The sequence below is a fragment of the Mucilaginibacter xinganensis genome (genome assembly GCF_002257585.1).
In the GTDB taxonomy this organism is placed as follows: Bacteria; Bacteroidota; Bacteroidia; order Sphingobacteriales; family Sphingobacteriaceae; genus Mucilaginibacter; species Mucilaginibacter xinganensis.
This window is the reverse complement of sequence record NZ_CP022743.1, coordinates 2,703,489-2,934,174: the sequence shown is the minus strand read 5'-3', so window position 1 is coordinate 2,934,174 and position 230,686 is coordinate 2,703,489. Positions and strand designations below refer to the sequence as shown.

At 41.2% G+C, this 230,686-nt stretch carries 211 protein-coding genes, 1 tRNA gene, 1 other RNA gene and 1 riboswitch (2 of these 214 only partly in view); of the genes, 92 read left to right on the top strand and 121 right to left on the bottom strand.

Annotated features, from left to right (window positions below):
* The 3 genes from MuYL_RS12900 to MuYL_RS12890 form a co-directional block, all read right to left on the bottom strand.
* Positions 1–1,309, bottom strand: partial view of an MATE family efflux transporter gene (locus MuYL_RS12900; RefSeq protein ID WP_094570972.1) — the 5' portion only. The gene continues 71 nt to the left of window position 1, outside the view; the window shows 1,309 of its 1,380 coding nt (coding positions 1–1,309); it begins with the start codon at positions 1,307–1,309; its stop codon lies off the left edge, out of view.
* A 113-nt stretch (positions 1,310–1,422) separates the two neighbouring features.
* Complete coding sequence (locus MuYL_RS12895) at positions 1,423–2,046, bottom strand: AlbA family DNA-binding domain-containing protein (protein WP_094570971.1); 624 nt, start codon at positions 2,044–2,046, stop codon at positions 1,423–1,425.
* Between the two features lie 18 nt (positions 2,047–2,064).
* Positions 2,065–2,517 carry a GNAT family N-acetyltransferase gene (locus MuYL_RS12890; protein WP_094570970.1) on the bottom strand — a complete coding sequence of 151 codons (453 nt, stop codon included), beginning with the start codon at positions 2,515–2,517 and terminating at the stop codon, positions 2,065–2,067.
* Positions 2,518–2,770: 253 nt separating this feature from the next.
* On the opposite strand from MuYL_RS12890, the gene MuYL_RS12885 reads away from it, so the two are divergent.
* Positions 2,771–2,950, top strand: a complete 180-nt coding sequence (locus MuYL_RS12885) for a hypothetical protein (RefSeq protein WP_094570969.1) — start codon at positions 2,771–2,773, stop codon at positions 2,948–2,950.
* A 54-nt stretch (positions 2,951–3,004) separates the two neighbouring features.
* On the opposite strand, the gene MuYL_RS12880 is transcribed toward MuYL_RS12885, so the two are convergent.
* The 9 genes from MuYL_RS12880 to MuYL_RS12840 all read right to left on the bottom strand — a co-directional run bounded on the left by MuYL_RS12880 (position 3,005) and on the right by MuYL_RS12840 (position 13,527).
* Entirely contained in the window at positions 3,005–3,799 is a 795-nt protein-coding gene (locus MuYL_RS12880) for an SDR family NAD(P)-dependent oxidoreductase (RefSeq protein ID WP_094570968.1), read from the bottom strand.
* A gap of 257 nt (positions 3,800–4,056) precedes the next feature.
* Positions 4,057–5,370 (bottom strand): tetratricopeptide repeat protein, encoded by a 1,314-nt coding sequence (locus tag MuYL_RS12875; protein WP_094570967.1) that lies wholly within the window; start codon positions 5,368–5,370, stop codon positions 4,057–4,059.
* A gap of 6 nt (positions 5,371–5,376) precedes the next feature.
* On the bottom strand, positions 5,377–6,459 hold the full coding sequence (locus MuYL_RS12870) for a tetratricopeptide repeat protein (protein WP_094570966.1): 1,083 nt from the start codon (positions 6,457–6,459) through the stop codon (positions 5,377–5,379).
* A gap of 39 nt (positions 6,460–6,498) precedes the next feature.
* Positions 6,499–9,042 (bottom strand): DNA gyrase subunit A, encoded by a 2,544-nt coding sequence (gene gyrA, locus MuYL_RS12865; RefSeq protein ID WP_094570965.1) that lies wholly within the window; start codon positions 9,040–9,042, stop codon positions 6,499–6,501.
* Between the two features lie 256 nt (positions 9,043–9,298).
* Complete coding sequence (locus MuYL_RS12860; protein WP_094570964.1) at positions 9,299–9,724, bottom strand: hypothetical protein; 426 nt, start codon at positions 9,722–9,724, stop codon at positions 9,299–9,301.
* A gap of 50 nt (positions 9,725–9,774) precedes the next feature.
* The gene (gene hemF, locus MuYL_RS12855) at positions 9,775–10,689 is read right to left on the bottom strand and encodes an oxygen-dependent coproporphyrinogen oxidase (protein ID WP_094570963.1); all 915 of its coding nucleotides are present in this window, start codon (positions 10,687–10,689) and stop codon (positions 9,775–9,777) included.
* A gap of 520 nt (positions 10,690–11,209) precedes the next feature.
* Complete coding sequence (locus MuYL_RS12850) at positions 11,210–12,442, bottom strand: MFS transporter (RefSeq protein ID WP_094570962.1); 1,233 nt, start codon at positions 12,440–12,442, stop codon at positions 11,210–11,212.
* 112 nt (positions 12,443–12,554) lie between these two features.
* Entirely contained in the window at positions 12,555–12,752 is a 198-nt protein-coding gene (locus tag MuYL_RS12845; RefSeq protein WP_091142652.1) for a cold-shock protein, read from the bottom strand.
* A gap of 139 nt (positions 12,753–12,891) precedes the next feature.
* Entirely contained in the window at positions 12,892–13,527 is a 636-nt protein-coding gene (locus MuYL_RS12840; protein WP_094570961.1) for a peroxiredoxin, read from the bottom strand.
* Between the two features lie 228 nt (positions 13,528–13,755).
* Between MuYL_RS12840 and MuYL_RS12835 the strand changes: the two genes are divergently transcribed.
* Positions 13,756–15,540, top strand: a complete 1,785-nt coding sequence (locus tag MuYL_RS12835) for a glycoside hydrolase family 15 protein (RefSeq protein ID WP_094570960.1) — start codon at positions 13,756–13,758, stop codon at positions 15,538–15,540.
* 50 nt (positions 15,541–15,590) lie between these two features.
* Here MuYL_RS12835 and MuYL_RS12830 read toward each other — a convergent pair whose 3' ends face one another.
* The 7 genes from MuYL_RS12830 to MuYL_RS23240 all read right to left on the bottom strand — a co-directional run bounded on the left by MuYL_RS12830 (position 15,591) and on the right by MuYL_RS23240 (position 23,448).
* The gene (locus MuYL_RS12830; protein ID WP_094570959.1) at positions 15,591–17,783 is read right to left on the bottom strand and encodes a bifunctional alpha,alpha-trehalose-phosphate synthase (UDP-forming)/trehalose-phosphatase; all 2,193 of its coding nucleotides are present in this window, start codon (positions 17,781–17,783) and stop codon (positions 15,591–15,593) included.
* A gap of 281 nt (positions 17,784–18,064) precedes the next feature.
* Entirely contained in the window at positions 18,065–18,541 is a 477-nt protein-coding gene (locus MuYL_RS12825) for a YajG family lipoprotein (protein ID WP_094570958.1), read from the bottom strand.
* A 342-nt stretch (positions 18,542–18,883) separates the two neighbouring features.
* Entirely contained in the window at positions 18,884–19,693 is an 810-nt protein-coding gene (locus MuYL_RS12820; protein ID WP_094570957.1) for an SDR family oxidoreductase, read from the bottom strand.
* A 64-nt stretch (positions 19,694–19,757) separates the two neighbouring features.
* Positions 19,758–20,504, bottom strand: a complete 747-nt coding sequence (locus MuYL_RS12815; RefSeq protein ID WP_094570956.1) for a menaquinone biosynthetic enzyme MqnA/MqnD family protein — start codon at positions 20,502–20,504, stop codon at positions 19,758–19,760.
* A 7-nt stretch (positions 20,505–20,511) separates the two neighbouring features.
* The gene (locus tag MuYL_RS12810; RefSeq protein WP_094572931.1) at positions 20,512–21,129 is read right to left on the bottom strand and encodes a histidine phosphatase family protein; all 618 of its coding nucleotides are present in this window, start codon (positions 21,127–21,129) and stop codon (positions 20,512–20,514) included.
* 71 nt (positions 21,130–21,200) lie between these two features.
* A complete protein-coding gene (gene mqnE, locus MuYL_RS12805; protein ID WP_094570955.1) occupies positions 21,201–22,394 on the bottom strand; it encodes an aminofutalosine synthase MqnE in 1,194 nt (397 codons plus the stop codon).
* A gap of 358 nt (positions 22,395–22,752) precedes the next feature.
* Complete coding sequence (locus tag MuYL_RS23240; protein WP_157740834.1) at positions 22,753–23,448, bottom strand: hypothetical protein; 696 nt, start codon at positions 23,446–23,448, stop codon at positions 22,753–22,755.
* 314 nt (positions 23,449–23,762) lie between these two features.
* Between MuYL_RS23240 and MuYL_RS12795 the strand changes: the two genes are divergently transcribed.
* Positions 23,763–25,199, top strand: coding sequence for a S41 family peptidase (locus tag MuYL_RS12795; protein ID WP_157740832.1), 1,437 nt, complete (start codon positions 23,763–23,765; stop codon positions 25,197–25,199).
* Positions 25,200–25,201: 2 nt separating this feature from the next.
* On the opposite strand, the gene MuYL_RS12790 is transcribed toward MuYL_RS12795, so the two are convergent.
* On the bottom strand, positions 25,202–25,435 hold the full coding sequence (locus MuYL_RS12790; RefSeq protein WP_094570952.1) for a hypothetical protein: 234 nt from the start codon (positions 25,433–25,435) through the stop codon (positions 25,202–25,204).
* Positions 25,436–25,511: 76 nt separating this feature from the next.
* Between MuYL_RS12790 and MuYL_RS12785 the strand changes: the two genes are divergently transcribed.
* The 4 genes from MuYL_RS12785 to MuYL_RS12770 all read left to right on the top strand — a co-directional run bounded on the left by MuYL_RS12785 (position 25,512) and on the right by MuYL_RS12770 (position 30,880).
* On the top strand, positions 25,512–26,627 hold the full coding sequence (locus MuYL_RS12785) for a trans-sulfuration enzyme family protein (protein ID WP_094570951.1): 1,116 nt from the start codon (positions 25,512–25,514) through the stop codon (positions 26,625–26,627).
* Positions 26,628–26,837: 210 nt separating this feature from the next.
* A riboswitch (SAM riboswitch) is annotated at positions 26,838–26,947 on the top strand.
* A gap of 240 nt (positions 26,948–27,187) precedes the next feature.
* Complete coding sequence (locus tag MuYL_RS12780; protein ID WP_094570950.1) at positions 27,188–28,495, top strand: O-acetylhomoserine aminocarboxypropyltransferase/cysteine synthase family protein; 1,308 nt, start codon at positions 27,188–27,190, stop codon at positions 28,493–28,495.
* Positions 28,496–28,589: 94 nt separating this feature from the next.
* The gene (locus MuYL_RS12775; RefSeq protein ID WP_094570949.1) at positions 28,590–29,645 is read left to right on the top strand and encodes a homoserine O-acetyltransferase family protein; all 1,056 of its coding nucleotides are present in this window, start codon (positions 28,590–28,592) and stop codon (positions 29,643–29,645) included.
* Positions 29,645–30,880 (top strand): homoserine dehydrogenase, encoded by a 1,236-nt coding sequence (locus tag MuYL_RS12770; protein ID WP_094570948.1) that lies wholly within the window; start codon positions 29,645–29,647, stop codon positions 30,878–30,880. The genes MuYL_RS12775 and MuYL_RS12770 overlap by 1 nt, the downstream gene beginning before the upstream one ends.
* A gap of 152 nt (positions 30,881–31,032) precedes the next feature.
* On the opposite strand, the gene MuYL_RS12765 is transcribed toward MuYL_RS12770, so the two are convergent.
* From MuYL_RS12765 to MuYL_RS12755, 3 genes are read right to left on the bottom strand one after another with little or no spacing between them, the layout of a single operon-like run.
* Positions 31,033–32,622, bottom strand: coding sequence for a dihydrolipoamide acetyltransferase family protein (locus MuYL_RS12765; protein WP_157740830.1), 1,590 nt, complete (start codon positions 32,620–32,622; stop codon positions 31,033–31,035).
* Positions 32,623–32,665: 43 nt separating this feature from the next.
* Positions 32,666–33,913, bottom strand: coding sequence for a competence/damage-inducible protein A (locus MuYL_RS12760; RefSeq protein ID WP_094570947.1), 1,248 nt, complete (start codon positions 33,911–33,913; stop codon positions 32,666–32,668).
* 2 nt (positions 33,914–33,915) lie between these two features.
* Positions 33,916–36,600, bottom strand: a complete 2,685-nt coding sequence (locus tag MuYL_RS12755; RefSeq protein ID WP_245845520.1) for a putative LPS assembly protein LptD — start codon at positions 36,598–36,600, stop codon at positions 33,916–33,918.
* Between the two features lie 106 nt (positions 36,601–36,706).
* Between MuYL_RS12755 and MuYL_RS12750 the strand changes: the two genes are divergently transcribed.
* Both MuYL_RS12750 and MuYL_RS12745 read left to right on the top strand, forming a co-directional pair.
* Positions 36,707–37,612 carry an N-acetylmuramoyl-L-alanine amidase family protein gene (locus tag MuYL_RS12750; protein ID WP_094570945.1) on the top strand — a complete coding sequence of 302 codons (906 nt, stop codon included), beginning with the start codon at positions 36,707–36,709 and terminating at the stop codon, positions 37,610–37,612.
* A gap of 147 nt (positions 37,613–37,759) precedes the next feature.
* Entirely contained in the window at positions 37,760–38,704 is a 945-nt protein-coding gene (locus MuYL_RS12745) for an MlaD family protein (RefSeq protein ID WP_094570944.1), read from the top strand.
* A gap of 410 nt (positions 38,705–39,114) precedes the next feature.
* Here MuYL_RS12745 and MuYL_RS12740 read toward each other — a convergent pair whose 3' ends face one another.
* From MuYL_RS12740 to MuYL_RS12725, 4 genes are all read right to left on the bottom strand, one after another.
* A complete protein-coding gene (locus MuYL_RS12740) occupies positions 39,115–42,552 on the bottom strand; it encodes an efflux RND transporter permease subunit (protein WP_094570943.1) in 3,438 nt (1,145 codons plus the stop codon).
* A 26-nt stretch (positions 42,553–42,578) separates the two neighbouring features.
* The gene (locus tag MuYL_RS12735) at positions 42,579–43,682 is read right to left on the bottom strand and encodes an efflux RND transporter periplasmic adaptor subunit (protein ID WP_094570942.1); all 1,104 of its coding nucleotides are present in this window, start codon (positions 43,680–43,682) and stop codon (positions 42,579–42,581) included.
* A gap of 31 nt (positions 43,683–43,713) precedes the next feature.
* Positions 43,714–45,063 (bottom strand): TolC family protein, encoded by a 1,350-nt coding sequence (locus tag MuYL_RS12730; RefSeq protein ID WP_094570941.1) that lies wholly within the window; start codon positions 45,061–45,063, stop codon positions 43,714–43,716.
* Positions 45,064–45,138: 75 nt separating this feature from the next.
* Entirely contained in the window at positions 45,139–45,750 is a 612-nt protein-coding gene (locus MuYL_RS12725) for a TetR/AcrR family transcriptional regulator (RefSeq protein WP_094570940.1), read from the bottom strand.
* Between the two features lie 132 nt (positions 45,751–45,882).
* Here MuYL_RS12725 and purB point away from each other — a divergent pair, with 132 nt between their 5' ends.
* Positions 45,883–47,226 carry an adenylosuccinate lyase gene (gene purB, locus MuYL_RS12720; RefSeq protein ID WP_094570939.1) on the top strand — a complete coding sequence of 448 codons (1,344 nt, stop codon included), beginning with the start codon at positions 45,883–45,885 and terminating at the stop codon, positions 47,224–47,226.
* Between the two features lie 143 nt (positions 47,227–47,369).
* Positions 47,370–47,921: a NifU family protein gene (locus tag MuYL_RS12715; RefSeq protein WP_094570938.1), complete on the top strand. Its 552-nt coding sequence runs from the start codon at positions 47,370–47,372 to the stop codon at positions 47,919–47,921.
* Positions 47,922–47,989: 68 nt separating this feature from the next.
* Here the strand turns inward: MuYL_RS12715 and MuYL_RS12710 are convergent, their stop codons facing one another.
* From MuYL_RS12710 to mtaB, 4 genes are all read right to left on the bottom strand, one after another.
* Positions 47,990–48,781 (bottom strand): inositol monophosphatase family protein, encoded by a 792-nt coding sequence (locus tag MuYL_RS12710; RefSeq protein ID WP_094570937.1) that lies wholly within the window; start codon positions 48,779–48,781, stop codon positions 47,990–47,992.
* Between the two features lie 64 nt (positions 48,782–48,845).
* On the bottom strand, positions 48,846–49,313 hold the full coding sequence (locus MuYL_RS12705; protein ID WP_094570936.1) for a GtrA family protein: 468 nt from the start codon (positions 49,311–49,313) through the stop codon (positions 48,846–48,848).
* Positions 49,306–50,469, bottom strand: coding sequence for a prolipoprotein diacylglyceryl transferase (locus MuYL_RS12700; protein WP_094570935.1), 1,164 nt, complete (start codon positions 50,467–50,469; stop codon positions 49,306–49,308). Before MuYL_RS12700 ends, MuYL_RS12705 begins: the two co-directional genes overlap by 8 nt.
* Positions 50,470–50,496: 27 nt before the next feature.
* Positions 50,497–51,816, bottom strand: coding sequence for a tRNA (N(6)-L-threonylcarbamoyladenosine(37)-C(2))-methylthiotransferase MtaB (mtaB, locus tag MuYL_RS12695; protein WP_094570934.1), 1,320 nt, complete (start codon positions 51,814–51,816; stop codon positions 50,497–50,499).
* Between the two features lie 192 nt (positions 51,817–52,008).
* Between mtaB and MuYL_RS12690 the strand changes: the two genes are divergently transcribed.
* The 8 genes from MuYL_RS12690 (at position 52,009) to MuYL_RS12655 (ending at position 59,171) form a co-directional block, all read left to right on the top strand.
* Complete coding sequence (locus MuYL_RS12690; protein WP_094570933.1) at positions 52,009–53,559, top strand: HAL/PAL/TAL family ammonia-lyase; 1,551 nt, start codon at positions 52,009–52,011, stop codon at positions 53,557–53,559.
* Positions 53,556–54,284 (top strand): 3-oxoacyl-ACP reductase FabG, encoded by a 729-nt coding sequence (gene fabG, locus MuYL_RS12685; protein ID WP_094570932.1) that lies wholly within the window; start codon positions 53,556–53,558, stop codon positions 54,282–54,284. The genes MuYL_RS12690 and fabG overlap by 4 nt, the downstream gene beginning before the upstream one ends.
* 3 nt (positions 54,285–54,287) lie before the next feature.
* A complete protein-coding gene (locus MuYL_RS12680) occupies positions 54,288–54,710 on the top strand; it encodes a 3-hydroxyacyl-ACP dehydratase (protein ID WP_094570931.1) in 423 nt (140 codons plus the stop codon).
* Positions 54,703–55,860, top strand: a complete 1,158-nt coding sequence (locus MuYL_RS12675; protein ID WP_245845517.1) for a beta-ketoacyl synthase N-terminal-like domain-containing protein — start codon at positions 54,703–54,705, stop codon at positions 55,858–55,860. Before MuYL_RS12680 ends, MuYL_RS12675 begins: the two co-directional genes overlap by 8 nt.
* Before the next feature lie 87 nt (positions 55,861–55,947).
* A complete protein-coding gene (locus MuYL_RS12670) occupies positions 55,948–56,514 on the top strand; it encodes a hypothetical protein (protein WP_157740828.1) in 567 nt (188 codons plus the stop codon).
* Position 56,515: 1 nt separating this feature from the next.
* Entirely contained in the window at positions 56,516–57,715 is a 1,200-nt protein-coding gene (locus MuYL_RS12665) for a beta-ketoacyl-[acyl-carrier-protein] synthase family protein (RefSeq protein WP_094570929.1), read from the top strand.
* Between the two features lies 1 nt (position 57,716).
* Positions 57,717–58,781, top strand: coding sequence for a beta-ketoacyl synthase chain length factor (locus MuYL_RS12660; protein ID WP_094570928.1), 1,065 nt, complete (start codon positions 57,717–57,719; stop codon positions 58,779–58,781).
* Positions 58,782–58,790: 9 nt separating this feature from the next.
* Complete coding sequence (locus tag MuYL_RS12655; RefSeq protein ID WP_094570927.1) at positions 58,791–59,171, top strand: hypothetical protein; 381 nt, start codon at positions 58,791–58,793, stop codon at positions 59,169–59,171.
* Between the two features lie 357 nt (positions 59,172–59,528).
* On the opposite strand, the gene MuYL_RS12650 is transcribed toward MuYL_RS12655, so the two are convergent.
* From MuYL_RS12650 to MuYL_RS12615, 8 genes are read right to left on the bottom strand one after another with little or no spacing between them, the layout of a single operon-like run.
* On the bottom strand, positions 59,529–59,792 hold the full coding sequence (locus tag MuYL_RS12650; RefSeq protein ID WP_094570926.1) for a phosphopantetheine-binding protein: 264 nt from the start codon (positions 59,790–59,792) through the stop codon (positions 59,529–59,531).
* Positions 59,793–59,800: 8 nt separating this feature from the next.
* A complete protein-coding gene (locus MuYL_RS12645) occupies positions 59,801–61,078 on the bottom strand; it encodes an ABC transporter permease (protein ID WP_094570925.1) in 1,278 nt (425 codons plus the stop codon).
* A complete protein-coding gene (locus tag MuYL_RS12640; RefSeq protein WP_094570924.1) occupies positions 61,078–61,833 on the bottom strand; it encodes an ABC transporter ATP-binding protein in 756 nt (251 codons plus the stop codon). Before MuYL_RS12640 ends, MuYL_RS12645 begins: the two co-directional genes overlap by 1 nt.
* Entirely contained in the window at positions 61,824–62,837 is a 1,014-nt protein-coding gene (locus tag MuYL_RS12635) for a BtrH N-terminal domain-containing protein (RefSeq protein ID WP_094570923.1), read from the bottom strand. The genes MuYL_RS12640 and MuYL_RS12635 overlap by 10 nt, the downstream gene beginning before the upstream one ends.
* The gene (locus MuYL_RS12630; RefSeq protein WP_094570922.1) at positions 62,827–63,234 is read right to left on the bottom strand and encodes a hypothetical protein; all 408 of its coding nucleotides are present in this window, start codon (positions 63,232–63,234) and stop codon (positions 62,827–62,829) included. The genes MuYL_RS12635 and MuYL_RS12630 overlap by 11 nt, the downstream gene beginning before the upstream one ends.
* Positions 63,235–63,240: 6 nt before the next feature.
* Positions 63,241–64,389 carry a beta-ketoacyl-ACP synthase III gene (locus tag MuYL_RS12625; RefSeq protein WP_094570921.1) on the bottom strand — a complete coding sequence of 383 codons (1,149 nt, stop codon included), beginning with the start codon at positions 64,387–64,389 and terminating at the stop codon, positions 63,241–63,243.
* A 10-nt stretch (positions 64,390–64,399) separates the two neighbouring features.
* Positions 64,400–65,302: a hypothetical protein gene (locus tag MuYL_RS12620; RefSeq protein WP_094570920.1), complete on the bottom strand. Its 903-nt coding sequence runs from the start codon at positions 65,300–65,302 to the stop codon at positions 64,400–64,402.
* Between the two features lie 36 nt (positions 65,303–65,338).
* The gene (locus MuYL_RS12615; RefSeq protein ID WP_094570919.1) at positions 65,339–65,833 is read right to left on the bottom strand and encodes a hypothetical protein; all 495 of its coding nucleotides are present in this window, start codon (positions 65,831–65,833) and stop codon (positions 65,339–65,341) included.
* A 255-nt stretch (positions 65,834–66,088) separates the two neighbouring features.
* On the opposite strand from MuYL_RS12615, the gene MuYL_RS12610 reads away from it, so the two are divergent.
* Genes MuYL_RS12610 through MuYL_RS12590 form a run of 5 tightly spaced genes read left to right on the top strand, consistent with a single transcriptional unit; the run spans position 66,089 to position 69,571 of the window.
* Positions 66,089–66,904 carry an SDR family oxidoreductase gene (locus MuYL_RS12610; protein ID WP_094570918.1) on the top strand — a complete coding sequence of 272 codons (816 nt, stop codon included), beginning with the start codon at positions 66,089–66,091 and terminating at the stop codon, positions 66,902–66,904.
* A gap of 19 nt (positions 66,905–66,923) precedes the next feature.
* Complete coding sequence (locus MuYL_RS12605; protein ID WP_094570917.1) at positions 66,924–67,385, top strand: 3-hydroxyacyl-ACP dehydratase FabZ family protein; 462 nt, start codon at positions 66,924–66,926, stop codon at positions 67,383–67,385.
* Positions 67,382–68,653 carry a beta-ketoacyl-[acyl-carrier-protein] synthase family protein gene (locus tag MuYL_RS12600; RefSeq protein WP_094570916.1) on the top strand — a complete coding sequence of 424 codons (1,272 nt, stop codon included), beginning with the start codon at positions 67,382–67,384 and terminating at the stop codon, positions 68,651–68,653. Before MuYL_RS12605 ends, MuYL_RS12600 begins: the two co-directional genes overlap by 4 nt.
* Position 68,654: 1 nt before the next feature.
* Positions 68,655–68,912, top strand: a complete 258-nt coding sequence (locus MuYL_RS12595; protein ID WP_094570915.1) for an acyl carrier protein — start codon at positions 68,655–68,657, stop codon at positions 68,910–68,912.
* Positions 68,912–69,571, top strand: a complete 660-nt coding sequence (locus MuYL_RS12590) for a holo-ACP synthase (protein ID WP_094570914.1) — start codon at positions 68,912–68,914, stop codon at positions 69,569–69,571. The genes MuYL_RS12595 and MuYL_RS12590 overlap by 1 nt, the downstream gene beginning before the upstream one ends.
* A 32-nt stretch (positions 69,572–69,603) precedes the next feature.
* Here the strand turns inward: MuYL_RS12590 and MuYL_RS12585 are convergent, their stop codons facing one another.
* From MuYL_RS12585 to MuYL_RS12550, 8 genes are all read right to left on the bottom strand, one after another.
* Complete coding sequence (locus tag MuYL_RS12585) at positions 69,604–71,934, bottom strand: PAS domain S-box protein (RefSeq protein WP_094570913.1); 2,331 nt, start codon at positions 71,932–71,934, stop codon at positions 69,604–69,606.
* A 29-nt stretch (positions 71,935–71,963) separates the two neighbouring features.
* The gene (locus tag MuYL_RS12580; RefSeq protein WP_211710136.1) at positions 71,964–72,416 is read right to left on the bottom strand and encodes a response regulator; all 453 of its coding nucleotides are present in this window, start codon (positions 72,414–72,416) and stop codon (positions 71,964–71,966) included.
* 8 nt (positions 72,417–72,424) lie between these two features.
* Positions 72,425–74,365, bottom strand: coding sequence for a PAS domain-containing sensor histidine kinase (locus tag MuYL_RS12575; RefSeq protein ID WP_094570912.1), 1,941 nt, complete (start codon positions 74,363–74,365; stop codon positions 72,425–72,427).
* Positions 74,366–74,975: 610 nt separating this feature from the next.
* Entirely contained in the window at positions 74,976–76,238 is a 1,263-nt protein-coding gene (locus MuYL_RS12570; protein WP_245845513.1) for a CehA/McbA family metallohydrolase, read from the bottom strand.
* Between the two features lie 505 nt (positions 76,239–76,743).
* Complete coding sequence (locus tag MuYL_RS12565; RefSeq protein WP_094570911.1) at positions 76,744–77,829, bottom strand: Vgb family protein; 1,086 nt, start codon at positions 77,827–77,829, stop codon at positions 76,744–76,746.
* Positions 77,822–79,651 (bottom strand): GMC family oxidoreductase, encoded by a 1,830-nt coding sequence (locus MuYL_RS12560; RefSeq protein ID WP_094570910.1) that lies wholly within the window; start codon positions 79,649–79,651, stop codon positions 77,822–77,824. Before MuYL_RS12560 ends, MuYL_RS12565 begins: the two co-directional genes overlap by 8 nt.
* Before the next feature lie 21 nt (positions 79,652–79,672).
* Positions 79,673–80,143 (bottom strand): hypothetical protein, encoded by a 471-nt coding sequence (locus MuYL_RS12555; RefSeq protein WP_094570909.1) that lies wholly within the window; start codon positions 80,141–80,143, stop codon positions 79,673–79,675.
* Between the two features lie 21 nt (positions 80,144–80,164).
* Entirely contained in the window at positions 80,165–81,493 is a 1,329-nt protein-coding gene (locus tag MuYL_RS12550) for a hypothetical protein (protein WP_094570908.1), read from the bottom strand.
* A gap of 382 nt (positions 81,494–81,875) precedes the next feature.
* Between MuYL_RS12550 and efp the strand changes: the two genes are divergently transcribed.
* Positions 81,876–82,436: an elongation factor P gene (efp, locus tag MuYL_RS12545; protein ID WP_094570907.1), complete on the top strand. Its 561-nt coding sequence runs from the start codon at positions 81,876–81,878 to the stop codon at positions 82,434–82,436.
* A 115-nt stretch (positions 82,437–82,551) separates the two neighbouring features.
* On the opposite strand, the gene MuYL_RS12540 is transcribed toward efp, so the two are convergent.
* On the bottom strand, positions 82,552–84,192 hold the full coding sequence (locus MuYL_RS12540; RefSeq protein WP_094570906.1) for an alpha-L-fucosidase: 1,641 nt from the start codon (positions 84,190–84,192) through the stop codon (positions 82,552–82,554).
* A gap of 261 nt (positions 84,193–84,453) precedes the next feature.
* On the opposite strand from MuYL_RS12540, the gene MuYL_RS12535 reads away from it, so the two are divergent.
* On the top strand, positions 84,454–85,335 hold the full coding sequence (locus tag MuYL_RS12535; protein ID WP_094570905.1) for a helix-turn-helix domain-containing protein: 882 nt from the start codon (positions 84,454–84,456) through the stop codon (positions 85,333–85,335).
* Between the two features lie 248 nt (positions 85,336–85,583).
* Here the strand turns inward: MuYL_RS12535 and MuYL_RS12530 are convergent.
* A tRNA-Ser gene (locus MuYL_RS12530) sits at positions 85,584–85,670 on the bottom strand.
* A 101-nt stretch (positions 85,671–85,771) separates the two neighbouring features.
* A complete protein-coding gene (locus tag MuYL_RS12525) occupies positions 85,772–87,838 on the bottom strand; it encodes an HD family phosphohydrolase (protein ID WP_094570904.1) in 2,067 nt (688 codons plus the stop codon).
* A gap of 128 nt (positions 87,839–87,966) precedes the next feature.
* Between MuYL_RS12525 and MuYL_RS12520 the strand changes: the two genes are divergently transcribed.
* From MuYL_RS12520 to MuYL_RS12510, 3 genes are read left to right on the top strand one after another with little or no spacing between them, the layout of a single operon-like run.
* Positions 87,967–88,134 carry an Arc family DNA binding domain-containing protein gene (locus MuYL_RS12520; RefSeq protein ID WP_094570903.1) on the top strand — a complete coding sequence of 56 codons (168 nt, stop codon included), beginning with the start codon at positions 87,967–87,969 and terminating at the stop codon, positions 88,132–88,134.
* A gap of 57 nt (positions 88,135–88,191) precedes the next feature.
* The gene (locus tag MuYL_RS12515) at positions 88,192–89,370 is read left to right on the top strand and encodes an acetyl-CoA C-acyltransferase (protein WP_094570902.1); all 1,179 of its coding nucleotides are present in this window, start codon (positions 88,192–88,194) and stop codon (positions 89,368–89,370) included.
* 9 nt (positions 89,371–89,379) lie between these two features.
* On the top strand, positions 89,380–90,294 hold the full coding sequence (locus MuYL_RS12510) for a hypothetical protein (RefSeq protein WP_094570901.1): 915 nt from the start codon (positions 89,380–89,382) through the stop codon (positions 90,292–90,294).
* Positions 90,295–90,369: 75 nt separating this feature from the next.
* On the opposite strand, the gene MuYL_RS12505 is transcribed toward MuYL_RS12510, so the two are convergent.
* From MuYL_RS12505 to MuYL_RS12495, 3 genes are all read right to left on the bottom strand, one after another.
* On the bottom strand, positions 90,370–90,843 hold the full coding sequence (locus tag MuYL_RS12505; protein WP_094570900.1) for a DUF1801 domain-containing protein: 474 nt from the start codon (positions 90,841–90,843) through the stop codon (positions 90,370–90,372).
* A gap of 415 nt (positions 90,844–91,258) precedes the next feature.
* Positions 91,259–91,798 carry a DinB family protein gene (locus MuYL_RS12500; RefSeq protein ID WP_094570899.1) on the bottom strand — a complete coding sequence of 180 codons (540 nt, stop codon included), beginning with the start codon at positions 91,796–91,798 and terminating at the stop codon, positions 91,259–91,261.
* A gap of 8 nt (positions 91,799–91,806) precedes the next feature.
* Positions 91,807–92,820 (bottom strand): glycosyl hydrolase, encoded by a 1,014-nt coding sequence (locus MuYL_RS12495; protein ID WP_157740826.1) that lies wholly within the window; start codon positions 92,818–92,820, stop codon positions 91,807–91,809.
* Positions 92,821–92,959: 139 nt separating this feature from the next.
* Between MuYL_RS12495 and MuYL_RS12490 the strand changes: the two genes are divergently transcribed.
* Positions 92,960–94,531: a L,D-transpeptidase family protein gene (locus MuYL_RS12490; RefSeq protein WP_094570897.1), complete on the top strand. Its 1,572-nt coding sequence runs from the start codon at positions 92,960–92,962 to the stop codon at positions 94,529–94,531.
* A 29-nt stretch (positions 94,532–94,560) separates the two neighbouring features.
* Here the strand turns inward: MuYL_RS12490 and MuYL_RS12485 are convergent, their stop codons facing one another.
* From MuYL_RS12485 to MuYL_RS12475, 3 genes are all read right to left on the bottom strand, one after another.
* Entirely contained in the window at positions 94,561–95,349 is a 789-nt protein-coding gene (locus tag MuYL_RS12485) for a murein L,D-transpeptidase catalytic domain family protein (protein ID WP_094570896.1), read from the bottom strand.
* Positions 95,350–95,571: 222 nt separating this feature from the next.
* A complete protein-coding gene (locus MuYL_RS12480; RefSeq protein ID WP_094570895.1) occupies positions 95,572–96,150 on the bottom strand; it encodes a nitroreductase family protein in 579 nt (192 codons plus the stop codon).
* 110 nt (positions 96,151–96,260) lie between these two features.
* Positions 96,261–98,693, bottom strand: coding sequence for an alpha-ketoacid dehydrogenase subunit alpha/beta (locus MuYL_RS12475; RefSeq protein ID WP_094570894.1), 2,433 nt, complete (start codon positions 98,691–98,693; stop codon positions 96,261–96,263).
* Positions 98,694–98,907: 214 nt separating this feature from the next.
* Here MuYL_RS12475 and MuYL_RS12470 point away from each other — a divergent pair, with 214 nt between their 5' ends.
* The 13 genes from MuYL_RS12470 (at position 98,908) to MuYL_RS12410 (ending at position 111,474) form a co-directional block, all read left to right on the top strand.
* The gene (locus MuYL_RS12470; protein WP_094570893.1) at positions 98,908–99,306 is read left to right on the top strand and encodes a DUF1573 domain-containing protein; all 399 of its coding nucleotides are present in this window, start codon (positions 98,908–98,910) and stop codon (positions 99,304–99,306) included.
* A 157-nt stretch (positions 99,307–99,463) separates the two neighbouring features.
* Positions 99,464–99,955 carry a D-glycero-alpha-D-manno-heptose-1,7-bisphosphate 7-phosphatase gene (locus tag MuYL_RS12465; protein ID WP_094570892.1) on the top strand — a complete coding sequence of 164 codons (492 nt, stop codon included), beginning with the start codon at positions 99,464–99,466 and terminating at the stop codon, positions 99,953–99,955.
* A gap of 120 nt (positions 99,956–100,075) precedes the next feature.
* On the top strand, positions 100,076–101,578 hold the full coding sequence (locus tag MuYL_RS12460; RefSeq protein ID WP_094570891.1) for a hypothetical protein: 1,503 nt from the start codon (positions 100,076–100,078) through the stop codon (positions 101,576–101,578).
* 9 nt (positions 101,579–101,587) lie between these two features.
* Positions 101,588–102,832: a DUF2264 domain-containing protein gene (locus MuYL_RS12455; protein ID WP_094570890.1), complete on the top strand. Its 1,245-nt coding sequence runs from the start codon at positions 101,588–101,590 to the stop codon at positions 102,830–102,832.
* A gap of 265 nt (positions 102,833–103,097) precedes the next feature.
* Entirely contained in the window at positions 103,098–103,949 is an 852-nt protein-coding gene (hisG, locus tag MuYL_RS12450) for an ATP phosphoribosyltransferase (RefSeq protein WP_094570889.1), read from the top strand.
* Positions 103,950–104,021: 72 nt separating this feature from the next.
* A complete protein-coding gene (gene hisD, locus MuYL_RS12445) occupies positions 104,022–105,308 on the top strand; it encodes a histidinol dehydrogenase (protein WP_094570888.1) in 1,287 nt (428 codons plus the stop codon).
* 52 nt (positions 105,309–105,360) lie between these two features.
* The gene (gene hisC / locus MuYL_RS12440; RefSeq protein WP_094570887.1) at positions 105,361–106,407 is read left to right on the top strand and encodes a histidinol-phosphate transaminase; all 1,047 of its coding nucleotides are present in this window, start codon (positions 105,361–105,363) and stop codon (positions 106,405–106,407) included.
* Positions 106,404–107,555 carry a bifunctional histidinol-phosphatase/imidazoleglycerol-phosphate dehydratase HisB gene (hisB, locus tag MuYL_RS12435; RefSeq protein ID WP_094570886.1) on the top strand — a complete coding sequence of 384 codons (1,152 nt, stop codon included), beginning with the start codon at positions 106,404–106,406 and terminating at the stop codon, positions 107,553–107,555. Before hisC ends, hisB begins: the two co-directional genes overlap by 4 nt.
* Before the next feature lie 58 nt (positions 107,556–107,613).
* Positions 107,614–108,204 (top strand): imidazole glycerol phosphate synthase subunit HisH, encoded by a 591-nt coding sequence (hisH, locus tag MuYL_RS12430; RefSeq protein ID WP_094570885.1) that lies wholly within the window; start codon positions 107,614–107,616, stop codon positions 108,202–108,204.
* A 4-nt stretch (positions 108,205–108,208) separates the two neighbouring features.
* Complete coding sequence (locus tag MuYL_RS12425) at positions 108,209–108,958, top strand: 1-(5-phosphoribosyl)-5-[(5-phosphoribosylamino)methylideneamino]imidazole-4-carboxamide isomerase (RefSeq protein ID WP_094570884.1); 750 nt, start codon at positions 108,209–108,211, stop codon at positions 108,956–108,958.
* Between the two features lie 43 nt (positions 108,959–109,001).
* Complete coding sequence (hisF, locus tag MuYL_RS12420; RefSeq protein WP_094570883.1) at positions 109,002–109,769, top strand: imidazole glycerol phosphate synthase subunit HisF; 768 nt, start codon at positions 109,002–109,004, stop codon at positions 109,767–109,769.
* Positions 109,770–109,898: 129 nt separating this feature from the next.
* A complete protein-coding gene (gene hisIE, locus MuYL_RS12415) occupies positions 109,899–110,486 on the top strand; it encodes a bifunctional phosphoribosyl-AMP cyclohydrolase/phosphoribosyl-ATP diphosphatase HisIE (RefSeq protein ID WP_094570882.1) in 588 nt (195 codons plus the stop codon).
* 79 nt (positions 110,487–110,565) lie between these two features.
* Entirely contained in the window at positions 110,566–111,474 is a 909-nt protein-coding gene (locus tag MuYL_RS12410) for a WD40 repeat domain-containing protein (protein WP_094570881.1), read from the top strand.
* Here MuYL_RS12410 and MuYL_RS12405 read toward each other — a convergent pair.
* Together MuYL_RS12405 and MuYL_RS12400 are read right to left on the bottom strand one after the other, a co-directional pair.
* Positions 111,471–112,232, bottom strand: coding sequence for a C40 family peptidase (locus tag MuYL_RS12405; RefSeq protein ID WP_094570880.1), 762 nt, complete (start codon positions 112,230–112,232; stop codon positions 111,471–111,473). The genes MuYL_RS12410 and MuYL_RS12405 overlap by 4 nt on opposite strands.
* A gap of 101 nt (positions 112,233–112,333) precedes the next feature.
* Positions 112,334–112,687: a 4Fe-4S dicluster domain-containing protein gene (locus MuYL_RS12400; protein WP_094570879.1), complete on the bottom strand. Its 354-nt coding sequence runs from the start codon at positions 112,685–112,687 to the stop codon at positions 112,334–112,336.
* Positions 112,688–112,788: 101 nt separating this feature from the next.
* On the opposite strand from MuYL_RS12400, the gene MuYL_RS12395 reads away from it, so the two are divergent.
* The gene (locus tag MuYL_RS12395; RefSeq protein ID WP_094570878.1) at positions 112,789–113,814 is read left to right on the top strand and encodes an acyl-CoA reductase; all 1,026 of its coding nucleotides are present in this window, start codon (positions 112,789–112,791) and stop codon (positions 113,812–113,814) included.
* 106 nt (positions 113,815–113,920) lie between these two features.
* Here the strand turns inward: MuYL_RS12395 and MuYL_RS12390 are convergent, their stop codons facing one another.
* The 7 genes from MuYL_RS12390 to MuYL_RS12360 form a co-directional block, all read right to left on the bottom strand.
* On the bottom strand, positions 113,921–114,508 hold the full coding sequence (locus MuYL_RS12390; RefSeq protein ID WP_157740824.1) for a DUF6992 family protein: 588 nt from the start codon (positions 114,506–114,508) through the stop codon (positions 113,921–113,923).
* Positions 114,509–114,542: 34 nt separating this feature from the next.
* Positions 114,543–114,986 (bottom strand): secondary thiamine-phosphate synthase enzyme YjbQ, encoded by a 444-nt coding sequence (locus tag MuYL_RS12385; RefSeq protein ID WP_094570876.1) that lies wholly within the window; start codon positions 114,984–114,986, stop codon positions 114,543–114,545.
* Positions 114,987–115,298: 312 nt separating this feature from the next.
* Complete coding sequence (locus tag MuYL_RS12380) at positions 115,299–116,108, bottom strand: SDR family oxidoreductase (protein ID WP_094570875.1); 810 nt, start codon at positions 116,106–116,108, stop codon at positions 115,299–115,301.
* A gap of 97 nt (positions 116,109–116,205) precedes the next feature.
* Entirely contained in the window at positions 116,206–118,815 is a 2,610-nt protein-coding gene (locus MuYL_RS12375) for a M1 family metallopeptidase (RefSeq protein ID WP_170309750.1), read from the bottom strand.
* A gap of 202 nt (positions 118,816–119,017) precedes the next feature.
* Positions 119,018–119,767 carry an ABC transporter ATP-binding protein gene (locus tag MuYL_RS12370; RefSeq protein ID WP_094570874.1) on the bottom strand — a complete coding sequence of 250 codons (750 nt, stop codon included), beginning with the start codon at positions 119,765–119,767 and terminating at the stop codon, positions 119,018–119,020.
* 31 nt (positions 119,768–119,798) lie between these two features.
* Positions 119,799–120,665 (bottom strand): ABC transporter permease, encoded by an 867-nt coding sequence (locus MuYL_RS12365; RefSeq protein WP_094570873.1) that lies wholly within the window; start codon positions 120,663–120,665, stop codon positions 119,799–119,801.
* Positions 120,665–121,630 (bottom strand): ABC transporter substrate-binding protein, encoded by a 966-nt coding sequence (locus tag MuYL_RS12360; RefSeq protein WP_094570872.1) that lies wholly within the window; start codon positions 121,628–121,630, stop codon positions 120,665–120,667. The genes MuYL_RS12365 and MuYL_RS12360 overlap by 1 nt, the downstream gene beginning before the upstream one ends.
* 135 nt (positions 121,631–121,765) lie before the next feature.
* Here MuYL_RS12360 and MuYL_RS12355 point away from each other — a divergent pair, with 135 nt between their 5' ends.
* The 3 genes from MuYL_RS12355 (at position 121,766) to MuYL_RS12345 (ending at position 127,048) form a co-directional block, all read left to right on the top strand.
* Complete coding sequence (locus tag MuYL_RS12355) at positions 121,766–122,911, top strand: methionine aminotransferase (protein ID WP_094570871.1); 1,146 nt, start codon at positions 121,766–121,768, stop codon at positions 122,909–122,911.
* Between the two features lie 113 nt (positions 122,912–123,024).
* On the top strand, positions 123,025–123,801 hold the full coding sequence (locus MuYL_RS12350) for an amidohydrolase (protein WP_094570870.1): 777 nt from the start codon (positions 123,025–123,027) through the stop codon (positions 123,799–123,801).
* 190 nt (positions 123,802–123,991) lie between these two features.
* Positions 123,992–127,048 carry a GH92 family glycosyl hydrolase gene (locus MuYL_RS12345; protein ID WP_094570869.1) on the top strand — a complete coding sequence of 1,019 codons (3,057 nt, stop codon included), beginning with the start codon at positions 123,992–123,994 and terminating at the stop codon, positions 127,046–127,048.
* Positions 127,049–127,212: 164 nt separating this feature from the next.
* Here the strand turns inward: MuYL_RS12345 and MuYL_RS12340 are convergent, their stop codons facing one another.
* From MuYL_RS12340 to MuYL_RS12330, 3 genes are all read right to left on the bottom strand, one after another.
* Entirely contained in the window at positions 127,213–128,592 is a 1,380-nt protein-coding gene (locus tag MuYL_RS12340) for a DUF6089 family protein (RefSeq protein ID WP_094570868.1), read from the bottom strand.
* Between the two features lie 364 nt (positions 128,593–128,956).
* A complete protein-coding gene (locus MuYL_RS12335) occupies positions 128,957–129,793 on the bottom strand; it encodes a maleylpyruvate isomerase N-terminal domain-containing protein (RefSeq protein WP_094570867.1) in 837 nt (278 codons plus the stop codon).
* A 26-nt stretch (positions 129,794–129,819) separates the two neighbouring features.
* Positions 129,820–130,245, bottom strand: coding sequence for an OsmC family protein (locus MuYL_RS12330; RefSeq protein ID WP_094570866.1), 426 nt, complete (start codon positions 130,243–130,245; stop codon positions 129,820–129,822).
* An 81-nt stretch (positions 130,246–130,326) separates the two neighbouring features.
* On the opposite strand from MuYL_RS12330, the gene MuYL_RS12325 reads away from it, so the two are divergent.
* On the top strand, positions 130,327–130,800 hold the full coding sequence (locus MuYL_RS12325; protein ID WP_157740822.1) for a hypothetical protein: 474 nt from the start codon (positions 130,327–130,329) through the stop codon (positions 130,798–130,800).
* 22 nt (positions 130,801–130,822) lie between these two features.
* On the opposite strand, the gene MuYL_RS12320 is transcribed toward MuYL_RS12325, so the two are convergent.
* Both MuYL_RS12320 and MuYL_RS12315 read right to left on the bottom strand, forming a co-directional pair.
* Positions 130,823–131,263 carry a DUF3052 family protein gene (locus MuYL_RS12320; protein WP_094570864.1) on the bottom strand — a complete coding sequence of 147 codons (441 nt, stop codon included), beginning with the start codon at positions 131,261–131,263 and terminating at the stop codon, positions 130,823–130,825.
* A gap of 13 nt (positions 131,264–131,276) precedes the next feature.
* Positions 131,277–131,723 carry a DinB family protein gene (locus MuYL_RS12315; protein WP_094570863.1) on the bottom strand — a complete coding sequence of 149 codons (447 nt, stop codon included), beginning with the start codon at positions 131,721–131,723 and terminating at the stop codon, positions 131,277–131,279.
* Positions 131,724–131,837: 114 nt separating this feature from the next.
* Between MuYL_RS12315 and MuYL_RS12310 the strand changes: the two genes are divergently transcribed.
* A complete protein-coding gene (locus tag MuYL_RS12310; RefSeq protein WP_094570862.1) occupies positions 131,838–133,076 on the top strand; it encodes a nucleoside recognition domain-containing protein in 1,239 nt (412 codons plus the stop codon).
* A gap of 209 nt (positions 133,077–133,285) precedes the next feature.
* Here MuYL_RS12310 and MuYL_RS12305 read toward each other — a convergent pair whose 3' ends face one another.
* Positions 133,286–133,903, bottom strand: coding sequence for a TetR/AcrR family transcriptional regulator (locus tag MuYL_RS12305; protein WP_094570861.1), 618 nt, complete (start codon positions 133,901–133,903; stop codon positions 133,286–133,288).
* Between the two features lie 139 nt (positions 133,904–134,042).
* Positions 134,043–134,549: a DUF4126 family protein gene (locus MuYL_RS12300; protein ID WP_094570860.1), complete on the bottom strand. Its 507-nt coding sequence runs from the start codon at positions 134,547–134,549 to the stop codon at positions 134,043–134,045.
* A gap of 136 nt (positions 134,550–134,685) precedes the next feature.
* Here MuYL_RS12300 and MuYL_RS12295 point away from each other — a divergent pair, with 136 nt between their 5' ends.
* Complete coding sequence (locus MuYL_RS12295; RefSeq protein WP_094570859.1) at positions 134,686–135,237, top strand: hypothetical protein; 552 nt, start codon at positions 134,686–134,688, stop codon at positions 135,235–135,237.
* A 60-nt stretch (positions 135,238–135,297) separates the two neighbouring features.
* On the opposite strand, the gene rpmA is transcribed toward MuYL_RS12295, so the two are convergent.
* From rpmA to MuYL_RS12260, 7 genes are all read right to left on the bottom strand, one after another.
* The gene (gene rpmA, locus MuYL_RS12290; protein WP_094570858.1) at positions 135,298–135,744 is read right to left on the bottom strand and encodes a 50S ribosomal protein L27; all 447 of its coding nucleotides are present in this window, start codon (positions 135,742–135,744) and stop codon (positions 135,298–135,300) included.
* Positions 135,745–135,791: 47 nt separating this feature from the next.
* Complete coding sequence (gene rplU, locus MuYL_RS12285; RefSeq protein WP_073400446.1) at positions 135,792–136,100, bottom strand: 50S ribosomal protein L21; 309 nt, start codon at positions 136,098–136,100, stop codon at positions 135,792–135,794.
* 75 nt (positions 136,101–136,175) lie between these two features.
* Positions 136,176–136,862: a tetratricopeptide repeat protein gene (locus MuYL_RS12280; protein WP_094570857.1), complete on the bottom strand. Its 687-nt coding sequence runs from the start codon at positions 136,860–136,862 to the stop codon at positions 136,176–136,178.
* Between the two features lie 5 nt (positions 136,863–136,867).
* The gene (locus MuYL_RS12275; protein ID WP_170309749.1) at positions 136,868–137,374 is read right to left on the bottom strand and encodes a hypothetical protein; all 507 of its coding nucleotides are present in this window, start codon (positions 137,372–137,374) and stop codon (positions 136,868–136,870) included.
* Positions 137,375–137,410: 36 nt separating this feature from the next.
* The gene (locus tag MuYL_RS12270; protein WP_094570856.1) at positions 137,411–138,799 is read right to left on the bottom strand and encodes a dicarboxylate/amino acid:cation symporter; all 1,389 of its coding nucleotides are present in this window, start codon (positions 138,797–138,799) and stop codon (positions 137,411–137,413) included.
* A gap of 151 nt (positions 138,800–138,950) precedes the next feature.
* Positions 138,951–139,271, bottom strand: a complete 321-nt coding sequence (locus MuYL_RS12265) for a YbjQ family protein (RefSeq protein ID WP_094570855.1) — start codon at positions 139,269–139,271, stop codon at positions 138,951–138,953.
* A 43-nt stretch (positions 139,272–139,314) separates the two neighbouring features.
* Positions 139,315–141,036 carry a GMC oxidoreductase gene (locus MuYL_RS12260; RefSeq protein WP_094570854.1) on the bottom strand — a complete coding sequence of 574 codons (1,722 nt, stop codon included), beginning with the start codon at positions 141,034–141,036 and terminating at the stop codon, positions 139,315–139,317.
* A 119-nt stretch (positions 141,037–141,155) separates the two neighbouring features.
* Here MuYL_RS12260 and MuYL_RS12255 point away from each other — a divergent pair, with 119 nt between their 5' ends.
* The 3 genes from MuYL_RS12255 to MuYL_RS12245 all read left to right on the top strand — a co-directional run bounded on the left by MuYL_RS12255 (position 141,156) and on the right by MuYL_RS12245 (position 142,946).
* A complete protein-coding gene (locus MuYL_RS12255; protein ID WP_094570853.1) occupies positions 141,156–141,986 on the top strand; it encodes an MOSC domain-containing protein in 831 nt (276 codons plus the stop codon).
* Between the two features lie 3 nt (positions 141,987–141,989).
* Positions 141,990–142,382 carry a VOC family protein gene (locus tag MuYL_RS12250; protein WP_094570852.1) on the top strand — a complete coding sequence of 131 codons (393 nt, stop codon included), beginning with the start codon at positions 141,990–141,992 and terminating at the stop codon, positions 142,380–142,382.
* 126 nt (positions 142,383–142,508) lie between these two features.
* Positions 142,509–142,946, top strand: coding sequence for an RrF2 family transcriptional regulator (locus tag MuYL_RS12245; protein WP_094572925.1), 438 nt, complete (start codon positions 142,509–142,511; stop codon positions 142,944–142,946).
* Positions 142,947–143,052: 106 nt separating this feature from the next.
* Here the strand turns inward: MuYL_RS12245 and MuYL_RS12240 are convergent, their stop codons facing one another.
* The gene (locus tag MuYL_RS12240; RefSeq protein ID WP_211710135.1) at positions 143,053–145,950 is read right to left on the bottom strand and encodes a TonB-dependent receptor; all 2,898 of its coding nucleotides are present in this window, start codon (positions 145,948–145,950) and stop codon (positions 143,053–143,055) included.
* Between the two features lie 665 nt (positions 145,951–146,615).
* Here MuYL_RS12240 and MuYL_RS12235 point away from each other — a divergent pair.
* The 6 genes from MuYL_RS12235 (at position 146,616) to MuYL_RS12210 (ending at position 154,001) form a co-directional block, all read left to right on the top strand.
* Positions 146,616–148,709 carry a HEPN domain-containing protein gene (locus MuYL_RS12235; protein WP_094570850.1) on the top strand — a complete coding sequence of 698 codons (2,094 nt, stop codon included), beginning with the start codon at positions 146,616–146,618 and terminating at the stop codon, positions 148,707–148,709.
* On the top strand, positions 148,706–149,497 hold the full coding sequence (cobA, locus tag MuYL_RS12230) for a uroporphyrinogen-III C-methyltransferase (protein WP_094570849.1): 792 nt from the start codon (positions 148,706–148,708) through the stop codon (positions 149,495–149,497). Before MuYL_RS12235 ends, cobA begins: the two co-directional genes overlap by 4 nt.
* Positions 149,475–150,980 carry a TSUP family transporter gene (locus tag MuYL_RS12225; RefSeq protein WP_094570848.1) on the top strand — a complete coding sequence of 502 codons (1,506 nt, stop codon included), beginning with the start codon at positions 149,475–149,477 and terminating at the stop codon, positions 150,978–150,980. The genes cobA and MuYL_RS12225 overlap by 23 nt, the downstream gene beginning before the upstream one ends.
* A 1-nt stretch (position 150,981) precedes the next feature.
* Positions 150,982–151,701 (top strand): phosphoadenylyl-sulfate reductase, encoded by a 720-nt coding sequence (locus MuYL_RS12220; protein ID WP_094570847.1) that lies wholly within the window; start codon positions 150,982–150,984, stop codon positions 151,699–151,701.
* On the top strand, positions 151,698–152,603 hold the full coding sequence (cysD, locus tag MuYL_RS12215) for a sulfate adenylyltransferase subunit CysD (RefSeq protein WP_094570846.1): 906 nt from the start codon (positions 151,698–151,700) through the stop codon (positions 152,601–152,603). Before MuYL_RS12220 ends, cysD begins: the two co-directional genes overlap by 4 nt.
* Before the next feature lie 144 nt (positions 152,604–152,747).
* Positions 152,748–154,001 carry a sulfate adenylyltransferase subunit 1 gene (locus tag MuYL_RS12210; RefSeq protein ID WP_094570845.1) on the top strand — a complete coding sequence of 418 codons (1,254 nt, stop codon included), beginning with the start codon at positions 152,748–152,750 and terminating at the stop codon, positions 153,999–154,001.
* A gap of 81 nt (positions 154,002–154,082) precedes the next feature.
* Here the strand turns inward: MuYL_RS12210 and msrA are convergent, their stop codons facing one another.
* A complete protein-coding gene (gene msrA, locus MuYL_RS12205) occupies positions 154,083–154,739 on the bottom strand; it encodes a peptide-methionine (S)-S-oxide reductase MsrA (RefSeq protein WP_094570844.1) in 657 nt (218 codons plus the stop codon).
* 188 nt (positions 154,740–154,927) lie between these two features.
* Positions 154,928–155,158, bottom strand: coding sequence for a DUF3820 family protein (locus MuYL_RS12200; RefSeq protein WP_094570843.1), 231 nt, complete (start codon positions 155,156–155,158; stop codon positions 154,928–154,930).
* A gap of 168 nt (positions 155,159–155,326) precedes the next feature.
* Between MuYL_RS12200 and MuYL_RS12195 the strand changes: the two genes are divergently transcribed.
* On the top strand, positions 155,327–155,554 hold the full coding sequence (locus MuYL_RS12195; RefSeq protein ID WP_094570842.1) for a hypothetical protein: 228 nt from the start codon (positions 155,327–155,329) through the stop codon (positions 155,552–155,554).
* A 15-nt stretch (positions 155,555–155,569) separates the two neighbouring features.
* A complete protein-coding gene (locus MuYL_RS12190; protein ID WP_094570841.1) occupies positions 155,570–156,526 on the top strand; it encodes an aldo/keto reductase in 957 nt (318 codons plus the stop codon).
* 104 nt (positions 156,527–156,630) lie between these two features.
* Here the strand turns inward: MuYL_RS12190 and MuYL_RS12185 are convergent, their stop codons facing one another.
* Both MuYL_RS12185 and MuYL_RS12180 read right to left on the bottom strand, forming a co-directional pair.
* Positions 156,631–157,380, bottom strand: coding sequence for a hypothetical protein (locus MuYL_RS12185; RefSeq protein WP_094570840.1), 750 nt, complete (start codon positions 157,378–157,380; stop codon positions 156,631–156,633).
* Between the two features lie 548 nt (positions 157,381–157,928).
* On the bottom strand, positions 157,929–158,450 hold the full coding sequence (locus MuYL_RS12180; protein ID WP_094570839.1) for a tetratricopeptide repeat protein: 522 nt from the start codon (positions 158,448–158,450) through the stop codon (positions 157,929–157,931).
* A 362-nt stretch (positions 158,451–158,812) separates the two neighbouring features.
* On the opposite strand from MuYL_RS12180, the gene MuYL_RS12170 reads away from it, so the two are divergent.
* From MuYL_RS12170 to rseP, 6 genes are all read left to right on the top strand, one after another.
* A complete protein-coding gene (locus tag MuYL_RS12170) occupies positions 158,813–159,763 on the top strand; it encodes a glycosyltransferase family 2 protein (RefSeq protein WP_094570837.1) in 951 nt (316 codons plus the stop codon).
* A gap of 102 nt (positions 159,764–159,865) precedes the next feature.
* Positions 159,866–160,834: a glycosyltransferase gene (locus tag MuYL_RS12165; RefSeq protein ID WP_094570836.1), complete on the top strand. Its 969-nt coding sequence runs from the start codon at positions 159,866–159,868 to the stop codon at positions 160,832–160,834.
* Between the two features lie 6 nt (positions 160,835–160,840).
* Entirely contained in the window at positions 160,841–161,542 is a 702-nt protein-coding gene (locus tag MuYL_RS12160; RefSeq protein WP_094570835.1) for a hypothetical protein, read from the top strand.
* A 2-nt stretch (positions 161,543–161,544) separates the two neighbouring features.
* On the top strand, positions 161,545–163,044 hold the full coding sequence (locus MuYL_RS12155) for a GH3 auxin-responsive promoter family protein (RefSeq protein WP_094570834.1): 1,500 nt from the start codon (positions 161,545–161,547) through the stop codon (positions 163,042–163,044).
* A 24-nt stretch (positions 163,045–163,068) separates the two neighbouring features.
* Complete coding sequence (locus MuYL_RS12150) at positions 163,069–164,277, top strand: 1-deoxy-D-xylulose-5-phosphate reductoisomerase (protein WP_245845511.1); 1,209 nt, start codon at positions 163,069–163,071, stop codon at positions 164,275–164,277.
* A 12-nt stretch (positions 164,278–164,289) separates the two neighbouring features.
* Entirely contained in the window at positions 164,290–165,642 is a 1,353-nt protein-coding gene (gene rseP, locus MuYL_RS12145; protein WP_094570833.1) for an RIP metalloprotease RseP, read from the top strand.
* Positions 165,643–165,740: 98 nt separating this feature from the next.
* Here rseP and MuYL_RS12140 read toward each other — a convergent pair whose 3' ends face one another.
* The 13 genes from MuYL_RS12140 to MuYL_RS12080 form a co-directional block, all read right to left on the bottom strand.
* The gene (locus tag MuYL_RS12140) at positions 165,741–166,301 is read right to left on the bottom strand and encodes a DUF4199 domain-containing protein (protein ID WP_094570832.1); all 561 of its coding nucleotides are present in this window, start codon (positions 166,299–166,301) and stop codon (positions 165,741–165,743) included.
* 123 nt (positions 166,302–166,424) lie between these two features.
* Positions 166,425–167,006 carry a DUF4199 domain-containing protein gene (locus MuYL_RS12135; RefSeq protein WP_094570831.1) on the bottom strand — a complete coding sequence of 194 codons (582 nt, stop codon included), beginning with the start codon at positions 167,004–167,006 and terminating at the stop codon, positions 166,425–166,427.
* Between the two features lie 8 nt (positions 167,007–167,014).
* Complete coding sequence (locus MuYL_RS12130) at positions 167,015–167,683, bottom strand: hypothetical protein (protein WP_094570830.1); 669 nt, start codon at positions 167,681–167,683, stop codon at positions 167,015–167,017.
* Between the two features lie 4 nt (positions 167,684–167,687).
* Entirely contained in the window at positions 167,688–168,941 is a 1,254-nt protein-coding gene (locus tag MuYL_RS12125) for a dihydroorotase (protein WP_094570829.1), read from the bottom strand.
* Between the two features lie 32 nt (positions 168,942–168,973).
* Positions 168,974–171,028, bottom strand: a complete 2,055-nt coding sequence (locus tag MuYL_RS12120) for a BatA domain-containing protein (protein WP_094570828.1) — start codon at positions 171,026–171,028, stop codon at positions 168,974–168,976.
* A gap of 366 nt (positions 171,029–171,394) precedes the next feature.
* Positions 171,395–172,153 (bottom strand): hypothetical protein, encoded by a 759-nt coding sequence (locus MuYL_RS12115; RefSeq protein WP_157740820.1) that lies wholly within the window; start codon positions 172,151–172,153, stop codon positions 171,395–171,397.
* 7 nt (positions 172,154–172,160) lie between these two features.
* The gene (locus MuYL_RS12110; protein WP_094570826.1) at positions 172,161–174,485 is read right to left on the bottom strand and encodes a family 20 glycosylhydrolase; all 2,325 of its coding nucleotides are present in this window, start codon (positions 174,483–174,485) and stop codon (positions 172,161–172,163) included.
* A 132-nt stretch (positions 174,486–174,617) separates the two neighbouring features.
* Positions 174,618–174,743, bottom strand: a complete 126-nt coding sequence (locus MuYL_RS12105; RefSeq protein WP_094570825.1) for a 30S ribosomal protein THX — start codon at positions 174,741–174,743, stop codon at positions 174,618–174,620.
* Between the two features lie 193 nt (positions 174,744–174,936).
* Positions 174,937–175,893 carry a thioredoxin-disulfide reductase gene (trxB, locus tag MuYL_RS12100; protein ID WP_094570824.1) on the bottom strand — a complete coding sequence of 319 codons (957 nt, stop codon included), beginning with the start codon at positions 175,891–175,893 and terminating at the stop codon, positions 174,937–174,939.
* Positions 175,894–175,985: 92 nt separating this feature from the next.
* Positions 175,986–176,984 carry a toxin-antitoxin system YwqK family antitoxin gene (locus MuYL_RS12095; RefSeq protein ID WP_157740818.1) on the bottom strand — a complete coding sequence of 333 codons (999 nt, stop codon included), beginning with the start codon at positions 176,982–176,984 and terminating at the stop codon, positions 175,986–175,988.
* A gap of 27 nt (positions 176,985–177,011) precedes the next feature.
* Entirely contained in the window at positions 177,012–178,187 is a 1,176-nt protein-coding gene (locus MuYL_RS12090) for a dipeptidase (protein ID WP_094570822.1), read from the bottom strand.
* 49 nt (positions 178,188–178,236) lie between these two features.
* Positions 178,237–178,668 carry a DUF3592 domain-containing protein gene (locus MuYL_RS12085; protein ID WP_094570821.1) on the bottom strand — a complete coding sequence of 144 codons (432 nt, stop codon included), beginning with the start codon at positions 178,666–178,668 and terminating at the stop codon, positions 178,237–178,239.
* A gap of 87 nt (positions 178,669–178,755) precedes the next feature.
* Entirely contained in the window at positions 178,756–180,384 is a 1,629-nt protein-coding gene (locus tag MuYL_RS12080; protein WP_094570820.1) for an acyl-CoA carboxylase subunit beta, read from the bottom strand.
* A 262-nt stretch (positions 180,385–180,646) separates the two neighbouring features.
* Here MuYL_RS12080 and MuYL_RS12075 point away from each other — a divergent pair, with 262 nt between their 5' ends.
* The 10 genes from MuYL_RS12075 to MuYL_RS12030 all read left to right on the top strand — a co-directional run bounded on the left by MuYL_RS12075 (position 180,647) and on the right by MuYL_RS12030 (position 195,658).
* Positions 180,647–182,134 (top strand): POT-type proton-dependent oligopeptide transporter, encoded by a 1,488-nt coding sequence (locus MuYL_RS12075; protein WP_094570819.1) that lies wholly within the window; start codon positions 180,647–180,649, stop codon positions 182,132–182,134.
* 112 nt (positions 182,135–182,246) lie between these two features.
* Positions 182,247–182,978: a polyprenol monophosphomannose synthase gene (locus MuYL_RS12070; RefSeq protein ID WP_094570818.1), complete on the top strand. Its 732-nt coding sequence runs from the start codon at positions 182,247–182,249 to the stop codon at positions 182,976–182,978.
* A 111-nt stretch (positions 182,979–183,089) separates the two neighbouring features.
* Entirely contained in the window at positions 183,090–184,112 is a 1,023-nt protein-coding gene (gene ruvB / locus MuYL_RS12065) for a Holliday junction branch migration DNA helicase RuvB (protein WP_094570817.1), read from the top strand.
* A 144-nt stretch (positions 184,113–184,256) separates the two neighbouring features.
* Positions 184,257–184,814: an RNA polymerase sigma-70 factor gene (locus MuYL_RS12060; protein ID WP_094570816.1), complete on the top strand. Its 558-nt coding sequence runs from the start codon at positions 184,257–184,259 to the stop codon at positions 184,812–184,814.
* Positions 184,815–184,905: 91 nt separating this feature from the next.
* Positions 184,906–186,063: a FecR family protein gene (locus MuYL_RS12055; protein ID WP_094570815.1), complete on the top strand. Its 1,158-nt coding sequence runs from the start codon at positions 184,906–184,908 to the stop codon at positions 186,061–186,063.
* Positions 186,064–186,383: 320 nt separating this feature from the next.
* On the top strand, positions 186,384–189,785 hold the full coding sequence (locus MuYL_RS12050; protein ID WP_094570814.1) for a TonB-dependent receptor: 3,402 nt from the start codon (positions 186,384–186,386) through the stop codon (positions 189,783–189,785).
* 22 nt (positions 189,786–189,807) lie between these two features.
* Positions 189,808–191,304, top strand: a complete 1,497-nt coding sequence (locus MuYL_RS12045; RefSeq protein ID WP_211710133.1) for a RagB/SusD family nutrient uptake outer membrane protein — start codon at positions 189,808–189,810, stop codon at positions 191,302–191,304.
* A 72-nt stretch (positions 191,305–191,376) separates the two neighbouring features.
* A complete protein-coding gene (locus MuYL_RS12040) occupies positions 191,377–193,653 on the top strand; it encodes a GH92 family glycosyl hydrolase (RefSeq protein WP_094570813.1) in 2,277 nt (758 codons plus the stop codon).
* A 5-nt stretch (positions 193,654–193,658) separates the two neighbouring features.
* Positions 193,659–194,759, top strand: a complete 1,101-nt coding sequence (locus tag MuYL_RS12035; protein ID WP_211710131.1) for a Gfo/Idh/MocA family protein — start codon at positions 193,659–193,661, stop codon at positions 194,757–194,759.
* Between the two features lie 116 nt (positions 194,760–194,875).
* Positions 194,876–195,658 carry a polysaccharide deacetylase family protein gene (locus tag MuYL_RS12030; RefSeq protein WP_094570812.1) on the top strand — a complete coding sequence of 261 codons (783 nt, stop codon included), beginning with the start codon at positions 194,876–194,878 and terminating at the stop codon, positions 195,656–195,658.
* A gap of 90 nt (positions 195,659–195,748) precedes the next feature.
* Here the strand turns inward: MuYL_RS12030 and MuYL_RS12025 are convergent, their stop codons facing one another.
* A complete protein-coding gene (locus MuYL_RS12025; RefSeq protein WP_094570811.1) occupies positions 195,749–196,120 on the bottom strand; it encodes a SpoIIAA family protein in 372 nt (123 codons plus the stop codon).
* Positions 196,121–196,267: 147 nt separating this feature from the next.
* Here MuYL_RS12025 and queG point away from each other — a divergent pair, with 147 nt between their 5' ends.
* A complete protein-coding gene (gene queG, locus MuYL_RS12020) occupies positions 196,268–197,200 on the top strand; it encodes a tRNA epoxyqueuosine(34) reductase QueG (RefSeq protein ID WP_094570810.1) in 933 nt (310 codons plus the stop codon).
* Between the two features lie 106 nt (positions 197,201–197,306).
* Here the strand turns inward: queG and MuYL_RS12015 are convergent, their stop codons facing one another.
* Positions 197,307–198,359 (bottom strand): 3'-5' exonuclease, encoded by a 1,053-nt coding sequence (locus tag MuYL_RS12015; RefSeq protein ID WP_094570809.1) that lies wholly within the window; start codon positions 198,357–198,359, stop codon positions 197,307–197,309.
* A 165-nt stretch (positions 198,360–198,524) separates the two neighbouring features.
* On the opposite strand from MuYL_RS12015, the gene MuYL_RS12010 reads away from it, so the two are divergent.
* Positions 198,525–200,507, top strand: a complete 1,983-nt coding sequence (locus MuYL_RS12010) for a DUF3857 domain-containing protein (RefSeq protein WP_094570808.1) — start codon at positions 198,525–198,527, stop codon at positions 200,505–200,507.
* Positions 200,507–202,411, top strand: a complete 1,905-nt coding sequence (locus MuYL_RS12005; RefSeq protein WP_094570807.1) for a DUF3857 domain-containing protein — start codon at positions 200,507–200,509, stop codon at positions 202,409–202,411. The genes MuYL_RS12010 and MuYL_RS12005 overlap by 1 nt, the downstream gene beginning before the upstream one ends.
* Here MuYL_RS12005 and MuYL_RS23765 read toward each other — a convergent pair.
* The 5 genes from MuYL_RS23765 to MuYL_RS11985 form a co-directional block, all read right to left on the bottom strand.
* A complete protein-coding gene (locus MuYL_RS23765) occupies positions 202,408–202,530 on the bottom strand; it encodes a hypothetical protein (protein ID WP_262493638.1) in 123 nt (40 codons plus the stop codon). The genes MuYL_RS12005 and MuYL_RS23765 overlap by 4 nt on opposite strands.
* An 89-nt stretch (positions 202,531–202,619) precedes the next feature.
* Entirely contained in the window at positions 202,620–203,195 is a 576-nt protein-coding gene (locus MuYL_RS12000; protein ID WP_094570806.1) for a C40 family peptidase, read from the bottom strand.
* A gap of 151 nt (positions 203,196–203,346) precedes the next feature.
* A complete protein-coding gene (gene mutS, locus MuYL_RS11995; RefSeq protein ID WP_094570805.1) occupies positions 203,347–205,956 on the bottom strand; it encodes a DNA mismatch repair protein MutS in 2,610 nt (869 codons plus the stop codon).
* A gap of 123 nt (positions 205,957–206,079) precedes the next feature.
* On the bottom strand, positions 206,080–206,310 hold the full coding sequence (locus MuYL_RS11990; protein WP_094570804.1) for a 4a-hydroxytetrahydrobiopterin dehydratase: 231 nt from the start codon (positions 206,308–206,310) through the stop codon (positions 206,080–206,082).
* 63 nt (positions 206,311–206,373) lie between these two features.
* Entirely contained in the window at positions 206,374–206,760 is a 387-nt protein-coding gene (locus MuYL_RS11985; RefSeq protein WP_094570803.1) for a hypothetical protein, read from the bottom strand.
* Positions 206,761–206,941: 181 nt separating this feature from the next.
* Between MuYL_RS11985 and MuYL_RS11980 the strand changes: the two genes are divergently transcribed.
* Both MuYL_RS11980 and MuYL_RS11975 read left to right on the top strand, forming a co-directional pair.
* The gene (locus MuYL_RS11980; protein WP_094570802.1) at positions 206,942–207,313 is read left to right on the top strand and encodes a BlaI/MecI/CopY family transcriptional regulator; all 372 of its coding nucleotides are present in this window, start codon (positions 206,942–206,944) and stop codon (positions 207,311–207,313) included.
* Complete coding sequence (locus MuYL_RS11975) at positions 207,310–208,818, top strand: M56 family metallopeptidase (RefSeq protein WP_094570801.1); 1,509 nt, start codon at positions 207,310–207,312, stop codon at positions 208,816–208,818. Before MuYL_RS11980 ends, MuYL_RS11975 begins: the two co-directional genes overlap by 4 nt.
* Before the next feature lie 242 nt (positions 208,819–209,060).
* Here the strand turns inward: MuYL_RS11975 and MuYL_RS23235 are convergent, their stop codons facing one another.
* On the bottom strand, positions 209,061–209,231 hold the full coding sequence (locus tag MuYL_RS23235; RefSeq protein WP_157740816.1) for a hypothetical protein: 171 nt from the start codon (positions 209,229–209,231) through the stop codon (positions 209,061–209,063).
* Between the two features lie 127 nt (positions 209,232–209,358).
* Between MuYL_RS23235 and MuYL_RS23230 the strand changes: the two genes are divergently transcribed.
* The gene (locus MuYL_RS23230; protein ID WP_157740814.1) at positions 209,359–210,318 is read left to right on the top strand and encodes a collagen-like protein; all 960 of its coding nucleotides are present in this window, start codon (positions 209,359–209,361) and stop codon (positions 210,316–210,318) included.
* A 79-nt stretch (positions 210,319–210,397) separates the two neighbouring features.
* Here MuYL_RS23230 and MuYL_RS11965 read toward each other — a convergent pair whose 3' ends face one another.
* Positions 210,398–211,642 (bottom strand): alpha/beta hydrolase, encoded by a 1,245-nt coding sequence (locus tag MuYL_RS11965; RefSeq protein ID WP_094570799.1) that lies wholly within the window; start codon positions 211,640–211,642, stop codon positions 210,398–210,400.
* 49 nt (positions 211,643–211,691) lie between these two features.
* A complete protein-coding gene (locus MuYL_RS11960; protein ID WP_073401659.1) occupies positions 211,692–211,889 on the bottom strand; it encodes a hypothetical protein in 198 nt (65 codons plus the stop codon).
* Positions 211,890–212,117: 228 nt separating this feature from the next.
* Between MuYL_RS11960 and MuYL_RS11955 the strand changes: the two genes are divergently transcribed.
* From MuYL_RS11955 to MuYL_RS11945, 3 genes are read left to right on the top strand one after another with little or no spacing between them, the layout of a single operon-like run.
* Positions 212,118–212,507 carry a ribosomal maturation YjgA family protein gene (locus MuYL_RS11955; protein WP_094570798.1) on the top strand — a complete coding sequence of 130 codons (390 nt, stop codon included), beginning with the start codon at positions 212,118–212,120 and terminating at the stop codon, positions 212,505–212,507.
* 3 nt (positions 212,508–212,510) lie between these two features.
* On the top strand, positions 212,511–213,275 hold the full coding sequence (locus MuYL_RS11950) for an oxygenase MpaB family protein (protein ID WP_094570797.1): 765 nt from the start codon (positions 212,511–212,513) through the stop codon (positions 213,273–213,275).
* A gap of 17 nt (positions 213,276–213,292) precedes the next feature.
* Positions 213,293–214,075 carry a DUF817 domain-containing protein gene (locus tag MuYL_RS11945; RefSeq protein WP_094570796.1) on the top strand — a complete coding sequence of 261 codons (783 nt, stop codon included), beginning with the start codon at positions 213,293–213,295 and terminating at the stop codon, positions 214,073–214,075.
* Between the two features lie 106 nt (positions 214,076–214,181).
* Here the strand turns inward: MuYL_RS11945 and MuYL_RS11940 are convergent, their stop codons facing one another.
* Positions 214,182–214,391, bottom strand: a complete 210-nt coding sequence (locus tag MuYL_RS11940) for a hypothetical protein (RefSeq protein WP_094572921.1) — start codon at positions 214,389–214,391, stop codon at positions 214,182–214,184.
* 279 nt (positions 214,392–214,670) lie between these two features.
* Here MuYL_RS11940 and MuYL_RS11935 point away from each other — a divergent pair, with 279 nt between their 5' ends.
* From MuYL_RS11935 to MuYL_RS11910, 6 genes are all read left to right on the top strand, one after another.
* On the top strand, positions 214,671–214,868 hold the full coding sequence (locus MuYL_RS11935; protein WP_094570795.1) for a hypothetical protein: 198 nt from the start codon (positions 214,671–214,673) through the stop codon (positions 214,866–214,868).
* A 143-nt stretch (positions 214,869–215,011) separates the two neighbouring features.
* Positions 215,012–215,575 carry a hypothetical protein gene (locus tag MuYL_RS11930; RefSeq protein WP_094570794.1) on the top strand — a complete coding sequence of 188 codons (564 nt, stop codon included), beginning with the start codon at positions 215,012–215,014 and terminating at the stop codon, positions 215,573–215,575.
* 132 nt (positions 215,576–215,707) lie between these two features.
* Positions 215,708–216,934, top strand: a complete 1,227-nt coding sequence (locus MuYL_RS11925) for a pyridoxal phosphate-dependent aminotransferase (RefSeq protein WP_094570793.1) — start codon at positions 215,708–215,710, stop codon at positions 216,932–216,934.
* A 126-nt stretch (positions 216,935–217,060) separates the two neighbouring features.
* Positions 217,061–217,429: a transfer-messenger RNA gene (gene ssrA / locus MuYL_RS11920) on the top strand.
* A gap of 102 nt (positions 217,430–217,531) precedes the next feature.
* Positions 217,532–218,707 (top strand): tyrosine-type recombinase/integrase, encoded by a 1,176-nt coding sequence (locus MuYL_RS23225; protein WP_157740812.1) that lies wholly within the window; start codon positions 217,532–217,534, stop codon positions 218,705–218,707.
* A 21-nt stretch (positions 218,708–218,728) separates the two neighbouring features.
* Positions 218,729–218,956 carry a hypothetical protein gene (locus MuYL_RS11910; protein WP_094570792.1) on the top strand — a complete coding sequence of 76 codons (228 nt, stop codon included), beginning with the start codon at positions 218,729–218,731 and terminating at the stop codon, positions 218,954–218,956.
* A 37-nt stretch (positions 218,957–218,993) separates the two neighbouring features.
* On the opposite strand, the gene MuYL_RS11905 is transcribed toward MuYL_RS11910, so the two are convergent.
* The 13 genes from MuYL_RS11905 to MuYL_RS11850 all read right to left on the bottom strand — a co-directional run.
* A complete protein-coding gene (locus MuYL_RS11905; RefSeq protein WP_094570791.1) occupies positions 218,994–219,650 on the bottom strand; it encodes a DNA/RNA non-specific endonuclease in 657 nt (218 codons plus the stop codon).
* A gap of 11 nt (positions 219,651–219,661) precedes the next feature.
* A complete protein-coding gene (locus MuYL_RS11900; RefSeq protein WP_094570790.1) occupies positions 219,662–220,111 on the bottom strand; it encodes a hypothetical protein in 450 nt (149 codons plus the stop codon).
* A 31-nt stretch (positions 220,112–220,142) separates the two neighbouring features.
* Positions 220,143–220,409 carry a hypothetical protein gene (locus MuYL_RS11895; RefSeq protein WP_094570789.1) on the bottom strand — a complete coding sequence of 89 codons (267 nt, stop codon included), beginning with the start codon at positions 220,407–220,409 and terminating at the stop codon, positions 220,143–220,145.
* Complete coding sequence (locus MuYL_RS11890; RefSeq protein ID WP_094570788.1) at positions 220,406–220,927, bottom strand: hypothetical protein; 522 nt, start codon at positions 220,925–220,927, stop codon at positions 220,406–220,408. Before MuYL_RS11890 ends, MuYL_RS11895 begins: the two co-directional genes overlap by 4 nt.
* Before the next feature lies 1 nt (position 220,928).
* A complete protein-coding gene (locus MuYL_RS11885) occupies positions 220,929–221,345 on the bottom strand; it encodes a hypothetical protein (RefSeq protein ID WP_094570787.1) in 417 nt (138 codons plus the stop codon).
* Between the two features lie 8 nt (positions 221,346–221,353).
* Entirely contained in the window at positions 221,354–221,524 is a 171-nt protein-coding gene (locus MuYL_RS23220; RefSeq protein ID WP_157740810.1) for a hypothetical protein, read from the bottom strand.
* 2 nt (positions 221,525–221,526) lie between these two features.
* Complete coding sequence (locus MuYL_RS11880; RefSeq protein ID WP_094570786.1) at positions 221,527–221,898, bottom strand: hypothetical protein; 372 nt, start codon at positions 221,896–221,898, stop codon at positions 221,527–221,529.
* A gap of 17 nt (positions 221,899–221,915) precedes the next feature.
* Positions 221,916–224,747 (bottom strand): SGNH/GDSL hydrolase family protein, encoded by a 2,832-nt coding sequence (locus MuYL_RS11875; protein ID WP_157740808.1) that lies wholly within the window; start codon positions 224,745–224,747, stop codon positions 221,916–221,918.
* A gap of 83 nt (positions 224,748–224,830) precedes the next feature.
* A complete protein-coding gene (locus tag MuYL_RS23870) occupies positions 224,831–224,980 on the bottom strand; it encodes a Com family DNA-binding transcriptional regulator (RefSeq protein ID WP_157740806.1) in 150 nt (49 codons plus the stop codon).
* A gap of 12 nt (positions 224,981–224,992) precedes the next feature.
* Positions 224,993–225,679 (bottom strand): hypothetical protein, encoded by a 687-nt coding sequence (locus MuYL_RS11865; RefSeq protein WP_094570783.1) that lies wholly within the window; start codon positions 225,677–225,679, stop codon positions 224,993–224,995.
* A complete protein-coding gene (locus MuYL_RS11860) occupies positions 225,679–226,668 on the bottom strand; it encodes a hypothetical protein (protein ID WP_094570782.1) in 990 nt (329 codons plus the stop codon). Before MuYL_RS11860 ends, MuYL_RS11865 begins: the two co-directional genes overlap by 1 nt.
* A 5-nt stretch (positions 226,669–226,673) precedes the next feature.
* Positions 226,674–228,656, bottom strand: coding sequence for a hypothetical protein (locus MuYL_RS11855; RefSeq protein ID WP_157740804.1), 1,983 nt, complete (start codon positions 228,654–228,656; stop codon positions 226,674–226,676).
* Positions 228,657–228,678: 22 nt separating this feature from the next.
* Positions 228,679–230,686, bottom strand: partial view of a coiled-coil domain-containing protein gene (locus tag MuYL_RS11850; RefSeq protein WP_094570780.1) — the 3' portion only. Its footprint extends 2,006 nt past the window's final position; only the last 2,008 of its 4,014 coding nucleotides appear in the window; the start codon falls outside the window, past its right edge; it ends in the stop codon at positions 228,679–228,681.

Here is a 230,686-nt window from a genome sequence, read left to right as displayed (position 1 = left end):
ACAATAGGATTGCTGAAGTCATTAAGCCTAAAGTTAACCCATACCAAATACCGTTAACACCAAGGTGAAAAATGATCCCCAGGATATAACCGACCGGCAACCCAATAACCCAGTAGGCTATAAAAGTGATAACCGTAGGAATATTAACATCGCCCATGCCACGCAATATCCCAAGGCCCACTACCTGTGTTCCATCAAATAACTGAAACAATGCAGCTATAATAAGTAGCTGTGCTGCAATGCTTATAACTATTTTATCTGAAGTGTACATCCATGGAAGAATATGATTCCCCAACATAAAAACACAAGCTGTTGCGAACATAAATACCAAAACGATGTGGTAGCTTGATATAGCTGAATACCTGAGGTTTTCGTGTTCTTTCGCGCCAAAATGATTTCCTGACTTTATTGCTGCCGCGGCTGACAACCCGCTTGACATCATGTAAGTGATTGATGCAAGATTGATAGCTACCTGGTGGGCAGCCTGTTCATTGTACCCTATAGTGCCAATCAAAATTGCAGCACCGCTAAATGCGCCAATTTCAAATGTATATTGCAGGGCAACCGGGGCACCTATTTTTAAAATTTGAAAGCAGCGTGAACGGCTGATACGGCTTAGTACAAAACTTTTTATATATTTTTCAAACCGCGCTGATTTAAAAAGATATACGCCCATAACAATTGCCATTACGCAACGGTCAATAAGAGTGCTGTAACCAACACCCTGGATTCCCATAGGGGTAATACCGAAGAAGCCTTTCACAAAAGTTATTCCCAGGCAAATATTTAAAAGGTTGCCCCATATGGAAATTAACATAGCTTGTTTTGTAAAACCCAGGCCCTCGGCAAATTGCTTAAATGTGTTAAAAATCAGCATAGGGATAATTGATAAGCCAAGTAATATTAAAAACGGCCTGGCTTGCCTGGCAACCTCGGGTGTTTGATCCAGATGACCCAATACCAATGTCGAGGCCAGAATGGTAAGTAAAAAAAGTACAATTCCTGTAACTACATTTAAAAAAAGACTGTTTGAAAGCAGTTTTCCGCATTCATCATAATCATTTCGCCCGTTAAGTTGGGCTATCAGCGGTGTGGAACCGTATGAAATCCCGATACCTATCACCAATACAATAATAAATACACTGTTTGCTAAGGACACAGCTGCCAATGATACGGTACCTGCAAAATGCCCTACGATGATACTATCCGAAGTTTGAACCAGGGTATGTCCAACCTGTGAAATAACGACAGGAATGGCAAGGTGCAGGTTGTCGCGGTAATGATTTTTATATTTTTGATAGATGGTCATATTGGCGCTACGGCATTAACTTCGCTATTATCCATAAATTGGTAAATTGGATCATTTGTATTTTATTGTAAGCCTTGCAGCCAATTAAACACTTAGAACAGTTTGTAAATGGACTATATAGCGGTATAAAACTCTTCTTTTTCTGTTGTATTAATCCTGATGATACCGGATAGAATAAGGTCAACCAATAATTTTTGCGCTTTACGCCGGCCAATTTTCAGGAGGTCACAGCACTCGTTAATATTAATACGCGCTGTTTTTTCCAAATATTCAAGCAATGCTTTTTCGTTATTTGAATATTCAATTAATACTCCCTCATTACCGGATGAACGCTTAAGCACATCAACCACAATTTTACTAGCAAGAATGCTTTTGTCCTTTACCCGCACATACACCCACCATTTTCCATCTTCCGCAAGTGCATAATGTGGCTTTAAGGCGCTTTCTTCTATATCAACAATCAGCACCAGCTTATCATCAACATAAACCTCCTCAAATATGGGCTCCAGTGCCGGCCTGGAGTACAAATGAGCTGCTTTTGTTATCATATAACGCTCCTCATCCTCCGATTTTACACCCTTTATGGTACCGTCATCAGCAACACCTATTAAAAGTTTGCCGCCTTTATTATTTGCATACGATACCATTGTGCGGGCTATTTTTTCGCAGCTGGTAATGGTTTTCTTAAAGTCAAGCGTAACACCTTCTCCCTCAAAAATCAGCCTTTTCAAATTCATTGTTGATCCTTCTCTGTTTTACGGTCGGTAAGGTGTAAATATCTCCATCCATCTTTCAGGTTTATTAATTTGTTTAAACCCAAACTGGGTGTATAAGCCTTGTGCATCAGCAGTAGCCAGCGACCAACGTCTTAACCCTTGTAAATCATTGTGTTTGAGAATAGTTTGCACCAGCCATTTAGATAAACCAATTCTTTTGTATTCTGTTAACACAAAGACGTCGCAAATGTATGCAAATGTAGCCTTATCAGTTATTACACGGGCGAAGCCCGCTTGTTCATTTCTAAAATAGATACCAAAGCATAAAGAGTTTTCAATAGCTCTCCTCAGCGTATTTTCAGGGATCCCACCTGCCCAATAGGATTCCTGGTCAAGGTATTTAAAGATCATTTCAAAATTAAGCAGGCTTTTATCGGTAGAAATATGGAAGCCTTTCTTAATAAAAGCACTGTCGTTCATTATCACACTCATAATTTATTAAAGATTTGAGGTAAAGCGGGTAGGGGAAGTGCTTAAAATTTCAATAACACCCCTTATTGCTAAATATCTGAAAATTCCCCGTAAAAGCAACTGAAGCAGAAAAGATTTACTACTTAGTTCCTCTTCTGACACCATAAAATTAAATTTGTATTTCTTGAAATATTGTATTTATTTAACTATTAAGTAAATAAAGCAAACAGTTAGGAAGTGTTCCCGTTATAGGTTATACAAACACGTAACACCTATGAAAAAGCAAATTTTAAATTTTGCGCTGATCGCAGCGATGATCGGCTCAATAGCATCAGGCTGCAGCTCTTCAAAAAATGCAGGTACAAGTGATACTACTAAAAAAGATACTGCAAAGATGACCGTACCACCGGCAGCCAAGCCTGATACAATGAAAAAGGATACAACGCATCACTAATTTGTAGCTGTTGCATTGCTAACGCCCGGATTCAGAAGCCCGGGCGTTGTTTCATTAAAATGGACTTTTTACCAACCCGCCATCAGCACGTACAGCAGCGCCATTGGTCGCAATTGATAAATCACTGGCTAAGTAAGCTACCGTACTTGCAATTTCGTCAGGATCAATAAACCGCTGCAGAATTGACGTTGGTCTTGCCGTTTTAAAAAACTCCTTTTCCATTCCCTCAATTGTCAAGCCTTTTTGAACCGCCAGATCCTTCACAAATGTACCGGCACCTTCAGACCAGGTTGGGCCAGGCAAAACGGCATTTACAGTTACCTTAGTGCCTTTTGTTAATTCAGCTAAACCGCGTGCAACAGCTATTTGAGCGGTTTTTGTCATACCATAATGGATCATTTCTTCAGGAATTTGTAAAGCAGACTCACTTGAGATAAAGATAATGCGGCCCCAATTTTTTTGGAGCATTTTATCAAAGTAAGCTCTTGATAAACGAACGCCGCTTAGAACATTTACCTCATAAAATTTCAACCAATCTTCATCTGTAATATTTCTAAATTCTTTTGGTTCAAAAATCCCTACATTGTTTATTAATATATCTACTTCCGGTAATGCTGTAATAAGCTTCTCTATTTGGTCTTTATCTGAAAAGTCTGCGGCAATTCCCCGGATGTTCGCATTACTGGTTTCATTAATTAAATTTCTAACAGCATGTTCGACACGCGCATTAGTGCGTCCGTTTATAACTACTTTAACGCCTTCAATAGCCAGGGCTTTTGCAATAGCATATCCAATACCAGCAGTTGAACCGGTAACCAGCGCTATTTTATTTTTTATTTTAAGATCCATGATAACTATTAATTTTCACAAACAAGTTTAAGTATGTTTTTTGGATAGTAAAGTTATTTTGAAAAAGATTGTTTGAGAGTGACAATTGGAGTTATTGGAAATATCTTTTATTTATCACATAATTAACATTATGTTAAGTAATAAATTCGGTTAGTGGAAGCTAGTCCGCGTAAATTACTATATATAAGAAAACGGGAGGCTTATACCCTCCCGTTTTCTTTTTACAAAGCGACTACCGCTACATTTACTTTTCTAAATTATTTAACCGGGGCGCCTGTACCAAGCGCATCAATCTGTTGCTTTAGTTCATTAGCTTTCGCTTTATTTTCGGCAGCATGTGGAGGGTCTAGTTTTGCTCGGTAATAATTTCTAAGGTTTGTCAAAGCGTCTATCGATTTCGCGTTCAAATCCACTGCTTTTTGCAAGTATGGTTTTGCTAAATCAAGCTGTGCATTTGATTTTGCAATAGCAACATCATATTCCTTTTGTTTACTTGCAGGCAATTTGTTTGCAGCATTAAATATATCAAGTGCCGGGCGCATTAAAACATAACCCAGGTTCATGTTTGCTTCAAAATAAGCAGGGTCAATTTCAATTGCTTTTTTATAGGCGTCGGCAGCTTTACCATAATTTTCAAGTGCCACAGCATGTTCCTTGGTTTTAGTCGCATCGTCTTTGGCTTTCTCTGCTCTTGAATTCGCAGCATCAGCCACTTGTGAATAAGTCAAAGCAAGGTAATACTGAAGTTCTTTATTCTTAGGATCATTTGCAATTGCGCTTTGTATTTTACCTAAAACTTCAGTTTGTTTGCCGCTTTGCAAAGCCATTTCAATTTCCCTTTTACGAAGATCGGAAAATGCGGGATATTTGGCTACACCCTCGCCTGCTATTTTAAGCGCATTAGTAGTATCTTTTGCAAGTAAATAAATACTGGTCATATCAAGATATACCCTTGCATTTCCTGAGTATTTTGTTGTTAACAGCTTGGTGTAGTTTGAGATAGCTAAAGGATAATATTTAGGATCCTTATCGCCCGCATTTGCCGCAGATAGTGCTGTGTAGTAGATAGCGTTGGTATCTTCAGGTAAAACTGTCCGATAATAATCAAATTCCTTATAGGCGTCTTCGTACTTTTTGTTCTGATAATCCTTAACACCAGCAGTCAGTTTATATTGGGCTAAATTAAGATTTGCGGCCTCTATTAGTTTTTTATTTTCGCCTTTGATGTCAAGTTCTTTCGCTTTTTTGACAGCATCATCAGCTGCTGCAAATAACGGTGCAGATGTTGTAGCTACCGTATCATCAACAGCTAACGATGAATAAATGGCTGCTTTTAGAGCTGATGTAGCAGGCAGGTTAGCCGTTTTCTCGTTTGTGGATGCCTTGTCAATAGATGTTTTGGCATTTTGGATACTAGCATTAGCCTTAGAAGCAAGCGCAGCTACCTTTTGCCCCCTTAAAGATGCATAGGTGTCATATTCGCTTTGCGCATTATTTAATTCTCCTTTTTGTGCAAAGGTGGCTGCCGAAGCCAGGCCTAAAAGGCATGTCATCAAAATTTTGATTTTCATGGTTTATTATTGATTAGTTAACTGTTTTAGTTTATTGTTTATCCTGTTTATTTGGTCTTCGTTTCCTGATTGTGCATAAACCAGTTGCAATGCTTTAAGACAATTTGCATTATTTGGCGATATTTCATTTGCTTTTTCAAGCCATTGCGCCGCCCGGCTATTATCGGGAGAATCGCCCTTCTCCTGTTTGATAACACTTTCCTTTAAATATAATAACCCAAGGTTATATATCGGATCGTAAGATGAACTATTCAACTCTATCGAACGCAGATACAGTGATTCTGCTTTCTCAGTTTGGTTTAGATGATCATAACATACCGCTGCCACAAATGCAATATCTGCGTTATTTGAATTAACATCCAATAGCGCTGGTAATAATGGTGCCAATGACCGGTAATCCTTCCTATTACTATAGATATTTGCCTCATCAAGCAGCAATGTCTTATCATTTGGTAAATGTTTACGACCTTTCTTTATAACGTTCAGAGCGCTTAACGTATCACCAAGTAACTTGTAATTATTTGACGCAGCCTGCACATACTCCGCCTTAACACTGTCGCTATTGATCAAATCTGAATAGTATTTTGCGGCAGTTTGCATGTTACCCAATTTATTATTTGAATAAGCTATGTACGCATCAAGCTGTTTAAATGACGGTGCGTACTTTTTTGCACTTTCAAACAGTTGCAAAGCATTATGAAAATCAGATTTATTCATATATGCAAAAGCCTTACGCATGTAAACATTAGCCAGACATCGTCTTGAATAATCCAACTCAGCTGGATATTTGTAAGATTTTCTTTTTAATGATAACTTATCGAGCAGGTCTGTTGTCTGTAAAAAAAAGTTGGCAGGTTGGTTGAGCTTATTTAACGTATCTATATACAAAATGCTCGAATTTACAACAATTCGATAAACGGTCTTCTGTACGTCCATCGAGTCGGCCCGGGTAGTTATCAGGCTATCCACAGACTTTTTGGCATTTGCTAAATACTTAAGGTCCTTTTTTTGTTTGTAAAAGGCCAAACTGTTAACCACGCCTTTAAGTACTTCTGTTTGGCAAAATGCTACAGAAGCACTAAAAGACATAATTAAAACTGGTAATATAATTTTACGGCAAATCATTCATTATTCATTTATATCATCAGCAGCAGGCGCTATACCCGGGTTTTCAGCATTTTCATCTAACTCTTTATCCTCCTCGTCATCATGCTCAATTTTAGCCACCGATGCTATCTCGTCATTTCCTTTCAGTGTAATGAGCCTCACGCCCTGGGTAGCTCTACCCATGGTTCTTAACTCACTTACTGCTATCCTTATGATAACACCCGACTTATTGATGATCATCAAATCCTCATTATCTGTAACGCCTTTTATGGCAACAAGTTTTCCTGTTTTTTCAGTAATGCTTAAAGTTTTCACGCCTTTACCACCGCGGTTGGTTACCCTGTAATCGTCAATATCAGTACGCTTTCCATAACCTTTTTCTGAAACTACCAATACAGTTGTTTCAGGGTTATCAATACTAATCATGCCAACAACTTCATCTTCGGCATTTTCAAGCGATATCCCGCGCACACCGGTTGCGGTACGCCCCATCGGCCTAACTGTCGATTCATTAAATCGAATTGCACGGCCTGATCTTAATGCCATTACAATTTCGCTGGTACCTGTAGTTAACGTTGCTTCCAACAATGAATCGCCTTCATTAATATTAATGGCATTTATACCATTAGCACGCGGACGTGAATATGCTTCGAGCGAGGTCTTTTTAATGGTACCTTTTTTGGTACACATAATGATGAAGTTATTCTCCAGGTATTCTGTATCCTTTAGGCTTATCAGCTTAATGTACGCCTTAATGTTTTGTTCTTTAGGGATATTAATGATATTCTGAATCGCCCTGCCTTTTGAGGTACGTGTCCCTTCCGGAATTTCAAATACCCGTAACCAGAAACACTGACCTGATTCGGTAAAGAACAGCATGTAATTGTGATTTGATGCAATCAATAGATGCTCAATAAAATCGGCATCACGGCTGTTGCTGCCAATAGCACCTTTACCGCCCCTGCCCTGCCTGCGATATTCAGTTAAAGGTGTGCGTTTAATATACCCCTCGCGTGATATGGTAATCACAACATCTTCATCCTCAATAAAATCTTCGGTATTCATCTCCGCAGATGAATGAACCATTTGTGTTCTGCGCTCATCGCCGTATTTATCGCGGATCTCGATCAGCTCATCTTTAATTATCTGCATCCGCAGGCCTTCATCAGCCAAAATAGATTTCAAATAATCAATCAGTTTCATCAGGCCTTCATACTCATCTTTAATCTTATCACGCTCAAGTCCGGTTAAACGCCTTAACGTCATATCCAATATAGCGCGTGCCTGTAAATCGCTCAGGCCAAACTGGGTTATTAATCCTTCCCTTGCATCGTCAGGCGTATTTGATGCTCTGATCAGCTTAATTACCTCGTCTAAATGATCTAACGCAATCAGTAATCCTTCCAGTATATGCGCGCGTTTCTCGGCTTCTGAAAGTTCAAATTTAGCACGACGGATGACCACCTCGTGCCTGTGCTCAACAAAATGATGAATCAGGTCTTTTAGCGTCAGCAGCATAGGCCTGCCGTGTACCAAAGCAATATTGTTTATACTGAATGATGTTTGAAGGGCAGTGTGTTTGTACAGGTTATTCAATACAATAGCCGCATTAGCATCCCGTTTTATTTCGTAAACAACGCGGATACCCTCCCTGTTAGACTCGTCCCTGATGGCTGAAATGCCATCAATCTTCTTTTCATTCACCAGTTCGGCGGTGCGCTCAATCATGAGCGCCTTGTTGATCTGGTAAGGAATTTCAGATACGATAATACGTTCACGATCCCCGTTATATACTTCAATTTCGGCTCTTGAGCGAATCACTATCCTGCCGCGGCCTGTTTCAAAAGCCTGGCGTGCCCCTTCAAATCCATATATGATGGCCCCTGTTGGAAAGTCAGGCCCCTTAATATGCACCATTAATTCATCAATAGTAATGTCGCGGTTATCAATTAGCGCTAACGTTGCATTTACTACTTCTGTTAAATTGTGTGGCGCCATGTTAGTGGCCATACCAACCGCAATGCCTGATGCCCCGTTAACAAGCAAATTAGGAAATTTGGCCGGTAAAACAGTTGGTTCCTGTAACGAGTCGTCAAAGTTTAGTTGGAAATCAATAGTATCTTTGTTGATATCGGCGAGCATTTCTTCAGCTATCTTTTCAAGCCTAGCTTCTGTGTAACGCATTGCCGCAGGCTGGTCACCATCAATTGACCCATAGTTGCCCTGCCCTTCAACAAAAGGGTAACGAAGGCTCCACTCCTGGGCCATACGCACCATGGCGTCATATACCGAGGTATCGCCATGCGGGTGATATTTACCCAATACCTCCCCTACAATACGGGCCGATTTTTTATAAGGTTTATTGTTAGCTAAACCCAAATCAAGCATCCCGTATAAAACGCGCCTGTGTACCGGTTTTAAACCGTCACGCACATCAGGCAGAGCCCGTGATACGATAACCGACATTGAATAATCAATGTAGGCTGCACGCATCTCTTCATCAATATTTATCGAAATTATTCTATCTTCTGGTGGTGTACTTCCGTTTTCTGTTTCTTCGGCCATTTTTTATTTCTGTGTAGATTCTTCTCTGTTTGGTTTGTTTAAAAAAAGGTTTCTAAACCACCCGCGAAGTTAAGAAAATTAATGGTTTAACCATGTCAATTTTAGTAACAAATATACATGTGGACGGTATAAAACTTTGGAAATTCAGTTGAAAGATAATGCAAAAAAATAAGATTCGAAAATTGCTGGAGTCTTCTGAAAAGACATCCGCTGATGCTTTTTTCACTGCAAAATGTTCGCCTTTTTTTTAATTTAATTATCTATCAGATTTTACGCGCCTCTTCCAATATTCCTTTATTTTATTGCCATTTGGCAAGGTTCCGGAAAGTGTCAGAGTGTCATTCCGTATGCTGTAAATATACCTAAGCCCCACTCCTATTAATTTTGATTCCTGTTCGCTAAAGGTTTGTGTTTCAATGCAGGTATCGGCGCTTAAACTGTAGTCCCCCGCTTCATATTTCCGCGGCTTCTCACCTTTCTCCAATAAAAACGACTCGTATTTTTTTGACGAATATATCCGCTGTAAACTATAATCTGTTGGAGCGCCCTCAACCTTCCCGTTAAATTCATCACCGCAATATTCCCAACTCCCCTTTAACGGGTTTGAATAACTGAAGGAAGTGATAATAAACCCGAAAACGATCAGCCACCCGGGTAGCCATTTGCTAAAAAAATTACTCATAAAGTATAAAACCCATTTTTCGGTCAAATATTATCAATCATTACATTCGGTTAAACCCAGTTAATGCCTTTTTTCAATAGCGATAGCGTTTTTTCCTCCTCGCTACCGGGTACAGGCTGGTAATTATAAACCCATTTGGCAGTTGGCGGCAAGCTCATTAAAATAGATTCGATTCGGCCATTGGTTTCAAGGCCAAACTTGGTTCCGGCGTCATAAACAAGGTTAAATTCGGTGTAGCGGCTGCGTCGCTGGTATTGCCAAAACTGTTGCGCTTCGTTAAACGTTGAATTGCGGTTTCTGTTAACCAGCTCTGTGTAAATCGGGATGAAAGAACGCCCCACGCCCTTTGAAAACTCGAAAATATTTTCCCAGGTTAGCTCACTGTTAGCCGTTAGCCGATCATAAAAGATCCCTCCAACCCCGCGCGTTTCATTCCGGTGTTTAATAAAAAAGTAATCATCGGCCCATGTTTTAAAACGATGATAAAAATCATGGTTGAATTTATCGCAAACGGATTTTAGATAAGCATGAAAGTATTGCGCGTCGGCATCAATCACATAATGCGGTGTAAGATCAATTCCGCCACCAAACCAGCGTATAGGCTCGCGCCCATCGGCAAATGACGATGGTATTTCAAAATACCTGATATTCATGTGAATGATAGGTACCATCGGATGATTGGGGTGGATAACGATAGATACGCCCGTTGCAAAAAAGTCATCATGGTCAATATTTAATGCCTTTTGCATGGTATGCGGTAGCTGGCCGTGTACTGCGGAGAAATTAACACCGCCCTTTTCAAATATGTTCCCATTTTGAATTACCCGTGTACGCCCGCCGCCCCCGCCGTCACGCTCCCATTTTTCCTCTTCAAAATACGCCAGGCCATCACATTGTTCAAGCGCTGCACAAATTTCGTCCTGTATCAGCTGGTATTCAGCCGCTATCTGTTCCTTGCTTATCATGGGGGTAAAGTTGGTGATTTTTTTGGGACACACGCAATAATTTACATCTCACATATTAGATAAACTGGTCCTTGAAATTACCAGAATCAACCCTGGCTATGAAAAAAATGCGTTTAGGTCGTGTCTAAAACACCCCGGAAACGGGCAAAACGCATTTTGGTCATGTCTCAAAATGGCCAAAAACGGGCAAAGTGCATTTAGGTCATTTTCTATAGACGTCACAAAACGGGCAAAAACCATTTAGGTCATTTGGTATGAAAACCGCCAGCAGCAAATACAGGGCGATAAACCCCACTGTTTAAAGCCTTAAATCATTATTTTAAAGCAATCACTTTGTATCAAATTTATCCATTACAAAAAATTAACCTATTCGATTGCTAAGTCGATTTGCGAGATGCTTTTGGTGTCAACCAAAGAAAATGGTAAGGCCGTCGAAAACTTAGTTTCAACGTACTACAAATATACAAAATATCGGTTGAAATAATTAGTATCAGAAAAGGAAAGGCATGAAAAATCGTCGCTAAGAAATTTCCAGGTAATCCAAATCTTTTCCAAAGGTTTCCTTTAACTGGCTTAATGAAAACAAGGCAATTACAGTTAGAATCCCCATCATGATATACCCGCTCGTTATCATCCCGTAATGTGTAACCAACGCGGTAAAAGCTAAGTTAATTGGAATTAAAGAGCCTCTTACAAAGTTTGGAACGGTAGTAGTTACCGTTGAACGAATGTTTGTGCCGAATTGCTCGGAAGCAATGGTTACAAATGTAGCCCAGTAACCTACGGAGCATCCCATAAAGAAACAAATCCACACAAAATGCCCTGCTGTCAATCCTTTGGAGCTTAAATAAACCACAACACTTACCACTGATATTAACAGAAAAACAGCCATCGTTAGCTTCCTTGATTTGGTAACCTGCGCCAGGAGGCCTGCAAAAATATCGCCCACGGCAATACCAATATAGGTGTATAAAACGCCATCTGCTGCGCTTAATACATCTTTAGCGCCCATAGCTTTACCGAACTCCGGAGAAAGCGTAACCAGTACGCCAACAACGTACCACAATGGCGCACCTATTAAAATACAGTAAATGTATTTTTTAAATCTATCCCAGTTAGTAAAAAGCATCAGGAAATTCCCTTTCGAAATATTGGTTTGTTCAATATTTTTAAACATTCCTGATTCAAAGGTTCCTATCCTTAACAGTAGTAAAAGTATGCCTAAGCCTCCGCCTACTTTATAGGCATTTTGCCAGCCATGTTTTGCTACCATTACCGCTGCGGCTGCCCCAAAAAGGCCAATAACAGCAACTATCATGGTACCGTATCCCCTGTTCTCTTTGCTCAGCGTTTCACTAACCAGTGTAATACCGGCGCCTAACTCGCCGGCAAGGCCCACACCGGCAATAAAACGTATAATCGCGTAGGTGTTTACATCGTGCACGTAAGCATTTGCAAAGTTGGCTAACGAATAAAGCAGGATAGAGCCAAACAGCACTTTGATGCGACCGAGTTTATCGCCAACAACTCCCCACAATATACCGCCTAATAATAAGCCAAACATTTGTACATTAATAATGAAAACACCTTTAGGTAGCACCTCGGCCGGACTAACACCAATATCTAAAAGACTGGCTTTCCGTACTATCGAAAAGGTTAAAAGGTCGTAGATATCAACAAAATAGCCCAGGGAGGCTACAAGTACTAAAAAAATAATATTTCTTTTTGCTTTGGCAGCAGTCAGATCGGTCATAATTGCAACAGTTGGTTTAGCTAAAGTAACAGAAATATTAACAATTTCTTAAAAATTTAAGCACAAAAAAAACCCCTGTGGAGCAGAGGCTTTTGGTACATCAGTTTGATAATTATGCTTTCTTTACATTTACTGCCTGTAATCCTTTTCGTCCTTCTTCCACCTCGTATGTAACACTATCATTATCTTTAATGGCGTTTACGCCGCCCTGTACATCTTTAAAGTGAACAAAAAGATCTTTACCGTCATCAGTAACAATAAAACCATAACCTTTTTGTGTGTTAAACCATTTTACTTTTCCAGTTTTCATAAATAATATAATTGTGTATTAAAAAATTGTGTTAAAGACTTAAAAACCAGACCCAAACTTAATAAAATGGTATTTATTAATAGAAGGGTATAGAAAAACCGTCCCTTCAAATATATAAATTATTAATAACCAAATAAAATTATTTATTAGGTTGCGGAGTCAGCCTTAAATAAGGTTTAACCTGTGTAAAACCTTTCGGAAATTTGGCAGGAATGTCTTCTGTTTTAATTGCAGGCACTACAACAACGTCTTCACCGTCTTTCCAGTCGGCAGGCGTTGCCACACTGTATTTTGCTGTTAATTGTAATGAATCTATTACCCTCAAAATTTCCTGGAAGTTTCTGCCCGTTGATGCCGGGTAGGTAATAATCAGTTTTATGGTTTTATCCGGTGCAATAATAAATAACGACCGTACGGTTGCCGTTAAAGAAGCATTGGGGTGGATCATATCGTAAGCTAGTGAAATTTCGCGGCTCTCATCCCCTATTATCGGGAAATTAACCTCAACACCCTGCGTTTCATTGATATCATTTATCCAGCCTGTATGTGATTCAACCGAATCAACGCTTAATGCAACTACCTTAACATTACGTTTATCAAACTCGCCTTTTAACGAAGCTGTTTTGCCCAGTTCAGTGGTACATACCGGCGTATAATCTGCTGGATGCGAAAAAAGAACGCCCCAGCTATCGCCCAGGTATTCGTAAAAATCAATGTCTCCTTTTGAAGTTTTTGCCTTGAAGTTTGGAGCTAAATCTCCCAATCGTAAACTCATAATATGCTATTTTATCTGTTTTAAAATAATGTACTAAGATAAGCTGATTGTTCAATTAATCAATAGCGTTTTTAAAATAATCTACTATTAACATAGGGATTATAGTTTTTTTAGATCATCCGCTACGCCTGCTGCTCAAGTTAAACTATTTTGGATGAGATGATATGGTTGTATGCCTTATCACAAATCCTGCTAAACTTATTTTACATACGATTGTTAGGGTTAAACATGGAGAGACACACCTATAACACCGGAATAATTGGTAACTGCGCTTACCTTGCACACGTTAATAAAAATACAAATATCGATTGGCTTTGCTGGCCCCGTTTTGACAGCACTTTCATTTTTGGAGGGCTGCTTGATAAAAAGCGCGGGGGAACTTTTTCTATTTTACCCACCGAGGAATATACATCGCACCAATATTACCTTGAGAATACCAATGTGCTTATTACTGAAATTACGACGGTAAAGGGCGCTAGTTACCGGATCACGGATTTCGCACCACGGTTTTATGAGCATCAGCGTTACTATAAACCATTAATGCTTATCCGTAAAATTGAAGCACTTGAGGGTACCTCGCAGATAGTTGTAAAATGCGAGCCTGTTTCTGATTATGGCAAAGTAAAGCTTGATGTTAACCGGGGCAGCAACCATATCCAGTTTTTAGGTGGCGATGAAAACATCCGGCTTACTACAAATATCCCTATAAGTTATGTGTTTGACGAGCAGCCTTTTGTTATTAATGAAAGTAAATACCTGGTGCTAACATACGGTGAACCGCTCGAGGCCCCGCTGATTAGCACAGCCGAACGCTTTTTGCGCGAGACTACCCAATATTGGCGCACCTGGATCAAACATTCATCAATAGCCACTTATTTTCAACCCTTCGTCATCCGATCCGCACTGGCTTTAAAAATTCACCAATATGAAGACACCGGGGCAATTATTGCAGCAAGCACCACCAGCTTACCCGAATCTCCCGGCAGCGGGCGTAATTGGGACTACCGGTATTGCTGGCTTCGCGACACATATTACGTGCTTACCTCGCTTAACCACATAGGGCATTTCGAGGAAATGGAAAAGTATTTTAGCTATGTTACAGATATATCATTTAATGAAGATGAACGCTATCAGCCATTGTACGGCATTACCGGCAGAAAAGACCTTGTTGAAGAAATAATGACCGGTCTTGACGGATATATGGGTAACCAGCCCGTAAGAGTAGGTAACCAGGCGTCAGAACATATTCAAAACGATATTTATGGACAGGTAATGATCTCGCTGCTCCCGCTTTATACCGATCACCGTTTTGTATTTTCTGAGCGTAAAGACTCCGTTAGGTGGATAGAGTTTTTATTAAGCAAGATAGAACGCACTATTGACGAAAAGGACGCCGGGATCTGGGAATTCAGGAATATGGCCAACATCCATTGCTACAGTAATCTTTTTCAATGGGCCGGCGCTTCTGCTGCCGAAAAAATGGCGCGAACAATAGATAACCAGGATCTTGTGGACAGAGCCCTTAAAGTTAAAGCGCGCGCCGCCGAGCATATTGAAAGCTGTTATGACCCGGTGAGGAAAGTTTATACCAACTCCGCCGGCAGCTCAAACCTTGACGCAAGTACATTGCAGCTGATCATGATGAACTATCTTGACCCTGCCTCAGATCGTGCTAAAGACCACCTAATTGCATTGGAGAAAGAGCTAAAAGCCTCTAACGGTTTATTTTACAGGTATTTATATAAAGATGATTTTGGCAAACCAAAAACTACCTTCCTGATTTGTGCATTTTGGTATGTGGAGGCACTTGCCAGCGTAGGAAGGATTGAAGATGCGATGCGTGAATTTGAAAGTCTGCTTAAATATTCAAATCACCTGTTGCTGTTTAGTGAAGATGTTGATGAAACAGACGGCAGCCAATGGGGAAATTTCCCCCAGGCTTACAGCCATGTGGGCTTAATGAATGCCGCTTATCGCATTGCTATGAAATTAGACAGGCCGATATTCCTGTAACTACCGGCAAATAAAAAGACCAAAGCTGTCTAGCTTTGGTCTTTTTATTTTTATTGAACCGGAATTTGCTCGGTTAAACTTAACAGGAAATTTCTCACTTCTGTTGGGTTACGAAGGTAAAACTTGGCTGCAGATACATTACTACCCACTTTTATAGTAACGGCCGACTCCGGTAAGGCTTTAAAAATGTCTTCATCTGTATAATCATCGCCAAAGGCAATCACAAAATCATAATCAAATTTCTCAACCAGCATCAAGGCCGCTCTCCCCTTATTTATTTCTATGTTTTTCACTTCCAGTACCTTATCACCAGGCAACAACTGGAGGCCTTTGTCGCTTGCTAAATATTTCAAATTATTTATCAGTTCATTGGCGCGGAGCTCCCCTAATCCCCCCTGGGTATTGCGGTAATGCCACACCAGCGAATAGGTCTTCTCCTCAATAAATGACCCCGGGGTACGGTCAACGTAAGTTTCCAATATTGGATAAATATCATGCTTCCAGCTGTCAGATAACCCTGAAATTTTATGCCATGAAGTATTTTGCTGCTTAAACCATGAACCATGCTCAGCAATCAGGTAAACATCTTTATCACCAAACCATTCACCCAGGTTTTCGTGCTTGCGGCCGCTTATTATTACCAGCATATTAGCCGGGTCTTCACTCAATTTCTCAATAATGCTATAAAGCTGCTTGTCTGGTGAGGCCTGGTTAATGTTCGGTTTAAAATCAACCAGCGTGCCATCATAATCCAAAAATATGATTCGCTTTTTTGTTTTATGGTAGCGGTTTATTATTGACTGCTCTGTTGATAAGCTTACATGCCGCGTTTGCATAGAACGCTGCATTTGCTTCACCTCCTTTAACCTGTCCATAAATATTTTCACCCAGTGCGTGATATTAAATTTTGCAACCAGCTGCCTCATTTGCTTCATCCGCCTTTTCTGTTCGCTTAACGGCATATTGATAGCCGTTATAATTGCATTGCAGACCTCCCGCGTGTCGTTTGGATTTACAATCAGTGCGTCAATCAACTCTTTAGATGCGCCTGCCATTTCGCTTAGTATCAGCACACCATCGTTGTTGATACGGCTGGCAACATATTCTTTGCTCACCAGGTTCATGCCATCGCGCATGGGGCTAACCAAACATACATCAGCGGCATAGTATAATGCAGACAGTGTTTCTACCGGGAACGAACGGTAGTAATAATGAATCGGTGTCCATTCCATGTTTCGGTACATGGCATTGATATTTCCTACGCGTTTATCAATTTCGTCACGCAGGTGTGCATACTGCGGCACTGTGTCGCGGGACGGCACTACGATCATGTGCATAGTTACTTTTTCGCAATATTCAGGATACAGTTGCAGCAACAGTTCAAAAGCCTGTAAACGCTGCAGAATCCCCTTACTGTAATCAAGCCTGTCGACAGACAGGATCAGTTTGGTATTTTTAAATGTTTCTTTTATTAAAGCAACCTGTTCAATAACTTCTTTTTCAAGGGGTAGTGATGAATATTTTTTCTCATCAATACCCATTGGGAAGGATTCTACAACTACCGATCTGTCACCGGTTGTGATAACATTTGCAGACGAAGATACAGGCAGGATCCGGGTTGACGCATCTAAAAAGTGCCTCACATCATCAAAAGTGTGAAAGCCAATTAAATCGGCACCCAGCATTCCCTGCAATAATTCCTTTCGCCAGGGAATAAGCCTGAACATTTCATGCGACGGGAATGGGATGTGCAGAAAAAAACCGATAGAAACATCGGGCATTTCGTTCCTGATCAGCTGTGCTAAAAGCAATAGCTGGTAATCATGGATCCATATCACATCGCCTGGTTCGGCAATGGCTAAAACAGCATCTTTAAATTTATGGTTTACGGCATTATAGTAATCCCAGTTCGACTGGCGATAAACCGCGTAAGTTGATGTGTAGTAATGAAATATGGGCCACAGCACCTCGTTACTAAAACCTTCATAATATTGATTGATTTCTTCCTGTTCTAAAAATATAGGCACCAGGCTAAGATCGGCCAGTTGCCCGGTTATTGCCTGACGGTCACCATCGTCAGTTATTTCAACTCCGGGCCATCCTATCCATTTATTATCCCCTTTTTTATAAATCGAACCCAAGCCTGTGGCCAGCCCACCTTCGCTTGGAGACAGGGTATATTCCTCCCCTGTTTTTGAAATTTTAACCGGTAACCTGTTTGAAACTATTATTGTTTTTGACATAGAACATAAACCTAATTCGCAGTATCAAATAACTGAAGTAAATTGTTGCCAATTACAAACTCCGGTTACATGCTGCTTTAATAAGGTTTATAGCCTCAAGTTGTTTTAAAAAAATGCTTTTTTTGTGCTATTTAGGCGGTTTTTGACTGAAATGAGATATTGGGATCAATGAAATAACCTGCTAAAAGGTTGAAGCCTTAGTTAATCGGATCAGGGGTTTAAGAACACAAAAAAGCCACCTGCAAATGGCAGGCGGCTTTATAATAATAGTTAATTTGGAATTACTTTACCTGTTTAAAAAACTCAACGTTTCCTGAGTTTGCAACCCTAACCAATATTTCGTGGTTGGCACTTTTTAAATCAACAAAATATGATGTTGCTTCGATATCGTTGTTTAAGGCTTCGTTAGCCTGGTAAACAATAACTTCGCTTGCAGTATAACCTTTATAGTTATCAGCAATCATTTTTTGTGATTTTGCAGGGATAGCTTTATAAACAGTAGTTTGTGTGGTACCTAAAAAATCACCTGATAAATTGTAGAAAGCAGTTTTCTTAACGCCATCGATAAAGAAATCAGCTTTTTGGCAATTTTTAGTTACAGTCCATACTGTGTTGGTTGCATTTGCAAAATCCGCAGTAAATGCCTGTTGTACAGAATAAGAAACTGTAGCACCTTCAATTTTTTTACCGCCATCAGCAGCAAATACACTAACGCTGAACAAAGCAGCAGTTGCGATAGTTAAAAATATTTTTTTCATGATATGTTAAATTTTAAATCCGCAACAAAAATAACTTAAAATTGCTAATTATATAACTATAATTGAATTTTTATGAATATTTAATAATTAATGTCCTTTTAACACTATTAATTTAAATTATCGTAAACTACTTAGTGTATTTTTTACAATATGTCAATCAAAAAAGCAATAAAAAAAGCCCTTCCTAAAGAGGTAACGGCTTTTTTACACAAAATTAACGTGAAATTTATGGTTTTGAGGAAGTTGTAGCGGTCATAGTTGTCGCAAACGGTATAATAGCTAAAAAGAACTGCCTGCTAACTTCTGCAGCCCTTTCAACTTTTACAACAAAAAAGCTAATCCTTAGCCATTATCGGCAAAACCCGGGTACAGGGTCATACCGCCATCCATAAAAATAGTTGTGCCGGTAATATAATCGGCATCGTCTGATACAAGCCAGGCAGCCAGCTTGCCGATGTCTTCCGGTTTACCTATGCGGTTGTAGGGTATTAGTGTCAATAGTTTATCCAACGCTTCAGGTGTATCCCATGCCGCTTTGTTAATAGGTGTTTGAATAGCACCCGGCCCTATCCCAACCACCCGTATTTTATGCGGGGCAAGTTCCTGCGCTATGCTTTTCATAAACATACTGATTCCGCCTTTACTGGCGGCATAATTTACATGTCCCGCCCAGGGGATAACTTCATGTACACTGCTCATGCAAATAATTTTACCGGCAGCCCTGCTCCTGTCTTCAACCACACCCCTGCGGATGAATTCCCGGGCCGCCTCGCGCGAGCATAAAAACTGCCCGGTAAGGTTTATGCTGATTACCGTATTCCACTGGTCGAGCGTCATATCCACAAACTTTGAATCCTTTTGCAGACCGGCGTTATTCACTAATATATCAATGGTACCATATTGCTTAAACATTTCGGCAAACATGGCCTGTACCTCCTCTTCATGGCTCACATCGGCCTGGTAAGCAAATGCCATGCCTCCAGCGGCTTTAATTTCATTTACGGTTTCTTCGGCGGCATCGTGGTTGTGGGCGAAGTTAATAACCACACTTGCGCCTGCATGTGCCAGCGCCAATGCCACACCTTTGCCAATGCCGCTATCGGCACCGGTAACTAATGCCGCTTGTCCTTTTAATGATGGAGATGAATTCATAGCTGTAAATTAAGAATTTTAATATAAAGCTAATGTGAATTTGGAGATAATGTTTGACTAAGAACTACAAAGCCTTTATATAGTCATGAAATAAATGCAAGGCTTTCTTCTTATCTTCAGTAAGGTCAAAATCAAGCTTATGCATCAAATAATCTTCCAGGTCAAAGTCTGCTCTTTGCGGTAGTGTTTTTAATAGTTCGGCGCGGCTGTCAAGGCCCAGTTTCAGCGCTTTATTGAACTCCTGCATAAAATTGGCGGGAACAGGTTTGTTAGCAACCCAGGCAGCAAACACAAATGGTAACCCTGTGAATTTTTGCCACTCTTCGGCCAGGTCATATACATAGGTGTGTTTTTCCTTCTTGCCAAAAGTACGGTCGCCTATTTGCACAAATGCTGTGTTGGGATCGGTTGAGGTAGTATAGTCAGGCGCTTCTGTAACCATCTGGTAGTCTGCCTTCCAGTAATTCTTCAATAACACCCGTGCTAAATTGTTTGATGAGCGCGACTGCGGGTCGAGCTGCAATGTCTTAATATCCTTTATTTCGCAATTACTAAAAATGAATACAGAATTTACAGCACCTGTTGCTCCAATGCAATAATCAGATACAATCTCCCATTTAGGCAGGCTCAAAATAGCCGCAACGGGAATCAGGCCAATATCTACCTGGTTATCAATCAACTTTTGGGCACAGTCTGATGGCATGTCAAGGCTAAGATCAATTTTGTTGATGATTTCGCTGTGTTCAATGCCGTATAAAAATGGTTTGGTATTGGTATAACTAACTGCGGATATTCTTATTTTAGTATTCAAGGTTGTTCTAGCTATTTTTTAAATGTTCGGCGTTATTAAAATCAACGATCTCGTATTTATCGCCATCATAATAAACTTTATATAAAACCAGGTTTTGGTGTGGAAAGCTGTCCATTTCGGTCAGCGGCTTTCCGGTTAACAGGCACAATAACAACCGCATGGCGCGGCCGTGCATGCAAATAAGTACCGTTTCTTCTTCCGGATGGCTCATAATAACCTTCAGGGCGTCCAGTTGTCTTGCTTTTACTTCGTTGGGGCTCTCGCCGCCTTCAAATTTTTCATCCAGTTTCCCATCCAGCCAATCGCGCATGATCTGTAAAAATTCGGCTTTGTTCTCGGGTGTTGCAGCCTGCCCTTCGTGAATTCCCCAGCCAAGCTCATCCAACCCGGCCAGCTTTTCGTAAGGTATGCCCAGGTCTATAAACGGCTGGACACTTTGCTGTGTGCGCTTAAGTTCAGAAATATAGATCTTGTCGAAAGGGACGTTGTTGTAAGCATCGTAGAACAATACAGCCTGGCGGCGGCCTTCATCGTTCAGGTCGGTATTCATGCCCCTGCCCTGTATAATACCCCGCTTGTTCAGATCTGTTTGTCCGTGACGGACGATATATAATGTTTTATTCATTTCGCTTTTCAAGTAATTGGCCATTAGTTTTTGGATGATCGTTTACATTTTATCCCCAAAATGACCAATGACTAATTAATAACCGGCAGCCTGTAAAACTGAGGTTTTGCTTCCTGCGGGAATTCAAAATTTGTGTAGTCGGTAACCACGTTGTATAAGGTATCACGTTCAATAGGTTCCCTGCCCACATTTTTTATCAATTCAACCAGTTGTTTTGTGCTCATACCCGGATGTTGCTCTTCCGCACCGGCCATTGAATAAATTTTAGTGGTGTCATCAAGCGTGCCGTCAATGTCATCCACACCAAAATTTAATGATAACTGTGCCGTGGTGCGGCTGATCATGGCCCAGTATGCCTTGATGTGGTCAAAGTTGTCCAGGTAGATCCTTGCTATAGCGTAATTGCGCAGATCCTCAACCACGGTAGATTCCGGTACGTGCGACATCTGGTTATCCTGGTTACGGAATTTTAGCGGTATAAACGTCTGGAACCCCCCCGTTCTGTCCTGCAGTTCACGCAGGCGTTCCATGTGGTCAACCCGGTGCCAATATTTTTCAATATGTCCGTAAAGCATGGTAGCGTTTGAACGGGCACCCAGCTTATGCCATTCTTCGTGGATAGCCAGCCATTGGTCGCCTGTACATTTATCTTTGGCAATTTGTTCCCTTATTTCAGGATGAAAGATCTCGGCGCCGCCACCTGGAATTGATTCAAGCCCGGCATCCAGCATTAGTTTCATGCCGGTTGCGTAGTCTATCTTAGCTTTTTTAAAGATGTAATGGTATTCGACCGGCGTTAAGGCCTTTACATGTAATTCGGGCCGATGCGCCTTTATTTTACTGAACAGTTCGCTGTAAAAAGCAACATCGTATTGGGGCAGCACGCCGCCAACAATATGCACCTCTGTAACCGGCTCATGGTCGTATTTTTTTACGATGTCCATCATTTCGTCCATCGTGTACTCCCACCCTTCTGATTTTTGTTTCAGTAACCGCGAGTACGAACAAAATTTGCAATCGTAAACACACAGATTGGTTGGCTCGATATGAAAGTTGCGGTTAAAATAGGTTTTGTTGCCATGCCGCTTTTCGCGGATGTAGTTGGCTAAAACCCCAAGGTAACCCAGTTCACCCTCTTCATAAAGCAACACACCCTCATCAAAGGTAATGCGCTCCCCGTTAAGTACCTTTTCAGCTATTTGTTTTAACCCGGCAGGTAAATGCGGATTCTGTAATAATATAAGCAGATTGCTTTCAGCTTCCATTCAAAAAACTTTTTGCAAAAATAGCAAATGTTAGTGTAATCATGGTGCAACATTTAATCACGGCAATGTTTCTTTTTACTTAGCAGAACAGTGGCCACTGTTTCATACAAGCTACCCCTTTCAGTAATGACCAAACAGATTCAAAAAAATGGCCGCAAGCGTTCCACTTTGCAGGCGGAACACTTGGAACAAAGTGAAACACGCTGATTATCAGGGATTTTTGTTTTTTAAAAGCAAAACATCAATATAAGTTACTGATTGTCAGACATCATTGAATTTCCGTGTGAATATATTGCCTTAAATTAGCAAACTAAGGGCATGGCAGTTGGCATATAAAATCAACAGATTGCGAAAAAAATCATCTGAACAGCATATCATAGAGGGTGCCTGGTTTTATCTTAATTGCCGCATCTTTAGCAGAAAGAACTAACAGATAAAGTTTGTTGTTCCTCTTAAATAACATAATTTCCAAAGGTATTTCGCTTGTTTTTTCACTATGAGATTCGCCATATATATCCATAGGTTTTTGAGGATCAAGTTTTAAAGAAAAATTTACACATTTAGAATAATAATAGACCATGGTGTCATTTTTTCTAATCACCTTAGTACTGTCACCAAACAAATCAAGATACACGTTTTTCGATTTAAGTGGCTTAGTCTCTTTATACAAAAATTCCATTTTTGTTCTGTTGTCAACAACATAAGGAGAATATGTCCATGAATGCGCATTTGAAAAATTCTCTTTAACCGCCTTTTTTAACGAATAATTAAAGACAGCATCCATTTTGTAAAGTTGCAGGTAATAGCTATTAGAAACATAAAAAAAAGAAATCGGATTTCTGTATTTCCATGTCCAGGTTTCTATAAAAACAATACTGTCGTTTGGTTTATTACAACAGCCGTCATGTAGCTTTAGTAATTGTAAATATTCGGAAGGTATTTCATTGGATGATGCACTTGAGTCTTCAATCTCGCCTTGATCGGAACAAGAATACAACTGACAAATTAATGATATCGATAAAAGAAATAGAAAAAGCCGTATATACGTTTTCATTATTTGATATTTAAATTTTAAAATCGAAATGGACCGGCGTTTGAACCATGATCCATCGGGATAGTTTTGCTGAAGATGCACGATACTTATTTAAAAATTTATCGCCGTGATCTCCATTCACAAAAAGTAAATATGACGAAATAATTGTAGCGGCGAAATATTTTACCTATCTCTATTGCGTTTCCATTAAACGTTTCCCACATTTAAAATTTAAAAATCACTTAAATTATTTATTTAAAAAAAGTATGAGCAGCCTTTTATTTCCCAATAAGCTTTTTTTTATAAAAAACCTGTTAATTACCTGCTGTTCAATTATGGCGTGCACAAACGCGGCCGCCCAAATAAAAAATCCCGGATTTGAATTAAAGAGTGATTCGTTAAATTCACTACCTGCAAACTGGATAATTAAACACCCTGATGGATTTGCAACTTCAATTGATGAAAATATAAAATTTGCAGGTGCAAGCTCATTTAGTATAAAAAGTATACAAAATGTTAATCCTGCTGAATACAGCATCTTTTCACAAACATTTGATATAAATATTGATCAGCTAAAGATCATCACATTTTCCGCCTATGTTAAAACTGAAAATATTAAGGGAACGGCAACTTTGTATTGCCAGGTAAAAGACGAGGATAACCGTGTTATAGGTACGCAAAATATTGATTCAAAAAGCGTAACCTCAACTAATAATGAATGGAATAAATACAGCATATCAATAGCTGTAAATAGTAATGCTAAAAAAATATTGGTTGGTGGTTATTTAATTGGTGAAGGTGCAGTTTGGTATGATGAATTCAGTATGGAGAATCTACAACTTCAAACCACACCGGCATCAAACGATGTTAAGCGATATATAAAAGAGTTTGCAGGCATTGTTAAAAAATACTCGATCTATACCAAAAAACTAAATTGGGCAGGTATTGATACTGACATTGACAAGCTCTCCGGCGGGATAAAAACCGTCGATGACGCTCAACTCTTAACCGCATATCTCATCAGCCAACTGCGGCTTGCGGGCGATAACCATTCTTTTGTTCAGTCAAAAGCAAGCGCGGTTAATTACGCAAAACAAAATGTAGATACAAGGCAGCCGTATGCAAAATTATTGCCCGGTAATATTGGTTACATATGGATGCCAGGCTTTGCGTCAACCAGCGATACTGCATCTGTCGCTTTCGCCGGAAAGATCCAGAAAATGATCAGTCACCTTGATACTGAGAATTACATTTCGGGTTGGATTGTTGATCTGCGACATGATAATGGAGGCAATATGCACCCCATGATTGCAGGACTTGGCCCAATAATTGGCCATGGCATATTAGGTTATTTTATTTCACCTGAAACCAATAAAAGTACACCATGGATGTATAAAGATGGAAAAGTAACCAATGGCGCTGCAACCACAGCAAACGTTTCAGATGCATACACTATTAAAAATTCCGGTGCTAAAGTAGCTGTTTTAACGGGGCCGGAAACAGCAAGCAGCGGAGAAATGACTGCCATTTGTTTTATCGGCAAGACCAATGCAAAGCTGTTTGGACAACCAACCGCCGGATATACAACCGCTAACCGGGGATTTAAATTGTCGACAGGTGCTTATCTTTATTTGGCAAGCAGTTATGCGGCAGATAGAAATAAAAAGGAGTATTTGGGTAAAATAGAGCCCGATGTGATTATAAAAGAAACCAAAGAAAATGGTGACGATGCAACCATAAGGGCGGCTAAAGAATGGATTGAAAGCAAATAGTGTCAGGAACCCGGTTCTTCGGTCGCGCCCGATGCTTCCTTCCGGTTGTTTAACCATGCGCTCACGTAAATATTAGCATAATATAAGCCAAAAACCAGCATGGCTCCTACTAGGGCGCCATCAAAATAAGGCTTCAGCGAAAGATAGGCTGATGAGAAAAAGTATTTACTTACAAAGTTTATTACTGATATAACAAGCAGTACTACAGATGCCAGGGGGATGCGTCCTATTTTCATTTTTAACTATTGTTTAATCAAATTTATGATTTTATACCTAAATGTAAAACATTAAGTTTGTCAAAATTTATTCCTAATGAAGATCGAAACTATCGCCATCCACGCCGGTAACCATGTTGACGAATCGTCTAAAGCAGTAATTCAGCCCATTGTTTTATCTACCACCTTTGAGCGGGCGGCTGACGGCACTTACCCCGGCGGGCATATCTACAGCCGGTCGAGCAATCCCAATCGTACGCTGCTGGAAAATGTGCTGGCCAAATTGGAAGGTGGTGCCGATGCTGCTTCATTTTCATCCGGCAATGCTGCTGGTATGGCGGTTTTTCAATCCTTAACACCGGGAACCCATATTATAGCGCCCGACGATATGTATCATGGTTTGCGCAATCAGCTCAAAACGCTTTTTGCGGGGATCCTGACCTTTGATTTTATAGATGTAAATAACCCTGAAACATTACAAAGCCACATCAGGCCCGAAACAGGTTTAATCTGGATTGAAACGCCATCAAATCCCTTGCTGAAAATAACTGATATAAGAAAAGTGGTTGCCATAGCAAAGGCAAAAGGCATAAAAGTTGCCTGCGACAATACCTTTGCAACCCCCATCTGCCAGCAGCCACTGGCATTGGGTGCTGACCTGGTAATGCACTCCGCCACCAAATATTTTGGCGGGCACAGCGACCTGATGGGCGGCGCACTGGTAACCAAAGAAAACAGCGACTGGTGGTCAAAGATCCGCCAGGTGCAGGGAATGGGCGGCGCTATCCCTTCGCCGATGGATTGTTACATGCTCACCCGCAGCATAAAAACATTGCCTTACCGCATGCGCGGGCATGTACATAATGCACAATTGCTGGCTGAATTTTTAGAAAAACATCCTAAAGTGGAAGCGGTAATGTATCCGGGTTTACCTTCCCATCCGCAACATGCAATAGCAAAAGAACAGATGTCTGCCTTTGGCGGCATGCTTTCATTCACCTTAAAGGGCGGCGAAGCTGAAGCCCGCAGCGTAATAAACGGGTTGAAGATCTTTACCCGTGCAACCAGCCTGGGCGGTGTTGAAAGTTTAATAGAACACCGCGCCACCGTTGAAGGCCCTGATACTAAGACGCCTTTTAATTTATTAAGGGTATCTGTTGGATTAGAGCACATTGATGATTTAATTGCTGATCTGGAACAGGCGCTGGCTTAGTTAATTAGCGTTTGGTGATTAGAGATCAGATAAGAAAAAGAGGCGGGTATTTGCCCTGGTTTTCTATCCAAAACCTTTCGCCTTTTACCTTTTGCGCTTCACCTCTCACTCCAAAAGAAAATTAAATTTGGAAAACTCATTTTTATCGTCTTATATTTGCAATAATATTTGGTAGTAATACCATTGATCATTACCTCCGCAAAGGGTTTTGATTTATAAAGAAGCGGCGAGAGATCAGGCTCAATTACCCGCTGGCAACCCTTCAAAATTGAAGAAGGTGCCAATTCCTGCCCCGGTAAATACCCCGGGAAATATAAATTAACAACCATGAAAAGTTTGATTTACACCATTTTCCAAAACATCTTTAAGGCTCCCGAAACTACAGCTATACTATATATTTATAGTCCGTCAAAAGGCTATATGTGTATGTGTTGCTGCTGCTAAGCCCTAACACGTTTTATTTTTCTTATCCCTGAAAATGGACGTGACTCACAAGGCGATTTGTATCCCGTTGTGAACCAACAATCAACAAATTTCATAAAAATTTAAATCTTAAAAACATGTCATCTGCCAATTTAAAATTTGAAACTTTGCAACTGCACGCAGGCCAGGAAGTTGATCCTACAACAGGTTCACGCGCTGTGCCGCTTTATCAAACTACTTCTTACGTATTTAAAAATGCGGAACACGGTGCCAACCTGTTTGCTTTGAAAGAGTTTGGCAACATCTACACCCGCCTAATGAACCCTACTACCGATGTTTTTGAAAAGCGGATAGCGGCGCTTGAAGGTGGTGTTGCAGCTTTGGCAACCGCATCTGGCCAGGCCGCCCAATTTATTGCGCTGAATAATATCCTGCAGGCAGGTGATAATTTTGTAACCTCACCATTTCTTTACGGCGGCACTTACAACCAGTTTAAGGTTGCTTTTAAACGCCTGGGTATTGATGCGCGCTTTGCAAAAGATGATACCGCTGAAAGTTTTGAGCCTTTAATTGACAGCAAAACGAAAGCCATTTACCTGGAGAGCATTGGCAACCCGGGATTTAATATTGCTGATTTTGACAAAGTATCGGCCTTAGCGCAAAAACACGACCTGCCTTTAATAGTTGACAATACTTTTGGTGCGGGCGGCTACCTGTTTCGCCCTTTGGAACACGGCGCCCATGTAGTGGTTGAATCAACCACAAAATGGATTGGCGGGCATGGCACCAGCATTGGCGGTGTTATTGTTGATGGCGGTAACTATAACTGGGGCAACGGCAAGTACCCGCAGTTTACTGAACCGTCCGAAGGCTATCATGGGTTGATTTTTGCCGATGTGTTTGGCATTGGCGGTCCTTTTGGCAATATCCAGTTTATTATCCGTGCCAGAGTTGAAGGCTTGCGCGACTTTGGCCCTTCGCAATCACCATTTAACTCATGGCTGAATATCCAGGGATTGGAAACACTTTCATTACGTGTTCAGCGCCATGTGGATAACACGCTGGAACTGGCGAAATGGCTGGAGGCCCACCCACAGGTTGAAAAAGTCAACTACCCGGGCCTTCCCTCATCTCCGCACCATGCCCTTGCAAAAAAATATTTAAAGAACGGATTCGGTGCCGTATTAACTTTTGATGTTAAAGGCAGTAAAGAAAAGGCAAGCCAACTGATTGACAGTTTGCAACTGGTAAGCCACCTTGCAAACGTGGGCGACGCTAAAACACTGATCATTCAGCCTTCAGCAACCACGCATCAGCAGTTGTCTGACGAGGAGCAGCTATCAGCCGGCGTTTTACCAAATTCTTTACGTGTAGCTGTAGGATTGGAACATATTGATGATATAAAAGCAGATTTTGAACAAGCCTTCGCAAAAATAAAGGCTTAGTAATTAGTATAGTTTTTTTTAAAGTGATATAGTACGTTATTAAGGGATTAGCTGCGCTAAACAGTGCGGCTAGCCCATAATAACAAAAGCAAAAATGAGCGTAGAAATATTTAAATACAATAAGCCCTTTGAACTCGAATCGGGCAAACAGCTAAACGAACTTGAAATAGGTTTTAACACCTATGGAACGCTTAATAAAAACGCGGATAATGTGGTTTGGGTATGCCATGCCCTTACTGCAAATTCCGACGTTTTTGACTGGTGGAAAGGCTTATTTGGTGCCGGCAGCTACTTTAATCCCGATGAATATTTTGTGGTATGCGCAAATATCCTGGGTTCACCTTATGGTACAGTTAATCCTTTAAGTATAAACCCTGTAACAGGCCAGCCTTATTACCTTTCATTTCCCGAATTTACCGTTCGCGATATTGTTAAAGCACACAGCCTGCTTGCGGAATACCTGGGAATTAAAGACATTAACATCCTGATAGGTGGATCGTTAGGCGGCCAGCAAGCTGTTGAGTGGGCAATTAGTGAGCCCGCTAAAATTAAAAACCTCATCATTATTGCGTCAAATGCTAAACATTCGCCATGGGGCATTGCATTTAACGAGTCGCAGCGTTTGGCCATCAGCGCCGACCGCACTTTTTATTCAAACACGCCGGATGGCGGAAGCAAAGGATTGAAGGCCGCAAGGAGTATTGCCCTGCTGTCTTACCGTAATTATAAAACTTATGGCATAACGCAGCAGGAAGATGACGATCATATCACCGGCAACCACAAGGCCGCATCATACCAGAATTACCAGGGCGAAAAACTGGTTAACCGCTATAACGCCTACAGTTACTGGTATCTTTCAAAATGTATGGATTCGCACAACGTTGGCCGCAACCGGCATGGCGTTGAAAAAGCATTGAGCCTTATCAAAGCCCGCACCCTGGTTATCGGTATAAAATCAGATGTTTTGTTCCCGATTGAGGAGCAGCAATACCTGTTCAGGCATATTCCCAAATCGGCCTTAGCCGAACTAGATTCATTTTACGGACACGATGGATTTTTAATAGAAACAGAAGCATTAACAAATATTATTACATCGTTTTTTAAAACAGATGTAAAAGGAAAAATTATTGAATTACAACGCACAGCGTAATGAGTAAAAAATTAAACATAGGGCTATTTGGCTTTGGCGTGGTTGGCCAGGGATTGTACGATATTATAAAAACCAAGCATTTGAACCTGGAGATTGTAAAGATCGCCATAAAAGACGCGCATAAACAGCGCTCGCTTCCATCACAGTTATTTACAACAGACAAAGATGAGCTGCTGAACAACCCGGAGATCAACACCATTGTTGAGCTCATAAACGATACAGAAGCTGCATTCGAAATTGTTTCAAGAGCTTTAAGTTCCGGTAAAAATGTAGTGTCGGCCAGTAAAAAAATGATCGCGCTTCATTTGGAAGAACTGATTGAACTGCAGCATAAACATGGAACATCGCTGCTTTATGAAGGGTCTGTTTGCGGGAGTATCCCGATCATCCGCAACCTGGAGGAATACTACGATAACGAACTGCTCCATTCTGTAAGCGGAATTTTTAACGGTTCGTCAAATTACATCTTATCAAAGGGCTTTAATGAGGGATTGGATTACGATTCAGCTTTAAAGCAGGCACAAGACCTCGGCTTTGCTGAAACAGACCCAACCAGCGATGTAGGTGGGTTTGATGCCAAGTATAAGCTGGTTATTGCCGCAGCTCATGCTTATGGCGTAATTGTAAAACCGGATGATGTATTTAACCTGGGCATTCAAAACCTTTCAGCCCACGATCTGCAATACGCACGGGAGAAAAATCTGAAGATAAAGCTGGTTCCGGTAGCAAAAGAACTGGACGATAAACACGTTGCTTTATTTGTGCTGCCTAAATTTGTTAACGATAAAGAGTTTTTATACAACGTTGAATACGAATACAATGGTGTAATTGTACAGGCTGCATTTGCCGATCAGCAATTCTTTTTTGGAAAAGGCGCAGGCGGGCATCCTACCGGCTCTGCGGTACTGTCTGACATTGCCGCTTTGAGGTATGATTACCAGTACGAATATAAAAAAGCAAAAGAGCGTAAAGGGTTAAACTTCACCAATAATATTGAACTGAATGTGTACCTGAGATATGAGGACGAAGCACTTGTTGAGGCATTGGATTTCATCCACATACATGAACGCTATTACTCCGGAAGCTATAAGTTTGTAATTGGCAAAGTAAATCTGCAAAGCCTGGTAAATAACCAGCAGCTTATTGCAGATAACAAAGCATTTGTTGCATTTGCCGACCAGCTTGCCGGTGTAAACTTAGCTGCTGAGGTTAAGGAAACCGCTGAAGCGTTATAAGATTTTTTTGTAGATTTTTATAGTTTTAAAAATGGGTCGTTTCGGCCCTTTTTTTATGGCTTGTAGTTACCGGTTCATCTCAACAAAAATCCCGCGGGGTAAACCTCGCGGGATCAATAATATCAAATCGAAAAATACTTTAAACGCTTATTTTAAAACTCGCGGTCTGTTTCCCAGTTCTCAAGGTAATCGGCTACCCTTCTTACAAATGAGCCGCCCAAAGCACCGTCAACAACCCTGTGGTCGTATGACAATGACAGGAACATCATATGGCGGATGCCGATCATGTCTCCTTGTAAGGTTTCAATTACCGCCGGTTTTTTCTTGATTGCACCAACTGCTAAAATAGCTACCTGTGGCTGGTTTATTATAGGCGTTCCCATAACGTTGCCGAATGAGCCCACGTTAGTGATGGTAAATGTACCGCCCTGCACATCATCGGGTTTAAGTTTATTGGTACGTGCACGGTTAGCCAGGTCGTTAACAGCTTTGGTTAAGCCTATCAGGTTTAATTCGTCTGCACGCTTTATTACCGGAACAATCAGGTTACCGCTTGGCAGTGCCGTTGCCATGCTGATATTGATATCCTTCTTCTTAATGATCTGCGTTCCATTTACCTGGATGTTGATCATCGGCATATCTTTAATTGCCCTTACAACAGCTTCAATAAATATTGGCGTAAACGTAATTTTTTCACCCTCACGTTTTTCAAAGTTCGCTTTTATTCTTTCGCGCCATAACACCAGGTTGGTTACATCCGCTTCAACAAACGAGGTAACATGCGGCGAGGTATGCTTGCTCATCACCATGTGGTCAGCAATAAGCCGGCGCATCCTGTCCATTTCAATAATTTCATCGCCGCCTGACATTGAAACGCTTTTCGGAGCCTTTGTTTCGGCTGGTTCAGCTGCAGGCGGTTCAGGTTGCGGCGCCTGTGCAACAGGTTCCGGTGATGGAGCCTGGGCAGCGGGTTCGGGGCTTGGAGCTACAGGCAGCGGTGCAGGTACTTCAGCCGGTGCGGCAGCTACCGGTTCACTTGCCCTTTCAGGTTCAGCCTGCACAGGGGCTGTGCCTTGTTGTGTCGTTTTAGGCTGGTATTTCTCCTGTATATAAAGTAACAGATCATCCTTAGTTAAGCGGCCTTCTGCCCCGGTTCCCGGAATAGCGTCCAGCTCAGCATTGCTGATTCCTTCCTGTGCGGCGATATTTTTAACCAAAGGCGAATAAAAACGGGCATCGTTTCTATTCGTATCAACCTGAACTTCTGCAGGCTTTTGTTGCAATTGTTCAACGTAAGGTATAGTTACCGGCTCTGCATAAACTTGTTGTTTAGGCTCTTCAGGTTGTTTAACTTCCGGCTGTGGGGCAACTTCGACGGCAACGGGTGCCGGTGCGGCTTCCTGTACTGGTGGCACAGGTGTTGCAACAAAAGGTTTTACTTCTTCAACTGGTGCGGCAGTAACCTGCTCGGCAATGGGCTCAGCCTTAACTTCTTCCGGCCCGCTGGTTTCAATTATCGCAATAACTGCTCCCACCTTAACCACGTCATTATCTTTGTATAGTTGTTCAACAAGTTTACCTGATACCGGCGATGGAACATCCGAGTCAACTTTATCGGTGGCAATTTCCATTACTGTTTCATCAGCGTCAATAAAATCGCCAGGTTTTTTACTCCATTTGATTATGGTTGCCTCTTCAACACTTTCACCCATTTTCGGCAGCAACAGTTTATATTTGGCCATAGTCAGTATATAGATTATTGGCCAAAATTAGCTGATTTTATCATTATTTTCCAGAATTGTGCAGTAAAGTATTCAACATATTTAAAGCTGAAATTGCAGTCCTTTCGATGTTTTGGCGGCGTTTATTCCCAAATGTTAATTTCTTTACCACGGTTTTGTCAGCAGAAGCGACAGCAACCCAAACCGTACCCACTGGTTTATCAGCCGTGCCGCCGTCCGGGCCGGCAATTCCTGTAACCGCTACGGCGTAATCTGATTTAAAATTGCGCAGCGCCCCTTCAACCATTTCAGTAGCTGTTTCTTCGCTTACCGCTCCAAACCGGGCTAAAGTTTCCTTTTTAACACCCAGCAAACTTTCCTTTAATTCATACGAATAAGAAACAGCCCCGCCGAAAAATACTTTGGATGAGCCGGCATGCTGCGTAATCAGGTGCGAGATATATCCGCCGGTGCAGCTTTCGGCAACAGATAATGTAAGGTTGTTATCAGCCATGTAATTCAATATGGCCTTTTCTATCGGAATATCTTCTTGTGCTGCTACTACGTTACCAACCCGCTCCACTATTTTAGCGGCAAATTCCTCTATTTTTTCTTTTAAAACTGCTTCATCTTCACCATACCCGCTTAGCCGCAACCTTACCTGCCCAAGTTTTGGGAGGTAAGCAAGTTTAATAAATGGCGGTAACGCATCCTCAATATCAGCTATCCTGTCCGCCAGGTAAGATTCCCCCTCACCTACAGTTAAAATAGTTTTATGAATAATTACCGGAAGCTTCAATGATGATTTTAGTTTTGGGATCACCTCATCTTCCATCATGTACATCATCTCGTGTGGCACCCCAGGCATTGACACGTAGATCTTCCCCTCTTCATTGAACCACATGCCCGGTGCTGTACCGTTCTTATTTAAAATCACTTCGCAATTTTCGGGTACCTGGGCCTGTAAGCGGTTCACATCCAGCATCGGCCTGTTATAGCGCGAAAAAATATGCTCTACATTAGCTAATGCGTCTTTATTTTCCACCAGCTCCGCCTTAAAATATTCGGCAAGTGTTTTTTTGGTGATATCATCTTTTGTGGGGCCAAGGCCGCCGGTAATTAAAATAATATCGGCCCTGCCGGCAGCTTCGGCAAGCGCAGTTAAAATATGTTGCCGGTCATCAGATACAGAAGAGATTTGTTTTATCCTGATCCCAATATTATTGAGTTCGCCCGCCATCCAGGCTGAATTTGTATCAACAATTTGCCCTATAAGAATTTCGTCTCCAATGGTAATTATTTCCGCAAGCATTATTAGTTTCCGTTAAAATATGAGTTGCTGGTGTAGTCGCTCCTTTTGCTCAGCTTCAGATCCTGCAAAATGGCTGCTTTTACTTTCAATGTAACGTTGTATGATTTATATAAGCCAAATGGTACCCATTGCACGTTAAAGTCCCAGCAATGCAAATCCCGGTAAATTCCAAATGAACTGATGGCCAACTTGTGCGCACGTATATCGTAGTTGGTATTATACTGAACTTTCCATTTCGAGGTTAAGTTAACATCGCCGCTCAGCATAATGGTGTTGGTTGTATTTGTATTAATGATGTTGTTGTTATAGCTGAAATTATAATTGAACGATAAGTTCCACGGCACATTAAAATCTACATAGGCACTTGGATCACTATTGATGAAAGCGAGTTTTTGCGCCTGCTGGGGGTTTATGGTTTGCAATGTACTGTTAGGCAGTACAGGCGCATGCGGTTTAAATGATGTTGAATTTAAACTGCCGCTCATTGAAAAACTGATGGTGGTAAGCGTCGGAAACCTGCCATCCTGGAAAGTGTACCTGTTTATTGGCCGGGTGTACCGCTGAATTGACCCGTTCGAAATGGTATCAAGTACCAGTGTTTCGTACGGATTGAGTGAGCCATATAAGCTCAGGTTAACCTTCTGGTTTAATATAGCGGTATGCGCAGAGAACGAAATAGGTGAAAGCTTAATTGAATCCGCCGCGAAATTATAAAATGTGGAAATTGAAAAACCATCCAGTAAATTAACTTTCCTGGCTTTGCCCGATGTATCGGTAGTTTTTGGCTTAAGTTTCATCTGGATAGTGTTATCCAGGCTTAAACTAATACCTGCCTGCTTACCCGGCGACGGGAAATTATCCGGAAAAATAGAGTAAACAGTGCTTTTAACAGGAAAAGGAACCGCCGCATTACTTACTATGGTTTGATAGTAACCATAACTTGGGTCAGAAAAATCAGGATTATAATTAAAACTGATGTTAGGTGTCATTACGTGCCTGATGGCTATAATATTACCTTTTTTAAAGTTGATGGTGCTGTACAATTTGGTAGAGATCCCGGTACTTAAATTATAAGATCCCGCCCTTTTAAAACCCGCTATGGTATCGCGAACGGGAATAGTTGGATCAGTAACAGTACCATCTGTATTAACACCGCCGCGCACAAACCGTTCTCTTATGGTTTGCAGGTACCAGTGCTCCGTATAATTAACCGAACTGCTAAACTGGAAATATTTCAGCACGTTTAAACTTAACCCAACAGGAATTTGATGTACCGCACGGGTCTGTAACCTTTTTGACAGCACACTGCTTTTAAATAATTGCGACTCTGGTATATTGTCAACCTCATTGGTTGCCTGCAGGCTGTAGCTTACACTTATTTTTTGGTACCACTTGGCGTCTCCTACCCTGTCTTTTGAATCAAAAGGGCTGATTGATGCCATGGTAAAGCTTAAAGTTGGCAATTGCAGGGTTACCGTTTTATTGGTAAGATCCTGGCTGTGCGATAGGCCCAAACTTAAGTTAAATGGCGTACCCTCCCAGGTTTTGCTATAATTTATTGATGAGCGCAAGTTATTTTGGGTAAGTGAATTAATGTTACCGTTGTTTTGCGCGAAGTTGTTTTTATAATAGGTTGAAGTACCTGCGTTTACCGAAGCACTGAACGTACTGCCGGGATGTGCGCTTGGGTCCTGGCTGTGCGACCAGGTAATGTTAAAATCTTTTTGCGGCGGATCGCCTTCCAACCCGTAATTATGGGAGCCATAGCTTAAGGATACCGTTCCACCATATTTATATCGCTGTAAATAGTGCGCGGTGGTGTTTAATTCGTACGATCCCTTGGAATACACCGTTCCCGTATTGGTTAGGTCCAGGTAATCGCTGATGCCAATATAGTAGCCGAAGTTCCGGAGATAAAACCCAAGTTTCTGATCCTCACCAAAAGTTGGAATAATCACGCCCGATGACCGCGTATCAGGCTTCGGAAAAAAGCCAAAGGGAATAGCAAGCGGAAGCGGGATCCCTTCAATTTCCAGGTATGCCGGGCCCGATATGATCCGGTTTTTTTCGCCGATCCCCTTTGTAATCACAATCCCGAAATGGGTATCAGGTTGCGGAAGATCACACGTGCTAAAGGTAACGTTACGGTAGGCAGCCTCGGTTTCATTCAGTTTTTTGATTTCGCCGCCAGATAGGTAATTGCCTCCTTGCTCCGACGCCGGGTTAAAAACGCGGCCTTTTTTTGTCTTATAATCAAAAAGTAATGAATCTGATTCAACCGGCTTATCGTTCTTCTGTTTGGAGATGGGCCTGCCAATATACCGTTTGGTAACAGGGTCAATGCTGCCTTTTGCAAAAATCAAGTGATTTTTTTGGTCAAGCCTGATATAATCGGCATCAAGCTCAAAATCTTCATAAGTTACACGGGCTCTTCCGTATAAATAGGTAATATCATGAACCTTATCTGTAATTACCGAGTCTTCTGCGTGTGAGGTTACCTGCGACTGCAAACCACCATTGGCGTTCTTTTTGCTGGTGTCATTTTTTGCAACTACACTTTTTGTGCCCGCGTTTGCCTTAGATTTTTTACCTTTAGTAACTTTTGTGTTCTTTGTTGTATCAGATTTTTTAATTGTATCCGTTTGTAATACGTATTTATAAGTACTGCCATAACGTGATGAAGCCATCACATTTGCCATTAAAACGACCGCAATAAGAAAAAAAAGACTTGTGAATTTCAAAATTGATTATGAATAGTATTTTTGCAGATATAGTTAACAGCGTTCAAAAATAATGAAAAATAAGGCATTGAAAAGATTGATTTACGGTTTATTGATTTTACTTCCATCACTACCTCTTTTTTCCTTTGCAACAGGCGCTCCGGGAAATAAGGATACTGTTATCAATAATGGCTATAAGATTAAAACCATTATTGTTGATCCCGGGCACGGTGGCCGGCCATCAGGCACTTCAGGTAATTACTCCCATGGTGCGTCAGGCTCATTTTCCTCAGAGAGAAATGTAACGCTTGCCATTGCATTTAAATTGCAAAAGGCAATAGAAAAAGAATTGGCTGGTGTAAACGTAGTTTTAACCCGCACAACAGACGACGATGTGGCCTGGCAAAAACGCGCAGATATTGCCAATGCGAACAAAGGCGACCTTTTTATTTCCCTGCACTGTAACTCCTTACCTGGCAGGCGCGTTCGCGAGGTTGTAGGCCATAAACACGGCAAGGCCGTTTACAGGACATCCGAGGTTGCTGATCGCTCTGGCAAAGGTGTTTTGCTGCTTGTATACGGTTTTCACCGCACCAAAGAAGAGGAAAAGGCCATTAAAGAAAACCTGATAGAGGATGATACCGAGATGAATACCAATCCGGACCCTAATGATCCGGAATCAATCATTCTTATGAATGAATATAAACGTAAATACAGGAAGCAAAGCATTCATTTAGCAGAGTTACTTAATACCGAATTTACAGAAACCGATGGCCGCCACAGCGACGGCATCAGGGAGCAGGGCATATTGGTATTGTGCCATAGCGCAATGCCTGCTGTACTGGTTGAAACCGGCTACATTAACAACCCTGACGATGAAGCGTACCTGAATTCAGAAGACGGCCAGAATGAGATCGTTGCTTCAATAGTAAGAGCTATATCAAATTATAAGGCTGGAGTAGAACAAGTATCACAATAATTAGTTATAGAGGTTAGTGATTGGAGATTAGTGAATAGAGACTAGTCCGATCGCTTTCAATAATTAAGTAATAAAATCAAACATCAAAAAATTTTAACAACATCCTTTTAACTAATCTTAACCGCTGGTCTCTAATCACTACATCTAATGAAAATATCAAACGAAACTAAAATAGGCGCATTAACGGCCATTGCAATTACAGTTCTGATCCTCGGTTATAGTTTTTTAAAAGGAAATGACGTTTTTTCGGGCTCTAACAAATTTTACGCTATTTATAAGAGCGTCGACGGGTTGTCAGTATCGAAGCCCGTATTGGTGAATGGTTTCCCTATTGGCAACGTTGCGAAAATGAAACTGCTTCCAAATGGACATACCATTGTGGAATTTAAGGTAGATAAGCAATATAATGTACCTTCAAACACGCTGGCGAAACTGGTAAGCACCGATCTTTTAGGGGGTAAAGCCATTGTATTTGAGTATGGCAACAGCAACACTTATGCTGATGACAATGACACCTTACGCGCAGACATCCAGGGCAGTCTTGCAGAAAGCTTGCAGCCTATTCAAACAAAGGCCGAAAATTTGATCACCAAACTTGATTCTTCGCTGGCTGCCATCAATAAAATATTGAACCCTAATTTCCAAAAAAATGTTGACAGAAGTTTCACCAGTATCGCTAACTCTTTGCAAACACTGGAAGGCACAACCAAAAAAATTGATGCTTTGGTAGGCGGTCAAACAGCTCACATAAACGGCATAATGTCAAATGCCGAGATCGTATCAGCTAACTTAAAAACCAGTACTGCCAACATAAACGGCATTACCAGTAATTTTGAAAAAGTGAGTAATGATATAGCTAACGCTAATATCAGGCAAACATTGGATAATGCAAATAAGGCTATGACCGACCTGCAGGAAACCATCAGTAAAATAAATACCAGCAAAGGCACACTTGGGCTGTTGTTGAATGACGATAAAATGTATAACAACCTGAAAGACGCATCTGCAAATCTGAACAGTTTGTTTATTGACCTGAAAGCTCATCCAAAGCGCTATGTTAGCTTCTCTGTATTCGGCGGTAAGAAAGATTGATCTTAATGATCGGATTATTAGCAGACTAATAGGAAATATTCCACGAACGGTGTCATGAATTAAATGTACTGATGTAGTGTTGTCCAGGTGTGGAGAATTTTGAAAACCATTGCATGTTTTTCTGCGCCGGCCAGTTTCGGCTATGTTCCCGTTTTTTTAATCCAATATCACCAAAATACCTTACCAGTCCCATTATCCCCGGCCATTCTATCTTGTATCGTTTAATCCAAAGCACGTTATCACAATTTAAAAGGTCAAAATGAATTATGAACGACGGGAAAAATTCATTCTGATGCCATTGATAAATTGCGTGTTACGCACCAGAATAATATCTAAAGAAATCACCCAAAAACAAAGAGGCTGCACGAAATCAAATTCGAACAGCCTCTCTTGTAATGTAGCGGAGTTATTTAAACTGCACTTGCATCAGCCAGTTTTTCATGGCCTGCAGTTTCCTTTTTTCCAAACAACTTATTTTTGATATTAACCCTTATAATATACATACAAGGTACAAGTATCAGGGTTATAATAGTTGCAAAGCCCAACCCAAAAATCATGGTCCATGCTAATGGCCCCCAGAAAGCAACGTTGTCACCGCCAAAGTGAATATGTGGCTCAAAGTGAGTGAACATTCCGACAAAGTCAATATTGAAGCCTACAGCAAGAGGTATCAGGCCTAATATAGCTGCAGTTGCTGTTAATAACACCGGGGTCATACGGGTATGCCCTGCCTCTACAACCGCATCATGCAAACTTGCACCCTGTTCAATCAACATGTCCGTAAACTCAACCAACAAGATTCCGTTTCGAACTACTACCCCTGCCAGCGCAATAATCCCTACACCGGTCATTACAATGGCCATTGTCATACCAAAAATTGTAACCCCTAGCAATACGCCTATAATACTGAAGAAAATCTCGCTGATAATGATTAGTGTTTTCCCAATGGAATTAAACTGGATCATCAATATGATTAGTATCAAGCCAAAGGAAGTTGCCAATGCCCCCCCTAAAAAGGTAACTGCTTCTAACTGATCTTCCTGTCCACCACCCTGCCTTATTATAATATCATCCGGCTTTTTAAAATTGTCTATGGCTTTCAAGATACTGGCATTTACATCATTTGCATTGAAAGGTTTTATAACGCTTGAACCAAGTGTTAAAACGCGCCGCTGCTGCTTACGCTTAATATTACTGTAAGTATTGGTGTAACGTACATCAGTAAAAGCGGATATAGGCACCTGCCGGATAGCACCACCTGTAGCCAGATCCCGGTACGTGATCTTTAAATTACGCAGTTCGTCAATGTTCCCGCGCTGGCTTTCCAATGCCCTTACCTGTATTTTATAATCATCTTCTTTTGTATTCCTAAAGTTGGCAGCCGGCGCACCAAAAACAGCTGTTTGAAGCGCGTCATTGATAGTTTTGGTAGTAATACCTTCGCGGTTGGCGCGTTCACGGTCAATATCAAAAACAATTTCAGGCTTATCATTTTGCACGTCAGCCACAAGGTTCTCAATACCGGCGATATTTTGTTTGGCAATGTAATTTTTTAACCGGTCGCCTGTTTTAACCAGGGAGTCGAGGTTATCACCAATAAGCTCAATACTAATATCCTTTTGAACCGGCGGGCCGCTGTTTTCCTGGGCAACAGAAATTTTTGCACCCGGCACTCCTTGTACGGCATCCCTTATCTTCTTCAAAATTACTTTGGTATCCTTACCATTTCGTTTACCAAATTCAACAAAAGCTACAGTGATTTTTCCTTTGTTCTCATAATCACCCTGGTCTTCATCAGTGGGATCGGACACTCCCTTTGTAACGTTTGAAATAATGGAGGTAACTACATCTTTATCGGGTTCAACAATTTTCGCAACACGCTGTTCGAGTGTTTTTGTCACCTCGTTGGTTGTTGCCTGGTCTGTACCTATAGGCATGGTTAGGTAAACGTAAGCAAAGTTTGGGTCGCCTGACGGGAAAAACTCAGGTGTTTTACCCATTACAGATGTTAATATGATAGCAAAAACAAACAACACAAATGTACCGAACAATATGGTAAGCGGCCTTTTAACAGCTTTTTCCAACAATCTGGCATACCAGTTTTGAAACCGCGGCCACGCATTGGTTTGAAACCTGTCAATCAGTTTTAAAAGAACAAAGTGATTTAGCAGATAAAGTATAATAGCCAGAACCATGAAGTTACCCATACCCATGGTCCACAGGCCGGTGAAAAACATGATATAACTCAAACCCGCCAACACAGATAGCACTATCAATACACGAACAGTTTTTTTATCGAATTTTTGATTGTCATGTTCGCCCTGGATATGTGGTTTCATAAAATCAACCGCAAATACCGGGTTCATTATATAAGCCACCACTAAAGATGCCAACAAAGTAATGATCAAGGTTATTGGAAGGAAGAACATAAAATGCCCGATCAGGCTATTCCAGAATGCCAACGGTATAAATGGTGCCAATGTAGTCATCGTGCCGGAAAATACCGGTAAAAACACCTCTCCTGCCGCAATCTTAGCAGCCTCTTTAATGGGCACTTTTCCGTTGGCGAAGATCCGGTGTGTATTTTCAATAACTACAATCGCGTCATCCACCACAATGCCTAACGCCAGCAGAAATGAGAACAACACGATCATATTCAGCGTAAACCCGATTGCCGGCATTATCAAAAACGCGATAAAACAGGACAAGGGAACTGATAACGCTACGAATATCGCATTGGTGGTACCCATAAAAAACATCAGAATAACGGTTACCAGTAGAAAACCTATAACGATAGTGTTGATCAGGTCATTAAGGGTTGTCCGGGTTTTGTCAGACTGATCGCCGGTAACGGTAATAGCTAAACCTTTTGGAAAAACAGTTTTCTGCTTCAGTTTGATCAGGTTGTTTATTTTATCAGAAGCTTCGATAAGATTTTCACCTGCCCGTTTACTCACATTTAGCGTAATTACGTTTTTAAAATTGGGATTGCTGTTCGTTTTTAAACGCGCATAACTCTCCTGCTCTAAAAATGAATCTTTTACTTCAGCAATATCCCGAAGATATACGGCCTGCCCTTTAGGATTTCTAATCGCCATCGCTGCAACCTCGTCGGCATTTTTAAAGTCCTGCTTAATATCTATGCTCCGCCTTACCCCATCACTTTTAATGCTGCCTGCTGATGATAAAATATTTTCGTTTCCTACTGCCTGAATAATATCTCCAAAGCTTACCTGTGCCGCCGTCATCTTATTCATATCTACGTTGATCTGTATCTCGGGCGTTAAAGCGCCAACTTCGTCAACTTTCGAAATTTCTTTGTAACCTTCTATTTCATCCTTTAATATATCAGCATATTCCTTAAGACGTTTCAGATCATAATCACCGGATATGTTGATATACAAAATAGGCAAATCGGCCACGTTGATATCCGATATTACTGATTCTTTAAGGTTTACGTCGTTTTGGGGCAAATCCTGTTTGGCTTTATCAACCGCATCTTTTACATCAATTTTAGCATCCTTGATTTTAATATTAGCCTGGAATTCCGCTGTAATTATAGATACATTTTGAACAGAATTGGAAGTAACCTTCTTTAATCCCTTTAGTGATTTTAATTGCTTTTCAATTTGCCTCGTAACCAGATTCTCCACATTTTGCGGCGACTGACCCAAAAATTGAGTTGTCACAAACACTTTTGATTGCGCTATGTCAGGAAAATTCTCTTTAGGCAGATTATTGTAGCTGACCAATCCTAAAACAGTTATCAGGAATATCAGCACATAAATTGCTGTTTTGTTTTCAATGGCCCAGCTTGAGGGCGCAAATTCTTTTCTAATATCTTTCATAATTAACAGATCAATTGTTTAATAAATTAATTTGCACTACGTAAAACCTTGATCTTGTCTCCATCTTCTATATCAGATGCGCCTTCGGTAACTAACTCGTCACCGGTTTTTAAACCCGAAATTATTTCAGTTTGGCCGCCATAAGTATTTCCAGCTTTCACATTAACTCTTTTTGCAGCTCCATTTTGATTAATAAATACGTAATCTCCAGCTTCAGACTTTTGAATGGCCTTTACCGGTACTACTATTGTATTAGCTTTGAAGTAATTGGCAATTTGCAGCACAGCCGTCATATTGGGGCGTAAAGTTTTGCGAACCGGTAATTTAATTTCAACACCGAAACTGCGTGAAGTGGGGTCAATTACTTTAGCAGCAAACGTTACTTTGGTAGTTAATGAATCATTAGCATCGGGTATCAATATTTTAACTGCGTTGCCGGTACTTACGCTACCTGCATACGATTCAGGCACATCAGCTTTAACTTTCAAAACATCAGCATTTACCACGCGGATGCCTGTTTGGCCCGGTGCGGCAACCTGGCCCAACTTAAGGTCCATTTGGTCAACAGTGCCGCTAATTGGCGATACAATGCGGTATTGACTCGCCTGCTGCCGAAGCGCATTCAATGCCTTCTGGCTGCTTTGTAAAGTTGTTTGGGCCTGTAAAAACTGAACTTCAGTTCCTATTTTTTGATCCCAAAGATTTTTTTGGCGCTGAAACAAGGTTTGGTTTAAGGAAACCTGTGATTCAGACTGTGCAATATTCTGTTGCAACACGCTGTTATCCAATTGCACAAGCGTTTGCCCTTTACTTACATGCTGGCCGGGTTTTACATAAATTGCAGTGATCGTAGCCTGGGCCTGCGGATAAGCGGTAACATTGTCCTGGGCATCAATTTTACCCTGGATTTGCACGTAGTTAGTAAAATCAGCTGGCTTTAATACAACCGTACTAACATCGGTAGTTTTTGATGAATCGGTTGTGCCGACTTCTGACTGTAATTTTATGATTTTCGCTCCTAAATCCGCCTGTTGTTTTTTTAGGTCAGCGAGTTGCGCTTTTTTATCTTTTGGCTTATTGGAACAAGCGGCAAGTAAAATTAAAGCTGGTATGTATAATAATTTTTTCATGTGCTATAATATGTTGTGATTGTTTGATTGATTATTTTATTCGTCCGTATGCTTTATCCAAATCAACTTTGCTGATTAAGGCGTCATATAAACCTTGTATATATTTGTTATCCGCGTCTTCAAGTGCAGTTTGCGCCGTTGTAACTTCCAGACTTGATCCTACCCCCTGCTGATATTTTATTTTTGATACCCTAAGTACCTCTTCCGCAAGTGCACGGTTTCTCTTTTGGTTGTTGAGCGTTTGTAATCCGTTTACATAAGTAACATTTGCCTGACTGGCTTGTAATTTGAGCCCATTTTTTGAATTTTCTAAATCATTTTGTGATTTTAAGACAGCGATTTGTGATTGCTTTACCTGATTTAGCCTTTGAAAGCCATTAAATATGGGAACGTTTAGTGAAAGGCCTATATAACTTGAGGGAAAGTTCATTTTATACAAATTGCCAAAAGAGTTGTTTTGGTATGATGAAGTGTAACTAGCATCAAACTTTAGCGTAGGCAAATACTGCGACTTTTGACGTTTTAAATCTAACTTTTTAAGTTCGATTCCGGTTTCAGCCAAATTATACTCAATCCTGTTCTTATAAAATGTAGTATCATTTCCAAGGTCGGCTATATCATCAAGTTTAATATCGTTCAGTTTATCCCTTAAAATTAAAGGATATTCTATTGGCATTCCCATCTGGAATTTTAAAACCTGGTAGTTTAATGCCAATGAGCGGATGGTGTTTTCCCTGCTGGTGATCAGGTTATTGTACTGTACAGAGATACGATCGACATCAATTTTTTCAACAACACCTTGCTTATTTTGCTGAACGGTTTCGTCCATTTGCTGTTTTAGCTGGTTAATATTTGCATTTAACAACGTTAATTGCTCGTTACTAACCAAAACCTGGTAATAAGCTTTTGTCACACCTACATTTACCTCTATTTTCGACCGTACCTGGTTCCTTATCGATAACTCTTTGTAAGTCCTGGATGCTTTTAATCCAACAAGATAACTTCCATCAAATAATATCTGGTTTGCGTTAATGCCAAAGCTTGACTGGTATTTTACACCAAACTGAACAGGGATAAAAGTTCCGGCAGGCTGGCCAAAAAACTGCCCTGGCAACAAAGTTGTCGGTATTTTAAGATAATCCTGGAAAGATGCACTTCCACTTACCTGTGGTAAGCCAATACCCGTTGTTTCTTTAACTTTATACTCCGCGCTTTTAATATCAAGTTTAGCGTTTACAATTGAATCCTGGTGTTCATAAGCATAGTTTATACAATCCTGGATACTAAAATTGTATTTCTGAGTGTCGGGCACTGCTTTCTGCGAAAAGCCTTTTAGGGCAATTCCGCTCAACAGGCACATTATTATTAAAGTTTGTTTCATTTTATATAGTTGTGATTGTTCGCTATTATTCAAAATTAGCAGCTGTAAATGACAGCCCTATGTCAGCAATATTTTTTATTCTTCGTTTATATTTTTGTACTGGTTTAACAGCTTGTAACCTTTAAGTGTGCAAATACCATAGTTAAAATGTTCCAGAAATTGTACCTGCACTTTCCATGGATTAAAATCGGATATAGGAAAAATAGCCGTGTTAAAACCCATCTCTACCTGGCTAACCCGCATCCTTGCTATTATCTTTACGTCTATATCCGGTCGGATGTAACCTTGTTTTATACCTTTTGTTAAAAGTTCTTCAAGCGTCCTAATGAGAACCTCAGATTTGAATTTTTGAAACTCAGCCCATGCATCGGGATGATATTTTTGCATATCATGAATTACTATAGGGTTAATTCTTGAAAAAATATCTTCTGAACATTTCATCATATTTATCATTTCTTCAATTACATTGGCCGAACGGCTTATAATTTCTGAGATCTGCTCTTCGTCTTCCTTTAGTTTTTTCTTAACCAAAGCTATTACCAGTTCATTTTTATCTTTAAAAAACTGGTAAATCGTTTTTTTCGACATACCCAGGTGCCTGGCTATATCATCCATCGTTACGCTCTTGATACCTGCTTGTAAAAACAGCTCCTCGCCACCTTGAATTATTCTCTCTATTTGACTCATTGACTTACAAAGTCAAAACTAAGGAAACATTTTTAGATTTCAAAGTTTCCATTATTAATTACGTGTACGTGACAAAACCTAATACTTCAAAAAACTTACTGTAATTGTTACCTTTGCAAAAAATAACAAAATATGACGCTTACTCCTCTTTCAGCAATTTCACCTATTGATGGCCGCTATCGTAATACAACAGCAGAACTTGCCGGTTACTTCTCTGAATATGCGCTTATTAAATACCGGGTATTTGTTGAAATAGAATATTTCATAGCGCTCTGTGAACACCCTTTGCCGCAATTACTACAGTTTGATAAAAATGTAGCACAAAAGTTACGTGATATTTATAGAAACTTTAGCGAAGATGATGCTTTAAGTATAAAAGAGATAGAAAAAACAACTAATCACGATGTTAAAGCAGTAGAATATTTTATTAAAAAAGAGTTTGATAAACTTGGACTTGAAGTTTATAAAGAATTTATCCACTTTGGCTTAACCTCGCAGGATATCAATAATACGGCTATACCCTATTCGTTTAAGGAAGCTTTAACTAATACTTATTACCCTGCTATTAATGAACTGGTTGCCGTGTTACGAAAATATGCTGCCGACTGGGATCAGGTTTCCATGCTGGCGCATACACATGGGCAGCCTGCTTCGCCAAGCCGCCTGGGAAAAGAAATAATGGTTTTTGTTGAGCGTATTGAAAACCAGCTTAACCTTTTAAAGCCAATTCCATATTCCGCTAAGTTTGGAGGAGCTACCGGCAACTACAATGCGCATAATATCGGGTATCCCCAGATCAACTGGAAAGCATTCGGCAATCATTTTGTAAACGATATTCTGGGTTTAAACCGTTCGCAGTTTACTACCCAGATAGAACATTACGATAATTTTGCTGCCCAATGCGATGCTTTAAAAAGGATCAATAATATTCTGATAGACCTGGACAGGGACATGTGGGCCTATATTTCAATGAACTATTTTAAACAAAAAATCAAAGAGGGCGAAATCGGATCATCGGCCATGCCGCACAAGGTAAATCCTATTGATTTTGAGAACTCCGAAGGTAACCTTGGTATTGCCAATGCGCTATTTGAGCATTTTGCAGCCAAATTGCCGATATCAAGATTACAGCGCGACCTAACTGATTCTACAGTTTTGCGTAATATCGGAGTGCCTGTGGGTCATACAATCATAGCTATTAAATCAACTATAAAAGGCTTAAACAAGCTGCTGCTAAACAATGAAGCCATTGATGCAGACCTGGAAGCGAACTGGGCCGTAGTTGCCGAAGCGATTCAAACCATATTACGTCGGGAAGCTTACCCGAATCCATACGAAGCCTTAAAAGAACTCACCCGTACCAACACCAGGGTTAATGCGCAAACTATCGCTGTGTTTGTTGATGGCTTACAGGTAAGTGATAAAATTAAGGAGGAACTGAAGAAGATAACACCGGGTAATTATACAGGAATTTAAGTTTAGCGAAAGGTTAAAGGCGAAAAGACCAAAGTTTTTCTGCATTTGTTCTAAAAGTCACCAACGGGTCATAACAATTTAATAAGTACGCATAAATCAAAAAGCTGCTTAAATTTGTTTACTTAAGACTAATTAAAAATAAGATGAATATCAACGTATATACAGAATCAACACCCAATCCGGCAACCACAAAGTTTATTGTGAACAAGTTGCTGATAAACGGCAGCGTTGACTTTGCAACAAAACAAAGTGCTGAAAAATCACCTTTTGCAAAAGAGCTTTTCAAGTTCTCTTTTGTTAACGGTGTATTTTTCGCCAGTAATTTTGTTACCATAACCAAATTTGAAAACGACAACTGGGAAGATATTTTACCGATACTGAAAGAGTTTGTAAAAGGTGCAGTTGAATCAGAACTTAAAGTCCAGGATGAAGAACAGGCAGAAGCAGGTGATTTTGAAGGCTCGGAAACTGAGGTGAAAATCCAGCAAATATTACACGACTACGTTCGCCCGGCAGTTGAACAGGATGGCGGTGCAATAACCTATAAATCTTTTGACGGGGGTGTAGTAACGGTTGAATTGCGTGGGTCATGCAGCGGCTGTCCGTCGTCTACCGTAACCCTAAAAGCCGGCATCGAAAACTTATTGAAACGTATGGTTCCGGAAGTTACTGAAGTGGTTTCTGAAGCATTATAATAAATCTATTCCTGGATTACATCCAAGTTTACACCATTTTAACCGGATGTAATTCAGGAAAATAGCGCCTACTTAAAATATTTGTCGATAGTACTCAGCATCTCCGCAGTTATTTTCCCATTGGTAGCCAGTAACTCGCGTGAGTCCAGTACTTCTTCTCCCCCTTTAAAATTCTTGACATCGCCACCTGCCTGCCTCACAATCACCACGCCGGCGGCAACATCCCATGGGTTGAGATTGTATTCGTAAAAAGCGTCAAACCTGCCGCACGCAGTGTAAGCAAGATCAACCGCCGCCGATCCTAACCGCCTTAAACCGTGACAACTTTTCATTAATTCGGAAAAAAGACTAATGTAAGCCCCCTGCTTTGTAAAATCATGGTAAGGGAACCCTGTAGCCAATAAACTTTCGCTAATTGTAGCAGATTTACTTACATGAATTTCAACACCATTTAAATAGGCAGGTGAGTCTTTCCATGCGTAAAAGCATTCATCCTGGTTAACTTCATAAACCACACCCAAGACCAGCTCATCAAATTCCCGGAGCGCAATACTTACCGAATAAACCGGCAGACCGTGTATAAAATTTGTAGTGCCATCCAGCGGATCAATGATCCAATTATAGCGTTCACCAATTTTATTAATTGTTTTTTCTTCTGTTATAAAACCTGCTTCCGGCAGCACCAATTGCAGCCCGGCTACAATTTTCTCTTCGGCAGTTTTGTCAACGTACGACACCAGGTCGTTCAGGCCTTTAAATTCAATTTTATCAGGACTAAAGGTTTTTCTTTGCTCCCTTATAAAACTACCTGCTTCTTTTGAAATTTCAATTACGCTTTTTACGATATGATCTAATTCCATATACTTATTAAAACAATGGCATCACCTTTAAACGAAAAGGTTAAAATCAGCTTGAATATTTGATTTATTTAGCGTTTGATTGATGCCTTAATGATAAACTAAAAGAAAAAAACTTATGAATAAAATAGCTTGCAAAAAATAAACTTAAAGCAGCCAGGGGCCTGGCAACCGGTGGATACATCCGGAGGTCCTGGATAAATAGTTTCAGGATCACAAGGTTTGCAAAAAAACCAACAAAAGCAACCAATATAAACCTGAAAAATTGCTGGTATGCGGACGATTTTGATTGCGCAAATACAAAATATTTGGTTATTATAAAGTTAACCACTACCCCCATAAAGAATGATATCGCCAACGACAGCGTAGAGTTACGGACTGTCAGTGAAAATATATTGTATGTTTTTTGTACCAGAAAATTATGGTAAAACAAATAAAAAGCTGAAATATCAACCAAAAAACCAACCCCTGCAGAACATACAAACCTTATAACATGGTTATCTAACAGTTTATTACCGAGGTTTATTTCAGCCATTTATCTTAAGTGTCTTATTGTTTTTAAAACCGTTAAAGATTAAAGCACTGCCACCCAGCACCATCAAAACCGAAATCATTTCTGCTTGTGTAAAACTGATGCCTGCAACATGGTACAATGTATTTACCCGGATCAACTCAATAAAAAAGCGCTCAGCACCCGCCAATATCATATAAATGCCGAACATAACCCCCGGCATCTTTATTTTATCGCGGATGCTCCATAAAAAGAAGAACAAAAGGATACAGATAACGGATTCATAAAACGAGGTCGGAGACACCGGAACGGGCAGCTCGTGATTAAATTTACCGATGTAGCCAGGAATAACAATCCCTTCGTTGTTAACGTTGTGAGGAAATTTAAATCCCCACATCCAGTCGGGCATCCAGCTGAGCAAGTGAGGTTTTGGTTCTATAATGGGACGGCCCCAATCGCCATCGCCAGACATATGGCAGCCAATTCTGCCCAATCCATAGGCCAGCATCATTCCCGGTCCGCCAATATCAAGCATATCCAATGGCTTAATCCCATTTTTACGGGCAATATATAGTACTGCAGCTCCGCCACAAATTAATCCACCATAAAACGTAAGTCCGCTAAAGCCTATCAGCATACCAACCGGATCTTTCATAAACTCGCCCCAGTTTTCCAGCGCGTTAAATAGTTTGGCGCCGGCAAAACCGCAAATAGCTGCCCACAGTAACATACTACCCATTAATTCACTTGGGTGTACAGTAACTTGCTGTTTCTTAGGTTCGGGTAGCTCTTGTTTTTTACTTTCGTAATATGCCCAATAGGCAAAGCTGGCAGCTCCAATTATCCCGCCGATCCAGTTCCCCCTGGCAGATAATATAAAATCCTGGGGGTTATCAATTAATGACTGATAATGAAAAATTGAGTCTAGAATTTTATACCCAAGCACAAACCCAAAAATACCATTCCCAAGCAATTCAGCAAATGATGCACGGGCACCTACTGTAACAGTTCTTTCGAACGAATGAATCTGTCCTAATTTTTCTTTACGATTAAATTCCTGCGTAAAGGCCCAATATCCTCCCATAAATGCAATAGCCACAAAAAAACCAAATGTTTGTACTGGCAGCGGTATATCGAGCCCTGTAAGGTATTGGATAAGGGAAGAAATAGTTGGAAACATTGTTAATAATTTGAGGCCAAGATAGCGTTAATGAGCTAATATTTCTTCGCTTTCAGTAATTTCAACATCACCATCAGGTGATATTTTTGTTAACTGCACTGATTTTAATTCGTTTACAAGTAACGGATCATAGGCCGTTTTTATTTTAACGTAGTTACGGGTAAAGCCATGCATAAACCCGTCTTTAATATCGCCTTCAAATAGTACTTCGTCTGTCTTTCCCAGCTGGCTTTCATAAAATATCCGGCGTTTTTTGTCAGACAGTATATGCAGCATTTTACTTCTTTCAGCACGTGTTGAACCCGGCACTACCCCACTCATCTCGCTTGCAAGTGTATTTTCTCTTTCTGAATACGTAAAAACGTGCAGGTATGAAATATCAAGTTCGTTTAAGAAATCGTAAGTATCAATAAAATCGTCCCGCGTCTCTCCCGGAAAGCCAACAATCACGTCAACCCCTATACAACAGTGCGGCATAAGTTGCTTAATTTTTGCCACCCTGCTAACGTATAAATCGCGTTTATACCTGCGGCGCATAAGGCCTAATATCTTATCGGAACCCGATTGTAACGGAATGTGAAAGTGCGGTACAAAACGTTTTGATTGAGCAACAAACTCAATAATTTCATCGCTTAGTAAATTGGGTTCGATAGATGAAATACGAAACCTGTTGATCCCTTCCACTTCATCCAGCGCTTTAACCAAATCAAAAAACTTATCCTGGCGCTGCCCATCCCTTATCCCGAAGTCACCCAAGTTTACCCCGGTTAACACAATCTCTTTTACACCCGACGCTGCAATTTCATTAGCCTGTTCAATTACGTGTTCAATCGTATCGCTCCGGCTGTTGCCGCGGGCTAAGGGAATGGTGCAAAAAGTACAGGAATAGTCGCATCCGTCCTGTACCTTCAAAAAAGTACGGGTACGATCGCCTATTGAGAAGCCGGCAACAAAATCCTTTGCTTCGGAAACGGGCTGATTGTAAACTACGGCCTTATCTTTTTTTGTCAGATCAGTGATATAATCAATTATCTGAAATTTTTCTGCAGCACCCAAAACCATATCAACGCCCGGTATTTCGGCTATTTCCTTTGGCTTTAACTGGGCGTAGCAGCCAACAATAGTGATGTAAGCGTTAGGTGAGATCCTGAGTGCTTCCTTAACCACTTTTTTGCACTTTTTATCCGCATTGTCCGTTACCGAACACGTATTGATCACAAATACATCAGGTGTATCTGTAAACTCAACCGTGTTGAACCCAGCCTGGTTAAACTGTCGGCCAATACTTGATGTCTCTGAGTAATTCAGCTTACATCCAAGGGTATAAAAAGCTACTTTCTTATTCATTTCAAAGCGCAAAGATAAGAATTTTGAAGATTAGTTTAAATAGAGGGTAGGAAGCGGCAAACCTAACCTAAAAGCAAATCTTATCCTGGCAAATTAGCTATCAGGTTATTACAGTTTAATTGATCCATTTTATATATATTTCATACTTTAGCGGATTATTATTCACCCTGGTAAAACAAATATTTTTTGCCCATGATACAAATTGGACAAAGTGCGCTTTCTTTAAATGATTTTTCTGAACTGATATTTAAACAAAAAGAAGTTGCTTTAGATGCGGCAGCTTTAAAAAAGATCAACACCAACTTTGAATTCCTAAAGCAGTTTTCGTCAAACAAGCTCATATACGGCATAAACACCGGTTTTGGCCCAATGGCACAGTACAAGGTAAACGAAGAAAATATCTTACAGCTGCAATACAATCTTATCCGCAGCCATTCATCGGGCAGTGGTAAATTAATGACGGCCCAGCTTTCTAAAGCCCTTATGATTGCCCGCCTCAACAGCTTCATGCAAGCGTACTCCGGCGTGCATACCGATGTTGTTGAGCTTTTAAAAGAATTGATCAATAACAACATTGCTCCCTGTATTTATGAACATGGTGGCGTAGGCGCAAGTGGTGATTTGGTTCAGCTGGCGCACCTCGGTTTGGTTTTAATTGGCGAAGGCGAAGTTATATTTGAAGATGCTGTACATCCTACGATGGACATCTTTACTAAATTCAATATTAACCCCCTTTCTATCCATATCCGCGAAGGTTTAGCTATTTTAAACGGCACGTCAGCTATGACGGGTATTGGCATGCTTAATATCATCCAGGCAAAAAAATTGTTAAACTGGTCTGTTTTATTTTCAGCGATGATTAACGAGATAGTCGAGGCTTTTGATGACCACTATTCGCACGAATTAAATGTAGTAAAACGCCATAAAGGCCAAAATGCGGTAGCCGGGATGATGCGCGGGATACTGAAGGACAGCAAAATGATCCGTGATCGCTCCGAACATTTGTATAACCCGGATAATCTTGACCAGGAGATATTTGAAGATAAAGTACAGGAATACTATTCGCTGCGTTGCGTAACGCAAATTTTAGGTCCTGTTTACGATACCATTGCCCAGGTTGAAAATACCGTAGTAAATGAGCTAAACTCTGTTAATGACAATCCGGTAATTGATCATGAAAATCAGAACATTTTTCACGGTGGCAATTTCCACGGCGATTACGTTTCGCTGGAAATGGATAAATTAAAAATTGCAATAACAAGAGTGTCCATGCTGGCCGAGAGACAGTTAAACTACCTGCTTAACAGCAAGCTGAACCAAAAGCTGCCTCCGTTTGTAAACCTGGGGGTACTTGGGCTTAACTTTGGCATGCAGGGTATGCAGTTTACAGCAACCTCAACTGTTGCCGAAAATCAGACACTATCGTTCCCAATGTATGTACACAGCATCCCTAACAACAATGACAACCAGGACATTGTGAGCATGGGCTGCAATGCAGCGCTGATGACGAAAAGAGTGATCGATAACTCCTTCGAGGTGCTTGGCATTCACCTGATGACCATTTTACAGGCAATTGATTACCTGGAATGTAAAGACAGGTTATCGACGATATCAAGATCATTATATGAAGAGGTAAGGGTGATTTTTCCTAAATTTATTGAGGATGCTCCTAAATATAAAGACCTTGCAAGGGTTAAAGACTTCCTTGAAAATACAGATCATATAACTTCATTTTCAAAATGAAATGCGCATTAATAACAGGCGGTTCCCGGGGAATAGGTAAGGCCATTTGTATTAAAATGGCAGCCGCGGGCTACTATGTACTGGTAAATTATAAAAGCAATGCTGAAGAAGCTGCAAAAACACTTATGGCCATCAGGGAAAACGGTGGTAATGGCGAATTAATGCCGTTTGACGTTGCTGATAGAGAACAAATAAAAAATATATTGGGCACCTGGGTTGAAGCTAACGAGGATAAGTACATTGAGGTACTGGTAAACAACGCCGGCATCCGTGATGACAGCCTGATGGCGTGGATGGCGGAAGAGCAGTGGGATAATGTATTAAAGACCAATTTGGATAGCTTTTTTTACGTTACCCGCATGGTATTAAACGGTATGCTCACCCGCAAATATGGCCGGATTGTCAATATAGTTTCACTCTCCGGTTTGAAGGGACTAGCAGGGCAAACCAATTATTCAGCAGCAAAGGCGGGCGTTATCGGAGCTACAAAAGCATTGGCACAGGAAATAGCGCGCCAGGGTATCACAGTAAATGCGGTTGCCCCGGGTTTTATTAAAACCGATATGACTGAAGCCCTGGATGAAAAGGAATTAAAAATGATAATTCCGGCAAGGCGCTTTGGTTTGCCTGAAGAGGTTGCCAGCGCTGCTGCCTTTTTCGCATCGCCCGAAGCCGCGTACATAACCGGGCAGGTATTATCAGTTAATGGTGGCTTATATTCCTGATATATGGAGCTTCCCGTTAATGATATTATTTCTTTAATCCCTCAAAAACAGCCGTTTGTTATGGTGAGCAGGTTATTGAGCGTTGATGAAACCAAGACCAGGAGCAGTTTTACGATAACCGCAGACAATGTTTTTGTAAAAAATGGTATTTTCCAGGAAGCTGGTCTTATGGAAAATATAGCGCAAACAGCAGCCTTACGATCGGGGTATATGGCAAATGCCGCAAACCAACCTGTAGCCGTTGGCTACATCGGTGCGATAAAGGATTTTGAAGTGTTTGGTTTACCAAAAAACGGTGATGAAATAGAAACCGAAATAGCCATAGAAAACCAGGTGTTCAATGTTACCGTACTTTCAGGTAAAGTTTGGCATAACGATATTTTATTGGCGCAATGCGAAATGAAAGTTTTTGTTGGCGATGAATAAACAAGATATGAGCAGGGCAAGTGAACAGGATGTTTTTGTGGTGGCAGATAATATTTATTCTCCGCTTGGTAAAACCACCGCAGAGAATTTCCAAAATTTAAAAAATAACGTATCCGGGGTACAGCTTCATAATGACGACAGCCTTTCCCCAACACCATTATTTGCTTCCATATTTAGCAAAGATACTCAATTCATTACCTGCGGTAATGGTTACACAAAATTTGAACAATTGCTTATTGCATCACTATCTGATGTATTAATCCTTAGCGGGATTGATCCTGAAGATAAAAAAACAGTTTTAATAATATCCACCACCAAGGGCAATATCAGCCTGCTTGAAACCGAAACCAATTCTTCGGAGCTTCAAAACAGAGTAGCTCTTACTACATCGGCAAAACTGGTGGCAAAACACTTTGGCTTTAGTAATCGGCCTGTCATTATATCAAACGCTTGCATATCAGGCATTATGTCCATAATAACCGGTATGCGCCTGTTACGGTCGGCTCGGTATGAAACAGCCGTTATTGTAGGGGCCGATGTTATCTCCAGATTCATTGTATCTGGTTTTCAGTCTTTCCAGGCGCTGAGTGTTCAGGCTTGTAAGCCTTTTGATAAAGATCGTAACGGGCTGAATTTGGGTGAAGGTGCGGCCGCCATTGTGCTCTCCACAAATAAAAAATTCAAAAAAAATATAAAAGTTAAAGGCGGATCGGTAAGTAACGACGCCAACCACATTTCAGGCCCATCCCGTACAGGCAAAGAGCTTGGTCACGCTATTGAACAAGCGTTAAGGGATGCGAATTTAATCGCAGGCGATGTCGGCTTTATTTCGGCCCATGGAACCGCAACGGTTTACAACGACGAGATGGAAGCTAATGCCATTGGCTTAACCGGCCTGCAATCAGTTCCGTTAAATAGTTTAAAAGGATACTACGGCCACACGCTGGGCGCCGCCGGCTTAATAGAATCTGTTATTTCCATTCATTCATTGAAAGAAAATTGGATCATACCAACTTTAGGTTTTGATAAAACCGGAGTAACTACCCCGGTAAATGTATGCACCTCCCCTATGCATATAGATACCACTAATTTCTTGAAAACAGCATCAGGCTTCGGCGGTTGTAATGCGGCTGTGGTATTTGGCAAATAATAAATATTTTTGAAGCTACTATTAATATAAAAAATATTGTTCAACAATAATTATATATCATCCGCCTGCACGATCAGCAAAAACACGGTGTATTTAAACAGTAAAAAACTGTTTGAAAATCACGGTGCCGATCTGCCTGCGTTTCTGCTTTCTGTTTACCAGCATTTTCAGTTCAACTATCCCAAATTTTATAAGATGGATAACCTGAGCAAACTGGGATGGCTCACATCTGAAATATTACTGCAGAACGGTTTTGAAAAAGAAAATTATCAACCTGAAGAAATAGGTGTAGTTTTGGTGAATGCCAATTCAAGCCTTGATAACGACCTGAAGTATTTTGAAACAATAAAAGATATTGCCAGCCCTTCGTTGTTTGTTTACACACTGCCCAACATCGTGATAGGCGAAATTTGTATCCGGAACCATTTCAAAGGTGAGCATGCTTTTTTTATACAGGAAACTTTTGACGCTAAATTCATAACACAGCAAGTAAATTACCTGCTGGATGAGCAGATTTTAAAAGTATGTATTTGCGGTTGGGTTGATGTGCTGGAAGCGGATTATAAATCGGCCCTTTTTTTGGTCGAAAAGACAAAAGGAGAAAATGTGCTGTTGTTCTCCGAAGACAATATGAACCTCGTTTTTAATAATTAATATGGATCAATCAGTTTTTATTGCAGGTGTGGGCGTAATTTCAGCGATTGGAAATAATGTTACTGAACACCTTGCGTCATTTGAACGCGGAGAAGCTGGCATGGCTGAGATCACTTTGTTTGATACCATACACCAGCATACACGCCCTGTGGCCGAGGTAAAATTGACAGACGACGAACTGATAGCCCAAACCGGGTTAGCAACTCACAATGGCCGCACAGCGTTATTAAGCCTGGTGGCTGCAAAAGAGGCCATCGCTGATGCTGCGATTCCCGGGCTTGATAAATTAAGGGTTGGGTTTGTTTCTGCAAACACAGTTGGTGGAATGGACAGAAGCGAGGACTTTTTTGTGAAGTTCCTGGCTGATAATACAAAAGGTAAGTTAAAAAATGTATTTGATCACGAGTGCGGCAGCATGACAGAAATAGTGGCCGATCAGTTGGGTATAACCGATTTCATGACTACCATTAGCACAGCCTGTTCTTCATCTGCAAATGCTATTTTCTATGGCGCAAGGCTCATCAGAAATGATGTGGTGGATGTAGTGGTAGCCGGCGGAGCCGATGCTATTACAAAATTTACGCTTAATGGATTTAATACACTGATGATTCTCGACGATGAATTTTGCAAACCATTTGATGAGCATCGCGAAGGATTAAACCTTGGCGAAGGCGCAGGCTATTTGGTATTGGTGTCAGAAAAGGTAGGAAAAACATTAACTAAACCCGCGTATTGTACCCTGAGTGGCTATAATAACAGCAATGACGCTTATCATCAAACAGCGTCCTCGCCTGATGGAACAGGCTCTTACCTGGCCATGAAAAAAGCGCTGGAAAAAAGTGGATTACAGCCGTCGGATATCGATTATATCAACCTGCACGGAACAGGTACGCCTAATAACGACAGCGCGGAAGGAACAGCAGTAAAAAGACTATTTGATCCGGAATACCCGCCAATGAGTTCAACCAAATCATTTACCGGCCATACCCTGGGTGCCAGCGGCGGTATAGAAGCTGTATTTTCGGCCCTGGCTATTAAACATGGCCTTATTTATCCGAATCTCAGGTTTGAAACCCGCATGAGCGGCTTTCCATTTGAACCCGAAAAGAAATTCCAAAAGGACCGGGACATCAAACACGTAATGTCAAATTCGTTTGGCTTCGGTGGCAATTGTACATCTTTAATATTTTCGAAGATCTGATATGAAAGTATATATCCGCTCATCAGCCTGTATATCTGCGCAAAAAACCTTCGACAGCACTGATTTGTTATCGGATGTTATCGAATACACTACCACCCGGTTAAAGCCGGTGGAACCGGATTATAAAGAGTTTATTGATCCGAAGCAAATCCGCAGGATGAGCCGCGTAATAAAAATGGGAGTTGCAGCTGCAAAAAAATGCTTAAAAAATGGTGATACAGAAATGCCCGGCGCAATTATTACCGGTACCGCATTTGGCTGTATGGAAGATACTGTTACCTTTTTAACACGGATAGTGGAGCAGAATGAAGAACTGCTTCCCCCAACCGCGTTCATTCAATCTACACACAATACTGTTGCAGCACAAATTGCATTGATGCTGAAATGCCATGCTTATAACAATACCTTTGTACATAAAGGCATATCTTTCGAGAGCGCGTTATTTGACGCCGTAATGCTGCTGCAAGAGCAGGAAGCCGATAATATACTGGTTGGCGGCACCGAAGAAATGGTTGATACCAGCTTTATTGTTTTAACCCGCCTTGGTTTATACCGGCGTCAGCCTGTTTCCAATCGTTCGCTTTTTAAAACAGAAGCAAAAGGAACTATAGGCGGAGAAGGCGCAGCATTTTTCCTTCTAACTCACAGACCTTCACCCGGTAGCCTGGCTGAATTAACGGCCCTTAATACTTTTTATAAGCCAAAAGATACTGCCGATATAGAAAAACGAATCGCTGCTTTTTTAGAAAGCAATTCCGTTTCTGTAGATGAAATTGATTTGGTGATCACCGGCAAAAACGGCGACATATTAAATGATAAGATATTCAAAGATCTGAGTAAGTCCGTATTCAAAAACAAGGCTATAGCAAATTTTAAACACCTTTGCGGAGAGTACACTGTGGCATCATCTTTTGCTTTGTGGCTGGCTGCAAACATTATAAAAAATGGAGTTGTACCGGAAGCGGTTTTAGAAAACAGCTTAACTGTACCGGTTCCTAAAAAAATACTGATCCATAATCATTACCAGAATAAATATCATTCATTAATGCTGGTATCGGCTATTTAAATCTTCGCGATGGAAACTGTAAATGATGAGATCTTTAGGATTGACAAATTGGATTATTCCGATGCTTTAATTAAAGCAAGCCTTTTCATCAACGCAACCAGCTCTATATTTAAAGGCCACTTCCCGGGCCAGCCGGTGGTGCCTGGTGCCTGTATGCTTCAAATTGTTAAAGAGGTGCTGGAAAGTGCATTCGGCCAGTCGCTTCAAATAAAAAAAGCAGCAAACCTGAAGTTTATTGCCATGATTGATCCTTTAAAAACCACTTCGGTGCAATTGGAAATTTCATATAAATCAATTGAGGATGGCATCAGTTTTACAGGAAAAATAAGTAACGTTGATATTGTATATTTCAAATGCGCCGCTACAGCTGTTGCCATTAACAATACCTGATCCCTGTAAGCTAAAAATTATCCAAAACACCAATGCTCCGTTTGGTATTTAACTGAATTCGGTATAAATATTGATGAAACATATTCACTATCAGTTACTTACATATTTTTACTCCTTGATAAAAAGCAAACAAACTGATAATCAGCATGTTTCACTGCGTTCCGGGTGTTCCGTATGCAAAAATGGAACGCGCTATACAAGGTGAATACACAACTTGCCTCATCTAAAACTACGTCTGCACACGGTTATATCGAGGTTTAGATGTTAAGACTCCTTTTGCTTATGTCGAACTCACGTTACTTAAATAATTATACAACAGCGCGGCGCAGCGGCATACGCAGGTACATGAGAAAAAAATTATTTCTTACTATGCTCTTGTATATAATCAGCCATTGTTGCAACATCCACCAGCACTTTCCGCCCTTCTCTGGGGTCTCTTATATCAATCCCATACTCTTTCTTCATCAACACGATCAACTCAAGTGAATCGATAGAATCCAAACCCAAACCATCGCCGAATAAAGGTTCATCGTCCTTTATATCAACCGGGGTAAGATCGGTAAGGTTTAAAAATTGTATAATCTGGCGTTTTAGTTGTTCTTTTAGTTCCGTGGTTTCCATTAGGACAATTATATTAAATTCTTTCGTTTTAAAGCAATAAAGGTTACTGCTTGTAGTAATAGCGTAATAATAAATAAAGGGATAATATTGTTTACAACATCTTTGAGCTTTCCTCCCTCAAGAAATAGCGTGTAATAAGCTTGCAGGCACCAATGCATGGGCGAGATATCAGCCGCCGATTTAAAAAATCCCTGCATAGCAAAGCTTGGCACCATTAAGCCGCCAATGCTGGCAAGTATAACTATAGATACCGCCCCAAAACCATTTGCCTGCTCCTGCGTGTTGGCAAATACGCCTACACAAATAGCATAGCTAACCGCACACCAGCCACAAACTATCGTAACAATAACAACGGCCAGGATGTCAGCAGGTAAATTAAGCGCCGGCAAACCAAAAAATGGGAATAACCAGATCCCGATTGAAAATATAACCGCAGCCTGCAGCATGGTAACCACCAGGTAGGTAATCTGCTTGGAAAGTAAACCCACTAAATAATTGGTAGGCAGTGTTTTAAGTCGGATAAAACTACCGCTTACTTTTTCCCTCACCACGCTCCCGCCTAACGACATGATAATAAAAAACATAGCAAAAATTGTCCATGCCGGTACATTGTGTTGGGTTGCGTTGGGTGTGCTGCGGGTACCATCTTTACTTACCGGAATCTCATTGATAGCTGTTTTATTGCTTAGCATCTCGTTTTCGAGGCTCTGAGGCAGCGGTTTTTCATTAATTGAAAAATAGAGGCTCCGTAAAGTTTCACGGCTTTCCACCAGCTGCAAAGCACTTCGGATAGCACCCTGCACAGAGAATCTTATAGATTCCTGTAAAATGGGGTTGTAGTAAATAGTAAGCGGGTCAACATCGCCAACGTTCTTTGCGGTGTCGCCCTGCAAGCCAAAGCTGGTTAAAGCTTTACCTGCCACACTTTTTGATTTTGCCGCAACTTTTACTGAAAAATTGCCCGGTATAATTACCCCCAGTACGGCATCTTTTTGATGCATCACCTCCGTCATTAGCTTTTCACTTTGGTCGCCTGATACCTGTGAAACTTTAAATAACCCTATTTTGTTAATAGCCGTTATCAGTTGCTTACTTGCCTGCCCGGTGTCGTTGTTATTAATAACAATGGACAACCTGTTTTTATTAACTAACTGAAATGTGCTGTTTTGAATACTGGTAACAATAATTACGAGCATTATTGGCATAACAAACATCAGCGACATACCCACTTTGTCGCGCCGCAGGATCCTCAGATCTTTTAATATAGTGGCTTTTAGTTTAAACATCAGTTCCTGATATCCTTTCCTGTTAAGTTCAAAAACATTGTTTCCAGGCTTTCCTGTTTATGGTCTTTTAATAATTTATCCAGGTTGTCCTGTGCAATTATTTTCCCGCCATCAATCAATGCTACCTGTTCGCATAGCCCCTCTGCTTCGCTTAACTGGTGCGATGTATAAACCAGCGTGGTACCACTCTTATTTAATTCCATCAGGTAATCAATTATAGCATGGCGGGTTTGTACATCAACGCCTACGGTGGGTTCATCTAAAAATATTACTTGTGGTTTATGAATAACGCCTATAGCAAGATTTACGCGGCGTTTCATCCCTCCCGAAAATCTCTCCACTTGTTTATTGCGCACATCATCCAACCCCAAAATGGTTAAAAGCTCATCTGTTCTCTGCTTAATTGTCGGTTTGTCCAGCCCGCTCCAGGCGCCAAAAAACTCAAGGTTTTCAACAGGACTCAGCTCCTGGTAAAAAGAAAAGTCCTGCGGAACAAACCCAAACAATTTATTCACCTCACTATTTTGTTTGCCTACCTCGTGCCCTAAAAGTTTAATATGTCCTTCATCTGCGGTAAGCAATCCTGTCATCAAACTTATCAAAGTAGTTTTTCCTGCACCATTTGGCCCGAATAAGCCAAAGCGTTCACCTTTGGTTATTTTTAAATTGAGATTTGAAAACGATACTTCGGAGTTTCCGGGATACCTGAACCCCATGTGCTCCACGTCCAGGGCCAACGGTAGTGTTACTGCCATTTTATTTTCTTTAAAGTTTCAAATGCGGCTTTTTCTACCGCAGCAATTTCAAGCAGGTAATCGCCCATAATATTAAAATCGTTCTGGCTGCCGAGCCTTCCTTTATAAATTCCGGCTGCATGTACGGCTGCTGTACGCCACATATCACCCGCTTTAGTGAATATGCCGGAAATTTCGCCCAATTGGTTTCCCGGCAGGTAAATATCCGACTCCTGTAAAAAAGCGCCGTATATGTAACGGAAGCCGCCCCCACCGGTACCTATTTCTTCCTGCATCCGCACCATTTGCGCCAGGTACAGTCCTGATTTTTCCAGCCCAAGCTTATCACGCCACTTTTTTATCTTATTACCGGTGTTTTTGATTCCGCTGACGCCTGCAAAGCTGCCCGGAATATGCAACATGTTAAAAACATTCTTTTTAATTCCGCTTTTAATGGCCTGCTTTATCTGCTCATCAGAAATAGCACTAACCTGTCCCGGATAATAAATATGGCCCTTAGGCGAGAGCGCTCCTTTTGCAAACCGCACCCGTTCAAGTTCATAACTACTTAAAACGTTTGTACCCTCCATTATGGGGTCACTTACCAAATAATTGTCCCCCTCTTTTCCGTAAACTACCAGGTTATGGGCATTAAAGTGAAAACGGTATTCTTTCGGGAAATAAGGCAGGTAATAAACCCCTACCTGGCACCCAACCGGTTTCCTTTTATCGAGGCATTCATCTAAAAATAATTGGGCTTTCTCCTTCGAGCTAAATTTCTGTCTTACAACTGGTATATTTAATGATTTGCAGGTACGGCTGAATATATGCCCCGGCATAGTGCGGAAAGCAATAGCAGGGCCATTATTAACCTTTATAAACGGGATATAGGCAAAAAACAAGCCTGCTCCTATCCCAAACGCAAGCGGCTCGGTTATTTTACCGCCAGATGCATTCCATAATAAGTTGGTGGTTACACCCGATTCACAATGTGCCGCCTGACGATGTTCAAAATCAATCTCCATGCACGGTCATATTTTTAAGGTCGTTCACCTGTATGTTAAACGCCTCGGCGTATTTTTCTAATTTTTTTTCTGATAAGCTGCTAAACACTTCAGGCTTCATGTGCCGCTTGATCTGCCATTTCCAAAAACCGGTATAGCCGGCTAAAATACCGATATCCATCAGCCTGTATTCCATAAAAAATAAAAGCGGACTTGCTTTTTTTTCCAGCACCTGCTGCTTTGCCGAGGCTATTCGTTTTTCGATATCCCCCCAGGCAGTATCAAGAGCAGTTATCTTAACATCCCAGCCGCTACTGAGCTCAGTAACATATTTACCGTTACTGTCAGTTGCATAGCATACCTCTTTGGTTATTTTACCAAGCGAGCTAAGATCTTGTGGCACATCATCCTTCTTCATTATTTATTAGCAAACGGTAAGCATTGCATACATATACGAAAAACGCGCGCTTTCCGGAACCAGCAATAGTATTTTTTCACCTTTTTTCAACCTCCCACTATTAAACAACTCATTTATCATCAGGTAAATTGATGCTGCCCCCACGTTGCCTACCGTATAAAGATTTATAAACCATTTTTCGTACGGGATACCGCCACCGTATTCCTCAATCATATCATAGATCTTACTCTTAAAGAAATTGCTGCTGATATGTGGTAAAAAGTAGTCTATATCATCAACGCCAAGCCCTTTCTTTTCAAAGATCTCTTTTATCTTTCTTCCCCCAAGCGGCACTATATTATCGCTTAATAAACTAATATCCTGTTTTACACTGAAGATTGATTTGGTCATGATCTCTTCGGGCGAATAATCCATAAAGCCTTTTAAGGTGCCATCTTCCTGTTTATCACCCCCCATATACATACAGGTAGCCATTTCATTGGCATAACTAACCCCCTCAATCCACTCTATGCGAAGCGATAGCCCTTCTTCATTTGGCTTATCGGTTAATAAAAAAGCCGATGCACCGTCAGACAACATCCAGCGTAAAAAATCCTTTTGAAAAGCAATGAAAGGGTTCTCTTCCATGTCTTTCAGCTTTTGTGCTTCTTCCTCAAAAACCTCAGAAACCAGCAAGCCCGAAAATCTTTCGGAACCTGTAGCTACAGCTTTTTTCACCTCTCCTGATTTGATAGCCAGGTAAGCATATTTAAGCGCGTGCATGCCGGCGCAGCAAACACCCGACGGTGAAACCACCTCTACCCCTCCAATTTCAGGAATCCACCCATGTGTCATTACACCATGGCTTGGCATCATTTGGTCGGGCGATGAAGTGCCGCACGAAAGCAACTCTAATCCCTTCATTTTTTCCGGATCATTATCAAACAAAGCCCTTACCGCTTCTGCTGTCATCTGTGCATTGGTATGTGTTGATTTACGGTCTTTAGTTAAAGCGTAATACCTGTTAACGATCCCGTTGTTGCGAAGTACGATCTTTTTTGATTTAGATGGCCTATTGTCAATATACCCCAGGTATTGCTCCATTTCATCGTTAGAAACAGGCTCATTTGGAAAAAATGCTGCGGTATGATTGATATAAACTTTAGTATCAGACATGTTAAGTTTCTTAATTTGTAACTTGTAAGTATTTTAATTTATTTCGTTTAATCCGTTTTGACGAAAAAGGTTTTAAAAATATTGCATCCAGTGTAAGTAAAACCGGCGCGCCCAAAAATAAGGCGACAAAAAGATAATATTTAAATGCCGAAAGCCATAGGTCCCTATTTTTACGTTTCGCAATAAACATTGCCCAAACTTTAAATATTGGTTTTGCTCTTGCCTCAATAAACATCAGCTTATAATTAATTTCAACAGCTTTTTGTTTGATGAGTTCATCCTGCAGTGTTTCCCAATTATTGGTTTTAAGATGGTCTGTTACCGTTCGTCCAAACTCAGCAGTTGCGGCAATGTCCTGTTCAGAAACACCCGGCTTAGGAAAAATATTCAGGTACCGCTCCTTTTTCCCGGTCAGCATCCAATAAAAAATGGTTACAAAACTTATAGGATTAGGATGCTTGTCCAGCAACGCGATGTTGCCCACCAACTTGGCACCGGAATCTTTAATCATATTCCGTACCCGAACATAGGAGTTGATCCACATGTTACGCCCTGCACTTATCGTTATTACCGGGGTCTCCTTTATTACTGCCTTAAATTCTTCACTCTGCAATAAGGAATTACTCGGAATACTGGGTGATAAAAACCAGGGCTGGTATCCTAAAATCACCAGGTCATATTTTACTTCTTTCAGGTTTAAAGGCTCCAAGGGCTCCGGAATTCCTAAAACACACGATGGCATTACCGAAAAAAAGCGTTTTCCTGTCCATGGGAAATCATAATTGGCAACCAGCTTTATCCTGGATGTTTCTACCGATACTCCCGCTTCTGTTAATGGCGCTGTAAATGCGTCAATGATTTCCCCCATCTGCCCCGACTGTGTGTAGTAAATAGCTAGTACCCGTTTGTTCATTTCCGCACAAAGTTAAAAACTATCTCCTGAGCGGGACTAAAAATCTTCAGCATGTAATACTTTTGAGTTTTTACAATAATCAATAATTGCTTTTTGAACCGATTGGGGAAGGCTCTTGAAATTCTTTTGAATTATCAACTTGTCATTTTGTATATCGCTGTGATATTTAACAATTTTTGGTGCATGTTCCTCAATGGCAAGCCGAAGAAAGTGATATTCAGTATTTTCATTATCTGAAAGCAGGGCGGTTTCAAGTTGGATGCGCCCTTGTTTAAAATATTTTAATTTTTTTGCGGCACCCGATACTTTATCTGCCTTCCGCATCAATAATGCTCCTTCATAACCTTCTTTATTTGGAGACGAAGAAACCTTAACAGTTTCTATCTGATTATTTATGGATTCCAGGTCGCCGGAAGCCATAACGCTGTAAAAAACAGCCTTTTCAAATTTCTGCTGTGCCAAAACTACTTTAGTAAACCCGCAGGTCAACAGAAAAAATGTAAGTATCACCAACTTATTATTCATTTTCATAACTATCAAACATAATTAAATATAAATTCTCAGCAACCTCTGTAAACAAATTTAAATATTTAACAAATTGCACCGTAATTGTTATACTCCCATCTAACACATATTCACCGTAATTGTTATAATATATGTGAGGCATACGTTAAATTTAAGGTATTTTCACTTACTTTGAGGCTGCAATCAGGTGTAAACAGTGTTTATAAGTTAAAATAACACTGAAAAGACAGGTTAAAGCTGCAAAGGTTTAAAGGGGTTTTAATGGATAAAAATTTACAATTTAAAGATTTATGGGCGGTTATACTTGGCGGATCGAGCGGATTTGGCTACGCAGCTGTTGAAAGGCTTGCCCTGCATGGGATGAACATAGCAGTAATTTATCGCGAAAATAAATCGTCAGATAAGGCCCTTAAAGAATCCCTGGCAAAAATTGAAGCAGCAAACACAGGGAAAATATTACCGTTCAACATCAACGCACTTGACGCCGATGCGAGAGCTTCCTTTATAAATAACTTCGCAGCTTTTGCTGGGAAAAAAAGTGTTAAGGTTTTGCTTCACAGCATAGCACGGGGCAACTTAAAACCCTTAACCATCAAAAATAATGTAGAAGATGGTGAATATAACACACTTTCGATAGAAGACATACAACTTACTACCTATGCTATGTCAAACAGCCTGCTCGACTGGACAAGATCGCTGCTAAAAGCTGATCTTTTTAATACCGACGGAAGGATAATTGGCCTTACAAGTGAAGGTGCTCATAAATATTGGGATAGCTACGCGGCGGTATCCATTGCCAAGGCTTCGCTGGAAAGCCTGGCAAAATACATGGCTGTTGAATTCAGTACCTATGGCTTAAAAACCAACGTAATACAAGCCGGCGTAACCGAAACCGCTTCCTTAAAAATGATCCCCGGAAGTGAAAAATTACTGGAAATAGGTGTAAAAAGAAACCCTTTAGGGAGATTGACAAAACCAGAAGACGTCGCCGGTGTTATCTACCTGCTATGTACAGATGAGTCTTTTTGGATAAATGGCTCAATTATTCATGTAGATGGCGGAGAACACTGCCTGTAATATTACTTTAAACACTTCTATGAATAATCATATATTAAACCATTTACCATATAAATCGTCTTTCCGTTTTGTAGATAACATATCGTTACTTAATGAAAATGAAGTAAAAGGGGAATACACGTTAAAGCAGGACTCTTTTTTTTACGAAGATCACTTTGCCGGCAACCCTGTGACACCGGGCGTTATTATCACAGAAATTATGGCACAGATAGGACTGGTAGTTTTAGGGATATTTTTGATATTAAAAGAAACCGATTTGAATTTTAATGATGATGATTCGTTATTTCCGTTGCTAACATCAACCGACGTATCGTTTTTCAAAATGGTGCTGCCCGGACAAAAAGTTACCGTAGTTTCAAAAAAACAATATTTTCGTTTCGGGAAGCTGAAATGCTATGTTGAAATGACCGACAGTGGAAATGAGATTGTAGCAAGTGGAATGTTTTCAGGCATCATAAAAAATATTGATCTTAAAAAATGAGTAAGCGTGTTGTGGTTACGGGAATGGGCGTTGTTGCGCCAAACGGTATTGGAATCCCGGCTTTTTTACATGCGATCCAAAATGGCATTTCGGGCATAAAATTCATGCCACGTTACCAAGAGCTTAATTTTAGCTGCCAGGTTGCAGGTATGCCAGCTTTTAACTGGGAAAGCTTAAAAAACTATATTTCAGAAGTAACCTATCATGGCTTAAAAGGGACTAATATTGGTTATGGCCTTGCCGCAGCCATGGATGCATGGGCAGATTCAGGAATGGGTTACGAAACGGACGAACCGCGCTGGGAAACAGGTTGCATATTTGGCAACAGTATTGCCGATACCGAGGCCATGAAAAATGTGATCAGCAGAGTTGATAATAAAGAAGCGAAAAAATTGGGTTCACGTGTGGTTGAACAGGCCATGAACAGCGGCGTTACATCATACATTGCGGGCCGGTTAGGCCTTGGCAACAAAGTTATCACCAATTCAGCCGCTTGTGCTACCGGAACACAAGCTATTTTAATGGGTTATGAGTACGTAAAGCATGGCTACGCTAAGCGTATGCTGGTTGGCAGTGCCGAACATGTTGACACCTACGTTTATGGTGCTTTTGATTCTATGCGGGTATTATCCCGTAAGTTCAATGACCATCCCGAAAAAGCATCAAGGCCGATGAGCATAACCGCAGGCGGTTTTGTACCTGGTTCGGGAGCGGGAGCACTGGTGCTGGAAGATTTAGATTTTGCCCTTGAACGTGGTGCGCATATTTATGCGGAAGTTTTGGGTGGCTCAACCAATTCGGGCGGGCAACGGCAAGGTGGAACCATGACTGCTGCCAATGTAACCGGCGTTAAACGCTGTATTGATGAAGCAATGGTTAATTCAAAAATAACGGCTGATCAAATTGATCTGATCAGCGGTCACTTAACCGCCACCAATGCCGACAGGCAGGAGATTCAAACCTGGAGCCGGGCTCTTGACCGAACAGGGGATAATTTTCCGCTTACCAATTCATTAAAATCAATGATTGGGCATTCCCTTAGTGCTGCCGGCTCAATTGAAACTGTGGCATCGATATTGCAGATAGTACATGGGTTTGTACATCCTAATATCAATTTTGAAGATCCAAACCCCGAAATAACAAACCTGGTAAGTTTAGATAAACTACCTGTAAAAATGATAAAAAAAGAAGTTAACATTGTAGCAAAAGCAAACTTCGGTTTTGGCGATGTTAATGCCTGTTTAATACTAAGTAAATACGAAAAATAAAATGACAAGACCAGAAATTTTAAGTGAGCTCAAAAAAGTTATTTCTCCTTATACTACCAACAAAGAAATGCTTGCAAGTATTGATGACCATACTGATCTCATAAAAGATTTAAAAATCAATTCCGCAAATCTTGTAGATATAATTATAGATGCAGAGGCTAAATATGATATTGAAATTGACTATGACTCCGCGGATAAAATGGTAAACGTTGGTACCTGCATTGATGTAATTAGCGAAAAACTCAACCAAAAAGCATAATGAGTGCGGGTAACGATGTTGTATCAGTAAAAGCAATAAACATTACCCGTTCCAATCAATATAAATTTTACTCCAAAATACTTTCTCCATCAGAAAATCCCCTGTATAACGAGTTTGGTTTAGCCGGAATATCCTTTGAAAATTTTGTGTGGCTGCTGTGGTCGATAAAAGAGTCTGCTTATAAATTCCTGCAACGAGATCAGCCAAGCCTCATTTTTACACCCATAAAGTTTGTGGTTAAAGAATTACGACTGCCCGTTGATTATGCTGTAGAAAACTTTACCGGAGTATTTATTGAAGCAAAAGGGTTTGAAAAGTGCCCCTGTATAAAGGGACAAATTACCATAGGTCCCCATACGCTTTACACAAGCTCATTACTGTATAATGAAGTGATCAGCACAGTTGTCAACAACCTGCAAAGCTTTCAAAAAGTGCATTGGGGTATAAAATTGATCAGCAATTCCGAACCTGAGAGCCAATCGAACGAGGTAAGGCTGTTTTTGCTTAATAAGTTAAAACAGCTTTACAAAAACGTCAATTTCAAAGTAGCAAAAAATGAGCAGGGCTGCCCTATCCTGTTAAAAGATTCTATTGATTCAGGCGTCCCAATTTCACTATCTCACCATGAACATTTCGTAGCCTATTCTTTTCAAATATAGCGATCTTTAATTCATCCGATTTTTGAGGACCTCTATATATTAAACGCTTCGGATGGGTCAGCAACCTTCAAATCCCCGTTATCGGGTCCGGTCAAAAGTTCTATTTTAAATTCGGTTCCCCTACCTAACTCGCTTTTAACGCTAATTGTCCCCCCTATACTTTCAACCTGCATTTTAACCATAAACAATCCCATTCCTTTTCCTTCAACTGTATGATCAAATCGTTTATACAACCCAAATAGTTGCTCTCCATGCCTTGAAAGGTCAATACCCTTTCCATTATCTTTAAAACGAATAATTGCCTTATCTCCTTTTAATTCAGAATTTATATTAATTACAGGGTAACTTTCAAGTTTTCTATATTTTATACTATTCACTATCAAATTCTGAAAAATGCTATACAGATAACCTTTCAATGTAAATAATTGATTAACAATTGAGAAATCACAGTTTATGGTGGCATTGTTACCGACGATAACTGATTGAAGCTCTGATTTAATTTCTTCGCAAATTGAAGGTAATGACACCCATTCGTTTTTATCATTTACCTGTTTACCCGTCTGTAAAATCTGGTTAAGATCAATAATAACTTTGTCAAGATTATTTACTGAATTGGTAAGGGCCATCATCGTTTCACTACACTCTGCATCCTCATATTCAAAGCAATTGAGCAAGCCCGATAATCCTTTAATATTGGCAACATGCGACCTTAAGTTGTGTGAAATAATATAGGTAAACTGTTCCAAATCCTGATTACGCCGTATTAACTCAGCAGTAATTTTTTCACGCTCTATCTCCGCATTTTTCTTTTCCGTAATATTCCTTAGTGTTAAAATGATCCCACTGGTTTCCATTTTCTTATTATCCAGGCCCGCCCATTTCACATCAAACCATTCCTTGCTGCCATCTTTTATCTCATAAACAGTTTCATAAAAAACCGTTTCATTATTATTAACGCGCTCAATCACCCCTTCAATAAATGATTTGCGAGCTTTTGGAAAGTAGTTAAATGCCGTGCTACCTGTTTTTATTTTTTTTCCGAAGTTTGTTAAGGCCAAATCGTGGGCATTTGTATTTGCCGACACTATTTTCAAATCATCATCAAACAGTACTACGCCAAGGTCGGTATTCTCAAAAACCGACCTCAGGTTATCTTCTGATCTAAGCAAAGACAATTCAGCCTGTTTACGATCTGTGATATCAATATGTAAAACGACAACGCCCTTTAAAGTATGATCCTTTATAGGTGCAACGATCAACTGGAAATACTTTTTTTGGCTTGGTGAATGACACTCATATTCTAATGAAAACTCATTCTTTTTCCCCTTCAAAACATCTTTGATTCCTTTTGCAATAACAGGCCCCTGTTTTTTATCAATACCTATTGCATTCTCCGAAATAGCCAAATAGTTGTACCCTATGCCGTAATTTGGCAATCCCAAATTATTTAAGATTGCGAACTTCCGCCATGACTCATTTACTGTAATAATCTTTCCATTTTCATTAAGTAAAACGATATTAGGCGGTAGCGCATTTAATATAGCTGTCTGTGTGGCCGATGCTTCGAGTAATTGCTGATGATTACGTTCAATTACTTCTTCATCATTCTTTCGCGCGGTGATATCACGGGTTACACCGTAAATTTTATAAAGAGTGGCTTCAGCGTTTCGCTCCGGGATTATTTTACTTTCCAGCCAACGTACCTGTTGGTCTTTACGCGTTATCCGGTACTGGCAAATTACCGTTTCAAAATCCCGTAGCCGCTCATAATTTTCTTCCCAAATATGCCTATCCGGGGGATAGATGATTTGGTTCCACAATTCCGGGTTTACCAAAAGTTCGGATGAATGATAACCTAATATTTTCTCACATGCCGGCGAGATTTGCAACAACTTTGAATTGATCATGTCCCTCGAAAAGAACACCTCATCAATCGTGTTAAATAACAAGCTTAACTCCCTGAATGCACGCTCACTTTCGGCCTGTAACTCAAACTTTTCAATTGCATTTAATACTGCATTCGGCAAACGCTGCAACCTGTCTTTAAATATATAATCAGCAGCACCGGCTTTCATTATATTTACTGCAAACTCTTCAGATGCGGTCCCCGTAACCAGTATAAAAGGAACATTCAAACCACTTTCTTTCAAAATTGTTAACGCTTCCAATGAATTAAAAGAAGGCAGCGAGTGGTCTGATAAAATAACATCAGGGGCGTATTCACCAATTGCATCTATATAATCTTGCCTTTTATCAACTACCTGTAAATCAAATAATATATTAGCTCTTCTAAGCTCAACACCCACTAATTCTGCATCTGTGACAATATCCTCCAACAGTAAAATCTTCAACATCTGGTTCATAATAATATGATAAGTATAGGTTAGGGTTGTTATTGTATTTGCTGATTAGTTATCAGCCAATATAGTCCAAGCTCGCAAACAGCTTTTACAAAACCTTCAAAATCAACGGGTTTTACCACATAGCTATTAACCCCCAAATTATAACTTGATATCATGTCCTGCTCTTCTTTTGATGAGGTCATCATTACAACCGGGATAGTTTTGGTAGTTTCATTCGATTTTATTTGTCGTAAAACCTCAATACCATCAACCTTAGGCATTTTTATATCCAATAATACCACTTTAGGCCTGTTCAATATGTTTCTGCCAGCAAAATCACCTTTAGCAAATATAAAATCCAGCGCCTCTGCTCCATCTCTTACATGGATCAATTTATTGGCAAGGTTAACTTTTTTTAATGACCGAATGGTGAGTTCGGCATCATGAACATTGTCCTCAACCAATAATATTTCAATTTCATTCCCGTTCATTTTCTTATTCATTATAGGATTTATTTTTTATCAGGAATACAAAAATTAAATACAGCACCGCCATTAACCTGTGCGTTTGCCCATATCTTGCCTCCGTGTTTATCAATTATCCTTTTTACTAATGCTAATCCAACGCCTGTCCCCTCAAACTGATCATTACTATGAAGGCGCTGAAAAACGCCAAACAACTTTTCGCTATATTTCATATCAAAACCAACGCCATTGTCTTTTACATAATAAATACATCCGGCACTATCCCGCGTAAATCCAATTTCAATTGTGGGTTGATTCTGTTTAGAACTATATTTAATTGCATTACCTATTAAGTTCATCCAAACCTGCTTTAACATACTGCCATCGCCGTAGCAATGTGGCAGTCTGGCTACCTTTATTTTATATTTTTTAGGTTCATTTAAAAGCAACTCCTTTACACAAGCCTTAACAATGTCAGCCATATCAAATTCCTGCAGCTTCATTTCCTTACGCCCAAGGCGGGAAAAAGTTAACAAGTCATCAATCAACTGTCCCATCAGCCTTGTATTACCGATAATTATATCCATTACCCTATTACCTTCGTCGCCTAATTTTAATCCAAATTCTTCCTTAAGCATCATGGAAAAACCGTTAACAGCGCGCAGCGGCGTTCGCAGATCATGCGATACAGAATAGGAGAATGATTCCAGTTCTTTATTTGCCGCTTCTAGCTGCCCGGTGCGGTCTGTTACCTTTTTTTCCAAACTTTCATTTAATAGCAATATCTCCTGCTCGGCCCTTTTGCGTTCAGATATATCTCTTACAAAAACAGAAAGCCCGTTTACTGAAGGATAAATATGATTTTCCTGACACAGATTTGTAGGCGCATAAAAATCCTCATGGCAAATATATTTTTGCTCTGCGAAAGCCCTGTTAAAAGCCTTATAAGTTTCGGAACCAATAGCCTCGGGAAACTGATCCCAAATATATTTCCCGATGATTGTTTCCACCGGATATCCTGTCATTTCACTGATTTTGTTATTGGCATAAGTAATACAAAAGGATGTATCCAACGCTATAAATCCATCAGTGATACTTTCAAGTATCCGCTCAATCTGTTGTGTTTTTTTCCTTATTTCTTTAGCTGCGTTTTTCCTATCCGTTACGTCTCGGTAATTACATACAATGGCATTAATATTCTTATCAGCAAGCATGTTATTGTACAGGCATTCAACCCATATATAGTGCCCCTGTTTATGTTTTGTACGAAACTCTGAGATTATTGGCTTCCCTGGCTTGGCAAGTAACTCAGCAAACAAATTATTCACCAACGGTTTGTCATCCGGGTGAACAAGTTCCGTAATCTCCCCTTCGTCGGTATCAATATTGTTCCAGCCATTAATCCTTTCTGATGAAATACTTCTGAAAATAACCGAAAGATTTTTATCGAGAAGTGAAATCCCTTCATAACTGTGTTCAATCAGTTTCCTGAATTTTATTTCGTTTGTGATTATTTTCCTCGTATTTTCTTTATTTTTTCTTTCAAGCTCAGCATTAAGTATTTCCCTTTGTTGTTCACTTCTTTTTTGCTCCGTAATGTCCCTGGTAATCTTAGCAAAGCCTACCAGTTTCCCTTCGTCATTATAAAGTGTTGTAAATACAACATTAGCCCAAAATGCAGAGCCGTCCTTTCTAACCCGCCATCCGTCCTGTTCAAATGAACCCTTTTTCAATGCCTCGTTCAAATTGTGCCTGGGTAGATTTTTTTCCACGTCTTCAGCGTTATAAAAAACAGAAATATGTTGCCCAATAATTTCGTCCTCCTGGTACCCTTTAATATAGGCTGCCCCCTGATTCCAGCTCAAAATATAACCATTAGGATCGATCATAAATATGGCATAGTCCTTTACATTTGCAACTAGCAGACGAAAAAGCTTTTCATCAACGCTTTGGGTTTTAACGGGATAATCCGGAGATTGAGATCGCAATTTTGTTTGGTTTTGTATGGTATTACCTAATATAAAAAATTGTTATTGTAAATCATACTGATGTTGATATAAATTCAAATAACCAATAATTAATAACCTTTTTTTTACCAGTTAAATTTAACTAATAAAGTACCGTAGCTGCAATGGGTGAAAACACGGTATTTATGGGGGGTTAAATAACGGTGTAAAACACGGTGAATAGCGGCAAAACAGGTTGCATAATAAAAAGAATGCTAAATAACATTATCCTTATTTGACCGGCATGTTGGGGCCAAATAAGATTAATTTCTGCGATAATCCTTAATTGCATCAATCTGCTCAACAAATTGATTAAATGCGAGGCTGCAAAACTTGTGGACCTATTTGGTCAAAAGATATTTGATAAAAACCCGTTAGTTTACTTTTTTCACGACGTATCTGTTTGGCTTTAGTTTTTTGTAATAAAAGGGAATGAATTTTACCGTAAATATCCCAGGCATCAACCACCAGCCCTTTTTATGATTCTATATTTATCGAGAAATAAAGCTAAAATAAAATCTTATACCATATAACAGCGAACGCAACCTGCGCTCGCCGGTAAATAAAATACTAAAAAAAATTGAGCCAGCCTTTAGAAGTTAGGATCGAAATTAAAATAGATCGGGTTGGACAGGCCAACCATCTTTCCGCTTAAGTTCATGGATTCAGGAACCTGCGGATATGCCGTAGGCGGGCCTTCAACTTCAATTCGGTAATAAGTGCGACTGCGGGTTTCAGGCGTGTCTTTAAACTCAACTATAGGCGTTTTCCCGGTTAGCTCCAGTGTGCTGAACTTATCGCCGTTTTTTACCACATGAATAATGTAAGTAGCTTCCGGAGCCATATTTCCCGTTAGCTGAACGCGGAAATTAACCGATTTACCAGTGGCTTTAACATTGTCGCCCATCATCATATCCATTTTACCATCCTGGTCAAGATCGGCATAAAATTCAACGCGCGGTGCGTATGGGTTCGCACTTATACAAACCCGCCCGTTTGTAAGCGCATCTACAACCGCTTGTGTATTCCGCCCGGTAGCGTACACCCAGGTTGTTGGGGTTCCAACATAATTAGCTTTAGCCTGGTAAGTGTTTTTTGTTGCCTTGTCGGGTGAATCAGGCGTACCATGATGCGAGTCGCTCCCACCCCTCCCGGTCAACTTGCGACCAGAGGAAAGCATATCATCCCAGATCATTATCGCATTTGCATTTTTTGACCAGATCGCCGAATTCCATACCTCAATAGAGTTAACCATATCATAAGAATATCCAAAATGATCTTTCCCGCTGGGATGGTTTGCTGAAAGATGGATTCCGAGTTCCTTTTTTATGGCTCCTATCACTACATCGCGCTGATCGCGAACATCGTATAATCGCTGATGATCATAAGGATGAGCCGAGAACACGTTTCCGTGGCCCCGGGTAGTTGTCCATTCAGCACCGTACAGCAACAGTACAGCGTCCGACTTAAACTCCGGATCGGCCCATGTGTTATTTGCAATATCGCCGTTTACATGGTTGTCATGATCTGTGATGCACAGGTAATCCATCCCAACTGACTTCGAAAAATTAATAATTTTCGCGACATCGTTATTCGATGCATCCTTACTGTGCCGCGAATGCACATGAAGATCGCCCTTAAGCCAAACACCGCCGTTAAGGCTGGCAACCGGGGGCAGCACACCAAGTTCTGCGGGTTCCCATGGGCTGATATGGGTTGACTGGCTAAACACGGCATTGCTGATACAAGAAGCCATAAGCATTAACAAGCCAAGACAACCAAAGCGTACACGCTCCATCATCTCTTTCCTTCCGGCTTTTTCCTGAAAACTCTTAAAAAATTTACGTGTAATCATTTTTTTAATTTGTAATTATTAAGGCGCCAACATACCCTTTTGATATTAGCAAATTGTTAAAACCAGGTAAATGAGATAAAACGCTACAATTTCTGGTACACTTTTTTTAAAACACACCATACATCCCATAAATCCTCCCTTTTTTACGCTTCAAGCACTGGTGTGGCGGGGGAATGTCTTTTAAGATGCGACTCTGATTATCTGAGTAAGTATTACTTTATGAATTAACTGAACTTTAAATGGAAGGAAGATAACGAAAAGTGTACATCAGGACGGGCATCGCCCGATTTGCAAAATGGGCAATTAAGATAAACGTCAATCAAAAATATTCAAAAGCTTAGGTATTATTTGCTGTAACAAACGGCAAAATTTCAAAGACTTTAATCAATACTTTGATGAATTATTCAAAAATAATATCAGGCGCGCTATCAGCCTATAATATGAGGCAGTACTTAGACTTTTAAAAATATAGCACCATTACCCCGCTGTCGCTGTTTCCGTTTGATTAGCGCCCCATTAAGTCAATTTTACCAATTCTGTCTGCCATCATTTCCGTAAACCACATATTTCCCTGGAAATCCATTTTAATACGATGGAGCATAGACATACGTCTTGGAAGCGGATAAATCGTAAAGTTAAGTCCAGTGTTCCGGCCTGCTTCAGGATATAAGCCAGAACGATCTACTTTTATCAAATAGTCATAACCCTTACCGGACGTGTCTGTATCACTCACATAAACTTCAATCCACAGGTTATTTTCACGGTCGAAACAAAGAGATCCAAGTACATCGGTCTTTTGAAGCGCAGGCACATCAAACTCAGTTATTATTTTTGCATCCAGGCTTATTTTTGCAAACTTCACCCCGTTTTGTTCTGTAAACCACATACAGTCGCGGTTGACAGGATCAGGTATAATGCCTATTGGTACCGAATTAGGTGTTGGAATCTGACATTCGCTAAGCACCCCCGATTTTGACATATGGAGAATGTGGTTCCCCTGCACTTCTGTGCCCCAGATACCGCCGTCAGGTCCGGCAGAAAGGAAAATAGGAACAGCCCCCAGCGTATCGAGTTGAAAATGCTCCACCGAACCGTCTGGATTTATTTTCCCCAAAGTACTGGTCCTTTTGCCTGTAAACCAAATCGTTTCACCATCAGCATCCAGCCCAATACCATGCGGTGCTACGTTAATGGGCTGTCGGGCACCCTTTGCATGCAACCTCACGTCTATCTCCTGTTCTATCTCTCCCGTATTTTTATTAAGCCTTATTACGTAACCGGCCTTTTCAAGTGATACCCACAAACGGTTATGCTTATCAAGTAATAAACCATGAGGCCAGCTACCAGCGTGTATTTTAGTGTTTGAAGGAATGATGAAGTGATCAAGTATTTTACCGCTGTAATCAAGTTTGGCAATCTGGCCCATCAACTGGCCGCTAACAAAAATGTGCTCTTCGTCTATAGCTATTTCATGCGTTGAACAGCATTCTTTACCTGGCCAATTGAGCGCAAACTCAGTAATGATACCGGTAGTTGTCGGTTTTAGTTCTCCGGGCTCTGCTGGCATCATATCATTGTGCATCTTATTCATGAGGTACGTTTAAAGAATTAATGATTGCATCAGCCGCTTTAAAAGCGAGTGCCATCATGGTTAAAGTTGGATTAGCGGTGGCACCTGTTGGCAATGACCCACAGCCTACCAGGTACAAATTGTCGTGGTCCCAGCTTTTCATATTGGCATCTGTAACTGAAGTTTCATTACTATCGCCCATTCGATGGGTTCCCATCACATGACCTGCGCCATTTGTATAATAAACACCGTTTTCATAAGTAAACGCACCTGCAGTTGAAATACGATTTTCAGTACTTATGGCCGCACCTACTGCCCCAAATATGGTTACGGAAGCTTCCTCTGCTGCCTGGAATCCGGCGCGGGTATAATCATCGAGGTTATAATGAATCTCCGGGCGTGGGATACCAAGATTGTCAAAACAGGTTTCCGATGGAATAATATAATTGGTCTCCTCTGGCAACTGCTCAATCAGATATCCTAACCTAAATTGACGAACAAAATCATGTTGGATCTTCCCAATCAATTCCTTGCCAAAAAGCCCCGCTTCGCCAACACATCCCTGCAATTGGGTGTAAGGCGCGCCAGCCGGCCAGTTCCACCCTTCGTTACCGATCTCGATACGATAAGCAGCCCTTTCTGTACGGAAACTACCGTCGCGCGTTGTTTCGATTCCCGAGGTTGATAGCGGGCCGCGGAATGGATACACAGGATCAGGCATACTCCCCCAGCTAAGGTTTACCGGGTGATCCATCAGGTTCTTACCAACCTGTCCCGAAAAATTGGCCACGCCATTAGGTAGCTGGGTGTTTGACATCAACAGTAATTTGGCGGCCTCTATGGCGTGGGCAGCAATAATATATTTAGTTCCGGTAGCGGTACCTGAACCTGTTTGCGGGCCATTTTTGGTTTGATATTGTTTGTATTCAATCCCGGTGATTGCTCCGGTATTTGTATCAACCAAAACATTACTGGCTACAGTCTGGTAAAGAATATCCACATTACCGGTTTGCAGCGCTTTATTTAAAGTAATGGTGGCATCATATTTAGCCTGTATGGGGCATATGGGCGTACAGTTGGTATTGCCCTGGCAAAGCCTGCGTCCATTATTGTAGGGTTGCCCGTCTTTCATAATGTTCGAGATACCGTTGCGTCCGGCCGGCGTACCGGTTACAGTAAGCGGGTTCCCGTCAATAACTACATCTTTTAAGCCCTCTGTAAGTACCTTGTCCAGCACACTGGGTGGGATCCGCTGCATAGGGTAAACATAATCGGGACTAAAAGTTATTCCATGTATCGCTTGTTCTTCAACATCAGCAGAAACACCAATTTCCAGTTCAGCCTCATCGTAATAAGGTGACAGGTCGTCGTATGTCATGGGCCAGTCTACACCCACTCCATAAACGCTTTTTAATTTAAAATCGTTGCGTACCAGGCGCAGGCAGGTACCCAGCCAATGCCACGAAGTACCACCAGCTAACCGCTCATAAGTACTGCCGAAAGGAAGTGGCCCTTTTTGAATAAAGTAACCGTCCTTTTCTATAGCATCTTTCGCATTCTTACAATCTTCAGCAGGAGGCTGAGGGGGATCGGTGATGGCCTTAATGTCAAGTACCGAAGGCCTGGGGGCATTATAGTTTTGACTGTATGGCGATTCGGGTGTTTTGGCCGTGGCCATAAAAAAAGTCTCCATAAAGTCTTCACGGTTGTCACTTTGAAATGGGATACCAGCTTCCAGTATTAATACTTTTTTGCCGGCAACGCCTAATTTATAAGCAAGCGTACTGCCCGCCCAGCCGCCGCCAACTATAACGGCATCATATTTAGTCTGAGAAATGCTCATTGTTTAAGGTTTGGTTTAATTTTAGTTAGATGGTTGTGGCTGAAGTAACACAGGAACCGTGTTCCAGTAACCGAAGTTTTCTTCGCTGTAACCCATAGGGTGCGCGCCCATAGTGCCCCATGCAAGTCCGTTCTTATACGCCTTACCCGAGATCACTTCAGAAACAAAGGATTTGGTATTAAGCGGCTGCGCAAGGTCATACCATGCGCCAAGGTACCACATCATAATAATATTTTGTACCAGGCGGGCTAACGCGGGATTGCCCATAAGGGTGTCCTGTACCTGTTGACTAACCGATGTATCACTGTTATTTTCAATGGCTGTCCATGCTGCATCAAGCTGCTGGAGCGTACCTGGCGACACTCGACCCGGTGCCTGTAAAAAATCAAGCAACTCCTGGGCCTGGTGTTGAGTATCAAAGTCTGGTAGTATGGTGCTAAGCGGGTAACCTGTTAGTACCACCGAAAGGTTAGCAAAATCTTTTAAGGTCATATCAAATATAGATAACGTGGATTAAGGTGTTTTCTTTTTTGGTGTTGCTGCTGCGGTCCTGAGCAGGTACGTAAAATCTGATGCTTTTCCCCCCAGTGTAGTAGCACCGTTATGGCAACCGATGCAACTGGAAGTTACGCCCTGAGTATATACCACTTTACCATCACGAACAGTACCCTGAATATATGACTCCAGCGTAGCGTTAGCCATAAACACCGGGAACGGGTCGCCGGCGGGTAATTGCCTGGCATGTACCGGCCATTGCGTACCAACCAGTTCATAATACTGCCATACGCTTTTAGGATTGATAGCTGCTAATTGTTTATGAAAGAAGTCGTTCAACGCTTGGGTGCCGGAGAAAACCGGTGTTAGCCGAACAATCTGGCTTGGCACCTGCCCCGGTCGGTTAGGGTCCCACGGTTCATCGGGTTTATTATTAACCTTCCGATCTGATGCCTGTTTGTTGTAGAAGTTATAATGCACATCCCCGATTTGCCCGAAGGTAGGTGCATTATCAACCTGCTCAAACGTCGACCAGATCCATTGCGGATTAGTTTTACTCTTGGTACCAATATGCAGGCCCACTAAACCTACCAGCGCCTTATAAGTAGTGTCATGAATTCCGCGCCCGGGGATTGCCGGCACATGTATAGTTGCATTAGCTTTGTGAAAGCGCGAAGTATCATCGCCTTTTCCAAGGATCTTCCATGATGCTTTGACCATAATTGCACCATATTTTTTTGTGGGATTATCTCCTCCCGGAAAATCGATCGTTTTATCGAACCGCAATTGCCCCTGATAGTTGTAGAGTGTGTTTGTATCAATATAATCGAACATCTCTTCGTTCATTACAATCTGAAAACGTGTGTACTGACCATTCTGATCAATTAGCGGACCTGTAAGAAATGGCTGAGTAACATCCGTAAGCACAGTTGGCGTTTTCCCTACCTGCACCAGCAGTTTTTCTTTACCTTGTTTTGCGGCATCCCACGGATCAGGTTTACTGCCATCAGGCAAAAATACCTGGTAGTTCTCTTTCCAGGTTTCCCAAACGGTATTGTTATCGCCCTGCTGTCCTATCACATTTTGTTTATTAAGCGGCCAGTTAAGTGCAATAAACGATTGCCAGGAAAAAAGATCGAAGTCATGCCTGATCTGAGTGTCGAGCACCGAATCGGTCGGTAAAATCACAACATTGTACGGCAGTGTATCGCTTAGCGAGGTTATAATTTTTGTTGAATCCGAACCGTTTGATGTGCCGGGAGTTTTTGTGGTGTCATTGCAGGCATTAAATAAAAGCGCCAAAACAATAACTCCTCCAATGCCCGTGATAATAAATGATTTTTGCATTTTTTTGATAAGGTTGTTGGTTCATTAAAGGTAAGTTTCTTTTTTCAATTTCCAAAAAATACGCAAAATACATTTCGGGTCACATCAAACATCGCTTAAGGCCACTTTGTAAGACTTGAATGCCGCTCACTAAATATTGCAATTAGCGACGCTAAATACAACATAGCTTCTTTCAACTGCCACACTATAAACACCACCTATAAGTTTTATAATTACTACTTATCATGCTGACGATAACCAAAAATCGCGTGTTACACGTTTTTATTTGCTTTTTAGCAAGGGCTTGCTAAAAACAATTGATCTACATGTTCCTATTGTCAACCACAACTACCAAGAGGAAAAAACAATATATTTGCTGCCAAAATTCACTATTCATACATACATGGCAAAAGCATCTGAAATTAAAGTAGGAAATATATTACGCTACAACGGCGAATTAGTAACTGTTACTGAAGTGCTGCATCGTACTCCCGGAAAAGGCGGGGCATTCTATCTTGATAAGTTCCGCAACATCAAAACCGGGAAAATTGTTGAGGCGCGGCTGGCGACTGACGAACAGGTTGAGATTTGCCGGGTGGAAACAAATGATTATCAGTACCTATATGAGGAAGGTGATTACCTGGTAATTATGGACAACACAACGTATGATCAATTTAATATTCCAAAATCCCTTTTTGGGCCAGCAGCCAAATTTCTTAAAGAAGGAATGAATGTTATTGTGTCTTTTGAAAGTGAAGAACCAATTATGGCACAGGCACCAAACCACGTAGATTTGGAGATAACTTATGCCGAGCCTGCGGTTAAAGGAGACACATCATCAGGCGCGATGAAATATGCGACCACAGAAAATGGCATAGAAATAAAGGTACCCTTATTTATTAACCAGGGCGATAAAATAAAAGTAGACACCCGGACCGGCGAATATGTAGAGCGGGTAAAATAGGTCTAAATCTTCGAACGTCCGGTACTTCTCCGAAAAACTTAATATAACAGGCATATACGGCAGGTGATAATTCCCTGCCGTATATACTTTGTTACCATCCTGGCATCAAAAACGACTAAGCTATAGCTCCTTCGATTCTGAAGACAAACGCTGTTTTACACGGAGGCACTTCGGGTAATTGTAGTTTTAATCCCTCTCTGCTCTGTTCAAATTCAAGTTTACCGTTCTGTCCCAGTAAACTAACCACTTCAATTTTTCCAACGCCGGCATCTGCTGCGAGTTTTTTTATCAGGGTTGTTCTATTTGCAGGCCAGCCAAGCATAGCAGCGTACAATATTTTCTCCTTAGTTGTAAACCGAATATCCGAAGAAGCAAAAGGTTTGCCTTTTCCTTCATTAAACCCCTGCGCGCTCAACGGCGCGGCTGAGTCTATAGCTGGTCCTTCTCCAAAAGTGGTCCATGGGCGTGTGCCATATATACTTTCGCTGTTAACTTGCATCCAGGCAGCTATCTCCTCCACAACAGCGCGTTCTTTTTCATCTATGGTACCGTCCCCCCGTACCGGGATGTTAAGCATCAGGTTACCATTTTTGCTAACCACATCAATTAAAGTATGGATTACTGTATTGGCGCTTTTGTAGCCGTTAGTATCGTAAATTCTGCGATCATAGTGCCAGCCTCCAATACAGGTATCTGTTTGCCACGGCTGGCTCTCTATCTGGTTGCTCTGGCCGCGTTCAATATCCCACACCATGCACTTTCGCTGCTGTTCGTCCAATATTTTACCGAAGATGACCGCGTCTAATTTACCATGCTTTTTAATACTGGCGTTGTACATGTGTGCCGCTATCCGCAACCCAGCGTTACTAGCAGGCCATAAGGGTAAGGCGGTATCATCAAAATAAACCAAGTCTGGACCATATTTATCTATCAAATCAATGGTGCGGTTATAAAATTTTTCGCAGTATGCTTTTGACGGTACTGCTACTCCATTGCCCCAGTTCCATTGCCGGTGAATCATACCATCATCCAGGCTGTTTTCACTTAATGGGTGATTTTGAGCATACAGTTCCTGCGGGTCCTCACCATGCCACCATTTACCGGCACCATCTGCTTTGGTAATCTTACCATCATAGGATACACCCGTCAATGGGCCCTTCTTATCTGCCCGTTGTGCGGTTTCCATCCAACTCCAGGCATGGGCGGCGTGTACACTAACCCCAAAGCGCAAACCGTGGTACTTAGCGGCTTTCGCCCAGCCATCAATTAGATCTTTTTTGGGGCCCATCCGGGTAGAGTTCCAAGTTTGATACTTACTCTTGTAAAGGTCAAAATTGTCATGATGGTTAGCCAGTGCCATAAAATATTTGGCGCCCGCCTTTTTATAAAGGCCGATTAACTCGCCGGGATCCCAGTTCTCTGCTTTCCAATCGTTGATCACATCTTTAAATCCAAATTTCGAGGGATGCCCGTATTTTTGAACATGATAATTATATTGTGAACTACCTTCCTGGTACATGCCACGTGCGTACCAATCGCCATATTCCGGCTGGCATTGCGGCCCCCAATGAGCCCACATGCCAAACTTGGCGTCGCGGAACCAATCAGGTACCTGGTATTGTGTCAGCGAATCCCAGGTTGGCTGGAACTGACCATCGGCATAAGGAGCATTTAACAGCCTTCCGGCATAGCTTTTTGAAAGATACAAGGACGATAGCCCAGTCGCCATACCTTTTATCAATGTTCTTCTTTTCATACTTTTTTATTGCTTTTCCGGCTAATATTGAGGCAAAGACCGATCATCAATCATTAGCTTAAAATAAATAATTTGATATTACAATTGGTCAGTTACATGGGGATTAAAGATCCATAACTAATAGTCAAAATTAGTTCGATTACGGACTAAAGATTTGAACTAATTAGACTTTCTTTTATACAAAACCGACATTTGCAATTAAAAAAGGATTACCTATCTTTCCCTTTTAAGGATAAAAAAGATACTTATAACCTATAATGCATGCTCAAAAGAATCCTAAAACATACTTTTTCCTTGTTAAATGTTGACCATACTGATTTGGGGCTTAAATGGAACTATAAAAACGTGATTAGTCCTTATTACAGGATGTATTATATTGATTCAGGTGCCGGAGAAATTTCCGACTTAACAACTACGCTGCAACTGGAGCCTGGTTACCTGTTTATTATTCCAAGTTTTACATTATGCAATTTGAGCTGTAAAAACTATCTAAGCCAGTATTTTATCCAGTTTTTTGAGGAATCTTCAGACGGGATCTCTTTGTTTGCAAACAACAGGTCAATTTTAAAAGTTAAAGCAACAGAAATTGACGCCCGGAATTTCGTCCGGCTACTGGAAATTAATCCCGGACGAGGTATCAACCGTTCCGACAATCCAAGTATCTATGAAAAAGATATTTTTTACAGGGAATACCAGGAACTCAATAACCGGCAAAATTTAGCCACTTTTCTGGAGACACAAGGAATTATCTTACAATTAGTCTCCCGATTTTTATCCCGGGGAATTTTTAAACATAAAGAAGAGAGCCAGATCCCGGTTAAGATACTGGATGCTATCAGTCATATTTCATTGAATCTTCATAAAGGCCTATCGGTAGCCGACCTGGCAAAAAGAGCAAATCAAAACAGTGACTACTTTTCACGCCTTTTTAAGCAGCATACCGGTGAAAGGCCGGCAAATTACATCAACGAAAAAAGGATTGAAAGGGCTCAATATTTAATTGTAACAACGCAAATGACCTTTTCCCAGATTGCTGAACACACCGGTTTTGAAAATGTATTTTACTTTTCTAAGATATTTAAAAAAATCACCGGCATGGCACCGGGAAAGTATAAGCAACAGTTGGATTTATTTAATTTTTGATCTTAAATTATCAATGGTCAAGAAAACTCGTCAAAGCAGAGCTGGTAGGCCGTTTTCCTTTAATATGCAGTATGATTTTTTACAAGTATTTCGACAAGTCGGACAATATTTTCAAAAAACGCTACCAGTGATAAAATATAGGTCTGAAATTCATGTTAATTAATTCTTTGTAAAATACAGTGTCGTTTAACCGGGAACTAAAAAAGCCTGTAATTTGTTGAATTACAGGCTTTTGATTATCAATCTTGCGGTGAGGGAGGGATTCGAACCCTCGGTACAGTTTCCCGTACGTCAGTTTAGCAAACTGATCCTTTCGGCCTCTCAGGCACCTCACCATATTTTGGGTTCTTTTCGAACCGGATTAAAATAATTCCCTTTTTTTCGGGATTGCAAATATAGCAATTCGCCTTATCCATCAAAAAAAAAAATCGTTTTCTTAGTAATCTATTCTCACATGATAAATGCTCATCAGCATTCGCTTAAATATTGTTTTGATAGTTTCAATATCCTTTAGCGTTATATCACTGTCTTTCAGTTGGTTTTGATCAAGCTTGTATTTTACAATCCTGTCAACCAAATTACTTATCGATTGCTCGTCTGGTTCTTTTAATGACCGTGAAGCTGCCTCAATTGAGTCGGCAAGCATCAAAACACCCCCTTCTTTTGAAAAAGGGATGGGTCCCGGGTACCTAAAAGTGTTCTCATCAATGAATTTTTCGGGAAAATTTTTCAAAAAAGACTGATAAAAATAATCTACCCGGGTATCGCCATGATGCGTACGGATAAAATCAATAACAATCTCCGGGAGGTTTGCTTTCCTTGCCATTTCAATTCCCTGGCTTACGTGCCTGATAATAATCTGCGCGCTTTCCTGGTAAGGCAGTTTATCGTGAGGGTTAAAGCCCGATGTTTGATTTTCAATGAAAAATAAAGGATTCTCCATTTTACCAATATCATGATACAAGGCACCTGCCCTAACCAGCAAGGCATTACCTCCGATGCTGTATATGGCATTTTCGGCGAGGTTGGCTACCTGCAACGAGTGCTGGAACGTACCTGGTGCGGTGAAGGCCATTTCACGCAGCAGCGGCGCATTTGTGTTCGTTAGTTCTATCAGTGTGATGTCGGATGTAATCGCAAATATTTTTTCGAAGATATAAATGAGCGGATAAGCCAGCAACGTTAATAAAACGCTAACCACAAAAGGCAAAAAGTCCATCCAATCAATACTTTTTATGCTACCCTCCCTGATAAATGAAATCCCCAGAAAAGCTACAAAATAAGTTAACGTGATAATAAGGGCCGAAACAAGAAACTGCTCACGGCGAATAAGGTTTTTAATACTATAGATAGAAACCATCCCGGCTGTAATTTCAAAATAAGCAAACTCAAAGCTGTTAGGAACAAAAAAGCCTGCTATCAATACTACCAGCAGATGGATATTTAATGCCAAACGAGTATCGAACAGAATGCGAATGATTATTGGTACTATACAATACGGAATATAATATAAGTTAGGCAGCTGTAACTTTATAGCTATTGATAAGGTAAACAGCATTGCTGTTATTACCAGCAGAATCAGGCTTACCAAGCGGTTATCATTGTAAATATCCTTACGGAAGAGATATAAAAAAACAATAAGCAATGTGATAGCTATCCCCACCAATAAAACCTGGCCAAGTAAAACAAGCCTCCGGTCGCCATTTATACGGGCGTTGTCTTCAAAGGCTTTTTTGTAGGATTGCAATTTTTGATAGCCATCATCACTTACCACCGAACCCTTGGCTATTATCACCTCCCCTTTTTGGACCATACCCCGGGTGGTAGATAAGTTTTCTACTACTTCTTTTTCAAGCCTCGAGGTTAATTTGTTGTCAAAGGTTAAATTGGCCTGCAGCCTGTTGCTGATGAGATCAAGCAGAAAGGCCTTATCAAGGTCCTTGTATAGGTTTAAGTACTGGTCGCTATAATCTAAAGCTTTCTGCCTGGTAAAAAGATCTGCCGTATTTTTATCAGTTGCCAGGTTAAATGTAAGTATGGTTATCTGGTAATTTTCAGCGTTTTGCTGGTACTTTGCATTCGGTGTAAAAACCCCTTTATCGTATATCGTTTTTAACACGTTGTACCCGGTTGATTCATATTTTGCTTTTTTATTATCCGGAAACCCTGCACTGTGCCATTTTACTTCAAAGTCATTTTTAAATCCTTCCAACTGATGCTGCGGCATATCCGGATCGGCCTGGTAAATAGGCGTTATGCTCGCCAGCGCTGCTTTTTGATCGTTCTCAATTTCCTGCTGCGTTTTCAAAATGGCGAAATTGTAAGGCGATATTAGGTCCTTCTGGTTCCAGATCCTCCCCTTTTCAATATCGTAGCTGAACTTTGCTTGCTTAGGCAGGGTAAAAACAATTACACAGATGCTCGCCAGCATCATTAAAAACTTAACATTACGCGAGTATTTGCGGAATAATGCCTTTTGACGCGATGAAGATAATTTGGCCATTTAAACGTTTGTAAACCAAAATTAATTATAAGTTTCCATTATATGCAGTTTTTCTTGCTTTTAGGAAATAAAAATAGATATCTTTATGATATCATTATAAAATCATTTACAAAACAGCAAGTTAATTAATGGCTGAGAAAAAAGCATTTATATTGCGTATTAACCCGGAGGTGCTCAAGGAGATTGAACGCTGGGCCGCTGATGAGTTCAGAAGTATTAATGGCCAGGTAGAGTACCTGCTGCAGCATGCTTTAAATGAACGTAAAAAAAGCGGAAAAAAGAAAAAATCAGATTAAAAATACTATGCATGCATAATAAAAAGATTAAATTTGCGGCTCCAATTTAAAATATCCATGAAAGAAGTAGTAATAGTTTCAGCAACACGCACCCCAATAGGTAGTTTTGGCGGCAGTTTGGCAAGCCTGTCAGCTACACAACTGGGCAGCATAGCTATAAAATCGGCTGTAGAAAGAGCAGGTTTAAACCCCGGTCAAATCCAGGAAGTTTATATGGGTAACGTGTTGTCAGCAAACCTGGGGCAGGCGCCGGCAACACAGGCAGCAATTTTTGCAGGTTTGCCATCAATACCGGCAACAACTGTAAATAAAGTTTGTGCATCAGGAATGAAAGCTATTATGCTGGCCGCGCAAAGCATTGCTTTGGGCCAAAACGAAATAGTTGTGGCCGGCGGAATGGAATGTATGAGCAACGTTCCCTACTATTTAGATAAGGCCAGGAACGGCTACAGGCTGGGAAATGGTCAAATTATTGACGGACTTGTTAAAGATGGGCTATGGGATGTATATAATGATTACCATATGGGCTCGGCTGCAGAGTTGTGCGCTGTGGAATGCAATATAAGCCGCGAAGAACAGGACGCATTTGCCATTGAATCTTATAAAAGATCGCAAAAATCACAGCAGGAAGGCAAATTTAAACAGGAAATTACCCCTGTTGAACTAAAAGATAAAAAAGGAGACGTAACGTTATTTGCTGATGATGAGGAACCAAATGCAGTAAAATTTGATAAGATCCCCTCGCTAAAGCCGGTATTTAAGAAGGACGGAACGGTTACTGCTGCCAACGCATCAACTTTAAATGATGGCGCAGCTGCGCTGGTATTAATGAGTAGAGAAAAAGCAGACGAGTTGGGGATTAAACCTCTGGCAAAAATAGTTGCCTATGCTGATGCGCAGCAAGCTCCCGAATGGTTCACCACTGCACCATCAAAGGCTATTCCGCTTGCGTTGAACCGTGCCGGATTATCCGCCGAAGAGATTGATTTTTTTGAGATAAATGAGGCGTTTTCTGTGGTTGCATTAGCAAACAACCAGCTAATGAAACTTGATCCCGCAAAGGTAAATGTAAACGGTGGCGCAGTTTCTTTGGGCCATCCCCTCGGTGCATCCGGTGCGCGCATTATTGTAACTTTGTTGCATGTTTTACAGCAAAATAATGGAAAATACGGTGCTGCAGGAATTTGTAACGGTGGTGGCGGTGCCAGTGCAATGGTTTTGGAAAATTTTCGTTAATTAGGGGTGATGAAATTTCTGCTAATTACCTGCTTCGTATTGGCTGCAACGCCAATGTTTATTTTCGCCCAGCATTCTGACGAAAATGTGCGTATTAAGAAACTGCATTTATATGAGGACTCCCTGGTAACACTGGGTAAAAAGTTTGTGAACGATGAGAATGACATGGAGCGAAAAAATGCAAATTATGCATTTGTTAGAACACTTGTCAGCGCCCTTAAAATCCCTAATTCTTTTATTTATCCTTTCGACTCATTAAAGAGTGTTAGCATCATTAATTCGCCGGATAATCGCTTTCGGATTATAAGCTGGCATATTACCAATTTAGATGGCAGCTATCGCTTTTATGGCACCATACAACTAAACACTGGCGGCAATTTAAAAATGTACCCTTTAGAAGATTATTCGCCACTGTTGAAAAACCCGGAAGATTCTGTTACCGACAATAGAAAATGGTTCGGCGCGCAGTATTACAAAATAGTGCCTGTTTATTCGCCCAAGCCTTACTATATCTTAATTGGGTGGAAAGGCAATACGGTTGAATCAACAAAAAAGGTAATTGATGTTTTATCCTTTAACGAAGGCAAGCCTGAACTGGGAATGCACGTTTTTGACGGCAATGGTAAAACGCGGGACAGGATAGTTTTTGAGTACACCCGCCAGGCCTCCATGCTATTGAAGTATGTGCCTGAGCAAAACCTCATTGTATTTGATCACCTGGCGCCGCCCGATCCCAAATTAAAAGACAAACGTTCAACCTATGGCCCCGATTTAACCTATGACGGTTACAAATTAAAAAACGGAAGATGGACTTACATTGAAAACATTGATATGAGAAATGTTCCGGAAAGCCGCGATGAGGAATATGTTGATCCAAAAAAACAAGCCGCTATAGATAAGGCTTCTGTTAAAGGAAATCATTAGTTGGAGTCGAAAAAGTCAGTAAAGTCCTAAAGAAAAAATAAAATTTTGCTTTTAAATTCCGATTTTGATTAATATCTAGTGTCTGATCGCTCCTCCTGGTCTTTTTTTAACCGCAGAAATAGACTTAACTATAGTTTGCCCTTGGGTTATCGTCTTTGCGGGTTTTAATCTTGATATTGAATTCTCGTAAGCATATTCCAGTAACTGTTTAATGTATGCTTCGGGAAAATCCTCTTTCTTCCTGATTTGTAAGTATCGATACAGCGTTCCATTGCCAATCAATAACTTTTCAGGGTCAGGAAAATCAATTCCGCGGTTAAAGCCAAAATTCACATGATCGCTGCAAACAGCAATGCTGCAAAACACATCTCCTGCCCTATCCGAAGTTGACCATCCAAAGGCAACCGCATTGTAATTGTCATATATAAGTTCATTGCTTTCCGGGTACAATTCCCAAACAAATTCTCTAAGCCAAATAGCGGATGCTTTTACGCTGTCCGAGTAAGGGAGCATAAACTTCACAAGGTCATCAACTGTTTCTTTTCCCATTTAAATTGAAGGATTATATTTCATTAATAACGCATCTTATTAATAATATTGGGCGTATAAATAACAGCGATCTAAACTTTTGCATAACCTGCAAACTAATTACGATTAATGGGCAATTCCGGTGTTTAACAATTTAAAGTGTAGCTTATGATCCTTTTACTATTGACGTACCTGTTAAAAAAATTTGGACACAAATTAAAATTTAACACGCTTTTTCAAAAGTCACGGTTTTTAATGACATTGCAGCCTATCGCTATTCCTAAAACCATAGCCCTTGAATTACTAAAACCGAAAGATGTTTAGCTAATATCGTTGATTGGATTTGTTTCGTACAGTGGTATCAATCATAATAGGGCGTTTTTAGTAATCTGGCAAACATGGGCCTATCTTTCATCGGCAAAACAGCTACTAAACATTACGTTATAAGGCGTGAATCCAGATCATCCGCATAGTTATCAATCAATACTTTTACTGTAACCAAAAGCTGTCCGGCATGCCTCATCGTATGTTCGGCCCCGTGAACATATAAACCAATGACGGTTGATGGCAATTTTGACCTGCCTACTTCCCTGCTTTCTGATAACGTTAACGCGTCAATCCTTTTTAATTGAGCGATACAATCATCCACCTGCTTATTAAATATTTCGACTAAAACACCTGCACCATATTCTCCGTATGGTGGCTTGCCTTCAGCAGCCAGTGTATCCAATTGCTGGGTGGAAAGCTGTTGACCTTCAGCATAAGTAAAAAGCCTGTTTAGCACACCCGCAAGGTGCTGTAGGTGAAATCCGGGTGATGCAAGTCCTGCAGGTTTTTCCCATAACAAGGCTTCAGGAAAACCGGCCATTAATACACCTATCTCTTCCCTGGCCTGTGATAAAGCATGGGCGACGGGTTGTAATAAAACGGGGACCCCTTCCATAGGCCCGCGTAACCAAACTTCAGTTTTTGCCATATCTTCTTCTATTTAATTGAATCAAGTTTAGCACTAACTTCATCGTGGTTAAGCGTTTGTGGCAAATTATAAATTTCTTTCACCCTATCGTGGGTATTATCGGTCCAAAGCCAGCTAGTCCAAACCATAAACCAGGTCCATTCCGGCTGCACCTTTAATATTTCGGGCTTCGGGAGTTCACCGGTTTCCGTAAGCGCTATCGGTTTCCCGTTAGCCAGCTTCAACAGCTCGTTATAATCTTTTTGCTCGTAATCAAAATGATAGATGTCGGCACCTAAAATATCAACATAGTTAGCACCCGGATAAAAGTCTTTATAATCGTAAGCTTCATCGTAAGGAATATCCCGCAGCCCATTTGCACCCCATACCCATAACAAATTATTTAAATGGAAATAATTGGTATACCTGTCATACATCATTTTCCACAATTTACTAATGCCATTGTCACCCTTTCTATTTCCCCACCAAAACCACACGCCGTTCATTTCGTGATAGGGCCTCCATAAAACGGTTACGCCAGCATCGCTTAATTGCTTTAAATAGCCCGCTACAACGTCTATCTGGCCCAGCCACTTTTTATTCAGGGTGGTACCTGGTGTAATCAGCTCTACCCATTCCGCATCGGTCATCTTGCCCTTTACATTCTTTTCAAAATCATACGGCGGCTCGTCAGTTGGCTTTCCCTCATGCCACATCAGTGTAATTAGGTATCCTTCTTTCGATTTTTTAATAGCTTCTTCTACTATTTGCGGCCCCAGGTCTTTATCGCCCCAATTAATAAAGTCACTCCCCCAAATAGCCGGATACTTTCCGGTAATACTTTTAGCACTATCTGAAAATAGATTTCTGTCACTGTTATAATTTTGCTGACCTGACAAAATGTACCTGCCCTTTATTTCGTACAACAAGTTGAGCACCTTTTTTACCCCAGGCGTTGCATTCTGATTTACAGGACTAAACTTTTGAGCCTTTAAACCCGAATTAATAAATAATATAAAAATAATTGCAAAACATTTTCTCATTGGCATACTATTAGTTATGAAAGTTTAGCGCTCAAATAAGTGCATTGACTTTTATGTTATTCAAAATTAACAAAATTCTAATATCAAGTTGTCACTACGAATTGTGAACAAAGCCTTATCTTTGAAGCCATTGATTAATATGATTAAATTATTTCCGGCAAAAAAAATTGTCGCCCCGTTTTTAATTGTTGCCGCCTTAATTATCACTTTTCAAAGCTGCAAAAAGAAGCGTAACGAAACTGCCACTTTCTTTTTTAAAAAGACTCATAACAAAATTTACCAGGATTATACTCCCGAAGGTTTCGCCGCGGTTTTTAAAAATACGCTTTTGTCAGAGAGGCATAATCTAAAACATGCTGATTTTATAGCAAACTATTACAAGAAAAATCATTACGAGCCGCAGTTAGTAATGGCGCATTTGTTTAATGGCGATTTACTTACTGTTTCAAATTATTGTTTAAAAGCCGATGAACATGGTTTGGACCCTCAGTTATTCAAAGCGCAGGCATTACGTGATTTGATGTATAAATTTGCATTAGAAAAAAATACAAAAAGTCTTGACTCGGCATATCGCGCAATTGCAAAAATCGAGATTGCGGCTTCCAGCTCACTCATCGATTACTCCAATGCCCTGCAATATGGTGTAATTAACCCGAAAACAATTTACAGGCGATATTTTTTGGCAACAAAAGCCGCTGATAGCCTTGGCATGGTGCGTATTTTTCGTATTAATGATATGCAAACCTATCTCGACAGCATTCAACCCAGGAGCCCTCAATACCTGGTATTACAAAAAGCCTTGAAAGACAAATACGAAGCTCCAGGAAGATCAGGTGAAGAAACAAGGCGTATTTTATTAGTAAACCTTGAGCGTTTAAGATGGCGTAATAAGCCTTTTGAAGATAAATATGTGATAGTAAATATTCCTGATTTCTTTTTGAATGTAATTGACAGCGGCAGATCGGTGTTGAAAATGAAAGTTTGCGTTGGGCAGGGACGTAACATGGACAACGCCAATACGCTGGTAGCTTACAATGATTCATGCAGGATTGATAAGCCAAATGACCATGAAACGCCTTTACTCAATAGCCTGATCCATAGCGTTGATGTTAACCCAATTTGGAATATCCCGCGCAGTATTGCAAACAAAGAAATATTGGTTGAAGCAGCAAAAGATCGTTACTATCTATCAAACAAGGACATCGACGTTTACGAAAACGATAAGCTGGTTGAAGATCCGGAAGATATCGACTGGACAAAAATAACAAAAGAAAACTCGCCCTATGAGTTTAAACAAAAACCAGGTGCCGATAATTCTTTAGGTAAAATAAAATTTTTGTTCAATAACAAAAGCAGCGTTTATTTACACGACACCCCGGCAAAGAGCGCATTTTATAGAAGTATGCGCGCTGTGAGCCATGGTTGTGTTCGGCTGGGTGATCCGCAGGGATTAGCTTTGAACCTATTTGGACAGGGCGAAAAATATAATACGATAGCAGAAGATATGGCCGGCGACAACCCCGAACCTACTACTATCTACCTACCTAAAAAAGTTCCCGTTTATATTACATATGTAACTTGCTGGGCTGATGAAGAAGGCAAATTGCAATTCAGGAACGACGTTTACGGGCAGGATATCGTTTTGTATGATCACCTGCAAAAACTGCTTCATCCCATTAAAAGCAGCAGTCAACAGGTGGCGAAGCGTTAATATTACAGTTTAATCAGCAAAAGTGAACTTTACAAGCTTGCCATAAAGCCGTTTTTTGTATCAGGGAAAACGTAGCTTGCTGCAAGTTCCGGGTCTAAAAACTTAGAATTGTAAGGATTGTCATTACCGTTAATATACATTACCGTTTTATTTTTAATCAGGTCTATCACTTTGTCTGATACTTCGGGCGATACCGCCGGGCAGCCATAGCTGCGACCAAGCCTGCTAAGTTGCGCAATTGCATTTTCACCAACATAGTCAGCACCATGTACAACTATAGCACGCTCACGGGCATTTGAGTTAAATCCGGCGTCCATCCCATCTAAACGTAGCGAACGGCCATTTTTGCCGTAGTAAACATCGTCGGTAATATAAAACCCGAGGCTGCTTTGGTGGGAATCAATTTTGTTCGAAAAACTGGTTGCCATATCATCACCGCTGCCATGGCCGTGCGAAACCCAGGTATTAATCAACAACTCGTTATTTATCATATCAATAATCCACATCCGTTTTTCATGGCTGGATTTTGCAAGATCAACAACGGTAAGTATGGAAGTGGTTTGCGGAAGCTTGTTGCTTGCCTTTAAGTTCATGAAACCTGTCACAGCTTTATTAAATACTTCAAGGCCCAAGCCTGATTCCTGTAAATGCGCGGATTCGTAAATATTAGTAATATACTTTTCAAGCAATTCTCTCGCTGTAGAAGGTTTTTTAAATGATTTGTTGTGATTGCTGTTAAATTCTGCTGTTTTCCAGCTAATAGTTGTTATTGCGACAATTAATAAAACGCATATAAGCCCGCCAATAGATCTCTTCATTCTTTACCTGGGTTAAATCAATAATTAATTAGGCCTTTTTATACGTAAAAACGAAATTAGGGTTCCGCTTTTTAGCCTTTTTTTTGCAATATATTAAAAAAATGATTTATTTAATAATTAAAAAACTATCATTTAAATAACTAAATACATCAAAATATTAAATTCATATATATAAAATTAACATCACTGATGTTACTAATAAACTACAGAACTGTTTAATTATTATTTAACCCACGAATTTTTTTTCTCTATTTCACTATTTCTTTTCCCTTCGGGATAAGTATCTGCATAACCAAAATAAAGTATCCCCATAACTAAATCATGTTCCCCATATCCTAAATATTCTTTTAACGCAGGTTTAAGAGCCATACCGCCGGTACTCCAAAATGAAGCAATATTTAATGAAGTTGCGCCAAGCAACATATTTTGAATGGCACACGATGCTGCGGCAATCTCCTCAAATTGTGGTATTTTTGGCAGATCGCCCCTTTTCATCACGGCTACAATTATATGCGAGGCCTTATCCCCCTGGCGTGCTAAATTTTCGTAAACGGCAGGTACAAAGTTATCTCCCAGGCTATTTTGTTTATAGATTTCCGCATGCTGACGGCAAAAGTCTGAAGGGTTTTCATAAACTATAAAACGCCATGGCTCGGTGCAACCGTGGGTTGGTGCCCAATTTGCCAGCTCCAATATAGCGGCAATATGTCCATTAGGGATTTTATTGCCATTCATTGCCTGCGATTTAATAGTGCGGCGATTTTTAATAACACTTGCTATTTCTGAAAAATTATTGTCCATAAAATAAAGGATATAAATAAAGCGTCCCGATCAACCGACCGGGACGCAAAAATAAAAGTTTAATAAATCACACCCATAATAAATTGGCCATTATGATAGCCCATAAAACGTTAATAAATTGCCGGGTATTTGTGCGGATCGGTTTCATTCATCAGGCTATAAACTGCTTCAATAATATCATCTAATGATGGTTTGCTGAAATAACCGCCGTCAGAGCCATATGGTGGCCTGTGATCTTTCGCTGTTAACGTCTTCGGCTGTACATCAAGTGAGTAATAGCCTTTCTGATCCTCCAGTACACGTTGCAGTATATAAGCCGAGGCAGCACCCGGAAGGTCTTCATCAACTATTAACAGTTTACTGGTTTTCTTTAATGAATTGCCGCACACGTTATCTAGGTCAAACGGGTACAAAGTTTGCGGATCAATAACCTCCATGCTTATCCCCAGTTTCTCCAGTTCTTTAACAGCTTCCATTACGATGCGTAAGGTTGAGCCATAAGAAATCACGGTAATATCAGTACCCTGGTTAAGAATTTCCGCCTTGCCTAAAGGCACGGTAAACTCACCAACGTTGGCGGGAAGCCTTTCCTTTAAACGGTAGCCGTTTAAACATTCTATCACTAGCGCCGGCTCATCGCCCCTGAGTAACACATTATACATTCCGGCAGCTTGCGTCATGTCACGCGGCACGCAAATATGCAGTCCGCGCATGGCGTTTAGTATCAACCCGAGCGGCGAACCAGAATGCCAAATTCCCTCCAGCCGGTGCCCGCGGGTGCGCACTATTAAAGGCGCTTTTTGTCCGCCACGCGTACGATAGCTTAAGGTAGCCAGGTCATCGCTTAGCACGTTTATAGAATATAACAGATAATCAAGGTATTGAATTTCGGCGATTGGCTTTAGTCCGCGCATGGCCAGCCCCATCCCCTGCCCGATAATTGTAGCTTCGCGAATTCCTGTATCAGTTAAGCGCAGATCGCCATATTTACTTTGTAATCCGGCAAATCCCTGATTTACGTCACCTATCGCACCCACATCTTCACCAAACGCTACTATGCTTTTATCACGCTCAAAGTTTGCGTCAAAACAAGCATTCAACACCTCGCGGCCATCTATAAACTTCGAATCCTCAAAATACCTTACCGGTACTTGCGATACGTTTAAAGGAGAGTATTGCGTGCTGCTAAACAACTTGGAACTATAGCGTTCTGAGTTTTTCACGTTTTCGCCGGCAAGCCAATTTGCTAATTCCTGTTTTTGAGGGGTATTTTGTTTAACGGTTATCCGTAAGGCTTTACGAATGGCTGCAACCACATCTTTACGACCTGGATCGATGCATTCGCGCAGTTCAGTTACCAGCTCCAATAGTTCATCCTGTTCGCTCACGTCCCGTGCAAGGTCTTCAATTAACCGCGAAGCATCATTTAATTCCGAGATAATCCCTTCACTCAATTCATTCCATACCTGCCGCTGCACATCACGAACATATTTCTTTGCAGTTGCTTCAAGCTCATCCATTTCAGCTTCGGTGGAAACAGCCGAAGTGATCATCCACTTGCGCATTTGCAACAGGCAATCATGTTCGTCTTCCCAGGCCAGCCGCTCCTTTGATTTATAACGCTCATGTGAGCCGGATGTAGAGTGACCCTGGGGCTGCGTCATTTCAATAACATGGATCAAAACAGGTACATGCTCGGCACGGCAAATTGCAATAGCCCGCTCATACGTTTCGCAAAGCGCAACATAGTCCCAGCCTTTAACTTTATATATTTCATAGCCATTAGTGCCTTTTTCGCGCTGAAAGCCTTTTAATATTTCTGAAATATCTTCTTTGGTTGTTTGCAATTTAGCCGGAACTGATATGGCATAGGCATCGTCCCAAACAGAGATAGCCATAGGTACCTGCAAAACTCCGGCAGCATTAAATGTTTCAAAAAACAAGCCTTCGGATGTAGAGCCGTTACCAATAGTTCCGAACGCCACTTCGTTACCGTTAACAGAAAAATTGCTCAAATACTCCAGCTCCTTATTTTGCCTGTAAAGTTTTGAAGCGTATGCCAAGCCGAGTAAACGCGGCATATGACCGCCTGTGGTAGAGATATCAGCCGAACAATTCATGGTCTCGGCCTGGTTTACCCAACTACCGTCGGGGTTTATAAAACGTGTTGCATAATGGCAGTTCATTTGCCTGCCGGCAGATGCGGGATCTTTCTCAACTTCCGGATAAGCATATAACTGTGCAAAAAATTCAGCAAGGTTACTCATACCTGTCGCAAACATAAATGTCTGGTCGCGGTAATAACCTGCGCGCCAATCGCCCTTCTTAAAGGCCTTTGCCATAGCAAGCTGCGCGACTTCTTTACCGTCGCCAAATATTCCAAACTTAGCCTTACCTGTGAGCACCTCCCTGCGACCAATCAAACTCGCCTGCCTGCTTTCGTAGCCTATGCGATAATCATTGATCACAATCTTCTTAAAATCGTCAAAACTGAGCTCTGCGGTATTTAATTGACCTGTAGCGTTAATTGCAGTTTCGGGCATATTATATTTTGTTTAGGCGGTAAAATTATAAAATTCTATTCTGTAATTGGCATTATTGCATATAAAACATACAGTTTACATAATAGTTTTATTATTGCATTAAACCTTTTATATTTGTGATAATCAAACTAAACGTATAAGCGTATTATTGGCATGTATAACAAACAATAAAAGCTTTTAATTGCTTTATTACTTTAACAAACAACTTACTTAAATGAAAAAGACTTTATTAATATGCGCAGTAATCCTGGGTTTTGCATTTGCTGCATCTGCACAAGATAGCGAAAAACCTGTATTTAAATTTAATGAGGAAAAGCACGACTTTGGTAAAATACCACAAGGAACGCCTGTTACCACCATATTTGAATTTACCAACGTTGGCAAGCAGCCGCTTATTTTAACTGACGTAAGGCCTACGTGCGGTTGTACTATTGCTGACTATACCAAAACACCGGTAAAAAGCGGCGAAAAAGGGAACATAAAAATAACCTATAACGCGGCCGTAGCTGCGCCATTTAACAAAGTTATTGTTGTTACTTCAAATGCTGAAACACCTCAGAAAAACCTGAATATTGTTGGCGAGGTGATTGCAAAACCCGCGAGCAGTAAATAAAAGATAGCAGCTTTAAAACAAAAAAAGACACGATCACTCGTGTCTTTTTTTGTTTTAAAGACTTCCGATTAACCAGTTGCCGATTAACGTAACAGCAGATGTTACATTATAAAGGCAGGAGTTTTAAGAATTACTACCTTTGCAAAAATTTAATTGAATGCCTCAAAAAAATAAAGCTGTTTTTTTAGACCGTGACGGTGTGCTGAACAAAGAGATGGGCGACTACGTGCGCCGCCTTGAAGACTTCCATATCCTGGATAATTTCGACGCTTTAAAAACACTGCAAAACAAAGGTTATTTGCTGCTGGTAGCAACCAATCAGGGCGGCCTTGCCAAAGGTTGGTACACCGAGGAAGAACTGGCCAAAATGCACCAAAGCCTTAAAGACACCTACCTTTTGCACGATGTTAAACTTACTGACTTTTTTTATTGCCCTCATCATCCTGATTTTACCGGTGATTGCGACTGCCGTAAACCCAAACCGGGTTTGTTACTGCAAGGCATTGAGAAGTATAACTTAGATCCATCAAAATCTTACTTCATTGGCGACCGCGAACGTGATGTAATTGCTGGCAATTCAGCAGGTGTGAAAGGTATTTTAATTAACAGCGATCAACCCATCAGTGAGATACTGGATTTGATAGAATGAGGTTACATTGAGTTGTAGTTGTTGTAAGGGCTGAAAAATCATACACAATTAAGTTTAAAACATTTACAACTTTACTACAGTTAACATTTACAACCTTTAAAACATTTGCAACTTCACCCCATGTACCTGAAACGCTATTTAAATAATCTTGATTCGTTAATAGCTGCCATCATTGGTTTTTATGTTATTTACCTTTTTACAGCCTACAGCGGAGTCGGTATCTCTCCCGACTCCATTATGTATGCAAGTACTGCAACAAACATCCAGGCACATGGTACGTTAATTACATTCAATAAAGGGCCGCTGGTGTTTTTTCCGGTATTTTATCCATTTTTTCTTGCCATAATTCAATTTATCACACGGGTTGATCCTATTGAGGCCGGAGCTATGATTAACGCTTCGTTATTTGCTGCGGTAATTTTTACCAGCGGCTGGATAATGGAAAAATTCATTTCTCATTCGCGCATCTACAAATGGCTCATATTGATAGCTATTATTCTTAGTCCGGGATTGCTGGAGATCTATACTTTCCTCTGGTCTGAAACGCTGTTTATTTTTGAGATCCTGCTTTTCATTATCGCTTATTGGAAATACCTGCAAACACATAGCACCAACGCTTTAATATCGGTGGCGGCTATTACCGCAGTTAGCTGCATTACCCGTTATGCCGGTGTAACAGTAGTTGGCGCAGGAGGATTGATGCTATTGCTTGATAATAAACTAACTGTAAAAAAGAAAATAAGCCACATCCTGATATTTGGTTTTGTTTCCGTTTCGCTTCTTGTTGGCAATTTGATCCTGAACAGGATAAATTCAGGTTTAAGTACCGGTACCCGGTATCCTTCCGTCACCCCTTTTATTGATAACCTGTACTATTTTGGTACCGTAATTTGCGATTGGGGCAGTTTAAGCAAAACAGCTTATCCTTTTGCTCCTGTTATTACTTCTGCAGTTTTGCTTGCTTTAACCGGCATTTTGCTTTGGAAGGCTTTTAAAGGCCGCATAAACAGTTACGAAAATATTGTAATTGCGTTTGCTGTAGTTTACGGGCTCTTTATAGTGATTTCAGCAAGTATTTCCCGCTACGAGCGCATTAATAGCCGCTTGCTCTCGCCAATGTTTATTCCGCTGCTTATATCGTGTACAAGTTGGGTTCCGGATGTGCTAATTCTGATAAAATCAAAGGCTAAATATGTATTAGCTGCGGTCGCAATTCTTTTAATGCTTGCTTTTGAATATTCAACCGTTTTAACAGATTACCAGCGATATGACGATGAACGCGATTATGGCGTGCCGGGCTATAGCGATGACGACTGGAATAAATCGGAATTTATAGTGTACTTAAAAAATCACAAAAACCTGTTTAAACCAGGCATCCCGATATATACGGACGCTGATGAAGCTGTTTACCTGTTTACGCGAATGTCATCTACGGTAATTCCCCACAAGGAACCTAAAGCTGATGTTCAGAAATTTTATGCGCAAAAGCAGTTCTACCTTATCTGGTTTACCAACTTATACAACACCGAATTGATTAGCCTGCCCGATATTATGAAGAATAAAAAACTGGTGAAAATTGGAGCCGCCAAAGAAGGTGAGATTTATTATTGCGACGGGAAGTAAGTCAAATACATGAAGCGTAGAAAGTTTTTGCAGAACGCAGGGATACTCGGCATAGCGCCGGTGGTATCTGCCTCACTTCCCGCAAATGCTGGCTCAATGGAAAAGCCGGCCTTTAACAAGCGGCAATTATGGTTAAACTACCTTCAAAAATTAGCAGAACCAATATTAACCGCACTGGCAGCTAATCAGCTCAAAGAGAAAATGCCGGTTGAGGCTAAAGAAACCTCCCTCGTTAGTGACAGGGCAAAATATACCCACCTTGAAGCGTTTGGGCGATTGCTTGCCGGAATAGCTCCTTTTTTACAATTGGAGCAGGTAAATACTACTGAAAAGCGATTACAGGATAGATATTTTAACCTCGCGATAAAAGGAATTGAAAATGCCACAAATCCTGGTGCAAAAGATTACATGAACTGGGGTGATGAAGGCGGTCAGCCATTGGTTGATGCTTCCTTTTTTGCTTACGGCCTTATCCGTTGCCCCAAATTATGGAATAGCCTTGACAAAAAAGTACAGAAAAACGCAATTACCTGCCTGTTAAAAACCCGCGAAATAAAGCCACCGGAGAGTAACTGGCTATTATTTGCCGCTATGATCGAGGCATTTTTTATCAGCATAAATGAGTCTTTTGACGTGCAAAAGATAGATTACGCTGTAAAAAGACACCAGGAATGGTATAAAGGTGATGGCATGTATGGTGATGGCCCCGAATTTCACTGGGATTATTACAACAGCTTTGTAATTCATCCTTACCTGTACGATATCTTAAAAATTGTTGCGGCTAAAGACAACATATTTGAACCAATAAGAAAGCAGGTTTTAGCCCATAATTTACGTTACGTGCAAATACAGGAACGTCTGATTGCTGCCGATGGCAGCTACCCGGTAATTGGCCGGTCAATAACCTATCGCACAGGTGCCTTTCACCATTTGGCAAATATGGCCCTCCAGCATCAATTGCCTGAACACCTTAATCCTGCACAGATAAGGTGCGCTTTAACCACAGTTATTAAAAAGGTAACTGAAGCTAAAGGCATGTTTGATAATATTGGCTGGTTGCAAATTGGCTTGTATGGACATCAACCGTCATTAGCTGAAGGCTATATCTCAACCGGGAGTTTATATTTATGTTCAACTATATTATTACCATTAGGTTTGCCGGAGTCAGATGCGTTCTGGAGCGCTCCTGATGAAGACTGGACCGCCAAAAAAGTCTTAAACGGCGTTGATTTACCGGCGGATCACAGCACGTGACTTTAGCCCTTGAAAACCCGAATTAAATTTCGCGAGGCTATCTAACCAGTAAGCAAATCAAAATTTAATTTTTATTTAACAAAGCATTCTCTATATTTGCGACACTTATCTATAGTTTTACTATATAAAAAATGAACGGTTATACATTATATCATTTGCATCTGCACCATCACCACCATGTGGTGATTAGATAAATGTATGTTTCTACGTGAAATAACAACCCTCCGTTTATATTTTTTTTATTATAGTTCCTTAAATTCAATCAGTGAAAACATTAAAAATAGCGATCCAGAAATCGGGTCGGCTCAACGAAAAATCCGTTGAATTATTAAAAAATTGCGGCTTAAATTTTGAAAATTATAAAAGCTCGCTTATCTCTCCTGTTTCAAATTTTCCGTTAGAAATTCTTTTCCTTCGCGACGATGATATCCCTGAATATGTGCAGGATGGTATTGCCGACCTCGGAATAGTTGGTGAAAATGTGATCCGGGAAACCGAAGTTAAAGTAAGTTACCTGCAGCGCCTTGGCTTTGGTAAATGCTCGCTTAAAATTGCGGTGCCAAACACCAATGAAATTGAAAGTCTTGCTGATCTTAACGGTAAATCAATTGCCACAACCTATCCGGTTATACTTGGCAAATTTTTAAAAGAGAATAATATAACAGCTGATATCCGTACCATTTCAGGATCCGTTGAGATTTCGCCGGGCCTTGGCTTAAGCGATGCCATCTGCGACCTGGTATCAACCGGCGGTACACTTAAAAGCAACGGATTAAAGCCATTTGCCGACGTAATGTCGTCAGAAGCAGTTTTAATTGGTCGTGCAGGCAGTGAAGATGAAGACCTTGTGAAAGAGTTGATCCAACGCATTCAGTCGGTGTTAAGAGCCAAAGAAACCAAATATGTTGTTTTGAACGTTCTTAAAGATAACCTATCTGCCATTCTGGCCTTATTGCCGGGCGTTAAAAGCCCGTCGGTAATACCTTTGGCCGAAGAAAACTGGGTAGCTGTGCACACCGTTATCCCTGAACGTGATTTTTGGGATAGGATAAGCCAGTTAAAGCAAGCCGGCGCACAGGGAATTGTGGTAATGCCGATTGAGAAGATTATTTTATAGTTAGCAGTATGCGGTTGGCGGTATTGGTCGGCTGCAAAACTGTAAACAGTCCGTTCCAAACTGTGAGCTAAAATGAAACAATATAATTACTCAGATTTAAACAAATCCGACATCCAAAAACTGGTTCAGCGTAATGTTGATCCGGCAAACGAGATCCGTACCATAGTTGAAGATGTTATTAAACATGTTCAACAAAATGGCGACGCCGCTTTACTTGATTATGCTTTAAAGTTTGATAAAGTTGAACTGGAAAAACTATATCTTGATAAGGATGAACTATCTGACATTGCGGCTTCCGTTACAGATGAACAAAAAGCTGCACTGCAAATAGCTTACAATAACATTTATAGATTCCACCAATCACAGCTAAAAACAGAGGATAAGGTTGAAACCATGCCCGGCGTAACCTGCTGGCGGGAATTAAGACCAATTGAAAAGGTTGGCCTTTATATCCCAGGGGGATCTGCTGTTTTACCCAGTACCTTTTTGATGCTGGGAATACCTGCGAAAATAGCGGGCTGCCATAAAATTGTAGTTTGTTCTCCTCCGCAAAAAAACGGGAAAGTAAATGCCTTTATAGCTTATGTTGCGCTTTTGCTTGGAATTGACCGGATCTATCTTGCAGGAGGTGCCCAGGCTATTGCTGCAATGGCTTATGGAACCCAAAGCATTACTAAAGTTGATAAGATCTTCGGCCCAGGTAATCAGTTTGTTACGAAGTCCAAAACCATCATTCAGTCAACCACCACAACCGCTATTGATATGCCTGCAGGGCCTTCAGAGGTACTGGTGATTGCCGACGAAACGGCTAATCCTGCTTTTGTAGCCGCTGATCTGCTGGCACAGGCCGAGCACGGAATGGATAGCCAGTCTATTTTGGTTTGCACATCAGCCGCAATAGCCAATGAGGTTGCAGCCGAACTCGACCAGCAAATGCTTGTATTACCCCGCGCAGAAATAGCTAAGACGGCGATAGAAAACTCATACATTGTGGTAACCGATACATTAGATAATTGTATGAAGTTCAGCAATGAGTACGCTCCCGAGCACCTGATACTGGCTACCACAAACTGGCAGTCAATAATAGCAGGCATTATCAATGCAGGATCTGTCTTCCTTGGAAACCTGACCCCGGAAAGTGTTGGAGACTACGCTTCAGGAACAAATCATACGCTGCCTACCAGCTCTTATTCAAGGGCATATTCGGGCGTATCTGTTGATTCATTTGTAAAAAAAATCACCTTTCAGCATATCACCCCTGAAGGAATAAAGAATATCGGCCCGTCAGTTGAAATCTTGGCGGAGTTGGAGGGACTGCACGCGCACAAGAACGCAGTAACTTTGAGAATGAAGGAATAACGAGCCGTTATGTTGCTTTGCAGCTTCAATCGCTTAAAAAAAATTAAATAAAATGTTCAGCATAAATAAGATACTTAGGGAAAATATTAAAAACCTCACCCCCTATTCTTCTGCACGTGACGAGTACCAGGGAGAAGCGAGTGTTTTTTTAGACGCAAATGAGAATGCATTTGGTTCGCCATTGGAGCAGCAATACAACCGCTACCCCGACCCGCTGCAATACCATGTTAAAAAACGTTTAAGCGAAATAAAAGGGGTGCCTCCCCGCAATATATTTTTAGGAAACGGTAGCGACGAAGCTATTGATATTCTGTTCCGCAGCTTTTGTAACCCGGGTGTTGACAATGTGATCCTGGTTCCGCCAACCTATGGCATGTACCAGGTTTCGGCCAACATAAATGATATTGCGGTAAAGAATGTACCGCTTACTGAGGATTTCCAGCTTAACCTGGAAGGTATTGCCGAAGCAATTGACGACAACACCAAACTGATATTTATTTGCTCCCCTAATAATCCTACCGGTAATTCAATAGATCGTACTGACGTAGAAACCTTGCTTGCTAACTTTAACGGCATTGTGGTGGTTGATGAGGCTTATATCAATTTTAGCCGCCAAAAAACCTTTATCCAGGAATTAACAGAATATGCCAACCTGGTGGTTTTGCAAACCCTTTCAAAAGCATGGGGCTTAGCAGGCCTTCGCATTGGAATGGCATTTGCAAGCGAGGAGATTATTGAAATAATGAATAAGGTTAAGCCACCTTACAATATCAATGAAGCTTCACAGCAACTCGCCCTGCAAGCGCTTAACAATATTGAACAGGTAAATAGCTGGATAAAAGAAACGCTGATCCAGCGAGATAAACTGGTTTTGGGGTTAAAAGAATTTGATTTTGTAGTCGATATCTACCCGTCTGATGCCAATTTTATTTTAGTTAAAACCACCGATGCAAACGGAATCTATGATCACCTGGTTAATCAGGGGATTATAGTAAGGAACAGGTCGAAAGTTGAACTTTGCGAAGGCTGCCTCCGAATAACCGTAGGAACACCTAAAGAAAATAATATATTACTCCAAACCATACAAAACTTTAAATGAGCAAGCTGCAGAAAATACTATTTATTGACCGCGACGGTACCCTTATTGAAGAAACTCCGGATGAGCAGATAGACTCGTTTGCCAAGCTTACATTTTATCCGGGTGCTTTGCAATACCTGCCTAAAATTGCAAAAGAGCTGGATTATGAATTAGTAATGGTTACCAACCAGGATGGCTTGGGGACCCCATCATACCCAGAGGATACGTTTTGGCCGGTGCAGAACTTTGTATTAAAGACTTTTGAGAATGAAGGCGTGATATTTTCGAATATCTGTGTCGATCGTACTTTCCCCGCCGAAAAAGCGCCCACCCGTAAACCTGGAATTGGTATGCTGCTGCAATACTTTGACGCTGAAAAATATGACTTGAAGGGGTCTTATACAATCGGTGATCGTAAAAATGATGTGTTACTTGGTCATAATCTGGGGGGCAAAGCAATCTGGCTAAATGACAATTCAAATTTGGGCAGCCATGAATTTAGTGGCCAGGAAGAAGAGGATACCGTGAAGAATACCGTTGTATTGGAAACAACTGACTGGCAAAAGATTTATGAATTTTTAAAACTTGGCGAGCGGATATTTACACACAAGCGCAGCACCAAGGAAACCGACATCTTTATAAAAATAAACCTCGATGGCACGGGAGAAGCCAAAGTATCAACGGGCGTTCACTTTTTTGACCATATGCTTGACCAGATTGCCCGGCATGGCAATATCGACTTGGAAGTTGTTGCCAACGGCGATCTGCATATTGATGAGCATCATACAATTGAGGACACAGGTATAGCCCTTGGCGAAATATTCGCTGCAGCCCTGGGCAATAAAATGGGCATTGAGCGCTACGGATTTTGCCTGCCAATGGATGACTGCCTTGCACAGGTGGCCATTGATTTTGGTGGACGAAACTGGATAGTTTGGGACGCTGAATTTAAAAGAGAAAAGATAGGTGAAATGCCAACAGAAATGTTCTTCCACTTTTTCAAATCGTTCTCTGATGCAGCAAAGGCCAATCTGAATATAAAAGCCGAAGGTGATAATGAACACCATAAAATTGAAGCTATCTTTAAAGCCTTTGCCAAGGCCATAAAAATGGCTGTAAAAAGGGATGTAAACAAAATGGTTTTACCATCTACTAAAGGACTTTTGTAATGCAAAAGGGTGTTTACTATAAAATATTTTCTGCTACTGCCCGCTGTTACTTAAAACAATGATTGGAATTATAACATATGGTGCCGGGAACATTTTCTCATTAACTGCTGCTTTGGAGCGGCTGGGTATTCCTTATGGAATGATAACCAAAGAAGAAGATTTCAAACTTTACGATCGCTATATCATTCCAGGTGTTGGTCATGCCGGTGCAGCTATGAATAAACTGGAGCATACGGGACTGGTGCCGAAAATCAAGTCTCTAACAAAACCTGTATTGGGAATTTGTGTCGGTATGCAACTGCTTACATCCTATTCGGAAGAAGGCGACTCAAACCTGCTTAACCTGTTCCCTATTAAGACGCTTAAATTTGCACACAGCGCAACGCATAAGGTGCCGCACACGGGCTGGAACCAGGTTAACGCTGAAAAGGATAATCTACTTTTTGAAAATATTCCTGACGGTTCACATTTTTACTTTGTACATTCATACTTTATTGAGTATAATAGTGACTACACTTTAGCATCAACAACATATAGTAACAAGTTTTCGGCATCAATTATGCGGGATAATTTTTATGGTGTACAATTCCACCCTGAAAAATCCGGGGTATATGGTGAAACCTTACTAAAAAACTTCTCAAAAATTTAAAAAAATGTACATTATTCCCGCTATTGATATTTTGAACAAAAAAGTTGTCCGCTTACGTGAAGGCGACTATAAACAAGTTACAGAATATGATGTTTCCTTAGAGGAAATGATAGAAAAATACCAGTCAAACGGTACTAATTTCATCCACATAATTGATCTTAACGGCGCAAAAAATGATTTCTCCAACCAGGAATATCTTTTCGACGTGATCCGTAAAACAGATATGAAAGTTCAATATGGCGGTGGTATCCGGAGCATTGAAAAAGTTAAAGAACTGATAGACTCTGGCGTTCACCGTGTTATTGTAGGTACTCAGGCCCTTACAAATCCATCATTTTTGCCGGATTTAGCTAAGGAGATCTGTGGTAAAGATAAATGTTCGGACCAGGTAGTAGTTGCTATTGATGTGCTGGATGAAGTTATCAAATATTCTGGCTGGATGGAAAGTTCGCCGATTAAACTGATGGATTACGTTGACAAATGCCTGCAACTGGGTTTCTTTCGCTTTTTGTGTACCGACATTAATAAAGACGGCAAGCTTGGCGGCGCAGGTGTTGACCTTTATAGAAAATTACTGGACCACTCCCCCTTTATTAAATTGATTGCGTCGGGCGGGGTTAGTTCAATGGCCGATGTTGAGGAGCTTAGCCATATAAAAGTTGAGTCATGCGTTGTAGGGAAAGCAATCTATGAAGGCCATATTTCAGTTGAAGATGTAAAAAATTGGAACCTGGATGCGCTTATCTCTATTTAACTACTTCAACAACTTATTTACACATTTACACTATTAACAATCAGTGCTAAGTAAAAGAATCATCCCATGCCTGGACGTTAAAGACGGTCGTACGGTAAAAGGCGTAAACTTTGTTGATCTGCGGGATGCAGGCGATCCGGTTGAGCTTGCTTGGAACTATTCACAACAAGGCGCCGATGAACTTGTTTTTTTAGATATAACCGCCACAGTTGAGCGTCGAAAAACAATGGTTGAGCTTGTTAAGGCAGTGGCCAGGCAAATAAATATTCCATTTACGATAGGCGGTGGCATCAATGAAATTGCAGATGCTGATGCGCTTTTAAATGCAGGGGCTGACAAGATCTCCATTAATTCTGCCGCTGTACGTAATCCAGCTTTGATTGATGAACTGGCTAAAGCATTTGGTGTTCAATTTGTTATTGTAGCGGTTGATACAAGGGTTATTGCAGGTAAAAACATTGTACACCTTAACGGAGGCAGGCTGCCAACGGAAAAGCAAACAATAGACTGGATCTTAGAGGCTGAAAGCCGTGGTGCGGGCGAAATACTACTAACGTCCATGGATCATGACGGTACAAAGGCAGGCTTCGATAATCGTTTTTTAAAACAGGTGAACAAAGCTGTTAATATTCCTGTAATTGCTTCCGGCGGTGCGGGGTCTGTACAGCATTTTGTAGATGTATTTGAACAAACCGGCGTTGACGCTGCGCTTGCGGCCTCGGTATTTCATTATGGCGAAATATTGATACCTGATTTAAAAAATGCCTTAAAGCAACACAGCATTGAGGTAAGGGAAGTAAAGTATTATTAACACCAATAAGGCTGATTTTTTCAGCAATTTGCATACCAGATTACCACCACAGCGCCTGACTATTCTTCGTCATGAAAAACAAGTTAGGTATAATGGATTTGTTAAATACGACTGAGAAGTAATTATATAATGAACATAGATTTCAATAAAACAGACGGATTAGTTCCGGTTATTATACAGGACGAGCAAACACTTGAAGTACTGATGCTTGGTTATATGAACCAGGAAGCATACGATAAAACGGTAGCCGAAAATATCGTAACCTTTTTTTCAAGGTCAAAAAACAGGCTGTGGACAAAAGGTGAAAGCAGCAGTAACTTTTTGCATGTAAAGAGCATGCATATTGATTGCGATAATGATACACTCCTTATCAAAGTAAAACCCGACGGCCCTACCTGCCACACAGGTTCGCGCAGCTGTTTTAAAACAGAATACAACCAGAACTTTATATTACAGCTGGAAGCTATAGTAGCCAACCGATATGAAAACCCGCAGGAGGGATCGTACGTAAACAAACTACGCAATAAAGGTTTAAACAAAATTGCACAAAAAGTTGGCGAAGAGGGTGTTGAAACCGTTATAGCTGCCCTTGCTGAAACAGAAACAGATCTGATCAATGAATCATCTGACCTGGTTTTTCATCTGATTGTTTTATTGCGCGAAAAGGGATTAAACCTTGAACGAATAGCTAAGAATTTAGAAGAAAGACATAAATAAGCCGATGGTCGATGGCCGATAGTCCATAGATAGTTAGGGACTGCGATGGACCATCGACCATCGACCATCGACTAAAAACATGACTGTAGAAAAAATAGCTGAACTAACAGGACACGGAAATCCTATATTTACACTTGAACTTTCACAAAAGCCGGGAATTTTGTTTACCGGTGGAAATGATAAGGGGCTGGTGGAATGGAGCCTGAAGGACTATGCTTTTATTAAGGTGATGTTCCCGGTTACTGCATCTATTTATGCTATTCACGGGCCGGTTAGCTTCCCGCTATTGTTTGCCGGCCTGCGTAACGGCAGCGTTTTGGTGTTCGATTTTATAACACAGCAACTACTCCCGCCGCTAAAACACCATCAAAAACCAATATTTGATATTAAGTCCGTTAGTCATAAAAACGAGTTACTGGTAGCCTCAGAGGACGGCACAGTTTCAATTTGGAGCCTTGAAACCCTTTCCCTGTTGCACAACATCAAAGTTGCTGATGATACGGTAAGATGTATCAGCGTTTCCCCGGATGAGAAACAGGTAGCATTTGGCTGTAGGGACAACCAGATTCATATATACGATTTGGAAGATTACACGCTGGTGAAAACGTTGCATGGCCATACCATGTCGGTCTTCTCGTTGCAGTATTCCCCGAATGGGACCTGCCTGGTTTCGGGAGGGCGGGATGCACAATTAAAAATCTGCGACGCGGCCTCATATAGCCTGTTAAGCAGCGTACCGGCACATTTGTTTGCCATAAACAGTATCGCGTTCCACCCTTCCCTTCCCTATTTTGCTACAGGAAGTATGGACAAAGGAATAAAAATATGGGGTGCCGATGATTATAAACTATATAAAACCATTAGCCGTGAAAAGGGCCATGCAAACCACCAGTTGTCAATAAATAAGCTGGTATGGAACAACAATCAGCTTATATCAGTTAGTGACGACAAAAAGGTAATTGTTTGGGAGATTGGATTCGATAATTAGAAAAATCTTTTAACGACAGTGAGTTTATGGGTATAACGTTTCAAATCTTTTGAATAAATGCCCTTATCATCAATCGTATCAATTTTGACTTTTCCGGACGCATGAATAATCTTCTCGTTATTAAGCATAATACCTACATGAACTACTTTTCCCTCTTTATTCTCAAAAAAGGAAAGATCACCTAATTTGGCATCGTATAAGGATTTTATTTCATAGCCCTGTTCAGCCTGCATGCTGGCATCCCGTAATAAATTTATACCATGCGCCCTGAGAACAGATTGTGTAAATCCGGAGCAATCAATTCCAAAATGGGTTCGCCCGCCCCAAAGGTAAGGCGCATTTAAAAAAGATACCGCTGTGGCAGCTAAATTTTCAACTTCACCTATCTCCCCTATTATCTCAAATTTTTCATCACCAATACGACAGGTCGTTCCTTCTAAAAAGGAAAGTGAGCTACCAATTGGCAGATAAAGGATACTATTATTGGTTATTTTCCAGGCTTGCGTTACTGGCCGGTGGGTTAACGACGGAGGGGCCTGTTTAATGCCCTTATACGCAATATGACCAAGCATTACAAACTGCAACCGCCCTATCCAGCCAGGATAATTGTCAAATGAAGTTATAATTTTAACCCAGTTATCATTCCACTCAACAATTTCGAATGTTTCTCCAAAAAGAACTTGCGACACCTGCTCACTTCCATCGCTGGGTTCGGCTCTTAACGGGACAACAGAAAGATTGCATATACCGTATTCCATCTTGATTAGGCTTAAACGAACTGAGAGGTTTAATGTTTCAACCTACAAAAAAAGGGGAAAGTAACGTTATACCATCCCCTTTTGGATTTGTAACAAACTTATTACTCACCCAAATGAAGCCATTCCTTTTTAGCCAGGAGTTCTTCTTTCGTTTCGCGGATATCTTCATCGTCTACACAGCAATCAACCGGGCAAACTGCAGCACATTGCGGCTCGTCATGAAAACCGACACATTCGGTACACTTATCGGGAACTATATAATAAATGTCGTCAGATAAAGCTGCCTGTGTTTCTTCAGCGTTCAATGTGTTACCTTCGCCAAAGTCAATTAGGCCCTTTAAACCTGTTCCGTCCGAAAACCGCCATGCGGCTCCGGCATCATAAATAGCATTATTAGGGCATTCCGGTTCACAAGCTCCGCAATTTATACATTCATCGGTGATTTTAATCGCCATATTTCTTTATATCTTATAATCTCAATTAACTTTGCCTGCAATTAACAAACATGCAAATATAACAAAAAAAGATTTTAGCGGTTTCAATCGCTACCATATATATGTCAAAATTTAACAAAACGCAGTTAGTAGAAATATTTACAGAACTTGGAAACCAATTATCAGATCCGGGAGAAGAATTATCATCTATAATAAATACCGAACGCCAATACAATGCCTGGTTCACGGCTGAAAATGTAAAAGAAGCAGTAATAGCAATAGGAAAAATGTTAAACCGGGAAGATTTGACCATGTGGCTTAACAACTATACCCGGGAAGGGAACAACGAACCTAAAAAAGTTGGCCTTATATTAGCAGGTAATATCCCGTTAGTTGGCTTTCACGACGTTTTGTGCGTGCTGGTAAGCGGGAACATAGCCCTTATAAAAACGTCATCAAATGATTCACGGCTTATCAAAAGCATTTTACAAATGCTGGTAAACATTGAGCCTACGTTTGGCAACAGTTATGAATTTGTTGAAAGACTCGAGAATTTTGACGCGGTAATAGCTACCGGCAGCAACAATACATCGCGTTATTTCGACTACTACTTTGGAAAAGTGCCAAATATCATCCGCAAAAACCGCAACAGCGTAGCATTATTAACGGGCAATGAAACGGCAGAGCAACTTTACAAGTTAGGCCACGATATTTTCGACTATTTTGGCCTGGGCTGCCGGAACGTATCAAAACTGCTCGTACCCAAAGGCTACAATTTTAATTTTCTTTTTGAATCAATTGAGGTTTACCAGCCTATCATTCATCACAACAAATACAATAACAATTACGGCTATAATAAATCTATTTACCTTGTAGGCGGGGAACAGCACCTGGATAACGGCTTCCTGCTGGTTAAAGAAAACCCATCATTATCATCTCCGCTGGCGGTTATATTTTATGAATATTACGAAGATATAAACCAGGCACAGGAGATGCTAAAGCAGCAGAGCGATAACATACAATGTATTGTCAGCGCGGCGCCTTTAGTAGTCAGCAACCAACTTGTTGATTTTGGCCTGAGCCAGCAACCTGCACTGTGGGATTATGCAGATAATGTAGATACTTTACAATTCCTGCTGACTGTTTAGTGGGTATTAGCCCGTGTGTGTTTAAGATTTCAAAAAATATTTTTTTACGGGGAGTGCCTTTTAATGAATGTAGCTGCCTGTAGCAAATTATTGCGGAGGTTTATAACTACAGGTGATAAATTAGCCCTACCGTTTTACCGTTAAAGGTAACGGGGTTCTTTTCTAAAAACTGTCTTAATTTATTACCTTCATGCCTGTGGGTGCTGTACATGGTTCCGTCAAACAACAATAAAAACACGCCCTGCGCTATCACCGCCGGTCCGTACCCTTTCAGTTGATCTGAGTTTCTGCTGTTGCCCCGGTGCGTGAGATAAATTCCTGTACCTATATAAGCGATATCCAGCCCCCCGTTAATGAGGAAGATTTTCTCTATTTTTTTCTGCGCCTTCAATACATCAGCTGCACGGGAACTTTGATTACCATTGTTTCTTGTTCCGGTATAACCCAGCAGGGCCGCGCCTAAGTTCGCCGCTCCCCAAATTGTTGTCATCTGATAAAAGTATTTATTTGTTCCTCCTTTTGAATTTGCCCAACCTGCAGCCCCCACACCAATGTTAGCTACAGCCCAACTACCCAGTACCTTCATCCCTGTAGTGGTAATTTGGTTACGTGAATAGTTAAATGTTTTAAGCGAATCCTGCGCGAACAGGTGGCAGGATGTAAGCAGGAAACTAAAAATTAAAATCTTTTTCATCAGCATTGTTGTTGATTGCTATTTACGCAGAACTTCAACCAATAGATTGATCATTGCTTCCCCATGCGGTGACAACTATATTCCTTGGTGTAGCGTTATCCCTGTGTTCGCACAAGTAGATGCCTTGCCAGGTGCCTAATGCAAGACGCCCGTTTCGTACCGGAATAGTTACTGAACTGCCTAATATAGCAGCTTTAAGGTGCGCAGGCATATCATCAGGGCCTTCGTCATCATGCAGGTAGTCCGGATCGTTTTCTTTTACTGTTTTGTTAAAGTAAGTTTCAAAGTCTTTTCTCACAGTAGGATCTGCATTCTCATTTATTGTTAATGATGCCGAAGTGTGCTGAATAAACACCTGGCATATTCCTACCGCCAGTTCACTAATCTGCGGCAGGGCAATTGTAACCTCGGAAGTTATTAAATGAAATCCCCGTTTCCTTTCCTTTAACCGCAACGCTTGTTGATAAATCTTTAACATAAATTCAATATATGAATAAATGAATAGATACAATATCTGTACCACATAAGCCGCAACACGCCGATTTACAGTCCGACCGACCCCGTATAGGTAATTGACATATTTATAGCCAAGCTATTACCCGACTTTACATGAAATTAAGATCGCATTAACCCTCGCTATGAAAAACACGTGCTGATTACTTAAAGGAGTTGCTTATGATGTACCGTTTTTACACAAAATGAGCAATCTTTACCCACCTCAACTGCAAATAGCGGCAAATTATAGGCTTAAAATGTGAAAGAGGGTGAAGACAAAACTGATTAACAACGACTAATTAAACAAAAAGTTAGTCCACGATGATACTTTAAATCTGTAATTTAACAGCTCATGCAATCGCACACTGCTAATGATTTTCCAGCTGCCCAACTCATTTATAAACTCCGGTTCAATTAATCCTGCCTGCAAAGTAGCGCGGGTATAAAAAGCAGATTTAGCGGGATGGTCCGGGGCGGCAACATTAAACAGGTAACCGAACGCTTTACGATCAATAATTGATCTTGTAATCCCGATACAATCATCCAAATGAACCAGGTTAACGGGCGCCAATCCATTAGGAATAGCCTTCTTTCCCGAAAAAAAGCGGCCCGGGTGTCTCCCCGGCCCAACCAGTCCGGCAAAACGGATTATCGTAGTTTTAAATGCTATTTGCGCTTTGAAAAGGTTTTCTGCTTCAAAAAGTATTTTGCCGGATTCCGTATCAGGCACGGGAATATTAAGTTCGTTTACTTCACCATTCAGCTCTTCATAAACCGCTGTGGAACTTATATAAATCACTTTAGTAACGTGATGCTCAACAGCGGCCTCAATTACCCTTTGAATTTTTTGAAGATAACCGGGCCCTTCTCCCTGTCTTGTTTTGGGTGGAATACTGATCACCAGTAAATCGCAATCAAAAAAACCAGCGTCATTCGCTTCTCTATCCGGCTTTATATCAACCAGGTAAGGTACAATTCCGACGTTATAAAGCATCTCCATTTTTTTGGGAGAAGTAGATGAGCCTTTAACAATGTTGCCGCTATTAATTAAAGCTGTTGCAAGCGCTTTACCGTACCATCCGCAGCCTAAAATGCTAATTGTCATATCTTAAAAAAAACAAATATAAAAGGAACGGCTGACTAAGTTTATGAATTTAAAACTTAATCAGCCGTTCTCTTTAAACGTTTAATAAACCTTTAGCCTATTTCACAAACGCATCATTCGTTAGCCCAATGTTAGCTGTAGCGCTTTTCACTTTAAATTGAATGGGCTGGCCGTTAACGCTGTTCATTTCGGTAAACGGCAGTTTAATGCCTGTGTTTACGTTTTGATAGTCGCTAAATTCCATTACCGTTGCGTTTGGCACGTCAGTAAATTGTTTAACCTTTAATCCGGTTTTGTAATCATAAAAGTATTTAACCACTGTGCCATCAGGCCCGGCAACTGAAACCAGGTAAGCCAGTTGTCCGTTCACTACCTGGTAGTTTGTATCCAATACAGCGCTATAACCCTGCTTGCCAAAATCCAGTTCAGGGAACAGCTTATAACGGGCCCTTACCGCTCCTATTTCGCTCTTAGTACTCAACGGTGCTACCCTGCCGTTTTGTTTCAGAAGGATACTATCGCCATTAATGACAACATGGGACAAGCTGAAATTATTGTACTTAGGTACGGTTACATCAATAGCCGTCTTGTCAGGCGTCTTATACTTGCTCACCTTTAAAAAAGTATAACCCTGTACATTGCCTTCCGCAGTGATGGTCAGGTCGTTTATATCTTTTAAACGCTGCTGGCCGCCTACAGCATCAATATAAGCTTTAATAACCGATGCCGAGGTAACTCCTTTTTCCATACCGATACCGCTTAATGAATTATTTTGCGGGTTTACATCCGGCAAAACGTGATCAGGATCGAGCGTTGCATAAGTAATTTTAGAAGTTGATTTATAGGCGAATGTCCATGTTCCGCCGCGCTGCCAGATCTCGGCAGGTAATTTAATAGTGCTGCTATTACCATTCTCCTCTTTTACCGCAATGGTAACGGGCAAAGCCATGCCTTCTAAATTTTCGATAGTAATTAGCGCACCTTTTGTCGGATCGTTATCAATGTAGTCAATAGCTTTTACCGACTGATCAAGCTTCATCGTAGTGGTAAACCACTCATTCCAAAACCAGCTCAGGTCTTCGCCGGCAGCATTATCCATGGAGTGGAAAAAATCCCAGGGCGTAGGGTGTTTGAAGGCCCAACGTTTAATATAAGTTTTAAAGGCATAGTCAAAACGTTTTTCTCCCAGGATCTGTTCGCGCAGTATGGTTAAGCCCATTGCCGGTTTCTCGTAAGCAGCGTAACCCAAATAGTCAGGCTGAATAACATCGGGCGTATTCATAATAGGATCAGCATCAGCCGAAAACATTGCCGGGGCTGCTTTTTGCGCGTCGGCAGGTTCAAAGTATTCGCCGTTGTTAAATACTTTGGTATCTACTTTATTGATAAAAGTGTTAAAGCCCTCATCCATCCAGGCATATTTACGCTCGTTCGAACCCACGATCATCGGGAACCAGTTATGTCCAAATTCGTGGTTGGTAACTTCCCACAAACCGCCACCCTGGCTTTGAGAACTGCAAAACACAATACCAGGATATTCCATGCCGCCAACTATTCCGCCTACATTGGTAGCTACAGGATAGGTATATTCAAACCACTCTTTTGAGTACAGTTCAATACAAGCCTTGACATATTCTGTAGATCTACTCCAGGCCCCCTGACCTTTACTTTCAATAGGGTAAACTGATTGCGCAAGCGCTTTTTTGCCGCTCGGCAGGTTTATACGTGCCGCATCCCATAAAAACGCCTTTGAAGCCGCCCATGAAACGTCGCGGGCATTTTTACAGAAAAAATGCCAGGTGAGGCTCGCTTTTGCAGGATAAGAGTCTTTGTTTACAAGATCAACAGAATCTTTTATCATTACCGTTTTGTCGCTGTTTTTTGCCACATTCATCCTGCTCATTATTTTTGGCGAAAATACTTCAGTAGGGTTCAACAGCTCGCCGGAGCCAACTACCACCAAATTAGCCGGTGCCGTAACAGTATAATCAAAATTACCGTACTCCAGGTAAAACTCTGAAGCCCCCATGTAAGGAATCACATTCCAGCCGGTAACATCGTCATAAACCTCCATACGCGGATACCATTGCGCTATTTCATACACCCAGCCATTTTTGTAAAGCTTCCGCCCCATTCTGTCTGTTCCGTATTCAGGTACATCAAACTTATAATCTATCTTTATCTGCGTTTTTGCACCGCCTGTTCTCAAGGTATCTTTAAGCTTAATTTGCAGGCGGGTATCCGTCACCACATAATCGACTTTTTCGGCTTTGCCGTTTTTGATGATGTAAACGCCTTTTATCTCGTCGCCTTGGGTAAAGGTCTTATTGTTAAACCTGCCGCCATCAACCGGACTGGTAGCTTCCCCGCGCGAATCGGCCTTATAAATATTCTGATCAACCTGCAGCCATAAAAAAGCAAGCGGATCAGGGCTGTTATTGGTATAGGTAATCAATGTGGTACCCGTTACGCTGTGTTTTGCTGTATCCAAAACAACATTCAGCTTATAATCTGCACGATTTTGCCAGTATTTTACGCCGGGAGCACCGCCCGCACTGCGAAATTCATTCCCTTTGTCAGGGTAAAATAAAGGGTTGAATACTTTATGCTGATCGTAATTAGATTTAGACCCGCCTGCACTTTGCGCATGCGCTTTAAACATAGCTGCGCACAACAACAGCGACAAGGTTAACTTTGTGTATTTCATTGTAGAAAATATTGATTTTAATGCAAGATAGAAATATATCTTATTTAATATCTGTGATAATTAAATAATTAGCAATTCGCAGATTATTTAGGCAGAAATCGCTTACTACTCATCTGCTGAAACGACTATCCCGCCCCCCCAGTCGCCCGACTACCGATCGGTTAATTGCGGAGAAACACCTAATTTTCGATGATCAGCTTCCTTATGAAAACCAAGCAAACAGATCATTTTGTTTTAGGGCTTGCTTACTTTCGCCTTCAAGGTCTTTTTGAATCTGGCCCTCTCCCATCATTATGATGCGGCTGCCGTAATTATAAGCATCCTTAAGACTGTGAGTAACCAATATAGCAGTAAGCCGATAATCTTTTATCAGTTCATCTGCCGTGCGCATTACAATATCTGCTGATCTTGGGTCGAGGGCGGCGGCGGGCTCATCAAGCAGTAAAACCTTACAGCTATCCATCACACTCATTAACAACGTTAAGGCCTGGCGTTGCCCACCAGACAAAGTGCCCATTTGCTGCGTTATTTTATTTTCGAGGCCTAGACCAAGCGTACTAATTTTTTCCTTTACCTGGTTTTTAAAGGTATCGTTTACCCCAATGGATAATCCTTTCGGTTTGGTACGGATGGCTGCCAGTCTGAAATTATCCAGGATGCTCAGGTCAGATGCTGTTCCGCTGGACGGATTTTGAAAAACACGGGCTATCCATTTACTGCGCCGGTAATCCGCCAGCCGGGTTACATCTTCATCATCAATGCTGATACTTCCAGTGGTTGGTAAAACGCTGCCTGCAACCATATCAAGCATGGTGGTTTTACCCGAGCCGTTAGCACCTACGATCACCAGGAATTCCCCGGTTTTTATTTCAAGATTAACGCCGTTAACAGCGTTTACTACATTCGGCCTACCCGGATTAAAAACTTTATAAAGATTGGTGATATTGATCATTTCTTTTATTTCGGAGTTTTGATGTTCGAAATCATCGGGTTCTAAGTCTTAGGCGCGGCAAACTCACAATCAGTAACACAAAACCGGCTGTTACCAATTGCAGTAAATTCGCATCCACCCCAAGATCAAGCGTCAACGAAAGTACCAGCCGGAATATTACCGCACCGGTAAGAACCAGGATGAGGCTTAACCAAACCGATGTAATCCGGAACCAGTTTATAAGCGTCTCTGCAATAATTACAGAACCCAGGCCTACTATCACTATGCCTATCCCCATGCTGATGTCGGTAAAACCCTGGTATTGGCTTATCAGGTAGCCACTTACCGCTGTTAAAGCATTAGCCAAAGCAAGGCCCGTGATCTTCATCCTATCGGTATTTACCCCTAACGACCTTATCATCGACTCACTGTTACCTGTAGCCCGCATAGCAATGCCAAAGTCTGTTTTAAGCAGGTAACCAATCAGTGCAATAAGTACAATCACGAAGGCAGATACCACCCAAAAAGTGTTGTGGTTAGGGTCTGCACTAATTTGAACCAGGTTAAACAGGGTAGGAAAATTATTCAGCGGCAGGTTTGAAGTACCCATTAATGTTAGATTAACAGAATACAGGGCTGTCATTACCAGGATTCCGGCAAGAAGGGCATTGATCTTCAGCTTAGTATGAATAATACCGGTTAGCGCCCCGGCCAAACCACCTGCTACTATTACTGCCGGCAAAATTAAATAGGCAGGCTGGTGATGGGTAATCATTACTGCGGTTACCACTGCACCAAGCGTGTAACTGCCATCCGTAGTAATGTCAGGAATATTGAAGATCTTCATCGAGATAAAGATTCCCAGCGCCAAGGCGGAAAAACTAAACCCCTGTAATAAAGCAGTTAAATAGAACTCCATTATTTTACAGGTTCAAAGTTTGCAGGAACGTTGATGTTATACTTTTTGGCCAATGCAGGATTATAAACCCGTTTTCGCAATTTAACCATCTCAGGCTGCAGCCCGGCGGTACTATGTGTTTTTAAAAACTGTGCAGCCTGCTCTCCCGCCTGGTATCCCCATTGGTAAATATCTGCGCCAAATGCTGCCACTGCGCCGCGTTGTACCAGGCCGGCTTCACTGGTAAATATGGGTACGTTTTTTTGATCGCAGCTTTTGTATATAGTTTCAAAAGATGCAAACACACTATTGTCAGGATTAGCGAAAAAAGCGTCGATGTTTTTACTTAGTAGTGATTGGGTAACCAATTGCGCATCTGCCGATGAATTTAAAGGCAGTGCTATCAATGTTATATTTAGCTTATCTGCATCAGCCTGGATGCGTTTTTTTGCATCAACAGATTGCGGCTCTGATTGGTTATAAATCATCCCTACAAACAGCTTGCCAGCTTTCGGTTTTAAAAATTTAAGAATGTTTGAAAACGAAGTGTCAATATAATTGAGGTCCTCAACCACCCCAAACAAATTAGCCGGGCCTTTTCCCGCTGCGTTTTCCATATTCATTAGCTTCACTGTTGGCGATACCATCATAAAAATGGGGATAGTTTTGGTTTTTTGTGCAGCGGTTATAGACGATAATGTGGTACATGTAGCCATCAAATCGACCTTTTTCGATACAAAAAAATTCACGATCTGGGTTAAGGTCGGGATACTGCCCTGGGCATTTCGGTAAGATATTTTTATATTCTTCCCATCTTCAAAGCCATTAGCTTTTAAAGCATCAATAAAACCATTTTTTGCAGGCTCAAGGGATGCGTCTTTCTCGTAATCAACAAAACCAATAACCGGCAGGTCTTTTTTTCCTGAACTGCACGATACTATAAAAACTGTGATTAAAATTACAATAAGATAGGTAAACTGCTTCATGGGTACTAAGGTAAGTATTTTGAGCACAAAGCTAAAAGCAGAAAGGCTAATGCAAGTTGCTTTGGCCGCTTATTTTCTACACCTTTTGGTTTTAAGCTTTCGGCTTTCGGCTCATTTACGTAATTTAGCCCTTGCATGACGCCTATTATATCAAAACTGCCCCAAACCGGAACAACTATCTTTACGGTAATGTCTGCTTTGGCAAACGAAGTTGGGGCCATCAACCTATCGCAGGGGTTTCCTGATTTTGATACTCCACCCAGGCTTGTTGAACTGGTGAATACTGCCATGAAGAACGGGCATAATCAATATGCCCCTATGCCCGGTGTGATGGCATTGCGCGAACAAATTGCGCAAAAAACAGAGCGACTTTACGGCGCCGTTTACAACCCGGAAACAGAAATTACCATTACCGCCGGGGGTACACAAGCGATATTTACGGCCATTACTGCGGTGGTAAACCCAAATGATGAGGTAATTATATTTGAACCTGCTTTTGATTGTTATGCCCCTGCCATTAAGCTGGCTGGAGGCATCGTAAAATCGCTGGAACTTTCGCCGCCCGACTATCGCATTCCATGGGATATGGTGAGAAGGCTCATCAATAATAAAACAAGGATGATCATCCTTAACACCCCGCATAACCCAACAGCTACCATACTGCAGCAAGAAGATATTGATGAGTTGAGCGCAATCGTAAAAAACCAGGATATCCTTATTTTGAGTGATGAGGTTTATGAGCATTTGATTTACGATGGCGAAACCCACCACGGAATGGCCCGTTATCCCGAATTACAGAAGCGGAGTTTTATAGTGGCATCATTTGGTAAACCATTTCATGCTACAGGTTGGAAGGTTGGTTACTGCATGGCGCCTGCTTTTTTAATGCAGGAATTCAGGAAAGTTCACCAGTTTTTAGTATTTAGTGTGAATGCCCCTATCCAATATGCCATAGCGGAATATTTAAAGGATGAAAATACTTATTTGTCACTTCCGGATTTTTTTCAACAAAAGCGCGATCACTTCCGTAAAGGGCTGGAACAAACCCGGTTTGAACTATTGCCATGTGCTGGAACTTACTTTCAATCGGTAACGTTTAACAATATAACCGACGAAAAAGACAGCGACTTTGCCCTGCGCCTTACAAAGGAATTCAGGGTGGCGGCTATCCCTACATCGGTGTTTTATACACAGGGTACAGACCACCATGTTTTGCGCTTTTGTTTTGCCAAAAAGCAAGAAACACTGGATAAAGCCGTTGATAGATTGATAAAACTTTGATTTGAGGCCATGGTTGATAGCTCATGGCTGATGGTGAATTTTTTGATATGCTAATATTTTTTTATTATTAATAACAGCTGTGGACTATCGACCATGGCCTATGGACTAAAAAAATGGACAACCTTAAAATTACTGTATTCCAAGGATATTTGTTTTGGGAGAATATTGACAGGAACCTGCAAAACATTGCTTTGCGCTTGTCAAGTATCCGCGAAAAAACAAACCTGATTATTTTACCCGAAATGTTTAACACAGGTTTCAGCATGGAGGCTGAGAAACTAGCAGAGCCTATGGGCGGTAAAACAATGAAATGGATGCAAAAAATTGCCCGTCAATATGATTGTGTAATTACTGGTAGCCTGATCATTAAAGAAAATGATAAGTTTTATAACCGTTTAATATGGATACGCGCAGATGGAACCTGCGAATATTACGATAAACGCCATCTTTTTGCGCTGGGTAAAGAGCATGAAACCTATACCCCCGGCAATAAAAAACTAATAGTTGAGCTAAACGGCTGGAAAATATGCCCAATGATTTGTTACGACCTCCGTTTCCCTGTATGGCTGCGCAACGTGGATGCTGAATATGACCTGTTGCTGATAGTAGCCAACTGGCCTGAGCGCCGCATTGCCCACTGGCGTGCCCTCATACTGGCGCGGGCGATTGAGAACCAGGCCTATGTAATTGGTGTTAACCGTGTTGGGCACGATGGCAACGAGGTTTACCACTCCGGCGACTCTACCTGCATTGACCCCAACGGTAACGTGGTTTACTACAAACGCGACGAAGAAGACATGTACACTTTCACAATAATTGCCGACGAGGTTAAAAAAACACGCCGTGCGCTGCCTTTTTTAAAAGATATGGATAAGTTTGAGATAAAGTAATGTTGTCTGGACATTGATCATCGATCTGAGGATTTGACAGGATGAACCGCCTGCCAAATCCTCATCGTAAAATCAAAAAATCCCTCACTCGGTTTAATCCCGATTCTTTGCTTAAAAAAAATCAAAAAAAATACACCTAAATCTGCCTAATCCCGGTTATTTTTACGCCTTCACATTCATCTCTAATTAAATGAAACTTCCTACCCGCAGTTTACTTTCGTTCTGTTTTGTTTTATTATTTGCTTTTTCAGCATCGGCCCAAAAGAAAAAAGATTACACCAAATATGTAAACCCTTTTATTGGTACCGGCGGCCACGGCCATACTTATCCTGGTGCTGTTGTCCCATTTGGTATGGTACAGTTAAGCCCTGATACCCGCTTAACAGGTTGGGATGGTTGTTCCGGCTATTACGACAGCGACACTACGGTTTATGGTTTCTCGCACACCCATTTAAGCGGTACGGGCATTGCTGATTACTGCGATGTGCTGTTTATGCCAACTACCGGCGAACCAAAGTTTAAGAATACCGATTACCTGTCAGGCTTTAAAAAGAAAAATGAGGTTGCTACCCCCGGTTATTATAAAACACATTTGGATAAATACAATATTGATGTGGAGCTAACAGCCAGCACCCGCGTTGGCGTGCACCGCTACAGCTTTCCTTCAACCAAAGAGGCGAACATCATTATAGACCTTCAGCACCGTGACGAGGTACTGGATTCATGGATAGAGGTTGTAAACGACCACGAAATTCGCGGTTACCGCCGTTCCAGTTCATGGGCGACAGATCAAACGCTGTATTTTTACGCAAAATTTTCTAAGTCTTTTAAAACCTACGGCATAGCTGCCAATGATGCGCTGCAGACCGGCAAGAACAAAGAACAGGGAAAAAACATCAAAATGTACATTCAGTTTGAAAACCCGGGCGAGGTGATCTCAAAGGTGGGAATCTCATCAGTAAGTGCCGAAGGTGCATTGAAAAACCTGGATACTGAAGTACCTGATTTCGACTTTAAAAAAGTCCAGCGCGACGCAAAAGCATTATGGATTGATCAGCTTGCTAAGATTGAAGTAGAAGGTGGCGCTCCAGGGGCATCGGCACAACAGGTTCCGCAAAATACACAAGACCCGAATGCCGGATATAACAGCCGAAACGGTGTCCGCAAACTGCCGCAGGCACAAAAAAAACAGCCTGTGATTGATTACGTAAAGCAGAAGCACACCATATTTTATACCGCTTTATACCATGCCATGCTGGCGCCAAACATTTACAGCGATGTGGATGGCCAATATCGCGGCATGGATCAAAAGGTGCACAAAGCTGAAGGCTTTAATTACTATACCGTGTTTTCGTTATGGGATACGTACCGCGCGGAAGACCCCTTACTGAATTTAATTGACCGCAAACGCACATTAGATTTTATTAAATCTTTCCTGGCGATGTATGAGCAGGGAGGCCTTTTGCCGATCTGGCCGCTGGCATCAAACGAAACTTATTGCATGGTAGGTAACCACTCTATCCCTGTAATAGTTGATGCCTACGCAAAAGGCATCCGCGATTTTAATGCAGAAGAAGCGTTTACCGCCATGAAAGCGGCCGTAAACCGTAACCAGTTCGGCATGGATTCATACCGTAAAAATGGCGTGGTACTATCTGACGATGAACATGAATCTGTATCAAAAACATTGGAATATGCCTTTGACGACTGGTGTATTGCCCAAATGGCAAAAATGCTGAACAAACCGCAGGATTATGCCGAGTTTATTAAACGCGCTCAATACTGGAAAAACAACTTTAACGATCAGAACGGCTTTATGCAGGCCCGCGCCAACGGCGGCTGGTACACCCCTTTTGAACCTACCGAGATCAATAGCAACTACACTGAGGGTAACTCATGGCAATATTCCTTCCTAGCCCCACAGGATATTGAAGGCCTCGCGGAAAGAATGGGCGGCAGGCAGAAATTTGAAGCAAAGCTTGACGAACTGTTCACTACCGATTCGAAATTGAGCGGCCGCCAGCAGGATGACGTAAGCGGTTTAATAGGGCAATATGCCCATGGTAACGAACCAAGCCACCACATGGCCTACCTGTATAACTTTACAGATGCACCTGAAAAAACCCAGCTATACATCAGCCGCATTTTACGCGAAGAGTACAGCGACAAACCTGACGGCTTATCCGGAAATGAAGACTGCGGGCAGATGTCGGCCTGGTATGTAATGAGTTCATTAGGTATTTATAACATTGCACCCGGGCAACAGCAGTTTCAAATAGGCATCCCGCAGTTTGACAAGGCGGTAATTAACCTGGAGAATGGCAAAAAATTCACCATTACCAACCCTGGGGCAAGTTTAAGCCGCGCAAATATTTACCTGCAAGGCATGAATTTGAATAAAAAAACATACAATAAGCTTTACCTTAATTATGCAGATGTTGCCAACGGCGGCGACTTTGAGGTACTTACCGGTAAGCTGCCTAACAGTCTGTTTGTACAAGGGCTTGAAAAGCCTTCCTCAAAAATAACAGACAGCCTCATCGTCTCCGATCCATATATCATAGCGCCTTCAAAAACCTTTAAGCAAACTATCAAGGTGGAAATAAAGGCTGCCGATAAAAATGCAAAAATCTATTACACTACCGATGGCACTGCCCCTATCGTAAGTTCAACATTATACACTGCACCTTTTGAGGTTTCACATAACACAACCATTAAAACGGTGGCTATTGAGGGTGGTAAGTCCAGCTTTACCGTTACCGGCACTTTTACAAAAATAAGGGATGATATTAAACTTACCCTTGTTAACAAGTACCTGCCAAACTATGCCGACCAGGGCGATAATACACTGATTAACGGCATCCGCGGTAAGGCTAACTGGCGAATCGGCAACTGGCAGGGTTACCAGGGTAATGATGTAGTAGCCCTAATTGACCTGCAACAGGTTAAACCCGTTAAACAGGTAAGCTTTGGTGCGCTGCAGGATAGCCGTTCATGGATAGTTTTCCCTAAACAGGTAGAATACTATACTTCAGATGATGGCGTACATTATAAGCTCGCAGCTACAATATACACAAAAGTGGATGTAAAAGACCTTGAGCCACAAACGCAGGATTTCACTGCCACTTTAAACACCGGCACCCGCTATATTAAAGTGATAGCAAAACAATATGGCGCCCTGCCCGAATGGCACGAGAGTAAAGGCAGCCCTTCATACATTTTTGCAGATGAGATTGTGGTGGAATAAGGGCTAGCCAGATGTTAGATATCAGAGGCTAAAGAAAAGATAGGTTAATTGTGACATCGATAGCTTCGCAAAACTATAAACGTGACAATTCGTATAGCTATAAAACAAAGGGGCTGCATGGAATTACTTTCCATGCAGCCCCTTATCATTTAATGTTGGTTCTATTAAAATAAAGTGAACTCAACCCTGCGGTTTTGCTGACGGCCTTTTGCAGTTTTATTACTTGCAATTGGTTGTGTTTCGCCATAACCGGTAGCCTCAATACGTGAAGCATTTGCACCTTTGCTTACCAAATATGATTTGATGGCTTCGGCACGTTCTTTTGAAAGCCTCAGATTTGCATCATTTGAACCTACGTTATCAGTATGTCCTGCTAATTTCAGGCTGAAGTTCTTAGCAACAAGCAAATCGGCAACCCTGTTTAAGCTTGCGTATGAATGTGCCCGGATAGTAGCTTTACCGAAATCAAATTCAAGATTTCTGATGGCTTCTTTTACTACTTTACGATCTTCTTCGGTTACATAAACTTTTACATCTTTAGCAACCGGAAGCGGGCAACCTGATCCATCAACCTTTGTTCCGGCTGGTGTGTTAGGGCATTTGTCGTAAAAGTCAGGAACACCATCACCATCGCTGTCAGTAGTAAATTTGGCCAGGTTAGCGTTGGTCGTAGCTAAGTCGGCTTTTAACTGGTCGTTAGCCGCTTTTTGTGCGTCTATCTCGCTTTGCAGCTGATTTTTAGTGTTTTGATTTTCCAATAAATATTCTGTTCTCATTGATGAAACAGGGTTATGCACCGACATTTGCGGTTTTGATTTTTTGCCCAATGCAAATTCTAAACCTGCGTGTGCGTATGAAAACCTGTCGTTATTCGATCCGTAATTAAATCCGTCCACGTTATCAGCGTAAACAAAGTTAACCTGGTAACCCAAATCAAGGTTTATTCCCTTCGCAATGTTAAATTTAACACCTACACCTACCGGCAAATACATTTCGTTGATAGAGCCGTTGTCCACATTTTTAAAGTTGACAGATGTTGCGCCTGTGGTTAATACTGGGGTATAATGCATAGTACCTACACCCGCAGTGAAATATGGCTGTATCGCACTTTTATTGTCGTGCCAGCTGATATTACCTACAGTAACGTTTGCGCTTAAACTTAACGCGTAATGCAATTTGGTACTGTAGCTGTCATAAGTACTACCAAACTCATTTAACTGGCTGTTATCAGCCTGTAATTTACCACCAAGAAAGTCGGCCTGGATCCCAACTGCAGGAGTAATTTGTTTTTTAATATACGCTCCGTAACCCAATTGAGCTTTTGGATGTACAAAATCCTGTTTCCTGTTTGATCCAAAAATAGTGTATGGAGTTAACACACCACCGCTTACACCTATTGACCAGGTACGAAATGCATCATCACTTGAAAATGGTTTTACGTAATCGGTCGAGGCTTTTGTAGTATCGGCGGTTTGGGCGAATAATTGACCACCTACCAATAAACCGGTTAACAGCAGGCTGGCTTTTTTTAAATTTGATTTCATGATTATGTTATTTAAGTCTACGCTCTATTGATAGTGAGCATACCCCGGCTGTTCAACATCGGTGCCATATCGTCCGTAATGTTATAAACATGTTAACATACCCGCATTCTCCACTCTAAGTTTAACATATCAATCACCGCTTAAATAATTGATAAACAAACAGTAATAACATTTTAGCAACAGCGGCCCCGATAAATACAGAGAGGTAGGACCAGCTATAATTGATGCTGATAGGCACAATTGATTAATGGATATTAAACAGTACAGTTTTTTGTTTTTATAGCTTATATCATACAAAGGACTTATATGAATAACTAAATAGCGATATTTACATTAAACAGTAAAGGAATAAAAGAAAATCAGATTAAGCCATAACGGCAACCAGGCTGAACATTGTTTGAGCCAATTTTTTATCGCCATGTATTGTTGCTTGCTGTATTGCTATTTCCGGCTTTATGCCTTTGGTAAATAGCTTCCACGCAGTATCAGGAGTAATAGTAATAGCAGCATCCGCACTCTTGCCTGGTGCTTGTTGAATTAATTTCCAGCCGGAAGTATTTTTCTGCAAATACCAGTTGCCGCCGGCATCGGTACTTATCGTAATGGTAACCAAAGCGCCCAATTTTCCGGGTGTATTACGATAAGCGTGGGGTAGTCCCCTCATGAAAGTATCTATACAAGGATAAAAAAGTTCACGGTTCATAATACCCGGTTTGTTAACCGCATCACGTATCTGTTGCTGATGGTGCCATTTTTCGGTGTATTGCCTGGCAATATCAAACCAGTTTTCTGAATGCTCCTCTCCCGCCCATGAAACCGCATAATTTGCAGAGTCAAACGGATTCAGCGAAGTCAGGTAATCCTCGTAAGGTTTACCTGTGGATTGCAGCAGGTCTATCAATTGCTGGGGGCTAATCCTGTCCATTGCCTTTACCCAAACAGCATTTAACTCGTTAAGGTAAGTTACCAGGTCCTGGTAGGACTGAATATTTTCAGGCGGTTTGCCGCTGTAATTATTTGCTGTAGCTATTGAACGCATATTGGTATCCAGCAAATGGGCAGCAATATCTTTTACAGTCCACAATGGCGAAATGGTGGGTTTGTTCCAATCCTCCTCATTAAGCGACTTCAGCAGGTCAATCAGTAAATTATTTAAGATTCCGAAAAGATGAACCGTCTGAATAGGAACAGGTCTATCCATAGCACAAAACAAAATCGATACTTAACTTAAGCCGAGTGCACAAACACGCGCCATTTAATATCAGCCCCGGCTTTACCCAGCGTTGCCGCAACCGAACAATATTTATTAAGCGACAATTCAGCAGCTTTTACCGCCTTATCCTCATCAATATTACCGTACAAATGAAATTCGATATTGATATCTTTCCACAATGATGGCTCTTTGCCCGCCTCACGATCACCATGCACCACCATTTTGTAGTCTTTGATCTCCTGGCGCTGCTTTTTTAAAATGGCGATCACATCAATGGCAGAGCACCCGGCAAGCCCCATAAGCAACATTTGCATAGGGCGAACGCCAAAATCCCAGCCACCGCTTTCAGGGCTGCTGTCCATTCTTACCACATGTCCGTTTTCATCTTTGGCTTCAAAGCCAAAATCGCCTTTTACGCGGGATAATTCTATTTTAGGCATATATTTCTTGTAACAATGAAGCTAAGATAATACTTTACCGGGATGAAAGTTTAACTTGGATGTAATATTCGCAACGCCATTATGAAACATTTTCTTTTCATCTTTCTAATGTTCTCCACGCTGAGCGGGTTCAGCCAAAAGGGGCTGATCTCCTACGAAGACATTAAATACTTATTAAACAACAACATACATTATGCGGACACCTTTTTAGTGGCAAAAGGATATACCATCACTAAAAAAGATAATGGCACAAAAAACAGGAAGTATAACATAATTATGCAGGGTGGCACCCAAAACACTATTTCTCTTCGTGCGGATGGCAAACGCCTTTTTATTGAAATAGAAACCAACGAAGTGAATCAATACAACCTGGTCAGAGAGTCCGTTTCGCAATACCTTATCAAAGACGGTATGGTAGCCGATATTCAGTCATACGCAGTAAAAGAACTTGGTAATATTTATATTTCCATAACTGATACCGTGCCTTATGATGCCTTAAAAAAAGACTATGATATACAAATTGTTGGTGATAAGCACATCACCGCTTACAACTAGACAGGCCAGCATTCGCTATAATTTAAACTACTTTAACCACCCTGTCTTTAACAGGGATCACCAGTTTTAAGCCCGACCATGTTTCATCTACAGCGCAAACTTTAACATCAACAAGCCCTGTTTGCAAGGCATAGTCCCGGATAACATCTTCATTAACGTCCGTAACAACTTTTGATGCTTTTTTTGGCCAGGATATCCATATAGATCCGTTTTGCTTTATTTGTTCTTTAATAACCGGCAGCATATTAAAGTATTCGCCTTTTTCCCTTGTGAAAAAATGGATTACATCCTGCTTTAAAGTTTCATCCACATTTACCAGCACATCATCCGGAAAATCGGTAAACAGCCTGAAGTAATGATCAGGCGCGTTAATTAACATGATGTTAAACCCAGGCTTAAGCCCAAGCTTTTTTGCCAGCGGCGTGCCTGAATATCCTGGTGTTTGTTTTAATCCCGCTTCCATTGCAACAGGTAAGTTAAATTTGTTTACACGTAACTTGTTTCAAGTGATGCTTCATGTGTTCTACATAATCCACTGCAAGCCAATCAACAGTATATAAACGTACTGTGGTTTTATTAATATCGCACTTAGCCTGCAGGCGTTCTTGCGGATAATTTAACAACACCCTGGCTATTTGCAGGTTTAACAATTTCCACAAGTCTAATAACTCGTTAATGTCTGCATCCTGATAATGCTGCGCGTTAACCCACTCATCCTGTTCATAGGTCAGTTTAAAATTCTCTTCATAAGTACAACGCACAAAACGCTGCAGGTTGACCTGGGCACTATCAATTAAATGACCGATAATTTGTTTTTTTGACCACCTATCCGGATCCGGTTTGCTGGCCCAGTCAATTGCATTCCAATCGGCAGCATATAACTCATTAACAACTTCCGTTAGCTTTTGTATTGTGTCAACCATTGTAAATTTTATTTTATGCCCGGGGAAATCAAATGGGTTTAAAAATCATTTTAAAGATGGTTATAAGCATTTAATTATCAAAAAAGTTTATCTTCAAACCTTTGAAAATTTTATATGGCCCTTAATTATATCTGGATTGCATTTTTCCTGATCGCCTTTGTGATAGCGTTGATAAGGCTGGTATTTTTCGGAGATACGGAGATTTTTTCGCACCTCGTTAATGCAATATTCACTTCGTCCAAGTCGTCTGTGATGGAAATTGCGTTACCGCTGGCCGGTAATATGGCGTTTTGGCTGGGCATTATGAATATCGGTGAAAAGGCAGGTGCAATCAACTTTCTTTCGCGGCTGGTAGGCCCATTTTTCAGCCGCCTGTTTCCCGAGGTGCCAAAAAATCACCCGGCTACCGGGCAGGTATTAATGAGCTTCTCGGCAAATTTGTTAGGATTAGACAATGCAGCTACGCCGCTCGGACTTAAAGCGATAAACAGTTTACAGGATTTAAATAAAGACAAAGAAACCGCTTCAAACGCGCAAATAATGTACCTGGTGCTGCTTACCTCCGGCTTGCAGCTGCTGCCGGTTACTATAATAGCACAACGCGCCATCTTAAACGCAAAAGACCCAACAGACATTTTTATCCCCTGTATCATAGCGACATTTGTATCTGCCATCTCCGGCATGCTGCTGGTAGCCGTTAAACAAAAGATCAACCTATTCGATAAGGTCATCATAACGTGGCTTGGCGGGATAACCTGCTTTATAGTATTGCTGGTTTGGTATTTTACCGTATTTTTAACGAAGGGGCAAATTGGCCTGGTATCAAAAGTTGCCAGTAATTTAATGCTTTATTCCATCCCCGTGATATTCATAACCGGGGCGATGTACAAAAAGGTAAATGTTTTTGAAGGATTTATTGAGGGTGCAAAAAATGGTTTTGAAACTTCTGTTAAAATAATCCCGTACCTGGTGGCCATGTTGGTTGGCATTGCCGTTTTCAGGGCCTGCGGCGCTTTGGATTATATGAACGACGGGTTGCGTTGGATAATTACACAGCTTGGCCTGGACACGCGTTTTGTGGACGCCATGCCCGTAGCCTACATGAAACCATTAAGCGGATCGGGTTCAAAAGGGATGATGATAAATATAATGACCACCTATAAACCGGATAGTTTTGCAGGACGCCTGGCATGTATCTTCAACGGATCTGCCGACACTACTTTTTATATCGTCGCTTTATATTTTGGTTCCATTGGTATCAAAAAATCGCGCTATGCTATTCCTGCGGGCTTATTTGCTGATCTCGCCGGAATTATAGCTGCTATTTTTGTGGCCTATTTGTTCTTTGGATAACTATTGAAAAAAAGCAGGCCCGGAATATTCCGGGCCTGCTTCAATCACTCTAAAACAATCACCTCTATAATTAGAAGTATTTTTAATAATCGAAATGGTCGCATTTGACCAAATCAATTAATTAGTCAAATATATTAATAATGTTTGTGTCTGGTTTGCTCACTGTACTCTTTTGACGGCAAGGTGACAGTATCTCTATATAAATAAGGTTAATACATCAAGCCTTTTATAAATATATCAGCAAGTAACAGGCGTTTGGAACGGATCTCATCCAGGTGTTCCTTATTAGGGAACATTGCCTTTTTGTGCGGTAAGGATTTAACCCTTACCCCATGTAAGGCATCTAACAAAAGTTCAACAATTTCTGTAGGATTTTCAACGGGTTTAATATGTCCTTTTGCTGCTTCTGTTTTTATTGCGCCAACCAAAAGTTCAGTTTCTGATTCATGAACCTCTGAAACTATTTCCCAAATCATATCAGGTAAATTCTGTTCATTCAGCCTGAAGTAATCGAAAAAATTATAGTTGGTTACAATAAAATCATGTTGTGTATCTATCTGAAAAATAAAAGCTTCCTTCAAATTAGAAAATGTGTCCGTTTTTTCAGTAAGTTTTTTTAAATATTCGGACGCAATTTTACGCATAACTGCAACATATAGCTGGCTTTTATCCGGGAAATAATAATAAAGCAGCGCTTTTGACATGGAAAGATCGCCCGCTATTTCATTCATTGTGGTTTTTGAATAACCAAAATGTAAAAACCGGTGATAGGCAGCTTCTAAAATCTTCTCCTTTTTTACATCCTGCTGATCGGTAGCTGAAATCATTTTAAGTTGTTATATAATAGTTCACTTTGATAAGGTTAACCGGCCAAAACTAAATTCCTGACTTTTTTAACAAACTTATCAAATTTTCTAAATATATATACGATGCAATGGAAATGAATGATACATTATACTTACAATATTACGCAGTAATGATTAAGCCGGCTCCTGCCGTAGCTACCAGCACATCTTCAATTGCTCCAACATAGGGATCAAAGGCGTGGGTTTTCTGAACCGTGTATTTCCGAAGATAGTAACTGCCAAAGGTTGACCCGAGCGCAACAACTGAACCTAACAGCGCACCTGTAAGCGCATTGCTGCCTGCGGCCTTATAAATGCTCGCTCCAGCCAGTGAGCCGGCCAGGCACCTGCCAATAACGCCACCTGCCGCTATCCTGTTTGGCGCCTGTGGTAATTTGTCGCCAACTAACTCGCCCATCGCCAGGATCTTCATACCTAAAGCCACATTGCCAGACTGCATAAAATCCAACGGCGACTTTTTGAGTGTTTTTGATTGATGGTGACTTAAAATATGGCTGGCTATTGCAGGTGCGGACGTGGTACGCATGCCTGCGAGAATTCCCAGTCCTAAAACTTGCCAAAATGGTTTTGTAAGTTTCATATTGCTTTTACTGATTATTTTTCTCATGGCTGAATATTAAATGATTTGATTATAAATACAACAATCATTCCTAAAACAGAATTCCTTCGGGATTTTTCAATTTTTAAAATTCATAAATCAATATTCATAAATTTTTGTTGCTCTTGTTATAAATCTATCAACTATGAAAATACGTGAAAATAATACCCTCGGAGAGTTGGGAACAGCAATAGGCATTGGTTTACTTGCGGGATTGGCAGGTACAGCTGCTATTACCTTATCGCAGGCGATAGAGATGAAGATAACCAAAAGGGCGCCCAGCGAAGCACCTGTTAAGGTTGCAAAAGAAATTACCGGCATAAAACCTTCAAATGAAGCCGGAGAAGAAAAAGTGTCGCAGGAGATCCATTGGGCTTACGGGACTGCATGGGGCATAGCCCGGGGATTAATAGGCCTTACCGGGTTAAAGGGCCTGCCTGCTGCCGCCGTTCACTTCGCCAGCATTTGGGGTACGGCCATGGTTATGCTGCCCGCATTTAAAGCCAGCCCACCTGTTACTGAGCAGAAACCAAAGGCAATTGCCATTGATGCCCTGCATCATGCTGTTTATGCCCTGGCCGCGGGTGCCGCATATGATGCGCTTGATGCGGGTTCACGTAACCAAAGGCGTTTAAGTAAGATGCTTAACAAACTGGATAAATTAAAGGCCATTGGGAAAAATTTCAAATACGCCTAAAACGAAAAGGCCCTGATCTTTTGCAGATCAGGGTCTTTTCAATATAATTAGCTTAGCTGATTACTCAGCTGCTTTTTCTTCTGTATCAGCTGCTTTCTTTTTAGGAGCGGCTGCTTTTTTTGCTTTTGGAGCTTCTTCAGCTACTGCTGTTTCTTCAACGGCAGGTGCAGCCTCAGGTGCTTTTGCTTCAACAACTTTTTTCTCTGCTTTTACTTTTGGTGCAGGTGCTGCATCTTCTGCAACAACTTCAAGTTCAAAAGGCAAAACGGAAACGTATGAACGGTTATCTGCTTTCTTTTTAAAAGTAACAATACCTTCAGCTAATGCAAATAAGGTATGATCTCTGCCGATACCTACATTAAGGCCCGGATTGTGTTTGGTACCACGCTGACGAACGATGATGTTACCTGCAATTGCCGGCTGACCACCAAATATCTTGATACCTAAACGTTTGCTATGTGACTCGCGGCCGTTTCTGGAACTACCGGCCCCTTTTTTGTGTGCCATTTCTTAATATCTTTATGGAGCTATAACAGCCCCCGATTAAACTTTAATTATAATGTTATACCAGTGATCTCTATCTTGGTAAATTGCTGACGGTGACCGTTCTTCTTTTTGTAACCTTTTCTTCTTTTCTTTTTGAAGATAATTACTTTATCACCTTTTAAATGAGACACTATCTTAGCAGATACTTTAGCACTTTTTAAATCAGAACCTAATTTAAATTTACCTTCGTTTTCAGCTAACAATACGTTGTCAAATTCAATACTAGCGCCTTCTTCACCCTGTAACCTGTGTACAAAGATCTGCTGGTCTTTTGCAACTTTAAATTGCTGTCCGGCTATACTTACTATTGCGTACATTGTTTGTTAATTATTGTTTTAAAATTCGAGGTGCAAATATAGAATATTATTTCAGAAAAAGCAATGCTATTTAAATTACATTTTACACTGCGCCTTTAGCGCTTCCGTGTATTCGTTAGTAATTGGCTGTCCGCCAAGCTTTACACATTCATTATAGTACTTCCAGGCATTTGTACAGTCTTTACTATAAAAATAAGCCGCAGATAACTTAAATAACGTATTTTGATTGAATGGGTCAATTTTATAAGACTGATGGAATACTTCAATAGCTTTAACCAGATCAGCAGTACTGCGACTGTTCATATAGCCTGCCAGGTAAATAGTTGCTTTATCTGTTAATATGTTTGAGCTTTTAGGATTCAACAAAAGCCCTTTATCCAGCTGCCTTGAAGCCTCAGTTAAATCATTAAAACTAAAATATACAGCTGCATATCCCCAATAAGCATTTTCGTTTTTAGGGTCAAGCAGCCAAGCCTGGTTAAATCTCTTCATTGCGGTTTCCAGGTCGCCACGGTATAAATACGTAAATCCAAGTTTAACAAGGTGTTCTGAGCCCTTCCTACGAATTGTATCTTGTTTTAATACAGTTTCAATAAATTGCCGGTCTTCTTCTAATTGTTCCTTACTCTTTGATACGTTGCCGTATTCGGGCTGTAAATTAATTTGAGTTTCAGCTTTCTTTTTCCAGTCAGGGTAACTTATCTGCTGTGAAAAAGCCGGAGCGGTTATTAGAAGTAAAATAATAAAGGCAAAGTATTTCATAAGTTTTACTTTTTCTTTCTGTCTTCAGCATCGGCTAAAACATGTATAATTTCCTTTACCAGGTTTTCGTTAGCATCTTTCAGTCTTGGGTCGCCGTTAAATGATTCGTCAAACAACACCTTTTTGCTTTTACGCTGGTAATTAAATTCAATATAATAGCGCGTAGGTTTTACGCCTTTAAATGCCGCACTATCCCCGGTTTCGTTAGACGGAAAATCCCAAAAACCAAGGTCAGCTGCTTTCCGGTGCAAATAAAGCAGGTCGCTTTTAGGGAGCAGCAAGTTCATCTTCACCAATGAATCGCGTTTGTTTAGATATTGGTATTCACCTGTTTTTGAATTGTATTTATTTAAAAGGCTGTCACTTGTACCATACTGTATTACAAACGATTGGAATTCAGTGAACTTATAAGGCGCATTCTTTATCATCCGGCCATAATAATATATGCAATACATCAGGAACGGAACAACTATGGTTAAAATAAGGAATATTTTTTTTGCTTTGTCAGACATGTATATTTAATAATTTAAAAGTTAGCATAGTGTAATTTAAATTTTGTCAACAGGTTCGTTAAGTTCTCCCTCCCACTTGCTTACCACCGCTGTAGCCATTGCATTTCCTAGAACATTGGTTGCAGAACGCCCCATATCAAGCAGGGGATCAATCCCAATTATAAGTGCGAGGCCGGCTTCCGGAATATTGAACATGGGCAGGGTACCAGCAATAACTACCAGCGATGCACGCGGCACGCCCGCCACACCTTTACTGGTGAGCATTAATATCAACAGCATAGTTACCTGCTGACCAAGTGAAAGGTGCATATTATAAGCCTGCGCCAGGAACAGCGACGCAAAGGTCATATACATCATAGAGCCATCAAGGTTAAATGAATATCCCAGCGGCAAAACAAAGCTTACTATTTTATTATTGCAGCCGAAACGCTCCAGCTCGAGCAATACTTTTGGATATGCAGCCTCACTTGTTGATGTACTAAAGGCTATCAACATAGCATCTTTTATATTGCCGATTAAATTAAACACCCTTTTGCGCAGCACCACAAAACCAGCAAAAACTATCACCATCCAAAGCACGATCAGCGAAAAATAGAACTCGCCTATAAATATGGCATAGGTTGACAATATGCCTAGTCCCTGTTTTGCTATTATGGCCGTAATAGCGCCAAATACCGCTAAAGGGGCCAGCATCATCACATAGCCGGTTATTTTTAATATCACGTGCGCAATGGCGTCCATTGCTTTGATAACGATCTCGCCTTTTTCACCTATCGCGGCTGTGGCAATCCCGAAGAAGATAGAAAATACCACAATCTGAAGGATCTCGTTGTTTGTCATCGCTTCAAAAAAACTTCGCGGAAAGACATGATCCACAAAGTCCTTTAGTGAGATGCCGGTTTTTTTTATGCCTGTAGCCAAATGACTATCCGGCAGCGGCAAATGCATGGCTATACCGGGTTGAAACAGGTTAACCAGCAGCATCCCCAGTAACAAAGACACCAGCGTAGCGCTTAAAAACCAAAGCAGTGTTTTACCGCCAATGCGGCCAACAGCATTAACATCGCCCACTTTTGCCACTCCCACCACCAGGGTTGAGAATACCAGCGGGCCCACTATCATTTTTATCAGGTTAAGGAATATCTTGCTTAATATGGTAAAGCCCTCCAGCTTGTCTTCCCGCATATCATCAGCAGCTTTTCGAAGGGATATTTGGGCAGTACGATTTGATTTTAGCAGCTTAAAATCAGCCGACGTACTGTCTTTTAAATCAGCTAACCGGCCGTCAATAGCTTTAATAGAACTTTCGGCCGCGTTAATGCGGGTATTAATAGCATTAATTACGTACACGTTGTACAGGTAACCTGCTATAACCCCTAAAACCAGGGCAATAAAAATATAGAGCGTGAGTTTGCTTTTTTGCATAGCACTTATTGAGCCAGCAAAAGTAGTAAAATGTAGTGATTAGCAGTTAGCCATTACAGATTAGGTAACAAACGTTCAACGATTTGAATGATTATTTCCCGGCATTGTTCAATAATGCCTGATCCCTCATCTCCAACTGCTAATTTTCAAACTAAATCTTTTCTACTGTTACAGCAGTTCCGTAGGCCAAAACTTCGGTTACGCCCTGCATAACTTCATTTGCATCATAACGCATATTAATTACGGCATTAGCGCCATGTTGTTGTGCATGCTGGATCATTAACTGGTAAGCTTCTTCGCGGGCAGTTTCGCATAGTTCGGTGTAAACGGTGTTCCGGCCACCAAAAACGGTTTGCAATCCACCCATAAAATTACCGCCGATCCCACGTGAACGAACCGTTATTCCTCTTATAATACCCAGTTGCTGGGTTATCCTGTAGCCTTCCAGGTTTGTGCTTGTTGTAACTAACATATTTTTTGTTTTTATATTGGATGTTTATTGATTGGAATTGTTTCTAAAGATTACCTTTTTTTATTTCATTAACCGCATAATTTGCGGCGCGCGCTGTTATTGCCATAAAGGTGAGCGATGGGTTTTGCGTTCCCGTCGAGGTCATACAAGCACCATCTGTTACAAACACATTAGGACAGGTATGCAATTGGTTCCATTTATTTAATAGTGAGGTTTTAGGATCATGGCCCATCCGTACGCCGCCAACTTCGTGAATATCCAATCCCGGCGCCTGCTTGCTGTCATTGGCGCTGATGTCTTTGCAGCCGGCTTTTTCAAGCATTTCTGCGCCTTGCTGTAAAAAGTCTTTTAATGATTTTTCATCATTTTCATCGTAATCAACCGAAACTGTTAACAACGGAATTCCCCATTCATCTTTCTGATCCTGGCTTAAATAAACGCGGTTTGTTTCCTTCGGTATGGTTTCCCCCTGCATCATCATATAAATCCCCCAGTCGCCCGCCTCTGAAACTGCATCTTTGTATTCAGCTCCTATTTGCGGACCACCGGTTTGATGCCCCCACCCACCGCGTGTGGCCGTATAAAAAACCATGTATCCGCGTAAAAAATCAGTTTCCTGCTTATGTACATTTCTAAAATTAGGCATCATCACGGCAGTGGGTCGCCTGCCATAATAATACGAATCTTCATGTCCTTCCATTCGTGCTGATAAGGAGCCGCGATAATTCTGAAATGCAATGTATTTACCCAGCAGGCCATTATCGTTACCTAAACCGTTAGGAAAACGTGCCGATTTGGAATTGAGTAAAATTAAATTAGTATTTAATGCCGCAGCATTTACAAAAATTATTTTTGCGAAATACTCGGTGGCTTGTTTGGTATGCGCATCAATTACCCTGACGCCGGTTGCCTTTTTCTTTTTATCATCGTAAATAATGGAATGAACCACAGAATTGGGCAATATGGTAAGGTTTCCGGTTTTATTAGCCGTAGGCAAAGTAGATGAGTTGGAGCTGAAATACCCCCCGAAAGGACAGCCACGCTGACAAAGGTTGCGCGCCTGGCATTGCCCCCTGCCCTGCTCCAAATGCACTTCTTTAGGTTTGGTTAAATGTGCACAGCGGCCAATAATAACATTCCGGTCTTTATAGTTGTTCATTATTCGCTCCTGCATTACCTTCTCAACCACGTTCATCTCCCAGGGCGGCAAAAACTCCCCATCGGGCAGGGTGTCCAATCCATCATGGTTACCACTTATCCCGGCAAAACGTTCCACATAGCTGTACCAGGGATCCATATCTTCGTATCTGATCGGCCAGTCAACAGCAAAACCATCACGTGCCGGGCCCTCAAAATCATATTTACTCCAGCGTTGGGTTTGCCTTGCCCATAACAGCGATTTTCCGCCTACCTGGTAACCCCTGATCCAGTCGAAAGGCTTTTGCTGTATGTAGGGATGTTCCTGATCCTTTACAAAAAAATGATCGGTGCTTTCATCAAATGCATAACAACGATTAACTACCGGGTTTTCTTCTTTAACCTTTAAAGGAATGTCGCCATGGTGCTTAAAATCCCACGGGTTTTTAGTGGCGGTGGGGTAATCTTTTAAATGCACCACATTTTTACCACGCTCCAAAACCAATGTTTTTAAACCACCCTCACAAAGCTCTTTTGCCGCCCAGCCACCGCTGATACCGGAGCCGATAACAATAGCATCATAAGTGTGATCTGGTGTAGCTGTATAGTTAAAATCAGGTGAAGTCATAAATATTTGGTTATAATGGGATAGCTAAGATATGAATTTTGACATGCCGATCATCCAACCGGCCCAAACTTTCGCCTGCTTTTCGTATTTTTGTTGAAAGAGCTAAATCCGCGTCAACAATGCTTCAAATAAGTGAGTTATACATCTACCCCATAAAGTCGTTAGCCGGAATTAAGGTTAAAAATGCAAGAATTACCCCAACTGGTTTTGAACATGACAGGCGCTGGCTTTTAATTGACGAAAACAATGCTTTCCTCACCCAGCGGGAGCACCACCAAATGGCTTTGCTGCAGGTAACTATTAAAAATGATGGCTTACTGGTAACGCATAAAATCAATCAAAAATCAATCCCGGTGCCTTTTAACGACCCGAGTATTAAATACAGCGAAGTAACTGTAAGTATTTGGGATGATACCTGCAGGGCGCTATTGGTTAGTAATCATGCCGACAAATGGTTCACAGAAATGCTGGGTATAAACTGCCGGCTGGTTTATATGCCGGACGAAACGAAACGTGCTGTCGACCCGCGTTATGCCCCATCTGACGCAGTTACCTCATTTGCGGATGCCTACCCTTTTATGATGATAGGACAAGCGTCGCTGGATGACCTGAACAACCGGATGCCGGAAGCATTACCGATGAACAGGTTTAGGCCCAATATCGTTTTCACAGGTGGCGGCCCTTATGAAGAAGACCTTTATGCTCATTTTACCGTCGGCGGCATCAGTTTTTATGGCGTAAAGCTTTGCGCCCGTTGCGTGCTTACCACGGTAAACCAGGAAAACGCAAAAAAAGGGAAAGAGCCTTTAAAAACACTCGCCTCCTATCGTTTTAAAAACAACAAAATATTATTTGGGCAAAATTTAGTGCATGACGGTGAAGGCGAAATTGCTGTAGGTGATGAAATCAAGGTTTTTCAGAAGCACATTGAAGAACGGTTTTTTATATAATTTATGAAACAGCATATTGCTCATATCACATTACTGGTAAATGATTACGATGAGGCTATCAAGTTTTATACGGAAAAATTAAAGTTTGATTTGATTGAAGACACCCCTTTAAGCGAAACAAAAAGATGGGTACTTGTTGCGCCGAAAAATGCTAAAGAATGTTGCCTGGTATTGGCAAAAGCAGACAATGACAAACAACGGAATCATATCGGCAATCAAACCGGGGGACGTGTTGCATTGTTTTTATATACTGATGATTTTTGGCGAGATCATGCCCAAATGCTGGCTGAAAACATTAAATTCATTCGTGAGCCTCAGGCGGAACCATATGGCATTGTTGCTGTATTTGCAGACCTTTACGGAAACTTTTGGGATTTAATACAACCTAATACCTAAAATCAGTTTTGTACAGAAATATTTGCACATTAAATAAAACATTATCTTTACAATTGGTTGATGCCTTATCAACAGATAAAACAACACAAATTCTTTTACTTATCTTTGCAAGCGCTATTTTTAAATATGCTATCGAAAAAAACAAAGTATGCAATTAAGGCCCTGGTAGTGCTGGGGAAAAATGCCGATAAACCTCCAATGCAAATCTCAAAAATTGCTGAGGAAGAAAAAATTCCTAAAAAATTCCTGGAACAGATTCTTTTAGACTTGCGCAACGCAGGCTTTCTTTACAGTAAAAAGGGTGCGGGAGGCGGTTACAGTCTGAATAAAGACGCTAAGGATATTTACCTGGTACAAATAATGAGGATTACTGATGGCCCTATAGCCATGGTACCATGCGCCAGCCTCAACTTTTACCACAAATGCGATGAGTGTCACCAGGAAACCACCTGCGGCATTCGCGACGTGTTTATAGAAGTTAGGGATGCAACCGTAAAAATATTATCAGAAACAAGTATTGCGGATGTGATCAGTAGGGAAAGCACGCTGTTATTAAACGAATAAGCGTAACAAGCAAATAACATCGTCCGTCAATAAAATTACGAAACATTAAAAAGCCGATTCAGTTAATAGCTGAATCGGCTTTTTAATTACGGTAACCTGTATTCTCCTAAAAATGGAATGCCAGCTTAGTAAATATTCTCGTTCCATTGAAGCCCATTTGAACAGCATCGAATGGACCTCCAGATTCGCTATCGCCCCATGACGCTTGATGAGCGCCTTCAGTGACAGCTAAGTCCGGATGTACATTAAATATATTATCTACGCCGGCAGTCCATGATATTTGCTTAGTTATTTTATATGATACATATAAATCGGTGGTAGCTTTTCCGTGGAAAACAAAATTTTCGGGAACAACTCCTTTTCCGTTATCTAATTCCACATAAGGATCCCATCCATTGCCGGAGGCGGAGGTATTAGCGCCTCCGGGTCCGTCCGGATTTGCTCCGGGCACACTGTTATATCCAAAGCCCTGGGTAGTCAATTTACCAAAATATGTAATATGTGTACCAACCGCGAATTTATCGTATCCATATTCAAGACCTAACGAAAATTTCGCGTGAGGAGCTGATGCTGTTAAGAAAGCAGCTTCTCTTGTGCTGAAGTAAGCTTGTTGATGGGCATAAGTATCGTTCAACGCGGCAGGGATATTAATTTTGTCGATAGTTATATTCTGTATATTCCCGGCAAGTAACCCTGTGAACCTATTTTTCCCCCAGGACTTGTGGTAATCCAATACCATATCAAGGCCTGTATTGGTTGTATTAACAGCATTGGTAAAGAAGTTGGCGCTTTTTACGTTATTGTCTATCAAATAATTTTTTATTGCTGTTACTGTGGTATCAAAACTACCTGTAATCACTATCCTGTTCTTAATTTTAATAATGTAACCATCAACAGTAAAGTTAAAACCAGGGGCCGGTTTCCATGTAAACCCTAAACTCTCATTAATTGAAGTTTCCTGTGTAAGTTTAGGGATTCCCACCTGACGGGCGGCTTCCGAATAATTTGGAACCAATTTTGCGTAGACCAATTGACCGGCTATGATATTAGTATTGGTATTACTGAAATTCATTTGCTGTAAGGAGGGTGCCCTAAAACCTGTGCTAAATGAGCCTCTTAAATTAAAATTGTCAGTTACTTTGTAACGCGTTGCTAATTTCACTGTACTTACACCTCCAAAATCAGAATAGTGTTCAAATCGGGCAGCACCATCAACCAGCCATGCTTTAGTTACATCTAAAGAGCCCTCTATATAAGCTGCCTCATTTGTTCTATGAGATGTACTTGCATCAGTAGGTTGATAACCAGGGTATCCTTCAGAGCCAGATGCTTTGGCATCGCCATTAGCTAAGGCAACGCTACCATCGTCATTATATATTGTCGGTCCGGTGTAAAGTGCCCCGCCGTTTCTGTACGAATCCGGTTCACCTGCATATAATTTATACCTTTCATATCTAAATTCCGCACCAAATGATAGCGTTAACCCTTGAGCCACATGTGCAAAACGCTTAGTTACATCTAAATTGGCCGTATTTTGTAAAAAACTGAATCCTCCGTCATCAAACCTTGTTTTGGTTGATTGTTCTGGTAAAGGCAGGGAAGCATTAAAGGTGTCATTACCCCAATAATGAAAATCATTATATCCTATATTGTTGCTCAGGTCCCAATCCCAGCCGTCGCCGATAGTTCCTTTTAAACCCAATGCGTTAGACATGTCTTTTATGTAAACATCTTCCTGCGGATTGTAATATACATTAGCGGTATCTAATCCGCCTGGTGAAGGATCAAATACACGCATAATACCGGGTACAAATATTAAGTTACCATTTGCATCGGTAGGGAATTTTATGTGGTTGCTGGTACTGCTCCATCTGCGTGTCCATGCATATACATTTGAGTGTTTATAGTTGTAGCCGCCAAATGAATAAAAAGTAGTTTTGGTACCGGCAAGGGGAATTTCCATATTATACATTCCTCCGCCTGAGGTAACAGATCCATCGCCAAAAGCCCTTCTCCAGGCATCAACACTTAGAGCATTAGGGTTTGTGTCCCAATTTGTTTGCGGTACGGCTCTAAAAGTTTTACCCTGGCTCATAAAGTTGCCGCCAAAATTAATAAACCCGCCATTTTTGCCTATTAGCACTCCATAGTCCAACCCTAAAGTAAAAGTTTTACCATCAAGCTGCGAACCTGTGTAATATTGGCTTGGGTCAACATTGTTCAATGTATTATACTTATGGTCATAATAGCCACTACCACCGATATTAACATTCAAGTGGTTAACATCTTTTTTCAACACAAGATTAATAACACCTGCGATAGCATCAGAACCATATTGTGCTGACGCACCATCACGTAAAATCTCAACATGATCAATAGCAGCTTCTGGTATGGCATTTAAGTCGGTACCACTATTTCCCCTGCCACGGGTACCTACCTGATTCACAAAGGCAGATAAGTGACGCCGTTTACCGTTAACCAACACCAGTGTTTGGTCGAAGCCCAGACCACGCAAACTGGCAAAATCAATAGCGTCAGAACCGTCGCCCCCGCTTTGTTTATTATAATTGAATGATGGGACAGCCTGGTTTAACTGGCTCATCAAATCGGGCTTTGCAGTACTTGCGCTGACTGAATTTACACTTATCACATCTACAGGCACCGGCGAATCCATTTTGGTTCGCCCGCCGCCACGACTACCTACTACAATTACTTCTTTCAATGATTCAGAAGACGGATTAAGTTCAACATCTAATACTTTGCTTTCGCCATCCGCAAGCTGCACGTTCACGGTTTTCTTTTCAAAGCCAATGGCTGAAACCGTTACCTTGTAGATACCGGCTTTTAGCGCAAGGCTATATTTCCCATCACCATCGGTGGCGGTACCTGTTCCGGAAGGTGTGGCCTGTACACTAGATCCGGCGACAGGTTTGCCTGCGCCAGTAACAGTCCCGGTTATTTTTTGGGCAAAAATTGGGGAACAGAACAAAATAAATGCTCCCATGAGAAATAGGGGTACTTTTTGACTCATAGTTTTTTTGATTAGTGTTAATTTTGCGTTAATTATTTTGAAATTAAAAATAATCTTTGGAATTTTATCATAAAATCAAATAATTATTGGTTTTTATAGCACTTTATCAATCGAATTAGAATAAAAATAAAAGAATTGCATATTATTTAATTTAAAATAAAAATATTTTTCATAAAATATTAAAAATTCAACAATATTTTATTTCACTCATATACTTTTTTTATACAATTCTTGCTAAAAAGCAAAAAATACATTCTAACATCTAATATTTTATGGATAAAAATCAATTTTAAAATATCAATCGCTTAAAATTCCAGTATTTTTTAATTTTGAGGGCACTTTTTTTTAATATTTAGATGAGAACGCTGGACACAATTTGTATCAATATGGGCCATGCCGGCAATGTAATTTCATCGTCAAAATATTCTTTTTTTAAATAAATACGACAACTTCCGTATAGTATGTATATATTTGTCACTACGAAAAATGAAAACAACAATTTACAATTACTTTGAAGCCATAATGCACTGCCATATGTACGGCAATTAATTGAGGCTTTTCGCTATTTATATTTAAAATACAAGCCTCTTTAGCCAAAGCCAAAGAGGCCTTTTTATATTAAAAAACCAACAACGCATATGCAAAGCTTTCGTACCGAACTGGAAAACCCGATAGTTGAACAGGATATCATTGATCTTGAAAAAAAGATCAGGGCTTTTCGTGAGGGCAAGATCCACGACGAAAAATTCAGGAGCTTGCGTTTGGCAAGGGGTATTTATGGACAGCGGCAGCCGGGCGTTCAAATGATTAGAATTAAACTTCCTTTTGGTAAGGTAACCTTTAAACAACTGCTGCGCATTGCCGATATTTCTGATAAATACGCAAGCAGCAACCTGCATTTGACTACACGCCAGGATATCCAGGTACACTACGTAAGCCTGGACCGTACCCCGCAATTATGGGCCGAGCTGGAGCAGGACGATATCACCCTGCGCGAAGCCTGCGGAAACACGGTACGAAATGTTACCGCATCTCCTACCGCTGGTATTGACCCACTTGAGCCTTTTGACGTATCGCCTTACGCCCACGCCACTTTTGAGTATTTTTTACGCAACCCGGTTTGCCAGGAAATGGGTCGTAAGTTCAAAATTTCGTTTTCATCAAGCGATGCTGATACTGCCTTCTCTTATATACATGATATAGGTGTGATACCTAAGATAAATGACGCAGGTGAAAGAGGGTTTAAAGTTTTGCTTGGCGGTGGTTTAGGTGCACAGCCCTTACTGGCAAACATTGTTGAGGATTTTTTACCCGAAGATGAGCTGATCCCCTATATTGAGGCCATCATCCGCGTTTTTGACCGCTACGGCGAGCGCAACAACCGCAATAAGGCCCGCCTGAAATACCTGATCCAAAAAATTGGATTAACTGAGGTATTGTTACTAGCCGACGCAGAAAGAACGGCGCTTAAAGTAAAAAAATACACAGTAAACAGGGAAGCTTTAACGCTGCCTTTCATCCCGGCCGAAACAACTTTCGGGGACATTGTGATTGATAACCCATTTAGATATGAGCAGTGGCTGGCCACCAATGTATTTGAGCAAAAGCAAAACGGTTTTTACGGTGTTTATATAAAGGTGCCTGTCGGCGATATTCCGTCAGACAAGGCCCGCAAGCTGGTAGCCGTGCTTGAGCCACTGGTAGCTAACGAGATCCGCATAACGCAAAATCAGGGTCTATTGCTTAAATACGTTCGTAAAGAAGCATTGCCATTATTATATAAAGGGCTAACTGAACTGGACCTGTCCGCACCTGGCTTTGATAGCCTTGCTGATGTTACCACCTGCCCTGGTACCGATACCTGTAACCTGGGCATTTCTAACAGTATGACGCTTTCGCGTGTGCTGGAAGATGTGATCTATAATGAGTATGAAGACCTGATCTATAATAAAGAAATAAAAATTAAAATAAGCGGCTGCATGAATTCATGCGGGCAGCATGGTTTGGCACACATTGGCTTTCATGGCAGTTCACTTAAAGCAGGCGTAAAGGTATTACCGTCGGTACAGGTACTTTTAGGCGGAGGTACCGTTGGCGATGGCGTTGGCCGGGCTGCCGAAAAAGTAATTAAGGTGCCTGCCAAACGCGCCACCCATGTTTTAAGGGCCGTACTTAATGATTATCAGGCGAAAGCTTTACCGGATGAAACTTTCCATGCTTATTATGACCGGAACGGGAAGGATTATTTTTACCAGATGCTAAAACCACTGGCCGACCTTGCCACCCTTACCGATGACGAGTTTGTTGACTGGGGGCATCAGGAAACCTTTGCTACCGCAATTGGTGTGGGCGAATGCGCAGGTGTTGTTATTGACCTGGTAGCCACATTGCTTTACGAGTCTGAAGAGAAATTTGGATGGGCAAAAGATGCATTTGCCGATGGCCGCTGGGCTGATGCTATCTATCATGCTTACAATACCTTTGTAAGCTCCGCTAAAGCTTTATTACTCGACAAAAACATTAACACCAGTACACAAACAGGCGTTATAAAAGAATTTGATAACAACTACGTAAGCACAGGTGATATAAAACTGGCTGGAACGTTTAATGAGCTGGTTTTACAGATCAATAAAAACGAACCTTCTGAAAGCTTTGCAACAGTTTACGTACAGGCCGCCGGCGAATTTTTAAATACCGTTAAAATAAAAAGAGAGGAATTGGTACAATCATGATCACAACATCCACAGAAAAAAACATAAAAGAACCACGCATTACCCTAGTAGGTGCAGGCCCTGGCGATGCCGACCTGATAACGCTTAAAGGTGTTAAAGCACTGCAAACTGCCGATGTTGTTTTATACGATGCCCTGGTAAATGAAGAATTGCTTGATTTTGCACCTGCACATGCCACCCGCGTGTACGTAGGCAAACGCTCGGGCGATCATTCCTATTCGCAGAGTGCCGTTAATAAGCTAATGATTGACTATGCTATTAATTATGGCCACGTAGTACGCCTTAAAGGCGGCGACCCATTTGTTTTTGGGCGTGGATTTGAAGAACTGGATTATGCAGCCTCTTACAGTATCCCGGCGCAGGTTATCCCCGGTATCTCCAGCTCAATTGGAGTGCCCGGAATGCAGCAGATCCCGGTAACGCACCGTGGTTTAAGCGAAAGTTTTTGGGTAGTTACCGGCACCACTGCCAGCGGGAAAGTATCAGATGATGTTTACCAGGCTGCACGTACCAATGCTACCGTGGTTGTGTTAATGGGCATTCATAAACTGCAAGAAATTACCGCTATATTTAAAGCTGAAGGAAAAAATAAATTACCCGTCGCAGTAATTCAAAGCGGTACTACCAGGGATGAGAAAGTTGCCATTGGTATTGTAGATACGATTGTAGAAGTTGTGGAAGAAAAGAAGATCACTTCACCTGCGTTAATTATTTTTGGCGAAGTGGTATCTTTACATCCTGCGTTTCAACCTATAAAAGAATTTTATGACATTGTTGCCGAAGGATAGCAGTTTAACCATCAGTGATGAAAATACCAAGGATAACCCGTTGTTCCCCGTATTTTTAAAGCTGAATGATTTGCATACGGTAGTCATCGGTGGCGGCAACGTGGGTTTGGAGAAACTTACTGCCATTTTAAACAATAGCCCTGCTGCAACCGTGACTGTTATTGCCCTTGAAATTTTACCGCAGGTAAATGAACTGGCTGCTGAACATCCGGGCCTTACAATTATTCAAAAATCATTTGCAGACAATGATCTGGACAATGCCGACCTGGTGATTGCCGCAACCAACGATAGTGAATTAAACCATTTTATCCGGCAATCGGCACATGACCGTAAACTGCTGATCAACGTTGCAGACAAACCCGATCTGTGCGATTTTTACCTGGGATCCATTGTTCAAAAAGGGAACCTTAAAATAGCCATATCAACCAACGGTAAATCGCCAACTATTGCCAAACGACTGAAAGAAGTTTTATATGATGGGCTGCCTGATGAAATTGATATTACCTTACAGCAAATGAGCGATCTGCGGAATTCACTCAACGGCGACTTCGCTTATAAAGTACGTAAGCTAAATGAGGTAACTTCGGTATTGGTTGAACCCAAAGTGGCGGAGAAAAGAAATTTCATCTGGCTGCTATGGGGTGCCATCATCCTGTCTATTTTAATTGCGGTTACAGCATTATGGTATAATGAGCCCGCATTTAGAGCTTATGCGCAAACTATCACTAATGAGTTTTATTACTTTTTAGCGGCGGGTTTTGTATTTGCTATGATAGACGGCGCCATCGGCATGTCATACGGTGTTACCTCTACTTCGTTTTCATTGTCAATGGGCGTGCCACCGGCTTCCGCAAGCATGGGGGTACACTTATCCGAGATCATGAGCAACGGAATAGCCGGATGGATGCATTACCGGATGGGTAACATTAACTGGAAACTGTTCAAAATGTTGCTGATCCCGGGGATTATTGGTGCCGTAACCGGGGCTTACCTGCTATCGTCATTAGAGCATTACAGCCAGTACACCAAACCTTTTGTATCGGTTTATACCTTAATATTAGGTATTGTGATCCTTTCAAAAGCATTTAAAACGGGCGTAAAAAAATCATCCGAAAAAATAAAAAAAATTCCCCTGCTAGGTTTGGGCGGTGGTTTTATTGACGCAGTTGGCGGTGGCGGCTGGGGATCAATCGTGCTGTCAACGTTAATTGCGGGAGGTCGCCACCCACGCTTTTCACTAGGCACTGTAAAGCTCTCCCGTTTCTTTATAGCGCTAATGAGCTCAATAACGTTTATCACCATGCTAAACAGCAAGCATTGGGAGGCGGTTGCCGGTTTAGTTATTGGCAGCGCAATAGCCTCGCCTATAGCGGCTAAGATCTCCAACCGGATTTCGGCTAAAGCTATCATGATGGCGGTAGGCGTTATAGTGATATTAATAAGTGTAAAAAGTATTATAGCCTTTACAACAAAGATTTTATAAGATGAGTGAGCTGGCAGAACATATAAAGCAGGAAACCACAGGGCTTAACCCGGTAGAAGCATTAACGCTGCTGTCGGATATTTTTCATGATGAGATAGTCTTTTCAACCAGTTTTGGCTGGGAAGACCAGGTAATTATCCACATGATATTTTCAAACAACCTGCCAATTAAAGTATTTACATTAGAGACCGGGAGGCTGTTCCCTGAAACTTATTACGTTTGGAACCGAACCATGGAGATTTACGGAAAACCCGTACATGCTTATTACCCGCAAACAAGCCTGGTTGAACAAATGGTAAGCACAAAAGGCCCGAGCAGCTTTTATGAGACGGTTGAAAACCGGAAAGAGTGCTGCGGAATCCGTAAGATTGAGCCGTTAAAGCGTGCGCTGGCCGGTAACAAATGTTGGATAACCGGCATCCGCGCCGAACAGTCAGCAAACCGCCAAGTTATGGATAACGTGGAATGGGATGAAGGCAACCAACTGGTAAAGTTCCATCCTATTTACAGTTGGAGCCTTGAAGAAGTAAAAGAGTATATCAAAAAATACAACATACCTTATAATACCCTGCACGACAGGGGTTTCCCAAGCATAGGCTGCGCGCCCTGTACCAGGGCGGTACAACCCGGCGAAGATTTCAGGGCCGGCCGCTGGTGGTGGGAAGACCAAAGTAAAAAAGAGTGTGGATTGCATGGGGTTAATGAAGTTATTGAAAAATGAGCAAACATCAGTTAGATTATTTAGACGAATTAGAAGCAGAAGCTATTTATATTCTGCGTGAGGTAGCCGGTCAGTTTGAAAAACCTGCCCTGTTGTTTTCGGGTGGTAAAGATTCCATTACCCTGGTGCGCCTTGCCGAAAAAGCTTTCAGGCCGGGTAAGTTTCCCTTCCCGCTGGTACATATTGATACAGGGCACAATTTTATAGAAACCATTGAGTACCGCGACAAAATGATCAACCGGATTGGCGAAAAACTGATCATAGGGCACGTGCAGGATTCAATTGACGAAGGTAAAGTAGTGGAGCAAAAAGGAAAAAATGCAAGCCGCAATGCACTGCAAACGGTTACCCTGCTTGATACCATTGCCAAACATGGCTTTGATGCCTGTATTGGTGGTGCCCGCCGGGATGAAGAAAAGGCCAGGGCCAAAGAGCGCATTTTTTCGGTAAGGGACGAGTTTGGCCAATGGGACCCAAAACGCCAGCGCCCTGAGCTTTGGAACATTTTTAACGGTAAGATCCATAAGGGCGAAAATGTAAGGGTATTCCCGATCAGCAACTGGACCGAACTTGATGTATGGAATTACATCCGCAGGGAAAAAATAGAACTGCCTTCAATATACTTTGCACATGAGCGGGAAGTAATTACCCGCAATGGACAGTTAATGGCGGCTTCTCCATTTTTAAATATGGATGCTGAAGACATTATTGAAAAACGCAATGTTCGCTTCCGTACGGTTGGGGATATGACCTGTACTGCGGCTGTTGAATCATATGCTTACCGGATTGATGACATCATTGACGAAATAAGTGAATCAAAAATCAGTGAGCGCGGTGCCCGCATGGACGACAAAGTAAGCGAGGCCGCTATGGAAGACCGTAAAAAGGGAGGATATTTTTAATGTCTGACGGCGCCCTTGTTGGTGTTGTCACCAACGGGCATGGTTGATGCCATTTGAAAGGTATCTACTTTTGTTGGTGACAACACCAATAAAAGCAAAAAAAAATAAATCCGAAATCGAACATTCGAAATCCGAAATAACAAAATGGATATATTAAAATTTATAACAGCAGGCAGTGTTGATGATGGTAAAAGTACCCTGATTGGCAGGTTACTTTATGACAGTGATTCTATTCTTGCTGACCAGTTGGAAGCTTTACACACATCGAACAGAAAAAATGATGATGGCAGCATTGACCTTGCCATTTTAACCGATGGGCTTAAAGCCGAGCGCGAACAGGGTATTACTATTGACGTAGCTTATAAGTACTTCCAGACAGACAAACGCAAGTTTATTATTGCTGATACCCCCGGCCATATTCAATATACCCGTAATATGGTTACAGGTGCTTCAAATGCCAACCTGGCTATTATATTGGTTGATGCCCGCAAAGGAGTTATTGAGCAAACTATCCGTCACTCGTACCTGGTTTCGCTTTTAGGAATTCAGCAGGTGGTAGTTTGTATCAACAAAATGGATATGGTTGACTACAGCGAAGCCATTTACGAAACCATTGTAAATGACTACAAGGCGCTTGCCTATAAAGTTGGACTAAAAAATGTGAAGTATATTCCTGTAAGTGCTTTAAAAGGTGATAACATTGTTCATCCCTCTATCAACATGAAATGGTATGATGGCATAAGCCTCCTGCCATTTTTAGAGTCTGTTGAGCTTACCGTTGACGATAGTACCGCACATGCGCGTTTCCCGGTCCAATGGGTGGTTAGGCCGCAAACAGAAGAACTGCATGATTACCGTGGCTATGCCGGTCGGGTTTCGAGCGGATCGTTCAAGGTAAATGATAAAGTAACCGTTCTCCCTTCGGGGTTTCACTCAACTATAGAAAAGATTGAAGTGTTGGATGCTGAACCAGTAGAAGCATTTGCAGGTATGTCGGTGACTATTCATTTAAAAGATGAAATAGATATTAGCCGTGGAGACGTTTTGGTAAACACCGGCTATTTGCCTGAAGTATCGCAATTAATAGAGGCCGACCTATGCTGGATGGATACCCGTGCCCTCGACCCTTCACTAACTTATTTCATACAGCACAACAGCAAGGTAACCCGCTGCAAAATCCGGGAGATCCTTTACAAAGTAAACATCAATACGCTTGAAAAAGAATTTAACGAGGATTTTAAACTGAATGATATTGGCCGCATTATTATAAAAACGGCCGAGCCCCTGGCATTTGACCTTTACCAGAACAATAAAGCAAACGGCGGCGCCATAATTATTGACAGCCGAACCAATGTAACCGTAGGGGCTTTAATGCTGCGGGCGGTTGCTGAGGACTAGTTAAGCGGATTGGTTAATTAGAGATTAGTTAAAAATCGCTTTTGATATTCAACTAATCTCTATTTAACTAACCTCTAATCTCTATTTCTGAAATTCCGGTTTCAATTCAGCCTTCTCAGCTTTTCTGAACTTCAAAACTTTTGGTACGGAAACGCCTGTGATATAGGGATTGTCCTGATTAAGCCTGTAATATCCCTGGTGGTATTTTTCGGCAGGATAAAATGCTTTAAACGGCACTACCTGGGTAACAATAGCAGCAGGATAATGCTTACTTTCGTTTATCTTTTTTATGGTCGCCTGCAAAGTATTTTTTTCCTCGGGGGTACGGTAAAAAGCTATTGAACGGTAATCGGTACCTTCATCGGGCCCCTGGCGGTTAAGTTCAGTTGGGTCGTGCGCAAAAAAGAACGCATTCGCTAAAGTTGCATAACTGATTACTTTAGGATCGTAATAAACCTGCACAGTTTCGGCGTGGCCAGTAGTACGCGAGCTTACATCCTCGTAGCTCGGATTTTTAGTATTACCACCTGCGTAACCGGAGATCACTTTATTAACTCCTTTTAGTTCAGACATAGCCTCGCTCATACTCCAGAAACAGCCGCCGCCAAACGTCGCAACTTCTTCTCCTGCGGCCGATTTTGGCAAAACAGCAAAATCGCTGCGGCTGCCACCCGGCTGACCGTTAACGCAACCTGCAAATAATAGTACCGCGGCAGCATATAAAATAATTCTTTTCATAGTCTTTTAATTTCTAAATAAATATACGTTAGTGAATGTTCACCGGATGGTCATTATTGAGTAATGTTAACCGGCCTGCTAATTATTTAACACTTAGTCGCAAAATACCGGTACACCTTACAACAATTTATAAATTTAAGTAATTCTATAATTTAAACCCCTTTAAATAAACAAACCCGGATATGTAGTTATTGCCGCCTTAATGATCGTTTTACTTTAAACAGGATATCGGTAAGTCCGTTAATTTTAATCTCATAAACAGTGGCTAGCATCATTCCCAGCTTACCAGGCGGAAAACCTTTGTTGTGCATCCACTCCAGGTACGAGATGGGGATATCGCTTATCAGCGTATCTTTATATTTGCCAAATGGCATTTTGGTTTGCACAACATCTAGCAGTATTTTCGGATCGGGGCCCATGTTTTCCACGGGGTAAATATAAGAAATAGCCGCCCGCTATTTACGCGTGGTACAGGTTATCGCAAATGAAACAGTTTTTAAAAATATCCCGAAAAAAAAGCACATTGACAACATTATCCAAACACAATTTTGATTAATAAGAGTTATAATAGTTATATACACTAATTTATGAAACAACAATTTGAAGCAATACTAACCGGGTCTGATTCCGCTGTGGACGGAATAGTAAAACAAATAACTTTTGATGGCTACCCGAATGCCTATGAATTTGAATCTATAGACAACAGCCTGCACCTGATTATAGCAAAAGATGAAGACGGTAAATGGGTTCGTCTTGCCGGCACCGAGCCTTACTTAAGCAGCTGGGTTGATGAATTGTCACAACAAATCGTATAATAGATCTATTTAGACATGACAGAAAAACGCGAAATAGGCAGTTCGGGGTTAATGGTTTCTCCATTTGCATTTGGAGGGAATGTTTTCGGGTGGACGGTAAATGAAAATGATGCTTTTAAAATTCTGGATGCCTTTGTTGATGCGGGACTTGATCTTATTGACACCGCGGATGTTTATTCGTACTGGGTACCGGAAAATAAAGGCGGCGAGTCTGAGATCATCATTGGCAAGTGGCTAAAAAGATCGGGCAAACGGAACAAAGTGGTTATTGCCACAAAAGTTGGCAAGCCAATGGGCGACAATAAAAAAGGGCTATCCCGAAAATACATTACAGCTGCAGTAGAAGATTCGTTGAAACGCCTGCAAACAGATCATATCGACCTGTACCAATCGCACGACGATGATAAAGAAACGCCGCTTTTAGAAACGCTTGAAACCTACACCGACCTGGTAAAACAGGGCAAAGTAAGGATAATTGGCGCATCTAATTTTGATGGAACCAGGCTTAAAGAAGCATTACAGGTTAGTAAAGACCATAACCTCGCCGCTTATCAATGCTTACAACCTGAATACAACCTGTACAGCAGGGAATATTACGAAAAAGAGCTGGAGCCCGTTTGCCGCGAAAGAAACATTGGCGTAATATCCTATTACTCGCTGGCCAGCGGTTTTTTAACCGGCAAGTACAGGTCTGAAAACGATCTTGGGCAAAGCAGCCGCGGGCAGGGTGTTAAAAATTTTCTTAATCCGCGCGGGTATAAGATTTTGGCGGCCCTTGATAAAGTGGCTGCGGAATATGGTACGACTCCCGCGAGTGTCGCCCTGGCTTGGATAATTGCCCGCCCCGGTATTACCGCACCAATAGCCAGTGCCACCACAGTAAATCAATTAGATGAATTGATAAGATCAATACAGCTAAATTTAAATAGTGATGCTATTGACCTTTTAAACAGTGCGAGCAGTTACAGTTAAACCTGTAATGAGCTATAACAGTTTACCGATTTAAAATCCGGGCTAATAGAAAAGGCCTCCCTCGCGGAGGCCTTGTTCATGTATATAATATTGACAAACACTATTTAAAATCTTGCCATGCGGTGCGACATGCCCATGTTATTACGGGCAAAGTGATCATCGCCTCCACCCCGGTTGCCACGGTCGCGGCCTCCATTGTCCTGGTTGGCCGGCTGGCCAAATCCACCACGGCCGCGGTTATCATTTTGGTTTGATGGCTGGCTATAACCGCCCTGGCCCCTGTTCCAGTTATGATCGTCGTTCCTTCTGTAATTATCCTGGCGATGCTCATCCCTTCCCCAATTGTTAACCCTGCGATCATACCCGCGGTACGCATCACGATTAAAATGCTCATCGCGTCCGTAACCGCCACCAAACCTGTTATCTCTGTCATAATGCCTGAACGCAGCTACCTCGCGGCCATTAAACCTTGACCGGTAAAAGTCGCCCCTCATAAACGGACGGTTCTCATGGATCTCAAACCTGCGGACACTTCTCCAATCATAATTACGGTAAGCACCTGGCAAATAAGCCGCCGAAATCCAGTTATTTCCATCATTATAATAATAACAGCCAGCGTTTACGTTATAATAAGCATCAACATCAGGCAGATAATAATAGTCATCGTCATTACTGTCATCGTAAACATCCTGTGTTGGCTGATAAACCGGTTGCTCAACCACAACAGGTTCGTGCCTGTAAACCACTGGGCTGCCGCCAAAATTAAACCCTACGTGTACCCTTAATTGCGCATTTGCAGTATTATAGAATAAACCACTTAATGCTATTGCTGATATTATTGCTATCTTTTTCATGGTGTTAATTTGTTTTAGTTTTAGAATGATGTGATCATTTGCCTGTTATTATTTTTAGTTGCAAACGATACGATCACTGTATCAAATTTCATGTATCTATGACCATATAAATCGCCAACGGTTTAATCGTAGTAAGCAATAATTTTACACTTACATAGCATTAAAGAACTATATTCTTAAATAAAATTAATTTACAGAATAAAATTCTTAAAAAATAAATGCCATATTATTAAAAGCATATTTTATTCTCTTAAATATTATCAGATATTTCGTCAATTAAAAAGCGATTTTATTTAATAATTAACATTTGGCAACATATACCCTATAAGCTGAACGACAAAAATGAAGTAACGGAACTGGAGCCAGCAAGGTAACCAGCTTTTGTAATGCGACATGGCAGGGACACCCTGCATGATATTTCCCCAATAAGGTTAGGGTGATGAAGTAATTTTCCTGATTTTTTGAATTGACAGTAGCAATTTATAAACAAAAAAGACCTGCAAATATTTAAAGTTTGCAGGTCTTTTTACATTAAATAACCAGCGTAATCAATCCGTTAAATGATAGCTGACTGCATTGCTTTTTTGCATTTTAGCGGTTACCCGCTTAATACTTTCCTCTACCCTCGCCCTTTCAACTGTGTCGGTTACCATTTCAAAAGCGTCATTGTAGGCTTTTAATGCCTTTTCAAAATGCCTGTTCTTTTCGGCAGATAAACCCAGCAGGTCATATATCTCGGCAACATCAACACCGGGAGTGGCTAACGCCTTTTCGGCAATAAGTGTTACCTGCTTCTCCATGTTTAAAAACACAACAAGCGTCAGGTAGTGAAAATAGTTACCCGGAAATGCAGGCTCAAGTTCCATACAGGTTTTAAAGTGGTAACCAGCCGTCTGATAATCCTCAATATCGTAATAATATATTTTACCCAGCTGGTGATGCGCCCGGGCATATAAAGGGTCGTTACTTACAATTTCATTAAGCAGCTGTAAAGCTTTGGGGGTTTTCCCATAGGTTAGCTTATCAGTTGCCTGCAAGTACTTTTCTTCAATTGTATAATAGGTGCTCATAAAAAATCTTCATTTATACAATCAGGTTCACGGTAAGTAAAACCTTAATGTTTTATAATAATTGTGTTTGGAATGCGGAGTAATAAACCAGCCGCTAGAAAGGTGAATTTAACGCATACCCCTTCTGCTGTGCATCTATTTGGCACATCAGGTTTTTATTGCAGAAATAATTAAGGCGTTGCATCTTTTTATTTTTTTGCAAAGATACTCACATTTTGTAAAACTTGCAAAACATCCGTTAAGCATTAAAATAACCGGCGCAATCTTAAATCAAATCAGTATAATCAAACTAAACTCTTTTTTATATTTTTGCAGATGATACGGAATACATTATACGTGGTTCCGGTCTGCATTCCTAATAAATGGATATATCAGTAGTAGTACCACTTTATAACGAAATAGAATCATTGCCGGAACTTACCTCTTGGATAAGCCAGGTAATGGATAACAACCGTTTTACTTACGAGGTGATCCTTGTTGACGATGGCAGTAACGACGGTTCATGGGAAATGATCCGGACACTTAATAAAGGCAATCCTTTTATAAAGGGAATCAAATTCAGGCGCAATTATGGCAAATCGGCCGCGTTGAATACCGGCTTTGATGCTGCAGAAGGCAATGTTATTATTACTATGGATGCTGACCTGCAGGACAGCCCGGACGAAATTCCTGAACTATACCGCCGCATTACCGAAGAGAAATACGACCTGATATCGGGCTGGAAAGCCAAGCGGCATGATCCCTTAAGCAAAACTATACCCACAAAACTATTTAATGCTGCCACACGCAAAATGTCGGGCATTAATAACCTGCACGACTTTAACTGCGGTTTAAAAGCTTATCGCAGGGCTGTAGTAAAAAACATTGAGGTATATGGCGAAATGCACCGCTATATCCCGGTGATAGCCAAATGGGCGGGTTTCAGCAAAATTGGCGAACAGATTGTTGAGCACAGGCCGCGTAAATATGGTACAACCAAATTCGGGATGAGCCGTTTTATAAATGGGTTGCTAGATCTGATGTCGATATTTTTTGTCGGTAAATTTGGCAAGCGCCCCATGCATTTTTTTGGCGCCATGGGAACACTGAGCTTTCTTGCCGGGACAATAATTACCATCTGGATGATTATTGACAAGCTCCGTGCGATATCTAACGGCGAACATTACCGGAATATAACCGATCAGCCGTTGTTTTACATAGCGCTGGTAGCTGTAATATTGGGTTCACAGCTGTTTTTAACCGGCTTTGTAGCCGAACTTGTAGCCCGCAGTGCCCCCGAGCGGAATAAATACCAGGTTGAGGAAGTTATTTAATTTGATAATTTGAAGCTGTGTTAATTTGAAAATGATTAAAAATTCAGCCAGCGTAATTATTTAATTAACTCTTTAAATTATTTTCAAATCTTCAAATCAAACATGTTTTTTTCTATCATTATACCATTATACAATCGCCCGCAGGAAATTAAAGAACTGCTGCAAACCCTTACCCTGCAAACCTATAAGCAGTTTGAGGTTTTGGTGATTGAAGATGGGTCTAAAGATGATGCGGCCGAAATTGTAAAAAGCTTTGCCGGTAAACTTGATATTAAGTACTTTGTAAAACCTAACGAGGGACAAGGCTTTACCCGCAACTATGGTTTTGAACGTGCCAAAGGCGATTATTTTATAATTTTTGATTCTGACTGCCTGATTCCAGAAAATTATTTACAAGTGGTTGACGCCTCACTAAAAGCGAACCCTTTGGATGCTTATGGCGGCCCCGACGCTTCACATCCTTCGTTTACTCCTATTCAAAAGGCCATAAGCTATTCCATGACCTCTCCTTTTACCACCGGCGGGATCCGTGGCAACAAAAAAGGAATAGGGCAGTTTCATCCCCGCAGCTTTAACATGGGCATTTCGCGGCAGGTTTGGGAAAAAGCGGGCGGCTTTATCATCACACGTTCGGGCGAGGACATTGAGTATAGCATCCGCATCCATTCCCTGGGCTTTAAAATAGGGCTTATCCCCGAGGCAAAAGTTTATCACAAGCGCCGCACCAATTTTTTACAGTTTTATAAGCAGATCCATTTTTTTGGCAGGGCACGCATCAACGTTTACAAATTCTTTCCCGGCGAGCTGAAAGCAGTACATTTTTTTCCGGCAGTATTTACACTTTCATTACTATTTACCCTAGTTGCTAACATATTTACCTGGCGAATTGCAGTGTTATGTAATTTTGTACTGTTGCTGTTCATTTTGTTGATATTTTTTCACTCGTGGATTAAAAACAACTCGGCAAAAATCGCATTTTTGAGTTTAATAGCTTCCTTCATCCAGCTAACTGCCTACGGGTTAGGTTTTATGCAGGATTTTTGGAAACGGGTAATATTAAAATTATCATAATTATCTATGTATCATCCATTTTCGGTAACAGAAACACTTAGTATTGCCTGGCACATTTTAAAAAAGAACTTTGCCACCATTGCTGTGTACACGCTTATTGTGTTTGTTGTGGTTGGTGGCTTTGGTTTTGTTATTTACAACCTGCTGAATGATGAAGTTTTAACATCAATAGGTGTAGTACTTTTGTTAATTTGTATAAGCTTTTTTTTCCTTGGTTTTATAAAGCTCATCTTCCAGTTGATTGATAAAGAATTTTATGATTTCGGGTTTGGTGATGTTATGCCAAAACTAAAAATGCTGCTAAGTTACATTGTCCTGCTGGTAATTGTGAGTACCATTGCGGTATTTATGACAAATGGGATTAAATATCTTGGCGATGGCATAGTGCCAAGCATTTTAGGTATCGGAATATTTTTTATTATCCAGTTTTTCTTTCTTTTCTACTTCCCTATTTGTGCCTGTTTTATAGTTGATGATCAGTCGGGCCCTTTTGAATCAGTTGCGCAAAGCTTTAACCTGATAAAAGGAAATTTCGTTAAATATTTTTTATTGTTCCTGCTTATTGAGGTAATGGTGCTCATTGGATCGCTCACCCGCATTGGGATGATATTTGTTATCCCGTTTGTAAACATCCTGCTGGTAGTGGCTTACCGTAAACTGGTTTACAGTCACCTTGACGTAGACGATGATATTACCGAAACTGTTTAACTATGGGATTTAAGGCCGCATTAAGCAAACCTTTTGCAGCCATAGTTAATGGCCGTTTAAACAAACTGCGCAAAAACGCAGTGGCTTTGCAGCAAAAAACATTTCAGCAGCTTATTCATAAAGCAAAAGATACCGCTTTTGGTGCCGATCATCATTTTGGGCAGATCAGTACTTATGATGATTTCAAAAGGACTGTTCCGGTGCGTGACTACGAACAATTAAGGCCTTATATTGACAGGGTTACCAAAGGTGAAGAAAACGTATTATGGCCCGGTAAACCTGCTTACCTTTCCAAAACATCAGGAACCACTTCCGGGGTTAAATATATTCCTATCTCGAAAGAGAGCATGCCCGAGCATATTAAAGCAGCGCGAAATGCCTTATTGAGTTACATCCACGAAACAGGTAATGCTGATTTTGTTGATGGCAAGCTTATATTTTTGCAGGGCAGCCCCGTTTTGGATACTAAAGCCGGCATTTCCACTGGCAGGTTATCAGGTATTGTTGCCCATCACGTACCTGCCTATTTGCAAAAGAACCGGATGCCCAGTTACAACGTAAATTGTATTGATGACTGGGAGCAAAAAGTGGATGCGATAGTTGAAGAAACAAAAAACCAGGACATGCGCCTCATTTCGGGTATTCCCCCGTGGTGCCAGATGTATTTTGACAGGCTTTCAACAGTAACAAGCGGTAAAAAGATCAAGGACATTTTCCCGAACTTTAAGCTGTTTGTGCACGGTGGCGTTAACTATGAGCCCTACCGCGCCCGTATGGAAGAGAGTATAGGCTTTAAAATAGATTCTATTGAAACTTACCCGGCATCCGAAGGTTTCATTGCTTTCCAGGATTCGCAAAAGGAAAAAGGCTTATTACTGATGGTAGATTCAGGGATCTTTTATGAGTTTATTCCAACCGACGAATATTTTAATGAAAACCCAACCCGCATCAGTTTAAAAGATATTGAGCTTGATAAAAACTATGCGCTAATACTAAATACCAGCGCCGGCTTATGGGGATATAGCCTGGGTGATACCATTAAGTTTGTATCAAAAGATCCATATAAAATTGTGGTTACCGGGCGCATAAAACATTATATCTCGGCCTTTGGCGAGCATGTAATTGGCGAGGAAGTTGAGCAGGCATTAATGAGTGTAGCCAATCAGCAGGGAGTAGATGTGATTGAATTTACTGTGGCACCGCAAGTTAATCCGCCGCAAGGCCAACTACCTTATCATGAATGGTTTATTGAGTTTGGGACGCCACCGAAAGACCCGGAAGCCTTTGCGTTAGCGGTTGACGAAGCATTGCAAAAGAAAAATATTTATTATTTTGACCTGATTGAAGGCAACATTTTACGGCCCCTGGTAATCCAGAGCTTAAAAAAAGATACCTTTATAAAATATATGCGGTCGCAGGGAAAACTTGGCGGTCAAAATAAAGTACCGAGGTTAGCAAATGATCGGAAAATCGCGGATGAATTGATAGGGTATATTGTTTAAATAGAGAACATTAAAAACAATATTTTGAATAGCAATACAACAATAGGGCAATCTAACTATAAAAATATAGCAATCCTTGGCTCAACAGGCAGCATTGGCACACAGTCGCTCGAGGTAATTGGCAATAATCCCGAACTCTTCAGGGCTTATCTGCTAACTGCTCAGAGCAATGCCGACCTGCTAATTGCACAGGCATTACAGTTTAACCCGGCGTATGTGGTAATCTGCGATAAAAGCAAATACCAATATGTAAAGGATGCACTTGCTGCTACTTCGGTAAAAGTTTTGGCCGGTATTGAAGCAATTATTGATACCGTAACCGATCCTGAAATAAATACCGTGATAACGGCAATGGTGGGCTTTGCCGGTTTAGAACCAACTATTGCAGGCATTAAAGCCGGCAAAGACATCGCGCTGGCAAATAAAGAAACCCTTGTTGTTGCCGGGGAACTGGTTACCGGGCTCGCCAAAAAACATGGCATTAAAATCTTGCCGGTAGATTCCGAACACTCGGCGATTTTTCAATGCCTTGCCGGCGAACAGGATAATAAGATTGAAAAAATCATTTTAACAGCTTCAGGAGGGCCCTTCAGAAACAGGTCATTGTCATTTTTAGAGCATGTTACGCGTGAGGATGCCCTTAAACACCCAAACTGGGTTATGGGCGCCAAAATAACTATCGACTCCGCATCGTTAATGAATAAAGGGCTCGAGGTTATTGAAGCAAAGTGGCTGTTTGATTTAGAGGCCGGCCAAATTGATGTGATCGTTCATCCGCAATCTATTATTCACTCAATGGTGCAGTTTCGCGATGGATCAATAAAAGCGCAAATGGGCTTGCCCGATATGAAGTTGCCTATTCAGTACGCACTTACTTACCCCAACCGCGTGCAGAATAATTTTAAACGCTTTGACTTTACCAACTACCCTAACCTAACGTTCGAAAAACCGGATCTTGTTACCTTCCGTAATTTAGATTTAGCTTTCCAGGCCTTAAAAAAAGGTGGCAATATGCCTTGTATTATTAATGCCGCAAATGAGGTAGCCGTGGCTGGTTTTTTGAGCAACAGCATAGGCTTTTTAGCCATGAGCAAAGTAATTGAAGAATGCATGCAACACATTGCCTTTAAGAACAGTCCTGATTTAGAAGACTATTTGAATACTGACAAAGAAACACGCATCTTTGCGCAAAATTTAATACATCAAATGCCGTTAAAAGCATTACAATTTTAATATAATATATAAATGAGTATAGTGATCATGGTAGGTCAGTTAATCCTGGGCCTGTCTATTTTAGTAATCCTTCATGAACTTGGCCACTTCCTGGCTGCCCGTGCATTTGGCATTAAGGTAGAAAAGTTTTACCTATTTTTTGATGCATGGAACTTTAGCCTGTTTAAGTTTAACTATAAAGGTGTTGAATACGGGATTGGCTGGCTGCCCCTTGGCGGTTATGTGAAAATTGCCGGTATGATTGATGAATCAATGGACACCGATCAGCTTGCAGGCCCGCCACAACCCTGGGAGTTTCGCTCAAAACCAGCCTGGCAGCGTTTAATCGTAATGCTTGGCGGTATTTTTGTCAACATCATTTTAGGCATCCTTATTTTTTGGGTATTAACCATTAAATATGGCGAAACCTATATGCCGAATTCCGAAATAAAATATGGGATAGTACCCGGTAAAATTGGCCTGCGCATTGGCTTATTACCCGGCGATAAAATTACTGCGGTTAACGGACGAACCATTGTACGTTTTGAAGAGCTTACCAGCACCGAGGTTATATTGGGTAACACCGATTTGACGGTAGAGCGCGGAAGCCAGACGCTGCACGTAAAAGTTCCCGGCAATTTAATAAACGATCTGTCTGACATGGGCATTGATCAGTTTATCAGCAGGGTTCCGCGTTCAACATTTGCTATTGACACCGTAGTGCCAAAAAGTTATGCAGCCGCGGCCGGATTAGTTAAGGGCGATAGCATTTTAGCCGTAAATAGTGTTCCTGTTAAATTTTTTGACCAGCTGCAATCTGAATTAAAAAAATATGCAGGCAAACAAGCCGTATTGGATGTAAAAAGGAACAACGTAGTTTCCCAACATACAACTTATGTTAATAAAGATGGGGCATTGGGCTTTAACGACGGACGTACAGGCATAGGTGCTAAATTTGATCTGCCTAAAGACAAGAAATTAACCTTCGGCTTTTTTGGCTCATTGCCAATAGGTGCAACAAAAGCTTGGGGAACATTTACTGATAATGCAAAAGGACTTGGAAAAGTATTTAAAGGTGAAGTTAAGTTTAACAAAGCTGTTAGCGGCCCGGTTGCTATTGCAACCATGTTTGGCTCGCATATCGACTGGATCCGTTTCTGGAGCCTGGTTGGTTTTCTTTCTATGGTACTTGCGCTCACCAACTTATTGCCCATACCGGCACTTGACGGCGGCCACGCGCTATTCCTGATCATTGAGATGATAAAAGGCAAACCACTAAGCGATAAGTTTTTAGAACGTGCACAAATAGTTGGTTTTGTAATACTGGTGACCTTAATGGTATTTGTATTTGGCAACGATATTGTAAAGCAGATTGTAAAACATTAAAAATAAAGCACTTCCCCACCCGGGAGGATTACCCTTAAACCAAAACAGGCCGCTTCAAATGAAGCGGCCTGTTTTGGTTACCAAGCTTTATGATGTTGTTAAACAGCTGGATCTGTATAGTTATTGTCACTTTGCTCCATATCAAATAAAGAGCGTTCTTTTTTAAAGATAGCAGCACCTATCAGGGCAACAATGGCACCCATTATCGGGGTACCAATAATTATTCCAACTGTAGCTATAATTACGCCGTATTTCCGGGTAATGTTCATAGCTGATTCAATTTGTTCCGCCGATAAATTCCCACCCGCTTCCAATTTTTGCTGGGAAGCTGCCAATGCCTGCTCCCAAACCGAAGGGCTTAAAAAAGAAAAATAGATGTAAGTAAAAATAGCAACCATTATACCATAAAATACCGAGAATAAAAGTCCCTCAACAAAGGCCTGGCCAAATGTAACGAAGCCGCCCAACTGGTCCCTGAATTCCTTTTGTGACAGGATTAAAAAGAGGATAAAAAACAGATAATTAACATACTTGACGGGCGAGTTCGCATCAATGTTTAAAAACTGGTAAACATAAGTTAGCACAATTGAAGCGAGGACACCGATAAGCGCCCATTTTAAGGCCACCTTACTTGGGGTTGGAGTAGTGATACTTTCCATTGATAATTGGTTTAAAGTTTTGTTTAAATTTAAATAAATGTATCAAATTAAAAGGTAAAGGAATAAAAAAGCAGTTGTTTTATTACAAACAACTACTTCTCAATATTTTAATTAATAAAATGATTATTCAGGCCTGGGTAACCCTCCCGGCGAATCTTTTTTAAACAGCGAAGCAAAAATGAGCGAGAACAGGAAGATAAACAGTACGGAAAACACCATAGACTGGAGGATGCCCCCGATGCTAAGTGCCTGCTGCTGTACAAATTCCTTTTTCATATCATCTATATCTTTGGTGATATCCTTGGGGGACGCATGCCGCTGCTGCATCAGCAGCGTTTTGGCATTTATCGCCGCCGTTTGCGTCTTTTGAATGCTGTTGGGTTCAATAAACCTGTTAAAAACAATATCTTTTGCTATAAATTGCACAAGATACGCCACAATAAACATGGTAAAAATGCCGGTAACTGCCTGTCTGAATGTCCAGTATCCCCCTATTTTTTTGCGCGCATTAAAGCAAAACATCACCACACAAAATATTGGGATAAAAACGCCTAAAAATATGGGTGCGCCTACAAATATTATTGTAGAGGTTGTAATAGATGTAATGAGGTAATAAGAAAATATCCCCAGCGCTGTTATGATAAGCCCAAGCATTGCTCCGCTTTTAACCCCGTTTATTTTTAATCTTTGTTGCAGATCTTCCATTACCTGTGTTACCTGAAGCTGATCAATATTTCTAACACCGCCATATCAAATTCCTTATCTATTGCATTATCAGCTATGCTGGCTTTAACTTCATCGGCAGGGTCTGTATTTTGGAAAAAGCACATGATTGGATAAAACAACTCTTTTAATTCAGAGTCTTCCGGAAGGTTTACAGCTACCTTATGAATTTCATTAACCGGGCTTTCCATTAAAACCTGGTGAGCTATTACGGGTTCGTAAATGCGGTATTCATCCTGAAACTCATCTTCGTCAACCAGTAAAAACTCTTTCAGATAGTCCTCCAGCCCGGGTTCAATCTCTTCATCTTCACACTCATTCAGGTATAGCAGCAGGTTTAACAATTCGGTGCCCCTGTCAAGCGTATCTTCTTCAATGGCCTCCCACTCCGGCGTATCCAGGTAATCTTCTTCCAGTTTCTTAACGTCGGCGCTAAAGAAATTGATCATCAGCAAATCAAAAAACACTTCGCGAAGTGATTCCAGTTGGGGATAATCATCGAATACCTCATCCATTTGGGCAACTTTACTTATAAAGTCTTCCTCAGAATCAAATACGTCTTCCATTACGTCGGCAAACGGTGTGGCATCAAAGCTGCTATATTTTGAAAAAGCCGTTAATGCGGCTTCAATGGCTGTTTCTACTTTCGGATCGATCATGTTTTTATTGTTTATACAGGTGATTGTTATTTAGGGTCAGTAATATGCTTCCCTTTAAGCTTTGCCCAATAAAAGGCGAATTATATGATTTTGATTTATTGTTGTTCCTGGTGAATTCCCACTCAGCTTCCAGGTCAAATAAAACCAGGTTGGCTTCCCTTCCTTCGGTAACCGACGGTATTTCAAGATTTAATATGCGGCGCGGGTTTATTGCCAGCTTCTCAATTATAAGTTCGGGATCGAGTCCTGCCAGTAAGGCTAAGGAGAATGCCGTTTGTAAACCTGTAATTCCAAACTCTGCTACTTCAAACTCCACATCTTTAAATTCCACCTCGTGCGGGGTATGCTGGGATACTATTGCATCAATGGTGCCGTCTTTTAAGCCCTTCAGCAAAGCATTAACATCATCGCGGGTTCTTAGCGGTGGCTTTACTTTATACAGGCTTTCAAAGCCTAAAAGCGCCTCGTCCGTTAACACCAGGTGATGGGCGGCGACGTCGCAGCTTACCTCAAGGCCTTTGCGTTTGGCTTCCCTTATCAGTTCAACAGAGCGGGTGGTAGATATAGTGCTGAAGTGGATGCGTGAACCCGTATATTCAGCAAGGTACAGGTCGCGCGCTATCATCAGCTCCTCAGCAAGCGGCGGAATTCCTTTCATCCCTAAAATAGTGCTGATCTCCCCTTCGTTAACCTTTGCTTTGCCGGCAATGGCAGTATCTTCCGGGTAAGACAATATCAGGGCATCAAAACCCTGCGCATAAAGTAACGCTCTTTCCATTAGTCCGGCATCCTGTACGGGCCTGTTACCATCTGTAAACGCTTTTGCACCGCTTAAAAACATATCATACATTTCGGCCAGGTCTTTACCCTCCCGTTTGTGCGATATGGCTCCTAAAGGGTAAACATCTACCAGGTTCCTTTTAGCGCGATTCACCAGGTATTCTATTTCAGCCTTTGAGTGTACGGGAGGTATGGTGTTGGGCATTAAAGCAATACCTGTAAAGCCACCCGCAGCCGCTGCAGCCGTACCGGTATGCAGGTCTTCTTTTGTTTCGAGGCCAAGCTCGCCGATATTGCAGTTCAGGTCAAAAAAACCCGGGGATACAAATTTCCCTTCGGCTTCAACCAATTCAGCATCGGCTTCCAGTTCGGGGGCTATTTTAGTAATAATCCCTTTTTCAATTAAAATATCAACAACCTGTTGATTATAGGGCGAGTGAGGATCAATAATTGTTGCGGACTTGATAAGCAAATTCATCTACTATGCTTTAGAGGTGGGTTTTTATCCATTTAAACGGGCTGCTTAATACTACGGTGATCTGTTTTATAAAACCTTACCAGCAGTATTTCGGCCCCCAGAAAAATCAATGCCAAAATTATACAAAGTTTCCATAATTGTAAGCCGAAATTTGTTTCAGTTACATTACCTTTTAATGAGCCCTTCCCACCTTCCATTATTTCAGTGGCCTGCGGCACCAGTTTGGCTAGTTGGGTGGTGTTTAAGTAACTTAAGTCCGACTCGCTCCTGTTATCATTAAAGGCCAGTATTGATAAAGTGCTGTCGGCCTTTTTCAGATCATAGATCCCGGTTTCTTGCAGCTGGTCTGCCAAATAAACCAGGGTTGCTCCCTCCTGCTGCCTGGTATCCGGGATGATGCTTTGTGTGCCGTTAACCAGTTTAAGAATTTGCTTTTCATCGGTTTTCACGGGCAGCGTTTCAATTGTTTCATCGCGGCCAAGTGTGTAGAATAGCGGCGAATCATAGCCGCCCAGCAGCGCTATCCGGAACATTACGGGTACAAACAGCGCATGCCGCGGCAGATTGCTAAAATCTTCATTAAGTGCCACTGCCGAAACATAAACTTTCCCCCTGCCGCTGGTGTATCCTGCCCAAAAGGGCTTGCTGCCCGGCAACGTCATTAAATTTTCGGCGCGGTTAGTTGTTGATGTGCTAAGCTGGTAATATTTTTTCACAACCGGCAGGTCGGGATTTTGAGGAAAATTCTCGAATATATTTTTAAACACCTGGCTCTGCAGGTTTAGCGCTGTAACTTTAGTGTCGGCAGTCAGCAGCTTTTCCGGGTACGCTACGTTCATGGGCTGCAATAACGACCGGTAGCTGGCTAAATCCGCTTCAGCCGAAGGAAAAACCATAAGCGTTCCGCCTTTAGCAACGTAGCCCTTTAATTGCTGGGACAGGCCTGTTGATATCGCTTTTATATCATTTAAAATAATTAGAGAGTAGGTGCTTAAAGCCGCGTAATCCACATTGCCATCGGGTACCCGTTGCGCGGCAAAAAAAGGATCCGCGGCAAATACTGCTTTTAAATAGAGATTGGGCGCGCCGCCATCAACCAGTAAAACAGGCATTTGCTGCCTTACGTTAAATGAAAAGTAAAACTGGTTGTCAAAAGTAACGGGGTTATCCTGCAGGCTTAGTTCGGCCCGCTGCCAGCCGGCTTTAAGGCCCGCAAATGCCAGCGTATCATATTGCACCGAGCGTGCGTTTACGGTGTAACTGCCCAGGGCCTTTTGCTCACCGTTTATAACCAGCTTCATCGGTATCTTTTCGGCCCGTTTGTCAGCATAGTTATGTAATCGTACTACCAGTTTTTCGCTTTCGCCCGGCCTGTGGATAGCGTTCAATAGCATGACCGAGTCAACAGCCACATTAGGCAGACTGTTAGCTTTTAACTGTACCAGGCTAATGTGCAAACCTGCATCAGCCTTTACCGCCTGTGCCGCGTCCATATTTTTTTGGAAGTCGGATAACAGGTAAACTGATCTCATGCTGCTGCGGTGCATATCCAGCAGGCTTTGCTGCCGGCTGATAATCTGCTGCAAAGTACGGCTCTGCGGGCTGATCTTTACCGCGTCAACCGCGTCATTAAATTCGTCACGGCTCAGGAGACGCTGGTGTTTTCCTTCAAAATCCTGCGTAAGCAATTGGAAGCTGTCATTTATATTATAGGCTGATGCTATTTCCTTTGCGCGGCGCTTAGCCTCATCAAGCAACGTCCCCTCTCGATTAAGGGCCTGCATAGAATAAGAGTTATCAACAAAGATGCTTACCGCCTGTAACTTACCTGCGTTTACAGAATTTTTACCGGGAACGTATGGCCTTGCAAAGGCAAAAACCAAAAATGCCAGGGCAAGCAATCGTGAAGCAAGGATCAGCCGCTCCTTTAAGTTGCGGCGGTGCGATTGCTGCTCCTGCACGTCTTTCAAAAACTGTACATTACTGAAATACACCTTCTGATACCTGCGAAAATTAAACAGGTGCACAAGTATCGGTATGGCCAGTGTAAGCAATGCAAATAAGAAGACAGGATATAGAAAATGCATATTCTGGTGCGGGATTGGCACTATACAAATTTACGAAAAATATAAAAAATATTTGCCATTTGATATGGCTAATGTGAATAAATACTTTCTTTTTAAGCGCAACTTTTTTCTTTTTTTGATGAACAGACAAGTTGAGCAAAGATTGCAAACCATTATAACTTAACTAAAATTTTTAGTGGATTCGACTGATACTACTACTTATTTAGTTTTTGTTTACTGTTTTTATTTAGTGTGTCACTACCCTTGTCAATACCTGTTTCACCACCCCGATCACCAACCTACAGAAGATATTGATTTAAAGCATTTAAATCCCTTAGAAATCAATCTTAAAAACACATCAATCATCACTTCGCTCAATCGCCAATTTTAATCATTACTTCTGTGCCGCCTGCGCTTCTTTTTATGTGTTTCTTCTTTATGCTTTTTAGATTTTTTAGACGTAGTTTCTTTATTCCCGGATGTTGAAACTTTTGCCTGTTCTTTTTGAACCGTCTTAACATCAGTCGAATCTTTACTTAACTGCTTTATGGTGAACTCATTATTGCGCAGTCCATATTCAAACTGCCGTTTTGCGCCTGTAGCTTTGGCAGCTTTGGTATTACCGTCGTAGATCGGGAACTCGCGGATCAGCTTGCCGTCTTTAATATAAAAGTTATCGTCACCCCGGTAACCTGCTCTTTGCGACCGGGTTAGTTTCGGAAAATCAAGTTTATGTGCCCCGCTGTTGTTAAATTCAAAAGCATAAATATTAGTGTAATTGATGGTGTCCTTCCCTTTGGCCCTGATCAGAATCTCGGGGTTCCCGTCGAGGTCCATATCTGAGTTATAGGCATCAACAATGTCGCCGTCGAGGTCGCCGGTAGTAGTCGTGAACTTTGCTGCCGACGAGTCGGAATGCAGGATCTCAAATGCACCGGTTTTAGTTGAACCGCGGCCCCAGCTTAACACATCATAGTCTTCCCCGGGCGAAACCTCTATCAGTTTGTGAAACCTGAACGGAGCCATCACCACCGGTTTTACCGGCACCACAGCGGTAGTTACCGGTTTTTTATCTTCAGAACAACTTACCATTAAAATACTGCCCACCAGCAGCATTAAAAAGCAGTAACGGCATTTGTAAATCATAGCAAAATTAATTAAACATGGTATCAGGCGTTACTTCTGCCTTCAGTTTACCCGGTGTGGTCATAAATACTTTTAAATTTCCGTTGCCGGTGGCATCAAAATATTTGATAGTTATTTTATGGTAGCCTTTAAGCAACGGCACAGCGCCGCCCTGGTCATAAACACCGTGCTTGCCGTCGTTACCAACAACGGGCTGGTCGTCAACCAGTAACACCGACCCATTTGATGAAGCCGTTGAAAAGCCGTAAACGCCATCACTATCAATACGAAATATCCCGGTATATATTACACCGTAGCCTTTAATATTTTTCTTAAAAGCCGCTGTACTGAACGTTACCGTTACGCCGCTATCAATAACCGCAGCAGTATTTAAATCGTTTACACTATTAAATTCGCCGGTATATAATTTGTATTTCAAACCCTTATTGGTGTTGTTTCCGTTAATTGCCGGCAGCGGCGCTTTGTTATACATTATGGCGCGGGTTATTTGGCTGCGTTTGCCCGATGGGGTAATAACAATGGTTTTTAATTCGCGGTACTGATCAGCCGGAACATTATAGCTCATCGGTATGGTGTACTCTATGTCTGTTTCGCGCGGGTTATAGCCATCAATGGTGTAGTAAACCTTAGCGCCCTGTACAGAACTTTTCAAATTAACATTTAGCTGGGTACCAAACATTATGGTGTCCTTACCCCCTATAGCAGCGGGCACACGGTAATCAAAGTTATTTTTGTCAAACCAGGCCAAATGCCCGGGCAGGCGCACATCGGCGAAATCTGTATAGTTTTTACCGGCAACAGGTGTCCACGCCACTTCTGATAGTGCCAGAATCCTTGGTAATATCATATATTCAACCTTATTTTCGGTTGGGATGTACTCTGTCCATAAGTTGGCCTGCACCCCTAAAATGTATTTTTGCTGATCGGGGCTTAACTCAGCCGGGGTTGGGTTGTAACTGTATATTTTTGTTAGTGGTTCATTCCCGCCTATGCTTAACGGTTCGTTCTCTTTTCCCTGCGCATGGTCAATGTACAGGCCGGCGCTGCCGGGTGTCATTATTACATTATGATTTTGCTTTGCAGCGGCTATCCCGCCCGCTTCGCCACGCCAGCTCATTACTGTAGCATTTGGTGAAAGGCCACCTTCCAGGATCTCGTCCCAGCCAATAATACTGCGCCCTTTTGAGTTCACAAACTTCTCCATCCGCTGGATAAAATAGCTTTGCAGTTTGTCTTCTTTTGATGATGATTTATCATCTTTTAAGCCAAGTTTTTTGATCAGCTTCTGGCAAAATTCCGATTTCTTCCAGGCATCCTTGGGCACTTCATCCCCGCCTACGTGAATAAACTTGCTGGGGAAAAGGTCCATTACTTCGGTTAAAACATCCTGCAAAAAGCTAAAAGTTTTGTCAGAGGGGCTATAGATATTATGGAATACACCCCAGGTTTCAGCTACTTTATAGGTTGTTAATGACGGATCGCAGCTTAACTCAGGATACGCGGCTAAAACAGCTTCCGAGTGGCCGGGCATTTCAATTTCGGGAACGATGTTGATATAACGGTCTGATGCGTATTTTACCACATCGCGGATCTGGTCCTGGGTGTAATACCCGCCATACGGTGTATTGTCAAACTGCTGCGGGGTGCGGTCGTGATAATTACCGATCACTGTTTGCGCCCGCCTGCTGCTGATCTGCGTAAGTTTCGGATATTTTTTAATTTCTATGCGCCAGCCCTGGTCGTCAGTTAAATGCCAGTGAAAGTTGTTCAGCTTGTAGGCTGCCATCAGGTCGATATATTTTTTAACAAACTCAACCGAAAAAAAGTGGCGGCTTACGTCCAGCATCAAACCACGGTAACCAAAGCGGGGATAATCATTGATCTGCACGCATGGCAGTTTGGCTACGGCACCCTTATCAGCAGGCACCAGCTGAATTAATGATTGCACGCCATAAAAAAGACCGGCCCCTTTACCTGTTATGGTTATTTGCTGCGGCGTTATGGTAAATGTATAACCGCCTGCAGGCAGGTTATCTGCACCTTTTGAGGTAAGTACAATGCTATTTGCGGTAACTGAACCAGTATTAGCTTGAAGTTTTACTTTAAGGTTTGCATTGTTTTTGAGGTAATCATGTAAAAAAACAACGGCCTTGTTATCTATACTATCAGCAAGCAGAGTAGTTTCCTGGCTCAGCACAAATTCACCGGGCGATTTTTTAAGGGACACCGGCGCGGGTATAATACCCATGTTAGGATCGGTATCCTGCGCATCCGCAAACGCGGCAAAAAAGGCCATAAAAACACAAAGCGATATAAAAATCTTTTTATACATACAGCAAAAGTTATTGGTTTAGTAACGAGGTGGTGAAGATAACAGATTTTGGAAAAAAACATCCATTTGCGGTTGTAAAAAATCTGCTTTTAAAAGAAAAAGCCACCCTGTTTTGTGCAGGATGGCTTGATGTTATTTCTTTTCTTCGGCTACGGCAACCGGGGCGGTTGTAGTTTTCTTGAAGTTATGTGGCCTGGTTTTACCGTATGACCCCATTGCAATTTTTCCTTTTCGTGTTTTTTTATCGCCTTTTCCCATGATAGTATTGTTGATTATAGTTAGTTAATTTATGAAGCTTATTTTCAGCTCTTCGCAATGTATAACTTTATAACGGATAAAGTTGTTTTATTTAATTCAATGCGCCTGAAACTATGAATGCCGCGTTGTTTTGACTTAACCTATAATCGCTACCCCTCAACTAATCTCTAACCTCCAGCCACTAAACACTAATTTAAGCCGTTACCACGTGCTCTTTAGCCGCCAGGTACCTTTCAGCATCAATAGCAGCCATACAACCGCTTCCAGCTGCTGTTACCGCCTGGCGGTAGATATGATCCTGTGCATCGCCGCAGCAAAATACACCTTCAATATTGGTAGTTGTTGAACCCGGTGTGGTTTTAATGTAACCGGTTTCGTCCATGTGAATCCACCCTTTAAAAATTTCGGTATTAGGATGATGGCCTATAGCCACAAAAAAGCCCGATACCTTTAAGGTAGTTTCCTCGTTGGTAACATTATTAATCACTGTAACGCCGGTAACACTCTGTCCGTCGCCAACTATCTCTTTTGTTTCGGTATTGTAAAGGATCTCGATGTTAGGCGTATTTAAAACGCGGTGCATCATTGCCTTTGATGCCCTGAACTCATCCCTGCGGACAATCATAGTTACCTTGCGGCATAATTTAGCCAAATAAGTTGCTTCTTCGGCAGCGGTATCGCCTGCGCCAACAATCGCCACATCTTCGCCTTTAAAAAAGAAACCATCACAGGTAGCACATGCCGAAACACCGAAGCCGCTGTATTTTTGTTCAGACTCAAGCCCAAGCCATTTCGCAGATGCACCGGTTGAAATAATAACGGTATCGGCAGTAATGGTTTTATGCTCATCAACCACAACTTTATGCGGCAATACTGAAAAATCAACCGAGCTTACGTATCCGAAACGAATGTCAGTCCCCAGACGTTCAGCCTGTTTGCGGAAGTTCTCCATCATTTCGGGGCCCATAATCCCCTCAGGGTAACCGGGGTAATTCTCAACATCGGTAGTTTGGGTAAGCTGCCCGCCGGCAAGCAACCCGGTGTACATTACCGGTTTTAAGTCGGCACGTGAAGCATAAATAGCAGCAGTGTAACCTGCAGGACCTGAACCTATGATCAGGCATTTTACGTGTTCAATATCTTGAGACATTTTTGTTTTTAAAATTGATTTTCAAAGTTAAGAAAAATTGCAGCTTTAATAGTCAGGCTGCGGTAAAACATAGCTGCCGGTTTTTGGCTAATTTAAAATTCTTTCGATAGCAGAATTATATTATCATCCGGACTGTTGGTATGAAACGATACATGAGGTTTTTTATCAGCATCAAAGTAAACTTTTAAAAAAATAACAGCTGTTGCCTCTACAGCTTGTCTATCCCTGGTTGCAGCATCCCACGCAGGCGCATTCATTAATATTTCGCCAATAGCAACATCCAGTTCTATGTTACAACCTGATCGAAGGGTTTCGGGCCGGGTAAGTTTTCCATCTTTGTTTAAACGAATTAAATAAATGGGCGAACAGTCTCTAAAATAAGTTAATTTTCTACCTCTTAAAGCACCTGCGAGGTAAGCGGGCAAATCATAATCGGGCATACCATTTCTTACAGATAATGTTTTCGAGTTTAATCTTGACTTTATACCCTGCCTGTCTCCCTTATAATACCTAATAGTCCCTATCAAGGCTCCCTTAGGCGAATAATAATTCCAATCTCCATCCCTTAAGTTACCCTTTAAAAACCCTTCCTCTAAAATCTGCTTCCCATCGTCTGAATAGTATCGGGCAGGCCCCGACAACTCGTCGTCGCGGTAAAAACAAACTTCATCAAGCTTGCCATAACCGTTGTAAACCAGCCACTTGCCTGTTCGTTTTCCATTTACAAAATAGCCTGTTTTACTCACGTAATTACCGGCATCAAAAGTAGTTGTATCGTACTTACGCTTTTCAAAGTCATATTTAACATGTTTAAACCCGTTTGAGTACCGATAATAGGTGAACTTACCATGAGGGATAGTCATCGCTTTGTCGGCATAATATCCCGAAGTCATGATTATATGATCCATACTGAATTGCTGCATAAACCACAATGAATCATTTGCGGTTGGTTCATACATGATGTAGGTGTTCGCACTATCGGCGTTGGTGGTCTTGGATCCATCCGGTTTGAGATAGATAACATGTGCCGATTGTGAAAATGAAGGAAAAACAACCGACAAGCAAAGCGTAGCAAATATTAATAACTTCAATTGAGATAATTTGGCGCGCTAATATAGCTATTTTCCAACATTCGCCTTAAACACCCTGATAAAATTACCGCCTAATATTTTGTTCACATCCTTTTCGGTATAACCCAGCTTCAGCAATTCTTCTGTGATTTTTGGGTAATCGCTAACACTGTCCATACCCAGCGGATACGATTCTGCGCCGTCAAAGTCTGAGCCTATGCCAACATGGTCAACACCAATCAGTTTAGCTATGTAATCAATATGCTTAATGAGCAAACTAAGGGGCGGGCGGATCTTGTCCGACTCGCTTTTATAAATAGCGTTCAGCCTGATATTGGCCAGGTCGCCGTCATGGTAAACTTTGGTAAGCGAATCCAGCTCTGCTTTGTGCCGGTGTAAAAAGGCGGATACTTTGGGGGTGTAGGTACTATCCACAAAGCCACTGTAAAAATTCACAAAAACCACTCCCCCGTTTTTCGCCAGCGCTTTCAGCTGCGCGTCCTTCATATTGCGGCGATTAGGATTCAAACTATAAGCGCAGCTGTGCGAGGCGATCACAGGCTTGCTGCTGGTTGCCATTACATCATAAAACGTACGCTCCCCAACATGCGAAACATCAACCATTACTCCCAGCTCGTTCAGGTGTTTAACTATCTTTTTGCCGTATTCGCTTAAGCCGGGGTGCTTTAAAGAGTCTTTCTTGGTAACCTCGTCACGGGCTGATGTTGCCCATGCTGTGCTGTTGTTCCAGGTAAGGGTTAAATAGTTCATTCCCCGTTTGGCAAGGCTATCTATGTAGTCCAGCCTGTCCTCAATCATGTGACCGCCCTCCACGCCTATCATTGCAGCCATTTTTTGTTGTTTTACTGCTGTAACAAGTTCCTTTGCGTTGTGGACCAGTATTATTTTACCCGGGTTGCGCGCAATTAAGGCATATAACGAATCTATCTCGCGGTTAGCTAAGGCAAAGGCGGTACCTTTACCATACTCCTCACCACACCAAATGGAGAAGATCTGCCCGTCCAAACCGCCCTGCTTTGCCCGTACCAAATCAAAATTACCGGTGCTTTGCAGCTGGCCAACATCCTGTTTGGTGATCAGGATATTTGAAAGAATATCGTTATGCGTATCAATTAAAATGGCTTTTTGATGGATTTGAAGCGGTGTTTGGGCGTAGGCGCCGGTTATACCGATTAACGCAAAAAGCAGGAGCAGTTTTTTCATGAGGAAAGATAGGAAATTATTCTTCTTTGATAAAATTGACAGTGAGGAGCTATGATAAAGACGGATATTGATTTATAAAGAAATACATAATTACTCCTAAAATTAACAGCGTTCCAACAGCTATCAGCACAGCGCCAAACAATTTAGTTTGGGTATTATCTATCAGGAAATGTTTATAATCAGTTATATCATAAATTACTGTCACTTTTTCACCAACACTGTAAACTGAAGGATTACTGCCAATATTATATTTTTCTGTTATCCATTCTTTATCAGCGGTTACAAACCTAATTACAGGATAATACGTGGTAGATTGCGTATCCGGTCCCGTCCCCAAGCTTGTTTCTATATCAAATACAATACCTTCAACCTTAACACCCGATTTAATTAGCTTCCCGCGTTCGTTAATCTTTCCAAAGCCAAACACCGTTAGAAAAGCCCCGCCTGCAAGCATTATTAATTCATCATAATTAACATTCATACCATGGATAGTTTATTGAAAAATTCATCTCTGTTTTAATCTTCAAATTTTCAAATCAACTCATCTTCAAATTCATCTGCACAGCACCTACGTCTGTATTATTCCCACATTAAACGCCCTTTCAATTGGTGCATGGTTAGCGGCTTCAATCCCCATGGAGATCACTTTACGGGTATCCAGCGGATCAATGATCCCATCAACCCAAAGCCTGGCAGCAGCATAATATGGCGTTGTTTGTGCGTTATAGCGGTCGGTTGTCTCTTTTAACAGCTGGTCTTCTTTTTTCTGATCAACTTCTTCACCTTTGGCCTTTAAGCCGGCAGCCTGCATTTGCACCAATACCTTTGCAGCCTGGCTGCCACCCATTACGGCAATTTTAGCAGATGGCCAGGCATAAATAAGCCGCGGATCATAGGCCTTGCCACACATGGCGTAATTTCCTGCGCCGTATGAATTACCGATAACTATGGTAAATTTAGGTACTACCGAGTTAGCCACCGCATTCACCATTTTAGCGCCATCTTTAATTATCCCCCCTTGCTCCGAGCGGCTGCCGACCATAAAACCGGTAACGTCCTGTAAAAACACCAGCGGGATCTTCTTTTGGTTGCAGTTCATAATAAACCGGGTAGCTTTATCGGCTGAATCAGAATAGATGACGCCGCCAAACTGCATTTCGCCTTTTTTCGACTTGACAACCTTACGCTGGTTAGCTACAATACCCACCGCCCAGCCGTCAACCCGGCCAAGCCCGCAAATAATCGATTGCCCGAAACCGGCCTTGTATTCTTCAAATTCGGAGTTATCCAGTAAACGCAGAATGATCTCGTTCATATCATAGGCAGCTTCGCGGCTTATAGGCAAAATACCGTAAATATCTTCCTCTTTCAACCTTGGAGCAGCGGGTTTTATCCGGTCAAAACCTGCTTTCGTAAAATCACCAGTCATGCTCATAATGTTGCGGATAGCATCAAGCGCTGCCTGGTCGTTAGGCTGTTTGTAATCGGTAACCCCCGAAATTTCACATTGCGTTGTTGCGCCGCCCAGCGTTTCATTGTCAACATCTTCGCCAATGGCCGATTTAACCAGGTATGATCCTGCTAAAAAAACCGACCCGGTGCCTTCTACGATCATCGCTTCATCGCTCATTATCGGCAGGTATGCCCCGCCGGCCACACATGAACCCATAATAGCTGAAATCTGGATAATCCCCATACTGCTCATCATGGCATTGTTGCGAAAAATGCGCCCGAAGTGCTCTTTATCAGGAAAGATCTCATCCTGAAGGGGTAAAAACACGCCTGCCGAATCAACAAGGTAAATAATAGGCAGCCGGTTTTCCATGGCAATTTCCTGCGCGCGAAGGTTCTTTTTGGCCGTGATAGGGAACCAGGCACCGGCTTTAACTGTAGCATCATTTGCCACAATTACACATTGACGACCCGAGATATAGCCAATTCCGCACACCACCCCGCCCGACGGGCAGCCGCCATGTTCGGCATACATCTCTTCGCCTGCAAAAGCGCCAATTTCCAGCCATGGCTTGTCCTTATCACGCAGGTAAGCCACCCGCTCGCGCGCCAGCATCTTCCCTTTCTCCTTTTGTTTGGCAGCGGCCTTTTCACCGCCACCCTTGTAAATTTTTTTAAGCCGCGTATTTACTTCATATACCAGCTGCTTATTTATATCCTCATTTTTATTAAAATCCAGATCCATTTGGTGCAGTTATATAATTGGTGACAGGGATTAGTTCGCTATCCGAGGTAAACTTACGAAGTTTAAATGGTACTAATAATTTATCCAAACTGTAAAAACTAAATTTCAGGCACATTTAAGCTTAAGCATATACTAAGTTGTATAATCTTTTAAATAGCCTCCCAAACAAAATAATACCTGTATAATTTGTAACACTTTCGGTATTAAATTTTGTTTTAAAGGATTTATATTACTTTAGCGCAGTTTTTAAGCAAAAAAATTAATGCAGGATAGTTCAACGATAACAAAACCAACAAAATCCAGGTTTCCACGAAGCGTTCCCTTTATTATAGGGAATGAAGCTGCGGAACGCTTTAGCTTTTACGGCATGCGTTCCATACTAACGCTTTTTTTAGTAAAGCAATTTTTTAACCCTACGGGTGATGCCGCCTTAACAGAACAGGCCAATGCGCATGCCAATAAATTACATCACTTATTTGTAATGGTGGCCTACGCCTTACCCTTTGTAGGCGGCATGATAGCCGACTGGTTTACAGGTAAATATAAGCTTATATTATATGTATCCATGGTTTACTGCGTTGGGCATTTAATGCTGGCTTTGTTTGATGGCGGCCTTAGTGGTTTTGAATTAGGTTTGCTTGTGGTTGCTATTGGTGCCGGTGGTATTAAATCGTGCGTGTCGGCTAACGTTGGCGACCAGTTCGACGCCACCAACCAGGATTTGCTTTCAAAAGTTTACGGCTGGTTTTATTTTAGTATCAATGCCGGCTCTATGATTTCAACCGTTGCCATTCCTGAGGTTTACAAATACTTTGGCCCAAAATGGGCTTTTGGTGTTCCGGGTTTCCTGATGGCGCTGGCTACCATCATATTTTTTTCAGGCCGGAAAAGATATGTAAAAGTTCCCCCGCAGGGCGTTAACCGCAATAACCTTGTGTTTATAACCTGGTATTCACTAACACACCAGGGCCAGCGAAAACCTGGACAATCGTTTCTTGATGTTGCCAAAGACTCCTATAACCCGGAACGCGTTGAAGGCGTGAAAGCTGTTTACCGGGTTATGTCGGTATTCTTTTTTGCGCTGGCATTTTGGGCCGTTTGGGATCAATGCTTATCAGAATGGACATTATATGCTGAGAAAATGAATCGGGTGATCAGCCTGGGCTTTACTTCATTTACTGTAGAACCCGGTCAGTTGTCAACAGTTAATACTGTATTCCTGCTCGCGTTCATTCCGCTGTTTAACTATTTAATATACCCGTGGCTTGATAAGCGCGGGCTAAAAACCACACCATTGCGCAGGATTGGTACCGGCCTGGTTTTAACAGCTTTATCATTTGTAGTTATAGGCGTTATACACAATGACATTATGCACGGCGGCACCCCCTCTATTTGGTGGCAGGTGCTGGCATTTATGATACTCTCGGCGGCAGAGGTATTGGTATCTATCACCGGTTTGGAATATGCCTATACCCATTCGCCGAAATCAATGAAAAGTACCATGACCGGTATTTGGTTCCTCGTGGTATCTTTTGGCAATTTAATTACTGCCCTGGTTAACGGCCTTATTGAAGATGGCGGCTGGTGGGCGCGCAACCTTAAGGGCGCCAACTACGAATGGTTTTTTGTTGCATTTATTTGCGTATTCTTAGTAGCATTTTTGATTGTTTCACCAAGACTTAAAGAACGCAATTATATTACTGATCCGTACTTAGATAACCAGGGGTTAGCAGATATAAACAACCTGTAAATCAATATAATTATAAAAAAGCAGTAAAGTAATTGTTGCTTTACTGCTTTTTTATTTTAAATGAAAGCCAAAATCAAGTAATTTCGCCAATTATTTATCTAATTGTTCCCCGGTGCCTGATAGCATAGTAATTATTCCCACCTATAATGAAAAGGAAAACATCGAACGGATGATCCGTAAGGTATTTTCCCTGCCTCATGATTTTCATATCCTTGTTATTGACGATGGATCGCCCGATGGTACACAAAACATTGTAAAGCAGCTGCAGCTTGAATATAGCGGAAAGCTTTTTATAGAAGAGCGCGCCGGTAAACAAGGCCTGGGAACGGCTTATATCCACGGCTTTAAATGGGCAATAGGGCACCAGTACGATTACATTTTTGAGATGGATGCGGATTTTTCGCACAACCCGGACGATTTGCTAAAATTGCGTGATGCCTGCATAAACGGCGCCGACGCGGTAATAGGCTCACGTTATATCAATGGCGTAAACGTGGTTAACTGGCCTATGAGCCGCGTACTGATGAGTTATTTTGCATCGGTTTATGTACGGTTTATAACCGGCATTAATATACAGGATGCTACGGCAGGCTTTATGTGTTACAAGCGCAAAGTTTTGGAGACCATCGAGTTAAATAAAATAAAATTTGTTGGCTACGCATTCCAGATAGAAATGAAATACACTACCATAAAGCATGGCTTTAAATTGGTGGAGGTTCCTATTATATTTACAGACCGCACTGCCGGCACTTCAAAAATGTCGACCAGCATCTTCAGGGAAGCTTTTTTTGGGGTAATCCAGATGAAGATCAATTCCATATTCAGGAAATATCCTGAGGGTTGATTTAAATGCGAATTGCGAAATTTCAATTGCGGAATGAAAACCATCTTTAATACGTAGTAATTCCGCATTCGGCATTCCGAATTCCGAATTAAAAAATTAATTTCGTCTTCGATGAATGAGAATTTAGATCCCGACCGTGAGCGCCTCTCCTCTACCGAACGCGATATTGAAAAAGTTTTGCGCCCGCAGGTATTTGAGGACTTTACCGGCCAGGATAAATTATTAGCTAATTTAAAAATATTTGTACAGGCTGCCCGCCAGCGCGGCGAAGCGCTTGACCATGTGCTGCTGCATGGCCCCCCCGGCCTGGGTAAAACCACGCTTTCGCACATTATTGCAAATGAAATGGGCGTTGGCATTAAGATCACATCAGGTCCGGTGTTGGATAAACCCGGTGACCTGGCAGGATTACTGACCAACCTGGAAACAGGTGATATTTTATTTATTGACGAGATCCACCGGTTAAGCCCGCTGGTAGAGGAATACCTTTATTCGGCGATGGAGGATTTTAAGATTGATATTATGCTGGAAAGCGGCCCTAATGCCCGCTCGGTGCAAATCTCCTTAAACCCGTTCACGCTGGTAGGCGCAACTACGCGCTCCGGCTTGCTTACCGCACCGCTGCGTGCCAGGTTTGGGATAAATTCACGCCTGGAGTATTACGATGCCAAGTTATTAACTACCATCCTGCTGCGTTCTTCGTCTATCTTAAAAACCCCTATCAGCGACGAAGGGGCTTATGAAATTGCCCGCCGAAGCCGTGGCACACCCCGTATTGCCAATGCGCTGCTACGCCGCACACGTGATTTTGCTCAAATTAAAGGGGATGGCAATATTGATACCGGGATTGCAAAATATGCCCTTAACGCTTTAAATGTTGATGAGCATGGTTTGGATGAAATGGACAATAAAATATTAACCACCATTATTGATAAGTTTAAAGGCGGCCCCGTTGGCCTGAAAACAATAGCTACTGCGGTAGGCGAAGACGAAGGCACTATTGAAGAGGTTTATGAGCCTTTTTTGATACAGGAGGGCTTTTTAATGCGTACTGCACGTGGACGCGAAGCAACAGAACATGCCTATAAACACCTGGGCAAAATAAAAACAGGAGGAAATCCTTCGCTGTTTTAACCAATAGTTACTACATTTGGAATTATAAACCGATTTGCCTGGTGAGAATTTTAGCCTGACGAATAAGTAAACCTTATCTTTTGGGATTCTCTTTTCTTACCGGCGGTAATTATTTGCAGATATAATTTTGCTCTTATTTTGAATATGTGCAATTATACTATTCTTAATGATAAAGAACTATCCGGCTTACTTGGTGAGGGCGATGAGCATGCTTTTACCGAAATTTATAACCGTTACTGGTCAAAGCTTTTTGCTATTGCCACCAATAAATTAAGGGAACTTGACGAGGCCGAAGAAATTGTGCAGGATATATTTATTTCCCTGTGGAAACGGCGGGACGAACTCAGTGTAATCGATACACTAAGCTCTTACCTGGCTGTATCCGTAAAGTACAGGGTAATTAAAACTTTAGATAAAAGAAACAGTCAGCAGAAATACGCTGAATATAGCCAATACACAGCAACTATCACTGATGACTCAACCCAACAATGGCTTGAATTTGAAGAATTAAAAAGCAGGCTTGCCGTTTTTGTGGCTGATTTACCGGAAAAATGCCGCCTTGTGTTCCAGTTAAGCCGCGAAGCCGGCTACTCCCAGAAAAAAATTGCTGCAGAACTGGGGATTTCCGAAAAAACAGTTGAAGCTCATTTGGGTAAAGCAATAAAAACTTTACGCACCCGGCTAAGCCAGTTCCTGCTTTAGCGTTCATCGAAAAAAAAGAAAAAAAATATTTTACGTTACACTAAGGGATTTATTGCGCCTGGCGGACTTACTAGTAAACAACTACCGCTGAATGGAGAACCGTTACCAGGAATTAGCAAAAAAATGGCTTGATAATACCATCACTCCTGCCGAACAGGCAGAGTTTGCTGCATGGTACAATTCAGATCAGGACAGGCCTGTTAACATTCCTTTGGCCTTTGCAGAAAATGAGGAAGCCTTACGCCAGCGGATCTTAAATAAAATAAATCGTGACATTAAAAAAAAGCCTGAACCGGCATTAACACTTGTCCCTGCCTGGCTAAAAGTTGCTGCCAGCATACTGCTGTTGTCAGTCATTTACATGCGCTATTATGCAAATACAAAAAGGCCGGTTAAACCCTTAGCTGCAACAAACCGAAAGCCACAGTTAAAAAACGATGTTAAACCGGGTGGTAATAAAGCTATTTTAACCCTTGCAAATGGCAGCCAAATAAATTTAAACGACGTTAAAAATGGACTTTTGGCCAGCCAGGGTCAAACCTTGCTTAAAAAAGATAAAGACGGTCAACTTAGCTATCATCATACCGGTACTAGCCCTAAAGATTCTGCAACCATTTATAATATGGTGACTACGCCCAAAGGAGGCCAGTTTCAACTTGTACTGAGCGATGGCAGTAAAGTGTGGCTTAACTCCGCATCCTCAATAACTTTCCCAACAGCATTTGCAAAAAATGAGCGACGGGTTACAATAACCGGGGAAGCCTATTTTGAAATCGCTAAAAACAAACACCTTCCCTTTAGGGTTGTATCGGGTAAGCAAACGGTTGAAGTATTGGGAACCCACTTTAACATTAATGCTTACACAGACGAAACCGCTATTAAAACCACCCTTATTGAGGGGAGCGTAAAAATATCGGCATACAATCAAACCGCGCTCCTGGTGCCCGAACAACAATCAAGTATTTTATACAATGCCCCCGGCAGGATCAATATAACCAAAGTTGATACTGAAGATATACTGGCCTGGACAAACGGAAACTTTCAATTTGAAAAAGCAGAAATACCGTTTATAATGCGTGAGTCTGCCCGGTGGTATGATGTGAACGTAAAATATGAAGGAGAACTACCTAAAAGGCATTTTTCCGGTAGCATATCGCGCAATGTGAACTTGTCTGAATTATTGAAGATGTTAAAATATACCGGTATAAACTTTAAAATAGAAGGTAAGACGATAATAGTTACCTCTTAATACCGGACTTAAATAAGCTATTGAAAAACATATTTGCCTGGTTACCTATCCGGCAAAGCCAATACAGTTACCGCGATGGTAATTGATGCACCGTTGTGCAAATCAACCAATTGTTTAACCCTATATAATTAAAAATCAATGAGAAAATCCATACCCGAATCCCCTTAAGTTTTGCGGTAACTTGTTTTTTTTATAATAAAAAATATCGGATAAAAAACCGGGAAGCGTTGGCGCGCTTACCCGGCTATATATCTGGGTTACCTGCTATCCACAATCGCGAAATTGAAATATTAAGTTTTTAACCCAAACACAACAAAACTATGAAATTTAATTTTATGGTGGTGCCAGTTAAACGGCGCTACCTGTTCAAAATTTTATTAGCTATGAAGCTAACCGCTGTTTTAATTTTTACAGCCCTCTTAAATGTAAGTGCCAAAACTTATAGTCAGAATATAAATATCCACCAGAGCAATATCTCTGTTGAAAAGATATTGAAACTGATTAAGAAACAGAGTGGTTACAACTATTTTTACGATGAGGCAGCAATAGCAAAAACCTCAAAAATAAATATTGATGTAAGCAATGTAACTGTTGAGGAAGCATTAAACCTTTGCTTTAAGAATCAGCCGCTCACTTACCGTATTTTCCAACAAACCATTGTAGTAAAAGCAAAGGACGAAACCAAACCGGTTTCGGATGTTGCCCAAAAGGTACAGGGAACGGTATCCGATGCAAAAGGCCCCCTCCCAGGTGTAAACGTTAAGGTAAAGGGTACCACAATAGGTACCGTTACTGACGTCAATGGCAAATATATTTTAAATGATATTGATGGCGGCGCAACGCTGGTTTTTACCTTTGTTGGCTACAGCACGCTGGAAGTACCGGTTCAAAATCGTGAAACAGTTGATGTAAAACTAGCTGAAAGCCAAAACTCGCTGAGCGAAGTGGTGGTTGTAGGTTACGGAACCTCAAAAAGAGTTGACCTTACCGGTTCAGTAGGCAGCGTAAACGAAAAACAATTACAGGAACGCCCTGCTATTAACCTTGAACAGGAACTTGCCGGTAAAATTGCAGGTGTTAACGTATCAACCAATTCAGGCGCGCCGGGCGGTGCAACAAAAATAAGGATCCGTGGTTATAGTTCTATAAATTCAAGTACCGATCCGCTGTATGTTGTTGACGGAGTGGTTTGGACTGAAGGCGGCGCATCTATTAATCCTAATGACGTGTTGTCAATAGACGTGCTGAAAGATGCATCCTCAACCGCAATATATGGTACACGCGGCGCAAACGGTGTAATATTGGTTACCACCAAAAGAGGAACCAATAAAAAGGGCGGCTCGGTAAGTTACGATGCTTACGGAAGTGTTGGTGTTTTAGCCCGCAAGCTAAAAGTGCTTGATGCAAAGCAGTTTTTAGCAGTTGAAGATCAATCATACGCAAATATTAAAAAGTACGATCCGGTTGGCTGGGCCGCCGGTAAATATGCGGATGATAACCCTACGCTGATCCGTACAAATTTAATAGGCAAATTATTCGATTCAAATTTAAACCCTTTGTATAACGTTGACTGGCAGGATGCTACTACCCGGCATGCATTTAGCCAAAACCATAACCTGTCATTTACTGATGGTACGGATAAAATGAATTATGGTTTGTTTTTAAACTATGCTGATGATGAAGGGATTATCATCAACAGCTATCAAAAACGCTACAATGCCCGTTTAACATTTGATAACCAGATAAAATCGTGGTTAAAGGTTGGTGCGACATTAAATTACGGCAATCGTGAAACTCGTACCCAGGATGATGGCACCGGCGGCAACAACATCCCGCGCATGCTTGTTGAAATGCCTTCAATCATCCCGATAAAATACCCTGATGGTACCTACGGAAAAAGAACCGACTATCCTAATATGGAAGGCGGTGACAACCCGGTAGCACAAGCTAATGAAATTGTCTCATTGCATTTTAACAGGGTGTTTAGCGGAAATGGCTATGCAAATATTAACTTTTTTCCAGGTCTTGATTTCCGCACAACTATAGGCGTTACCACCTCCAGCAACACCGAGCCGCATTCGCAATCAGGACTTGTTGGCGGATCAACCATTAACCAAAGCTATAGCTCAGCTTCCATAAACCAATATAATAACACCTTTTGGCAGTGGGAAAATCATTTAACCTACAATAAAAAATTCGGTAAAGACAACTCATTAAATGTAGTGTTGGGTACTGAGCGTCAAAACTTCTCACAATTAAGCTCATACGGATCAACCCAGGGCTTGTCTGATAACTATTACGGTTATTACAACCTGGGTGCGGGTACCATACCCGGCTTACCATCGTCAAATTATACGGCATGGCAAATGCAATCGTTTTTCGGCAGGTTGAATTACGCTTATAAAGATGAATACCTGTTAACTGTTACCGGCCGTGAAGACGGATCATCACGATTTGGTTCAAAAAACAAGTACGGTTTTTTCCCTTCGGCAGCGCTGGCATGGAGAGCTTCACAGGAAGATTTTCTGAAGGATAATAAAATAATATCTGACTTAAAATTTAGGTTAAGCTATGGGCTAACCGGGAACTCTGAAATTGGACAGTACAACTCACTTGCCAACATTAATACCGTCAATTATCCGTTTAACGGGGCACAGTCTATCGGCACCAACTTAACCAGCATCGGCAACGATAACCTGCAATGGGAAAAAACTGCTGAGTATGACTTTGGCGTTTCTTTCGGCTTGTTTAACAACCGGGTTACCCTGGAAGCTGATGCTTATTTAAAGAAGACCAAAGCACTCCTGCTGAATGCTCCGCTACCTGAAACCAGCGGATTTACCAGCGTTTATAAAAACATAGGCAGCATTGAAAACAAAGGTATTGAGCTAACGATTAATACGGTTAACATAAAAACTGAAAACTTCACCTGGAACTCCAGCTTTAATATTTCGTTTTTAAAGAACAAAATATTGAACCTTGGTGACAGTAATGATGATATCTTTCTGGCCCCAACATTTTTGTCGCAATTTAACCTGATGCGGGTGGGTTTACCTGCAGGTACATTTTGGGGTTATAAAGTATTGGGTACCTGGGGAACAGCTGAGGCTACAGAAGCTGCCAAGTACGGACTGCTGCCAGGCGACTTAAAGATCTTTGATAAAAACGGTGACGGAAAAATCACAGCCGATGACAAAACGGTACTGGGCAAATCAATTCCGGATGGTTACGGCACATTTACCAACTCGTTCCGCTATAAAAATTTCGATTTTGCTGTTGAGTTACAATTTAACTACGGCAACCAGGTAATGAACCTGACCCGGCACTCCGGTCAGGACAGAACCGGCCAGGCAAACAGCTACGCTACTGTACTTAATGCATGGACGCCAACCAATCAAAATACAGACATCGCTGAAGACAGGCCTGCTTATGTGCGTTACCAAACCGAAATTTATTCAACCAAGGTTGAAAATGGTTCATTTATCCGCGGTAAAACAGTAACACTTGGCTATAACTTCCCTACTTCAATTGTTCAAAAAATTAAGATGAGCCGTTTACGGATCTATGCCCAGGCCCAAAACCTGTTCCTGATAACCAAATACACCGGTTATGACCCTGAAACATCAACTTATAACGCATCAAGCAACTTTACCCAGGGAATACTGTTTTATGATTATCCAAAACCAAGGACTTTCCTGCTTGGGTTAAATGCCAGTTTTTAATTAAATATTAAAGTAGAACATCATGAAATTTAATATAACAAAATACAGGATCGGGTTAATGCTACTGCTCCTGACATTTACAATAAGCAGCTGCAAAAAATATCTTGATGAAAAAGATAACAGCAACTTTGTAAAAACAAATTATTTTCAAACGGCGTCGCAGGCGCAAACCTTTGTTAACGGCCTTTATAACCAGCTCCATCTTTTTCAAAACGGGGATGCTTATGGCGAGGCCCCTTTTATTACACTGGAACTATTTGCCGGCCACGCAACATCGCTAGGCCAAAGTGTTAATAACAGCAACGTGATCCATCAGCGTACCGATGCAGTTAATCCAGGCTTTGAGGATGTTTGGCAAAACAGTTACAACGCTATTGCCAACGCAAACCTTGCGCTTGAACGCATTCCGGGTGTCGCTATGGACGATGCCGCTAAGAAGAAGTTCTTGGGCGAAGTTTACTTTTTAAGGGCTTTCTTTTACTACCATTTGGTAAGGCTTTACGGCGATGTACCGCTGATAACCAAATCAGTAACTATTGACAGCCCTGATCTTTATCCTACCCGTACCGATTACAAGCAGGTTTATGCGCAAATAATAAGCGATCTGCAAGCGGCCGAAACGTCGGGCTTACCGGCAACAGATCAAACCGGAAGGGTATCACTTGGCGCGGTCAGCACATTGCTGGCGAGCGTTTATCTTACCACGGCCGGTTATCCTATGCAAGCCACTGCAAACTATGCACTTGCCGCTGCCGAAGCTCAAAAGGTACTTACTAACTACTCCCTTTTTGATAACTATGCCTACCTGCATGACAACGCACACAAAAACCAGGGCGAATTAGTTTTCCAGGCACAATATTTAGTCGGCGTATCTACAAATGCAATTACGCAGTTAACTGTTCCCTTTAATTTACCTGTTGGAGCTTATGGCGACCATTTAGGAGCTATGATACCTACCAATGAGTTTTTTGCAAGCTACGAAGCAGGTGACTTGCGCACACAAGAGCGCCAGTTTTATTTCTCAAGCTACCCGCAATATGGCGATGCAAGTAAAACGGTAGTTTTTGGTGAGCATTGTCTTTATAAATTTTTTCATGTAGAGAGCGCTTTGGGCAACGGGATCTGCGACGAAAACTGGACCTTTTTACGCTTGCCGGAAGCAATGCTGATTTACGCTGAAGCCAGCAATGAAGTTAACGGGCCAACAGCTGATGCTTATGCCCAGGTAAATAAAATCAGGGCCCGTGCGCTGTTGCCTGCGCTAAGTGGCCTTTCAAAAGATCAATTTCGCCAGGCGATCTGGAAAGAACGCTACCATGAACTTGCTTACGAAGACAAAGCTTACTTTGACATTCAGCGTACGCACATGATTTACGATGTGATCCATAATAATTTTGGCGATGCGTTAACAACGGCAAATGAACAGGGGGTTACAATGAAAGCGCAATATTTGTTATGGCCAATTCCGCAAAGGGAAATGAACACCAACAAAAAGCTCACCCAGAATACAGGTTGGTAAAATTATAAATATAAAAGACCGGATATCCAACCGGTCTTTTATATTTACAGCTTATTATCTTATTAACTCTTAATGAAAAAACTATTCGTTGCTTTAGCGCTCCTCGCGCCGTTATTTACCCTTGCACAGCCCGTTAAACAAACGTCACTTGTGGATTACATAAACCCGCTAATGGGTACCGACTCCAAGTACGACCTTTCAAACGGGAATACCTACCCTGCCATTGCCTTGCCATGGGGCATGAACTTTTGGACACCGCAAACAGGTAAAATGGGTGACGGTTGGCAATACACCTACGATGCCCATAAAATAAACGGTTTTAAGCAAACCCACCAGCCATCGCCATGGATGAATGACTACGGTCAATTTGCTATTATGCCGGTAACCGGCCACCTAAAAGTGTCGCAAAATGGCCGCGCCAGCTGGTTTTCGCACAAGGCCGAGACCGCCAGGCCTTATTATTACAGCGTTTACCTTGCCGACCATGATATTTTGGCCGAGGTTACGCCTACAGAACGTACGGCACAGTTCCAGTTCACTTATCCAAAAAATGATAGCTCATACGTAGTTATAGATGCGTTTGACAAAGGCTCATACATCAAAGTTATTCCGGGCGAGAACAAGATCATCGGCTACTCAACAAAATACGCACGCGGCCCGCTTAAGAACTTCAAAAATTATTTTGTTATTTATGTGGATAAGCCCATAACAATGGCCCACACTTACAGCGACAGTACGCAAACCGATTCGCTTGAGCTGCATGCCAAACACGTTATGGCAGTTATCGGCTTTAAAACATCGCATGGTGAAAAAGTACACCTAAGGGTATCATCATCTTTCGTAAGTATTGAGCAGGCCGAGATCAGCCTGAAAAGAGAACAAGGCACCGACAGTTTTAACGTTACCGAGCAAAAAGCAAAAGATGTTTGGAACAAAACATTAAACCGCCTAACTGTTGAAGGCGGTACTGTTGATCAAACCCGCACCTTTTACTCATGCCTTTACCGCATGCTTTTCTTCCCCAATAAGCTGTACGAAGTTGATGCCAAAAACCAGGTGATACATTACAGCCCATACACAGGCAAAACCATGCCGGGCTATATGTTTGCAGGTACCGGATTTTGGGATACCTTCAGGGCGCTGTATCCATTCCTTAACCTGGTGTATCCGTCTATAAATAAAGAGATGCAAATGGGCCTTGTAAATGATTATAAGGAAGGCGGCTGGTTGCCTGAGTGGTCAAGCCCTGGTTACTCAAATGTAATGATCGGCAATAACTCAGCCTCCGTAGTAGCTGATGCCTACTTAAAAGGCGGCAAAGGCTATGATATTAATACCTTATATGAAGCTTTGGTACATGGCGCAAATAATGCAGGCCCTGCCGGCACTGGCCGTACAGGTGTTGAATATTACAACAAGCTTGGCTACGTACCCTACGACGTGAAGATAGATGAAAATGCAGCCCGTACGCTTGAATATGCTTATGACGATTTTACCATTTATCAATTGGGTAAAGCATTAAATAAACCTGCTTCAGAAATTGAGATCTTCAAAAAGCGCAGTATGAACTATAAAAACCTGTTTGACCCGTCAACCGGGTTAATGCGCGGAAAAAATAAAGATGGATCGTTCGAAACCCCTTTTAATCCTTTTAAATGGGGTGATGCCTTTACCGAAGGTAACAGCTGGCACTATAGCTGGGGCGTGTTCCACGATATTCAGGGTTTGATAAACCTGATGGGCGGCAAAAAACAATTTGTTGCAAAGCTTGATTCGGTGTTTACCCTGCCTCCTGTTTTTGATGACAGCTATTATGGCGAGGTGATCCACGAGATCCGTGAGATGCAGATTGTTAATATGGGCCAATATGCGCATGGTAACCAGCCTATTCAGCACATGATTTACTTATATAACTACGCCGGCGAGCCCTGGAAAACCCAGTATCATGCCCGCGATGTGATGAACAAACTTTACAAAGCAACACCCGATGGTTATTGCGGTGATGAAGACAACGGGCAAACATCTGCCTGGTACGTATTTTCGGCCATGGGCTTTTACCCGGTTTGCCCCGCAGTTGACCAGTACGTGTTAGGTGCACCGCTGTTTAAAAAGCTCACCCTTAACCTTGAGAACGGTAAAAAAGTAATTATAAACGCACCAAATAACAGTGACAGCAACCTGTATGTAAACACCATGAGTGTTAATGGTAAACCTTACGATTTAACATGGTTAAGCCACACTATGCTGAACAATGGCGCGGTAATAAACTACAATATGTCATCAACGCCCAATAAACTGCGCAGTACAAAAGCTTCTGCAGTTCCTTACTCTTTATCTAACGAAAAATAACCTGTATGAAAACCCCGGTAAAAGGCAGCATTGAGGCAATTGTATTAATTATTTTAATGCTTGTTATTATTCCCGGTGTAAATGCACAAAATATGGTTAAGGTGGGCGTTGCCGGCCTTAACCATGATCATATCTACAATATTTTAAACGACTACAGTAAGGGCCGTGTAAACATTGTGGGGATAGCCGAGCCTAACAAACACTTATGGGAGAAATATGGCAAACAGTTCCATATCCCGGATTCATTGTTTTTTACTGACCTTAAAGCAATGGTTACCAAACGCAAGCCTGCTATTGTTTTAGGCTACAACGCTGTTGGCAACCATGTTGACGTTGTGGAAGTGTGCGCCCCGCTGGGCATCCCTGTAATGGTTGAAAAGCCCCTTGCAGCAACTTTGATACAGGCTAAAAGAATTGAAGCACTTGCGGCAAAGTACCATATTCATGTACTAACCAATTACGAAACTACCTGGTATCCTTCCTTCCAGGGGGTGTATGACATTGTTAACAAAGACAGCATTGGCGCTATCCGCAAAATGGTGGCGCATGACGGGCACCAGGGTCCGCGTGAAATTGGCTGCAGCGAAGAATTTTTGGCATGGCTTACCGACCCGGTATTAAACGGCGCCGGCGCGCTTAACGATTTCGGGTGTTACGGAGCTAATTTAATGACCTGGCTGATGCACGGACAACGGCCAATTGCGGTATCGGCAGTAGCGAAGCATTACAAGCCCAATGTTTACCCAAAAGTTGAAGATGATGCCACCATTACGGTGGAATACCCTGCCGCTACCGGTTTAATTGAAGGCTCGTGGGCATGGCCTTTCAGCATAAAAGATCTGGAGGTATTTGGCGAAAAAGGTTATTTACATGCTTCGGATATGAAAACACTGAATATGCGGTTGCGGGAAAACAAAAAAAGTGTGATAGACTTAAAGCCTTTAACAGAACCGAACAATGACCCGGTTAATTATTTTAATGCCTTTCTTCAAAAAAAGATAAGCGGAGATAACGATCGCACCTCATTAAAATACAATATGATAGTGATGGAGATATTGGATGCCGCTAAAAGATCTATCAAAGAAGGTAAAAGAATTGTTTTATAAAGTACTAAACTATTTTATACCCTTTGCCTCTAAACTGTATGTTCTGCAATTAACTAATAGAAAAAAATATTATTTTTGCCGTTGATATATTATTTTATCCCCGCTATAATCTACAGATGATAAAACAACTTTTTACTGCAGCTGCCCTTTGTTTTTCGGGCCTGGCTGTATCTGCGCAAGGTAATAATGCGGCCATTATGGCCCGCAAACAGGTTCCGATAGTTTGCTACCACCAGATTCGCGACTGGCGACCAAAAGATTCAAAGAATGCCAAGGATTATATTATCCCCGTGCAATCATTTAAGGATCATATGAAAATGCTTGCAGACAGCGGCTATCATACCATATTACCCGATCAGCTGTATGATTACCTGACCAAAGGTGCTGCACTACCAAGCAAACCCATTATGCTTACTTTTGACGATACCGACCTTGACCAGTTTGAAATAGCACGGCCAACATTAAAAAAGTACGGCTTTAAAGGGGTTTATTTTATCATGACCGTTTCATTAGGCCGGCCGCATTACATGACCAAAGAACAGGTTAAGCAATTATCTGATGAAGGCAACGTAATTGCCAGCCATACCTGGGACCACCACAGGGTAGATAAATACAAGCATGATGCTAACCCTAAGAAAGACGACTGGACGGTACAAATTGACAAGCCAACAAAAAAGCTGGAAGAAATTACAGGCAAAAAAATAACCTATTTTGCTTATCCGTTCGGTGTTTGGAAAAAACCTGTTTTGCCTGAACTTAAGAAATACAATTTTAAACTTGCATTCCAATTGGCTGATAAACGTGATGAAAACTATCCGTTACTTACAGTTAGACGCATACTGGACAGCGGATATTGGACCACAAAATCTTTCAGCGCCAATGTTAGGCATAGCTTTTAAGCAAAAAAACTCTATAATCAACATTATTTAAAATCAAAAGTCCCTGTTGCAGTGTAACAATGACTTTTGATTTTATACATTTTGGTTTGGTCATCTTTCTTTTATTGAAATCCATCTAACAGCTTGATCGAGACAAGCCAGCGGAAAATACCTGAACTTTCCGGGGATTATATATTTAAACAAGTCGCTATAGCCCAGTACACTTTTTTGATCCGTTACGAGCGCAACCCTACCCCATTTAAAAAAATACCTAAACCCTATTTTTATGTTGCCGCACCAGGCACCGGAAGCAAAATTTTTTATATCGGTTTCCAACACCAGCACAAAATTCACCTTGCTGTTTTTTATAAGTAAATTATCTATTATTTGAATAAGTGCATCCTCATATTCCGTTTCACTAACCTCGTCAAAGGCATGCAGTCCGGCTACATGTGGAGGAAGATCATAAATTGGCTTAAGCATACGTTGTATATTTGCTAAGTATCAACAATAACTACACCAAAAATAAAAAAAATAACATAATTAGGTTAAAAAACTATCTTTCTGGTTAAAAAACACATATTGACATAGTCTCAAGCAGAATTTTGATTTGTATTATCTTTGCTATTAATGCAGCTAAAAAAGTCATCATACAGCCAGTTTATAAAAAATGAAGCTAAAAATCTGGGTTTCATTTTTTGCGGCATTTCAAAGGCTGAGTTTTTAACAGATGAAGCCCCCAGGCTTGAGGCATGGCTAAAGAAAGGGATGCATGGCGAAATGCAATACATGGAAAACCATTTTGATAAACGACTGGATCCCCGTTTATTGGTTGACGGCGCTAAATCGATAATATCATTAGGCCTTAACTATTATACTGACCAGCAGCAGATAGACTCATTAAGCCCAAAGATTTCAAAATATGCTTACGGAGCTGATTATCATCATGTTATTAAAGAAAAATTAAAGCATTTGCTTGAACTGATAAATAACAATATAGGTGAAACAGGCGGGCGCGCGTTTGTTGACTCCGCCCCAGTTCTTGATAAAGCCTGGGCGAAAAAAGCAGGCCTCGGGTGGATGGGAAAAAACACAAACCTTATCAATAAAAAGACAGGTTCCTTCTTTTTTTTGGCTGAACTGATTGTAGATCTTGAACTGGATTATGATATTGCACCCACTGCTGACCATTGCGGAACATGCACCCGTTGTATTGATGCCTGCCCCACCCAGGCAATTGTGGCACCTTATATTGTTGATGGCAGCCGGTGCATCTCCTACTTAACCATTGAACTTAAGAATGAGATCCCTGCTGAATTTAAGAATAAAATGAACAATTGGATGTTTGGCTGTGACGTGTGCCAGGATGTGTGCCCATGGAACAAATTTTCTGTACTGCATAATGAACCTGCATTTACGCCACATCCTGATTTACTCGGGCTTAATAAAGCAGACTGGGAAGAAATAACGGAAGATGTATTTCAGAAAGTATTTAAAAACTCAGCCGTAAAAAGAACAAAATTTAGCGGGCTAAAGAGAAATATAAATTTCCTGAAAGATTAGCGACGAATTTGCCAATATTAAAATGTCAAAGTCCGGAAATCCTACCTCAGGACTTCCGGACTTTAATAATTACCGGACTAAACGACCTATTCTATGGTCATTACGTTTAACCCTTTTTAAACTTATCGGCAAGCAGTTTCAGCATATCTTCATTTACGGGTTGTGCCGGGCCATCATCCTTCTTTTTAAAGGGCTTATTTTCCGGCTTCGGATGGTTGGCGGTTTTTAAGTGATCAGGCTTGTGGAACTCTCTTTTAACCTCTACGGCTGCAGGTTTAGGCTGCTGAACGCTTTCCTGGGGTCTAGGGGCAGCCTGCTGCTGTTGTTGCTGCCTGGCGTAACGCTCTGCATTCTTTTTAGCGTTCCAGCGGGTATAAATCTCTTCCAGTTTACGTTTGGTGTAGAGCGGGAAATCACCCTGCATCATCCATGAATAATAGCTGGGTTCAATTTTAAGCACGTCTTCAACTGTTTTGCCCTTATGTTTACCAAAATTAAAGGTCTCTTCACCGTTTTCGTTGTAAACCATCCGGCCGGCAAAGTCAACGGGTTTATTAAGGTTGGTAAAATGGTGTAAAGCTTCAACATCGTTTACAACAGGTGTTGAGCGGTTTCCTTTTTTATCTTCCCACTCTATGTTTTCGTATTTTGCTATTTGGGCGAGCAAAACCTCCATAGTAGCACGGGTATCAGCCTCGGCTGAATGGGCGTTTATAATTTGTTTATTGCAGTAAAACTGATATGCAGCTTTCAGTGTGCGCTGCTCCATTTGGTGAAATATATTCTGTACATCCACAAAATGGCGGTTATCCAGGTCAAATAAAACATTGGCCCGTAAAAACTCCTCCATCAGCATTGGAATATCAAACTTATTGGAATTATAACCGGCAAGATCACTGATGTCAATAAAGTCTGCAATCATTGATGCAAGATCCTTAAAAAGCGGCTCATCTTTAATATCCTCGTCATAGATACCATGTATCAGTGACGATTCCAACGGAATAGGCATGCCGGGGTTCACCCGCCAGGTTTTAACCTCTTCGCTGCCATCAGGATGCAATTTGATAACAGATAATTCAACAATACGGTCAACCCCAAGATTAGTTCCGGTTGATTCAATGTCGAAAAATGCCAGTGGCCGTTTTAAGTTTAATTTCATTTTGAAAGATATTATTTAGTCAGCTCAAGTTTTATTTGATTTCGAGCATGTTTGCAAAGGTTGCAAAAGTCTTAAAAAGAATCAGTACTATAAATTTTTTAATTCATTTAATTTTAAAGATAAAAGTTTTAATTTGGAGCCACCTAATAATATTAAACACTGGAGATGAGAAAACCTCTGCTTATCACGCTTATCCTGATCTTTTCGTGCTGTATTTTATCAGCACAGGACTTTCCTTACGGTACCATTTCCATCCAGGAAATGAATATGAAAAACTACGCCAAAGACACGTCGGCCCATGCTGTGGTATTGCAGGAGTTCGGCAAATCGAGCATAAATATTGGCAGTGACGATCACATTAAATTAATGTATGAGTACCATGTTAAAATAAAAATATTCGACAGCAAAGCTTTTGAAAAGGGTACTATACAAATCCCGGTTTATAATGGAAGTGATAACGATGCTTATGAAGAAGCATCTGACATTACCGGGGTTACCTATTATAAAGACGATAACGGGTTGACCCAAAAGGTTGAGTTGGAAAACAAAAAGATCTATCCGGTTAAGGAGAATAAATATTGGGCAAACTATAAGTTCGCCCTGCCCGGCCTTCGCAATGGCTGCGTAATTGAATATAAATACAAGGTTGAATCACCTTATTGGTATAAAATGCGCCCATGGCATTTCCAGGAAGATATTCCGAAGTTATATTCTGAATATGAAGTGCACATTCCCGCTTTTTTTAATTTTAACGCCTCGCTTAAAGGGCCTTTAAAACTAACCACAACTAAATCGTCAATTGAGTCGGGCTGTTTTGAAACGCATGGGGCAAAAGCAGACTGTTCACTAATTAATTATGGCATGGCCGATGTTCCGGCGTTTGTTGAGGATGATTATATGACGTCGCCAAATAACTTTAAATCCACCGTAAACTTTGAACTGGTAGATTGGACGAGCCCCTACGACGGTATAAAACACAAGGAAACCAAAGAGTGGCGCGATATAGATTATTCGCTTAAAACCGAATCTGAGTTCGGCGGCCAGCTTAAACGAAAAGGGCTGTTAAAAGACAAGATTGCACCTATTATAGCCGGAAAAACAGATGATCTTTCAAAAGCTAAGGCTATTTATAAATATTGGCAAAAATGGTTTAAATGGAACGATTTTATCGGGATCTATAGTCAAAATATAAGCAAAGCCTATGACACACACAGCGGCAGCGTAGCAGATATCAATTTATCATTGGTTACGGCGTTAAGCGCGGCCGGGCTAAATGCCGACGCTGTCCTGCTGTCAACCCGGAATAATGGCGCCCTTAACACCTTATATCCAGCTATCGGCGATTTCAACTATGTGATTGCAAAAGTTGATATTGGCGGCCAGAGCTACCTGCTGGATGCCACCGACCCGCTGCTTCCCTTTGGGATGCTGCCATTTAAATGCCTGAACGACAAAGGCCGGGTTTTCAGCCTGGATAAGCCGTCGTACTTTATGGATATGAGCCTGCCCCAGCGCGAAAAAAGCAGCTACATTCTCGATGTTACCCTGCAGGATAATGGTAAATTAAAGGGAACCCTGACTGATTATTCATCAGGTTATGAGGCATATAAAAAACGCGTCGCCATAAAAAAATTCAATAGTAACGATGAGTATATCGAAAACCTGAACGGAAAACTGCCTAAATGGAAGCTCCTTAAAGCGGAAATCAGGAATCTTGATAGCCTGGATATGCCGGTTACCGAACAATATGATGTGGAAATAGACCTCTATAAAAACATCGGGGAAAGCAATAAATTAACTTTCAATCCTTATTACTTTGGCAGGATCTCTACCAACCCACTTAAATTAAATGAGCGCTCATACCCTATTGATATGGGAATGGCATCGGAAGAGCGGTATGTAATAACCCTGCACCTGCCTTTAACTTATACTGTTGAAACACCGCCGCAGCCTTTGGCTATATCTATTCCAAACAATGGGGGCAGATACATATCAAGCTATGAACCCGGTGACAATTCGTTCAGTTTTGTTTATGTTACGCAGTACAGTAAATCAGTTTACGGCGCTGAAGAATATCCTTATTTAAAGGAGTTCTTTAATAAGATCATCCAGTCGCAGAAAGCCGAAATGGTATTCAAAAAGAAATAATGAAATTATTTATACTAATCGGGTGTTTTGCCAGCCTTTCATCAATGGCAAATGCACAACAAAATTACGCCGCGAACCTGATTTCAAAAGACCTTTTACCCTACGCAAGTTCAGTGGTGAGAAATGAAGAGGTAACTATTGAAGTTAAAGACCTTGACAACGCCCTGTACCATGTAAAAAAAGTGATCACGGTTTTAAACAAAAATGGCGACGACTATGCCCATATCGCTATATTTCATGATAAAAGCGATGTGATTAAAAGCGTTAAGGGTGTTGTTTATGATGAACAGGGGAACCAGATAAGAAAGTTTTCGGAAAGTAATTTTGAGGATGAAAATGCCGGCGGAAGCGCATTGTTTGAAAACGTGAGGGTTAAGCATTACCTGCCTTCGGTTACCGATTACCCTTACACCATTGCGTATGAATATGAAGAGAAGTCAAAACAAACACTGACTTTTGATGAGTGGCTGCCAAACCCCGGTGATGGCGTAGCGGTTGAAAAAAGCTCATTTACCTTTATTTGCAAGCCTGATTTTAACATAAAATATACCGAGAACAATTTAGCGCAACAGGCAAAAATCACCAGCCTGCAGGGTTTAAAAACATATTCATGGCAGGTTAGCAATTTAAAGGCTATTAAGTATGAGCCTTTAAGCCCTTATTATAAGGTTTATGCAAGCAGCGTTAAAGTTGCACCAGAAACATTTACTTATTACGGCATAAAAGGGTCATACACCAACTGGAATGAACTTGGCAGATGGATCAGTGACAAACTAATGGCGAACCGCCAGGCGCTTACTTATGAAACCATCCAACACGTAAAGGAGCTCACCAAAGATATTGCATCGCCTAAGCTTAAGGCAAAAAAGATCTATGAATACATGCAGGACCGGACACATTATATTAGTGTGCAGGTAGGCGTTGGCAGTTACCAGCCGTTTTTGGCATCGGAGGTTGATAAGGAAAACTACGGGGATTGCAAGGCACTGGTGAACTATACCCAGGCTTTGCTAAAGGCGGTTGATATTGATTCCTATTATTGCATAGTTAAGTCGGGCGGGCGATATAACGTTAGTTTACAAAACGACTTCGCCAGCATGAACCAGGCCGACCATATTATTTTGTGTGTACCCTTTAAAAATGACACCACCTGGGCCGATTGTACCAGCCAGACAATTCCGTTTGGCTACCTGGGAGATTTTACGGATAACAGGACAGTGCTTGCGCTTACACCAGCGGGCGGTAAGCTACTGCATACCCCAAAATATACTGCCGCCGATAACCTGGAGAGCCGTAAAGGCAGCTTTGCAATCAGCAATACAGGTGAGCTATCCGGAATGATGACCACCGTATTTAAAGGTGTTAATTACCAGGACTGCGACGAAATAATTAAAGAGGCTAAAACTGAACAATATAAACTGGAGCAAAAGCGCTACCCCATAAACAATATGGATATAGACCAGCTGGAGATTAAGCAGGATAAAAGCTTTGATCCTTCAACCACCGAAAGCATAAAACTGCACGCGCGGGATTATGCTACAGTAACCGATAATAAAATTTATTTTTTAATTAACCCGGCCAACCGCGAAAATCATTCGCCGCCCCCGGTGCGTAACCGGATCAACAACGTTTACATAACCCGTGGCTATTTGGATGAGGATGAAGTTATTTATAAAATACCCGAGGGCTATCACCTTGAAAAACGTGCGTTAAATGTCAAATTAAATAAGCCCTTTGGAACTTTTACAGCAATTATGGTTTTAAACGGTAACCAGTTGATTTACAAGCGCAGGTTCCAGTTAAACGACGGTACTTATGATAAAAATACGTACCAGGAAGTGGTCGACTTTTATGAATCGGTGGTGGATGCGGACGACTACAACGTAGTGCTTTTAAAAAACTAACTGAAAATTATAATTCCGAGTACAATACCCACAATCATAATGATATAAAGCAACAGCTCGTTGCCGGCGTAACGTTTGTATTTCGTCCAGAAAGAATAGTTTTGTTTGGGATCAGACATGGTGCAGCAAAATTATCGATTTTAAATGGATATTGCCGGATAAATATGGCCGTTAGCTTAAGGCACCACGCCTATGAAAAATAAAAGATTTACCTGCTGCCGGAGTCACCTGCCTGGGCCGTCGTTGTATCAATTACAATTGATCCGCACCTGGAAAAGTATTTGTAGGTGTAAGGATCGTGTAATTTGGTTATAATAACTCCTTTTGAGGAACTGGCATGCACATAATAGCCATTTTGCAGGTAAACGGCCACATGGCTGAATTTCTTTCCGTCGTAATCAAAAAACAACAGGTCTCCTTCCTGCAGTTCTTCCTCATACTTCCGTTTTATCACCGTTATTTGCTGGCTGGTTGACCTTGGGATATTTATACCATACACCTGCTGCTCAAGCAGCTGCGCCAGACCTGAACAATCAACGCCATCTTTATCTTCGCCACCGAATTTATAAGGGGTACCCATCCATTGCTCAACAAAAGCATACAGGCGCCCGTTTTGGATATTGCTTTTATCAACCCCAAGTATTGTCGCGTATTTATCGGCAATACTTCCATCCGGTTGCACTATATCGCCGGGATGCCCCTTCATGGCCAGCTTCCTGCTATGGCAGGAAGACAAGATAATTGTGAAAACCAATAAACAATACAGGTAATGTATTTTGTTCATGTGATAAAGGTAAGCGATATAACGGTTTAAATATTTGCGGATGTTTTTAACATATTAACATTTGCCAGGTTAAAACAAAGTTAAATCTTTTAGATAAGTTGATCTAAAACAAAGCTGATGCTAAAATCCAAAAACCGAGACGCCACTAAAACTACCCTTTTATTACGCGCTGAATTTCATCCAGCTTCATCAGGGCCTCTACCGGCGTTAGGGTATTTACATCCAGGTTGTTCAGCGTATCACGAATTTTTACCAGTACCGGGTCATCAATACTGAACATTTGCATTTGTACGGCCTGTTTCTGCACCTTGCGGATACTCTCCTTAATGTGCTCGCCGCCGGTCCGTTCATTTTCAAGTTTCTTTAATATTTCGTTGGCGCGGGTTAATACCTTTTGCGGCATACCGGCCAGTTTAGCCACATGGATCCCGAAACTGTGTTCGCTTCCACCCGGAACCAGTTTCCTTAAAAAGATGATGGTATGCCCAACTTCTTTTACAGACACATTGAAATTTTTGATCCTGTTGAATGAGTTACTCAGCTCGTTTAGTTCGTGGTAATGGGTGGCGAACAAAGTTTTAGCCCTTGCAGCAGGCTGGTTATGCAAAAATTCAGCAATTGACCATGCTATCGAGATCCCATCATATGTCGAGGTACCACGGCCGATCTCATCCAGTAGGATCAGGCTCCTGTCCGAGAGGTTATTGAGGATACTGGCTGTTTCGTTCATTTCCACCATAAAGGTTGATTCGCCCGAAGAAAGGTTATCAGACGCCCCTACCCTTGTAAAGATCTTATCCACCAGTCCTATTGAGGCTGCCTTAGCCGGCACAAAACACCCCATCTGCGCCATCAGCACAATCAGTCCTGTTTGTCTTAACAATGCGGATTTACCCGCCATATTGGGCCCTGTAATAATAATGATCTGCTGCGTTTCCGAATCAAGGAAAACGTCATTCGTAATATACTCCTCGCCCAGCGGCAGGTTCTTTTCAATTACCGGGTGGCGGCCGCCTTTAATGTCAATAACCCGGCTATCGTTCATGTCGGGCTTAACGTAGTAATTTTTTATGGAGATGGTCGCAAAGTTCAGAAGTACATCTAAACGGGCTACCAGCTGTGCATTCAACTGGATAGGCTTAATATATTCGGCAAGCGAATAGACGAGGTCGTTATACAGCCGTGTTTCAAGTGCCAGGATCTTTTCTTCGGCACCCAGGATCTGCTCTTCATACTCCTTAAGTTCAGGCGTAATGTAACGCTCCGCATTTACCAGTGTTTGCTTGCGGATCCATTCAGAAGGTACCTTATCCCGGTGGCTGTGCGTAACTTCAAGATAATAACCAAATACGTTATTAAAGGATACTTTAAGTGAAGGTATGCCGGTTAACTCGGCCTCCCGTTTTTGGATCTCCAGTAAATACCCTTTACCACCAAATGCTATCTTTCGCAGGCGGTCAAGCTCCTCGTTAATCCCCTCACTCATTACCCCGCCTTTAACCAGCATTACCGGGGGTTCGGCGCTTAGTTCCTTTTCTATCTTTTCACTGATGAGGGTACACGGGTTAAGTTGTGCGGCTATGGCCTGTAAGGGCAGGCTTACCGATGTCTCGCCAATTTTTTTAATGGTATCAATTGCCAGCAGGGCTTTTTTTAGCTGGCATACTTCGCGGGGATTTACCTTTTGAAGGCCTATTTTTGAAATCAGGCGCTCCAGGTCGCCAATAAGGCGAATATTTTGTTTTAATGTTTCCCTTAGTTCTTCTTCGGCTATCAGGTATTCCACCACACCCAGGCGATCGTTAATAGGCTTCAGCTCTTTTAACGGCATCACTATCCAGCGGCGCAATAACCTTGCCCCCATCGGCGAACAGGTATGATCGAGCACATCAACAAGTGTTAAGGCGTTTTCATTAGCCGATCCCACCAGTTCCAGGTTCCGCACGCTGTAACGGTCAAGCCACAGGTAACGGTCTTCTTCAATCCTGCTGATGCCCGAAATGTGCTGCAGGTTCCGGTGTTCCGTTTCGTTCAGGTAATGCAGTGCAACACCGGCGGCTACTATCCCCAGGGTCAATTTATCTATCCCGAAACCTTTTAATGATTTTACACCGAAGTGCTTGAGTAATACTTCGCTGGCGTAATCACCGCTGTAAGGCCATTCATCAAGCGTGTAGGTATAAAATCGGTCGCCGTAATTTTCCTTAAAATCCTGCTGCCGGCTTCTCGGATAAATGATCTCAGAAGGTGAAAAACTTTGCAGCAGTTTATCAATATATTCACTGCTGCCCTGGGCGGTTAAAAACTCGCCGGTTGAAATATCAATTAAAGCAATGCCTATACTATTCTTTTCAAAATAAAGGGAGGCGAGGTAATTATTACTTTTTTGATGGAGGATATTGTCATTTATTGCCACACCCGGTGTAACCAGTTCCGTTACGCCGCGCTTAACAATGGTCTTTGTCGTTTTTGGGTCTTCCAACTGATCGCAGATGGCAACACGCTGGCCTGCACGCACCAGTTTTGGCAGGTAAGTATCCAGTGAGTGGTGCGGGAAACCAGCCAGCTCGATATGGGTGGCAGCGCCATTAGCGCGCCGGGTAAGTACAATCCCTAAAATACCTGCAGCCTTAATTGCATCCTCACCGAACGTTTCATAAAAATCACCCACACGAAACAGCAGCAAAGCACCCGGGTACTTAACCTTTATCTGGTTGTACTGCTGCATTAACGGTGTTTCTTTGGTTGCGTCTTTTGCCAAACGGTTTACTCCTTTTTAATAGGTCGGTAAAGTTAATGCATTGCCCGGTGTTTAGCGGGATTGTGGAAAAGTTAGGCAAATGTGGAAACCAAAGTACTGATCAGTTGTAAAACGACGGCAGATTTAAACAACACTATCAATCTCATCTGCCAGTAACCGGTCTTTATCGGTCACTTTATCGCCGGCATCATGGGTTGAAAGCCAGATCTCCACTTTATTATAGGTGTTGGTCCAGGTTGGGTGGTGGTTGCTTTTTTCGGCAAGCAACGCCACCCTTGTCATAAATGCGAATGCGGCTGAAAAGTCTTTGAACTGAAAGGCCTTATAAAGCTTATTATCGGTTTCGTTCCACATGGCGGCTATGTTTGTTTCTGAGTAAACTATTATACAGGCTTAAAGTTTGCATAAAACACCCACCTACGGCTGCACGGGCGTAACGGGATGTACCGACATTACGCTGTCAACAACGAACACGCTTACGCCCCGCCAGGGCAGCGTATGCAGGTATTCTTTGTAATGCAGCTCCAGGTAAGCACCGGCACTCTTGTTTAACTGGTCGGCAACGTGCTGGTTGGTTACCGAGAACATAAATTCGTTGGATTGAATGGTTCCCTGAGTTGGGGTACGGATGCCCGACTGGATCAGCCTGCCCTCATAAGTTTTAAACATGTACCCTTTATGCACAAAATAGTTCATGGTGCCGGCTTTGGTGCCATCGCCAAAAACAAAATAGTAGCGGTAATAAAATATTCCCGCCAAAATTAAAATTACAACTAAACCTATTATTAATCCTATACGCTTCATGAATATGCTATTTGGTTTAAAATTAACAACAATTAAAGAATTTTGTGAGCAACAGAAAAATATTTATTATAAACTGTGCTGCCCCATTCTTTCTTATCTAATATTAAAAATTCCAAATAACTTGCAAATTCAAAATATTAACTCTACAATTGTAGAGTTAATTCTCAAAAAGTAGAGCAATATGAAACTTACCAGCACCGAAGAACAATTAATGGAACTTATTTGGGATAAAGAACAGTTGTTTATGAAAGATATCATCGACAGCTATCCTGATCCTAAACCAGCAACGACAACCATAGCGACTCTGCTTAAACGAATGCAAAACAAAGGATTTGTGGCTTATAAATTAATGGGGAATTCAAGACAGTACTACCCGCTGGTTAAAAAGTCGGAATATTTTTCAAAACATGTAAATGGACTAATAAAAAACTTTTTTGGCAGCTCATCCATGCAGTTTGCATCGTTCTTTACCACGGAAACCAATCTTACCGATAGCGAGCTGGAAGAACTTAAGAGAATTATAGATCAACAACTTAACAAAAAAAAGCTATGATAACTTACCTGTTAAATTTCGTGTTTTGTTCAGCATTGCTGCTGCTTGCTTATCACCTGTTGCTAAAAAATAAAACCATATATACTTTTAACAGGTTTTACCTGCTGGTGAGCATCACGTTTTCGCTTTCAGTACCTTTAATTGCTGTTAATAAAGCTGCTACTCCGCTCCCATTATTTCCCCGGGAACGGCAATTACTGCCGGAAATTATTACGCCAACGGAAGCCCCGTCATCTGCACCCGATATATCCTCAGGCATTAACATTAAGCCGGGTGTTAATAAGTTGCTATTTGGTTTAATAGCTGTTTATAGTGCAATTACGCTGCTGCTGTTATACCGTTTTGCGCGTAACTTAAACAGTATCCGTGTATCTGTAAAGCATCACGGGCACATAAATTATAAGGATTCAAGACTCATATTGGTTGATGAAAAGTTAACGCCTCATACTTTTTTAAACTACGTTTTCCTGAATAAGGATGATTACAACAACCGGCAAATTGAGGATGATGTGCTAAAACATGAGCTAACCCATGCCCGCCAGCGCCATTCGGCAGATGTAATATTTATCGAACTGGTGCAGGCTTTTTGCTGGTTCAATCCTTTTATAATATTGTACCGGAAGGCTATACAGCTAAACCATGAGTTTATTGCGGATGAAGCTGTGCTTAACAATAACCGTAACATAGCCAACTACCAACAGCTATTGCTCAGTAAGCTGGGTTATTTTAAAAGCCAAAATATCACAAGCCAATTCAATTATTCAATAACCAAAAAAAGACTAATTATGATGACCAAAACGACCTCCGCAACTACTTCTATTTTTGCACGGCTCGCCATTATCCCGATAATGGCTATTGCTTTTTTTTTATTTTGCACTAAAACCGAGGCGCAGCAGGAACCGGCTGTAGCAAAAAGCCCACCTCAAAAGACTGCACAAGCCGTCACTAAAACTTCAAAAAAGAAATTGCCGCCTATATTTCTTTCAAAAGATTACCCTCATACAGCAGAAGGAGTGACCGATGCCTTATTAAAAGAGTATAGTGACATTGCAGGCAAGTATGAGGAAAGCTCCGAAAGATTAATGCGCCATCCTGAAAAAATAAGCCAGGCAGACAAGGATAAAATGGAGGCGATCTTTAAAAAAATGAGCTATAAACAGCAATGTGACCAGTCTATAGGTTTCACTTACAACGGCCCGCCTTTACCACCAAAGCAACCTACCCAAGCTCAATTAGATATATGGAAAAATCCTAAAACATGTGGTATATGGATAGATGGTAAAAAAGTAAAAAATAATGAACTTGACAATTATAAACCTGCTGATTTTGACCAGGCCATTGTAAGCAGGCTTACAAAAAATGCCATCAATTACAAAAATTACAGGTACCAGATTGATTTAATGACGATTGCTTTTTACAAAAAGTACTTAAAAGAAGCACATGATAACAGATACCGAAGTGGCATGTATTACAGCATGAGAACGGCCCCTGCTGATAAAAGTTAAATAATAGCTGCGCTTATTTTTAACTCGCAGACTTTCCAATAGTTTCGTAATTCAGGATGCAGCTAAATGTTGCATCCTTTTTGTTTAGCTATTATTTATCGAAGGCTTGTTAATAAAGCATTTTTTCAAGCACGCCAAGACCTTCCCCTTCAGGTTAACTAATTACCAATCTCTCTTCCCCATACTTACAAAGACACCCCTGTTGTAAGCACCTCCCCATTTAGTGCAACTTCCGGCAACTTTCACTCAGGCATACAAAAGAAAGATTGATGCAAAATATACTCCATGTAATCTTCGGCTTCCCCTCTCCAAAGTTCGGCTAATGAGTAATCATACACTGTAGAAGATATAAGTAGAAATACGCAAGCCAGCAGGTTATAATTACGCATGTTAATTACGGTATTATTACCCATAAAATCAGGTAATTACCATAAAAATACCGATGTCATTTTTTTCAATTTTGGATTGTGTAAATGCAGCTGACGAGTTGGTCACTTCAACAAAACATAACAAGATCATAACTAGCAAACAAGCAATTTTATGAAAAAAATCAACAACTTATTTTTATTACTATCAACGGTACTAATTTTTGCCGCGTCATGCGGAAAAGACGGAGCAACAGGGCCGCAAGGCCCAATTGGCGCAACCGGCGCACAGGGAGCTGTTGGACCTGCCGGCCCTAAAGGCGCAGACGGAAAGGACGGCAGTGTTATTTATAGCGGAACTACAGTACCTGCTGCAACAACGGGCACCGTAGGCGACTTTTACCTGAACAGCAGCAACAGCCTGCTTTACGGCCCAAAAACAGCTGCCGGCTGGGGAACCGGCTTCTCACTAAAAGGAGCTACAGGGGCGACTGGAGCCGCTGGTGCAACCGGAGCCACTGGTGCAACCGGAGCCACTGGCGCTAACGGCACTAATGGCAACACTGTATTAAGCGGAACAGGGGTACCTGCTGCTAACCTGGGAAATCTAGGTGACTATTATCTCGACAAAAACAGCTACTTTTTATATGGACCCAAAATCGTTGCAGGCTGGGGGCCAGCGGTATCATTAACAGGCCCTGCCGGTCCTCAGGGGCCAGCCGGAACCGCCAATGTTTCTTACTCGGGCTGGATGTATGCAACAAATTTCAGAGATACCACCGCGGATAACACAAACCTGCACGCAGGAGATGTTGCAGCACCGGCACTCACCACCGCCATACTAAACTCTGGCCAGGCACAAATATATTTCACGTTTGGCGGCGGCGTTTACACCTTGCCATACACCAGTTATGCAGGTGGTAAATTAAATACCATGTCGTACTGGCCGCGTTTAGGCAAGTTTATCATCACCCGTTTTACTGCAGACAACACAAACTCTGTTGCGTTATCAACATTGCTGCAATACAGGTATATTGTTATTCCGGGCGGTGTGCTTACGGCTTCTGTTAAAAACAACCACATCAACCTGAATGATTATGAAGCGGTAAGGAAATTCTTCAGGATCCAGGATTAAAACTCAGCAATCACTTTTATACTTAAAGAGATGCAGTCAGTGGCTGCATCTTTTTTGTTCAACAAATAACGTTCCACCATTACTTTTGAGCTGTAATTTTCCTGAGTTTCTCTCTAACCCCCGTATCATTCTTTAATCTCAAGGCGCTTTTGTATGCCTCAGCAGCCTTTTGATTGTCCTTTTTTATCGCATAATAGTCGCCGATTGCGGCATAAGCGGCGGCGCTTTCCGGGTAATATTTAGCATTAAGGTTAAATACTGCCAGCGCCCTGTCAGGTAAATTTATTTCCAAATAGTCGTGCCCCATCGCATCAAGTATGGTTTCGGGCGGCGCCACCTTATAACCCATGTGTTTTGATACATCAGCATAATGATCTTCTATCACTGCTGCTACATCAAGCTTTGCTTTTGCGTCGTACAACATGGCGTCAATTTCCCCGGGTAGTTTATAATAACCAAACAAAAAGCGAAAGGCATCGTATTCAGTTATTAACGGCGATGAATTGTGGTTATCATCATTATAATATTTATAATTAAATGTTAAACCGTTGCCCGGGTTACGTTTAAATTCATCAGCTAAATTTAATATGGAGCGGATATGGTTGGTGTTGGCAGCAGTGTCCCGGTGCGCATGTGCGGTATCCCGGCCGGCCGGCATGGTGTTGGCTATCCCCATAAAAACATATTTACCAGCAAAGCTTTTCACACGTAAAACCTCGCGCGCCTGTTTTAACAGCGCATAATTATCCCACCACATGCTGGGATCCACTATGGTATATGCATTAAAAAGATCAGCGTGATTTATTAAGATGTTTACTGCAGCTAATCCGCCAAATGAGTGCCCGATAAGCATTCGGAACGGAGCCGCAGGATATTTCGATTCAATGTATGGCATCAGCTCCTTTTCCATAAACGAAACGAATTTTTCGCCCCCGCCTGATGTTGCAAAGGAGTTAGTTGGCTTGTTTTCGTAATCGAAATGGCTGTTGGTAGGAGTAAGATCGTGTGTACGGTCAATGTTGCTTATGCCTACCACTATCATGTCGGGGCAGATCATGTTGCCATTGGCCTCGCTCAGGTACTGGATCATTCCCGATACAGCGGCAAAGTGCTCGGGCCCGTCCAGCACATAAACTACGGGGTAACGCAAAGCCGGGTTTGTACTGGCGCCCGCAGGCAAATGCACCCAAATAATTCGCTTTTGTTTAAGAATTTTAGATTGAACACTATCCGTGTGGCCCAAAACAATTGCATTGCCGTTAATATCCTGGGCAGTAACGGCAATGCTTGTGAGGCAAAATAAAAAAAGTAGAACCTGTTTCATAACGATCAGCAATTTTACGCTAATCTAACTATTTGCACAGGTAGTTTTGTTATTCAGGTTTTTTGTAGTTATCAGGTGGAGTGGAAACTATTTCGCCGAATTCGTTAACATAAGCCATCATGTCGTCAAGATTTCCGCTGGTTGGGTTTTGCTGACGATCAAGCTTGCGCTGCTCTTTATCTTCTTTTTTCTTCTGCCTGTTTTTTTCGAGTTGCTTCTTCATGAAGGTCGCCTGTGATTTCGCCATAATATTTAAAATTTAAGAATAGAAATAGCCCGATGCGTAACCATATAGTTATGGTCAGTAGCCGAAAGTGTATATCAAAACGGGCTGGGATTATTGCAAAGGTAGCAAAAAAGGCGTCAGTTTTTGTAAAAAATAGATCGGCACTGCTTTTTACCCTCTTTAAACTTATTTTTAACTGTTGCAGGTTTAACTAAAATTCTTTTACTTTGTAATTCAAAGTACTTTTAAATGAATACAAGACTGGGCTTCTTCAAAAGCTATTTCGTATTAACCGTTTTCTTGTTTACTGCAGAATTTATAATTGGCGCTGATGTGCACGATGCTATAATCCGACCCTATGGGGGCGATTTCCTGGTAGTCATCCTGCTGTATTGTTTTATAAAAAGCTTTATCAATACACCTGTTTTAAAAACCGCCGGCGCTGTGTTGCTGGTTGCTTACCTGGTTGAGGTGTCACAATACTTTAATTTGTTAAACGTGTTAGTGTTAGCGAACTCTACCCTTGCAAGAGTTTTGTTAGGTACCTGTTTCTCATTTACCGACCTGCTAGCCTACACGCTTGGCATAATACTGGTGCTTTTTGTTGAAAATGTAAGATACAGCGTTAAAAGTTTTTAATGAATGGAAAACCTTTTTGTAGATAAAGATTCGATAGTTAGAGCGATATGGGGGAAGGCCGATACCGTGCTGTTCATATTTGCGGGTGCAGCTGCTGAATTTGCTTTAAATAAGGCTGTTGACTGGCTGTATTTTACCGGGCGTCTACCGGCTGATCCGCTCGGGAGGCTATTTTCTACACTTGCTTATTCGCACCAAATCATTTTTTCGAAGCGGGAAAAGGCGCTGGAAGCAATAGACCGGATAACGGGCATCCACCGCAGTGTAGAGAAAAACAGGGGGTCGCAGATTCCCGGCCAAGCCTATCTGAACGTATTGTTTCTGCTGATAGACTACTCTATCCGCTCTTATGAGTTATTGGAACGCAACCTTACCGCACACGAAAAAGAGGAAGTATTTGCTGTTTTCAAACAAGTGGGCGCCAGAATGCAGTTGGCCGGGCTGCCATCCGGATACGGCGAATATTGTGTAATGCGGGAGCAATACCTGCGGCAAAACCTGGTGAACAGTCACTTTACGGCTGACCTTTACCTGCAATATAAAAAACATTTAGGACCCTTGAGATTCATTATTTTAAAGCAGGTACAGCTTATACTTGTACCCCCGCATGTAAAAACGCAATTGCTGCCCAATAATGTGCGCTGGGTTAAGCCGGTGCTTGTTGTTTACAAGGTGCTCCGCAAACTTAAAGTTGAGGGGTATGTAAAAAATGCCTTATTGCCAAACGCCTATAAAAAACAAGTGATGGAAATGGAGCAGGCCCATTGAAAACCATTAAATCCACCATGCGCAATTTCATCATTTTTATTAAAGAACAGGCGTTATCATGCCTGTTCCCGGTGTTGGTTTTTAGCTTACTCGCATTGTCGCACCTGTTAACGGGGGTAATTTACCGGTATGATTTTATGCTGATTGGCTGTATAGCTATCCAGGTAATGTTATTCGCGCTAAAAATTGAAACCCGGGATGAGGTAATGGTGATCTGCATATTCCACCTTTTGGGCTTAATTATGGAATTATTTAAGGTGCACATCGGCTCGTGGTCATACCCGGAATATGCCGTTACCAAAATAGGCGGCGTGCCATTGTATAGCGGCTTTATGTATGCCAGTGTAGCCAGCTATATGTGCCAGGCCTGGCGCCGGTTCAACTTAAAGTTAATTAACTGGCCGGGGCACCGCATAGCCAGGATAACAGGCACATTGATATATCTTAACTTTTTCAGCAACCATTTTATTTTAGATGTGCGCTATTTTGCAGGACTGCTGATCCTTTTATTTTTCAGAAAGGCTGTGGTTATATTTCATATCGAAAACAGGGCGTACAAGATGCCGGTGATCCTTTCTTTCCTGCTGATCGGCTTTTTTATATGGCTTGCAGAAAACGTTGCAACGAGGCTTGGGGCCTGGAAATACGCCTATCAGCATCAAACATGGGCAATGGTAAATTGTCAGAAAATCAGCTCCTGGGCTTTTTTGGTTATTGTTAGCTTCATTATCATAACCGAGCTAAAACTGCTGAAAAAGGAAATTGAAAATCCCATCGCAAATGATGTTTTGGAGCAATAAGGGTATAAAAAATTATACCTGGCATAAGTAAATGTATTTTACACACAAAAACTTAAGCCAGGTATAATTACATCACTAACCTTTATAAAGGCAAATGATTAGCAGACTACCAGCCAGTGCCTTTTTTAGCGTTACCGTTCTTTATGTGCTCTTCGGCAGTTGCTTTACCCATAATTGCAGCCATTTTATTACCTTCGCTGTCTTTTCCTGTTGCAATGTATCTTCCTGATTTAATGTCAATAACAGGATCGATCATTGGTACATTTTTAGTTTTTGTTTTTACTGAATACGCAGTAATGCCATTTGTTGTTGCCATGATAAGTTTGTTTGTTTTTTGATTAAACCCCTGTAAGGGCATTTTGTTTTTAAATAGGTTTTATAAGCGATATTTAAGCATATCAGGATGCCAAGTTATATAATTATGCTTAAGAAACAAATTTAACTTAGTTATGCCCCGCCAATAGTTATTAACAATATGTAAACCCTTAATTAAACCTGGTTTAATTTAAACTAATAAATTTGTGCCACAGACACCGGATAATAGCCTGAATTTGCTAATATTGAACATAATTTACAATAAAGCACCATAAAGATCATGAAAAACAGAGACTCAAGCATCCTGTATTTAGTTTTGGGAATATATTCACTAATGGTAAACTGGTATTACAACCACAGCATTATAATGCTGATAATCAGCTATATATTCTGGCCGCTTTATTTAATTTATGAATTACTTACCGGCAACCTCTCTCACGGCATGTGGAAGGAAATCCCGCTCTCGTATTTTAAGTAAAATACGCGATTTACAGCTAAGTTGTATTAGCCTTTAATGTTGATAAAAATGGCCCCGAATGCGCCAATTGTTAAAAAATGTAAAAAACGAAATACTTTATATTAAATTTAGCTAAAAGTCGTTCCTTTGCTAAATAATCATATATGAAGAAAATTTCACTTATTGCTATTTTGTTATCGGGCATTTTATTTTTGGAAAACTGTAAAAAAGATACAGTTGTAGCCACTTCCACCTCAACCTCATTAATGATCGCCAACATAAAAGACAGTACATGGTACACTGATACGGTTACGTCGTCATTAACCTATAATGCAGCTGCTAAAACAAAAACTTTTATATGCGAGGGAACAGGTTTCAGTAAACGGATAAGTATCTCGTTAACAAAAAGCACCTCTATTAACTCAAGCGGCTTTCCTTTAGGTACTTATACAGTTGATGCTACACCAAACCTGCAGCTGGCTTATTTAACTCCGCAAAAAAATTCAGAGGGGAACCTTGTATATACGCCAAACGGTACCGTTGCAGCAGGATCAGGCACAGTGGTGGTTACCGCCGTTGATTCTGTTAAAAACCAGATCACCGGGACCTATAGCTTTACAACCCTGGTAAATAACTACGACAGCAACGGAAACGTAGTTTCTGTAACTATAGCAAACATTTCCGGTGGCGGCTTTAATAAAGTCCCGTACACCTTCAAAAGCAATTAATACTTAAATATGGGCTTTGCCCATATTCATTCAGCAGGCCGGTGGCATTTCTTCAGCCCGGGCCTGCTGATTATTTTCCTCCTGCTCCAACGTCCTTTCCAACTTTTGGACTAAAATTACTAATTTTGCCGTATGCCAAAAATATCGCACAAAGGGCAGCAAATGCCCGCTTCCCCTATTCGTAAATTAACGCCTTACGCCGATAAAGCAAAGCTTGATGGTAAAAAGGTATATCACTTAAACATAGGCCAACCAGATATTGAGACCCCGGAAGGGATGCTTAATGCCATTAAAAATATTGATTTTAAAGTTTGGGCCTACACCCCGTCAGAAGGAACTTTATCCTATCGTAAAAAACTTACCGGCTACTACAATAAACTGGGCTACAATATCACGCCCGAAAATATAATTGTAACCACAGGCGGATCAGAGGCTATTACCATAGCTATGATGGCCTGCCTTGACCCGGGCGACGAGGTAATAATACCAGAACCTTTTTATGCCAACTACAATGGCTTTGCCTGCCAGAGCGATATTGTTGTTAAACCCATACTGTCATACATTGAAAATGGCTTTGCCCTGCCCCCTATCAGCGAGTTTGAAAAACTGATCACTGGTAAAACCAAGGCGATAATTATCTGTAACCCCAATAATCCTACCGGGTATTTGTATTCGCAGGAAGAAATGGAGGCACTGAAGGTGCTGGCGCTAAAATACGACTTGTATTTGTTTAGTGACGAGGCTTACCGCGAGTTTTGCTATGACGGCAAATCTTTCATTTCGCCAATGCATTTAGCAGGGCTGGACGAAAATGTAATTGTGATGGACACTGTAAGCAAGCGTTACAGCGCATGCGGTGCAAGGCTGGGATGCCTGATCACCAAAAACAAACAGGTACTGGCCGCGGGCCTTAAATTTGCCCAGGCAAGGCTTAGCGCAGGTATGGTGGAGCAAATAGCCGGCGAAGCTGCCGTTGATACCCCCGACGAATATTTTGAAAGTGTAAATAAAGAATACACCAGCCGCCGCAATACCATTGTAAACAGCCTAAACCGGATGGAAGGCGTTTACTGCCCTAACCCAGGTGGCGCGTTTTACGTGGTGGCGCAGCTGCCGATTGACAATGCCGACAAGTTTTGCCAGTGGATGCTGGAGGAATTCAGCTACGAAAACCAAACCGTAATGATGGCGCCTGCAACCGGGTTTTACAGCACCCCCGGCGCCGGACTTAACGAAGTTAGAATGGCATACGTTTTGAACAATAACGATATTGAAAAAGCAATGATCTGCCTGGATGAGGCCCTAAAGGTGTATCCGGGACGTTCAGTTGGCGTGGAAGAGGTAAAAGCTGCAAGGTAAAAGGCGAAACGCAAAAAGAAAACACCTTTTACCTTTATCCTTTTGCCTTTCACCTCAATAGTGTATCTTTGTATCCTTATCAAAAAACTGCTAACTGCCCACAGGCAACTGCAAACTCTAAAAAATGGGGTCGACCGGAATTGACAGGATGGAGATAAGTAAGTAAGCATGCAGCGCGTTGGGTGAATTAGCGCTCTAATCAGAACACTCAAAATCACAAATGGCGAAAATAACTACGCCTTAGCTGCTTAATTTAGAATTTAGCTAGCTTTTGTCCCGCCGGTTTTCCGTTTCATCGGATCGGCACCAGGGGCATCGAAAGATGGAACTGGCCTGCTTAAGGTGTGCATAGCGGGCGAGATAAAGCACCTAAGGAAGACGGTACAGGCAAGCAACTGGCCTTCCCCTTCCCTACAATTAAACAGAAGCTAAGCATGTAGAAAGCTTACCTTATACCATGTTTGGACGAGGGTTCGAATCCCTCCGGCTCCACTTTTACAACCGCTAACTATCAACAAGTTAGCGGTTTTTACTGCCAAAACACTGCCAAAAATAACAGGAGGGAAAAACGTTCCAAAATTTGCTGACGACAAAAGGATGTTACGATTAAATTACAAAAAAGCTACTCTTTACGACGCTGGAGGTGATCTTAAAAAACAATGGTATGTTAAGTACTCCTATCTTAACCCGGAAACAAAAAAGTTTGATCGCTTTAAAGTATTCAAAGAAATAAATCAGGAAAATACAAGGGCTTCACGTTACGACTTAGCAAATGCTTATGTAGTAGCCTATAATGAATGGCTTGAAAAAGGCGGCAGTCCATTTGACATTTTACCAACAGCGACCGACGAAAATAAAAACATCATTCATTGCATTGATTTATTTTTAGAGTTCATAGCAAATGGGAAGCTCAGGGATAATACCAAAAGAAAGTACCGAATAGAGTTAACCGTTTTTAAAGGTTGGCTTGAAAGTTCAGGCTTTGCCGGCTACGATATTAACGAGATCAAAAAGCAGCACATCTTTGACTTTGTAGAAAGCATTAAAAAGCGAAATATCAAATCAGGTAAAACAGTCAACCACTATTTAAATGACATTCGCAGGTTCTTTAATCATTATATGGATAACTATGATGATTACCTGGAGCGCAACCCCGCTGCCAAAATAACCCGTGACCCAGTAGAAGAAAAAGGAAATATTGCTTACACCGACGAAGAATTTAACGCGATAAAGAAACACCTGCTAATAGGTGATGAAACACATGCCCCGGATCCTTACCTATGGCTTGTGTGCCAGGTTATCTACTATACAGGCCTAAGGAACGAAGCAGAGTTGCCTTATTTAAAATGTGGTGACTTTGATCTTAAAAATAAACTATTCTTTGTAGAGGCTGAAATAGCTAAAAATAAGGTTAGGCAACCCGTCCCTATTTATCCTGAATTTTTAGAATTATTAGAGAGCCTGAATTTGGAGCAATACCCAGGCGACTGGTATTTATTTGGCAGGAACGATAAACCGGGACCTGTGAGGGTTGGCAATGATAATTTTGCCCGTAGGTTCAGGCCTGTTAAAAAACACTTTGGCTTTGGTGATGAATACGGCCTTTATTGTTTCAAGTCAAAGAGAGCATGTGATCTGTTCGATGATGGCGCTACTATCCGGGATATTCAGGTACTTTTCAGACATGCTGACCCTTATGTAACCATGAAGTATTTAAAAAGCCTGGGGCGCGTTGAGCGCGGTCGTGTTTATGATAAGGGTCGAAAGATTTAAAAAACATCGGGCATTGAGTATATGGAGCGTATTAGTTTTTCAGCCAGCTTTGGGGATGAAATAAAGCAGGTAACCATTATTGATGTGAATAAGGGTTCAGGCGGTTACCAGCTACTGATAGATAAATATTACTACGGGGACATTATAAAGGTCAATGGTGAATGGCATCTGCATTCCAGTACAAACCTTTTGACGTTAGATGACATTCAGGCAATTGGTGAAATAATTGAAAATAAAAAAGCCCTGTAATCTCTTACAGGGCCAAACTAAACCAACTAAACGAAAACTATCTTATTTGCTGTTTAAATATCACCAATGGCGGTTCAAAACCCAATTTAGCTTCTAATGATTCTTGAGTTATTCTGCACGCACCTAAATCATGATAACCTATTTTACCTCCATGGGTAGGTAGCCACCAACAGATTGCGTTATTATCTGAATCAATAATCATTGTCCAGTAGGCCTCCGGAATATTTATTCCTTTCATACTGCCATAAGTCCCCCATGTGCCACCAAATACCTGTATTGAGCCTTGTTGATTAGCCAGTAACCTGCAGGTGTCTTCACAAGCTAATTTAGTGCCTATATTCTCATTTTGAGGTTGTGGTGCAAGGTTTCTCTTTTCATTCATGCTTGCTTTTGCAGATACATACGAATAGGCTAAATCTTCAAAGGGAAGACAATGCCCACGGCTATAACCAGATTTTTTATAAAGCACGTCTATTTTATGAGGAAAAAATGAAATGGTATCCCTGTTGTTTGCAGAATGATTATCCAGGTGAGCTTTTGTCAATACCTCATAATTACAAATAGGGTTATACTTTACAGTATCAAATACGCTTATATAACCTCCAGTTGTATCAACTTTGCAGTTAATTAGCGTTTGTGCATGCAAGGAACATATTCCTGATAGCACGAAAATGATCAATAATATATTTTTCATTCGGCTTTAATTTAAGCTTTTGGCTGGATAAACTTCTGATATACGAATTCAATTAATCCTAATGCCAATGTAGGCCAGCTAACAGAACCACCTGTAACAATGATAGCCAATTGCCCCGAAATGGTTGTCCAAAGGCTATCCCATCCGCTGTTGGTTAATCCTGCATTAACTTTTGATTGCAATGCATCAATAATATCACTTGGTTTTGAGATATTAATACTCATTTCCTTTGCAAGGGAAGTTAATAATAAATCAACTTCGGCAGGCTTCAAACCTAATTTATCAGCCGATACTTTAACAATGGCATTATAGCCATTTGTTAACTCCGTTTTGATAATTTGCCCAAATTGCCCCGATTTAACTAAAGCATCTTTTTCGGATTGTGGTAATTGATCGTAAGCGCGCTCAACTGCATTAAACAGGAACGGTAATAGTTTTTCTAAAAACGTTTTTAAACTCATGATTTCTATTGATTAATTATTATAGTGATTTTTACTTTACATTAACAGTGTCAGCAGCATTAACTATCGGCTTGTTAGAGGCATCCGCTATGATATCATCCTTTTTGCTACTGCCTTGAGAGCTTCCAAAGTAATACCCGGTTGACGTAGATATAGCCGATACAAATGCTATTAATATTTGAGGATCAGGTTTAATATTCCTTATTGAACACATAAAGAAGTAACTAAAACCGATTACAACAATCACCAAACAAAGTATTGGCTTAATATTGTCGTTTAAAAATGATGAAGCTTTCATGTTAAAATTGTTTTGTAATAAGTGGATATAAGTTCGGCTTTATCAGTACCGTTAATTATGCGCCTTGCATTTATCGGGTCGTTTATTGTCGCGGTGAAATAGTTGCTTAACTTCTTACCGGTGAATAATCCGTTTTTCATGCCTATTACAATTATTTCGGCTGCTGATTCAGGTTGCATAGCTAAATCAGGATTATGTACGAGGTCAATATTTAACAGTTTTGCAAAGGTTTGATAATTCCCCTTCCATGTTATTTGGCAGAATCCACGGCCATAATAAGTTTGATTGGTTTCTTTATCAGGAACACCGTAAGGATGCCCACGACCTAACCCTACTTCCCTTACAGGCTTTAAGCGTGCTTCATGGTAAGCTGTAGCTAAAATATAGGCTATCTGATTACTGTCAGTAACTAAGTGTTTGTTACAGGCGCTTAAAATGGCGTTTACACTATCAACCTGTATTTGTGAAAGTGATCCTGATAATTTTCTAAGCGAGTTGAAAAGGTGTGTCGTATCCATGTTAATTTCTGCTTACGGGTGTAACTATCAGTTTATCTCCTATTCTTTTTTCAGTATAAAACCGAAAAGAGGCCAATCTTTTAGCTATTTTTTCCAATTGACCATTTACAAACCTTTTGTGGCTTTCAAGGTCTTTTTTGATTGCAACCCGTTCCACGCTATCACTAACCTTTGTGGTTTTATAACCTTTGAAATCATCAGCTAAATGTGATACCTGTATACTTAGGTCTGATACCTGTTTGCTTAAAGCTGCAATGTCTTCTTTCTTGGCTATTTTGGTATCGTAGGTAGAGGTAGCATTATGAACAGTAGTTACCGTTGCATATAGTATTGCTCCAGCTACCGTAGCGACCGGCCACCATCTTTTAATAAAACCAACATCGCGCCCTATTTGCGACAACCTTTCCTGCTCGCTCATCGTAATTATTATTTATCCTTTTTACTTAATATTTCCTTTATTGATTCTGCTTCTTGCTCATTAACATCAGCCATCATTATAGTTATAGATGTTAATAATGGTGATGTTTGATCGGGGTACTTCGCTGTAAGCCTTTCCAGTTCCCGTTGTGTTGCTTGTTGATCAATTGTTAAATCCATGGTTATGGTTTTTTAATGGTAGCTTTTTTTGCGCTGTCTGCGATGGCTTTCAGCTTGGTGGCCAGTTGTCTTTTATCCTCAAATGTTTTGGCCTGTCTTGCGAGGATCCGCTGAATTGAATCAGCCCTGGGGATATAAATAGTATTGGCTTTACGGCCTGAGATATCATCGGACAACGAATAAAACTTTTTGTCCTCTTCCAATAATTGAAAAAGCAATTGCGCTTCTTTATAAGTAAATTTAAAAGTGTCAGTTGGTGCAGATTGATCTGCCCTCGGTGCAACCGATGCCAGTTTTTGTTTGGCCGGTTTTATTTGGGCAAATGATAATGTGCTGATTGATGTTAATGCAATGATGATGATTGATTTTTTCATATTATTGTTAGTTGTCGTTAGTTTATGATGGTATAGCCAATTGTACTCGTATCAGTGGCGCTCGTTGAATTAATGGTAAATGATACGCCATTGCTGATGGTGTAGGATAAGGTTCCGACTGTGCCCCCGTTACTGATCCTGGTAAAAAATATCAGGCTTCCAGTTACTGCTGATGTATTGGAAACGGTAACCGTTCCTGCAACCAGCGTAGCGGTTCCCGCCCCGGCGTTGACGGAGGTTGATACACGAAGCTTATCTCCAAATGTTTTTGCGGTTAAGGTTTGTGTTTTGGTATCCAATATTATTTCCCGCCTTGTTTTAACAGTGCTTACTGTATCTGTAAAAAATAAACTGGTGTTGGTTGATTCTAAAGCCAATGCTTCAGGAGTGGTAAGCACTACGCCTCCGGTTCCAAATTTCAAAGGGGCCGTTGTTGCAGTTGCTGTACCGGCTTTGATATGAACACGAGCTGTAGCAGTACCTGTAGTATCCCCAAACCAAACCTTATCATTCAATTTAATTCCGGCAGTAGCGGTAAAATAAGCTTTGTTATTGGCGGAAACTGCAGTAGAGCCTACATTAATAATAATTTTATCTGTTGCTCCGACAAAAAACTTTTTACCTGTTGTTATCGCTTGTCCATTTAATGCTCCGTTTGCATCATTATAGTTTGAAGCACTTGTTGATGAGGCTATACCGAAAGTAACTTGTGTAACATTATTATTACTCAAAGTTGTAAACATTGAAGACGCTGACGCATTTTGTGAAACATTTTGTACGGTTACTCCACCGCGTGCTCCAACTTGCGCTATTACTTTCCATCCGTTAGGGTCGTTATGAGATAAATTTCCCAAATTTGATAACCCCTTTACAAATGCTGAATTAAATGCTGCTACAGCTTCCTGCCCAAACCTGTTTGGGTGTAATTGATCACCACTATCAAAAAGCGGATCAAGGGCAGAAGTAGAAGCATTTAGAACCGAGCTATAGGTATTTACCTGTATAGCGTCCGTTATAGTAGTTTCAAAAGTATTAGTTGTTATGATTGCAGCCTGGTAGGTAGCATTTGAAGCACCACCATAAGTAGGCCCAACCGGTAGGATAGAATTAAAAACCATCTGGATACCGTTAGTTCTTGCGAACTGTGCAGCAGCAGTTATATGCGCATTGGTAGTGTCCTGTGAAATTGAGTTTATAATATCATTAATACCATCGGTATAAAAAATCATTCGTGGCCTCAATGCCTTGATCTCATTCTCCAATAATATAAAATCAGAAGTCCGGTTGCTGCCACCGGCGATAACGTTCACATTGTCGTTAGTATTTGCGCCGATAATATTTGCCGCTGCATTGTTGGCAGAACCGGAAGATAACCCGGCACCGATGCTGTTACCATACCAAACAATGTCATTACCTACAATATTATTTACTACATAAGAATCATTTATGATCTTTTGAGAGCCACCGTAATGGACAATAGTTGATTCAGCTGCGCTCCATGAGGTTTGAACCGTGCCGCTGGTATATGGATCTGTATAATTAATAAATACGGTAACACCGGTATTTAAATCTTTGGCAGTAACAAAAAAGTTAGCCATAGACCTAACCATTTTTACCTGTATCGTATCACCGGTAGCAATCGTTAAGTTACTGGCAGATGTAGCCTTTGTGGTAGTTGTACCTGACCGGTAAACCTCCAGTGTTAACGTGCCGGTTGATGTATTTATCTTGGCCGACAAGGTTGCAGAAGCTGACAACGACCATAAAGAAACGCCAATTCCTGAACCGGCTGTCGTAGAAATAAATTTCGCACACCTTTCATAGTAGCTGGCATTAGTCCACCATTTATTATATCTAATTTGATTTGCAACGGTACCATCACCGCCTGATGTTGTCAGGCCTGTAGTACTGTAAGTCCAAGTTGTACCGCTACCTACCGTAGTATATAAGGCTGAATTAGCGGTGTTGGGGATTATGTTATAGATAGTGCCTAACCTTCGTTTTGATACGCCATAGATGCTATTAGCCGCATTTTCAGTAAGTAATTTTTCATTATTACCATTTAAAATGCTTTTATCAGCAAGCAACTGAATACCACTTGCATGAGTGTTATTAAATATTGCAAAATATCCCTCTGCTCCACCTTGTAAGGCGTATCCGGAAGGTGAAAAAACAATGTCCGTTCCATCATCCATGTAAATGCCACCTGCTGTTTTCATTCGTAACCCATTATAGAAATAAGGGTCAGAGTTAAAATAAGAGCGCCCGTTATAAGTGTTAGTGCCAGTATACGTATGATTACCGCTGTATATTTTCGCGCTGTCAATTCCTCGTAAATGGTTTATATAAGCAATATCAGGTATCTGCAACGTATCTAAAAAAGTTGGATGCACATCATACTGCATCCCTTTATTATAATTATTTGATATAACAATACTCCTATTGCCTGGATAAAAGTTTATAGTTTTACCAAGTCCGCTGGGTATATCAGTTTGAAATAAAGACAAGCCTCCAACAAAAGAAGTAAAGCCACTTATTGTACTATCTCCTATAGTTTGTGCATCAATTCTTTTATTTACGGTATCAAGTGCAATCCATGCTTTGCTGGTCAATGTGTCGCCCATTTGCACTAATCCGTTATTTCCAAACAAATATTTTTTGGTAACAAAAGTATTTCCGAAATATGTTCGTAGGTAGCTTAGATACATTAATGAATCGTAACCACTTGGAGATTTACCAGGATAGAAATTCAGGATGCCCCCGTTTAAAGCTTTCCACTGTGGGGTTACCTGGGCTTTTGTAGTGATAAAGCTGGCTAATAATAGCAGGATGATAAGGAGTTTTTTCATGTTGATTTTTAAATAAAAAAGCGGCATACTTCCTAAGAAATATGCCGCTCAATGGCGATCAATTATTTTAATATTCCGGTAAATTAATGGTGGTTAATCCGCTCTCTTTTAATCACAAATTTTACTAAGCTTACAAAGCTGTTTAAAGTGCTGCATTTGGGGCATTTAATCACAACTGCATAATCACTTTCACAAAGCTTTTTATTACACGATATACAACGTCTTTCTTGCACAAATATAATTGTTTAATTTGAAAATATTATTTGCATAGCATCTGCCAAAATACCACTTCCATCATCATCTACATTTATCGAAATACTATCGGGTATTTCATCTGTAACTTCACCAATACTTATAGTTGCCTGAGCTGTTAAATCTTCATAATAAAATTCACTTCCTGAAGCTATGGTAAATACAGCCCCGGGCAATGCCGCGCATGTGAAAGTATCGCCGACGTTATAGAGGCTCCCTGCGCTTACTTTTGTTACACTGGTTACAATTCCACCGGAAACTATAAATGTAGCTGTACCAGCGTTCCCTATGCCTGTAGCGCTGTAAACTCCGCTATCATTAACCATAGCTTGAGCCGTATATGTTCCATCAGTGGCCGATGTAGCCGAATTTGTGATTGAAGCTGTCAGCCAACCGCCCCCGGTTATCTTTCTGCATCTTACTTTTGGTACAGATCCTGTTTGACTGTAAAGCAATTGAAAATTGGAGAAAACCAACGGCAGCGCTTCACCTGTAGGGAAATTAATCCTAAATGGTTTAGTTACAGAAATAATATCTTTTACATTTTTCCAAAGCGGTACATCTTCATCAAGCAAATCAGCGGTTACAGGTATATTGTTACCAGTAAGAAAAGATAAAAGCAACACCTTTTCAGTCGGTGTTGCTGCCTGTATTTGTTCAAAAATTTCTGTTCTTTTCATTATGATATTGCTTTAAACCATAAGTCAATTATTCCGTAATTCTGTATGCTTACAGGACTTCCTAAACCGAGCGATTGAGATTCCAATAAATCAGTTCTCACAGGCGGTCCGGCTGCACCATAAGGGTTATCTGAACCTCCTGATTGAGTATGGTATCTTTCAGCAGGAATAGGTGTTTTTACAGTAAATGGTGCGATATTATCAACTGTTAATAAAGCTTGATTTAATGCACTTCCTAATTTAGCCCCAAATGTTTGTCCCGTTTTATACGGTAATGAAACAGCTCCCCCTCTTACATTAGTTCCGTTTGTACCGCATATAACACAGTTGTCATAACCAAAACCCAAACGTGCCAAACCTGTAGTAAAATCCCATACTGCAGCGTAGGTAAGTCCTAAACCTGTTATTTCTTCAAATATCCCGACAAAACCAGCTGGAAACTTTGTTGAAACTGCTGAACTTGGCGGTATGGCCGGGCTTTCATCCATTTGAATATAAAGCAGGAATATTGAGCATTCAAGCCCCGTTATCCCTGTTAAGTAAACCGTTTCAACATCCGTAAATGCATAATGGCGACCGATGCTATTAGCACCGTTTGGAATGTTTATGCTGCATATTTCTGAACCACCGTCCGTAGTTCCAATTTTAAGCGGAATAACGGATCCTGAATTATTATAAATTATGATATCTGTTAAGAGCGAGTTTGCCCTGAATACACTGGTAGCACTTACGTTAACCGTGGTATTTATCCATGATAAAACTTTTTGAGCAGTAACATTTGTGTAATAAGCTATAAAGTAAGGAAGCTCACTAAATTTCTTTGTACCATCACCTATTTTGAAATTAATAGGCGTTGAACCGTCCGGAGCTAATACATAAGCTGCCTCACCTTCAAAAATTACCCCAAAAGCATCTTCCTGCGAAATCCAATCAGCCTCGGTGGCTATTTTCTGTTTTACACGCGCATTTAAAACTTCGTATGTTGGCATAGCATTTAATTTGAAAGTTGTGAATCGTTAGAATTATAATATTTTTCAGTTAGTTCGATAGCATCATTTCTTATCTCAATAGCTACTAATCCGTTTACCTGGCATTTTTCAGTATCATAAGAAGCGTTGAGAGGCAGAAATAATGATGTGCCCATACTATCTATCAAATAAGTGCTATCGAATGACCAGAATTGATTACGTACGTTTATATCGGTATTTAAAATACGCATTGCTTTGTACATACAACGCATAATGGCATTTGAGGTAAGACCGGTTAAAGTGCCTGTATAAATTTCTGCATCCCTATAATCGCATTCATTACCTGAATTAAATGGAGAGGTCATTAAATTGGATAGTTGATACCCACCGAAAGAACTGCTAATATTTAGTTCTCTTTTATCTGTTGTTGTATTTTTACTTGTTGCAAAAGTACTTTCGTAAACATCATTACCCTTAGTTATGCTCAGGTAAACATTATCAACTTTATATGATTGACCTTCAGCAATACGGAATAAAACCTGAATATTTGATTCATACCCGGCAATTACCTTGTCTGTTGGAGGTGTTATAGGCAGTAAAATATGTTGGAAAGCATTAAAATCTACGGTAGCTACGTCATTAAGCGATAGTTTATCAACTGAAATAGGAATGTAGGTATCTTCAACAACCCAAAACCCTGTTTTTTTAAGAAACCATTGAATACCTCCAAGATTTAGTATTACTTTTATTCTAAGTGGATCACCATCCCAGTTTATTGTTCCATCATCATGTAAAGGAAATCCACCACCGCCAGTTATTTCAAGCAAAAAGCCAAAAATAACATAAGCAATCATGGTGTTTGTATCAATCGACAACCCATTTTTACCTAATGGATTAGTAATGCCTGTGAACATCGTAAACCATTGATCATTGGGTATAACACCCTCATAAATCAAATCTGCTGAATATCCTTTTCTATTGTCCAGGCTATCCGATGCAACAACAAAATGATTGGTTTCATCGTAAATCCCCCAGTATCTAAGATAAAATAACCCTCCATCTTTATCTATATAATCAAAGCTGCCATTAGGTAATATGTTGTCCCTGATGTTTGCTGTATAAGTTGTTTTGCAGGTTTTTATACCTTGTTTTACGGTTACTAAAGCATTTTGATTAATGAAATTAAAGCCGTATCGCCCTATTTGCTTTGTAATATTTTGAGTGCCGACATTGATTACCATTATCCCGGTATCAGCGGCTATTTGCTTGTAAGGGACGGTTGTTCTTACCAAATCATTAATCCGTCTTATGTTCCAACGGCCATCAGCTAAATAAATAGTGCATTGTGATGATTGCAAAATTCCTTTTAATATATAATCGCATGTTTGAGGTGGCCCAGGTGCATCAGTATTGCCACTACCTATACTGTTTGAATATGATTGATAAGAAATATAACCCTCTCCATTTACTGACCATTGAACTGAACCGGCAAATATATCTTCGTTATCAAAAGCTGTGCATTGAAGTAAATTTGTCCAACGTACGGGCAAATAAGCTCCGAGATTAAGAAAAAGAATATCGCGGATGTAATTCATCGGACAATAATCTATCGCGCTTGTAGTGCCTTGTAAATCGGTATGTTTATATGGGATATTTTGCAGCATAGTTAAGCCGCAAATTGCCGATAAAGTCACATTGTTTGGGTTGCTTAAAAGCGGATAAGAAATTCCATCTGGAACTAAAAAACCTTGCCATTTTAAAACACCATTTTGATATTGCCTTACAATATAATCCCGGTCTTGTGCAACTTGAAACTCTGATATATTTATTTGACCCTCTTGAATTACATTCATTGTAAGCGTCGAAGATTTATAACATGAATAGGGATCATCGGTGTTATCTGCAACCCATGTAACTACACCCGCGCTACCGTTGCCTCTTATTGGTACAGGCGTACCTCCATCATGTGTATTATCTGAAATATCAATTCGCCATTGTTGATCATCCATTGACCTGTATGGTATAGTATATTTAACGGCCATTTGAACTCCTGTCTAAAATAAATTGTAAATCTTTTCCTGAAACCGTAGCTACTAACTGACCAAACGCACCTACTGAAATACCTGTAACAATTCCATTGGCCGTATCCCTGCCAATAATTTGAGAGGTATATGCTAAACTGGCTTTTAACAAGGCTGTTTGTTGTTGCTGTTCTGCTAATTGTTGCGCTTGTAATTCCTTTTGTGCTTTTGAAGCACTGAATAAACCGCTTATTCCACCAATTAAAGCTCCTCCGATAGCTCCTATAACAGTACCTTCTGGGCCAAATGCACTTCCAATCAAAGCCCCCTCACCGGCACCCTTTAGTAATCCCCCAACTCCTTGACCAACTTTACTTGTAGGTGAAGTTGCACCGCTAACAAGACCGCCCGCCAAAGACAAGGCAGCAGCAGCACTTGCTACTTTACTTGACAAGTGGTTACCAGCTTCTGTAATAGCTTTACCTCCTGTTTCAGCTCCTGAACCTATAGCACCACCGGCCTTTGTTGCTGCATCTTTAAAATTTGACGCTGATGTTTCTACAGTATTTCCAAAAGTCAGGGAACCATCCGAATTAGGCGCAAAACTTCCTAATCCTGTATTTGCAGTTAATCCAGGTACAATAGAAGAACCACCGCTTGCACCTGAAAGTAACCCGCCTACAGAACCTCCTTTAGTAGTATTGTAAAAATCTAATCCGGCTTGCTTTATTTGATCTGCTAAAGAAGTGCCGGCAGATTTTAATAAGGTAGAAACCCTTTCAGCTGATTGTTCTTCAGGTGATATTTTTAATTGTGATGCAGTTGGAGTTAATAAAGTTTTACCTAAATTTTCAGTAATCTGCTTAGTAAAGCTTTGCAGTATAGATTGATTAAATGAAGTACTGAATTTATTTACTAAATCACTGAAGATTGCACCAAATGAAGTTGTACTTTGTTTTTCAAGCTCCTTTATTCTATTTATTTGATTGCGTGTAGCCTGATCCTGTGCATTAGCTAACTGTGCTGAATATTTAGCATCTATGCTTTGACGTGCTGCACCTAATCCGGTTAAAGATGTATAAAAATCAGTTACAAATCCTTGAGTTGCCGATTGCATTGCAGCGGCAAAGTTTTTGGATATTTCAATACTTACAGCTTCAAAATTTGCTGTATTTAAAACTCCATTTACCTGTGATTGAACAGAATTAATATTATCTACTGCTGATTGAGGTAGCTTTGAAGAAACAGCTAACTCACGTAATTTGTTAAAATACGCATTAGCTGAGCTTATTCTTTTCTGCCATTCAGAATTAATTTTGTCGGTACGTGATGTTTCCCCATCATCTAATGTAATGAAGGCTTGGTTCGCTATATCGACTATCTTATCATAAACCTGTTGTTCTTGCTGAATGTATTTTTCATCAATAGCTTGTATGGCAGGTAATAAATCAGATTTTGCCGCTAATATTTTAGCCTGGGCATCATTAGCCTGTTGTATTTGGGCATCGTAGTTTGTTTTGGCGGCATCTAAGGCACTTTGATTGCCGTTGGCTTTAGTTATTGCGTTCTGATAATTTGCGTTGATTTGAGCCAGCGTTTGCGTTCCCTCTGTTGCCTTTACTATAATATCATCATAAAGCCTTTTTACATGGCTAAGTTCTTCATTGTATCCGAACTGCTGTTTTATGCCGAAATCATTATTTATTTTAGTTATTGCATCTGCTGTTATTTGAGCCTCCTTTATTTGGGCATCAGATAATTGTTTTGACTCATTAACTGTAAGTATTCCGCGTGCATTGTTTAATGCTGAAGTATCATTTGCCGCTTGCGTTGGTGAAAGTCCGCGTTTGCCATTAGTTGCAGAAAATAAAGCGGATTGATTAGCAATTTTAGTTGCGATCTTATCCAGTTGAACCCCAAAAGCTTCATATTTTGAAGTTATATCTGCAACCTGCAGTGCATAACCTGTTAATCCTGATTTGTTAGCATCAGCACCTGATTTTGCGATAATATCGGCT

Coding starts and splice junctions, on each gene's coding strand:
- MuYL_RS12895 (WP_094570971.1), bottom strand. CDS start 2,046: ATGAATTTGAAAAGGCTGATTTTTGAGGGAGAAGGTGTTACGCTTGAC.
- MuYL_RS12890 (WP_094570970.1), bottom strand. CDS start 2,517: ATGAGTGTGATAATGAACGACAGTGCTTTTATTAAGAAAGGCTTCCAT.
- MuYL_RS12885 (WP_094570969.1), top strand. CDS start 2,771: ATGAAAAAGCAAATTTTAAATTTTGCGCTGATCGCAGCGATGATCGGC.
- MuYL_RS12880 (WP_094570968.1), bottom strand. CDS start 3,799: ATGGATCTTAAAATAAAAAATAAAATAGCGCTGGTTACCGGTTCAACT.
- MuYL_RS12875 (WP_094570967.1), bottom strand. CDS start 5,370: ATGAAAATCAAAATTTTGATGACATGCCTTTTAGGCCTGGCTTCGGCA.
- MuYL_RS12870 (WP_094570966.1), bottom strand. CDS start 6,459: ATGTCTTTTAGTGCTTCTGTAGCATTTTGCCAAACAGAAGTACTTAAA.
- gyrA (WP_094570965.1), bottom strand. CDS start 9,042: ATGGCCGAAGAAACAGAAAACGGAAGTACACCACCAGAAGATAGAATA.
- MuYL_RS12860 (WP_094570964.1), bottom strand. CDS start 9,724: ATGAGTAATTTTTTTAGCAAATGGCTACCCGGGTGGCTGATCGTTTTC.
- hemF (WP_094570963.1), bottom strand. CDS start 10,689: ATGATAAGCAAGGAACAGATAGCGGCTGAATACCAGCTGATACAGGAC.
- MuYL_RS12850 (WP_094570962.1), bottom strand. CDS start 12,442: ATGACCGATCTGACTGCTGCCAAAGCAAAAAGAAATATTATTTTTTTA.
- MuYL_RS12845 (WP_091142652.1), bottom strand. CDS start 12,752: ATGAAAACTGGAAAAGTAAAATGGTTTAACACACAAAAAGGTTATGGT.
- MuYL_RS12840 (WP_094570961.1), bottom strand. CDS start 13,527: ATGAGTTTACGATTGGGAGATTTAGCTCCAAACTTCAAGGCAAAAACT.
- MuYL_RS12835 (WP_094570960.1), top strand. CDS start 13,756: ATGGAGAGACACACCTATAACACCGGAATAATTGGTAACTGCGCTTAC.
- MuYL_RS12830 (WP_094570959.1), bottom strand. CDS start 17,783: ATGTCAAAAACAATAATAGTTTCAAACAGGTTACCGGTTAAAATTTCA.
- MuYL_RS12825 (WP_094570958.1), bottom strand. CDS start 18,541: ATGAAAAAAATATTTTTAACTATCGCAACTGCTGCTTTGTTCAGCGTT.
- MuYL_RS12820 (WP_094570957.1), bottom strand. CDS start 19,693: ATGAATTCATCTCCATCATTAAAAGGACAAGCGGCATTAGTTACCGGT.
- MuYL_RS12810 (WP_094572931.1), bottom strand. CDS start 21,129: ATGAATAAAACATTATATATCGTCCGTCACGGACAAACAGATCTGAAC.
- mqnE (WP_094570955.1), bottom strand. CDS start 22,394: ATGGAAGCTGAAAGCAATCTGCTTATATTATTACAGAATCCGCATTTA.
- MuYL_RS23240 (WP_157740834.1), bottom strand. CDS start 23,448: ATGAAAACGTATATACGGCTTTTTCTATTTCTTTTATCGATATCATTA.
- MuYL_RS12795 (WP_157740832.1), top strand. CDS start 23,763: ATGGCGTGCACAAACGCGGCCGCCCAAATAAAAAATCCCGGATTTGAA.
- MuYL_RS12790 (WP_094570952.1), bottom strand. CDS start 25,435: ATGAAAATAGGACGCATCCCCCTGGCATCTGTAGTACTGCTTGTTATA.
- MuYL_RS12785 (WP_094570951.1), top strand. CDS start 25,512: ATGAAGATCGAAACTATCGCCATCCACGCCGGTAACCATGTTGACGAA.
- MuYL_RS12780 (WP_094570950.1), top strand. CDS start 27,188: ATGTCATCTGCCAATTTAAAATTTGAAACTTTGCAACTGCACGCAGGC.
- MuYL_RS12775 (WP_094570949.1), top strand. CDS start 28,590: ATGAGCGTAGAAATATTTAAATACAATAAGCCCTTTGAACTCGAATCG.
- MuYL_RS12770 (WP_094570948.1), top strand. CDS start 29,645: ATGAGTAAAAAATTAAACATAGGGCTATTTGGCTTTGGCGTGGTTGGC.
- MuYL_RS12765 (WP_157740830.1), bottom strand. CDS start 32,622: ATGGCCAAATATAAACTGTTGCTGCCGAAAATGGGTGAAAGTGTTGAA.
- MuYL_RS12760 (WP_094570947.1), bottom strand. CDS start 33,913: ATGCTTGCGGAAATAATTACCATTGGAGACGAAATTCTTATAGGGCAA.
- MuYL_RS12755 (WP_245845520.1), bottom strand. CDS start 36,600: ATGGCTTCATCACGTTATGGCAGTACTTATAAATACGTATTACAAACG.
- MuYL_RS12750 (WP_094570945.1), top strand. CDS start 36,707: ATGAAAAATAAGGCATTGAAAAGATTGATTTACGGTTTATTGATTTTA.
- MuYL_RS12745 (WP_094570944.1), top strand. CDS start 37,760: ATGAAAATATCAAACGAAACTAAAATAGGCGCATTAACGGCCATTGCA.
- MuYL_RS12740 (WP_094570943.1), bottom strand. CDS start 42,552: ATGAAAGATATTAGAAAAGAATTTGCGCCCTCAAGCTGGGCCATTGAA.
- MuYL_RS12735 (WP_094570942.1), bottom strand. CDS start 43,682: ATGAAAAAATTATTATACATACCAGCTTTAATTTTACTTGCCGCTTGT.
- MuYL_RS12730 (WP_094570941.1), bottom strand. CDS start 45,063: ATGAAACAAACTTTAATAATAATGTGCCTGTTGAGCGGAATTGCCCTA.
- MuYL_RS12725 (WP_094570940.1), bottom strand. CDS start 45,750: ATGAGTCAAATAGAGAGAATAATTCAAGGTGGCGAGGAGCTGTTTTTA.
- purB (WP_094570939.1), top strand. CDS start 45,883: ATGACGCTTACTCCTCTTTCAGCAATTTCACCTATTGATGGCCGCTAT.
- MuYL_RS12715 (WP_094570938.1), top strand. CDS start 47,370: ATGAATATCAACGTATATACAGAATCAACACCCAATCCGGCAACCACA.
- MuYL_RS12710 (WP_094570937.1), bottom strand. CDS start 48,781: ATGGAATTAGATCATATCGTAAAAAGCGTAATTGAAATTTCAAAAGAA.
- MuYL_RS12705 (WP_094570936.1), bottom strand. CDS start 49,313: ATGGCTGAAATAAACCTCGGTAATAAACTGTTAGATAACCATGTTATA.
- MuYL_RS12700 (WP_094570935.1), bottom strand. CDS start 50,469: ATGTTTCCAACTATTTCTTCCCTTATCCAATACCTTACAGGGCTCGAT.
- mtaB (WP_094570934.1), bottom strand. CDS start 51,816: ATGAATAAGAAAGTAGCTTTTTATACCCTTGGATGTAAGCTGAATTAC.
- MuYL_RS12690 (WP_094570933.1), top strand. CDS start 52,009: ATGATACAAATTGGACAAAGTGCGCTTTCTTTAAATGATTTTTCTGAA.
- fabG (WP_094570932.1), top strand. CDS start 53,556: ATGAAATGCGCATTAATAACAGGCGGTTCCCGGGGAATAGGTAAGGCC.
- MuYL_RS12680 (WP_094570931.1), top strand. CDS start 54,288: ATGGAGCTTCCCGTTAATGATATTATTTCTTTAATCCCTCAAAAACAG.
- MuYL_RS12675 (WP_245845517.1), top strand. CDS start 54,703: ATGAATAAACAAGATATGAGCAGGGCAAGTGAACAGGATGTTTTTGTG.
- MuYL_RS12665 (WP_094570929.1), top strand. CDS start 56,516: ATGGATCAATCAGTTTTTATTGCAGGTGTGGGCGTAATTTCAGCGATT.
- MuYL_RS12660 (WP_094570928.1), top strand. CDS start 57,717: ATGAAAGTATATATCCGCTCATCAGCCTGTATATCTGCGCAAAAAACC.
- MuYL_RS12655 (WP_094570927.1), top strand. CDS start 58,791: ATGGAAACTGTAAATGATGAGATCTTTAGGATTGACAAATTGGATTAT.
- MuYL_RS12650 (WP_094570926.1), bottom strand. CDS start 59,792: ATGGAAACCACGGAACTAAAAGAACAACTAAAACGCCAGATTATACAA.
- MuYL_RS12645 (WP_094570925.1), bottom strand. CDS start 61,078: ATGTTTAAACTAAAAGCCACTATATTAAAAGATCTGAGGATCCTGCGG.
- MuYL_RS12640 (WP_094570924.1), bottom strand. CDS start 61,833: ATGGCAGTAACACTACCGTTGGCCCTGGACGTGGAGCACATGGGGTTC.
- MuYL_RS12635 (WP_094570923.1), bottom strand. CDS start 62,837: ATGGAGATTGATTTTGAACATCGTCAGGCGGCACATTGTGAATCGGGT.
- MuYL_RS12630 (WP_094570922.1), bottom strand. CDS start 63,234: ATGAAGAAGGATGATGTGCCACAAGATCTTAGCTCGCTTGGTAAAATA.
- MuYL_RS12625 (WP_094570921.1), bottom strand. CDS start 64,389: ATGTCTGATACTAAAGTTTATATCAATCATACCGCAGCATTTTTTCCA.
- MuYL_RS12620 (WP_094570920.1), bottom strand. CDS start 65,302: ATGAACAAACGGGTACTAGCTATTTACTACACACAGTCGGGGCAGATG.
- MuYL_RS12615 (WP_094570919.1), bottom strand. CDS start 65,833: ATGAAAATGAATAATAAGTTGGTGATACTTACATTTTTTCTGTTGACC.
- MuYL_RS12610 (WP_094570918.1), top strand. CDS start 66,089: ATGGATAAAAATTTACAATTTAAAGATTTATGGGCGGTTATACTTGGC.
- MuYL_RS12605 (WP_094570917.1), top strand. CDS start 66,924: ATGAATAATCATATATTAAACCATTTACCATATAAATCGTCTTTCCGT.
- MuYL_RS12600 (WP_094570916.1), top strand. CDS start 67,382: ATGAGTAAGCGTGTTGTGGTTACGGGAATGGGCGTTGTTGCGCCAAAC.
- MuYL_RS12595 (WP_094570915.1), top strand. CDS start 68,655: ATGACAAGACCAGAAATTTTAAGTGAGCTCAAAAAAGTTATTTCTCCT.
- MuYL_RS12590 (WP_094570914.1), top strand. CDS start 68,912: ATGAGTGCGGGTAACGATGTTGTATCAGTAAAAGCAATAAACATTACC.
- MuYL_RS12585 (WP_094570913.1), bottom strand. CDS start 71,934: ATGAACCAGATGTTGAAGATTTTACTGTTGGAGGATATTGTCACAGAT.
- MuYL_RS12580 (WP_211710136.1), bottom strand. CDS start 72,416: ATGAATAAGAAAATGAACGGGAATGAAATTGAAATATTATTGGTTGAG.
- MuYL_RS12570 (WP_245845513.1), bottom strand. CDS start 76,238: ATGATTACACGTAAATTTTTTAAGAGTTTTCAGGAAAAAGCCGGAAGG.
- MuYL_RS12565 (WP_094570911.1), bottom strand. CDS start 77,829: ATGAATAAGATGCACAATGATATGATGCCAGCAGAGCCCGGAGAACTA.
- MuYL_RS12560 (WP_094570910.1), bottom strand. CDS start 79,651: ATGAGCATTTCTCAGACTAAATATGATGCCGTTATAGTTGGCGGCGGC.
- MuYL_RS12555 (WP_094570909.1), bottom strand. CDS start 80,143: ATGACCTTAAAAGATTTTGCTAACCTTTCGGTGGTACTAACAGGTTAC.
- MuYL_RS12550 (WP_094570908.1), bottom strand. CDS start 81,493: ATGCAAAAATCATTTATTATCACGGGCATTGGAGGAGTTATTGTTTTG.
- efp (WP_094570907.1), top strand. CDS start 81,876: ATGGCAAAAGCATCTGAAATTAAAGTAGGAAATATATTACGCTACAAC.
- MuYL_RS12540 (WP_094570906.1), bottom strand. CDS start 84,192: ATGAAAAGAAGAACATTGATAAAAGGTATGGCGACTGGGCTATCGTCC.
- MuYL_RS12535 (WP_094570905.1), top strand. CDS start 84,454: ATGCTCAAAAGAATCCTAAAACATACTTTTTCCTTGTTAAATGTTGAC.
- MuYL_RS12525 (WP_094570904.1), bottom strand. CDS start 87,838: ATGGCCAAATTATCTTCATCGCGTCAAAAGGCATTATTCCGCAAATAC.
- MuYL_RS12520 (WP_094570903.1), top strand. CDS start 87,967: ATGGCTGAGAAAAAAGCATTTATATTGCGTATTAACCCGGAGGTGCTC.
- MuYL_RS12515 (WP_094570902.1), top strand. CDS start 88,192: ATGAAAGAAGTAGTAATAGTTTCAGCAACACGCACCCCAATAGGTAGT.
- MuYL_RS12510 (WP_094570901.1), top strand. CDS start 89,380: ATGAAATTTCTGCTAATTACCTGCTTCGTATTGGCTGCAACGCCAATG.
- MuYL_RS12505 (WP_094570900.1), bottom strand. CDS start 90,843: ATGGGAAAAGAAACAGTTGATGACCTTGTGAAGTTTATGCTCCCTTAC.
- MuYL_RS12500 (WP_094570899.1), bottom strand. CDS start 91,798: ATGGCAAAAACTGAAGTTTGGTTACGCGGGCCTATGGAAGGGGTCCCC.
- MuYL_RS12495 (WP_157740826.1), bottom strand. CDS start 92,820: ATGAGAAAATGTTTTGCAATTATTTTTATATTATTTATTAATTCGGGT.
- MuYL_RS12490 (WP_094570897.1), top strand. CDS start 92,960: ATGATTAAATTATTTCCGGCAAAAAAAATTGTCGCCCCGTTTTTAATT.
- MuYL_RS12485 (WP_094570896.1), bottom strand. CDS start 95,349: ATGAAGAGATCTATTGGCGGGCTTATATGCGTTTTATTAATTGTCGCA.
- MuYL_RS12480 (WP_094570895.1), bottom strand. CDS start 96,150: ATGGACAATAATTTTTCAGAAATAGCAAGTGTTATTAAAAATCGCCGC.
- MuYL_RS12475 (WP_094570894.1), bottom strand. CDS start 98,693: ATGCCCGAAACTGCAATTAACGCTACAGGTCAATTAAATACCGCAGAG.
- MuYL_RS12470 (WP_094570893.1), top strand. CDS start 98,908: ATGAAAAAGACTTTATTAATATGCGCAGTAATCCTGGGTTTTGCATTT.
- MuYL_RS12465 (WP_094570892.1), top strand. CDS start 99,464: ATGCCTCAAAAAAATAAAGCTGTTTTTTTAGACCGTGACGGTGTGCTG.
- MuYL_RS12460 (WP_094570891.1), top strand. CDS start 100,076: ATGTACCTGAAACGCTATTTAAATAATCTTGATTCGTTAATAGCTGCC.
- MuYL_RS12455 (WP_094570890.1), top strand. CDS start 101,588: ATGAAGCGTAGAAAGTTTTTGCAGAACGCAGGGATACTCGGCATAGCG.
- hisD (WP_094570888.1), top strand. CDS start 104,022: ATGAAACAATATAATTACTCAGATTTAAACAAATCCGACATCCAAAAA.
- hisC (WP_094570887.1), top strand. CDS start 105,361: ATGTTCAGCATAAATAAGATACTTAGGGAAAATATTAAAAACCTCACC.
- hisB (WP_094570886.1), top strand. CDS start 106,404: ATGAGCAAGCTGCAGAAAATACTATTTATTGACCGCGACGGTACCCTT.
- hisH (WP_094570885.1), top strand. CDS start 107,614: ATGATTGGAATTATAACATATGGTGCCGGGAACATTTTCTCATTAACT.
- MuYL_RS12425 (WP_094570884.1), top strand. CDS start 108,209: ATGTACATTATTCCCGCTATTGATATTTTGAACAAAAAAGTTGTCCGC.
- hisIE (WP_094570882.1), top strand. CDS start 109,899: ATGAACATAGATTTCAATAAAACAGACGGATTAGTTCCGGTTATTATA.
- MuYL_RS12410 (WP_094570881.1), top strand. CDS start 110,566: ATGACTGTAGAAAAAATAGCTGAACTAACAGGACACGGAAATCCTATA.
- MuYL_RS12405 (WP_094570880.1), bottom strand. CDS start 112,232: ATGGAATACGGTATATGCAATCTTTCTGTTGTCCCGTTAAGAGCCGAA.
- MuYL_RS12400 (WP_094570879.1), bottom strand. CDS start 112,687: ATGGCGATTAAAATCACCGATGAATGTATAAATTGCGGAGCTTGTGAA.
- MuYL_RS12395 (WP_094570878.1), top strand. CDS start 112,789: ATGTCAAAATTTAACAAAACGCAGTTAGTAGAAATATTTACAGAACTT.
- MuYL_RS12390 (WP_157740824.1), bottom strand. CDS start 114,508: ATGAAAAAGATTTTAATTTTTAGTTTCCTGCTTACATCCTGCCACCTG.
- MuYL_RS12385 (WP_094570876.1), bottom strand. CDS start 114,986: ATGTTAAAGATTTATCAACAAGCGTTGCGGTTAAAGGAAAGGAAACGG.
- MuYL_RS12380 (WP_094570875.1), bottom strand. CDS start 116,108: ATGACAATTAGCATTTTAGGCTGCGGATGGTACGGTAAAGCGCTTGCA.
- MuYL_RS12375 (WP_170309750.1), bottom strand. CDS start 118,815: ATGAAATACACAAAGTTAACCTTGTCGCTGTTGTTGTGCGCAGCTATG.
- MuYL_RS12370 (WP_094570874.1), bottom strand. CDS start 119,767: ATGATCAATATCACCAATCTTTATAAAGTTTTTAATCCGGGTAGGCCG.
- MuYL_RS12365 (WP_094570873.1), bottom strand. CDS start 120,665: ATGGAGTTCTATTTAACTGCTTTATTACAGGGGTTTAGTTTTTCCGCC.
- MuYL_RS12360 (WP_094570872.1), bottom strand. CDS start 121,630: ATGAAGCAGTTTACCTATCTTATTGTAATTTTAATCACAGTTTTTATA.
- MuYL_RS12355 (WP_094570871.1), top strand. CDS start 121,766: ATGACGCCTATTATATCAAAACTGCCCCAAACCGGAACAACTATCTTT.
- MuYL_RS12350 (WP_094570870.1), top strand. CDS start 123,025: ATGGACAACCTTAAAATTACTGTATTCCAAGGATATTTGTTTTGGGAG.
- MuYL_RS12345 (WP_094570869.1), top strand. CDS start 123,992: ATGAAACTTCCTACCCGCAGTTTACTTTCGTTCTGTTTTGTTTTATTA.
- MuYL_RS12340 (WP_094570868.1), bottom strand. CDS start 128,592: ATGAAATCAAATTTAAAAAAAGCCAGCCTGCTGTTAACCGGTTTATTG.
- MuYL_RS12335 (WP_094570867.1), bottom strand. CDS start 129,793: ATGGATAGACCTGTTCCTATTCAGACGGTTCATCTTTTCGGAATCTTA.
- MuYL_RS12330 (WP_094570866.1), bottom strand. CDS start 130,245: ATGCCTAAAATAGAATTATCCCGCGTAAAAGGCGATTTTGGCTTTGAA.
- MuYL_RS12325 (WP_157740822.1), top strand. CDS start 130,327: ATGAAACATTTTCTTTTCATCTTTCTAATGTTCTCCACGCTGAGCGGG.
- MuYL_RS12320 (WP_094570864.1), bottom strand. CDS start 131,263: ATGGAAGCGGGATTAAAACAAACACCAGGATATTCAGGCACGCCGCTG.
- MuYL_RS12315 (WP_094570863.1), bottom strand. CDS start 131,723: ATGGTTGACACAATACAAAAGCTAACGGAAGTTGTTAATGAGTTATAT.
- MuYL_RS12310 (WP_094570862.1), top strand. CDS start 131,838: ATGGCCCTTAATTATATCTGGATTGCATTTTTCCTGATCGCCTTTGTG.
- MuYL_RS12305 (WP_094570861.1), bottom strand. CDS start 133,903: ATGATTTCAGCTACCGATCAGCAGGATGTAAAAAAGGAGAAGATTTTA.
- MuYL_RS12300 (WP_094570860.1), bottom strand. CDS start 134,549: ATGAGAAAAATAATCAGTAAAAGCAATATGAAACTTACAAAACCATTT.
- MuYL_RS12295 (WP_094570859.1), top strand. CDS start 134,686: ATGAAAATACGTGAAAATAATACCCTCGGAGAGTTGGGAACAGCAATA.
- rpmA (WP_094570858.1), bottom strand. CDS start 135,744: ATGGCACACAAAAAAGGGGCCGGTAGTTCCAGAAACGGCCGCGAGTCA.
- rplU (WP_073400446.1), bottom strand. CDS start 136,100: ATGTACGCAATAGTAAGTATAGCCGGACAGCAATTTAAAGTTGCAAAA.
- MuYL_RS12280 (WP_094570857.1), bottom strand. CDS start 136,862: ATGAAATACTTTGCCTTTATTATTTTACTTCTAATAACCGCTCCGGCT.
- MuYL_RS12275 (WP_170309749.1), bottom strand. CDS start 137,374: ATGTCTGACAAAGCAAAAAAAATATTCCTTATTTTAACCATAGTTGTT.
- MuYL_RS12270 (WP_094570856.1), bottom strand. CDS start 138,799: ATGCAAAAAAGCAAACTCACGCTCTATATTTTTATTGCCCTGGTTTTA.
- MuYL_RS12265 (WP_094570855.1), bottom strand. CDS start 139,271: ATGTTAGTTACAACAAGCACAAACCTGGAAGGCTACAGGATAACCCAG.
- MuYL_RS12260 (WP_094570854.1), bottom strand. CDS start 141,036: ATGACTTCACCTGATTTTAACTATACAGCTACACCAGATCACACTTAT.
- MuYL_RS12255 (WP_094570853.1), top strand. CDS start 141,156: ATGCTTCAAATAAGTGAGTTATACATCTACCCCATAAAGTCGTTAGCC.
- MuYL_RS12250 (WP_094570852.1), top strand. CDS start 141,990: ATGAAACAGCATATTGCTCATATCACATTACTGGTAAATGATTACGAT.
- MuYL_RS12245 (WP_094572925.1), top strand. CDS start 142,509: ATGCTATCGAAAAAAACAAAGTATGCAATTAAGGCCCTGGTAGTGCTG.
- MuYL_RS12240 (WP_211710135.1), bottom strand. CDS start 145,950: ATGGGAGCATTTATTTTGTTCTGTTCCCCAATTTTTGCCCAAAAAATA.
- MuYL_RS12235 (WP_094570850.1), top strand. CDS start 146,616: ATGCAAAGCTTTCGTACCGAACTGGAAAACCCGATAGTTGAACAGGAT.
- cobA (WP_094570849.1), top strand. CDS start 148,706: ATGATCACAACATCCACAGAAAAAAACATAAAAGAACCACGCATTACC.
- MuYL_RS12225 (WP_094570848.1), top strand. CDS start 149,475: ATGACATTGTTGCCGAAGGATAGCAGTTTAACCATCAGTGATGAAAAT.
- MuYL_RS12220 (WP_094570847.1), top strand. CDS start 150,982: ATGAGTGAGCTGGCAGAACATATAAAGCAGGAAACCACAGGGCTTAAC.
- cysD (WP_094570846.1), top strand. CDS start 151,698: ATGAGCAAACATCAGTTAGATTATTTAGACGAATTAGAAGCAGAAGCT.
- MuYL_RS12210 (WP_094570845.1), top strand. CDS start 152,748: ATGGATATATTAAAATTTATAACAGCAGGCAGTGTTGATGATGGTAAA.
- msrA (WP_094570844.1), bottom strand. CDS start 154,739: ATGAAAAGAATTATTTTATATGCTGCCGCGGTACTATTATTTGCAGGT.
- MuYL_RS12200 (WP_094570843.1), bottom strand. CDS start 155,158: ATGGGCCCCGATCCGAAAATACTGCTAGATGTTGTGCAAACCAAAATG.
- MuYL_RS12195 (WP_094570842.1), top strand. CDS start 155,327: ATGAAACAACAATTTGAAGCAATACTAACCGGGTCTGATTCCGCTGTG.
- MuYL_RS12190 (WP_094570841.1), top strand. CDS start 155,570: ATGACAGAAAAACGCGAAATAGGCAGTTCGGGGTTAATGGTTTCTCCA.
- MuYL_RS12185 (WP_094570840.1), bottom strand. CDS start 157,380: ATGAAAAAGATAGCAATAATATCAGCAATAGCATTAAGTGGTTTATTC.
- MuYL_RS12180 (WP_094570839.1), bottom strand. CDS start 158,450: ATGAGCACCTATTATACAATTGAAGAAAAGTACTTGCAGGCAACTGAT.
- MuYL_RS12170 (WP_094570837.1), top strand. CDS start 158,813: ATGGATATATCAGTAGTAGTACCACTTTATAACGAAATAGAATCATTG.
- MuYL_RS12165 (WP_094570836.1), top strand. CDS start 159,866: ATGTTTTTTTCTATCATTATACCATTATACAATCGCCCGCAGGAAATT.
- MuYL_RS12160 (WP_094570835.1), top strand. CDS start 160,841: ATGTATCATCCATTTTCGGTAACAGAAACACTTAGTATTGCCTGGCAC.
- MuYL_RS12155 (WP_094570834.1), top strand. CDS start 161,545: ATGGGATTTAAGGCCGCATTAAGCAAACCTTTTGCAGCCATAGTTAAT.
- rseP (WP_094570833.1), top strand. CDS start 164,290: ATGAGTATAGTGATCATGGTAGGTCAGTTAATCCTGGGCCTGTCTATT.
- MuYL_RS12140 (WP_094570832.1), bottom strand. CDS start 166,301: ATGGAAAGTATCACTACTCCAACCCCAAGTAAGGTGGCCTTAAAATGG.
- MuYL_RS12135 (WP_094570831.1), bottom strand. CDS start 167,006: ATGGAAGATCTGCAACAAAGATTAAAAATAAACGGGGTTAAAAGCGGA.
- MuYL_RS12130 (WP_094570830.1), bottom strand. CDS start 167,683: ATGATCGATCCGAAAGTAGAAACAGCCATTGAAGCCGCATTAACGGCT.
- MuYL_RS12125 (WP_094570829.1), bottom strand. CDS start 168,941: ATGAATTTGCTTATCAAGTCCGCAACAATTATTGATCCTCACTCGCCC.
- MuYL_RS12120 (WP_094570828.1), bottom strand. CDS start 171,028: ATGCATTTTCTATATCCTGTCTTCTTATTTGCATTGCTTACACTGGCC.
- MuYL_RS12115 (WP_157740820.1), bottom strand. CDS start 172,153: ATGATTTACAAATGCCGTTACTGCTTTTTAATGCTGCTGGTGGGCAGT.
- MuYL_RS12110 (WP_094570826.1), bottom strand. CDS start 174,485: ATGTATAAAAAGATTTTTATATCGCTTTGTGTTTTTATGGCCTTTTTT.
- MuYL_RS12105 (WP_094570825.1), bottom strand. CDS start 174,743: ATGGGAAAAGGCGATAAAAAAACACGAAAAGGAAAAATTGCAATGGGG.
- trxB (WP_094570824.1), bottom strand. CDS start 175,893: ATGTCTCAAGATATTGAACACGTAAAATGCCTGATCATAGGTTCAGGT.
- MuYL_RS12090 (WP_094570822.1), bottom strand. CDS start 178,187: ATGAAAAAACTGCTCCTGCTTTTTGCGTTAATCGGTATAACCGGCGCC.
- MuYL_RS12085 (WP_094570821.1), bottom strand. CDS start 178,668: ATGAATGTTAATTATGATGAATTAATAATGCTTGCAGGCGGGGCTTTT.
- MuYL_RS12080 (WP_094570820.1), bottom strand. CDS start 180,384: ATGGATCTGGATTTTAATAAAAATGAGGATATAAATAAGCAGCTGGTA.
- MuYL_RS12075 (WP_094570819.1), top strand. CDS start 180,647: ATGCAGGATAGTTCAACGATAACAAAACCAACAAAATCCAGGTTTCCA.
- ruvB (WP_094570817.1), top strand. CDS start 183,090: ATGAATGAGAATTTAGATCCCGACCGTGAGCGCCTCTCCTCTACCGAA.
- MuYL_RS12060 (WP_094570816.1), top strand. CDS start 184,257: ATGTGCAATTATACTATTCTTAATGATAAAGAACTATCCGGCTTACTT.
- MuYL_RS12055 (WP_094570815.1), top strand. CDS start 184,906: ATGGAGAACCGTTACCAGGAATTAGCAAAAAAATGGCTTGATAATACC.
- MuYL_RS12050 (WP_094570814.1), top strand. CDS start 186,384: ATGAAATTTAATTTTATGGTGGTGCCAGTTAAACGGCGCTACCTGTTC.
- MuYL_RS12045 (WP_211710133.1), top strand. CDS start 189,808: ATGAAATTTAATATAACAAAATACAGGATCGGGTTAATGCTACTGCTC.
- MuYL_RS12040 (WP_094570813.1), top strand. CDS start 191,377: ATGAAAAAACTATTCGTTGCTTTAGCGCTCCTCGCGCCGTTATTTACC.
- MuYL_RS12035 (WP_211710131.1), top strand. CDS start 193,659: ATGAAAACCCCGGTAAAAGGCAGCATTGAGGCAATTGTATTAATTATT.
- MuYL_RS12030 (WP_094570812.1), top strand. CDS start 194,876: ATGATAAAACAACTTTTTACTGCAGCTGCCCTTTGTTTTTCGGGCCTG.
- MuYL_RS12025 (WP_094570811.1), bottom strand. CDS start 196,120: ATGCTTAAGCCAATTTATGATCTTCCTCCACATGTAGCCGGACTGCAT.
- queG (WP_094570810.1), top strand. CDS start 196,268: ATGCAGCTAAAAAAGTCATCATACAGCCAGTTTATAAAAAATGAAGCT.
- MuYL_RS12015 (WP_094570809.1), bottom strand. CDS start 198,359: ATGAAATTAAACTTAAAACGGCCACTGGCATTTTTCGACATTGAATCA.
- MuYL_RS12010 (WP_094570808.1), top strand. CDS start 198,525: ATGAGAAAACCTCTGCTTATCACGCTTATCCTGATCTTTTCGTGCTGT.
- MuYL_RS12005 (WP_094570807.1), top strand. CDS start 200,507: ATGAAATTATTTATACTAATCGGGTGTTTTGCCAGCCTTTCATCAATG.
- MuYL_RS23765 (WP_262493638.1), bottom strand. CDS start 202,530: ATGTCTGATCCCAAACAAAACTATTCTTTCTGGACGAAATACAAACGT.
- MuYL_RS12000 (WP_094570806.1), bottom strand. CDS start 203,195: ATGAACAAAATACATTACCTGTATTGTTTATTGGTTTTCACAATTATC.
- MuYL_RS11990 (WP_094570804.1), bottom strand. CDS start 206,310: ATGTGGAACGAAACCGATAATAAGCTTTATAAGGCCTTTCAGTTCAAA.
- MuYL_RS11985 (WP_094570803.1), bottom strand. CDS start 206,760: ATGAAGCGTATAGGATTAATAATAGGTTTAGTTGTAATTTTAATTTTG.
- MuYL_RS11980 (WP_094570802.1), top strand. CDS start 206,942: ATGAAACTTACCAGCACCGAAGAACAATTAATGGAACTTATTTGGGAT.
- MuYL_RS11975 (WP_094570801.1), top strand. CDS start 207,310: ATGATAACTTACCTGTTAAATTTCGTGTTTTGTTCAGCATTGCTGCTG.
- MuYL_RS23235 (WP_157740816.1), bottom strand. CDS start 209,231: ATGGGTAATAATACCGTAATTAACATGCGTAATTATAACCTGCTGGCT.
- MuYL_RS23230 (WP_157740814.1), top strand. CDS start 209,359: ATGAAAAAAATCAACAACTTATTTTTATTACTATCAACGGTACTAATT.
- MuYL_RS11965 (WP_094570799.1), bottom strand. CDS start 211,642: ATGAAACAGGTTCTACTTTTTTTATTTTGCCTCACAAGCATTGCCGTT.
- MuYL_RS11960 (WP_073401659.1), bottom strand. CDS start 211,889: ATGGCGAAATCACAGGCGACCTTCATGAAGAAGCAACTCGAAAAAAAC.
- MuYL_RS11955 (WP_094570798.1), top strand. CDS start 212,118: ATGAATACAAGACTGGGCTTCTTCAAAAGCTATTTCGTATTAACCGTT.
- MuYL_RS11950 (WP_094570797.1), top strand. CDS start 212,511: ATGGAAAACCTTTTTGTAGATAAAGATTCGATAGTTAGAGCGATATGG.
- MuYL_RS11945 (WP_094570796.1), top strand. CDS start 213,293: ATGCGCAATTTCATCATTTTTATTAAAGAACAGGCGTTATCATGCCTG.
- MuYL_RS11940 (WP_094572921.1), bottom strand. CDS start 214,391: ATGGCAACAACAAATGGCATTACTGCGTATTCAGTAAAAACAAAAACT.
- MuYL_RS11935 (WP_094570795.1), top strand. CDS start 214,671: ATGAAAAACAGAGACTCAAGCATCCTGTATTTAGTTTTGGGAATATAT.
- MuYL_RS11930 (WP_094570794.1), top strand. CDS start 215,012: ATGAAGAAAATTTCACTTATTGCTATTTTGTTATCGGGCATTTTATTT.
- MuYL_RS11925 (WP_094570793.1), top strand. CDS start 215,708: ATGCCAAAAATATCGCACAAAGGGCAGCAAATGCCCGCTTCCCCTATT.
- MuYL_RS23225 (WP_157740812.1), top strand. CDS start 217,532: ATGTTACGATTAAATTACAAAAAAGCTACTCTTTACGACGCTGGAGGT.
- MuYL_RS11910 (WP_094570792.1), top strand. CDS start 218,729: ATGGAGCGTATTAGTTTTTCAGCCAGCTTTGGGGATGAAATAAAGCAG.
- MuYL_RS11905 (WP_094570791.1), bottom strand. CDS start 219,650: ATGAAAAATATATTATTGATCATTTTCGTGCTATCAGGAATATGTTCC.
- MuYL_RS11900 (WP_094570790.1), bottom strand. CDS start 220,111: ATGAGTTTAAAAACGTTTTTAGAAAAACTATTACCGTTCCTGTTTAAT.
- MuYL_RS11895 (WP_094570789.1), bottom strand. CDS start 220,409: ATGAAAGCTTCATCATTTTTAAACGACAATATTAAGCCAATACTTTGT.
- MuYL_RS11890 (WP_094570788.1), bottom strand. CDS start 220,927: ATGGATACGACACACCTTTTCAACTCGCTTAGAAAATTATCAGGATCA.
- MuYL_RS11885 (WP_094570787.1), bottom strand. CDS start 221,345: ATGAGCGAGCAGGAAAGGTTGTCGCAAATAGGGCGCGATGTTGGTTTT.
- MuYL_RS23220 (WP_157740810.1), bottom strand. CDS start 221,524: ATGGATTTAACAATTGATCAACAAGCAACACAACGGGAACTGGAAAGG.
- MuYL_RS11880 (WP_094570786.1), bottom strand. CDS start 221,898: ATGAAAAAATCAATCATCATCATTGCATTAACATCAATCAGCACATTA.
- MuYL_RS11875 (WP_157740808.1), bottom strand. CDS start 224,747: ATGAAAAAACTCCTTATCATCCTGCTATTATTAGCCAGCTTTATCACT.
- MuYL_RS11865 (WP_094570783.1), bottom strand. CDS start 225,679: ATGAAAAGAACAGAAATTTTTGAACAAATACAGGCAGCAACACCGACT.
- MuYL_RS11860 (WP_094570782.1), bottom strand. CDS start 226,668: ATGCCAACATACGAAGTTTTAAATGCGCGTGTAAAACAGAAAATAGCC.
- MuYL_RS11855 (WP_157740804.1), bottom strand. CDS start 228,656: ATGGATGATCAACAATGGCGAATTGATATTTCAGATAATACACATGAT.